Annotated in this window: 211 protein-coding genes and 10 tRNA genes (2 of these 221 only partly in view); 110 read left to right on the top strand and 111 right to left on the bottom strand. The window is 70.2% G+C overall.

Going from position 1 to position 218,913, the window contains the following annotated elements:
* Positions 1-700, bottom strand: the 5' portion of a protein-coding gene (locus tag ACO2TI_RS14355; protein WP_423285258.1) for a 3-oxoacid CoA-transferase subunit A. Its footprint begins 2 nt before the window's first position; the window shows 700 of its 702 coding nt (coding positions 1-700); the start codon lies at positions 698-700; the stop codon is cut by the window's left edge — 1 of its three bases falls inside, at position 1.
* Between the two features lie 98 nt (positions 701-798).
* Here ACO2TI_RS14355 and ACO2TI_RS14350 point away from each other — a divergent pair, with 98 nt between their 5' ends.
* Positions 799-1,650 carry an IclR family transcriptional regulator gene (locus ACO2TI_RS14350; protein ID WP_423285256.1) on the top strand — a complete coding sequence of 284 codons (852 nt, stop codon included), beginning with the start codon at positions 799-801 and terminating at the stop codon, positions 1,648-1,650.
* A 132-nt stretch (positions 1,651-1,782) separates the two neighbouring features.
* Here ACO2TI_RS14350 and ACO2TI_RS14345 read toward each other — a convergent pair whose 3' ends face one another.
* Genes ACO2TI_RS14345 through pcaH form a run of 5 tightly spaced genes read right to left on the bottom strand, consistent with a single transcriptional unit; the run spans position 1,783 to position 6,050 of the window.
* Positions 1,783-2,316, bottom strand: a complete 534-nt coding sequence (locus ACO2TI_RS14345) for a DUF456 domain-containing protein (RefSeq protein ID WP_423285254.1) — start codon at positions 2,314-2,316, stop codon at positions 1,783-1,785.
* Positions 2,317-2,338: 22 nt separating this feature from the next.
* A complete protein-coding gene (locus ACO2TI_RS14340; RefSeq protein ID WP_423285252.1) occupies positions 2,339-3,604 on the bottom strand; it encodes an alpha/beta fold hydrolase in 1,266 nt (421 codons plus the stop codon).
* A complete protein-coding gene (gene pcaB / locus ACO2TI_RS14335; protein WP_423285250.1) occupies positions 3,601-4,833 on the bottom strand; it encodes a 3-carboxy-cis,cis-muconate cycloisomerase in 1,233 nt (410 codons plus the stop codon). Before pcaB ends, ACO2TI_RS14340 begins: the two co-directional genes overlap by 4 nt.
* A 7-nt stretch (positions 4,834-4,840) precedes the next feature.
* Complete coding sequence (locus ACO2TI_RS14330; protein WP_423285248.1) at positions 4,841-5,341, bottom strand: protocatechuate 3,4-dioxygenase; 501 nt, start codon at positions 5,339-5,341, stop codon at positions 4,841-4,843.
* Between the two features lie 13 nt (positions 5,342-5,354).
* Complete coding sequence (pcaH, locus tag ACO2TI_RS14325) at positions 5,355-6,050, bottom strand: protocatechuate 3,4-dioxygenase subunit beta (RefSeq protein WP_423285246.1); 696 nt, start codon at positions 6,048-6,050, stop codon at positions 5,355-5,357.
* A gap of 209 nt (positions 6,051-6,259) precedes the next feature.
* Here pcaH and ACO2TI_RS14320 point away from each other — a divergent pair, with 209 nt between their 5' ends.
* Both ACO2TI_RS14320 and pobA read left to right on the top strand, forming a co-directional pair.
* The gene (locus tag ACO2TI_RS14320) at positions 6,260-7,081 is read left to right on the top strand and encodes an IclR family transcriptional regulator domain-containing protein (protein ID WP_423285419.1); all 822 of its coding nucleotides are present in this window, start codon (positions 6,260-6,262) and stop codon (positions 7,079-7,081) included.
* Between the two features lie 17 nt (positions 7,082-7,098).
* On the top strand, positions 7,099-8,298 hold the full coding sequence (pobA, locus tag ACO2TI_RS14315; RefSeq protein ID WP_423285244.1) for a 4-hydroxybenzoate 3-monooxygenase: 1,200 nt from the start codon (positions 7,099-7,101) through the stop codon (positions 8,296-8,298).
* A gap of 66 nt (positions 8,299-8,364) precedes the next feature.
* On the opposite strand, the gene ACO2TI_RS14310 is transcribed toward pobA, so the two are convergent.
* The 8 genes from ACO2TI_RS14310 to ACO2TI_RS14275 form a co-directional block, all read right to left on the bottom strand.
* Positions 8,365-8,856, bottom strand: coding sequence for a MarR family winged helix-turn-helix transcriptional regulator (locus ACO2TI_RS14310; RefSeq protein ID WP_423285242.1), 492 nt, complete (start codon positions 8,854-8,856; stop codon positions 8,365-8,367).
* Positions 8,856-9,593 carry an ABC transporter ATP-binding protein gene (locus ACO2TI_RS14305; RefSeq protein WP_423285240.1) on the bottom strand — a complete coding sequence of 246 codons (738 nt, stop codon included), beginning with the start codon at positions 9,591-9,593 and terminating at the stop codon, positions 8,856-8,858. Before ACO2TI_RS14305 ends, ACO2TI_RS14310 begins: the two co-directional genes overlap by 1 nt.
* Positions 9,594-9,679: 86 nt before the next feature.
* The gene (locus tag ACO2TI_RS14300) at positions 9,680-11,515 is read right to left on the bottom strand and encodes an ABC transporter permease subunit (RefSeq protein ID WP_423285238.1); all 1,836 of its coding nucleotides are present in this window, start codon (positions 11,513-11,515) and stop codon (positions 9,680-9,682) included.
* Positions 11,516-11,632: 117 nt separating this feature from the next.
* Positions 11,633-12,670, bottom strand: coding sequence for a branched-chain amino acid ABC transporter permease (locus tag ACO2TI_RS14295; protein WP_423285236.1), 1,038 nt, complete (start codon positions 12,668-12,670; stop codon positions 11,633-11,635).
* Between the two features lie 192 nt (positions 12,671-12,862).
* Complete coding sequence (locus ACO2TI_RS14290; protein ID WP_423285234.1) at positions 12,863-13,993, bottom strand: ABC transporter substrate-binding protein; 1,131 nt, start codon at positions 13,991-13,993, stop codon at positions 12,863-12,865.
* Between the two features lie 37 nt (positions 13,994-14,030).
* Positions 14,031-14,795, bottom strand: a complete 765-nt coding sequence (locus tag ACO2TI_RS14285; RefSeq protein WP_423285232.1) for an SDR family NAD(P)-dependent oxidoreductase — start codon at positions 14,793-14,795, stop codon at positions 14,031-14,033.
* 10 nt (positions 14,796-14,805) lie between these two features.
* Positions 14,806-16,656 (bottom strand): feruloyl-CoA synthase, encoded by a 1,851-nt coding sequence (locus ACO2TI_RS14280; protein WP_423285230.1) that lies wholly within the window; start codon positions 16,654-16,656, stop codon positions 14,806-14,808.
* Positions 16,653-17,450, bottom strand: coding sequence for a crotonase/enoyl-CoA hydratase family protein (locus ACO2TI_RS14275; protein ID WP_423285228.1), 798 nt, complete (start codon positions 17,448-17,450; stop codon positions 16,653-16,655). Before ACO2TI_RS14275 ends, ACO2TI_RS14280 begins: the two co-directional genes overlap by 4 nt.
* A 306-nt stretch (positions 17,451-17,756) precedes the next feature.
* On the opposite strand from ACO2TI_RS14275, the gene ACO2TI_RS14270 reads away from it, so the two are divergent.
* Both ACO2TI_RS14270 and ACO2TI_RS14265 read left to right on the top strand, forming a co-directional pair.
* Positions 17,757-19,460, top strand: a complete 1,704-nt coding sequence (locus ACO2TI_RS14270) for a tannase/feruloyl esterase family alpha/beta hydrolase (RefSeq protein ID WP_423285226.1) — start codon at positions 17,757-17,759, stop codon at positions 19,458-19,460.
* Positions 19,461-19,551: 91 nt separating this feature from the next.
* Entirely contained in the window at positions 19,552-20,418 is an 867-nt protein-coding gene (locus ACO2TI_RS14265) for an amidohydrolase family protein (RefSeq protein ID WP_423285224.1), read from the top strand.
* On the opposite strand, the gene ACO2TI_RS14260 is transcribed toward ACO2TI_RS14265, so the two are convergent.
* Positions 20,393-21,043 carry a DsbA family protein gene (locus ACO2TI_RS14260; RefSeq protein ID WP_423285222.1) on the bottom strand — a complete coding sequence of 217 codons (651 nt, stop codon included), beginning with the start codon at positions 21,041-21,043 and terminating at the stop codon, positions 20,393-20,395. The genes ACO2TI_RS14265 and ACO2TI_RS14260 overlap by 26 nt on opposite strands.
* A 25-nt stretch (positions 21,044-21,068) precedes the next feature.
* Positions 21,069-21,710 carry an NAD(P)-dependent oxidoreductase gene (locus ACO2TI_RS14255; RefSeq protein WP_423285220.1) on the bottom strand — a complete coding sequence of 214 codons (642 nt, stop codon included), beginning with the start codon at positions 21,708-21,710 and terminating at the stop codon, positions 21,069-21,071.
* A 101-nt stretch (positions 21,711-21,811) separates the two neighbouring features.
* Between ACO2TI_RS14255 and ACO2TI_RS14250 the strand changes: the two genes are divergently transcribed.
* Together ACO2TI_RS14250 and ACO2TI_RS14245 are read left to right on the top strand one after the other, a co-directional pair.
* The gene (locus ACO2TI_RS14250; protein ID WP_423285218.1) at positions 21,812-22,741 is read left to right on the top strand and encodes a LysR family transcriptional regulator; all 930 of its coding nucleotides are present in this window, start codon (positions 21,812-21,814) and stop codon (positions 22,739-22,741) included.
* 11 nt (positions 22,742-22,752) lie between these two features.
* The gene (locus tag ACO2TI_RS14245; RefSeq protein WP_423285216.1) at positions 22,753-23,718 is read left to right on the top strand and encodes a septal ring lytic transglycosylase RlpA family protein; all 966 of its coding nucleotides are present in this window, start codon (positions 22,753-22,755) and stop codon (positions 23,716-23,718) included.
* On the opposite strand, the gene ACO2TI_RS14240 is transcribed toward ACO2TI_RS14245, so the two are convergent.
* Both ACO2TI_RS14240 and ACO2TI_RS14235 read right to left on the bottom strand, forming a co-directional pair.
* Positions 23,715-24,479, bottom strand: coding sequence for an SDR family oxidoreductase (locus tag ACO2TI_RS14240; RefSeq protein ID WP_423285214.1), 765 nt, complete (start codon positions 24,477-24,479; stop codon positions 23,715-23,717). The two genes, ACO2TI_RS14245 and ACO2TI_RS14240, sit on opposite strands and share 4 nt — an antisense overlap.
* Complete coding sequence (locus ACO2TI_RS14235) at positions 24,479-26,002, bottom strand: CoA-acylating methylmalonate-semialdehyde dehydrogenase (protein ID WP_423285212.1); 1,524 nt, start codon at positions 26,000-26,002, stop codon at positions 24,479-24,481. Before ACO2TI_RS14235 ends, ACO2TI_RS14240 begins: the two co-directional genes overlap by 1 nt.
* Positions 26,003-26,128: 126 nt before the next feature.
* On the opposite strand from ACO2TI_RS14235, the gene ACO2TI_RS14230 reads away from it, so the two are divergent.
* A complete protein-coding gene (locus ACO2TI_RS14230) occupies positions 26,129-27,052 on the top strand; it encodes a LysR family transcriptional regulator (protein WP_423285210.1) in 924 nt (307 codons plus the stop codon).
* A gap of 245 nt (positions 27,053-27,297) precedes the next feature.
* Here ACO2TI_RS14230 and ACO2TI_RS14225 read toward each other — a convergent pair whose 3' ends face one another.
* Positions 27,298-28,620 carry a D-amino acid dehydrogenase gene (locus ACO2TI_RS14225; RefSeq protein ID WP_423285208.1) on the bottom strand — a complete coding sequence of 441 codons (1,323 nt, stop codon included), beginning with the start codon at positions 28,618-28,620 and terminating at the stop codon, positions 27,298-27,300.
* A gap of 17 nt (positions 28,621-28,637) precedes the next feature.
* Entirely contained in the window at positions 28,638-29,285 is a 648-nt protein-coding gene (locus tag ACO2TI_RS14220) for a LysE/ArgO family amino acid transporter (RefSeq protein WP_423285206.1), read from the bottom strand.
* A gap of 90 nt (positions 29,286-29,375) precedes the next feature.
* Here ACO2TI_RS14220 and ACO2TI_RS14215 point away from each other — a divergent pair, with 90 nt between their 5' ends.
* Positions 29,376-30,398, top strand: coding sequence for a LysR family transcriptional regulator ArgP (locus ACO2TI_RS14215; protein ID WP_423285204.1), 1,023 nt, complete (start codon positions 29,376-29,378; stop codon positions 30,396-30,398).
* On the opposite strand, the gene ACO2TI_RS14210 is transcribed toward ACO2TI_RS14215, so the two are convergent.
* Positions 30,332-30,586 (bottom strand): hypothetical protein, encoded by a 255-nt coding sequence (locus tag ACO2TI_RS14210; protein WP_423285202.1) that lies wholly within the window; start codon positions 30,584-30,586, stop codon positions 30,332-30,334. The two genes, ACO2TI_RS14215 and ACO2TI_RS14210, sit on opposite strands and share 67 nt — an antisense overlap.
* 170 nt (positions 30,587-30,756) lie before the next feature.
* Between ACO2TI_RS14210 and ACO2TI_RS14205 the strand changes: the two genes are divergently transcribed.
* The gene (locus ACO2TI_RS14205) at positions 30,757-30,966 is read left to right on the top strand and encodes a hypothetical protein (RefSeq protein ID WP_423285200.1); all 210 of its coding nucleotides are present in this window, start codon (positions 30,757-30,759) and stop codon (positions 30,964-30,966) included.
* 17 nt (positions 30,967-30,983) lie between these two features.
* Here the strand turns inward: ACO2TI_RS14205 and ACO2TI_RS14200 are convergent, their stop codons facing one another.
* The 3 genes from ACO2TI_RS14200 to ACO2TI_RS14190 form a co-directional block, all read right to left on the bottom strand.
* Entirely contained in the window at positions 30,984-31,409 is a 426-nt protein-coding gene (locus tag ACO2TI_RS14200) for a universal stress protein (protein ID WP_423285198.1), read from the bottom strand.
* Positions 31,410-31,477: 68 nt separating this feature from the next.
* Complete coding sequence (locus tag ACO2TI_RS14195) at positions 31,478-32,248, bottom strand: metallophosphoesterase (RefSeq protein WP_423285196.1); 771 nt, start codon at positions 32,246-32,248, stop codon at positions 31,478-31,480.
* Positions 32,249-32,258: 10 nt separating this feature from the next.
* The gene (locus tag ACO2TI_RS14190; RefSeq protein ID WP_423285194.1) at positions 32,259-33,023 is read right to left on the bottom strand and encodes a UPF0149 family protein; all 765 of its coding nucleotides are present in this window, start codon (positions 33,021-33,023) and stop codon (positions 32,259-32,261) included.
* A gap of 150 nt (positions 33,024-33,173) precedes the next feature.
* Between ACO2TI_RS14190 and ACO2TI_RS14185 the strand changes: the two genes are divergently transcribed.
* Complete coding sequence (locus ACO2TI_RS14185; RefSeq protein ID WP_423285192.1) at positions 33,174-33,431, top strand: hypothetical protein; 258 nt, start codon at positions 33,174-33,176, stop codon at positions 33,429-33,431.
* A 93-nt stretch (positions 33,432-33,524) separates the two neighbouring features.
* Here ACO2TI_RS14185 and ACO2TI_RS14180 read toward each other — a convergent pair whose 3' ends face one another.
* On the bottom strand, positions 33,525-35,390 hold the full coding sequence (locus tag ACO2TI_RS14180) for a phosphoenolpyruvate carboxykinase (GTP) (RefSeq protein ID WP_423285190.1): 1,866 nt from the start codon (positions 35,388-35,390) through the stop codon (positions 33,525-33,527).
* Positions 35,391-35,630: 240 nt separating this feature from the next.
* Here ACO2TI_RS14180 and ACO2TI_RS14175 point away from each other — a divergent pair, with 240 nt between their 5' ends.
* The 8 genes from ACO2TI_RS14175 to ACO2TI_RS14140 all read left to right on the top strand — a co-directional run bounded on the left by ACO2TI_RS14175 (position 35,631) and on the right by ACO2TI_RS14140 (position 43,699).
* Entirely contained in the window at positions 35,631-36,482 is an 852-nt protein-coding gene (locus ACO2TI_RS14175) for a substrate-binding domain-containing protein (RefSeq protein ID WP_423285188.1), read from the top strand.
* A 78-nt stretch (positions 36,483-36,560) separates the two neighbouring features.
* Entirely contained in the window at positions 36,561-37,328 is a 768-nt protein-coding gene (gene modA / locus ACO2TI_RS14170; protein WP_423285186.1) for a molybdate ABC transporter substrate-binding protein, read from the top strand.
* Positions 37,325-38,020 carry a molybdate ABC transporter permease subunit gene (modB, locus tag ACO2TI_RS14165; protein WP_423285184.1) on the top strand — a complete coding sequence of 232 codons (696 nt, stop codon included), beginning with the start codon at positions 37,325-37,327 and terminating at the stop codon, positions 38,018-38,020. Before modA ends, modB begins: the two co-directional genes overlap by 4 nt.
* Positions 38,017-39,138, top strand: coding sequence for a molybdenum ABC transporter ATP-binding protein (gene modC, locus ACO2TI_RS14160; protein ID WP_423285182.1), 1,122 nt, complete (start codon positions 38,017-38,019; stop codon positions 39,136-39,138). Before modB ends, modC begins: the two co-directional genes overlap by 4 nt.
* Positions 39,138-39,710 carry an MOSC domain-containing protein gene (locus tag ACO2TI_RS14155; protein ID WP_423285180.1) on the top strand — a complete coding sequence of 191 codons (573 nt, stop codon included), beginning with the start codon at positions 39,138-39,140 and terminating at the stop codon, positions 39,708-39,710. Before modC ends, ACO2TI_RS14155 begins: the two co-directional genes overlap by 1 nt.
* Before the next feature lie 27 nt (positions 39,711-39,737).
* Complete coding sequence (locus tag ACO2TI_RS14150; RefSeq protein WP_423285178.1) at positions 39,738-40,580, top strand: 23S rRNA (adenine(2030)-N(6))-methyltransferase RlmJ; 843 nt, start codon at positions 39,738-39,740, stop codon at positions 40,578-40,580.
* A complete protein-coding gene (locus ACO2TI_RS14145) occupies positions 40,577-41,746 on the top strand; it encodes a CaiB/BaiF CoA transferase family protein (protein WP_423285176.1) in 1,170 nt (389 codons plus the stop codon). The genes ACO2TI_RS14150 and ACO2TI_RS14145 overlap by 4 nt, the downstream gene beginning before the upstream one ends.
* Before the next feature lie 33 nt (positions 41,747-41,779).
* Positions 41,780-43,699 carry a PhoX family protein gene (locus tag ACO2TI_RS14140; RefSeq protein ID WP_423285174.1) on the top strand — a complete coding sequence of 640 codons (1,920 nt, stop codon included), beginning with the start codon at positions 41,780-41,782 and terminating at the stop codon, positions 43,697-43,699.
* Positions 43,700-43,705: 6 nt separating this feature from the next.
* Here the strand turns inward: ACO2TI_RS14140 and ACO2TI_RS14135 are convergent, their stop codons facing one another.
* Complete coding sequence (locus tag ACO2TI_RS14135; protein ID WP_423285172.1) at positions 43,706-44,449, bottom strand: XRE family transcriptional regulator; 744 nt, start codon at positions 44,447-44,449, stop codon at positions 43,706-43,708.
* Between the two features lie 154 nt (positions 44,450-44,603).
* Between ACO2TI_RS14135 and ACO2TI_RS14130 the strand changes: the two genes are divergently transcribed.
* A complete protein-coding gene (locus ACO2TI_RS14130; protein ID WP_423285170.1) occupies positions 44,604-45,872 on the top strand; it encodes an amidohydrolase family protein in 1,269 nt (422 codons plus the stop codon).
* Entirely contained in the window at positions 45,869-47,806 is a 1,938-nt protein-coding gene (locus ACO2TI_RS14125; protein ID WP_423285168.1) for an MFS transporter, read from the top strand. Before ACO2TI_RS14130 ends, ACO2TI_RS14125 begins: the two co-directional genes overlap by 4 nt.
* 44 nt (positions 47,807-47,850) lie before the next feature.
* On the opposite strand, the gene tgt is transcribed toward ACO2TI_RS14125, so the two are convergent.
* Positions 47,851-48,978: a tRNA guanosine(34) transglycosylase Tgt gene (gene tgt / locus ACO2TI_RS14120; RefSeq protein WP_423285166.1), complete on the bottom strand. Its 1,128-nt coding sequence runs from the start codon at positions 48,976-48,978 to the stop codon at positions 47,851-47,853.
* Positions 48,979-49,088: 110 nt separating this feature from the next.
* Between tgt and ACO2TI_RS14115 the strand changes: the two genes are divergently transcribed.
* From ACO2TI_RS14115 to ACO2TI_RS14105, 3 genes are all read left to right on the top strand, one after another.
* Positions 49,089-49,793, top strand: a complete 705-nt coding sequence (locus ACO2TI_RS14115; protein ID WP_423285164.1) for an energy transducer TonB — start codon at positions 49,089-49,091, stop codon at positions 49,791-49,793.
* Positions 49,794-49,932: 139 nt separating this feature from the next.
* Positions 49,933-52,218 carry a TonB-dependent receptor gene (locus ACO2TI_RS14110; protein WP_423285162.1) on the top strand — a complete coding sequence of 762 codons (2,286 nt, stop codon included), beginning with the start codon at positions 49,933-49,935 and terminating at the stop codon, positions 52,216-52,218.
* 19 nt (positions 52,219-52,237) lie between these two features.
* Positions 52,238-52,930 (top strand): Fe2+-dependent dioxygenase, encoded by a 693-nt coding sequence (locus ACO2TI_RS14105; protein WP_423285160.1) that lies wholly within the window; start codon positions 52,238-52,240, stop codon positions 52,928-52,930.
* 12 nt (positions 52,931-52,942) lie between these two features.
* Here ACO2TI_RS14105 and ACO2TI_RS14100 read toward each other — a convergent pair whose 3' ends face one another.
* Both ACO2TI_RS14100 and queA read right to left on the bottom strand, forming a co-directional pair.
* A complete protein-coding gene (locus ACO2TI_RS14100) occupies positions 52,943-53,338 on the bottom strand; it encodes a c-type cytochrome (protein ID WP_423285158.1) in 396 nt (131 codons plus the stop codon).
* A 179-nt stretch (positions 53,339-53,517) separates the two neighbouring features.
* Entirely contained in the window at positions 53,518-54,591 is a 1,074-nt protein-coding gene (queA, locus tag ACO2TI_RS14095) for a tRNA preQ1(34) S-adenosylmethionine ribosyltransferase-isomerase QueA (protein ID WP_423285157.1), read from the bottom strand.
* Between the two features lie 75 nt (positions 54,592-54,666).
* Here queA and recG point away from each other — a divergent pair, with 75 nt between their 5' ends.
* The 6 genes from recG (at position 54,667) to ubiA (ending at position 62,862) form a co-directional block, all read left to right on the top strand.
* Entirely contained in the window at positions 54,667-56,745 is a 2,079-nt protein-coding gene (recG, locus tag ACO2TI_RS14090) for an ATP-dependent DNA helicase RecG (protein ID WP_423285155.1), read from the top strand.
* Entirely contained in the window at positions 56,742-57,875 is a 1,134-nt protein-coding gene (locus tag ACO2TI_RS14085; RefSeq protein WP_423285153.1) for a CaiB/BaiF CoA transferase family protein, read from the top strand. Before recG ends, ACO2TI_RS14085 begins: the two co-directional genes overlap by 4 nt.
* Before the next feature lie 89 nt (positions 57,876-57,964).
* On the top strand, positions 57,965-58,888 hold the full coding sequence (locus tag ACO2TI_RS14080) for a LysR substrate-binding domain-containing protein (RefSeq protein ID WP_423285151.1): 924 nt from the start codon (positions 57,965-57,967) through the stop codon (positions 58,886-58,888).
* A gap of 185 nt (positions 58,889-59,073) precedes the next feature.
* Positions 59,074-61,233 (top strand): catalase/peroxidase HPI, encoded by a 2,160-nt coding sequence (gene katG, locus ACO2TI_RS14075; protein WP_423285149.1) that lies wholly within the window; start codon positions 59,074-59,076, stop codon positions 61,231-61,233.
* 186 nt (positions 61,234-61,419) lie between these two features.
* Entirely contained in the window at positions 61,420-61,917 is a 498-nt protein-coding gene (locus ACO2TI_RS14070) for a Dps family protein (RefSeq protein ID WP_423285147.1), read from the top strand.
* A 57-nt stretch (positions 61,918-61,974) separates the two neighbouring features.
* Complete coding sequence (gene ubiA / locus ACO2TI_RS14065; RefSeq protein WP_423285145.1) at positions 61,975-62,862, top strand: 4-hydroxybenzoate octaprenyltransferase; 888 nt, start codon at positions 61,975-61,977, stop codon at positions 62,860-62,862.
* 106 nt (positions 62,863-62,968) lie between these two features.
* Here the strand turns inward: ubiA and ACO2TI_RS14060 are convergent, their stop codons facing one another.
* The 3 genes from ACO2TI_RS14060 to putA all read right to left on the bottom strand — a co-directional run bounded on the left by ACO2TI_RS14060 (position 62,969) and on the right by putA (position 68,333).
* A complete protein-coding gene (locus tag ACO2TI_RS14060) occupies positions 62,969-64,270 on the bottom strand; it encodes a Glu/Leu/Phe/Val family dehydrogenase (protein ID WP_423285143.1) in 1,302 nt (433 codons plus the stop codon).
* A 193-nt stretch (positions 64,271-64,463) separates the two neighbouring features.
* On the bottom strand, positions 64,464-65,294 hold the full coding sequence (proC, locus tag ACO2TI_RS14055) for a pyrroline-5-carboxylate reductase (protein WP_423285141.1): 831 nt from the start codon (positions 65,292-65,294) through the stop codon (positions 64,464-64,466).
* 27 nt (positions 65,295-65,321) lie between these two features.
* A complete protein-coding gene (gene putA / locus ACO2TI_RS14050) occupies positions 65,322-68,333 on the bottom strand; it encodes a bifunctional proline dehydrogenase/L-glutamate gamma-semialdehyde dehydrogenase PutA (protein WP_423285417.1) in 3,012 nt (1,003 codons plus the stop codon).
* A 76-nt stretch (positions 68,334-68,409) separates the two neighbouring features.
* On the opposite strand from putA, the gene ACO2TI_RS14045 reads away from it, so the two are divergent.
* From ACO2TI_RS14045 to ACO2TI_RS14020, 6 genes are all read left to right on the top strand, one after another.
* Positions 68,410-68,913, top strand: a complete 504-nt coding sequence (locus ACO2TI_RS14045; RefSeq protein WP_423285140.1) for an Lrp/AsnC ligand binding domain-containing protein — start codon at positions 68,410-68,412, stop codon at positions 68,911-68,913.
* Between the two features lie 203 nt (positions 68,914-69,116).
* On the top strand, positions 69,117-69,887 hold the full coding sequence (locus tag ACO2TI_RS14040; RefSeq protein WP_423285138.1) for an ABC transporter ATP-binding protein: 771 nt from the start codon (positions 69,117-69,119) through the stop codon (positions 69,885-69,887).
* 8 nt (positions 69,888-69,895) lie between these two features.
* Positions 69,896-70,612, top strand: a complete 717-nt coding sequence (locus ACO2TI_RS14035; protein WP_423285136.1) for an ABC transporter ATP-binding protein — start codon at positions 69,896-69,898, stop codon at positions 70,610-70,612.
* Between the two features lie 43 nt (positions 70,613-70,655).
* Positions 70,656-71,867, top strand: coding sequence for an ABC transporter substrate-binding protein (locus ACO2TI_RS14030; protein ID WP_423285134.1), 1,212 nt, complete (start codon positions 70,656-70,658; stop codon positions 71,865-71,867).
* Between the two features lie 32 nt (positions 71,868-71,899).
* Positions 71,900-72,787, top strand: coding sequence for a branched-chain amino acid ABC transporter permease (locus ACO2TI_RS14025; protein WP_423285132.1), 888 nt, complete (start codon positions 71,900-71,902; stop codon positions 72,785-72,787).
* Positions 72,788-72,875: 88 nt separating this feature from the next.
* Positions 72,876-73,829, top strand: a complete 954-nt coding sequence (locus tag ACO2TI_RS14020; protein ID WP_423285415.1) for a branched-chain amino acid ABC transporter permease — start codon at positions 72,876-72,878, stop codon at positions 73,827-73,829.
* Here the strand turns inward: ACO2TI_RS14020 and ACO2TI_RS14015 are convergent.
* Complete coding sequence (locus ACO2TI_RS14015) at positions 73,807-74,508, bottom strand: YggS family pyridoxal phosphate-dependent enzyme (RefSeq protein ID WP_423285131.1); 702 nt, start codon at positions 74,506-74,508, stop codon at positions 73,807-73,809. The two genes, ACO2TI_RS14020 and ACO2TI_RS14015, sit on opposite strands and share 23 nt — an antisense overlap.
* 54 nt (positions 74,509-74,562) lie before the next feature.
* On the opposite strand from ACO2TI_RS14015, the gene ACO2TI_RS14010 reads away from it, so the two are divergent.
* The 4 genes from ACO2TI_RS14010 to ACO2TI_RS13995 all read left to right on the top strand — a co-directional run bounded on the left by ACO2TI_RS14010 (position 74,563) and on the right by ACO2TI_RS13995 (position 78,521).
* Positions 74,563-75,606, top strand: coding sequence for a type IV pilus twitching motility protein PilT (locus tag ACO2TI_RS14010; protein ID WP_423285130.1), 1,044 nt, complete (start codon positions 74,563-74,565; stop codon positions 75,604-75,606).
* A 37-nt stretch (positions 75,607-75,643) separates the two neighbouring features.
* Positions 75,644-76,312, top strand: a complete 669-nt coding sequence (locus ACO2TI_RS14005) for a cyclic nucleotide-binding domain-containing protein (protein WP_423285128.1) — start codon at positions 75,644-75,646, stop codon at positions 76,310-76,312.
* 82 nt (positions 76,313-76,394) lie between these two features.
* Entirely contained in the window at positions 76,395-77,531 is a 1,137-nt protein-coding gene (locus tag ACO2TI_RS14000) for a PilT/PilU family type 4a pilus ATPase (protein ID WP_423285126.1), read from the top strand.
* 84 nt (positions 77,532-77,615) lie between these two features.
* Entirely contained in the window at positions 77,616-78,521 is a 906-nt protein-coding gene (locus ACO2TI_RS13995) for an NAD(P)-dependent oxidoreductase (protein WP_423285125.1), read from the top strand.
* 107 nt (positions 78,522-78,628) lie between these two features.
* On the opposite strand, the gene ACO2TI_RS13990 is transcribed toward ACO2TI_RS13995, so the two are convergent.
* From ACO2TI_RS13990 to ACO2TI_RS13980, 3 genes are all read right to left on the bottom strand, one after another.
* Positions 78,629-79,291, bottom strand: a complete 663-nt coding sequence (locus ACO2TI_RS13990) for a BON domain-containing protein (RefSeq protein WP_423285123.1) — start codon at positions 79,289-79,291, stop codon at positions 78,629-78,631.
* Positions 79,292-79,299: 8 nt separating this feature from the next.
* Positions 79,300-79,896, bottom strand: coding sequence for an SIS domain-containing protein (locus tag ACO2TI_RS13985; protein WP_423285122.1), 597 nt, complete (start codon positions 79,894-79,896; stop codon positions 79,300-79,302).
* Between the two features lie 80 nt (positions 79,897-79,976).
* Positions 79,977-80,366 (bottom strand): YraN family protein, encoded by a 390-nt coding sequence (locus ACO2TI_RS13980; protein WP_423285120.1) that lies wholly within the window; start codon positions 80,364-80,366, stop codon positions 79,977-79,979.
* Between ACO2TI_RS13980 and rsmI the strand changes: the two genes are divergently transcribed.
* From rsmI to ACO2TI_RS13955, 5 genes are all read left to right on the top strand, one after another.
* The gene (gene rsmI / locus ACO2TI_RS13975) at positions 80,359-81,285 is read left to right on the top strand and encodes a 16S rRNA (cytidine(1402)-2'-O)-methyltransferase (RefSeq protein ID WP_423285118.1); all 927 of its coding nucleotides are present in this window, start codon (positions 80,359-80,361) and stop codon (positions 81,283-81,285) included. The two genes, ACO2TI_RS13980 and rsmI, sit on opposite strands and share 8 nt — an antisense overlap.
* 93 nt (positions 81,286-81,378) lie before the next feature.
* On the top strand, positions 81,379-82,842 hold the full coding sequence (gene tldD, locus ACO2TI_RS13970; RefSeq protein ID WP_423285116.1) for a metalloprotease TldD: 1,464 nt from the start codon (positions 81,379-81,381) through the stop codon (positions 82,840-82,842).
* Positions 82,842-83,273 (top strand): GNAT family N-acetyltransferase, encoded by a 432-nt coding sequence (locus ACO2TI_RS13965; protein ID WP_423285114.1) that lies wholly within the window; start codon positions 82,842-82,844, stop codon positions 83,271-83,273. Before tldD ends, ACO2TI_RS13965 begins: the two co-directional genes overlap by 1 nt.
* Positions 83,274-83,495: 222 nt before the next feature.
* Positions 83,496-84,614, top strand: a complete 1,119-nt coding sequence (locus ACO2TI_RS13960; RefSeq protein ID WP_423285112.1) for a 3-deoxy-7-phosphoheptulonate synthase — start codon at positions 83,496-83,498, stop codon at positions 84,612-84,614.
* Positions 84,615-84,649: 35 nt separating this feature from the next.
* Positions 84,650-84,961, top strand: coding sequence for a hypothetical protein (locus ACO2TI_RS13955; RefSeq protein WP_423285110.1), 312 nt, complete (start codon positions 84,650-84,652; stop codon positions 84,959-84,961).
* Here ACO2TI_RS13955 and ACO2TI_RS13950 read toward each other — a convergent pair.
* The gene (locus ACO2TI_RS13950) at positions 84,955-85,548 is read right to left on the bottom strand and encodes a cob(I)yrinic acid a,c-diamide adenosyltransferase (RefSeq protein ID WP_423285108.1); all 594 of its coding nucleotides are present in this window, start codon (positions 85,546-85,548) and stop codon (positions 84,955-84,957) included. The two genes, ACO2TI_RS13955 and ACO2TI_RS13950, sit on opposite strands and share 7 nt — an antisense overlap.
* A gap of 94 nt (positions 85,549-85,642) precedes the next feature.
* Here ACO2TI_RS13950 and ACO2TI_RS13945 point away from each other — a divergent pair, with 94 nt between their 5' ends.
* A complete protein-coding gene (locus tag ACO2TI_RS13945; protein WP_423285106.1) occupies positions 85,643-87,058 on the top strand; it encodes an FAD-binding oxidoreductase in 1,416 nt (471 codons plus the stop codon).
* Positions 87,059-87,089: 31 nt separating this feature from the next.
* Here ACO2TI_RS13945 and ACO2TI_RS13940 read toward each other — a convergent pair whose 3' ends face one another.
* Genes ACO2TI_RS13940 through ACO2TI_RS13930 form a run of 3 tightly spaced genes read right to left on the bottom strand, consistent with a single transcriptional unit; the run spans position 87,090 to position 91,985 of the window.
* The gene (locus tag ACO2TI_RS13940) at positions 87,090-88,703 is read right to left on the bottom strand and encodes a SpoVR family protein (protein ID WP_423285104.1); all 1,614 of its coding nucleotides are present in this window, start codon (positions 88,701-88,703) and stop codon (positions 87,090-87,092) included.
* A 32-nt stretch (positions 88,704-88,735) separates the two neighbouring features.
* A complete protein-coding gene (locus tag ACO2TI_RS13935; protein ID WP_423285102.1) occupies positions 88,736-90,040 on the bottom strand; it encodes a YeaH/YhbH family protein in 1,305 nt (434 codons plus the stop codon).
* Between the two features lie 22 nt (positions 90,041-90,062).
* A complete protein-coding gene (locus ACO2TI_RS13930; protein ID WP_423285100.1) occupies positions 90,063-91,985 on the bottom strand; it encodes a PrkA family serine protein kinase in 1,923 nt (640 codons plus the stop codon).
* 529 nt (positions 91,986-92,514) lie between these two features.
* Between ACO2TI_RS13930 and ACO2TI_RS13925 the strand changes: the two genes are divergently transcribed.
* From ACO2TI_RS13925 to ACO2TI_RS13915, 3 genes are all read left to right on the top strand, one after another.
* The gene (locus ACO2TI_RS13925; RefSeq protein ID WP_423285098.1) at positions 92,515-93,684 is read left to right on the top strand and encodes an ABC transporter substrate-binding protein; all 1,170 of its coding nucleotides are present in this window, start codon (positions 92,515-92,517) and stop codon (positions 93,682-93,684) included.
* Between the two features lie 37 nt (positions 93,685-93,721).
* Entirely contained in the window at positions 93,722-93,901 is a 180-nt protein-coding gene (locus ACO2TI_RS13920) for a hypothetical protein (RefSeq protein WP_423285096.1), read from the top strand.
* Positions 93,902-93,974: 73 nt separating this feature from the next.
* Positions 93,975-95,111, top strand: coding sequence for an HD-GYP domain-containing protein (locus ACO2TI_RS13915; RefSeq protein ID WP_423285094.1), 1,137 nt, complete (start codon positions 93,975-93,977; stop codon positions 95,109-95,111).
* A 20-nt stretch (positions 95,112-95,131) separates the two neighbouring features.
* Here ACO2TI_RS13915 and ACO2TI_RS13910 read toward each other — a convergent pair whose 3' ends face one another.
* The 8 genes from ACO2TI_RS13910 to mnmG all read right to left on the bottom strand — a co-directional run bounded on the left by ACO2TI_RS13910 (position 95,132) and on the right by mnmG (position 102,240).
* Positions 95,132-96,046 (bottom strand): ParB/RepB/Spo0J family partition protein, encoded by a 915-nt coding sequence (locus ACO2TI_RS13910; protein WP_423285092.1) that lies wholly within the window; start codon positions 96,044-96,046, stop codon positions 95,132-95,134.
* Complete coding sequence (locus ACO2TI_RS13905; RefSeq protein WP_423285091.1) at positions 96,006-96,692, bottom strand: hypothetical protein; 687 nt, start codon at positions 96,690-96,692, stop codon at positions 96,006-96,008. Before ACO2TI_RS13905 ends, ACO2TI_RS13910 begins: the two co-directional genes overlap by 41 nt.
* Positions 96,692-97,237: an RBBP9/YdeN family alpha/beta hydrolase gene (locus ACO2TI_RS13900; RefSeq protein ID WP_423285090.1), complete on the bottom strand. Its 546-nt coding sequence runs from the start codon at positions 97,235-97,237 to the stop codon at positions 96,692-96,694. The genes ACO2TI_RS13905 and ACO2TI_RS13900 overlap by 1 nt, the downstream gene beginning before the upstream one ends.
* Positions 97,234-98,046 (bottom strand): GNAT family N-acetyltransferase, encoded by an 813-nt coding sequence (locus ACO2TI_RS13895; protein ID WP_423285088.1) that lies wholly within the window; start codon positions 98,044-98,046, stop codon positions 97,234-97,236. Before ACO2TI_RS13895 ends, ACO2TI_RS13900 begins: the two co-directional genes overlap by 4 nt.
* Positions 98,047-98,051: 5 nt before the next feature.
* Positions 98,052-98,825: a ParA family protein gene (locus ACO2TI_RS13890; RefSeq protein WP_423285086.1), complete on the bottom strand. Its 774-nt coding sequence runs from the start codon at positions 98,823-98,825 to the stop codon at positions 98,052-98,054.
* 160 nt (positions 98,826-98,985) lie between these two features.
* Positions 98,986-99,597 carry a LysE family translocator gene (locus ACO2TI_RS13885; RefSeq protein ID WP_423285413.1) on the bottom strand — a complete coding sequence of 204 codons (612 nt, stop codon included), beginning with the start codon at positions 99,595-99,597 and terminating at the stop codon, positions 98,986-98,988.
* 22 nt (positions 99,598-99,619) lie between these two features.
* Positions 99,620-100,267, bottom strand: coding sequence for a 16S rRNA (guanine(527)-N(7))-methyltransferase RsmG (rsmG, locus tag ACO2TI_RS13880; RefSeq protein WP_423285084.1), 648 nt, complete (start codon positions 100,265-100,267; stop codon positions 99,620-99,622).
* Positions 100,264-102,240, bottom strand: coding sequence for a tRNA uridine-5-carboxymethylaminomethyl(34) synthesis enzyme MnmG (mnmG, locus tag ACO2TI_RS13875; RefSeq protein ID WP_423285082.1), 1,977 nt, complete (start codon positions 102,238-102,240; stop codon positions 100,264-100,266). The genes rsmG and mnmG overlap by 4 nt, the downstream gene beginning before the upstream one ends.
* A gap of 133 nt (positions 102,241-102,373) precedes the next feature.
* Between mnmG and ACO2TI_RS13870 the strand changes: the two genes are divergently transcribed.
* The gene (locus tag ACO2TI_RS13870; protein ID WP_423285080.1) at positions 102,374-102,643 is read left to right on the top strand and encodes a YkgJ family cysteine cluster protein; all 270 of its coding nucleotides are present in this window, start codon (positions 102,374-102,376) and stop codon (positions 102,641-102,643) included.
* Positions 102,634-103,419, top strand: coding sequence for an SDR family oxidoreductase (locus ACO2TI_RS13865; RefSeq protein ID WP_423285412.1), 786 nt, complete (start codon positions 102,634-102,636; stop codon positions 103,417-103,419). The genes ACO2TI_RS13870 and ACO2TI_RS13865 overlap by 10 nt, the downstream gene beginning before the upstream one ends.
* Here ACO2TI_RS13865 and ACO2TI_RS13860 read toward each other — a convergent pair.
* The 5 genes from ACO2TI_RS13860 to ACO2TI_RS13840 form a co-directional block, all read right to left on the bottom strand.
* Positions 103,416-103,664: a DUF2061 domain-containing protein gene (locus ACO2TI_RS13860; protein ID WP_423285078.1), complete on the bottom strand. Its 249-nt coding sequence runs from the start codon at positions 103,662-103,664 to the stop codon at positions 103,416-103,418. The two genes, ACO2TI_RS13865 and ACO2TI_RS13860, sit on opposite strands and share 4 nt — an antisense overlap.
* 120 nt (positions 103,665-103,784) lie before the next feature.
* Positions 103,785-105,983 (bottom strand): peptidase domain-containing ABC transporter, encoded by a 2,199-nt coding sequence (locus tag ACO2TI_RS13855; protein ID WP_423285077.1) that lies wholly within the window; start codon positions 105,981-105,983, stop codon positions 103,785-103,787.
* 44 nt (positions 105,984-106,027) lie between these two features.
* Positions 106,028-107,209 (bottom strand): HlyD family secretion protein, encoded by a 1,182-nt coding sequence (locus ACO2TI_RS13850; RefSeq protein ID WP_423285076.1) that lies wholly within the window; start codon positions 107,207-107,209, stop codon positions 106,028-106,030.
* A 107-nt stretch (positions 107,210-107,316) separates the two neighbouring features.
* Entirely contained in the window at positions 107,317-107,484 is a 168-nt protein-coding gene (locus tag ACO2TI_RS13845) for a hypothetical protein (protein ID WP_423285074.1), read from the bottom strand.
* Between the two features lie 108 nt (positions 107,485-107,592).
* Positions 107,593-108,306 (bottom strand): helix-turn-helix transcriptional regulator, encoded by a 714-nt coding sequence (locus tag ACO2TI_RS13840; RefSeq protein WP_423285072.1) that lies wholly within the window; start codon positions 108,304-108,306, stop codon positions 107,593-107,595.
* A gap of 236 nt (positions 108,307-108,542) precedes the next feature.
* Here ACO2TI_RS13840 and ACO2TI_RS13835 point away from each other — a divergent pair, with 236 nt between their 5' ends.
* Positions 108,543-108,923: a hypothetical protein gene (locus tag ACO2TI_RS13835; protein ID WP_423285071.1), complete on the top strand. Its 381-nt coding sequence runs from the start codon at positions 108,543-108,545 to the stop codon at positions 108,921-108,923.
* Positions 108,924-108,939: 16 nt separating this feature from the next.
* Here the strand turns inward: ACO2TI_RS13835 and ACO2TI_RS13830 are convergent, their stop codons facing one another.
* The 5 genes from ACO2TI_RS13830 to ACO2TI_RS13810 all read right to left on the bottom strand — a co-directional run bounded on the left by ACO2TI_RS13830 (position 108,940) and on the right by ACO2TI_RS13810 (position 115,244).
* Entirely contained in the window at positions 108,940-110,118 is a 1,179-nt protein-coding gene (locus ACO2TI_RS13830; protein WP_423285069.1) for an ABC transporter permease, read from the bottom strand.
* Complete coding sequence (locus ACO2TI_RS13825; protein ID WP_423285067.1) at positions 110,115-110,897, bottom strand: ATP-binding cassette domain-containing protein; 783 nt, start codon at positions 110,895-110,897, stop codon at positions 110,115-110,117. The genes ACO2TI_RS13830 and ACO2TI_RS13825 overlap by 4 nt, the downstream gene beginning before the upstream one ends.
* Positions 110,894-112,381: an alpha/beta hydrolase gene (locus ACO2TI_RS13820; RefSeq protein WP_423285065.1), complete on the bottom strand. Its 1,488-nt coding sequence runs from the start codon at positions 112,379-112,381 to the stop codon at positions 110,894-110,896. The genes ACO2TI_RS13825 and ACO2TI_RS13820 overlap by 4 nt, the downstream gene beginning before the upstream one ends.
* A gap of 69 nt (positions 112,382-112,450) precedes the next feature.
* The gene (locus ACO2TI_RS13815; protein ID WP_423285064.1) at positions 112,451-113,212 is read right to left on the bottom strand and encodes a sulfite exporter TauE/SafE family protein; all 762 of its coding nucleotides are present in this window, start codon (positions 113,210-113,212) and stop codon (positions 112,451-112,453) included.
* Between the two features lie 355 nt (positions 113,213-113,567).
* Positions 113,568-115,244, bottom strand: a complete 1,677-nt coding sequence (locus ACO2TI_RS13810; protein WP_423285062.1) for a GMC family oxidoreductase — start codon at positions 115,242-115,244, stop codon at positions 113,568-113,570.
* Positions 115,245-115,303: 59 nt separating this feature from the next.
* Between ACO2TI_RS13810 and ACO2TI_RS13805 the strand changes: the two genes are divergently transcribed.
* Positions 115,304-116,017, top strand: coding sequence for a MarC family protein (locus ACO2TI_RS13805; protein WP_423285061.1), 714 nt, complete (start codon positions 115,304-115,306; stop codon positions 116,015-116,017).
* Here ACO2TI_RS13805 and ACO2TI_RS13800 read toward each other — a convergent pair.
* Entirely contained in the window at positions 116,009-116,779 is a 771-nt protein-coding gene (locus ACO2TI_RS13800; protein ID WP_423285059.1) for a helical backbone metal receptor, read from the bottom strand. The genes ACO2TI_RS13805 and ACO2TI_RS13800 overlap by 9 nt on opposite strands.
* A 238-nt stretch (positions 116,780-117,017) precedes the next feature.
* On the opposite strand from ACO2TI_RS13800, the gene ACO2TI_RS13795 reads away from it, so the two are divergent.
* Positions 117,018-117,518, top strand: a complete 501-nt coding sequence (locus tag ACO2TI_RS13795) for an RNA recognition motif domain-containing protein (protein ID WP_423285057.1) — start codon at positions 117,018-117,020, stop codon at positions 117,516-117,518.
* A gap of 102 nt (positions 117,519-117,620) precedes the next feature.
* Here ACO2TI_RS13795 and ACO2TI_RS13790 read toward each other — a convergent pair whose 3' ends face one another.
* From ACO2TI_RS13790 to ACO2TI_RS13775, 4 genes are read right to left on the bottom strand one after another with little or no spacing between them, the layout of a single operon-like run.
* Positions 117,621-118,412, bottom strand: a complete 792-nt coding sequence (locus tag ACO2TI_RS13790; protein WP_423285055.1) for an SDR family oxidoreductase — start codon at positions 118,410-118,412, stop codon at positions 117,621-117,623.
* The gene (gene lptC / locus ACO2TI_RS13785) at positions 118,412-119,182 is read right to left on the bottom strand and encodes an LPS export ABC transporter periplasmic protein LptC (protein ID WP_423285054.1); all 771 of its coding nucleotides are present in this window, start codon (positions 119,180-119,182) and stop codon (positions 118,412-118,414) included. Before lptC ends, ACO2TI_RS13790 begins: the two co-directional genes overlap by 1 nt.
* A complete protein-coding gene (locus ACO2TI_RS13780; RefSeq protein WP_423285052.1) occupies positions 119,179-119,778 on the bottom strand; it encodes a KdsC family phosphatase in 600 nt (199 codons plus the stop codon). The genes lptC and ACO2TI_RS13780 overlap by 4 nt, the downstream gene beginning before the upstream one ends.
* A gap of 28 nt (positions 119,779-119,806) precedes the next feature.
* Complete coding sequence (locus ACO2TI_RS13775; RefSeq protein WP_423285051.1) at positions 119,807-120,805, bottom strand: KpsF/GutQ family sugar-phosphate isomerase; 999 nt, start codon at positions 120,803-120,805, stop codon at positions 119,807-119,809.
* A gap of 56 nt (positions 120,806-120,861) precedes the next feature.
* Here ACO2TI_RS13775 and ACO2TI_RS13770 point away from each other — a divergent pair, with 56 nt between their 5' ends.
* From ACO2TI_RS13770 to ACO2TI_RS13760, 3 genes are read left to right on the top strand one after another with little or no spacing between them, the layout of a single operon-like run.
* Positions 120,862-122,853: a cation:proton antiporter gene (locus tag ACO2TI_RS13770; protein WP_423285049.1), complete on the top strand. Its 1,992-nt coding sequence runs from the start codon at positions 120,862-120,864 to the stop codon at positions 122,851-122,853.
* An 11-nt stretch (positions 122,854-122,864) separates the two neighbouring features.
* A complete protein-coding gene (locus ACO2TI_RS13765; RefSeq protein ID WP_423285048.1) occupies positions 122,865-123,458 on the top strand; it encodes a histidine phosphatase family protein in 594 nt (197 codons plus the stop codon).
* Positions 123,459-123,512: 54 nt separating this feature from the next.
* On the top strand, positions 123,513-124,052 hold the full coding sequence (locus ACO2TI_RS13760) for an adenine phosphoribosyltransferase (protein WP_423285046.1): 540 nt from the start codon (positions 123,513-123,515) through the stop codon (positions 124,050-124,052).
* A gap of 52 nt (positions 124,053-124,104) precedes the next feature.
* Here the strand turns inward: ACO2TI_RS13760 and ACO2TI_RS13755 are convergent, their stop codons facing one another.
* The 6 genes from ACO2TI_RS13755 to rpmH form a co-directional block, all read right to left on the bottom strand.
* Entirely contained in the window at positions 124,105-124,572 is a 468-nt protein-coding gene (locus tag ACO2TI_RS13755; protein WP_423285045.1) for a cyclic nucleotide-binding domain-containing protein, read from the bottom strand.
* Positions 124,573-124,720: 148 nt separating this feature from the next.
* Positions 124,721-126,130 carry a tRNA uridine-5-carboxymethylaminomethyl(34) synthesis GTPase MnmE gene (gene mnmE / locus ACO2TI_RS13750; protein WP_423285043.1) on the bottom strand — a complete coding sequence of 470 codons (1,410 nt, stop codon included), beginning with the start codon at positions 126,128-126,130 and terminating at the stop codon, positions 124,721-124,723.
* Positions 126,131-126,209: 79 nt separating this feature from the next.
* Positions 126,210-127,874: a membrane protein insertase YidC gene (gene yidC, locus ACO2TI_RS13745; RefSeq protein ID WP_423285041.1), complete on the bottom strand. Its 1,665-nt coding sequence runs from the start codon at positions 127,872-127,874 to the stop codon at positions 126,210-126,212.
* Positions 127,871-128,140: a membrane protein insertion efficiency factor YidD gene (gene yidD / locus ACO2TI_RS13740; protein WP_423285410.1), complete on the bottom strand. Its 270-nt coding sequence runs from the start codon at positions 128,138-128,140 to the stop codon at positions 127,871-127,873. Before yidD ends, yidC begins: the two co-directional genes overlap by 4 nt.
* 32 nt (positions 128,141-128,172) lie before the next feature.
* Positions 128,173-128,571 (bottom strand): ribonuclease P protein component, encoded by a 399-nt coding sequence (locus tag ACO2TI_RS13735; protein WP_423285039.1) that lies wholly within the window; start codon positions 128,569-128,571, stop codon positions 128,173-128,175.
* 74 nt (positions 128,572-128,645) lie between these two features.
* Positions 128,646-128,780 (bottom strand): 50S ribosomal protein L34, encoded by a 135-nt coding sequence (gene rpmH / locus ACO2TI_RS13730; protein ID WP_423285037.1) that lies wholly within the window; start codon positions 128,778-128,780, stop codon positions 128,646-128,648.
* Positions 128,781-129,050: 270 nt separating this feature from the next.
* Between rpmH and dnaA the strand changes: the two genes are divergently transcribed.
* The 7 genes from dnaA (at position 129,051) to ACO2TI_RS13695 (ending at position 138,442) form a co-directional block, all read left to right on the top strand.
* Positions 129,051-130,448: a chromosomal replication initiator protein DnaA gene (gene dnaA, locus ACO2TI_RS13725; protein WP_423285036.1), complete on the top strand. Its 1,398-nt coding sequence runs from the start codon at positions 129,051-129,053 to the stop codon at positions 130,446-130,448.
* A 244-nt stretch (positions 130,449-130,692) separates the two neighbouring features.
* Positions 130,693-131,799: a DNA polymerase III subunit beta gene (gene dnaN, locus ACO2TI_RS13720; RefSeq protein ID WP_423285034.1), complete on the top strand. Its 1,107-nt coding sequence runs from the start codon at positions 130,693-130,695 to the stop codon at positions 131,797-131,799.
* A gap of 117 nt (positions 131,800-131,916) precedes the next feature.
* Positions 131,917-134,415: a DNA topoisomerase (ATP-hydrolyzing) subunit B gene (gene gyrB / locus ACO2TI_RS13715; RefSeq protein WP_423285032.1), complete on the top strand. Its 2,499-nt coding sequence runs from the start codon at positions 131,917-131,919 to the stop codon at positions 134,413-134,415.
* 99 nt (positions 134,416-134,514) lie between these two features.
* Entirely contained in the window at positions 134,515-135,078 is a 564-nt protein-coding gene (locus ACO2TI_RS13710; RefSeq protein WP_423285031.1) for a hypothetical protein, read from the top strand.
* Between the two features lie 94 nt (positions 135,079-135,172).
* Complete coding sequence (locus ACO2TI_RS13705) at positions 135,173-136,888, top strand: HAD hydrolase family protein (RefSeq protein WP_423285029.1); 1,716 nt, start codon at positions 135,173-135,175, stop codon at positions 136,886-136,888.
* Between the two features lie 159 nt (positions 136,889-137,047).
* Positions 137,048-137,953 (top strand): LysR family transcriptional regulator, encoded by a 906-nt coding sequence (locus ACO2TI_RS13700; protein WP_423285028.1) that lies wholly within the window; start codon positions 137,048-137,050, stop codon positions 137,951-137,953.
* An 81-nt stretch (positions 137,954-138,034) separates the two neighbouring features.
* Positions 138,035-138,442 (top strand): RidA family protein, encoded by a 408-nt coding sequence (locus ACO2TI_RS13695; protein WP_423285026.1) that lies wholly within the window; start codon positions 138,035-138,037, stop codon positions 138,440-138,442.
* 23 nt (positions 138,443-138,465) lie between these two features.
* On the opposite strand, the gene ACO2TI_RS13690 is transcribed toward ACO2TI_RS13695, so the two are convergent.
* Positions 138,466-139,263: an MBL fold metallo-hydrolase gene (locus tag ACO2TI_RS13690; RefSeq protein ID WP_423285024.1), complete on the bottom strand. Its 798-nt coding sequence runs from the start codon at positions 139,261-139,263 to the stop codon at positions 138,466-138,468.
* A gap of 165 nt (positions 139,264-139,428) precedes the next feature.
* Between ACO2TI_RS13690 and ubiM the strand changes: the two genes are divergently transcribed.
* From ubiM to ACO2TI_RS13655, 7 genes are all read left to right on the top strand, one after another.
* Positions 139,429-140,688: a 5-demethoxyubiquinol-8 5-hydroxylase UbiM gene (ubiM, locus tag ACO2TI_RS13685; RefSeq protein ID WP_423285023.1), complete on the top strand. Its 1,260-nt coding sequence runs from the start codon at positions 139,429-139,431 to the stop codon at positions 140,686-140,688.
* Positions 140,685-141,179 (top strand): hemerythrin domain-containing protein, encoded by a 495-nt coding sequence (locus tag ACO2TI_RS13680; protein WP_423285022.1) that lies wholly within the window; start codon positions 140,685-140,687, stop codon positions 141,177-141,179. Before ubiM ends, ACO2TI_RS13680 begins: the two co-directional genes overlap by 4 nt.
* A gap of 93 nt (positions 141,180-141,272) precedes the next feature.
* Complete coding sequence (locus ACO2TI_RS13675; protein WP_423285021.1) at positions 141,273-141,497, top strand: hypothetical protein; 225 nt, start codon at positions 141,273-141,275, stop codon at positions 141,495-141,497.
* Positions 141,494-141,772, top strand: coding sequence for a hypothetical protein (locus tag ACO2TI_RS13670; RefSeq protein ID WP_423285020.1), 279 nt, complete (start codon positions 141,494-141,496; stop codon positions 141,770-141,772). Before ACO2TI_RS13675 ends, ACO2TI_RS13670 begins: the two co-directional genes overlap by 4 nt.
* A 137-nt stretch (positions 141,773-141,909) precedes the next feature.
* Positions 141,910-142,902, top strand: a complete 993-nt coding sequence (locus ACO2TI_RS13665; protein WP_423285019.1) for a substrate-binding domain-containing protein — start codon at positions 141,910-141,912, stop codon at positions 142,900-142,902.
* Positions 142,903-142,950: 48 nt separating this feature from the next.
* Positions 142,951-146,028 carry a response regulator gene (locus ACO2TI_RS13660; protein ID WP_423285018.1) on the top strand — a complete coding sequence of 1,026 codons (3,078 nt, stop codon included), beginning with the start codon at positions 142,951-142,953 and terminating at the stop codon, positions 146,026-146,028.
* Between the two features lie 59 nt (positions 146,029-146,087).
* Complete coding sequence (locus ACO2TI_RS13655) at positions 146,088-146,729, top strand: LysE family translocator (protein ID WP_423285017.1); 642 nt, start codon at positions 146,088-146,090, stop codon at positions 146,727-146,729.
* Here ACO2TI_RS13655 and ACO2TI_RS13650 read toward each other — a convergent pair.
* A complete protein-coding gene (locus ACO2TI_RS13650; protein ID WP_423285015.1) occupies positions 146,680-148,008 on the bottom strand; it encodes an MFS transporter in 1,329 nt (442 codons plus the stop codon). The two genes, ACO2TI_RS13655 and ACO2TI_RS13650, sit on opposite strands and share 50 nt — an antisense overlap.
* An 8-nt stretch (positions 148,009-148,016) precedes the next feature.
* Positions 148,017-148,763 carry an NUDIX hydrolase gene (locus tag ACO2TI_RS13645; protein ID WP_423285014.1) on the bottom strand — a complete coding sequence of 249 codons (747 nt, stop codon included), beginning with the start codon at positions 148,761-148,763 and terminating at the stop codon, positions 148,017-148,019.
* Between the two features lie 129 nt (positions 148,764-148,892).
* Between ACO2TI_RS13645 and ACO2TI_RS13640 the strand changes: the two genes are divergently transcribed.
* Positions 148,893-149,933 carry an SPFH domain-containing protein gene (locus ACO2TI_RS13640; protein ID WP_423285012.1) on the top strand — a complete coding sequence of 347 codons (1,041 nt, stop codon included), beginning with the start codon at positions 148,893-148,895 and terminating at the stop codon, positions 149,931-149,933.
* Between the two features lie 16 nt (positions 149,934-149,949).
* On the top strand, positions 149,950-150,882 hold the full coding sequence (locus ACO2TI_RS13635) for a sugar kinase (protein WP_423285011.1): 933 nt from the start codon (positions 149,950-149,952) through the stop codon (positions 150,880-150,882).
* A 9-nt stretch (positions 150,883-150,891) separates the two neighbouring features.
* Here ACO2TI_RS13635 and ACO2TI_RS13630 read toward each other — a convergent pair whose 3' ends face one another.
* Both ACO2TI_RS13630 and ACO2TI_RS13625 read right to left on the bottom strand, forming a co-directional pair.
* The gene (locus tag ACO2TI_RS13630; protein WP_423285010.1) at positions 150,892-151,755 is read right to left on the bottom strand and encodes a GNAT family N-acetyltransferase; all 864 of its coding nucleotides are present in this window, start codon (positions 151,753-151,755) and stop codon (positions 150,892-150,894) included.
* A gap of 48 nt (positions 151,756-151,803) precedes the next feature.
* Positions 151,804-152,187, bottom strand: coding sequence for a hypothetical protein (locus ACO2TI_RS13625; RefSeq protein WP_423285008.1), 384 nt, complete (start codon positions 152,185-152,187; stop codon positions 151,804-151,806).
* Positions 152,188-152,686: 499 nt separating this feature from the next.
* Here ACO2TI_RS13625 and ACO2TI_RS13620 point away from each other — a divergent pair.
* From ACO2TI_RS13620 to ACO2TI_RS13555, 14 genes are all read left to right on the top strand, one after another.
* Positions 152,687-152,759, top strand: a tRNA-Gly gene (locus ACO2TI_RS13620).
* A gap of 166 nt (positions 152,760-152,925) precedes the next feature.
* A tRNA-Glu gene (locus ACO2TI_RS13615) sits at positions 152,926-153,001 on the top strand.
* A gap of 108 nt (positions 153,002-153,109) precedes the next feature.
* A tRNA-Ala gene (locus tag ACO2TI_RS13610) sits at positions 153,110-153,184 on the top strand.
* A 10-nt stretch (positions 153,185-153,194) separates the two neighbouring features.
* Positions 153,195-153,270, top strand: a tRNA-Asp gene (locus ACO2TI_RS13605).
* A 10-nt stretch (positions 153,271-153,280) separates the two neighbouring features.
* Positions 153,281-153,359, top strand: a tRNA-Arg gene (locus ACO2TI_RS13600).
* 7 nt (positions 153,360-153,366) lie between these two features.
* Positions 153,367-153,442: transfer RNA gene (locus ACO2TI_RS13595), tRNA-Pro, on the top strand.
* Between the two features lie 14 nt (positions 153,443-153,456).
* Positions 153,457-153,532: transfer RNA gene (locus ACO2TI_RS13590), tRNA-His, on the top strand.
* A 14-nt stretch (positions 153,533-153,546) separates the two neighbouring features.
* A tRNA-Leu gene (locus ACO2TI_RS13585) sits at positions 153,547-153,631 on the top strand.
* A gap of 16 nt (positions 153,632-153,647) precedes the next feature.
* Positions 153,648-153,723, top strand: a tRNA-Gln gene (locus ACO2TI_RS13580).
* Positions 153,724-153,768: 45 nt separating this feature from the next.
* On the top strand, positions 153,769-154,344 hold the full coding sequence (locus ACO2TI_RS13575; protein ID WP_423285004.1) for an HNH endonuclease: 576 nt from the start codon (positions 153,769-153,771) through the stop codon (positions 154,342-154,344).
* A 207-nt stretch (positions 154,345-154,551) separates the two neighbouring features.
* Positions 154,552-154,623, top strand: a tRNA-Glu gene (locus ACO2TI_RS13570).
* Between the two features lie 254 nt (positions 154,624-154,877).
* Entirely contained in the window at positions 154,878-156,014 is a 1,137-nt protein-coding gene (locus tag ACO2TI_RS13565; protein WP_423285002.1) for a slipin family protein, read from the top strand.
* A gap of 59 nt (positions 156,015-156,073) precedes the next feature.
* A complete protein-coding gene (locus ACO2TI_RS13560) occupies positions 156,074-156,814 on the top strand; it encodes a hypothetical protein (protein ID WP_423285000.1) in 741 nt (246 codons plus the stop codon).
* An 18-nt stretch (positions 156,815-156,832) separates the two neighbouring features.
* Entirely contained in the window at positions 156,833-158,050 is a 1,218-nt protein-coding gene (locus tag ACO2TI_RS13555) for an RtcB family protein (RefSeq protein WP_423284999.1), read from the top strand.
* On the opposite strand, the gene ACO2TI_RS13550 is transcribed toward ACO2TI_RS13555, so the two are convergent.
* The 8 genes from ACO2TI_RS13550 to bla all read right to left on the bottom strand — a co-directional run bounded on the left by ACO2TI_RS13550 (position 158,022) and on the right by bla (position 165,556).
* Positions 158,022-159,392: an SDR family oxidoreductase gene (locus tag ACO2TI_RS13550; RefSeq protein WP_423284997.1), complete on the bottom strand. Its 1,371-nt coding sequence runs from the start codon at positions 159,390-159,392 to the stop codon at positions 158,022-158,024. The two genes, ACO2TI_RS13555 and ACO2TI_RS13550, sit on opposite strands and share 29 nt — an antisense overlap.
* Positions 159,389-159,880 carry a thiol-disulfide oxidoreductase DCC family protein gene (locus tag ACO2TI_RS13545; RefSeq protein ID WP_423284996.1) on the bottom strand — a complete coding sequence of 164 codons (492 nt, stop codon included), beginning with the start codon at positions 159,878-159,880 and terminating at the stop codon, positions 159,389-159,391. The genes ACO2TI_RS13550 and ACO2TI_RS13545 overlap by 4 nt, the downstream gene beginning before the upstream one ends.
* A gap of 62 nt (positions 159,881-159,942) precedes the next feature.
* Positions 159,943-160,521, bottom strand: coding sequence for a GbsR/MarR family transcriptional regulator (locus tag ACO2TI_RS13540; protein ID WP_423284994.1), 579 nt, complete (start codon positions 160,519-160,521; stop codon positions 159,943-159,945).
* Between the two features lie 67 nt (positions 160,522-160,588).
* Positions 160,589-162,043, bottom strand: a complete 1,455-nt coding sequence (gene creD / locus ACO2TI_RS13535; protein WP_423284993.1) for a cell envelope integrity protein CreD — start codon at positions 162,041-162,043, stop codon at positions 160,589-160,591.
* A 99-nt stretch (positions 162,044-162,142) separates the two neighbouring features.
* Positions 162,143-163,579: a two-component system sensor histidine kinase CreC gene (gene creC, locus ACO2TI_RS13530; RefSeq protein ID WP_423284991.1), complete on the bottom strand. Its 1,437-nt coding sequence runs from the start codon at positions 163,577-163,579 to the stop codon at positions 162,143-162,145.
* Between the two features lie 10 nt (positions 163,580-163,589).
* A complete protein-coding gene (creB, locus tag ACO2TI_RS13525; protein WP_423284990.1) occupies positions 163,590-164,297 on the bottom strand; it encodes a two-component system response regulator CreB in 708 nt (235 codons plus the stop codon).
* The gene (locus ACO2TI_RS13520) at positions 164,294-164,593 is read right to left on the bottom strand and encodes a hypothetical protein (RefSeq protein ID WP_423284989.1); all 300 of its coding nucleotides are present in this window, start codon (positions 164,591-164,593) and stop codon (positions 164,294-164,296) included. Before ACO2TI_RS13520 ends, creB begins: the two co-directional genes overlap by 4 nt.
* Positions 164,594-164,686: 93 nt before the next feature.
* Positions 164,687-165,556 (bottom strand): class A beta-lactamase, encoded by an 870-nt coding sequence (gene bla / locus ACO2TI_RS13515; protein ID WP_423284988.1) that lies wholly within the window; start codon positions 165,554-165,556, stop codon positions 164,687-164,689.
* Between the two features lie 130 nt (positions 165,557-165,686).
* On the opposite strand from bla, the gene ACO2TI_RS13510 reads away from it, so the two are divergent.
* Positions 165,687-166,550 (top strand): LysR family transcriptional regulator, encoded by an 864-nt coding sequence (locus ACO2TI_RS13510; protein WP_423284987.1) that lies wholly within the window; start codon positions 165,687-165,689, stop codon positions 166,548-166,550.
* On the opposite strand, the gene ACO2TI_RS13505 is transcribed toward ACO2TI_RS13510, so the two are convergent.
* The 4 genes from ACO2TI_RS13505 to ACO2TI_RS13490 form a co-directional block, all read right to left on the bottom strand.
* Positions 166,551-167,363, bottom strand: a complete 813-nt coding sequence (locus tag ACO2TI_RS13505; protein ID WP_423284985.1) for a GSU2403 family nucleotidyltransferase fold protein — start codon at positions 167,361-167,363, stop codon at positions 166,551-166,553.
* Between the two features lie 182 nt (positions 167,364-167,545).
* Positions 167,546-168,853, bottom strand: a complete 1,308-nt coding sequence (locus ACO2TI_RS13500; RefSeq protein ID WP_423284983.1) for an MFS transporter — start codon at positions 168,851-168,853, stop codon at positions 167,546-167,548.
* Between the two features lie 49 nt (positions 168,854-168,902).
* Entirely contained in the window at positions 168,903-169,682 is a 780-nt protein-coding gene (locus ACO2TI_RS13495; protein ID WP_423284982.1) for a slipin family protein, read from the bottom strand.
* Positions 169,679-171,070 (bottom strand): NfeD family protein, encoded by a 1,392-nt coding sequence (locus ACO2TI_RS13490; protein ID WP_423284980.1) that lies wholly within the window; start codon positions 171,068-171,070, stop codon positions 169,679-169,681. Before ACO2TI_RS13490 ends, ACO2TI_RS13495 begins: the two co-directional genes overlap by 4 nt.
* A gap of 228 nt (positions 171,071-171,298) precedes the next feature.
* Between ACO2TI_RS13490 and ACO2TI_RS13485 the strand changes: the two genes are divergently transcribed.
* A complete protein-coding gene (locus ACO2TI_RS13485) occupies positions 171,299-172,948 on the top strand; it encodes an FAD-dependent oxidoreductase (RefSeq protein WP_423285408.1) in 1,650 nt (549 codons plus the stop codon).
* Between the two features lie 58 nt (positions 172,949-173,006).
* On the opposite strand, the gene ACO2TI_RS13480 is transcribed toward ACO2TI_RS13485, so the two are convergent.
* Both ACO2TI_RS13480 and ACO2TI_RS13475 read right to left on the bottom strand, forming a co-directional pair.
* Positions 173,007-173,441, bottom strand: coding sequence for a DUF2846 domain-containing protein (locus ACO2TI_RS13480; protein WP_423284979.1), 435 nt, complete (start codon positions 173,439-173,441; stop codon positions 173,007-173,009).
* 150 nt (positions 173,442-173,591) lie between these two features.
* On the bottom strand, positions 173,592-174,629 hold the full coding sequence (locus tag ACO2TI_RS13475; protein ID WP_423284978.1) for an RNA methyltransferase: 1,038 nt from the start codon (positions 174,627-174,629) through the stop codon (positions 173,592-173,594).
* Between the two features lie 177 nt (positions 174,630-174,806).
* Here ACO2TI_RS13475 and ACO2TI_RS13470 point away from each other — a divergent pair, with 177 nt between their 5' ends.
* The 4 genes from ACO2TI_RS13470 to ACO2TI_RS13455 all read left to right on the top strand — a co-directional run bounded on the left by ACO2TI_RS13470 (position 174,807) and on the right by ACO2TI_RS13455 (position 180,840).
* A complete protein-coding gene (locus tag ACO2TI_RS13470) occupies positions 174,807-175,736 on the top strand; it encodes an ABC transporter ATP-binding protein (protein ID WP_423284977.1) in 930 nt (309 codons plus the stop codon).
* A 19-nt stretch (positions 175,737-175,755) separates the two neighbouring features.
* Complete coding sequence (locus tag ACO2TI_RS13465) at positions 175,756-179,349, top strand: ABC transporter permease/M1 family aminopeptidase (RefSeq protein ID WP_423284975.1); 3,594 nt, start codon at positions 175,756-175,758, stop codon at positions 179,347-179,349.
* A 96-nt stretch (positions 179,350-179,445) separates the two neighbouring features.
* Positions 179,446-180,027, top strand: coding sequence for a TetR/AcrR family transcriptional regulator (locus tag ACO2TI_RS13460; RefSeq protein WP_423284973.1), 582 nt, complete (start codon positions 179,446-179,448; stop codon positions 180,025-180,027).
* A 114-nt stretch (positions 180,028-180,141) separates the two neighbouring features.
* Positions 180,142-180,840, top strand: a complete 699-nt coding sequence (locus tag ACO2TI_RS13455; protein WP_423284972.1) for an SDR family oxidoreductase — start codon at positions 180,142-180,144, stop codon at positions 180,838-180,840.
* Positions 180,841-180,968: 128 nt separating this feature from the next.
* Here the strand turns inward: ACO2TI_RS13455 and ACO2TI_RS13450 are convergent, their stop codons facing one another.
* From ACO2TI_RS13450 to ACO2TI_RS13435, 4 genes are all read right to left on the bottom strand, one after another.
* Positions 180,969-182,504: a class I adenylate-forming enzyme family protein gene (locus ACO2TI_RS13450; protein ID WP_423284971.1), complete on the bottom strand. Its 1,536-nt coding sequence runs from the start codon at positions 182,502-182,504 to the stop codon at positions 180,969-180,971.
* A gap of 252 nt (positions 182,505-182,756) precedes the next feature.
* On the bottom strand, positions 182,757-182,987 hold the full coding sequence (locus ACO2TI_RS13445) for a hypothetical protein (RefSeq protein ID WP_423284970.1): 231 nt from the start codon (positions 182,985-182,987) through the stop codon (positions 182,757-182,759).
* 161 nt (positions 182,988-183,148) lie between these two features.
* The gene (locus ACO2TI_RS13440) at positions 183,149-183,400 is read right to left on the bottom strand and encodes a hypothetical protein (protein WP_423284968.1); all 252 of its coding nucleotides are present in this window, start codon (positions 183,398-183,400) and stop codon (positions 183,149-183,151) included.
* A gap of 138 nt (positions 183,401-183,538) precedes the next feature.
* Positions 183,539-184,138, bottom strand: coding sequence for a hypothetical protein (locus ACO2TI_RS13435; RefSeq protein WP_423284967.1), 600 nt, complete (start codon positions 184,136-184,138; stop codon positions 183,539-183,541).
* Positions 184,139-184,242: 104 nt separating this feature from the next.
* Here ACO2TI_RS13435 and ACO2TI_RS13430 point away from each other — a divergent pair, with 104 nt between their 5' ends.
* From ACO2TI_RS13430 to ACO2TI_RS13420, 3 genes are all read left to right on the top strand, one after another.
* Entirely contained in the window at positions 184,243-184,830 is a 588-nt protein-coding gene (locus ACO2TI_RS13430; RefSeq protein ID WP_423284966.1) for an NnrU family protein, read from the top strand.
* Complete coding sequence (locus ACO2TI_RS13425; protein WP_423284965.1) at positions 184,827-185,471, top strand: DNA-3-methyladenine glycosylase I; 645 nt, start codon at positions 184,827-184,829, stop codon at positions 185,469-185,471. Before ACO2TI_RS13430 ends, ACO2TI_RS13425 begins: the two co-directional genes overlap by 4 nt.
* Positions 185,472-185,581: 110 nt before the next feature.
* Positions 185,582-185,767, top strand: a complete 186-nt coding sequence (locus tag ACO2TI_RS13420; RefSeq protein ID WP_423284964.1) for a hypothetical protein — start codon at positions 185,582-185,584, stop codon at positions 185,765-185,767.
* Between the two features lie 15 nt (positions 185,768-185,782).
* On the opposite strand, the gene gstA is transcribed toward ACO2TI_RS13420, so the two are convergent.
* Both gstA and ACO2TI_RS13410 read right to left on the bottom strand, forming a co-directional pair.
* Positions 185,783-186,394, bottom strand: a complete 612-nt coding sequence (gene gstA / locus ACO2TI_RS13415; protein ID WP_423284963.1) for a glutathione transferase GstA — start codon at positions 186,392-186,394, stop codon at positions 185,783-185,785.
* A gap of 85 nt (positions 186,395-186,479) precedes the next feature.
* Entirely contained in the window at positions 186,480-186,719 is a 240-nt protein-coding gene (locus ACO2TI_RS13410) for a hypothetical protein (protein WP_423284961.1), read from the bottom strand.
* 105 nt (positions 186,720-186,824) lie between these two features.
* Between ACO2TI_RS13410 and ACO2TI_RS13405 the strand changes: the two genes are divergently transcribed.
* On the top strand, positions 186,825-188,345 hold the full coding sequence (locus ACO2TI_RS13405) for an MFS transporter (protein WP_423284960.1): 1,521 nt from the start codon (positions 186,825-186,827) through the stop codon (positions 188,343-188,345).
* Positions 188,346-188,357: 12 nt separating this feature from the next.
* The gene (locus ACO2TI_RS13400; RefSeq protein WP_423284959.1) at positions 188,358-189,299 is read left to right on the top strand and encodes a M48 family metallopeptidase; all 942 of its coding nucleotides are present in this window, start codon (positions 188,358-188,360) and stop codon (positions 189,297-189,299) included.
* A gap of 137 nt (positions 189,300-189,436) precedes the next feature.
* Here the strand turns inward: ACO2TI_RS13400 and ACO2TI_RS13395 are convergent, their stop codons facing one another.
* Positions 189,437-190,102 carry an MBL fold metallo-hydrolase gene (locus tag ACO2TI_RS13395; RefSeq protein ID WP_423285407.1) on the bottom strand — a complete coding sequence of 222 codons (666 nt, stop codon included), beginning with the start codon at positions 190,100-190,102 and terminating at the stop codon, positions 189,437-189,439.
* A 218-nt stretch (positions 190,103-190,320) separates the two neighbouring features.
* Between ACO2TI_RS13395 and ACO2TI_RS13390 the strand changes: the two genes are divergently transcribed.
* A complete protein-coding gene (locus ACO2TI_RS13390) occupies positions 190,321-190,884 on the top strand; it encodes a porin family protein (RefSeq protein WP_423284957.1) in 564 nt (187 codons plus the stop codon).
* A gap of 227 nt (positions 190,885-191,111) precedes the next feature.
* The gene (locus tag ACO2TI_RS13385; RefSeq protein WP_423284955.1) at positions 191,112-191,453 is read left to right on the top strand and encodes a DUF6176 family protein; all 342 of its coding nucleotides are present in this window, start codon (positions 191,112-191,114) and stop codon (positions 191,451-191,453) included.
* A gap of 108 nt (positions 191,454-191,561) precedes the next feature.
* On the opposite strand, the gene ACO2TI_RS13380 is transcribed toward ACO2TI_RS13385, so the two are convergent.
* The 4 genes from ACO2TI_RS13380 to ACO2TI_RS13365 form a co-directional block, all read right to left on the bottom strand.
* A complete protein-coding gene (locus tag ACO2TI_RS13380) occupies positions 191,562-192,056 on the bottom strand; it encodes a hypothetical protein (RefSeq protein ID WP_423284953.1) in 495 nt (164 codons plus the stop codon).
* A 201-nt stretch (positions 192,057-192,257) separates the two neighbouring features.
* A complete protein-coding gene (locus ACO2TI_RS13375) occupies positions 192,258-192,488 on the bottom strand; it encodes a hypothetical protein (RefSeq protein WP_423284951.1) in 231 nt (76 codons plus the stop codon).
* A 700-nt stretch (positions 192,489-193,188) separates the two neighbouring features.
* Positions 193,189-193,635 carry a hypothetical protein gene (locus tag ACO2TI_RS13370; RefSeq protein ID WP_423284950.1) on the bottom strand — a complete coding sequence of 149 codons (447 nt, stop codon included), beginning with the start codon at positions 193,633-193,635 and terminating at the stop codon, positions 193,189-193,191.
* Positions 193,636-193,718: 83 nt separating this feature from the next.
* The gene (locus ACO2TI_RS13365) at positions 193,719-194,579 is read right to left on the bottom strand and encodes a restriction endonuclease (RefSeq protein WP_423284949.1); all 861 of its coding nucleotides are present in this window, start codon (positions 194,577-194,579) and stop codon (positions 193,719-193,721) included.
* Between the two features lie 224 nt (positions 194,580-194,803).
* On the opposite strand from ACO2TI_RS13365, the gene ACO2TI_RS13360 reads away from it, so the two are divergent.
* Positions 194,804-195,364: a GNAT family N-acetyltransferase gene (locus ACO2TI_RS13360; protein ID WP_423284948.1), complete on the top strand. Its 561-nt coding sequence runs from the start codon at positions 194,804-194,806 to the stop codon at positions 195,362-195,364.
* 33 nt (positions 195,365-195,397) lie between these two features.
* Here ACO2TI_RS13360 and ACO2TI_RS13355 read toward each other — a convergent pair whose 3' ends face one another.
* Complete coding sequence (locus tag ACO2TI_RS13355) at positions 195,398-195,751, bottom strand: H-NS family nucleoid-associated regulatory protein (RefSeq protein ID WP_423284947.1); 354 nt, start codon at positions 195,749-195,751, stop codon at positions 195,398-195,400.
* A gap of 303 nt (positions 195,752-196,054) precedes the next feature.
* Here ACO2TI_RS13355 and ACO2TI_RS13350 point away from each other — a divergent pair, with 303 nt between their 5' ends.
* The gene (locus tag ACO2TI_RS13350; protein ID WP_423284945.1) at positions 196,055-197,743 is read left to right on the top strand and encodes a hypothetical protein; all 1,689 of its coding nucleotides are present in this window, start codon (positions 196,055-196,057) and stop codon (positions 197,741-197,743) included.
* A gap of 11 nt (positions 197,744-197,754) precedes the next feature.
* On the opposite strand, the gene ACO2TI_RS13345 is transcribed toward ACO2TI_RS13350, so the two are convergent.
* The 5 genes from ACO2TI_RS13345 to ACO2TI_RS13325 all read right to left on the bottom strand — a co-directional run bounded on the left by ACO2TI_RS13345 (position 197,755) and on the right by ACO2TI_RS13325 (position 203,632).
* Entirely contained in the window at positions 197,755-199,920 is a 2,166-nt protein-coding gene (locus ACO2TI_RS13345) for a putative bifunctional diguanylate cyclase/phosphodiesterase (protein ID WP_423284944.1), read from the bottom strand.
* A 30-nt stretch (positions 199,921-199,950) separates the two neighbouring features.
* Complete coding sequence (locus tag ACO2TI_RS13340) at positions 199,951-200,340, bottom strand: response regulator (protein ID WP_423284943.1); 390 nt, start codon at positions 200,338-200,340, stop codon at positions 199,951-199,953.
* Between the two features lie 2 nt (positions 200,341-200,342).
* Positions 200,343-201,959, bottom strand: a complete 1,617-nt coding sequence (locus tag ACO2TI_RS13335) for a sensor histidine kinase (protein WP_423284941.1) — start codon at positions 201,957-201,959, stop codon at positions 200,343-200,345.
* Positions 201,960-202,142: 183 nt separating this feature from the next.
* The gene (locus ACO2TI_RS13330; RefSeq protein WP_423284939.1) at positions 202,143-202,808 is read right to left on the bottom strand and encodes an alpha/beta hydrolase; all 666 of its coding nucleotides are present in this window, start codon (positions 202,806-202,808) and stop codon (positions 202,143-202,145) included.
* 17 nt (positions 202,809-202,825) lie between these two features.
* The gene (locus ACO2TI_RS13325; RefSeq protein ID WP_423284938.1) at positions 202,826-203,632 is read right to left on the bottom strand and encodes an exodeoxyribonuclease III; all 807 of its coding nucleotides are present in this window, start codon (positions 203,630-203,632) and stop codon (positions 202,826-202,828) included.
* Between the two features lie 27 nt (positions 203,633-203,659).
* Here ACO2TI_RS13325 and pyrE point away from each other — a divergent pair, with 27 nt between their 5' ends.
* Positions 203,660-204,361 carry an orotate phosphoribosyltransferase gene (pyrE, locus tag ACO2TI_RS13320; RefSeq protein ID WP_423284937.1) on the top strand — a complete coding sequence of 234 codons (702 nt, stop codon included), beginning with the start codon at positions 203,660-203,662 and terminating at the stop codon, positions 204,359-204,361.
* A 33-nt stretch (positions 204,362-204,394) separates the two neighbouring features.
* A complete protein-coding gene (locus ACO2TI_RS13315) occupies positions 204,395-205,141 on the top strand; it encodes a hypothetical protein (RefSeq protein WP_423284936.1) in 747 nt (248 codons plus the stop codon).
* A gap of 103 nt (positions 205,142-205,244) precedes the next feature.
* Here ACO2TI_RS13315 and gatB read toward each other — a convergent pair whose 3' ends face one another.
* Genes gatB through gatC form a run of 3 tightly spaced genes read right to left on the bottom strand, consistent with a single transcriptional unit; the run spans position 205,245 to position 208,547 of the window.
* Positions 205,245-206,699: an Asp-tRNA(Asn)/Glu-tRNA(Gln) amidotransferase subunit GatB gene (gene gatB / locus ACO2TI_RS13310; protein WP_423284934.1), complete on the bottom strand. Its 1,455-nt coding sequence runs from the start codon at positions 206,697-206,699 to the stop codon at positions 205,245-205,247.
* Positions 206,699-208,237 (bottom strand): Asp-tRNA(Asn)/Glu-tRNA(Gln) amidotransferase subunit GatA, encoded by a 1,539-nt coding sequence (gatA, locus tag ACO2TI_RS13305; RefSeq protein ID WP_423284933.1) that lies wholly within the window; start codon positions 208,235-208,237, stop codon positions 206,699-206,701. Before gatA ends, gatB begins: the two co-directional genes overlap by 1 nt.
* Positions 208,238-208,247: 10 nt before the next feature.
* Positions 208,248-208,547, bottom strand: a complete 300-nt coding sequence (gene gatC, locus ACO2TI_RS13300; RefSeq protein WP_423284931.1) for an Asp-tRNA(Asn)/Glu-tRNA(Gln) amidotransferase subunit GatC — start codon at positions 208,545-208,547, stop codon at positions 208,248-208,250.
* A 300-nt stretch (positions 208,548-208,847) separates the two neighbouring features.
* Between gatC and ACO2TI_RS13295 the strand changes: the two genes are divergently transcribed.
* From ACO2TI_RS13295 to rodA, 5 genes are all read left to right on the top strand, one after another.
* Positions 208,848-209,891, top strand: a complete 1,044-nt coding sequence (locus ACO2TI_RS13295; protein ID WP_423284929.1) for a rod shape-determining protein — start codon at positions 208,848-208,850, stop codon at positions 209,889-209,891.
* Between the two features lie 91 nt (positions 209,892-209,982).
* Positions 209,983-210,951 carry a rod shape-determining protein MreC gene (mreC, locus tag ACO2TI_RS13290; RefSeq protein ID WP_423284927.1) on the top strand — a complete coding sequence of 323 codons (969 nt, stop codon included), beginning with the start codon at positions 209,983-209,985 and terminating at the stop codon, positions 210,949-210,951.
* A complete protein-coding gene (gene mreD / locus ACO2TI_RS13285; protein ID WP_423284925.1) occupies positions 210,948-211,469 on the top strand; it encodes a rod shape-determining protein MreD in 522 nt (173 codons plus the stop codon). Before mreC ends, mreD begins: the two co-directional genes overlap by 4 nt.
* A gap of 80 nt (positions 211,470-211,549) precedes the next feature.
* Complete coding sequence (gene mrdA / locus ACO2TI_RS13280) at positions 211,550-213,565, top strand: penicillin-binding protein 2 (RefSeq protein WP_423284923.1); 2,016 nt, start codon at positions 211,550-211,552, stop codon at positions 213,563-213,565.
* The gene (gene rodA / locus ACO2TI_RS13275; RefSeq protein WP_423284921.1) at positions 213,562-214,734 is read left to right on the top strand and encodes a rod shape-determining protein RodA; all 1,173 of its coding nucleotides are present in this window, start codon (positions 213,562-213,564) and stop codon (positions 214,732-214,734) included. Before mrdA ends, rodA begins: the two co-directional genes overlap by 4 nt.
* Before the next feature lie 51 nt (positions 214,735-214,785).
* Here rodA and ACO2TI_RS13270 read toward each other — a convergent pair whose 3' ends face one another.
* From ACO2TI_RS13270 to ACO2TI_RS13260, 3 genes are all read right to left on the bottom strand, one after another.
* The gene (locus tag ACO2TI_RS13270) at positions 214,786-215,901 is read right to left on the bottom strand and encodes a patatin-like phospholipase family protein (RefSeq protein ID WP_423284919.1); all 1,116 of its coding nucleotides are present in this window, start codon (positions 215,899-215,901) and stop codon (positions 214,786-214,788) included.
* Positions 215,902-215,967: 66 nt separating this feature from the next.
* Positions 215,968-217,521 (bottom strand): sensor histidine kinase, encoded by a 1,554-nt coding sequence (locus tag ACO2TI_RS13265; RefSeq protein WP_423284917.1) that lies wholly within the window; start codon positions 217,519-217,521, stop codon positions 215,968-215,970.
* 41 nt (positions 217,522-217,562) lie between these two features.
* Positions 217,563-218,234, bottom strand: coding sequence for a response regulator (locus ACO2TI_RS13260; RefSeq protein ID WP_423284915.1), 672 nt, complete (start codon positions 218,232-218,234; stop codon positions 217,563-217,565).
* A gap of 150 nt (positions 218,235-218,384) precedes the next feature.
* On the opposite strand from ACO2TI_RS13260, the gene recA reads away from it, so the two are divergent.
* Positions 218,385-218,913, top strand: partial view of a recombinase RecA gene (recA, locus tag ACO2TI_RS13255; protein WP_423284913.1) — the start only. The gene runs 560 nt beyond the window's last position; 529 of the gene's 1,089 nt are visible here — the first part of the coding sequence; its start codon is at positions 218,385-218,387; its stop codon lies off the right edge, out of view.

Raw genomic sequence — 218,913 nt, 5'->3', positions numbered from 1 at the left:
ACGCCGCCTGCTTGAAACCGGCACCGACCGTCGCGGTGCGTTCGATCTTCACGATGCGCTGGACGTAGATGCCGGGCGTCACCACCGTCTCCGGGTCGATCTCGCCCGGCGCCGCCACCTCGTGCACCGTCGCGACGGTCAGCTTGGCCGCCGTGGCCATGATCGGCCCGAAGTTGCGGGCGGTCTTGCGGTAGACGAGGTTGCCGAAGCGGTCGCCGCGCTCGGCCTTGATCAGCGCGACGTCGGCGTGGATCGGGTACTCGAGCACGTAGTGGCGCCCGCCGATCTCGCGCGTTTCCTTGCCCTTCGCGAGCTCGGTGCCGTAGCCGGTGGGCGTGAAGAAGGCGCCGATGCCGGCGCCGGCGGCGCGGATGCGCTCGGCCAGGTTGCCCTGCGGCACCAGCTCGAGCTCGAGCTTGCCTTCGCGGTACAGCCGGTCGAAGTGATGCGAGTCGGCCTGGCGCGGAAAGCTGCAGATGATTTTGCGCACCCGCCCGGCGGCCAGCAGCGCGGCCAGGCCGGTGTCGCCGTTGCCGGCGTTGTTGTTGACGATCACCAGGTCCTTCGCGCCCTGCGCGATCAGGCCGTCGATCAGTTCGTTGGGCTGGCCGGCGGTGCCAAAGCCGCCGATCATCACCGTGGCGCCGTCGCGCACATCGGCCAGCGCCTCGGCGACGCTGGAGCGGAATTTGTCGATCATGGTGGAAAGGAGTTCGAGGCGCGCCGGCCCGTAACGGGCAAGCAACCTCGGGTATCTGCTCACTTGAACTGTTCACTAATCGAACGTACATTCGAATCGTGAACAAGCCCAGCTTAGGCAGCACGCCTGACCCTGTCAACCCGAGTGCTTCGGCCGAGCCTGCCGGCCCGCCGGCGCCGGGCGACAGCTACGTGCAGTCGTTCGCCCGCGGCCTCGCGGTGCTGCGCAGCTTCGGCGCGCGCTCGCCGGCGCAGACGCTCTCCGAAGCGGCCGACCGCGCCGGCCTCACGCGCGCCGGCGCGCGGCGCATCCTGCTGACGCTGCAGCACCTCGGCTACGTCGAGAGCGAAGGCCGGCTGTTCCGCCTGACGCCCAAGGTGCTGGAGCTGGGCTTCGCCTACCTCTCGTCGCAGCCGGTGTGGCAGCTCGCGCAGCCGGTGATGGAGGGGCTCACGCAGGAGCTCAAGGAGTCGTGCTCGGCCGCCGTGCTCGACGGCGACGACATCGTCTACGTGCTGCGCGTGCCGGCGCACCAGATCATGTCGATCAACCTCGGCGTCGGCAGCCGGCTGCCGGCCCACTGCACCTCGATGGGCCGCGTGCTGCTGGCCGACCAGATCGACCGCATCGGCGAGCCGGCGCTGCGCCAGCGCCTGGCCCGCATGCCGCTCGATCGCCGCACCAGCGCGACGATCACCGACGCCGACGCGCTGTACGCACAGCTGCAGCAGGTGCGCGCGCAGGGCTACGCGCTGGTGGCGGGCGAGCTGGAGGAAGGCCTGATCTCGATCGCGGTGCCGATCGTCAACCGCGTCGGCCGCACGGTCGCCGCGGTCAACATCAGCGGCCAGCTGCACCGCACGCCGCCGGCGCAGATGGTCGAGCGCTTCCTGCCGCCGCTGCAGGCGGCGGCGGCAAAGATCAACGCGCTGGTGCGGGCGCATACATAGGGCCCCCACGCTCGCTGTCGCTCGCTGCCCCCCGAGGGGGCCCTTGCTGCGGACCGGCGGAGCCGGATCCGCGCAAGACCTGGGGAACCCTGGCGGGCGTTGGCGGTTTGCGTTGGCGGTTTGCGTTTGCGCTTAGATCAGCCAGGCGAGCACGAACGCGCCGACCATCGCGAACACGAGCGCGAGCTTGACCGCGGTGCCGATCAGCAGGCCGATCCAGGTGCCCAAGCCGACCTTCAGCGCCTGGTTCGCGCCGCCCGCCGCGCTGCGCTCGCGCTGCGCCCACAGCTCGCCGAGCACCGCGCCGACGAAGGGCAGGAACAAGAGCCCGATGAAGCCGGCAAAGATGCCCAGCACGGTGCCCAGCGCCGCGCCGACCAGCGCCCAGCGGCTCGCGCCGACCGTCTTGGCGCCGAGCAGCGCGGCCACGTAGTCGGTCAGCCAGGCCAGCACCGCGAGCGCGGCGATCACCGCCAGCGCGATCGGCGTCACGCGCACGAAGCCGTCGATCCATGCTGCGAGCGCCAGGCCGGCCAGCACCAGCGCCGCGCCGGGCAGCACGGGCATCACGGTGCCGACGATGCCGACGGCGACCAGCCCGCTCGCGAGCAGCCACCACACGGCGAGCGGCACCTGTGGCATCAACGCGGACAAGGCTTCGGGCATCACGCGGGCATCGGGTTCGGCGTCACAACGTGTCGATGAAGCGCTGCACCACCTGCGCGAAGGCGCGCGGCTCCTCGAACACCGACAGGTGCGAGGCGCCCGGCAGCACCACCAGCTCCGCGCCCGGAATGGCCTGGACCATCGTCTCGCTCATTGCGACCGGCGTGCCGGGATCGATCTCGCCGGCGATCACCAGCGTGGGCACCGCGATTCGCGGCAGGCGGTCGGTGGTCGCGAGGTTCATCACCGCGTGGCAGGCGCCGAGGTAGCCGCGCGGATCGGTCGAGACGACGCGGCGGCGCCAGCGTGCGACCGTCGCCGGGTTCGCGGCGCGGAAGGTCTCGCCGAACCAGCGCTGCATCGCGCCGTCGGCAATCGCGTCGAGCCCCTGTTGCTCGATCGTCTCGATGCGCTGCTGCCACATCGCGCGGGCCGGCTCGTCGTAGCCGGAGGTCGAGTTGGCGATCACCAGCGCCTTGACCAGCTCGGGCCGCGCAAGCGCCAGCTCCTGGCCGACCATGCCGCCCATCGACAGGCCGATCCACACCACCGGGTAGCCGCCGGCGGCCGCCTCGATCACGCGCGCGGCGTCCTCGGCCAGGCCGGCCATCGTGTACGGGCCGCCCGGCGCGTCGGACTGGCCGTGGCCGCGGTGGTCGAAGCAGATCACGCGGTGCTCGGCCGCCAGCGTGTTGGCCAGCGTGTCCCACATCGACACGTCGCAGCCGAGCGCGTGGCTGAGCACGACGGTCTGTCGCGGGGTGTCGCGATCGCGCGGCTCGCGCACCGTGTAGTGGATCGCAGGCTCCCCCGCACCCGCCGCCGTGCGCGCGCTGCGCCCGACGCCCGGGTGGTAGGCCTCGGTGGCCGGCGACGGCGGCAGCTCGTGGCCGAGCTCGCGCAGGATCTTGCTGGTCAGCGAGACCGCGGTGTTGGCGGCCGGCACGCCGGCGTAGATCGCGATCTGGATCAGCACTTCCTTGACCTCGGCCGGCGTCAGCCGGGTGGCCGGATCGCCGCCCGAGAGCGCCGCCTTGCAATGCAGCTCGAACTCCTCCCAGCGCGCCAGCGACGCGGTGATGGCCAGCACGATCACGCGCCGCGTCTTCGCGTCGAGCCCGGGGCGGCCCCAGACCTCGTGCCACGCGTAGCGGGTGATGAAGTTCTGGAACTCGGCGTTGAAGGCGTGCGCGTTGGCGACCGACTTGTCGACCCAGGCGTCGCCAAGGATCGCGCGGCGGTTGCGCATGCCGCGCTCGAGGTCGTGGTCGTAGGGGTCGTAGCTCATGATGTCGATTCTGCGTCGGGCTCGGGCCAGCACACAGGGGGCAAGGCGAGGGCCCGCAAGGAGGCCAGGCGAGCGCGCGCCTGCGCCGCCGCCTGGCGCGCGGCCTGCGCCACCGCGTCGGCGTCGGCATAGACCGGCCCTTCGAGCACGCCGATGTTGCGGCGCATGCGCGCGGCATCGACCTGCAGGCCCTGCATCGCCTCGGCCATCGCGCTGGCGGCGCCGTGCGTGCTGATCCACAGGCCGGGCCATTCGGCCAGCTCGGCCTGCCAGTTGCCCAGGCCGCGCTCATGCTGCTGCGCCATCGCGGCCAGCAGCGCGGCGGCGCGCTGCGGCGTGCGCTGCGCGGCCGCGAGCGCGGCCATCGCGGCGACCGGATTGCGCTTGTGCGGCATCGCGGTCGAGCCGCCGCGCCCGGCGGCCGTGGGCTCGGCCAGCTCGGCGATCTCGCCTTGCGACATCAGCGCGAGGTCGGTGGCGAGCTTGCCGAGGCTGCCGGTCAGCACCGCGGCTTCGAGCCCGAGGCGCACCCACTCGTCGCGCTGCGTGTGCCATGGCGCATCGGGCGCGGCGAGCCCGAGCTCGGCAGCCATGCGCTGCGCGACCTGCGGCGCGCGCTCGCCGATCACCGACAGCGTGCCGACCGCGCCGCCGAGCTGCAGCGCGAGCGAGCGCGCGCCCTGCTCGCGCAGCCGCGCGCGCGAGCGCAGCAGCGGCGCGAGCCAGTTCGCGCACTTGAGGCCGAAGCTCGTGACCTGCGCCGGCTGCATCAGCGTGCGCGCGAGCACCGGCGTGTCGGCATGGGCCTCGGCGAGCGTGAACAGCGCGTCGCACACGCGGCCCAGCGTGCGGTCGACAAGCGCGAGCGCATCGCGCGTGACCAGGGCCATGCCGGTGTCGATCGCGTCCTGGCTGGTGCTGCCGAAGTGCACCCAGCGCGCCGCCTCGGGATCGACCAGGCCCACGGTGCGCCGCAGCTCGTCGACCAGCGGGATCGCCAGGCTGCCGGCGCGCCCGCTGGCCGCGGCGATCGCTTCGAGGTCAAAGAGCTCGGCGCGGCACATGCTCGCGATCGAGCTCGCCGCGGCGGCAGGGATCAGGCCCTCGGCCGCTTCGGCGCGCGCCAGCGCGGCCTCGAAGCGGAACAGGCCCTGCATCACCGCGGCGTCGGAGAAGACCGCGCCGATCTCGGGCGTGGCGAGAAAGCGGTCGAAGACGGGCAGGCTCATCAGGGCGTCATGCGAAGTCGAAGAACACGGTCTCGCCGCTCGCATCGGCCGCGCCTTGCAGCCGGATGTCCCAGCGGTAGCGGCCGTCGCCCTGCTTCTTCGCGATCAGGGTCGCGCGACGCTCGGCGGGCACTTGCGCGAGCAGAGCACTGTCGGCGAGCGCGGCATCGTCTTCCAGGAACACGGCGCTGAATTGGTGAAGCAGCAGCCCGCGCGCAAACACCGCGACCCAGGCGGCCGGCTGGCCGGGCACCGGCGGCGGCAGCGCGAGGCGGAAGCCGCCGTCCTCTGCGCTGGGCACGCGGCGAAAGCCGGGGATCGCGCCGCCGGCCTCGTCAGGCGTCCAGGCCTCGACCCAGCCGTCGTTGATCGGTGCGCCGCTGCCGTCGAGCAATCGGCCTTCGATCACAAGGGCGGCATTCGCAGGGGCTTTGGTGGCCTCGACGCCCCAGGCCCAGGCCTCGTGCGGGAACGGGCCGATGGTCTGCGAAGTCGTGATGTTGCTCATCTCGCCTGCTCCTTCAGATGCCGAACGGCGTCGCGTCGCGGCCGCGCAGCACGATGTCGAACACATAGCCCAGCATCTGGTCGCTCACCGTCTCGTCGAGGCTGAACCGGGAGATCAGGCGCTGGCGCGCGGCCGCGTCAGGCACGCCCTGGAAGATGGGGTCGTAGTCGAACAGCGGATCGCCCGGGAAATACATCTGCGTGACCAGGCGCTGCGCATAGACATTGCCGAACAGCGAGAAGTGGATGTGCGCCGGCCGCCAGGCCTTGGGGTGGTTGCCCCAGGGATACGGGCCCGGCTTGATGGTCACGAAGCGGTAGCGGCCGTCGTCGTCGGTGAACAGCTTGCCCAGGCCGAAGAAGTTCGGGTCCAGCGGCGCGGCGTGCTGGTCCTTCTTGTGCCAGTAGCGCCCGGCCGCGTTGCACTGCCAGACCTCGACCAGCGAGTTGCGCACCGGGCGGCCGTCCTCGTCGGTCACGCGGCCGGTGACGACGATCTTCTCGCCCAGCGGCTCGCCCTGGCCGTGCTTCGTGAGATCGGCGTCGTTGGGCTTGAGCAGCGAGCGCTCGAAGGCGATGCCGCGCTCGACCGGCGCGCCGGCGCTTTCGAGCCGGATCGGCGCCTGCGAGGGCCCGCGCGTGCGCGTCGAGACATAGGGCGGATGGATCAGCGACGGGTGGACCCCCGGCGCGACGGGCGGAAAACGCATGCGGCACTCCTCGGCGAGGCGTCGGTTCGCACAGCGACCGATCGAATCGGTTTGTGCGATTAACGCGCATTGGTTTGCTAATCGAACTTGCAGCCCGAAAGCTACGCGATATGCTGCTTCAAAACAAGGCAGCGGGATCTCCACGCGATCGCCCAGCGCCCAATTTGTGCGAATAGCAGATCAAAGCCAAACAGGAGACATTGGTGACGATGCCCGCTGCCGCGACGTCCGACGTCGCTTCCGCCGCCAATGAGCCGCACGCCGGCGTCGACGACGGCCCGCACAAGCGCGACCTGATTGCCGGGCTGGAGAAGGGGCTCGCGGTGATCGAGGCCTTTGACCAGGAACGCCCGCGCCTGTCGATCACCGAGGTGGCCGAGCGCACCGGCCTGACGCGCGCGGCCGCGCGCCGCTACCTGATCACGCTGCAGCACCTGGGCTACGTGCAGCAGGACCGCAAGCTGTTCGGCCTGAGCCCCAAGGTGCTGCGACTCGGCCAGAGCTACATGCACTCGGCGCGCTTGCCGCGCGTGATCCAGCCGCAGCTGCAAAAGCTCGCCTACGCGATGCAGGAAGCCAGCTCGGCCGGCGTGCTCGACGGCAACGACGTGATCGCGGTGGCCGCCGCGAGTGCCGGGCGCGTGGTCTCGGCGACGCTGCAGCCCGGCACGCGCGTGCCGGCCTACTGCACCAGCAACGGCCGCGTGCTGGTCGCCGCCTTGCCCAACGACGCGCTCGACGCCTGGCTCGAGCGCCAGTCGCTCGACGCGCTGACGCCGCACACGATCACCCACCCCGAGCGCTTGCGCCTGGAACTGCTGCGCGCCCGCGCGCAGGGCTATGCCGCAGTCGACCAGGAACTCGAGCTGGGCCTGCGCACGATCGCCGTGCCGCTGCGCAATTTCCGCGGCGACGTGGTCGCGGCGATGAACGTCAGCGTCCACGCCGCGCGCATGCGCATGGACCAGCTGGTCGAGCAGTGCCTGCCGGCCCTCTTGCATGCGCAGGAGCAGCTGCGCACCTTGCTTTGAGAAGAACGAAAGAAGCCATGACGAGCCCGATCCCCACCCGCACCCAGGTCGCCATCGTCGGCGCCGGCCCCTCCGGCCTGCTGCTCGGCCAGCTGCTGCACAAGGCCGGCATCGACGCCGTGATCCTGGAGCGCCAGAGCGGCGAGTACGTGCTCGGACGCATCCGCGCCGGCATCATCGAGCAGACCACCGCCGAGCTGCTCGACGAAGCCGGCGTCGGCGCGCGCATGCACCGCGAAGGCCTGCCGCACGACGGCTTCGATCTCGCCTCCGACGGCGGGCGCCTGCGCATCGACCTCGCGCGGCTCACCGGCGGCAAGCGCGTGATGGTCTACGGCCAGACCGAGATCACGCACGACCTGATGGACGCGCGCGCTGCCGCCGGCCTCCCCACGGTCTACGAGGCGCGCGACGTCACGCCGCTCGATTACGACGGCGAACATCCGCGCGTGCGCTACACGACGCAAGACGGCCTCGTGCACGAACTGCAGTGCGACGTGATCGCCGGCTGCGACGGCTTCCACGGCGCCTGCCGCGCCAGCCTCGCGCCCGAGCGCATCACGACCTACGAGAAGGTCTACCCGTTCGGCTGGCTCGGCCTGCTGGCCGACGTGCCGCCGGTCGCGCACGAGCTCATCTACGCCAACCACGAGCGCGGATTCGCGCTGGCCAGCATGCGCTCGATGACGCGCAGCCGCTACTACGTGCAGGTGAGCGCCGACGAGCGCGTCGAGGACTGGTCCGACCAGCGCTTCTGGGACGAACTCGCGCAGCGCCTCGGGCCCGAGACGGCGGCGCACCTCGTGACCGGCCCCTCGATCGAGAAGAGCATCGTGCCGCTGCGCAGCTTCGTGGCCGAGCCGATGCGCTTCGGCCGCATGTTCCTGGCCGGCGACGCCGCGCACATCGTGCCGCCGACCGGCGCCAAGGGGCTGAACCTCGCGGCCAGCGACGTGGGCTACCTGGCGCGCGCGCTGGTCGAGTTCTTCAAGGAGCGCAGCACGCTCGGCATCGACCACTACTCGCAGCGCTGCCTGCGCCGCATCTGGAAGGCCGAGCGCTTCTCGTGGTGGTTCACCTCGCTGATGCACCGCTTCCCCGAGACCGGCGCGTTCGGGCGGCGCATGCAGCAAGCCGAGCTGGACTACCTGACGCACTCGGTCGCGGCGCAGACGGCGCTGGCCGAGAACTACGTCGGACTGCCGTTCGAGGACTGAGCGGCGTCGCGTGCGGGCACAGGCCAAGTGCGCGAATGCCGCGCTCGCCCGCTCAGCGCGGCCCGTTCAGCCGCGCCGGTGCTTCGCGACCTTCTGCAGCAGCTCGCTGAGCATGGCCTTCTCGGCATCGCTCAGGAAGCGCGACCACTCGCGCTCCATCAGGTGCGAGGCCTCGAGTGCGCGGCGCGTCGTGTCCTCGCCCGCCGGCGTCAGGCGCACGTGCTGCACGCGGCGGTCGAGCTCGCTGCGTTCGCGCGCGAGCAGGCCGCGCTCGACGAGCTTGTCGAGCAGCAAGGTGAGGTTGGGCGCCGACAGGCTCAGCGCCTGGCCGAGCTGCTTTTGCGTCACGTCGCGGTTGTGGCGCACCAGCGCGAGCAGCGAGAACTCGACCGGCCGCAGCTTCAGCGGCTCGCCGATGAACTTGAAGAACAGCTTCTTGCTCGGGATATCGGCCAGCGAGATCTGGTAGCCGAGCACGTGCTTGAGCGCGGCCTGGTCGAGCGGGTGGTGCGACGGTGCCGCGCCCGGCTCGGCCGAGGGTTTCGAGCTGCGCGCCATCAGTGCGTCTTGCCGGCCGCGCCGAGGTAGGTCTCGACCACGCGCGCGTCGCCGGCGAGGTCGGCCGCATCGCCTTGCAGCGCGATCTCGCCGGTCTCGAGCACGTAGCCGTAGTCGGCCACCTCGAGCGCGGCGCGCGCGTTCTGCTCGACCAGCAGGATGGTCACGCCGGTCTCGCGCAGCTGCTCGATGATGCGAAAGATCTCCTTCACGATCAGCGGTGCGAGGCCGAGGCTGGGCTCGTCGAGCATCAGGAGGCGTGGCTGGCCCATCAGCGCGCGACCGATCGCGAGCATCTGCCGTTCGCCGCCGGACAGCGTGCCGGCGAGCTGCACGCGGCGCTCCTTCAGGCGCGGGAACAGGGCATAGACGTGGTCGAGCTGATCGCGCCAGCGCGCGTTGCGCCGCTTCATCTGGCGATAGGCGCCCAGCACGAGGTTGTCTTCCACCGGCATCGAGCTGAAGAGCTCGCGCTTCTCGGGCACCAGGGCGATGCCGCGCATCACGCGCTCCTCGAGCGTGAGCGTGGAGACGTCCTCGCCCTCGTAGCGCAGCGTGCCGCGCGCGCCGGGCAGCACGCCCATCAGCGCGTTGAGCATGGTCGACTTGCCGGCGCCATTGGGGCCGATCACGGTGACCACGCTGCCCTTGCCGGCGCGCAGGTTCAGGCCCGACAGCACCTCGGCCTTGCCGTAGCCGGCGTGCAGGTCGCTCACTTCGAGCAGCAGTTCATTCATGTGAGACGGCCTCCCGCAGGGCCGCCCCAAGGGTGGCCAGCCCCCTCGGGGGGCAGAGAACGGAGTGAGCGTGGGGGTTCATGTTCTTAGTGTTCGGTGCCGAGATAGGCCGCGCGCACCGCCGGGCTGGCCTGCACCTCGGCCGGCGTGCCCTCGATCAGCTTGGTGCCGAACTCCATCACGACGATGCGGTCGGTCAGGCCCATCACGAAGTCCATGTCGTGCTCGACCAGCAGGATGCTCATGCCCTCGCCCTTGAGCTGGCGCAGCACCGCGGCGAGCGCCTGCTTCTCCTTCAGGCGCAGGCCGGCGGCCGGTTCGTCCAGCAGCAGCAGCGAGGGATCGGTGGCCAGCGCGCGCGCGATCTCGACCAGGCGCTGCGGGCCCAGCGCGAGGTTGCCGGCCTGCTCGTGCATGCGATCGGCCAGGCCGATGCGCTCGAGCTGGCGCTCGGCCTCGCGAAACAGCTGGCGCTCTTCGGCGCGGTTGGCGCGCAGCATCGCCGCGACGCTGCCCTTGCTCGAGCGCAGGTAGCCGCCCAGCGCAACGTTCTCCAGCACCGTCATCTCGGGGATCAGCTTGACGTGCTGGAAGGTGCGCGACATGCCACGGCGCGCGATCTCGCGCGAGGGCAGGCCGTCGACGCGCTGGCCGCGGAACGTGACCTGGCCGCCGCTCAAGGCCAGCACGCCGGAGACGAGGTTGAAGGTGGTCGACTTGCCGGCGCCGTTGGGGCCGATCAGGCCGATGATCTCGCCGGCGCGGATCGAAAAGCTCACGTCGTTGACCGCGACCAGGCCGCCGAACTGCTTGCGCACCGCGCGGGCTTCGAGCAGGAACTCGCCCGGGGCCGGCTTGTCGCGTTCGGCCAGCGGCGCGGCGTCGGCCCAGTCGCGCGGGCGCGCGGGCGCCGGGATCAGCTTCGCGAAGGCGTTGCGGATGTGCGGCCACACGCCGTCGGCGGCGTACTTCAGCACCAGCACCAGCACGACGCCGAAGACAATGATCTCGTAGTTGCCGCTGGTGCCGATCAGCTTGGGCAGCCAGACCTGGAGCTGGTCTTCCACCAGCTTGACCAGGGCCGCGCCGGTGAACGCACCCCACACCTGCCCGACGCCGCCGACCACGGCCATGAACAGGTACTCGATGCCCATCTTGATGCCGAACGGGCTCGGGTTCACCGTGCGCTGGAAGTGCGCGAACAGCCAGCCCGACACCGCGGCGTAGATGGCCGCGATCACGAACACGATGACCTTGTAGCGGAAGGTCGAGACGCCCATCGCCTCGGCCATCGTCACGCCGCCCTTGAGCGCACGGATCGCGCGGCCGGGCCGCGAGTCGAGCAGGTTGATCAGCGCCCAGGCGCCGGCCAAGGCCAGCGCCCAGATCAGGTAGTAGAGGCTGCGGCCCTGGTTGAGGTCGATGCCGAAGAAGTGCAGTGCCGGCACGCCGAGCAGGCCGTCGTACTTGCCCAGGCCTTCGGCGTTGGCCATCGTGTAGTTCAGCGACAGGCACCAGGCGATCGTGGCCAGCGGCAGGTAGTGGCCCGACATGCGCAGCGTCAACCAGCCGAGGATCAGCGCCACGATGACCGTGAGCGCGAGACCGATCCACAGGTTGAGCCACGGCGACCAGCCGAGCTGGGTGCTCAAGTAGGCACTGGTGTAGGCGCCCACGCCGACGAACGCGGCCTGGCCGAACGAGGTGAGCCCGGCCACGCCGGTCAGCAGCACCAGGCCCAGCACGACCAGCGAATACAGGCCGATGTAGTTGAGCTGGGTGATCCAGAACTCGGGCACCGGCAGCAGCGGCAATGCGGCGAGCACGACGACGATCGCGGCAATCGCAACGCGTGCGCGCTGGCTGGAGGCGGCCGTCGGCGTGGAAGGAGAAGAAGCAACAGCAGCAGCTACGGTTTTCATTTCAGTGGCTCCGCTGCACAAGTCGGTGCAGCCAAGCGGACGCCGCGGATCCGGCTTCGCCGGTCCGCTGGCGTCGCCCCCTTGAGGGGGAGGCGCCGAAGGCGCTTCGGGGGTGGTTCATTCCTCGTCGGAGTGCGGGTCGCGCAGCGAGCGCCACAGCAGCACCGGCAGGATCGAGGTGAAGACGATCACTTCCTTGTAGGCACTGGCCCAGAACGAGCCGAAGGATTCCAGCAGGCCGACGCCGACCGCGCCCACCGCCGCCAGCGGATAGCTCGCCAGGCCCGCGAACACCGCGGCGACGAAGCCCTTGAGGCCGATCAGGAAGCCCGAGTCGTAGAACACCGTGGTCGTGGGGCCGATCAGAAGGCCCGACAGCGCGCCGATGAAGGCCGCCATCGTGAAGCTCAGGCTGCCCGCGGTCTCGCTCGAAATGCCCATCAGCCGCGCGCCGAGCCGGTTGACCGCGGTCGCGCGCAGTGCCTTGCCGTACAGCGAGCGCTCGAAGAACAGGAACAGCGAGACGATCAGCGCGATCGAGGCCGCGAAGATGATCAGCGTCTGGCCGCTGAAGCCCAGCGGGCCGAGGTTGAAGCGTTCTTCCCAGAAGCTCGGGTTGCGAAAACCCTCGGCGCCGAACACCACGAGGCCGATGCCGGTGAGCGCGAAGTGCACGCCGACCGAGACGATCAGCAGCACCAGCACGCTGGCGCCGGCCAGCGAGCGGTAGGCCAGCCGGTAGATCAGGCCGCCCATCGGCGTGACCAGCGCCAGCGTGAGCAGTGCCTGCACCAGCAGGCCGGGCTGGCGCGGCGCGAGCCAGATCGAAAGCCCCGATGCCACGACCGGCAGCGCCAGCGTGCGCACGAGCGTGCGTGCGAGCTGCGCCGGCGTGCGCCGCGCGCGCAGGCCCTCGACGAGATCGAGCAGCGCCGCGAGCGCGGCCATCAGCAGCAGGAACCACACCGTGCCCGGCACCTTGCCGAGCTGGAACATGCCCACCGTGAGCGCCGCGAACGCGACGAACTCGCCTTGCGGGATGAAGATCACGCGCGTGACCGCGAACACGAGCACGGTGGCCAGCGCGAGCAGCGCATAGATCGCGCCGTTGGTCAGGCCGTCCAGCGTGAGGATGCTGGCGATCGAGAAATCCATGGTTCGAATCGGAAGCGAAACGCGCCCGCAGATCGGGCGCGCGGATCATGCCGCAGTGCAGCGTTGCGGAACACGCGGACTACCCGCAGCCGGGCGGTCGACGAATGTGCGCGACTCAGTCGCCGCCCGGCCGCCCCAAGGCGACTGGGCCCCCTCGGGGGGCAGCGAACGCAGTGAGCGTGGGGGCCCTGCTCATTCGACTTTCCAGTCGCCGTTGACGACCTTCATCACCACCGCGCTGTCGCTCGTGAAGCCCCAGTGGTCCTGCGGGGTGTAGTCGAGCACGCCTTGCGAGACGGCGAACTTGTTGCCGGCCTCGATCGCGTCCTTCAGCGCGGCGCGAAAGGCCGGCGTGCCGGGCTTGCCCTTCTTCATCGCCACCGGCACCGCCTGCTCGAGCACGAGCAGCGCGTCGTAGGTGTGCGCGGCGAACTGGTTGCGCGAACCGGGGCCGAAGAGCTTTTCGTAGGCGGCGACGTACTTCAGCGCGTGCGGCTTGGACGGGTGCGCATCGGGCAGCTGCTCGGCCACCACCGCCGGGCCGGAGACCACGTAGGCGCCCTCGACCGCCTTGCCGCCCACGCGCATCAGGTCGCGCGAGGCGGCCGCGTGGGTCTGGTAGATCTTGCCCTTGTAGCCGCGCTCGACGATCGCCACGTGCGGCATCGCCGCGCCCGAGCCGGAGGCGACGACCAGCATCGCGTCGGGGTTCGCCGCCGTGAGCTTGAGCGCCTGCGCGGTCACGCTGGTGTCAGTACGCTGGAAGCGCTCGGTCGCCACGAGCTTGATGCCGGCGGCCTCGGCCTTGGCGCTGAACTCCTTGAGCCAGGTCTCGCCGTAGGCGTCGGTGTAGCCGAGGAAGCCGGCCGTCTTCACGCCCTGCTTCTTCATGTGGTCGACCATCGCCTGCGCCATCACCGCGCTGCCGTGGGCCATGCGAAAGCTCCACGCGTCCTTGCCGGGGCCGAGCGGGATCGGGCTCATCGCGATCTGCGGCGTCTGCGACTCGGCCGCGACCTCGGCCATCGCGACCGCCACCGGCGTCGCGGCCGAGCCGATGATCAGATCGACCTTGTCATCGGAGACGAAGCGGCGCGCATTCTTGACGCCGCTGGTCGGGTCGGTCGCGTCGTCGAGCACGATCAGGTTGAGCTTCTCGCCGGCGATCTTGTCTGGCCACAGTTTGAAGCCGTTGTTGACCGGGATGCCCAGGCCCGAGGCCGGGCCGGTGAGCGGCAGCGTCACGCCGATCGTGATGTCGGCCAGCGCGGCCTGCGAGCACAGCGCCGCGAGCGCCGCGGCCACGAGGGTCTTCTTCAGCATGCTTGTCTCCTGGTCGTTGTCGTCGGGCAAAAAGCGTCTAGCGGGGCGGCAGCCGCAGCGCGCCGTCGAGGCGGATCACCTCGCCGTTCAGCGACGGGTTGGCGACGATGTGCGCGGCGAGCTGCGCGAACTCCTCGGGCTTGCCGAGGCGCTTGGGGAACGGAATGCTCGCGGCCAGCGAGTCCTGCACCTCTTGCGGCAGCGCGTACAGCAGCGGCGTGAGGAACAGGCCCGGCGCGATCGTGCACACGCGCACGCCGTGCTGCGCGAGGTCGCGCGCCAGCGGCAGCGTCAGCGAGACCAGGCCGCCCTTGCTGGCCGCGTAGGCCTCTTGCCCGACCTGGCCGTCGTAAGCCGCCACCGAGGCGGTGTTGACGATCACGCCGCGCTCGCCGTCGTCGAGCGCTTCGAGCCTGGCCATGCGCGCGGCCGCGAGGCGGATCACGTTGAAGGTGCCGGTGAGGTTGACGTCGATCACGCGCCGGAAATCGGCCAGCGGCATCGGCTCGCCGTCGCGCCCGATCACGCGCTTGGCGCCGCCGATGCCGGCGACGTTCATCAGCACGCGCGCCGCGCCGTGCGCGGCGGCGGCCGCATCGAGCGCGGCGATGACGCTGTCGCTGTCGGTGATGTCGCAGGCCACGCCAAGGCCGCCGATCTCGGCGGCGACCGCCTGGGCCGCCTCGGCATTGATGTCGAGCACCGCGACCCGGGCGCCCAGCGCCGCGAGCTGGCGCGCGGTCTGCGCGCCGAGTCCGGAGCCGCCGCCGGTGACGAGGGCGGCTTGTCCCTTCAGTTGCATGCGAGTCCTTTCAGTCGCCGCGGCGCGGCAGGATCACGTCGTCGCCGCCGGCGTACAGCGCCTCGACGCGCGCGGCCCGGTGCGACAGCACGGCGCGCTGGTTGATCGAACCCTTGTCGGTGATCTCGCCGCGGTCGATCGACGGCGGCTCGGCCAGCAGCGTCAGCCGCGCCGGGCGGTTGGCGCTGCCGGTGCCGCTGTCCCACAGCCGATCGGCGAGCGACTGGAAGAACTCGCGCACCACGGCATGGCGCAGCACGTCGTCGGCGCTGGCCGTCGCCGGCAGCGCGGCGAGACGGCGGCATTCGTCCAGGCGCGGGAAGATCATCAGGCCGAGTTCGTTGCGGTCGATGCCGGCGACCACCGCGTCCTGCACGCAGGGCGCGCCTTCGAGGATCACCTTCGCGCGCAGCGGCCCGACGCTGACGAAGGTGCCGGTCGCGAGCTTGAAGTCCTCGGCGATGCGACCGTCGAACAGCAGGCCGCGCTGCGGATCGGCTTCGTCGACCCACTTCACCGCGTCGCCGGTGCGGTAGAAGCCTTCGTCGTCGAAGGCCTCGGCGCTGAGGTCGGGCTGGCGCCAGTAGCCGGGCATCACGTTGGGGCCGCGAAAGCGGATCTCGGTCTTGCCGTCGACCGGTACGAGCTTGACCTCGACGCCCGGGCACGGCAGGCCGATGTGGCCCGAGCGCACCGCGCCCGGCTTGAGCGCGAAGGTGCACGAGGGCGCGGTCTCGGTCATGCCCAGGCCCGACCACATCGGGATGCGCTCGCCGACGGTGGCCTCGGCGAGCTGGTCGAGCCGGTCCCACACCGCCTGTGACAGGCCGGCGCCGGAGAACATGAAGGCCTTGACGCGCGAGAACAGCTGGCGGCGAAGCCCTTCGTCGCGCTCCATCGCCGCGACGATCTCCTCGAAGCCCTTGGGCACGTTGAAGTAGATCGTCGGCGCGATCTCGCGCAGGTTGCGCAGCGTCTCGGCGATGCCGGCGGGCGTGGGCTTGCCCTCGTCGATGTAGAGCGTGCCGCCGTTGTAGAGCGCGATGCCGACGTTGTGGTTGCCGCCGAAGGTGTGATTCCACGGCAGCCAGTCGACCAGCACCGGCGGCTCCTCGGCCAGGAAGGCGAAGGCCTGGCGAATCATCTGCAGGTTGCAGCACATCATCGCGTGCGTGTTCACCACGCCCTTCGGGTGCTTGGTCGAGCCCGAGGTGAACAGGAACTTGACGATGGTGTCGGGGCCGGTCGCGGCATGCGCGGCGTCGACCTCCGCGCCCGGCTCGGTGTCGAGCAGCTGCGCGAAGCGCGTGCTCGCGCGGCCGTCGAGCTGGCCTTCGCCGAGCACGACCTCGACGTCGTCGGCCACGCAGGCGGCGATCGCCTTGGCATAGGCCGGGCCCGACGCGAACACGAGGCCGGGTGTGGTCGTCGCGAGGATGTGGCGCAGCTTGCCGAAGTCCTGCGAGACCACCGAGTAGGCGGTGGAGATCGGCGTGTAGGGCACGCCGACCCACATCGCGCCGAGTGCAAGCGTGAGGTGGTCGAGGCTGTTCTCGGACAGGATCGCGATCGGCCGCTCGCGCGAGAGGCCGCGCGCCGCGAGCGCCTGGCCGACGCGGCGCGCGCGATCGAGCATCTGCGCATAGCTGATGGTGCGCCAGTCGCCGCCGTGGTGGCGCTGCGCGATGAAGACGCGATCGGGCGCGGCCTGCGCCCAGTGCTCGAGCCGGTCGGTCAGTCGCGCGGGATGCGCCTGCAGCGCTTCCTTGGAACGCAGGACGACACTGCCGTCGGCACGGCGTTCGACGCTGGCCTCGAGGCAGCCGCCGATCGCGACGTCGCGGTACTTCGCCGTGCTCACGACTTGCTCACCTTGGCCGCGCGCTTTTCCAGGAAGGCGCGCACGCGCTCCTTGGCGGCATCGTCGCCCTGCGCGATCGACGACATCAGTGATTCGAGGAACAGGCCGTCATCGCGCGAGAGATCGGCGATGCGCGGCAGCGCCTGGATCACCGAGAAGTTCGACAGCGGCGCGTTGCTCGCGACCTTGTGCGCCAGCTCGAAAGCCTTGGCGAGGCCCTCGCCTTCGCCGACCAGGTAGTTCGACAGGCCGACCGCCTGCCCCTCCTCGGCATTCAACACGCGGCCGGTGAGCATCATGTCGGTCATGCGCGCGACGCCGATCAGGCGCGGCACGCGCACCGAGCCGCCGCCGCCGACGAAGATGCCGCGCTGGCCCTCGGGCAATGCGTAGAACGCGCTCGGCTCGGCGACGCGCAGGTGCGCGCTGGTCGCGAGCTCGAGACCGCCGCCGACCACCGCGCCGTGCAGCACCGCGATCACCGGCACGCGGCAGAACTGCAGCGCGTCGAACGCGGCATGCCACATGCGCGAATGCACGATGCCCTCGGCGACGTTGCGCTCGGCGACTTCGGACAGGTCGAGCCCGGCGCAGAAGTGCTCGCCCTCGCCGCTGATCACCGCGGCGCGCGCCTCGCCCGGCAGGTTGAGGATCGCCGTGTGAATCTCGGTGATCAGCTGGTCGTTGATCGCGTTGCGCTTGGTCGGGCGCGACAGGCGCAGGTGAGCGACCGGGCCGTCGACGCTCACGCGCAGCAGCTCGAGCTGGGACAACAGGGGACTGACGGCGGACATAGGCTTTCTCGATTCGGGCATTGCGGTTGCACCGCAGCAAAATACTTCTACATACTAATTATCTTGGCGCCGCGCGCCTCCGGGACTAACCCTAGGGCAGAGGCTTTGCCGGCTGCCCGCTCCTCTAAGCAAACCTGCGCCGTGCGCCAATCGCACAGACCGCCACGGCCTCGGGTTAGTCCGTGAGTGAGTCGACAATTTACTTAATTAAAGTAATTAAACGGCGTCCCCCCGTCCGAAGACCAAGGACGCCGCGCGGCGGCGCAGGCCCGGCCGCCGCAACGGCATTCCCGGAGGAGACATCCGATGAAGCGAACGTCCCTGGGCGCGCTCGCCATGGCAGTGGCCGCGCTGAGCCTGCAAGGCTGCGGCGGCGATGACGACGACGAAGAGCGCCTGCCGCAACTGAGCGCCGCGACGGGCGCCAGCCTGTCTGGCACCTGCGCCTCGCTGGCGAGCCGGCTCGCCACGCTGGCCGACACCACGATCACCGCAACCAGCGAGGTCGCCGCCGGCACGCTCAGCGTGGCCGGCACGCCGGTCGCCGCGCACTGCCTCGTGACCGGCCGCATGTTCGAGCGCACGAGCAGCGTCGACGGGCAGTCGTACGCGATCGGCTTCGAGATGCGCCTGCCGCTGGCCTGGAACGGCCGCTTCTTCTACCAGGCCAACGGCGGCATCGACGGCAATGTCGTCACGGCCACCGGCGGCGGCGGCGGCGGCCCGCTCACGAATGCGCTGCAGCAAGGCTTCGCGGTGATCAGCTCCGACGCCGGCCACAGCGGCGCGATGGGCCCGGCCTTCGGCATCGACCCGCAGGCGCGGCTCGACTACGGCTACCAGGCGGTCGGCAAGCTCACGCCGATGGCCAAGAGCGTGATCCAGACCGCCTACGGCAAGGGCCCGGACCGCTCCTACATCGGCGGCTGCTCGAACGGCGGGCGCCACACGATGGTCGCGATGGCGCGCTACGCGGACCAGTACGACGGCTTCCTCGCCGGCGCGCCCGGCTTCAACCTGCCCAAAGCGGCGATCGCCAACATCTTCGGTGCACAGCGCTACGCCAGCGTGGCCACCGACCCGGCCGACCTGTCGACGGCCTTCACCGCCACCGAGCGCACGACGGTGGCCAACGCGGTGCTCGCCAAGTGCGACGCGCTCGACGGCACGACCGACGGCCTCGTGCAGGACGTCGAGGCCTGCCGCACCGCGTTCAGCCTCGCCGCCGACGTGCCGACCTGCACCGGCGCGCGCGACGGCAGCTGCCTGAGCGCCGAGCAAAAGACCGCGATCGCACCGATCTTCAGCGGCGCGACCACCAGCACCGGCACCTCGTTCTACGCCAGCTTCCCGTATGACGCCGGCATCGCGAGCAACGGCATCCCGTTCTGGGAGTTCCTCGCGCCGCTGCTGCTCGACTCGGGCGGCGTCGGCATCATCTGGAAGGTGCCGCCCGAGCCCGTGGCGAGCTTCAACGGCCCGGACTTCGCGCTCGGCCTCGACATCGACCAGGCGCTCGCCGGCGTGAACGCGACCGACGCGACCTACACCGAGTCGGCGATGAGCTTCATGACGCCGCCCAACCCGACCGATCTCTCCGCGCTGAAGCGCCGCGGCGCCAAGGTCATGGTCTACCACGGCGTCAGCGACCCGATCTTCTCGGTCGACGACACCAAGGCCTGGTACGACGGACTGCGCAGCGCCAATGGCGGCGACGCCGGCAACTTTGCGCGCTTCTACCGCGTGCCCGGCATGGCGCACTGTTCCGGCGGCCCGGCCACCGACCAGTTCGACATGCTCACGCCGCTGGTGGCCTGGGTCGAGCAAGGCCAGGTGCCGCAGGGCGTGACCGCCAGCGCGCGCGGCGCCGGCAACGCCGGCGGCGTGAACGCCGAGGTGCCGTCCGCCTGGGCCGCCGACCGCACGCGGCCGCTGTGCCCCTACCCGCAGGTCGCGCGCTACAAAGGCAGCGGCAGCATCGAGCTGGCGGAGAACTTCGGCTGCCAGTGACAGGCGCGTATCGTTGAACTGAACCGAACCGAGTTGAGCCCAGGCCCCGCGGCGATCGCGGGGCCGATTTCGTCAGAGCTGGAGTCCCTTCGTGAACATCGCCGATCTCGTCGCCATCGACATCCACACCCACGCCGAAGTCTCGTGCTGGAACCCATTCGACTCCTACGGCGAGGAGTACGACCGCGCGGCCGACAAGTACTTCCGTTCGAGTCGCCGCCCGACGATCGCCGAGAGCGTGGCCTACTACCGCGAACGCAAGATCGGCCTGGTGATGTTCATGGTCGACGCCGAGGCCCAGCTCGGCCGCCGCCGCGTGCCCAACGAGGAGATCGCCGAGGCCGCCAAGGCCAACGCGGACATCATGATCGCCTTCGCGTCGATCGATCCGCACAAGGGCAAGATGGGCGCGCGCGAGGCGCGAAAGCTGGTCGAGGAATACGGCGTCAAGGGCTTCAAGTTCCACCCGACCGTGCAGGGCTTCCACCCGAACGACCGCATGGCCTGGCCGATCTACGAGGTGGTGGCCGAGTACAAGCTGCCGGCGATCTTCCACAGCGGGCACTCGGGCATCGGCTCGGGCATGCGCTGCGGCGGCGGCCTGCGGCTCGAGTACAGCAACCCGATGCACCTGGACGACGTGGCGATCGCATTCCCCGACATGCAGATCGTGATCGCGCACCCGAGCTGGCCGTGGCAGGACGAGGCGCTGTCGGTCGCGATGCACAAGCCCAACGTCTGGATCGACCTCTCGGGCTGGAGCCCGAAGTACTTTCCGGCCCAGCTGGTGCAGTACGCCAACACGCTGCTCAAGGACCGCGTGCTGTTCGGCAGCGACTACCCGCTGATCACGCCCGACCGCTGGATGAAGGACTTCCTCGAGGCGGGTTTCCGCCCCGAGGTGCACCAGGCGATCCTGAAGGACAACGCGATCAGGCTGCTCGGACTGTCTGCCTGAGCGCCGCGGCGAGCGAGCCGTCGAACAAGGTGCTGTTCGAGACCGGCTCGCCCTCGCGGATCGCGCGCTCGACGAGCGCGGCTTCGTCGTCCTCGTGGCCGGCCAGCGCGATCAGCGCCGGCACGCCGCCGAAGCCGAACTCCTGCATCAGCCGCTGGCCGCGCTCGACGCGCGCCTGCGTGCGCTGGGCCAGCGCCGGGTCGTCGAACGCCGCGCCGGCGACCTCGGCCAGCACGGCCGGGTCGGCGATGTCGCGGCCTTCGACCCAGCGCGCACGCTGCACCGCGGCCAGCGCGGCGCGCTCGCGCGCGGGCGCCTGCGTCGCCACCGCGGTCAGCGCCACGGTCGCCGGACCCGAGTCGAACGGCATCGTCGGATCGCGCAGCACCTGTTCGCGATAGGCCTCGGTGAACGGCTGGCCGCTCAGCTGCGCGATGCGCTGGTCGGCCTGCCAGATGTGCGCCTCCATCGCCGGGTCGAGCCGGCGGCCCGGATGACCGGCGAACAGGCCGGTCGGGATGGGCCGCACGGTCCAGCCGTCGAGCGCGAACTCGGCGACCGCGCGGCTGGCGCCGTAGCACCAGCCGCACAGCGGGTCGTAGAGGTAGATGAGCGTGTTCGTCACGGGCATGGGGCGCGTTGAAGAGACTTCAGTATCCGACGGTGAAGCGCTGGCGCACGTGGCGCGGCTTCTCGATCTCGTCGAGGATGGCGACCGCGAGGTCGGCGACCGAGATGTCCGAGGGCTGGCCGTCGCGCATCACCGGCGTGTCGGTGCCCAGGCGGTAGCTGCCGCGGCGCTCGCCGGGCGCCATGTGCACGGCCGGCGACACGAAGCTCCAGTCGAGCGTGGTCTCCTTGCGGATCGCGGTCAGCGCATCGCGCGCGGCCAGCGCGCCTTGCTTCCACGGCGCCGGAAACTCGGGCGTGTCGACGATCTGCACGCCCGGCGCGGCGTACAGGCTGCCCGCGCCGCCGACCAACAGCAGCCGCTTCACGCCGGACTGCTTCACGCCATCGACGATGGCCTGCGAGCCCTTCATGAACAGCGCGTAGATCTCCGGCTCCTGCCAGCCCGGGTTGTAGGCGCTGATCACCGCGTCGTGGCCGGCGACGGCACGCGCGACCTGGCCGGCGTCGAGCACATCGGCCGGCACGACCTGGAGCTTGGGCTGCGCGGCGAGCTTGGACGGCGTGCGCGCGAGCGCGGTCACGTCATGGCCGCGGGCCAGGGCTTCGGTCAGGACGGCGCTGCCGACGAAACCGGTGGCGCCGATGAGAGCGATCTTCATGCGGGAATTCCTTGGGTCATTGCGATGCAGCAATGATCGGCGCTACACAAATCACCGACTAGACGGGCAAAATCGCCTTGTCTCGTTAGCTGAGCTTCACAATGGACCAATACCGCGCGATGGCGCTGTTCGCCGAAGTCGTCGGTCAAGGCTCGATGACGGCGGCAGCGCGCGCGCTGCGCATGACGCCCTCCGCGGTGAGCCAGCAGCTGCGCCAGCTCGAGCAGTCGCTGGGCGTCACGCTGCTGCACCGCACGACGCGCAAGCTCACGCTGACCGAAGCCGGCGCGCGTTTCCATGAGGGCTGCGCGGCGATGGTGGCCGCCGCGCAGAGCGCCGAGCAGGCGCTGGCGCGGCTGCGCGACGCGCCCGAAGGCGAACTGCGGCTGGCCGCGCCGGTAGGCATGGGCCCGCGCATCGCGCCGGCGCTGGCGCCGTTGCTGGTCGCGCACCCGGCCTTGACGCTGCGCCTGTTCATCGACGACACGCCGATCGACCTGGTCGAGCAGCGCATCGACCTGGCGCTGCGCGTCGGCAGCTTCGCGGACTCGAGCCACGTCGCGCGGCGCATCGGCTCGCTGCCGCGCGTGGTGGTGGCCTCGCCGGCCTACCTGGCACGGCGCGGCTGGCCGGCGCATCCGCAGGAGCTGGGGCAGCACGACTGGCTGGTGATGCAGCCGCGCAGCGCCGGGCCGGTGATGATCGAGCTGCATCCCGAGGCCGGCGGCGAGGCAGCGCAGGCCTTGCGCGTCGAGGGCCGCGCGGTCAGCAGCAACCAGCTGTCGCTGCAGTACCTGTGCGAAGCCGGGCTCGGCCTGGCCGTGATGGTGGTGCCCGACATCCGCGACGCCTTGCGCGAAGGCCGGCTCGTGCGCGTGCTGCCCGGCTGGCGGCTGGAGGACTTTCCGATCTACGCGGTGACGCCGCGGCGCGACGAACAGCCGGCCAAGGTGCGCTACGCGCTCGACGCGCTGCACGCCGCGCTCGGCGGCGCGACATCCGCACACATGGCCGGCGCCGTCCTCGGGTAAGGTCGCGGCCCATGCGTTCGACCGCTTCCCTGCTCGTGGCCGCGCTGGTGTTGACGTTGCTCGCCGGCTGCGGCTCGGCACCCAAGTCCCCGTCGGGCCGCGACGGCGTCGTTGCCGCCGACGTGCCGAGCGATATCGCGGCCACGCCCGACGCGACGCCGCGCGTCGAGCCCATCAAGCCCGGCGGCGCCAACAAGCCCTACGAGGTGCTGGGCAAGAGCTACACGCCCGAGACGCGCGACCTCGCGATCCGCGAGAAGGGCCTCGCGTCCTGGTACGGCAAGAAGTTCCACGGCCGTCGCACCGCCAGCGGCGAGCTCTACAACATGTATGCGATGACGGCCGCGCACCCGACGATGCCGCTGCCCAGCTATGCGCGCGTGCGCAACCCGAAGAACGGGCGCGAGATCATCGTGCGCATCAACGACCGCGGGCCGTTCCACGCCGGGCGCATCATCGATCTGAGCTACACGGCGGCGGTGAAGCTGGGCGTTCAGAACGGCGTCGCGCCGGTCGAGGTCGAGCGGCTGACGAATGAGGCGATCCGCACCGGCGCATGGAAGCGCGACGACGACACCGCCATCGCGGCGGCCGAGCCGGCGCCCGCTGCCGCGCCGGCCGTCGAACCCGTCGCTGCGGTGTCCGACCCGCCGGTCGATGCACCCGTGCTGCCGCCCAAGGGCGCCACCGTGGCCGACGCCGGCGCGGCACGCACGCCGGCGCGCGCCCACACCGAGGCCGCGCGCGGCTTCTGGGTCCAGCTCGGCGCCTTCCGCGAGCGCGGCGGTGCGGAGACTTTTCAGCAGCGCGTCGCCGACGAACTCGACTGGCTCGCGCCGCTGATGACGGTGTTCGGCGAGTCGCAGGTGTTCCGCCTGCAGGCCGGGCCCTATGCCTCGCGCGACGAGGCGCAAGCCGCGGCGCAGCGTGTGCGCGACGCGCTGCAGCTGGTGCCGATGGTGGTGGAGCGCCGTTAGCGCCCGCCGGTGACGTCGAGCGTCGCGCCCGTCACGTAGCTGGCTTCGTCCGACAGCAGCCAGACGATCGCGGCCGCGACTTCGTCCGCTCGGCCCGCGCGCTGCATCGGCAGCGTCGGTGCGGCCTGCGCCGCGCGGTCCGGCTGGCCGCCCGCGGCATGGATCTCGGTGTCGATGATGCCGGGGCACACTGTGTTCACGCGCAGGCCTTCGGCAGCCGTTTCCTTGGCGAGCCCGATCGTCAGCGTCTCGATCGCGGCCTTGCTGGCCGCGTAGTCGACGTACTGCCCGGGCGCGCCGATGCGCGCGGCCGCCGACGACAGATTGACGATCACGCCGCCCGCGCCGCCGTGGCGCGTGCTCATGCGCCGCACCGCCTCGCGCGCGCAGGCGAAAGCGGAGAACACGTTGACCTCGAACATGCGGCGCACCCGCGCGATCGAGAACTCGTCGACGCGTTGGGCGCGATCGACGATGCCGGCGTTGTTGACCAGGCCGCGCAGCCGGTGCGCGCCGAAGTGCGCATCGACGGCGGCGAACAGCGCGACGACCTGTGCGTCGTCGGCCACGTCGGCCTGGAAGGCGCGCACCTCGCCGCCGCTTTCCGCGATCTCGCGCACCAGCGATTCGGCCGCGGTCGCGTCGCGCGCGTAGTTGATCGCGACCGTCCAGCCGCGCTGCGCGGCCAGGCGCGCCGTGGCGGCGCCGATGCCGCGGCTTGCGCCCGTGACCAGCAGGACGGGACGTGCGGCCGCCGTCATCACTTCGACGTCGGCATCGCGAACTCGGCGCCCTTGGGCGTGCTCTCGGGCCAGCGCTGCATGATCGACTTCTGCTTCGTGTAGAAGCGCACGCCCTCTTCGCCATAGGCGTGCATGTCGCCGAACAGGCTCTTCTTCCAGCCGCCGAAGCCGTGCCAGGCCATCGGCACCGGGATCGGCACGTTGATGCCGACCATGCCGACCTGGATGCGGCGCGCGAACTCGCGCGCCACGTGGCCGTCGCGCGTGAAGCAGGCGACGCCGTTGCCGAACTCGTGCGCATTGACGAGCTCGACCGCGCTCGCGAAGTCGGGCGCGCGCACGCACGACAGCACCGGGCCGAAGATCTCTTCCTTGTAGATCGTCATCTCGGGCGTCACGTGATCGAACAGCGTGCCGCCGGTGAAGAAGCCGTTCTCGTGGCCTGGCACCTTGTGGCCGCGGCCGTCGACGACGAGCTTGGCACCCTCTTCGACGCCCTTGGCGATGTAGCCCTCGATGCGCTCGAGCGCCTGCTTCGTGACGATCGGGCCCATCTCGGCGTCGAGCTCGACGCCGTTCTTGATCTTGAGCGTCTTCGCGCGCTCGGCCAGCCTCGGCATGATCTTGTCGGCCACATCGCCGACCAGCACCGCGACCGAGATCGCCATGCAGCGCTCGCCGGCCGAGCCGTAAGCCGCGCCGATCAGCGCGTCGACGGCCTGGTCGAGGTCGGCGTCGGGCATCACGACCATGTGGTTCTTCGCGCCGCCGAGCGCCTGCACGCGCTTGCCGTGGCGCGCGCCGGTCTCGTAGATGTACTGCGCGATCGGCGTCGAGCCGACGAAGCTCACCGCCTTGACGTCGGGATGCTCGAGCAGCGTGTCGACCGCGAGCTTGTCGCCCTGCACGACGTTGAACACGCCGTCGGGCAGGCCGGCCTGCTTGAGCAGGTCGGCGATGAAGAGGCTGGGCGAGGGATCGCGCTCGCTGGGCTTGAGGATGAAGGTGTTGCCGCAGGCGAGTGCCACCGGGAACATCCACATCGGGACCATGCACGGGAAGTTGAACGGCGTGATGCCGGCCACCACGCCCAGCGGCTGGCGCAGGACCCAGTTGTCGATGCCGGTCGAGACCTGGTCGGTGAAGTCGGTCTTCAGAAGCTGCGGCGCGCCGCACGCGAACTCGACGATCTCGATGCCGCGCGTGACCTCGCCTTGCGCGTCGGTGAAGACCTTGCCGTGCTCGGCCGTGATCATCGCGGCCAGCGTGTCGCGCTGCTCGTTGAGCAGCTGCAGGAACTTGTTGAGCACGCGCGCGCGGCGCAGCGGCGGCAGCTCGGCCCAGGCGGGGAAAGCGGCCTTCGCGGCGGCGACGGCGGCCTTCACCTCGTCGGCCGAGCCGAGCGCGACCTGGCGCGCGACCTCGCCGGTGGCCGGGTTGTAGACCGGCTGCGAGCGCCCGCTGGTCGAGGGCACGACGCGTCCGCCGATGTAGTGCGAAACGGTGGTGGCGAGCAGTGCGGTGAGGTCGGGGGCGCCCATGCGTGTCTCCGGTGCGAGGCTGTCGATCCGGACAGCTTAGGCATCGCGGGCAGCGCTGACCAGCGCTCGGCGGCGATTACATTGTTCACTTCACTGAACAATCTCGCGTTCCCGCGCTGCACAACGATGGACGCACTTCGCACCGACGCCCTGTGGAGCCACGTGCATGCCCTGGGCATGCTGGCCACGCAGGGCAGCTACACCGCCGCCGCACGGCGGCTGGGCATCTCCAAGGCGGCGATGAGCCAGCGCATTGCCGAGCTCGAGCGCGCCGCCGGCGTGCCGCTGGTGCGGCGCACGACGCGCAGCCTGCGCCTGACCGAAGCCGGCCAGCAGCTCGTCGACGCGACCGCGGAGGCCTTCGGCCAGATCGAGCGCAGCTTCGCCGGCGTGCGCGACCTGGCCGGGGCGCCGCGCGGCCTGCTGCGGCTCACGGCACCGGTCGCGCTCGGGCGCCAGCAGATCGTTGCGCACCTGGCGAGCTTTCTGCGCGCGCAGCCGGAGGTGCGTATCGAGCTGGATCTGAGCGACCGCCTGGTCTCGCTGGCGCAGGAAGGCGTGGACCTCGCCATCCGCCACACCGCGAATCCGCCCGACACGCATGTGGCCTGGGCGCTGTGCGAGACGCGCAGCGTCGTCGTCGCCAGCCGCGCCTACCTGCGCAGGCACGGCACGCCGCAGCATCCGGGCGAACTCGCCGGGCACGCCTGCCTGCATTACCCGCGCCCCGGCGAGACACCGGTGTGGACCTTCGAGCGCGGCCGCGAGCGCGTCGCGGTGCCGCTGCGCGGGCCCTTCGCCGCCAACAACAGCGAGGTGCTGCGCGAGGCGGTGCAAGAAGGCCTGGGCCTCGCGCTCTTGCCGGACTTCAGCGCGCAGGACGCATTGCGCGCCGGCAAGCTCATTGCCGTGCTGCCCGAATGGGAAGCGAGCGGCGGCTTCGCCTCGCACATCTACGCGCTGCGACCCTACAGCCCGGTTGTGCCGCGCGCCGTGCAGGCGTTGGTGACGCATCTGCGCGAGGCGCTGAAGCCGGGCTTTGCGGCCTGAGCGGCGAGTGCCGCCAGGCGCGCGGGCAAAAAAAAACGCCCACCCCGGTCGGGGTGGGCGGTCAAGTCCTTACGAAAAGGACGTCGTTGGGATCGGAGGGCGTTGCGCCGGTTGGAATGCTGGTGTGGCGAAGCCCGGTACTGCTTGCGTGCCGCAGCGGCGTGGCGCGGCGGCGTGCGTGGCAGCCAGTCTAGGCGTGCGGCGACGCGCACCCCTATCCCTCGGACGAGGGAACTGCGCGGAACTCAGGCCGGCGTCGCGGAACGCCGTGCCGCCGGCGCCGCGATCGCGGCCGGCGATTCGCCATAGAAGCCGAAGTCGAGCGCCGGGCGCTTGCCGCTCATCAGCTCGGCCAGCGCGCGGCCCGAGCCGGCGCCATGCGTCCAGCCCAGCGTGCCGTGGCCGGCATTGACCCACAGATTGCCGATGCGACTCCTGCCGATGTAGGGAATGTTGGTCGGCGTGCTGGGCCGCAGGCCGGTCCAGAAGTTCGTCTCGGTGGTGTCGGCGACACCGGGGAACAGCTCCTCGTAGCGCTGCACCAGCGCTTGGCAGCGCACGCGGGCGGTCGGCGTGTCCAGTCGCGTGTCGTAGCCGGCCAGCTCGGCGGTGCCGGCGATGCGGATGTGGTCGCCCAGCCGCGAGATGGCGATCTTGCGCGAGTCGTCGAGCAGGCTCACGACGCTGGCGCGCTCGGGCTGCTTCAGGCGCAGCGTCGCCGAGTAGCCCTTGGCCGGGTAGATGTTGAGGCTGACGCCGTAGGGCCGCAGCAGCGGCGCGGTGTACGAGCCGAGCGCGGCGACCACCGCGTCGCCGCGCAGCACGCGGCGCTCGCCGGTCACGGCGTCTTGCACATGCACCGCCTCGACGCGGCCGCCGGCGACATCGAGCCCGGCGATGTCGCGGTTGTAGAGAAACTGCGCACCGCGTTGCGCGCACCGACGGGCGAGCTCCTGCGTGAAGACGCGCGCGTCGCCGGACTCGTCGCTCGCCGTGTAGGTGCCGCCGGCGATGCGTGTGCCGTAGGCGGCCAGCGACGGCTCGACCTTCAGCACCTCTTCGCGCGAGAGCACGCGGCGGTCGACACCGTGGCGGCGCATGATCTCGGCGCCCGCCGCGCCGGCCTCGAAGTCGGCCTCGCTGGAGAAGAAATGCAAGATGCCGCGCTCGAGACGCTCGTACTCGATGCCGGTGGCCGCGACGATGGCCTTCAGCGACTCGTGGCTGTAGCGGCCCAGGCGCACCAGCTGTTCGACGTTGCGCTCGAAGGCCGCATTGGTGCACTGCGTCAGGAACGACAGGCCCCAGCGCCACTGGTGCACGTCCAGCTTGGGACGGAACAGCAGCGGCGAGTCGTCGCGCAGCAGCCACTTGGCGACCTTGAACGGCGCGCCGGCATTGGCCCAGGGTTCGCAGAAGCTCACCGAGATCTGCGCGCCGTTGGCGAAGCTGGTCTCCAGCGCCGCATCCGGCTGGCGGTCGACGACGACCACCTCGTGGCCTTCTTCCAGCAGATGCCAGGCGGTGCTCACGCCGATGATCCCGGCGCCGAGGACGATGACTTTCATGGGACGCTCCTTGCCGTTCAGCCCGCCTGCAGCGGATGCATCAAGAGTTGCAGCGCGATCCACGCCATCACCAGCGCGATGGTCGCGTCGAGCGCGCGCCAGACCGCCGGCTTGCGCAGCGCCGGTGCCGCCGCGGCGGCGCCATAGCCGAGCACGGTGAACCAGATCGCCGAGGCCAGCCCGGCGCCGGCCGCGAAGGCGATGCGGGCGTCGCCCGGCTGCTGCGCACCGACGCTGCCCAGCAGCACGACGGTGTCCAGATAGACGTGCGGATTCAGATAGGTCAGTGCAAGCGCAGTGCCCAGCGTCGCGCGCAAATCCGGTGCACCGCCGGCGGCTTGCAGGCTCGCATTGCCGCCGATCCAGGCACGGCGCGCTGCGCGCGCACCGTAGGCGAGCAGGAAGCCGGCGCCGCCGAAGCGAAACAGCTCGAGCAGCAGCGGGCTCGCGGTGATCACCGCACCCAGGCCGAACACGCCCAGCGCGATCAGCAGCCAATCGGAGCCGATGCAAAGCGCCACCACCGGCCCGACATGAAGCCGCGCCAGCCCTTGGCGCAGCACCAGCGCGTTCTGCGCGCCGATCGCGGCGATCAGGCCGCCGCCCATCAACGCGCCTTGCACGAAGGCGGCGGGCACGGCGGGATCGGTCAGCGCGGCGGACATGGGCAGGATTGTGGGCAGCGCCTTGCCTCGAATGAAGCCCGATTCAACTTGTTCGGGATACATTAGCAGCGCTGATCTGAAAGGCGCGCCATGAAGGAGCTCGACCCTGCCGCCCTCGATTGCCTCGCGGCATTGGCCGATGGGGGCAGCTTCGAGCGCGCGGCGCAGCGACTGGCGATCACGCAGTCGGCGGTGTCGCAGCGCCTGCGCGGCCTGGAATCGCAGGTCGGCCAGCTGCTGGTGGTGCGCGCGCGGCCGCTGCGCCTGACCGAGCCGGGCAAGGTGCTGCTGCGCTTCGCGCGTCAGCTGCAGGCGATGCGCGCGGATGTCGCGCGCGAGCTGGGCGAGAGCCTGCGCGCGCAGACGCGGCTGCCGATCGCCGTCAATGCCGACAGCCTCGCGACCTGGGTGCTGCCTGCGCTCGACGCGCTGGTCCAGGACGGCGTCTCGCTCGAGCTCATCGTCGACGACCAGGATTTCACGCACGAATGGCTGCGCCAGGGGCAGGTGTTGGGCTGCGTGTCGACGGTACCGCGCGCGCTGCGCGGCTGCCGCATCACGCCGCTGGGCGTGATGCGCTACGTCGCCGTGGCCAGCCCCGCCTTCGTCGCGCGCGAGATGGGGGGCGACGCGGAGGGCGGCCTGCACCGCGGCAACTTCTCGCAGCTGCCGTTCCTGGTCTTCAACCGCAAGGACGACACGCAGACGCAGTGGGTCGCCAAGGCCTTCGGCGTGCGCTCGCCGCGGCTGGTCGAGCGCTTCGTGCCCTCATCCGAGGCGTATGCGCGCGCCGCGATGATGGGCTGGGGCATCGGCGTGCTGCCCGAGCTGCAGGTGCGCGATGCGATCGAGCGCGGCGAGCTGATCGTGCTTCACCCCGAGGTCGCGGTCGAGGTCGCGCTGCATTGGCACCAGTGGAAGCTCGGTGACGAGCTGTCAGGAAGCGCGCCGCGCGGCGCACGCCTGGACGAAGTGGGTGACGCCCTGGTGCGCGGCGCCCATGCCGCGCTGGGTTCGCAGGCCGCGCCGGGACGGCGCGCACGCACTCAGGAGCCGGCGGGTCGGGTCGTGCGGCGCTCGCCGCGGCCCGCCGTAGCACGGCCGTCACGCTGATCGGGCCCCGGCCGGCGCAGGGCGGCGCCGCCGATCGACGGCGCCTGCGCCGGAACGCGCAGCATCGCCGGTGCGCCCTCGCGGCCGCTGAACAGGCCGTCGTCGCCGGCGGACGCGAGCCATAGCGCGCTGGCGACGGCGGCACCGATCGTGCCCCAGGTGAGGGTCTGCAACGAGAGCTGGGTCATCTTGGAGATTCCGCGCGCCGGCGAGAACGCCGTGGACGAGAACCAAGGCTAGGAGCCGATCGGGCACCCTGCCATCCCTAGCGCAATGAAAGTGGATCGACGCCAACTGGGGCCGCGTCGCCCCGCTGTTCGAGCGATCCTGCATCGCTCGCCATGCCGACACTGCCGACATGGACACCTCGCCACCCCCGAATGCACGACCGATGCGATCGAGGCCTTTGCCCGCCGCGACGACGGGCTGGTGGGCGCGATGGCGACAAGTCCTGCCGACGACGACGGCTCCCGCGGCGGGCGACGATGCCGCCGATCACGGCACCGCCTTCGGGCTGGACATGAGCTTCTCGCAGCGTCGCGATCCGGACGTCCCGCCCGAACGCTGAGTCCGCGCGCCTTCGCTTCAGCGCACCAGCAGCACGGGCACGGAACAGTCGGCCAGCACGCGCGTCGTCACCGAGCCCATCACCAGCTTGCCGATGGCCGAGTGGCCGTGCGAGCCCATGATGATGAGATCGAAGTCGCCGGCCGAAGCCGTGTGGGCGATCACCTCGGCCGCGTGACCGACCTTGGAGACGAAGGTGGCCTCGCGGCCTTGCTGGGCAAAGAAGCTGCGCACCGGCTTGAAGACCTTCTCGCCTTCTTCTTCGTAATAGCCCTTGAGGGTCTCGCGGTCGATCACGGCCGCCGCGCGCGCCGGCACGGCCGGCACCACCGTCAACACGGTGAACTCATGGGCACCGCTGCCCAGCCACTCGTCGTGCGCGGCGATGTAGGCCAGCATGCGCTTCGTGTAGTCGCTGCCGTCGGCGGCAATGAGGATCTTCATGGCACGTCTCCCGCGGGTGGCTTGTCGCGCCAGTGTTGCACGAGAGTGCGCGCCGCGGTTGCGGCTCGTCAAACCTCGAAGCAGCGCAGGGGCATGAAACCCTCGGCTTCGCCCTTGCGCGCATGGCCGCGCGCATTGCTGATCACGCGGGTCTGGCCCCGCTCGTGCGTCACGACGTAGTCGTGCCGGCAATGCAGATGGCCATGTACCCAAACCTCAGCGGCGGGCAGCAGGTCGTCGTCCGCGTTGCAGAAGCTCGCGGTGCCGGGCTGCGCGCCATAGCGGGGGTCGGCGCTGCGCAGGCTCGGCGCGAAGTGCGTGATGACCAACGTCGCGTCCCAGTCGCCGCGCGGCCGTGACAACTCGCCGGCCAGCCACGCGCGACAGGCGAGCGCCTCCTCGCGGACTGCGGCGGCGTCGAGCGGCGCACCGTTTCGCGTGGCGCGCATCACATCGACGTAGTAGCGGGCCGCGCGCATCGCGCGCTCGCGCTGCGCCTCGCCGAAGAGATCGAAGTCCGACCAGCGCGTGGTTCCCAGAATGCGAATGCGCCGGCCATCGGCACCGGTCAGCACCATGTCTTCACGCTCAAGCAGCGTGATGCCCGCTCGCTCGCAGAGGGCGCGCAGTGCCGGCCAGGCCTCGTTCCATTCGCGGCGGTCGAACTCGTGGTTGCCGGCCACCAGCACGACCGGCACCGGCCAGTCGGCGAAGCGCTCGAATGCGCACCAGCTCGTGTCGATGTCACCGGCCAGCACGAGGAGCTCGGCACCGGGCGCCGGTGCCGGCTCGAACGCCTCGGTCTCGAGATGCAGATCCGACAGCAGCTGCAGCCTCATGCGGCCGCGCTCAGCGCCCGTGGCACTGCTTGAACTTCTTGCCGCTGCCGCAGGGGCAAGGATCGTTGCGTCCGACCTTGGGCTCGGCGCGGCGCACGGTCTCCACGCGCAGCATGTCGGCGCGGGCGATGTCGGCCAGCTCGATCACGTTGCCGACCAGATCCTCGATCGCCGCGTCCAGGTTCTTGAGCGGATGCTCCTGCTGCAGCGCCTTGGTCTCGGCCTGCTCGTCCTCGTCCTGTTCGGGAAGATGGCGGCGCACGCAGGCCAGCAGGTCGGGCACGTCTTCGTGGCGAAGCGACTCGAGGCCCTGGAAATGGTTCAAGGCATGCTCGAAACCGATCACCCACGGCGCCAGCGCCGGCGCGATCGCTGCCTCGCCGCCCAGCGGCTGGCCGGCGTCGTCCTGCGGTTCCATGATCAACGGGTCGAACCAGCCCTCCTCGCGCATCTGGCGTTCCAGCGTCGCGTGGTGGCGCTTGAGCAGGGCGACCAGGCGCTCGTGCTTGGCGGCATGCCAGCCGGGGGCATCCGGCTCAAGCGGCACGGCGGCCGTCTCGCCGCCTTCGGGATCACCGAAGTTCCAGTCCAGCACCGGCGGCAGCCACGCTTCGATCGGCACGGCCGCGGGTTGGGCCAGGACACCGGCGAGATAGCCGTCGAGCATGACGACATCGAGCGCCTCCCGGGGTTTGGGAATGGCGGCCAGCAGGTCGTCGAGTTCGCCGATCTCGGCATCGGTCAGCGGCAAGGGGGCGGAGGAGGTACGGCTCATTCTTGAATTGTCCCCCGCGGCGCGAAAGCGAATGTCATCGGCCTCACGAAGCGGCAATGTCCGTGAACAATTAAGGGTTAACCCGGATCGTCGGTGACCCAAGTCCTAGGGTTTACCCTAGAATCACGGCATCAACACAAGGAGTCATCCATGAGCACTCTGTCGATCCGCGTCCCCCGCAACGCGGCGCCGCGCGGCGCCGACCCGCTCGCGGGCTTGTTTGTGGCCGCTTACACCTGGGCGAGCAACCGTCTGGTCGAGTACAAGGCGCATCGCGCCGAACGCACCGCCCAGCGCACCGCCTTCGCGCTGCGCCGCGCCGCCGAGGAACTGCAATGGTCGCAGCCCGGCTTCGCGTCGGACCTGCGTGCGGTGGCCGAGCGCTACGAGAACAGCCTGGACCGCTGACCAGCCGCGAGCTGTCGCCCGGCATGCCGGGCGACGTGAAAACGGCCGCCAGGGCAGATGCCCAGGCGGCCGTTGTTCTTTGGGACGCCGCGATCAGGCCGCGAGGCGCTGCTCGAGCTTCGCCTTGGTCGTCGTGAGTTCGGCCGGCAGGTGGTAGGCCAGCTGGCCGAAAAGCTCCTCGTGCAGCTTGAGTTCCTGCTGCCAGGCCGCCTTGTCGACGCCGATCACGCTGGCGAACTGCTCCTTGCCGAAGTCCAGGCCGGTCCAGGCCAGGTCTTCGTAGCGCGGGCTGATGCCGAACACGTTCTCTTCGCCGCCCGCCTGGCCCTCGACGCGCTCGAGCATCCACTTCAGCACGCGCATGTTGTCGCCGTAGCCGGGCCAGACGAACTTGCCATCGGCACCCTTGCGGAACCAGTTGACGCAGTAGATCTTGGGCAGCTTGGCGCCGGATGCCGCGAGCTTCTCGCCCAGCGCCAGCCAGTGGGCGAAGTAGTCGCTCATGTTGTAGCCCATGAACGGCAGCATCGCGAAGGGATCGCGCCGCACCACGCCTTGGGCCCCCGCGGCGGCGGCGGTGGTTTCGGAGCCCATCGTCGCGGCCATGTAGACGCCTTCGACCCAGTCGCGCGCCTCGGTGACCAGCGGCACGGTGGTCGAACGGCGCCCGCCGAAGATGAAGGCGTCGATCGGCACGCCGGCCGGGTTGTCCCAATTCTCGTCGAGCACCGGGTTGTTGGTCGCGGCCACCGTGAAGCGCGCGTTGGGATGCGCGGCCTTGGCGCCGGTTTCCTTGGCCAGCGCGGGCGTCCAGTCCTTGCCCTGCCAGTCGACCAGGTGCGCGGGCGGCGTCTCTGTCATGCCTTCCCACCAGACGTCACCGTCGTCGGTCAGCGCGACGTTCGTGAAGATCACGTCGCGCTTGAGCGAGGCCATGCAGTTGGCGTTGGTCTTGTCGTTGGTGCCCGGCGCGACGCCGAAGTAGCCGGCCTCGGGGTTGATCGCATACAGGCGGCCATCGGCGCCCGGCTTGATCCATGCGATGTCGTCGCCGATGGTCGTGACCTCCCAGCCGTCGAAGCCGGCCGGCGGGATCAGCATCGAGAAATTGGTCTTGCCGCAGGCGCTCGGGAACGCGGCCGCGACATGGTGCTTCTTGCCGTCGGGGCCCTTCACGCCCAGCAGCAGCATGTGCTCGGCGAGCCAGCCCTGGTCGCGGCCCATGGTCGAGGCGATGCGCAGCGCGAAGCACTTCTTGCCGAGCAGCGCGTTGCCGCCATAGCCCGAGCCATAGCTCCAGATCTCGCGCGTCTCGGGATAGTGGACGATGTACTTGGTGGCGTTGCAGGGCCAGGAGACATCTTTCTCGCCGGCGCCCAGCGGCTTGCCGACCGTGTGCATGCACGGCACAAAATCGCCGTCCGTGCCGAGCACGTCGATGACGGCCTGGCCCATGCGCGTCATCAGGCGCATGTTGACCGCGACGTAGGCGCTGTCGGAAAGCTCGACGCCGATGTGCGCGATCGGCGAGCCCAGCGGGCCCATCGAGAACGGCACGACGTACATCGTGCGGCCGCGCATGCAGCCCTTGAAGAGCGCGTTCTCGCCGGTCTGCAGCAAGGCGCGCATCTCGGCGGGGGCCGTCCAGTTGTTGGTCGGACCCGCGTCTTCCTTCTTCTCGGAACAGATGAAGGTGCGGTCCTCGACGCGCGCGACGTCGCTCGGATCGCTCCAGGCAAGGTAGCTGTTCGGGCGCTTGGCTTCGTTGAGCTTGCGGAAGGTGCCGGCCGCAACGAGCTGGGCGCACAAGCGGTCGTACTCCGCCTCGCTGCCATCGCACCAGTGGATGCGATCAGGCTCGGCCAGCGCCGCCATTTCGGCGACCCAGGCAATCAGGCGGGCGTTCTTCACATAGGCCGGTGCGTCGAGACGCAGACCTTCCATCACGGGGCGGTTCATCGGAAAGCTCCAAAGTTGGCGGAATCTCGCCGACGCCGCACGCGACGCCAGCGGCATTACGCCCGTCGCGCAGCCCTGAGAAACCAGTTTAAAAGTGTGACCCTGGCGTGACGACCGATGGTTATGCACTTTATGCATCGCACAATGCGCGAGGCAGTGAATGCGTGCGATCGGCGCACGCACCGGCCCCCGATGCCGGGGGCGAAGGCAAGCGGTAGACCCGCTCGCTAACATCGCCGCATGGTCTACCGCTCCCGTCGTCGCTGGTTGCAGGTCGCAGCCGCTTTCGCCGCCGCGCCGGCGAGCCCCTCCTGGTTGTCGGCGCAGCCGGCTCGGCCCGACAGCCGCATCGTCGTGGGCTGCGACGCCAACCTGGAGGCTTCGGGGCTGATCGCGTCGATTTCCCAGGTGATGGCGCGCGACACGGGCATCGTCGCCGCATGGCAGGCCGGACCGAGCGGCGCGCTGCTGCCGACGCTCGAGCGCGGCGAACTCCACGCCGCACTGACGGCCGCGCCCGACACCGAGGCGCTGCTCGAGCGTCAGGGCCTGGTCCACGATCGCCGCATCGTCGCCGTGACCGACCACGTGCTGGTCGGCCCGCCGCCGCGCAAGGCGACGAAGAAGCAGCCGGCCCGCGGCGATCCGGCCGGCGTTGCCGGCGGGCGCGACATCGCGACCGCGCTGGCGCGCATCGCCGAGGCCGGCGGTCGCCAGCAGGCGCTGTATTTCGCCCATGCCGACGCCGGCGCGAGCCGCGCGATCGAACAAGCGGCCTGGACGGCGTCCGGGCCGCAAGCCGTCGGCGAATGGCTTCGCACGGCGGCCGGCGGGCCGCTGTCGGCGTTGCGCGAGGCCAGCGCGGCCAAGGCCTACGCGCTCGTCGAGCGCGGCGTCTGGCTGGCGCATGGCAGCGGCACCGGGCTGGCCGTGCTGGTCGAAGGCGACGCGCGACTGGTCACGACCTATCGCGTGATGCGCGCCTTCCGTGCCGCCCATCCCGCCGGCAAGCTGTTCGTCAACTGGCTGAGCGGTTCGGCCGGCCAGCACGCGGTGGCGGGCTTCGGCCGCGGCTACCGCGGAGCGGCCTGATAGCGGCAGTCTCGTGACTATCGACATGCACCGACGGCGCACGCTGGCGTGCCGGCCTTGCCCTCGAAAGGAAGCGTGATGCCCCGTCTGCGCCGACACGTCGTCCTGTTGATCCTGAGCCTGGCACTGACCGGCGCCGCGCGTGCGCAGGACGTGGTGGTCTTCGCGGCCGCCAGCCTCGGCGACGTGCTGCAGGCCATCGCGCGCGAGGGCGGCTTCAACAACCTGCGCTTCTCCTTTGCCGCCAGCTCGACGCTCGCGCGCCAGATCGAGCAAGGTGCGCCAGCGCAGATCTTCATCAGCGCCGACGAGGCCTGGATGGACGCCGTCGAGCGCCGCGGCGCCGTGCTGCCCGGATCGCGCGTGGACCTGGCCACCAACCGGCTCGCGATCGTGCGCGCGGGCGCGCAGGAGCCCGCCGTGCCGCCCGAGACGGTCGACGCGGCGCGCGCGCTGCTGCTGCCGGTGCTGGCGATGCCCGATGCGCGCATCGCCACCGGCGACCCGGCCCACGTGCCCGCGGGCAAGTACGCCCAGGCCGCGCTGACCTCGCTCGGCCTGTGGGACGCCGCCGCGCCGCGACTCGCGCGCGCCGACAACGTGCGCTCGGCGCTCGCGCTGGTCGAGCGCGGCGAGGCGCCGCTGGGCATCGTCTACCGCACCGATGCACTGGCCTCGACGAAGGTGCAGGTCGCGGCCCTGCTCCCGGCCGCCAGCCATGCGCCGATCCGCTACCCGATGGCCTTGCTCAAGGGGGCCGGCGACGGCGCGCGGCGCTTCCATCGCCACCTGCAGACGCCCGCGGCGCAGGCGCTGCTGCGCGCCGCCGGCTTCGGGGCGCCATGACGGAGGTCGAGCGCGAGGCCTTGTGGCTCAGCCTGCGCGTCGCGGCCAGCGCGACGCTGTTGACGCTGCCGGTCGCGCTGGCATTGGCCTTGGCGCTCGCGCGCGGCCGCTGGCGCGGCAAGTCGCTGCTCGAAGCGCTGGTCAACCTGCCGCTGGTGCTGCCGCCGGTGGTGATCGGCTACGCGCTGTTGATCTCGTTCGGCCGCCAGGGTCCGCTCGGGCGCTGGCTGCACGAGGTGTTCGGCCTCACCTTCGTGTTCACCTTCCGCGGCGCCGTGCTCGCGGCCGCGGTGATGGCGCTGCCGCTGATGGTGCGGGCGATCCGCCAGGCCGTGGAGGCGGTCGACCGCGGCCTCGAGGACGCCGCGCGCACGCTCGGCGCAAGCCGGCTCGACGCCTTTGCCAGCGTGACCTTGCCGCTGACCGCTCCGGGGCTGCTGTCAGGCGCGGTGCTCGGCTTCGCGGCATCGCTGGGCGAGTTCGGCGCGACGATCACCTTCGTGTCCAACGTGCCGGGGCAGACGCAGACCTTGCCGCTGGCGATCTACAGCGCGCTGCAAAGCGCCGACGGCGATGCCGCCGCCGCGCGCCTGGTGCTGATCTCGGCCGTGCTCGCGTTCGCCGCGCTGGCGCTCGCGCAGTGGAGCCATCGCCGGCTGCGTCGCTGGATGGGCCAGGACGGCCACGCATGACGCTCGCGATCGACGTCACCGTGCAGCGTGGCGCGACCAGCGTCAGCGCGCGCGTCGACGTGCCCGCGCGCGGCGTCACCGCGCTGGTAGGCCGCAGCGGCGCCGGCAAGTCGAGCGTGCTGCTGGCCGCCTGCGGCCTGTTGCGGCCCAGCCGCGGCACGGTCACGCTCGACGGCACGCCGCTGTTCGACGCGCAGCGCGGCATCGACCAGCCGCCGCATGCGCGGCGCCTGGGCGTCGTGTTCCAGGACGGTCGCCTGTTCCCGCAGTGCTCGGTGCGCGCCAACCTGCTCTATGGCGAACGACGCGCGCCGGCGGGCGCCACCGGACCGCAGCTCGACGAGGTGGTCGAGCTGCTTGGCATCGCGGCGCTGCTCGATCGCCGGCCGCACCAGCTCTCCGGCGGCGAGCGCCAGCGCGTCGCGATCGGCCGCGCGCTGCTCGCGAGGCCGCGCGCGCTGCTGATGGACGAGCCGCTCGCCTCGCTCGACGCGCCGCGCCGCCACGAGCTGCTCGGTTATCTGGCCGCGCTGCCCTCGCGCCTGAACCTGCCCATCCTGTACGTCACGCACCAGATGGACGAGGTGATGCGCCTGGCCGACCGCCTGGTGCTGATGGCCGATGGCGCGGTCGCCGCCGCCGGGCCCGCGCTCGAGTTGATGAGCGATCTGACCCTGGGCCCGCTGGTCGGCCGCTTCGAGGCCGGCAGCGTGCTCGCCGGCACCGTGGTCGAGCAGCTCGCGGCGTGGCAGCTCAGTGCCGTCGAGGTCGCCGGCCAGCGCATCACCGTGCCGGCGTTGGCGGCACCGGTGGGCGCGACGGTGCGGCTGCGCGTGCGCGCGCGCGACGTCGCACTGCAACGCGAGGTGCTGGCCACGAGCGCGAGCAACCAGCTTCAAGGTCGCGTGCTGCGCGTGCTGCCGCGCGAGGCGCCTTACGCGGCGGTCGAGCTGGCGCTCTCGAACAGCGACCGGGCCGGCGCGCGGCTGTGGGCCCTGGTGACGCAGCGTTCGGTCGACACCTTGCAGATCCGGCCCGGCGATGCCATGGTGGCCAGCTTCAAGGCCGTGGCCGTCGAAGGACGCGCAGCGGCCGTGCACGACGAGGAGAAGGCCTGATGCGCGTACTGAGTGTCAACGTCGGCCGCGCGCGAACGCTGCTTGCCGGCGGGCGCCCGGTACAAAGCGCCATCGGCAAGCGCAGCGTCGAAGGCGACGTCGAGGTCAGGCCGCTGGGCCTGGTCGGCGACGAGCAGGCCGACCCGAGCGTGCACGGCGGCCTCGACAAGGCGGTCTACGCCTATCCCATGGAGCACTACGCGTTCTGGCAGACGGTGCGCGCTCAGGCGAAGCAGCAGCCGTGGAACGAGGCGCTGCCCCACGGCTTCATGGGCGAGAACCTCACGCTCGAAGGCCTGCTCGAGCCGCAGGTCTTCATCGGCGACGTGCTGCGCTTCGCGCACTGCGAACTCGCGGTGTCGGCGCCGCGCCAGCCGTGCTTCAAGTTCAACGCGGTGATGGGTTTCTCGCAGGCCGCCAAGCTGATGCTGCAGTCGGGCTTCTGCGGCTTCTATCTGGCGGTGCGCCAGCCGGGCCGCATCGCGGCGGGTGAGCCGTTCGAATGGATTCCAGGCCCGCGCGAAGTGAGCGTGAGCGAGATCTTCCGGTCGGTGATGGCGAAACACCGCTAGTTGCCGCGCTGCGTCGACAATCGCGCCATGCTCGCCTACCGACATGCCTTCCACGCGGGCAACCACGCCGACGTCCTCAAGCACGTGGTGCTGACCCAGGTGCTCGCGCACATGGGCCACAAGGACAAGCCCTACCGATTGATCGACACCCACGCCGGCGCCGGCGGCTATTCGCTCGGCAGCGCCGAGGCCAAGAAGAAGGGCGAGTTCGAGCAGGGCATCGCGCGCATCTGGACGCGCAAGGACGCGCCCGCCGCCGTGGCCGACTACCTGGCCTGCGTGCGCGCCTTCAATCCCGGCGGCGGTCTCGGCCGCTACCCCGGCTCGCCGGAGTTCGCGCGCCAGTTGCTGCGCCCGAGCGACGAACTGCGCCTGTTCGAGCTGCACCCGACCGACGTGCGCATCCTCGCGCAGCATCACGGCACGCGCCCGCACACCGAGGTGATCCACGGCGACGGCTTCGCCGGCCTGAAGAGCATGCTGCCGCCGCCATCGCGCCGCGGCGTCGTGCTGATGGACCCTTCCTATGAGCTCAAGAGCGACTACGCCAAGGTCGTCGGCGCGGTGCGCGAGGCGCTGCAACGCTTCGCCGAAGCGGTGATCGTGATCTGGTATCCGCAGGTCAATCGCCTCGAGTCGGCCGAGCTGCCGCGCCGGCTCAAGGCGATCGCGCCCAAGGGCTGGCTGCATGCGCGCCTCACGGTGCAGGCGCCCGACGCGCAGGGCTTCGGCCTGGCCGGCAGCGGCATGTTCGTGATCAATCCGCCGTGGACGCTGCATGCGTCCCTGAAGGACGCGCTGCCGTGGCTGCGTGATGCGCTGGCGCAGGTGGACAACGCATCGCACGTGCTCGAACAGAAGGCGGTATGAGCCAGGCGCCGCTCGAAGGCATCAAGGTCGTCGAGCTCGGCCAGCTCATTGCCGGGCCTTTTGCCGGCAAGACGCTGGGCGACTTCGGCGCCGAGGTGATCAAGGTCGAGCCGCCGGGCGGCGATCCGCTGCGGCAATGGCGAATGCTGCACGACGGCACCAGCGTGTGGTGGCAGGTGCAGTCGCGCAACAAGGCGAGCGTCGTGCTGGACCTGCGCACGCCCGAAGGCCGCGCCGATGCGCGCGCGCTGATCGACGAAGCCGACGTGCTGATCGAGAACTTCAAGCCCGGCACGATGGAAGCCTGGGGCCTGGGCTACGACGATCTCGCGAAGACCAACCCCGGCCTGGTGATGCTGCGCGTCAGCGGCTACGGCCAGGACGGTCCCTATCGTGACCGCCCCGGCTTCGCGGTCGTCGCCGAGGCGATGGGCGGCCTGCGCCACCTCAGCGGCGAGCCAGGACGCGTGCCGGTGCGCTGCGGCGTCAGCCTGGGCGACACGCTGGCGGCGCTGCACGGCGTGATCGGCGTGCTGCTGGCGCTGCAGGCGCGCGGCAGGAGCGTCGGCCCCGATGCACCGAAGGGCCGCGGCCAGGTGGTCGACGTCGCGCTCTACGAAGCCGTCTTCAACTGCATGGAAAGCCTGCTGCCCGAGTACAGCGCGTTCGGCGCGGTGCGCCAGCCGGCCGGCTCGGCGCTGCCGGGCATCGCGCCGAGCAACGCCTACCGCTGCGCCGACGGCATGGTCGTGATCGGCGGCAACGGCGACTCGATCTACCAGCGCCTGATGCGCGCGATCGGGCGCGAGGACCTCGCCGTCGATCCGGCGCTGGCAAGCAATGCCGGGCGCGTGGCGCGCGTCGACGAGATCGACGCGGCGATCACGCGCTGGACCGTCGAGCGGCCGGTGACCGAGGTCGTGAACGCGCTCTCGGCCGCGCAGGTGCCGGTGGGCCGCATCTACACCGCCCGTGACATCGCCGAGGACCCGCACTTCCGCGCGCGGCAGATGATCCAGCGCGTCGTCACCGCCGACGGCCTCGCGCTCGACGTGCCCGGCATCGTGCCCAAGCTCAGCGCCACGCCGGGTGCGATCCGCACGCTGGCGCCGCGCCTGGGCGAGCGCGAGCCGCCGGCCGTCATGCCGCCGTCACACGAATCCTGATCATGGGCAGGTTCTTCTAACGCGAGACGATCGATGGCCAAGGACTTCAGCACGATGGAAGACAGCAACCGCTCGGCCAATCCGAGCGTGCACGAGCTGTCGGACCCGGCACGCCGCGTGATCCTGCGCGGCGCGCTCGGCGCTGGCGCGATCGGCCTGATCGCGCCGCTCGCCGCGGGCTGCGCATCGGGCGGCAGCCCGGCATCCGGCCTCGGCCGCTCGATCGGCTTTGCCAGCGTGCCGATGCCCGCCACCGCGAGCGACACGCTGAGCGTGCCGCCGGGCTACACCGCGCGCGCGCTCTACCGCTGGGGCGACGCGGTCGGCGTGGCCGGCGCGATGCCCGAGTTCAAGCCCGATGCGTCGAACAGCGCCGCCGACCAGGCCGTGCAGGCCGGCATGCACCACGACGGCATGCACTTCTTTCCCATGCAGCCCGGCGACTCGCGTCGCGGCCTGCTGGTGATGAATCACGAGTACACCGACGATGGCCTGCTGCATGCCGACGGCATGGCGAACTGGAGTGCCGAGAAGGTCGCCAAGTCGATGGCGGCCCACGGCGTCTCGGTGGTCGAAATCGAGCGCGCATCGGGCGGCTGGCAGCTCGTGCGGCCGTCGCGCTACGCGCGTCGCATCACCGCGTCGACGCCGATGACCATCGCCGGCCCCGCCGCCGGCCACCCGATGCTGCGCACCGCGGCCGACCCCGGCGGCACGCGCGCGCTGGGCACCTTCAACAACTGCTCGCACGGCGTCACGCCCTGGGGCACCTACCTCGCCTGCGAGGAGAACTTCGCCTACTACTTCGAAGGCCCCGAACAGCCCGACGCGCACCAGCGTCGCTGGGGCCTCAAGAAGGGCAGCGGCTTCTACCGCTGGCACGAGCACGAGCAGCGCTTCGACGCGCGCGTCGAGCCCAATGAGTTCAACCGCTTCGGCTGGGTCGTCGAGATCGATCCCTTCGATCCCACCAGCACGCCGGTCAAGCGCACCGCGCTCGGCCGCGCCGCGCACGAGGGCGCGGCCTGCTCGCAGACCCGCGACGGCCGCGTCGTGGTCTACATGGGCGAGGACGCGCGCTTCGAGTACGTCTACAAGTTCGTTTCGCGCGATGCCGTCAAGCCCGGCGGCGCGGCCGCCAACCGCGAACTGCTCGACCACGGCACGCTCTACGTCGCGAAGTTCGAGGCCGACGGCAGCGGCCGCTGGCTGCCGCTGGTGCATGGCGAGGGCCCGCTGACCGCGGCCAACGGCTTCGCGTCGCAAGGCGAGGTGCTGGTCAAGAGTCGACAGGCCAGCGACCTGCTGGGTGCGACCAAGATGGACCGCCCCGAGTGGACCGCCGTCGACCCGATCAGCCGCGAGGTCTACGTCACGCTGACCAACAACAGCGCGCGCGGCGCCGCCGGCCAGCCCGGCGTCGATGCCGCCAACCCGCGTGCCAGCAATACGATGGGCCAGATCCTGCGCTGGCGCGAGGACGGCGACCTCGACGCGACGCGCTTCGCATGGACCCACTTCGTGCTCGCCGGCGATGCGGCCAACGAGCGCGCCGAGGCCCGCGGCAACGTCAAGGGCGACACGTTCGGCAGCCCCGACGGTATCTGGGTCGACCCGCGCGGCGTGCTGTGGATCCAGACCGACGTGTCCACGTCGACGCTCGGCAAGGGCGACTACGCGCGCCTGCCCAACAACCAGATGCTGGCTTGCGACCCGACGCAAGGCGTCGTGCGCCGCTTCCTGGTCGGCCCGGCCGGCTGCGAGGTCACCGGCGTGATCACGACGCCCGACCTGCGCACGATGTTCGTCAACATCCAGCATCCGGGCGAAAGCCCGAGTGAGCGCAGCGACCCGGCGCAGCCCGCGCGCTACTCGCGCTGGCCCGACGGCGGCCGCCCGCGCTCGGCAACGGTGGTGATCACGAAGGACGACGGCGGCGTGATCGGGACCTGATCCGCGTCAGGGCACGGGTGCTCGCTGCAGGTCGCGAAACGCCGCGAACAACCATGAGCGCATGCCGATCACCAGCGTGAACGGCCGCTTGAGCTCGGCCGGCAGCTTCTGGTCGGCCAGGTGCTGCTGCGCGAAGTCCTGCGCCAGCCGGGTGAGCCGCTCGTTGAACAGCGCCGCGTGCGCTCGCCCGACCTGGCCATGCACCAGCAGCAGCAGGTCGCCCTCGCCGTCGAAGCCGCCATTGAAATAGTCGGGCACGACCTGCTCGCGGAAGTAGCGCATCACCGGGCCGTCGGGCCGCCAGCGAAAGGTCTTGGCCACTTTGATGCGATAGCGGTTGAGCGGGCGCAGCTCGATCACGCCGAGCCGGTCGAGGCGGGCCATCAGGCGCACGCCCTCGGCCTCGGTGATGCGATAGGTCGCCAGGATCTGCTCGAAGGTCCACTGGCTCAGGCAGCTGATCGCGAACAGCAGCAGCTTGCGGTCGGCCACCATCGCGCGCTCCTGCTCGAGCGTGAGTTCGGATCGCTGCGGCTGCGCGTCGGCGATGCGGCGCGCCAGTTCGGCGAAGTCCATCTTCAGCACGCCCAGCACCTGGTCGATGCGCGACAGCGGCATGTCGCCCTTGGCAAACATGCGCTTCACGCTCGATTCGGCCAGGCCCAGCTTCGGCGCCAGCGCGGCGTAGGTGATGCGCGCCGACTTGAGCTCGGCTTTCAACGCATCGACGAGATCGGCGGTGGTGCTCATGCCGCCATGCTAGGCCATCAAGTACCGAATATTGGTACCAGACAGCCCGAGAGACGCCTCCTCGTACAGCGACGTTGAACCGAAGGCGATGCGCATCGACCATGCGCGCCGTGTTCGACAGCCCAAGGGGCATGCGATGGAATCGAAGGGTTCAATGCGTCGGGCTCCGGGGCTTACTCGCCGGCACCTGCTGTGTTGCGGCGCGGCGCTGGCCGGCGGCCTGTTCACCGGCCTGGCGGCGCAAGAGACCGAGGCGCCAGCGCTCGGCAGTGCGGCACGCGCGTTGGTGCACGAGGCGCTGCACGGCCTCGACGCCACGCAGCTGTGGGACGCACACGCCCACTTGCTGGGCACCGGCGATTCCGGCTCGGGGTGCCGGGTCCATCCCGCGATGCAGCAGTGGTGGCATCCGCTCGAATGGACGCGCCGGCGCGCCATCCTCGCCGCGTCGGGCGTGGCGCCCGAGGCGGCGTCGGTCGACCGCGCCTTTGTCGAGCGTTTGAACACGCTGGCTGCCGACTTTCCGGTCGGCGCGCGCTGGCTGCTGTTCGCGTTCGAACGCGCGCACGACGACGCCGGGCGGCCACGCGACGCCTGGTCCACCTTCCACGTGCCCAATGTCTACGCCGCCGCGGTGGCGCGCTCGGCACCGCAGCGCTTCGGCTGGGTCGCCTCGGTGCACCCCTACCGCGACGACGCGCTCGAAGCACTGAACGCGGCGCTGGCCGACGGCGCGATGGCGGTGAAGTGGCTGCCCAGCGCCATGAACATCAACCCGCTCGACGCGCGTTGCCGCCCCTACTACGCACGGCTTGCGCGCACCGGCGTGCCGCTGGTCGTGCATTGCGGCGAGGAGAAGGCCGTGCCGGGCGCGCATCGCGAGGCCTTCGGCAATCCGCTGCTGATGCGCGCGCCGCTCGAAGCCGGCGTGCGCGTGGTCGTCGCGCATGCGGCCTCGCTCGGCGAAGCGCTCGACACCGACCGCCGATCGGCGCCGGCCGTGCCCGCGTTCTCGCTGTTCGCGCGGCTGATGGACGAGCCGGCCTGGCGCGACCGCCTGCTGGCCGACGTGTCCGCCGTGCTGCAGGTCAACCGCAGCGCCGCGGTCGCGCGCACGCTGCTGCGGCGCGACGATTGGCACGCGCGGCTGCTGCATGGCTCAGACCATCCACTGCCCGGCGTGACGGCGCTCGTCTCGCCGCTGCAGCTCGCGGCGCGCGGGCTGATCGACGCGGCCGACATCGCACCGCTGCGCGAGATCCGCGCACGCAATCCGCTGCTCTTCGACCTGGTGCTCAAGCGCCGCGTGCGCGACGGCGCGGCAGGATTCGCGCCGGCCGTGTTCGCCACGTCACGCCACTTCGACAGCGCCTCGTCTACAGTCGCCGACGGTTCGGCCCCCTGGAGGAGATCCATCGCATGAGTGCCATTCAGAAGCACGACCGCCTCGGCGATCGCGCGCCGCACGACGCGCACCCGAACCAGTTCGCGCTGCTGCGCGAACGCCGCTTCGCGCCCTTCTTCTGGACCCAGTTCCTCGGCGCCGGCAACGACAACCTGTTCAAGTTCGCGTTCACGGTGCTGGTGACCTACCAGCTCGACGTGAGCTGGCTGCCGCCCGCGCTGGCGGGCCTCGCGATCGGCGCGCTGTTCATCCTGCCGTTCCTGCTGTTCTCGGCCACCTCCGGCCAGCTGGCCGACAAGTTCGACAAGACGCGCGTGATCCAGCTCGTGAAGTCGCTGGAGATCGCGATCATGCTCGTCGCCGGCGCGGGCTTCTGGTTCGCCCACGTGCCGCTGCTGCTGGCGTGCGTGTTCCTGATGGGCCTGCACTCCACGCTGTTCGGCCCGGTCAAGTTCGCCTACATGCCGCAGCACCTGAGCGAACGCGAGCTGACCGGCGGCAACGGCATGGTCGAGATGGGCACCTTCGTCGCGATCCTGCTCGGCCAGGTGGCCGGCGGGCTGCTGATCGCCGTGCCCGGGGTGGGGCCGCACTACGTGGCCTTCGCGTGCCTGGCGCTCGCGGTGCTCGGGCGCGCGAGCGCTCAGTTCGTGCCGCCGTCGCCATCGACCGACCCGGGCCTGCGCATCAACTGGAACCCCGTCTCGGAGACGTGGCGCAACCTGAGGCTGGCGCACGGCCAGTTGGCCGTGTTCCGCTCGCTGCTGGGCATCTCGTGGATGTGGTTCTTCGGCGCGGTATTCCTGTCGATGTTCCCCGCCTTCGCGAAGGACGTGCTGGGCGGCAACGAGCAGGTCGCGTCGCTGCTGCTCGTCGTGTTCTCGGTTGGCATCGGCACCGGCTCGCTGCTGTGCGAGACGCTCAGCCGGCGCCACGTCGAGATCGGCCTCGTGCCGTTCGGCGCGATCGGCATGAGCGTGTTCGCCATCGACCTCTACCTCGCGACGCGCGGCCTCACGCCGGCCGCCGGCGTCGGCGCGGCGGCGTTCGTGCAGTCGGCGGCGCACTGGCGCGTGATGGCGGATCTCGGGCTGCTGGCGTTGTTCGCCGGGCTGTACAGCGTGCCGATGTACGCGCTGATCCAGCTGCGCGCGCAGCCGACGCATCGCGCGCGCATCATCGCGGCCAACAACATCCTCAACGCGCTGTTCATGATCGCCAGCGCCGTGATGGCCGGCGCGCTGCTGAAGGCCGGCTTCACGATTCCGCAGATCTTCCTCGTCACCGGCGTGCTCAACGCGCTGGTCGCGGCCTACATCTTCCTGCTGGTGCCAGAGTACCTGCTGCGCTTCCTGGCGCTGATCGTCTCGCGCCTGATGTACCGCTTTCGCGTGGCCGGCGACGAGCACATCCCGACCGAAGGCCCCGCGCTGCTGGTGTGCAACCACGTGAGCTTCGTCGATCCGATCCTGCTTATGGCGGCCAGCCCGCGGCCGATCCGCTTCGTCATGGACCACCGCATCTTCGCGACGCCGGTGCTGGGCTGGATCTTCCGGCTCGCGAAGGCGATTCCGATCGCGCCGCAGAGCGAAGACGCCCAGACCTACGAGCGCGCGTTCGCCGAGGCGCGCCGCGCGCTCGACGAGGGCGAGCTGCTGCTCGTCTTTCCCGAAGGCGCGATCACGCGCGACGGCGCGCTGCAGCCCTTCAAGGGCGGCGTGATGAAGATCCTCGAGACGCACCCGGTGCCGGTCGTGCCGCTGGCGCTGACCAACCTGTGGGGCTCGTTCTTCTCGCGCGCGGGCGGTGCGGCGATGACGCAGCCGTTTCGCCGCGGCTTGTGGTCGCGCGTGGGGCTGCGCGCCGAGCCGGCGCTGGCGCCCCAGCAGGTGACGCCGCAGGCGCTGCAGGCGCGCGTGCAGTCGGTGATCGACGCCGGCGTGCCGGGCTGAGGTTCCGGGCTGAAGTTCCGGGCTGAACGCCGAAACGCCGGCGCTCAGACGCCGCGCGCGCGGTCCGCGGCGAACTGGCGGCGATAGGCCTCGAAGCGGCCTTCGTCGAGTGCCTGGCGCACCTCGCGCATCAGGTTCAGGTAGTAGTGCAGGTTGTGGATGCTGGTGAGCATCGGCCCCAGCATTTCGCCGCAGCGGTCGAGGTGGTGCAGGTAGGCGCGGCTGAAGTTCGCACACGTGTAGCAAGCACAACTCTCGTCGAGCGGCCGCTCGTCGGTCTTGTGGCGCGCGTTGCGGATCTTCAGGTCGCCGAAGCGCGTGAACAGGTGGCCGTTGCGGGCATTGCGCGTGGGCATCACGCAGTCGAACAAGTCAACGCCCTGCGCCACGCCTTCGACCAGGTCTTCCGGCGTGCCCACGCCCATCAGGTAGCGCGGCTTGTGCGAAGGCAGCCGGTGAGGCGTGTGCGCCATGATGCGCAGCATCTCCTCCTTGGGCTCGCCGACGCTCACTCCGCCGATCGCGTAGCCGGGCAGGTCCATCGCCACCAGCGCGTCGAGCGAGGCCTCGCGCAGGTGCTCGAACATGCCGCCTTGCACGATGCCGAACAGCGCGTTGGGGTTTTGCAGCCGCTCGAATTCCGCGCGGCAGCGCTGCGCCCAGCGCAGGCTGAGCTCCATCGACGCGCGCGCTTCCTTCTCGGTCGTGACATGGCCCTTGGTCTCGTAGGGCGTGCATTCGTCGAACTGCATGACGATGTCGGAGTTCAACACCGTCTGGATCTGCATCGAGATCTCGGGCGTGAGGAAGAGCTTGTCGCCGTTGACCGGTGACGCGAACTTCACGCCCTCCTCGCTGATCTTGCGCATCTCGCCCAGGCTCCAGACCTGAAAGCCGCCGCTGTCGGTGAGGATGGGCCGGCTCCAGCCCTCGAAGCGATGCAGGCCGCCGAACTGGCGCATCACGTCCAGGCCCGGGCGCATCCACAGGTGGAAGGTGTTGCCGAGGATGATCTGCGCGCCCATCTCGTCGAGCGAGCGCGGCATCACGCCCTTGACCGTGCCGTAGGTGCCCACCGGCATGAAGATCGGCGTCTCGACGACGCCGTGGTTGAGCGCGAGGCGGCCGCGCCGGGCCAGGCCTTCGGTCTTGAGCAGTTCGAATCGGAGCATGGCGCGATTGTCGCCAGCCCGGCACACGTGGCTTTGCATGTCTTTGCGCCTGCGAATCATTCTCACTTAGAATCGCGGCCCGCATGCCGACGGACCGGCAGGCAGATTCGATGAGCCGCCCCGCCTTCGCCCCCCTCGACCCGCACCCGGCCGCGCTGGCGCTGCCGCGCCAACGCCACCCGGCGCTGATGCTCGCCATCGTCGCCGGGCACGCGGCGCTCGTGGCCGCGCTGGTCCTGGCGGTGAACCGCATCCCGGCGGTCGCGGCACCGGTCAAGACCTTCGTCGCGCTGCTGCCGGCGCCCGAGCTGCCGCGTCCGCCCGATCCGCCCCAGCAGCCGCCCCAGCCGCGCAAGACCGTGCGTGCGGTCGCAGCGCCGACGCCGCCGCAGGCCCAGGTGCCGCCGCCCGAAGTCACCATCGCCGAGGCGCCGCCGCCGCCGATCGCCGTCGAGGTCGCGCCGCCCGCGCCAGCCCCGGCGCCGCCGCCCGCTCCACCCGCCGAGCCCGCGCCGGCCGCGCCGCGTGTGCTGCCGGTCACGGCGGTTCGCTACCTGGTGCCGCCGGCGCCGACCTACCCGCTGCTGTCCAAGCGGATGAACGAGGTCGGCACGGTCGTCGTGAAGATCCTGGTCGACGAGAAGGGCCGCCCGCGCGACGCGCTGGTGGCCGAGAGCTCCGGCTTCGCCCGCCTCGACGAGGCGGCGCGCCTGGCCGCGCTGGCTGCGCGCTTCGTGCCTTACGTCGAGCAAGGCGTGGCCCATGCCGTGTGGGTGCTCGCGCCGATCCAGTTCAGCCTCGGGCGCAGCTCGTGACGCGCGCCCGATCGTCCATTCCCGCGCCCAGCGCGTCCCCGCCAGCCCGCTTCAAGGCCGCCGCGCGCGGCCTTCGTCTTGCGCCAGCCACGGACCGGCCCGGCTTCCATCCGAGACCTTTCCTGGAGAGCAAGACGACATGACGAAGAAGAAGCAATCCCGTCGATCCGAGGCGCGCCGCGCCTTGCTGCCCCTGGGCGCGCTGGCCGCCGGCTTCGGACTCGCGCACGCCGCGTGGGCCCAGCAGACCGCCACGCCGCCGGCCACGGCCGCGAGCGATCCCGCGCCGGTGATGCCGCAAGTCGTCGTCAAGGGCGAGGCCGAGCCGCAGGGCAAGGAGGCCTACCAGGCGACGACCACGCGCATCGGCCGCGGCAAGCAGGAACTGCGCGACGTGCCGCAGTCGCTGACGGTCATCAACGAGAAGCTGATGGACGACACCAATGCCGACACGCTGCGCGGCGCGCTGCACCGCGCAGTGGGCATCAGCTTCGAAGCCGGCGAAGGCGGCGGCATCGGTGACCTGATCCGCCTGCGCGGCTTCTCCGCGCGCGGCGACATCTACCAGGACGGCATCCGCGACATCGCGCAGTACAACCGCGACACCTTCAACCAGGACCGCGTCGAGATCCTGCGCGGCGCGGCCTCGATGCTGTTCGGCCGCGGCTCGACCGGCGGCGTGATCAACCAGGTCAGCAAGCAGCCGTTCCTGATGTCGCAAAGCGAGGTGGCCTTCACCGCGGGCACCGACGACTACTACCGCCTGACCGGCGACTTCAACATCAAGACCGGCGACGACGCGGCGCTGCGCATCAACGCGATGCGCACCGACGCGCACAGTTTCCGCAACGGCCCCGAGACGCACCGCACCGGCATCGCGCCGACCTTCCGCTGGGGCATCGGTACCAGCGACGAGTTCTCGGTGGGCCTCTATCACCTCGAGTACGACGACGTGCCCGACTACGGCTTCGGCTGGGTCAACGGCCGGCCGGTCGAGCGGGCCCGCGAGCACTGGTACGGCTTCGAGTCCGACTACCAGAAGGACCAGGCGACCTACGGCACCTTCTCGTGGCTGCACCGCTTCGAAGGCGGCACCGAGTGGCGCACCATCGTGCGCGACGGCCACTACAAGCGCGACCTGTGGGCCACCACGGCACGCGCGGCGGTCGCTGCCGGCGCCTCGCTCGACGACGCCACGCCGGTCAACTTCGGCAACCAGACGCGCGCCGCGAAGGACCATCACCAGTTCGTGCAGAGCGACGTGAACGGCCGCGCGAACTGGTTCGGGCTGGCGCACCAGTTCACCGTGGGCGCCGACTTCTCGAACGAGGACACCACCACCTACAGCTACAGCGGCACGCCGGCCAAGCCCGCCTCGACCTTCGGCCGGCCCGGCCCGTTCGTGCGGGTCGACGACACGCGCACCAAGGCCCCCAGCGTCGACTTCACCTCGCGCAACGTCGGCGTCTATGCGCAAGACACGCTGCAGGTCGCGCCGGCCTGGAAGATCGTCGCCGGCGTGCGCTACGACGCCAGCAAGGGCGAGTACACGAACCTCGACAGCGCGTTCCCGATCTCGTGGGACCGCACCGACGAGCTGCTCAGCGGACGCCTGGGCGTGCTGTGGCAGCCGAGCGCGAGCTCCTCCTACTACGCGTCGTGGGGCACCTCGTACAACACGACCGGCGACCTCTACCAGTTCGGCGTCTCCACCAATCCGCCCGCCGACTGGGCCGCGGCGAACTGCGGCGGCACGGTCGACCAGGCCTGCCGCGTCGCCTACGGCAACTACAGCGCCCAGCTGAGCGCCAACACGCCGCCCGAGAAGAGCCGCAACTTCGAGATCGGCGCCAAGTGGGACGCGCTCGACGGCGCGCTGTCGCTGCGCACCGCGATCTTCCGCACCGAGAAGACCAACGAGCGCAACACCGACGTCGACACCGCCAACCAGTCCTACCTGCTCAACGGCAAGCGCCACACCGACGGCATCGAGATCGAAGGCGCCGGCCGCGTGACGCCGGACCTCGAGGTCTTCGGCGGCTTCGCCTACATGCGCGGACGCATCGACGCCGCCGCGCCCTCGGTGGCCGGCACCGCGAACGACACCACGGGCCTCGAACCCGGCCTGACGCCGCGGCGCACCGGCAACCTCTGGGTCGCGTACCGCATCGCGCCGCAATGGCGCCTGGGCATCGGCGCCGACGGCATGAGCTCGCGCAAGCCGGCGCAGGCCGAGACCTCGCCGAACACCGCGCCCGGCTACGTCAAGTTCGACGGCATGGTCGAGTACGTGCACGAGCGCTATGCGCTGCGCCTGAACCTGTTCAACCTGTTCGACAAGAACTACGCCGACGGCATCTATCGCGGCCACACGGTGCCGGGCCTGGCGCGCGCGGCGCAGTTGACCGCGACCGCGACGTTCTGACCCGCCGACGGGGCCGATCATGCTGCTGCACGTTCCGAACATCCTGACCGGCCACGCGCTCCACAAAGCGCAGGCGTTGCTCTCGCAAGCGCCGTGGAGCGACGGCCGGGTGACCGCCGGCAGCCAGTCGACCCAGGTCAAGAACAACCAGCAGCTGGCCGAGGACCATCCGCTCACCGCGCAGCTGCAGGAGATCGTGATGGAGGCGCTGGCCGGCAGCGCGCTGTTCTTCGCGGCCGCCCTGCCGAAGAAGATCTTCCCGCCGCTGTTCAACCGCTACGCCGGCGCGGCCAATGCGTTCGGCAACCACATCGACAACGCGGTGCGCACGATCAAGCACGGGCCGCATCGCGGCACGCACGTGCGCACCGACGTCTCCTGCACGCTGTTCCTCGCCGAGCCCTCGAGCTACGACGGCGGCGAGCTGGTCGTCGAGGACACCTTCGGTTCGCAGCGCATCAAGCTCGCGGCTGGGGACCTGGTGCTCTATCCCGGCACCAGCGTGCACCGCGTCGAGCCGGTGACGCGCGGCGCGCGGCTGGCGAGCTTCTTCTGGATCGAGAGCATGGTGCGCAGCGACGAGCAGCGCCGCCTGCTCTACGAGATGGACATGAACCTCGTCGCGCTGCGCGAGCAGCTTGGCGACACGCCGGAACTGGTTGCGCTGACCGGCACTTATCACAACCTGCTGCGCCAGTGGGCCGACGCCTGAGGCGCGTCAAGGTCAGCGACCGCGCTCGAGCCCGACGATCCAGTGCACGAGCCGCCGCGCGTCCGCCTCGCTGATCGCCACGCGGTTGGGCGGCATCGCGAGCCCGCTGGCCTGCCCCTTCCAGTGGCTGTCGTAGGGGTTGGATCCGCTCATCACGGTCGCCGTCAGCCGCGCCTCGGCCTCGGGCTGGCCGCGGTACTTGGCCGACACGTCGCGCCATGCCGGGCCCACCGGCGGCAGGCCGTCGGGGCCCTTGGCGCCGCGCTCGACATGGTGGCAGCTCATGCAGCCGCTGCTGCTGGCCAGCTTGAGCATTGCGGCATCCTCGCTGGCGGCCAGTGCCGAGGCCAGTGGCAGTGCGGCGCCGGCAGCCAGCAGGATTCGGCGCAGATGAAGGCGATGGGTCATGTGAAGCTCCTGACGTGGTGAAGATGTCGATCGTCAGGGTCACGATATGAAGGCGCCGCCATGTGCCGTTGACGCCGGTCAAGCACCGGCTGATGAGTCACAGGCTGGCACAGCGAAGGACTGCGCCGCCATGTTGTCTTCGCAACGTTTGCTCCAGGCTGGCGCAGCTGGGCGCGACGTCAGCGCGGTGCGCGCTCGAGCAGCATCGCGTCGCCGTAGCTGAAGAAGCGGTAGCGCTCGCGCACCGCATGCGCGTACAGCGCGCGGATGCGCTCGTAGCCCGCGAAGGCGCTGACCAGCATCATCAGCGTGCTCTTCGGCAGGTGGAAGTTGGTCACCAGTCGGTCGACGACGCGGAACTCGAAGCCGGGCGTGATGAAGATGTCGGTCTCGCGCGCGCCGGCAGCGAGCGCGCCGCCGCGTGCCGCCGATTCGAGCGCGCGCAGCGTCGTCGTGCCGACCGCGACGATGCGCCCGCCCGCGGCGCGGGTACGCGCGATCGCCTCCACGGTGGCCGCCGGCACGTCGAAACACTCGCTGTGCATGCGGTGCTCGGCGAGCCGCTCGACGCGCACCGGCTGGAAGGTGCCCGCGCCGACGTGCAGCGTCACCTCGGCGCGCGCGATGCCGCGTGCGGCAAGCGCTGCGAGCAGCGCCTCGTCGAAATGCAGCGCCGCGGTCGGCGCGGCGACCGCGCCCGGCTTGGCGGCGAACACGGTCTGGTAGCGCCTCGCGTCGTCGGCTTCGTCGGCGTGGGTGATGTATGGCGGCAGCGGCACATGGCCGCAGCGTTCGAGCAGCGCGAAGGGATCGGACGGAAAGCGCAGGTGGAACAGCGCGTCGTCCGGGCCGCAGCGGCCCAGCACCTCGGCATCGAAGGCGTGGGCTTCGTCGTCGCCGAAACGCACCAGCGCGCCGGGCTTCGGCGACTTGCTCGCGCGCAGGTGGGCCCAGACCTCGTGCGTGCCGGCAAGCACGCGCTCGATCAGCGCCTCGACCGCGCCGCCCGAGGCCTTGCGGCCATACAGCCGCGCCTTGATCACCTTGGTGTCGTTGAACACCAGCAGGTCGCCGGGCCCGAGCAGCGCGGGCAGCTCGCGGAAGACACGGTCGACCGGTTCGGGCCCGCGGCCGTCGAGCAGGCGCGAGGCGCTGCGTTCGGGCGCGGGATGCTGGGCAATCAGTTCGGGCGGCAGCGCGAAGTCGAAGTCGGCCGTCGTCCAGTCTCGGGAAACGGTGGGAAGCGATGTCATGACACGCAGGCTTGACCGGCCTGGAGGGTGAATGAGGCATGCGGGCGCGGCCGAGGCCGCAGGCAGAATTGTTCCATGCCGCCCGACGCCAGCGCCGAGCCGACCCTCAAGCCCAAAGCCGCCGCGCCCGCGAAGTCGGCGCCGCAGCGCGCGATGGAAAAGCTCGGCCTCGTGCGCGACATCGACCTCGCGCTGCACTTGCCGCTGCGCTACGAAGACGAGACGCGCGTGACGCCGATCGCGCAGGCACGCCCGGGCGAGAGCGTGCAGGTCGAGGGCACGGTGCGCGACAGCCGCGTCGAGTTCCGACCGCGTCGCCAGCTCGTCGTGCGCATCGAAGACGATGCCGGCGACGAACTGGTGCTGCGCTTCCTGCACTTCTATCCCTCGCACCAGAAGACGCTCGCGATCGGCGCGCGCGTGCGCGTGCGCGGCGAGCCGCGCGGCGGGTTCTTCGGGCTGGAGATGGTGCACCCCAGCTTCAAGGCCGTGCACGAGGACACGCCGCTGGCCGCGACGCTGACGCCGGTCTATCCGGCCAGCGCGCAGCTGCCGCAGGCCTATCTGCGCAAGGCGATCGAGGGCGCCTTCTCGCGCGCGCCGCTGGCCGAGCTGCTGCCGCCGGGCACCGTGCCGGCGGGCCTGCCGTCGCTGAAGGAGGCGCTGTCGGTGCTGCACCACCCGCCGCCTGCCGCGAGCCTCGCAGCGCTGGAGGACCACAGCCATCCGGCCTGGCAGCGGCTCAAGTTCGAGGAGCTGCTCGCGCAGCAGCTGTCGCAGCAGCAAGCGCAGTTCGAGCGCGCCAAGCTGCGCGCGCCGGCGCTGCGCGCGGCGACCGGCGGCCTGCACGAGAAGCTGCTCGCGGCCTTGCCGTTCACGCTGACCGGCGCGCAGCACCGCGTCGCCGAGGAGATCGCGCGCGATCTCGCCAGGCCCGCGCCGATGCACCGCCTGCTGCAAGGCGACGTCGGCTCGGGCAAGACCGTGGTCGCCGCGCTCGCGGCCGCGGTCGCGATCGACGCCGGCTGGCAGTGCGCGCTGATGGCGCCGACCGAGATCCTGGCCGAGCAGCACTTCCGCAAGCTGGTCGGCTGGCTCGAGCCGCTGGGCATCGGCGTCGCGTGGCTCACCGGCAGCGTCAAGGGCAAGGCGCGCGCGAAGATGCTCGAGCGCGTGGCCTCGGGCGAGGCTGGCCTCGTGGTGGGCACGCATGCGGTGATCGAGGACACCGTGCAGTTTCGCCAGCTGGGGCTCGCGATCGTCGACGAGCAGCACCGCTTCGGCGTGCAGCAGCGCCTGGAGCTGCGCCGCAAGCTCGGGCGCGCCGGGCTCGAGCCGCACCTCTTGATGATGAGCGCGACGCCGATCCCGCGTACGCTGGCGATGACCTACTTCGCCGATCTCGAGGTCAGCACGATCGACGAGCTGCCGCCCGGGCGCACGCCGGTGGTCACCAAGCTGTTCGCCGACCACCGCCGCGACGAGGTGATCGCGCGCATCCGCGACGAGGTCGCGCGCGGCCGCCAGGTCTACTGGGTCTGCCCGCTGATCGAGGAGAGCGAATCGCTCGATTTGCGCAACGCCACCGAGACGCACCAGCAGCTGTGTGCGGCGCTGCCCGACCAGATGGTGGGCCTGTTGCACGGGCGCATGCCGGCGGCCGAGAAGGCCGCGGCGATGAGCCTGTTCGCGGGCGGCCAGATGAGCGTGCTGGTCGCCACCACGGTGATCGAGGTCGGCGTCGACGTGCCGAACGCGAGCCTGATGGTGATCGAGCATGCCGAGCGCTTCGGCCTCTCGCAGCTGCACCAGCTGCGCGGGCGCGTCGGCCGCGGCGCCGCGGCGAGCGTGTGCGTGCTGCTCTACACCGCGCCGCTGTCGCCCACCGGCAAGGACCGCCTGCGCGCGATGGCCGAGACCACCGACGGCTTCGAGATCGCGCGCCGCGACCTGGAGATTCGCGGTCCGGGCGAGTTCATGGGCGCGCGGCAGTCGGGCTCGGCGCTGCTGCGCTTCGCCGATCTGGCCGAGGACAACGCGCTGCTGATGCAGGCGAGGCGCGTCGCGCCCGCGCTGCTCGCGCAGCATCCGGCCGCGGCGCGCGCGCACATCGAGCGCTGGCTGGGCGGCAAGCAGGAGTACCTGAAGGCATGACGACCTCCCCTTGGACCGATGCGTGGGAGCGCGCACGACCGATCGCGACCGACTGGTCGTCGCCGCCGCCGCAGGCGCCGCTGGCCAGCCTGCGGATCCTCGACCTCTCGCGCCTGCTGCCGGGCCCGATGGCCTGCCGCTACCTCGCCGATCTTGGCGCGCAGGTGCTGAAGATCGAGCCGCCCATGGCCGGCGGTACGCCGGGCGACGACGCAGCCGGCATGGGCCCGCGCCACGGCGAGACCTCGGCCTTCTATCAGGTGGTCAACGCCGGCAAGCGCCGCCTCGCGCTGGATCTCAAGCGCGAGTCCGACCTCGCCTCGCTGCGCGCGCTGGTGGCCGAGGCGCATGCGGTCGTCGAAGGCTTTCGCCCCGGCGTGATGGAGCGGCTCGGCCTCGGCTACGCGGCGCTCGCGGCGATCAATCCGCGCATCGTGCTCGCCAGCATCAGCGGCTACGGCCAGGACGGGCCGCTGCGCCTGGCGGCCGGCCACGACATCAACTACCTCTCGCTCGCCGGCGTGATCGACCAGACCCGCGCGGCCGACGGCACGCCCGCGATCTGCCACCTGCAGATCGCCGACCTGCTCGGCGGCGCGCAGAGCGCGGCCATCGGCACGCTCGCCGGCATCGTCGGCGGCCTCACGCGCGGGCGCGGCGGCTGGGTCGACGTCTCGATGACCGACGCGGTGCGCCAGCACCTGGTGTTCGCCGGCATCGACGCGCTGCTCGCCGATCCGGCGCCGGCGCCCGGTGCCTCGCTGCTCGACGGCGGCGTTGCCTGCTACCAGCTCTACCGCTGCGCCGACGGCGCCTGGCTCGCGGTCGGTGCGCTCGAGCTGAAGTTCTGGCAGGCGCTGTGCGACGCGCTCGGGCAAGCCGCCTGGCGATCGCGCCACTGGAGCCTGGGCGAGGCCCCCGGCAGCGCCGCGGCGCGCCAGCTGATCGGCGAGGTCGCGGCCCACTTCGCGGCCGCGCCGCGCGACGCCTGGCTGGCCCGACTGGCCGCGGCCGACTGCTGCGTCACGCCCGTGCTCGACGCGGCCACCGCCCTGTTCGGTGCGGGCGGCGCGGATGCGGGCGAAGGCCTGCGCCGGCTCGCCGGCCCGGCCCTGCGCTGGCGCAGCTGAAGGCTCAGGCGCACAATCGCCCTCTCACCATCCATCGTCTCAGGCAATCGAGTCGCCGTCTGGGGCGGGTGGCCCGCCGATCAGCAGCCATGACCCTGACCGAACTGCGCTACATCGTCGCCGTGGCCCGCGAGAAGCACTTCGGCCGCGCGGCCGAGGCCTGCTTCGTCTCGCAGCCCACGCTCAGCGTCGCGGTGAAGAAGCTCGAGGAAGAGCTGGACGTCAAGATCTTCGAGCGCGGCAGCAACGAGGTCTCGGTGACGCCGCTGGGCGAGGACATCGTGCGCCAGGCGCAGTCGGTGATCGAGCAGGCCTCGGCGATCAAGGAGATCGCCAAGCGCGGCAAGGACCCGCTGGCCGGCGCACTGCGCCTGGGCATCATCTACACGATCGGGCCCTATCTGCTGCCCGACCTGGTGAAGCACGCGATCGAGCTGTTCCCGCAGATGCCGCTGATGCTGCAGGAGAACTTCACCGTCAAGCTGCTCGAGATGCTGCGCACGGGCGAGCTCGACGCGGCCATCATGGCCGAGCCTTTCCCCGACACCGGGCTGGCAATCGCGCCGCTGTACGACGAGCCCTTCGTCGTCGCGGTGCCGGCCTCGCACCCGCTGGCCAAGCGCGAGAGCATCTCGTCGACCGAGCTGAAGCAGGAGACCATGCTGCTGCTGGGCACCGGTCATTGCTTTCGCGACCACGTGCTCGAGGTCTGCCCCGAGTTCGCGCGCTTCTCGAGCGATGCCGAGGGCATCCGCAAGAGCTTCGAGGGTTCGTCGCTGGAAACCATCAAGCACATGGTGGCTTCGGGGATGGGCGTCACCGTGGTGCCGCAGCTGTCGGTGCCCAAGGAGCCGCAGCCGCACCTGCGCTACATCCCCTTCACCGACCCGGCGCCGACGCGCCGCGTGGTGCTGGCATGGCGGCGCACCTTCACGCGCTACGAGGCGATCGCGGCGCTGCGCAACGCGGTCTACGCCTGCGAGCTGCCCGGCGTGGCGCGGCTGACGGCCTGAGCCTTTCGGACAAGGCGCCGTCCCTCCTTCGGCCTGTTGCAGGCGCCCCCCATCGGCGTTTGAATCGACGACGCGCCGGCCGGTGCTATCGACAGCCTAGGAATAGGCAATTTGCTATCGGCTTGCGGCACTTCTAAGCTGTCGGCTATCAACCCATGTCATCCCTTGCAAAAGAGGAGCCGCCGATGTCCCAGCCCGCTGCATCCGCCGAAGCCAAGTGCCCGTTCCACCACGCCGCCGCGAGCGGTACGGCCAACAAGGACTGGTGGCCCAACCAGCTGCGGCTGGACCTGCTGAGCCAGCATTCGAGCAAGTCCAACCCGCTCGGTGAACAGTTCGACTACGCCGAGGCCTTCAAGAAGCTCGACTACTACGCGCTGAAGAAGGACCTGCTCGCGCTGATGACCGACTCGCAGGACTGGTGGCCAGCCGACTTCGGGCACTACGGTCCGCAGTTCGTGCGCATGGCCTGGCACGCCGCCGGCACCTATCGCACCGCCGACGGACGCGGCGGCGGCGGCCGCGGCCAGCAGCGCTTCGCGCCGCTCAACAGCTGGCCGGACAACGTCAACATCGACAAGTCGCGCCGCCTGCTGTGGCCGATCAAGCAGAAGTACGGGCAGGCGATCTCCTGGGCCGACCTGCTGATCCTGGCCGGCAACGTCGCGCTGGAGTCGATGGGCTTTCGCACCTTCGGCTTCGGCGGCGGCCGCGAGGACGTCTGGGAACCCGACGCCGACGTCAACTGGGGCAGCGAGATCAGCTGGCTGGCCGATGACCAGCGCTTCAGCGGCGAGCGCGACCTGAACCAGCCGCTGGGCGCCACCCACATGGGCCTGATCTACGTGAACCCGGAGGGCCCGAACGCCAGCGGCGACCCGGTGGCCGCGGCCAAGGACATCCGCATCACCTTCGGGCGCATGGCGATGGACGACGAGGAGACCGTGGCGCTGATCGCCGGCGGCCACACCTTCGGCAAGGCGCACGGCGCCGCGGCCGAGTCGTTCAAGGGCCCGGAGCCCGAGGGCGCGCCGCTCGAGGCGCAAGGCCTCGGATGGATGAGCAGCTACGGCAAAGGCAACGCCGGCGACACCATCTCCAGTGGCCTGGAAGTCACCTGGACGACCACGCCGGCGCGCTGGAGCAACGACTTCTTCGAGCACCTGTTCAAGTACGAATGGGAGCTGACCACCTCGCCGGCCGGCGCGAAGCAGTGGGTCGCCAAGGACGCGCCGGAGATCATTCCCGACGCGCACGACCCGAGCCGCAAGCATCGCCCGACGATGCTCACCACTGACCTCACGCTGCGGCTCGATCCGGGCTTCGAGAAGATCTCGCGCAAGTTCCGCGACAACCCGCAGGCCTTTGCCGATGCCTTCGCGCGCGCCTGGTACAAGCTCACGCATCGCGACATGGGTCCGCGCGCGCGCTACCTCGGCCCCGAAGTGCCGAAGGAAGAGCTGATCTGGCAAGACCCACTGCCCGCGGCCACGCACCAGCCCACTGCCGCCGACATCGCCGATGCAAAGGCCCGGATCGCGGCCAGCGGCCTGAGCGTCGCGCAGCTCGTGTCGACGGCCTGGGCCTCGGCCTCGACCTTCCGCGGCGGCGACAAGCGCGGCGGCGCCAACGGCGCGCGCATCCGCCTCGAGCCGCAGAAGCACTGGGAGGCCAACACGCCGGGCGAGCTGGCCAAGGTGCTGGCGGTGCTCGAAGACGTCCAGAAGGCCTCGGGCAAGCTCTCGCTGGCCGACCTGATCGTGCTGGGTGGCGGCGTGGGCATCGAGCAGGCGGCCAAGGCGGCCGGCGTCGACGTCGAGGTGCCGTTCGCGCCGGGCCGCGTCGATGCGACGCAGGCGCAGACCGACATCGAGTCCTTCACCGTGCTGGAGATGGTGGCCGACGGCTTTCGCAACTACTACAAGGGCCCGGACGGCGAGCCGATCGAGCACCTGCTGGTCGACAAGGCCCAGCTGCTGACGCTCACCGCGCCCGAGATGACGGTGCTGGTCGGCGGCCTGCGCGTGCTGGGCGCCAACAGCGGCGGCAGCACGCATGGCGTGCTCACGCAGCGGCCCGGCGTGCTCTCGAACGACTTCTTCGTCAACCTGCTCGACATGGCCACCGAGTGGAAGCCGGTGGGCGGCCTCTACGAAGGCCGCGACCGCAAGACCGGCGAGGCGCGCTGGACCGCGACGCGCGTCGACCTCGTGTTCGGCTCGAACTCGGTGCTGCGCGCGCTGGCCGAGGTGTACGCGAGCGCGGATGCGAAGCAGAAGTTCGTGCGCGACTTCGTCGCGGCCTGGGTCAAGGTGATGAACCTCGACCGCTTCGACCTCGCCTGAACGACAGGAGCACGGCCATGAGACGAACCGTGGGACTGGCGATCTTCGCGATGGGCGCGCTCGTCGGGCTGGCCCAGCTGGCCGATCTGGCGCACCTGGCGGCGGCGGCCTGACGAACGAGGACGCGGCGGTGCTCGGCTAGCATCGCCGCGTTCATCGTGATCACCCTCACAGGAGATGTCCGCCATGGCCAAGAACAAGTCCGCCGGCATGCCGATCAGCATCGGCATCGGCGAGAAGGACCGCACCGCGATCGCCAAGGGCCTCAACGCCCTGCTCGCCGACACCTACACGCTGTACCTGACGACGCACAACTTCCACTGGAACGTCACCGGGCCGATGTTCAACTCGCTGCACGCGATGTTCATGGCCCAGTACACCGAGCTGTGGAACGCCGTCGACCCGATCGCCGAGCGCATCCGTGCCTTGGGTTTTCCGGCCGCGGGCAGCTACGGCCAGTTCGGTCGCCTGAGCTCGCTGAAGGACGCGCCGGCCGAGCCGCCGAAGGCGATGGACATGGTGCGCATCCTCGTCGAGGGTCATGAAGGCGTGGCGCGCACCGCGCGCGCGGTGTTTCTGCTCGCAGACAAGGCCGACGACCAGCCGACGGCGGATCTCCTGACGCAGCGCCTGGACATCCACGAGAAGAGCGCGTGGATGCTGCGTTCGCTGCTGGAAGAGTGATCTGCGCTCCAGCTCTCTCCCGCAAGCGGGAGGGAGAGCACTCGGGATAATCCCCGCGTGACTGCCGCCTCCGCCCCCTCGCCCTCGCCGCGTTCGCGGCTCTCGCTCTACCTCGATCTCATCCGCTGGAACCGCCCGGCCGGCTGGCTGCTGCTGCTGTGGCCGACGCTGGCTGCGCTGTGGATCGCCGCCGGCGGCTTTCCGGGCTGGCACCTGATCGCCGTGTTCACGCTCGGCACGGTGCTGATGCGCAGCGCCGGCTGCTGCGTCAACGACGTCGCCGACCGCGAGTTCGACCGCCACGTCAAGCGCACCGCGCAGCGGCCCGTCACCAGCGGCGCGCTGCCGGTCAAGGAAGCGCTGGCGCTGGGCGCGGTGCTGGCGCTGGCGGCCTTCGGCCTCGTGCTGACGACCAACGCGATCACGATCGCGCTGTCGTTCCCGGCACTGGCGATCGCGATCGTCTACCCGTATGCGAAGCGCTTCGTCTCGATGCCACAGGCGGTGCTGGGCGTCGCGTTCAGCTTCGGCATCCCGATGGCCTTTGCCGCGGTGAGCGGCACGGTGCCGGCGCTTGCCTGGGCGCTGCTGGTCGGCAACCTGTTCTGGGTGCTGGCCTACGACACCGAGTACGCGATGGTCGACCGCGACGACGACCTGAAGATCGGCATCCAGACGTCGGCCATCACGCTCGGCCGTTTCGACGTGATCGGCGTGATGGCCTTCTACTGGGTCTATCTCGTCAGCTGGATGGCGCTGGGCCTCTCACGCGGCCTGGGCCCCGTGTTCCTGCTGGGCATCGCCAGCGCCGCGGCGCAGGCGGCCTGGCATTGGACGCTGATCCGCGAGCGCAGCCGCGAAGGCTGCTTCAAGGCCTTCCGGCTGAACCACTGGGTCGGCTTCGCGGTGTTCGCGGGCGTCGTGGTCGACCTGTGGCTGAAGTAGTCGGGGCCCCCAGAGCCAGCGCACACGAGGCCGCGCCGGGCCGCTCCCCAGCGGCCGGGGCCCCCTCGGGGGCAGCGAACGCAGTGAGCGTGGGGGCTCCGTGTCCTCAGGGGTACAGGCCGCGTTCTTCGCGCGCGATCAGGATGCGCTCGCACGCGACCGCGAAGGTCGCCGTGCGCAGCGTGATCTTGTGGCGATCGGCGGTGTCCCAGATCTTCTTCAGTGCGTCGACCATGATCTTGTCGAGCCGCACGTTGATCTCGTCTTCGGTCCAGAAGAACGACGAGAAGTCCTGCACCCACTCGAAATAGCTGACCGTCACGCCGCCTGCATTGCAGATCACGTCGGGCACGACGAGCACGCCGCGGCCGGCAAGGATGTCGTCGGCCTCGGGCACCGTCGGGCCGTTGGCGCCTTCGAGCACCAGCTTGGCCTTGATGCGGTTGGCGCGCGCGGCGCTGATCTGGCCCTCGAGCGCGGCCGGGATCAGGATGTCGCAGTCGACGTCCCAGAACGATTCGTTGTCGATTGCATCGCCGCCGGGGAAGCCGCCGACGCCGCCATTGGCCTTGACGTAGGGCACCAGCTCGGCGAGGTCGAAGCCGTTCTTGTTGACGATGGTGCCGGTGTGGTCCTGCGCCGCGACGATCTTGGAGCCGGCCTGCGCGAACAGCTCGGCCGCCGAGCCGCCGACGTTGCCGAAGCCCTGCACCGCGACGCGCGCGCCGTCGAGCTTCAGGCCCAGGCGCCGCGCGGCCTCGCGGCCGGTGACGAACACGCCGCGGCCGGTGGCCTTGACGCGACCCAGCGAGCCGCCGAGGTGGATTGGCTTGCCGGTGACGACGCCGGTCGCCGTGGCGCCGGTGTTCATCGAGTAGGTGTCCATCATCCAGGCCATGATCTGGCCGTTGGTGTTGACGTCCGGCGCCGGGATGTCGCGCTGCGGCCCGATGATGATGCCGATCTCGCTGGTGTAGCGGCGCGTGAGCTTCTCGAGCTCCTTGAGCGAGAGCTGCTTCGGATCGACGCGGATGCCGCCCTTGGCGCCGCCGTACGGCAGGTTCACCGCGGCGCACTTGACCGTCATCCACGCCGACAGCGCCATCACTTCTTCGAGCGTGACGTCGGGGTGGTAGCGCACGCCGCCCTTGCCCGGGCCGCGCGAGAGGTTGTGCTGGACGCGAAAGCCCTCGAAGTGCTGCACGCTGCCGTCGTCCATCTCGATCGGCACGTCGACGATCAGCGCGCGCTTGGGGCGCTTGAGCGTCTCGGTCCATTTGGCCAGCGGGCCCAGGTAGGGAACGACGCGATCGACCTGCGAGAGATAGGTGCCCCAGGGGCTGGTCGGCGACGGCGAGACGTAGGACAGCGAGCTTTGCGCGCCGTTGTGCGGATGGGCAGCGGTCATGCTTGGATTTCCTGGTGAGATCGGCCCTCGTGGGGCCGGGGCCTGCGACCGGCGGGTTCGCGCGTCGCGAGGGGGCCGGTCACGGGTGCGCGCACTGTAGAGGCGCGCACCGTCGTCGTCGATGCGACTTGTGCATGGGGCGTTGCAGCGTCTTCATCCAAGGCTCCGTGCTTTCCCTGGACCGCAAGCCTGCTCAGCCGAAAGTGGCCCCGAGTTCGGCGGCGCGCCGCTGCGCGGCCCGGATCGCGCGCACGATGGCCTCGCGCACGCCGGCCTCGCGCATCGACTCGAGCGCGGCGAACGTGGTGCCGCCCTTGGACGTGACGCGCTCGCGCAGCACCGCCGGCGGCTCGCTCGACTGCTGCGCCAGCGCGGTCGCGCCGGCAAAGGTCTGCATCGCCAGCGCGCGGCCCTGCGCTTCGCTCAGGCCCATCTCGCGCGCGGCTTCGGTCATCGCCTCGATGAAATAGAACACGTAGGCCGGGCCCGAGCCCGACAGCGCGGTCACCGCGTCGAGATCGTCCTCGCGCTCGACCCACAGCGTCTGCCCGGTCGGTGCGAGCAGGCGCTCCACGTCGCCGCGCTCTGCGGCCGTGACGGCCGGGCGCGCATACAGCCCGGCGATGCCCTGGCCGATCAGCGCCGGCGTGTTGGGCATCGAGCGCACCACGCGCTCGGTGCGCATCGCGCGCGCGATCGCGTCGCTGCGGATGCCGGCCATCACACTCAGGTGCAGCGCGTTCGAAGCATGCGCCGCGCAGGCCGCAGCGGCTTCGCCAAAGCTTTGCGGCTTGACGGCCCACACCAGCATTGCCGCGCCGGCGAGCGAGTCGTCCGGCGCCGGCTTCGCATCGACGCCGAACTGCTCCGCGAGCCGCGCGCGCTGCTCGTCCCAGGGTTCGACGACACGGATCGATGCCGCCGGATGGCCGCTCTTGCGCAGGCCGCCGATCAGCGCGCCGGCCATGTTGCCGCCGCCGATGAAGGCGATGACGGGAGGAGTCTTCGGGTCTGCGGCACTCATGCGCGGCAGTCTAGGCCAGCCGCGCCTTCAGTGCGCCATCCCTGCCAGCAACTCGGCGTTGCCTCCCGCAGCCGCGGTGTTCACCGTCACGGTCTGCTCGCCGCAGAAACGGTAGAGATAAAGCGGACCGCCCGCCTTCGGGCCGGTGCCCGACAGGCCCTCGCCGCCGAAGGGCTGCACGCCGACCACCGCGCCGATCATGTTGCGGTTGACGTAGACGTTGCCGATGCGCGCCAGCGAGGCGACGCGCTGCGCGCGCGTGTCGATTCGCGTCTGCACGCCCAGCGTGAGGCCATAGCCCAGCGCATTGATCTGCCCGACCAGCGACTCGACATCCGGCGCCGCGGTGCCGGGGCCCCAGCGCACGACGTGCAGCACCGGGCCGAACACCTCTTCCTTCAGTTCGGCCACGCTGCCGAGCTCGTAGATCGACGGCGCGATGAAGTGGCCCGCGGCCGGCGCGTCGCCGCGCGCGATGCGCTTGGCTTCGCGCTCGAGCCGCACGACGTGGCGCGAAAGGTTGGCGTGCGCCTCGGCATCGATCACCGGGCCGACATCGGTGGCCAGCTTCGACGGATCGCCGATCGCGAGCTCCTCGATCGCGCCGGCCAGCATCTTCAGGAGGCCGTCGGCGATGCCTTCGTGCACGCACAGCAGGCGCAGCGCCGAGCAGCGCTGGCCGGCCGAGCGGAACGCGCTTTGCACCACCGCGTCAGCCACCTGCTCGGGCAGCGCCGAGCTGTCGACGATCATCGCGTTGAGGCCACCGGTCTCGGCGATCAGCGGCACGATCGCGCCGTCCTTGGCCGCCAGCGTGCGCTGGATCAGCTTGGCGACCGCGGTCGAGCCGGTGAAGCACACGCCCGCGGTGAGCGGATGCCCGACCAGCGCGGCGCCGATCGTCTCGCCGGGTCCGTGCAGCAGCACCAGCGCGTCGCGCGGCAGGCCCGCCGCATGCAGCAGCTCGACGAAGCGCTGCGCCACCGCCGGCGTCTGCTCGGCCGGCTTGGCCGCGACGGTGTTGCCGGTCACGAGCGCGGCGACCACCTGGCCGGCAAAGATCGCCAGCGGGAAGTTCCACGGGCTGATGCAGACGAAGGCGCCGCGGCCATGCAGGTGCAGCGTGTTGCGCTCGCCCGTGGGGCCAGGCAGCGCGCGCGGCTGCAGGTTGGCCTGAGCCTCGTGGGCGTAGTAGCGGCAGAAGTCGACCGCCTCGCGCACCTCGGCGACCGCATCGCCCCAGGTCTTGTGGGCTTCCTTGACCAGCAGCGCGCAAAACGCCGGCAGCTCGGCCTCGAGCGCATCGGCGGCGCGCTGCAGCACCGCGGCGCGCTCGGCCACCGGCCTCGCGTTCCAGGCCGGCCAGGCGGCGTCGAGCCGCTGCATCGCCGCCTGGGCCTCGGCCGTCGTCGCCTGCGGCACGGCCGGCACGGCTTCGAGGCGCGCATGGGCCGCGAGCAGCGGCTCGCGCTCGGCGATCACCGCGAGATCGACGCCGCGCGAGTTGCGACGGCCGGCGCCGTAGAGCTCGGGCGGCAGCGGCTGGCCGCTCGCCGGGGCAGGCTCCAGCGGCGACGCGAGCAGCGTGTCGGGATCGACGCTCGGGTCGGCCAGCTGGTGCACGAACGAGGAGTTCGCGCCGTTCTCGAGCAGGCGGCGCACCAGATAGGCCAGCAGGTCGCGATGCTCGCCGACCGGCGCGTAGACGCGCAGCGGCAGGCCGGCGCGGGCCAGCACCTCGCGGTAGACCCCCTCGCCCATGCCGTGCAGACGCTGCATCTCGCACTTGGCGCCACGCGCGGTCGCCATCTGCGCGATCGCCGCGATCGTGCCGGCGTTGTGCGTCGCGAACTGCGGATAGATCACGTCGGCGTGGTCGATCAGCGCCTTGGCGCAGGCCAGGTAGGCGAGGTCGGTGTGGTGCTTGTGCGTCCACACCGGGTAGTGCGGCAGCCCGAGCTCCTGTGCGCGCTTGATCTCGGCATCCCAGTAGGCGCCCTTGACCAGGCGCACCATGAAGCGCAGGCCGTGCGACTTGGCAATGCGCGCGACCTCGTGCACCACCGCCAGCGAACGCGTCTGGTAGGCCTGCACCGCGAGGCCGAAGCCGCGCCACTGCGGATGGACCCGCGCGACGTGCGCGGCCAGCGCGTCCAGTACGTCGAGCGAGAGTTCGAGGCGCTCGCTTTCCTCGGCGTCGATCGTGAGGTTGATGTCGGCCTTCGCGGCGGCGTCGACCAGCGGGATCACGCGCGGCACCAGCTCGTTCATCACGCGCGCGTGCTGCGCGTCTTCGTAGCGCGCGAACAGCGCCGAGAGCTTGATCGAGATGCCGTCGGTGTCCTCGGGGCCGGCGCCGGCAGTGCGCGGCTGGTCGGCCAGCTGGCGGATCGCGTCGGCATAGGCGGCCAGGTAGCGCCGCGCGTCGGCGTCGGTGCGCGCGCCCTCGCCGAGCATGTCGTAGCTGAAGCGCAGCGTCGGCTGCGACTTGCGCTGCGCGGCGGCTTCCTTCATTGCGGCCTGCAGCGTCTCGCCGAGCACGAACTGGCGGCCCAGCAGCTGGATCGCGCGCACGGTGGCCGCCACGACGGTCTGCGCGCCGAGGCGCTGCATCAGGCCGGGCTCGTTCCCGGCTTCAGGCAGGAACTTCTTCGACAGCGCGATCGCGCTGGCCGACAGGCTGGCCACCAGCTTGTGCGGACCTTCGCCGCCGCCGGCGAATTCGGCGCGGCCGAGCTGGTCGGCCGTGAGCGCGACCGCGGTCTGCGTGTCGGGCACGCGCAGCAGCGCCTCGGCCAGGCGCATCAGCGCAAGCCCTTCGGCGCTGGAGATCGGGAACTCGCGCAGCAGCGACTCCATCGCCCAGAACGGCGCCGGCTGCGAACGCACCGCCTCGACCCAGGGACGCGCACGCTCCTGCACGCCGCGCCAGTCGAAGCCGGCGCCGAGATGGTCGCGCGCGGCGGCCAGCGCTTCGAGCTCGGGGCGCAGCGGCGACGGCAGACGGGCGCTGTCGGGACCTTGGGACGGGGTCGGCATCGGGTTCATGGGGAACTCGCGGATCTGTGAATTGCGTTAGCGTATCGGCAGTTCATCCGAACTTTTCACCAACAAGATGTCAGTCAGCCGCACAAAATCCAGCACCGAGACCGAGCTCGAGGGCCTGGACCGCACCGACCTGCGCATCCTGCGCGCGCTGCAGCGCGACGGCCGCATGACCAATCTGCAGCTCGCGCAGGAGGTGCACCTGTCGCCCACGGCGGCGCTCGAGCGCGTCAAGCGCCTGACACGCGACGGCGTCATCCTCGGCTACGAAGCGCGCCTGAACCCCGAGCGGCTCGGCGCCGGACTGCTGGTCTTCGTGCAGGTGCTGCTCGACCGCACCACGCCCGACGTCTTCGACAACTTCCGCGCCGCGGTGCAGGCTCGCCCCGAGATCCTCGAATGCCACCTCGTGGCCGGCGGCTTCGACTACCTGATCAAGATCCGCGTCGCCGACATGAACGACTACCGGCAGCTGATCGGCAGCACGCTGTGGACGCTGCCGGGCGTGCGCGAGACGCATACCTATGCGGTGATGGAAGAGATTAAGCACACCACGCACCTGCCCATCCCATAGCCAACCCATCGCAAACACGCGCGCGCCACGAATGGGTTCCGAGAGCTTGCGCGGATCCGGCTTTGCCGGTCCGCAGCAAGGGCCCCTCGGGGGCAGCGAGCGCAAGCGAGCGTGGGGCTAAGTAGCTTCACCTAGGGTGATCCCTGCCTACTGCGGTGCAGCACCGCTGCTTACATTGCTCGTCTTCTTCAGAAGCAATGGGCATGGCCGACGTCATTCTTGAAACGCGCGATCTCACGAAGGAGTTCAAGGGCTTCACGGCCGTGGACCGCGTGAACCTGTCGGTGCAGCGTGGTCACATCCACGCGCTGATCGGCCCCAACGGCGCCGGCAAGACCACCTGCTTCAACCTGCTGACCAAGTTCCTCGCGCCGACGCGCGGGCAGATCCTCTTCAACGGGCACGACATCACCGGCGAGAAGCCGGCGCAGATCGCGCGGCGCGGCGTGATCCGCTCGTTCCAGATCTCGGCGGTGTTCCCGCACCTCACGGTGCTGGAGAACGTGCGCATCGGGCTGCAGCGCTTCACCGGCACCTCGTTCCACTTCTGGAAGGGGCTGACCGCCTTGCAGCAGCTCGATGCCAAGGTGCTCGCCCTGCTGGAGCTGGTCGACCTGCGCGAGATGGCTGCCGTGAAGGCCGCCGACCTGCCCTACGGCCGCAAGCGCGCGCTCGAGATCGCCACGACGATGGCGATGGAGCCCGAGCTGATGCTGCTCGACGAGCCCACGCAGGGCATGGGCCACGAAGACGTGGACCGCGTCACCAAGCTGATCAAGCGCGTGGCCGAGGGCCGCACCGTGCTGATGGTCGAGCACAACATGAAGGTCGTCTCGACGATCGCCGACCGCATCACCGTGCTGGCGCGCGGCGCGGTGCTGGCCGAGGGCGACTACACGACCGTGAGCAAGCACCCCGCGGTGCTCGAGGCCTACATGGGCAGCGAGGCCGCCGAGCTGCAAGGCGCGCACTGAAGAAGAACATGAGCGACGTCCCCGCCCTCGAGATCCGCGACCTGCAGGCCTGGTACGGCGAGAGCCACATCCTGCACGGCATCAACCTCACCGTGCCGCGCGGCTCGGTGGTCACACTGCTGGGCCGCAACGGCGCCGGGCGCACGACGACGCTGCGCGCCATCATGGGCCTGACCGGCGCGCGCAAGGGCTCGATCAAGGTGCACGGCACCGAGGCCATCGATCTCGCCACGCATCGCATCGCCCACCTCGGCATCGGCTACTGCCCCGAGGAGCGCGGCATCTTCGCGTCGCTGTCGACCGAGGAGAACCTGCGCCTGCCACCGCCGCTGAAGGCTCAGCGCGGCAAGGCGATGAGCGAGAGCGAGATCTACGCGATGTTCCCCAACCTGGCCGAGCGCCGCTCGAGCCAGGGCACGCGGCTGTCGGGCGGCGAGCAGCAGATGCTGGCGGTGGCGCGCATCCTGCGCACCGGCGCCGACATCCTGCTGCTCGACGAGATCTCCGAAGGCCTCGCGCCGGTGATCGTGCAGGCGCTCGCGCGCATGATCACCGCGCTCAAGGCGCAGGGCTTCACCATCGTGATGGTCGAGCAGAACTTCCGCTTCGCGGCGCCGCTGGCCGATCACTTCTACGTGATCGAGCACGGCCATGTCGTCGAGTCCTTCCCCGCATCGCAGCTCGCCGCCAAACAGGCCGTGCTGGACGAACTGCTCAGCGTCTGAACTGAGCCATCAACGAGGCTAGAAGCCCCTCCAGGAGACCCTCATGCCCCATGCTCTGAAGCGCATCGCCTTCGCCGCCGCCGCCGTGTGCGGCTTCGCCGGCGCTGCCCACGCCCAGATCTCCGGTGACGTCGTGAAGATCGGCATGATCACCGACATGTCGGGCCTGTACGCCGACATCGACGGCGCCGGCGGTGCCGAGGCCATCAAGATGGCGATCGCCGATGCCAAGGGCATGGCGGCCGGCAAGAAGATCGAGTTCATCACCGCCGACCACCAGAACAAGGCCGACGTGGCCGCCAGCAAGGCGCGCGAGTGGTTCGACACGCAGGGCGTCGACGTACTGATCGGCGGCACCAACTCGGGCGCCAACCTCGCGATGGCCAAGATCGCGGCCGAGAAGAAGAAGCCCTTCATCTCGGTCGGCGCCGCCAGCGCGCGCCTGACCAACGAGGACTGCACGCCCTACACGATCCACTACGCCTACGACACCGTCGCGCTGGCCAACGGCACCGGCAATGCGGTCGTGAAGTCGGGCGGCAAGACCTGGTACTTCCTGACCGCCGACTACGCCTTCGGCGCCTCGCTGCAGAACGACACCTCCGAGGTCGTCAAGAAGGCCGGCGGCACGATCGTCGGTTCGGTCAAGCACCCGCTGTCGGCCAGCGACTTCAGCTCCTTCTTGCTGCAGGCGCAGTCGAGCAAGGCGCAGATCCTCGGCCTCGCGAACGCGGGCGGCGACACGATCAACTCGATCAAGGCCGCCAACGAGTTCGGCATCACCAAGTCGATGAAGCTGGCCGGCCTGCTGATGTTCATCAACGACGTGCACTCGCTGGGCCTGAAGGCCACCGAAGGCATGTACCTGACCGACGGCTGGTACTGGAACCAGAGCCCCGAGTCGCGCGCCTGGAGCCGCCGCTTCTTCGAGAAGATGAAGCGCATGCCCTCGATGCTGCAGGCCGCCGACTACTCCTCCGTCGCGCACTACCTCAAGGCGGTCGAGGCCGCCAAGACCGACGACGCCGACAAGGTCGTCGCGCAGATGAAGGCCACGCCGGTCAACGACTTCTTCGCCAAGGGCGGCAAGATCGGCCCGGACGGTCGCCATCGCTACGACATGTACCTGATGCAGGTGAAGTCGCAGAAGGAATCGACCGAGCCCTGGGACTACTACAAGATCGTCCAGAAAATTCCGGCCGACGAGGCCTACACGAAGCTGGCCGACAGCAAGTGCCCGCTGGTCAAAAAGTGATCTGATCCGCGACTGAAAAGAGCAACAAGAGCATGACCGAGATCTTCGGAATCCCGCTGCCCGCGCTGCTGGGCCAGCTGCTGCTGGGCCTGGTGAACGGTTCGTTCTACGCGATGCTGTCGCTGGGGCTGGCCGTGATCTTCGGCATGCTCAACATCATCAACTTCGCCCATGGCGCCCTCTACATGATGGGCGCCTTCCTGGCCTGGATGGGCCTGGAGTACATGGGCCTCAATTACTGGACGATGCTCGTGCTGGCGCCGCTGGTCGTGGGCGTGGTGGGCATCGTCATCGAGCGGCTGCTGCTGCAGTGGCTCTACAAGCTCGACCACTTGTACGGCCTCTTGCTGACCTTCGGCATCACGCTGGTCACCGAGGGCATCTTCCGCTCGTTCTACGGCGTCTCGGGCCAGCCCTACCCGGTGCCCGACGCGCTGCAAGGCGCCACCAACCTCGGCTTCATGATCCTGCCGAACTACCGCGGCTGGGTCGTCGTCGCCTCGGTGGTCGTGTGCCTGGCGGTGTGGGCGCTGATCGAGAAGACCTCGCTGGGCGCAACGCTGCGCGCCGGCACCGAGAACCCGCGCCTGGTGCAGGCCTTCGGCATCAACGTGCCGCGCATGATCACGCTGACCTACGCTGGCGGCGTGGCGCTCGCCGCGTTTGCCGGCGTGCTGGCGGCGCCGGTGCTGCAGGTCTCGCCGCTGATGGGCAGCAACCTGATCATCGTGGTGTTCGCGGTGGTGGTGATCGGCGGCATGGGCTCGATCCTGGGCTCGATCCTCACCGGCCTGGGGCTCGGCGTGATCGAGGGCCTGACCAAGGTGTTCTACCCCGAAGCGTCGAGCACGGTCGTGTTCGTCGTGATGGCGATCGTGCTGCTGGTGCGTCCGGCCGGCCTGTTCGGCAAAGAGAAGTGATCCGATGAGCAGCGCCACCTCCTCCACTCCCGTTGCCGCCGCCGCGGCGCCTGCCGCCAAGCGTTCGCCGCTGCTCGGCTACGCGGCGATGTTCGCGGCCATTGCCGTGCTGCCGCTGCTGGGCGCGTATCCGATCTTCGTGATGAAGGTGCTGTGCTACGCGCTCTTCGCGTGCGCCTTCAACCTGCTGATCGGCTTCACCGGCCTGCTGTCGTTCGGCCATGCGGCCTTTCTCGGCACCGCGGCCTACGCGGCCGGTCATGCGCTCAAGGTCTGGAGCCTGCCCGCGCCGCTGGGCCTGGCCTTCGGAGCCGGCATGGCGGCGCTGGCCGGCCTGGTGATCGGCTGGCTGGCGATCCGCCGCAGCGGCATCTACTTCTCGATGATCACGCTGGCGCTGGCGCAGATGCTCTTCTTCTTCTTCCTGCAGGCGAGCTTCACCGGCGGTGAGGACGGACTGCAGTCGGTGCCGCGCGGCAGCTTCCTCGGGTTGGACCTGCAAAGCGACCTGACGCTGTACTACGTGGTGCTGGGCATCTTCATCGCCGCGTTCTGGCTGATCTACCGCACGGTGCACTCGCCGTTCGGCCAAGTGCTGACCTCGATCCGCGAGAACGAGGCGCGCGCGATCTCGCTGGGCTACGACGTCGAGCGCTTCAAGCTCGTGGCCTTCGTGCTGTCGGCCATGCTGGCCGGCCTGGCCGGCGCGACCAAGACGCTGGTGCTGGGCTTCGCGACGCTGACCGACGCGGTGTGGACGACCTCCGGCGCCGTGATCCTGATGACCCTGGTCGGCGGCATGGGCACGATGGTCGGCCCGATCGTCGGCGCGCTGATCATCATCGCGCTCGAGAACAAGATCGGCGACGTGGGAACCGCACTGGCCAGTCTGACCGGCATCGGCTGGTTCAACGGCCTGGGCGAGTCGGTGACCATCGTCACCGGCCTGATCTTCATCGTCTGCGTGCTGGCGTTCCGCCGCGGCGTGGTCGGCGAGCTGATTGCGCTGATCGAGCGGCTCAAATCGAAGCGCGCGGCCTGAGGCCGAAGATCGCGGTGCCCACGCGCACCATCGTCGAGCCCTCCATCACCGCGGCCTCCAGGTCGGCGCTCATGCCGGCCGACAGCGTGTCCAGCGCCAGCCCCTCGGCGCGCAGCGCGTCGTAGAGCGCGCGCAGCGCGCGGTGCGCAGCGCGTTGCGCATCGAGCTCGCCCTCGGGTTCGGGAATCGCCATCAGGCCGCGCAAGCGCAGTCGCGGCAGCGCGGCCACCGCATGCGCCAGCGCGGACGCTTCGGCCGGCGCAACGCCGCTCTTGCTGGCCTCGCCGCTGATGTTGACCTGCAGGCACACGTTCAGCGGCGGCAGGTGGGCAGGACGCTGGGCCGACAGCCGCTCGGCGATCTTGAGCCGGTCAACCGACTGCACCCAGTCGAAGGCCTCGGCCACCACGCGCGTCTTGTTGCTCTGCAGCGGCCCGATCAGGTGCCATTCGAGCTCGCCGCGGCGGTCGGCCAGCGCGGCAATCTTGTCCAGGCCCTCCTGGACATAGTTCTCGCCGAAGGCGCGTTGCCCCGCGGCCAATGCGGCGCGCACCGCTTCACGGTTGAAGGTTTTGCTGACCGCCAGCAACGTGACCTCGGTCACGGGCCGTTGCGCGAGTGCACAGGCCCGCTCGATGCGATGGTGGACTTGTTGTAAGTTGTCTGAGATCGTCGTCATAATTCTTTGAATCTTCGATGTTTTTAGCCGTGCCGCCGGTGCGGCAGGGCGCACATGGACATCACCCAACTGCTGGCCTTCTCGGTCAAGAACAAGGCATCCGACCTGCACTTGTCCGCTGGCCTGCCGCCGATGATCCGCGTGCATGGCGACGTGCGCCGCATCAACGTGGACCCGCTCGAGCACAAGAACGTGCACGACATGGTCTACGACATCATGAACGACGCGCAGCGCAAGGCCTACGAGGAGACGCTCGAATGCGACTTCTCGTTCGAGATCCAGGGCTTGGCGCGCTTTCGCGTCAACGCGTTCAACCAGAACCGCGGCGCAGGCGCGGTGTTCCGCACGATTCCGAGCAAGATCCTCACGCTCGAGCAGCTCAACGCGCCCAAGGTGTTCGCCGAGCTGTCGCTCAAGCCGCGCGGCCTGGTGCTGGTGACCGGCCCCACGGGCTCGGGCAAGTCGACCACGCTCGCCGGCATGGTCAACCACCTCAACGAGAACGAGTACGGCCACATCCTCACCGTCGAGGACCCGATCGAGTTCGTGCACGAGTCGAAGCGCTGCCTGATCAACCAGCGCGAGGTCGGCCCGCACACGCTGAGCTTCTCGAACGCGCTGCGCTCGGCGCTGCGCGAGGATCCCGACGCCATCCTGGTGGGCGAAATGCGCGACCTGGAGACCATCCGCCTCGCGCTGACCGCGGCCGAGACCGGCCACCTGGTGTTCGGCACGCTGCACACCTCGAGCGCCGCCAAGACCATCGACCGCGTGGTCGACGTGTTCCCGGCAGCCGAGAAGGAGATGGTGCGCGCGATGCTTTCCGAGTCGCTGGTCGCGGTGATCTCGCAGACGCTGTGCAAGCTCAAGGACGGCACCGGGCGCGTCGCGGCGCACGAGATCATGCTGGGCACCCCGGCGATCCGCAACCTGATCCGCGAGAACAAGGTCGCGCAGATGTACTCGTCGATCCAGACCGGCAACTCGGTGGGCATGCAGACGCTCGACCAATGCCTGGCCGACCTCGTGCGGCGCAACGTGATCACGCCCGCCGAGGCGCGCGGCAAGGCCAAGTCGCCGGAGAACTTCCCCGGCTGAGCGGCCACACCGCCGCCGAGCCGCGCCAGACCACGCCGTGAAGAGCCTCCTCAAGCGACTGACCGGCACCGGCGCGGCGCGCCAGCAGCCGACAGCCGCGGTGCCGAATGCCGCGGACGGCGACGACGAGGACTCCGGCTTCTTCTCGACCATGTTTCTCGAGCGCGGCGATGACGCGCCGCAGCTCGTCGCCTGGCGCACGCGCGCCCGCGCCATCGGCGTACAACCCTTCGACAGCCGCCAGGGCAGCCAGATGCTGGCGCGGCTGTGGGCTGCCGACCGCCACGTGGTCGCGCTCGACACCGCCGAACTCGACCGCATGGCCGAGCAGTTCGACTTCGTCACCGTGCCCGAGGGCCAGGAGGTCATCGGGCAGGACGAGCAGGGCGACTACCTCGTCATCGTGCTCGACGGCACGCTGGCGGTCGACCGCCTGCAGCCCTGGGGCGGTCGCGCGCGCCTGGCGGAGGCGCGTGCCGGTGACATGCTGGGCGAGATGTCGCTGCTGGACGCAGGCGCCCGCTTCTCGGCCTGCACGACGCTCACGCCCAGCGTGATCGCCGTGCTCGATGCCGAGCGGCTCGACCGGCTCGTCGCCAGCGAGCCGCGCCTCGCGCTGGCCCTGGTGGCCACGCTGGCGCGGCGGCTGTCGCTGCGGCTGCGCCAGGTTTCGTCCCGCCTGTCGGCCCTGTTGTCGGGCGGCTGAAGCGGGCATCATCGGCATATCGAACGGCGAACGGGCACGGCCTTTGAATCCGGAAGTCCCCCGGGGGAGAGAGAGCAGCACCATGGAACGCGACCAGGCCTCGAAATTCATCAACGATCTGCTGCGCCTGCTCGTCACGCGCGGCGGCTCCGATCTCTTTCTCACCGCCGACTTTCCGCCGGCCGTGAAGGTCGACGGGCGCATCACCAAGGTCTCGCCGCAGCCGCTGACCGGCCAGCACACGATCGCGCTGGCGCGCTCGATCATGAACGACAAGCAGGCGGCCGAGTTCGAGCGCACCAAGGAGTGCAACTTCGCGATCGCGCCCAGCGGCATCGGGCGCTTTCGCGTCAACGCCTTCATGCAGCAGGGCAACGTGGGCCTGGTGCTGCGCACGATCCCGGCGCTGATCCCCACCGTCGACAGCCTGGGCCTGCCCAACGTGCTGAAGGAACTGGCGCTGACCAAGCGCGGGCTGGTGATCTTCGTGGGCGCCACCGGCTCGGGCAAGAGCACCTCGTTGGCGGCGATGGTGGATCACCGCAACGAGAACACCTACGGCCACATCATCACGGTCGAGGATCCGGTGGAGTTCGTGCATCCGCACAAGAACTGCATCGTCACCCAGCGCGAGGTCGGCATCGACACCGACGACTGGGGCATCGCGCTGAAGAACACGCTGCGCCAGGCGCCCGACGTGATCCTGATGGGCGAGATCCGCGATCGCGAGACCATGGAGCACGCGGTCGCGTTCGCCGAGACCGGCCACCTGTGCATGGCCACGCTGCACGCCAACAGCGCGAACCAGGCGCTCGACCGCATCATCAACTTCTTCCCCGAGGAGCGGCGCGCGCAGCTGCTGATGGACTTGTCGCTGAACCTCAAGGCGCTGGTGTCGCAGCGCCTGCTGCCGCGCCAGGAGGGCAAGGGCCGCATCGCCGCGGTGGAGATCATGATCAATTCGCCGCTGATCTCGGACCTGATCTTCAAGGGCGAGGTGGGCGAGATCAAGGAGATCATGAAGCGCTCGCGCGAGCTCGGCATGCAGACCTTCGACCAGGCGCTGTTCGACCTCTACGAGGGCCAGATGGTCACTTACGAAGACGCGCTGCGCAACGCCGACTCGGTCAACGACCTGCGGCTGCAGATCAAGCTCAACAGCAATCGCGCCCGCAATGCCGATCTCTCGGCCGGGACCGAGCACCTGACGATCGTCTGAGCCCTTTGCCTTTGCGCGATGATGCGGCCCGCCCAGTGCGGGCCGCCTGCATTTCGGCCCGCGCCTCATCCTCAAGGAGTCCCGATGACCACGCCCGCAGCCGCCAAGACCTACGCATCCGCCGCTTCGAAGCGCGTCGCCTTTCTCGGCCTCGGCGTGATGGGCCATCCGATGGCCGGCCATCTGACGCGCGCCGGACATCAGGTCACGGTCTACAACCGCACCGCGGCCAAGGCGGCGCAATGGGCGCAGATGTACGGCGGCAAGACCGCCGCCACGCCGCGCGAGGCGGCGGCCGGTGCCGAGATCGTGTTCGCCTGCGTCGGCAACGACGACGACCTGCGCGCCGTGACGCTGGGCGAAGACGGCGCCTTCCACGGCATGGCGGCGGGCAGCGTGTTCGTCGACCACACGACCGCCTCCGCCGACATCGCGCGCGAGCTCGACGCCGCGGCGAAGGCCAAGAGCCTCGCCTTCATCGACGCGCCGGTCTCGGGCGGCAACCTCGGCGCCATCAACGGCGCGCTGACGGTCATGTGCGGCGGAGATGCGGCCGCGTTCGAGCGCATCCAGCCTATCGCGATGTGCTTTGCGAAGGCCGTGACGCTGCTCGGGCCCGCGGGCTCGGGCCAGCTCGCCAAGATGGTCAACCAGATCTGCATCGCCGGGCTGGTGCAGGGGCTGTCGGAGGCGATCGCCTTCGGACAGAAGGCGGGCCTGGACATGAAGGCCGTGCTCGGCGTGATCGGCAAGGGCGCGGCGCAGAGCTGGCAGATGGACAACCGCGGCCCGACGATGGTCGACGACAAATTCGATTTCGGCTTCGCGGTCGACTGGATGCGCAAGGACCTCGGCCTGTGCCTCGACGAGGCCAAGCGCAACGGCGCACGCCTGCCGGTGACCGCGCTGGTGGACCAGTTCTACGCCGACGTGCAGGCCCAGGGCGGCGGTCGCTTCGACACCTCGAGCCTGATCAAACGACTGAAGTAGCCCGCTGCCACCCAAGCACCCAACCGAGAGCTTGCGCGGATCCGGCTCCGCCGGTCCGCCGCAAGAGCCCCCTCGGGGGGCAGCGAGCGCCAGCGAGCGTGGGGGCTCTACTTCGGGCCGCTGGCCGCCGGCGGCGGCGCGGTGATCACGCGCACCTGCGCGAGTTCGTCCTCGCTGATGATCTCGAACAGCGTCACGACCTTCTGCACGCCGCTGACGTTGCGCGCCAGGTTGGCGCCGCGCGTGGCCTCGCGCTCGGTGACACGACCCATCAGGTAGACCACGCCGCGCTCGGTGACGACCTTGTAGGCATTGGCGAACAGGTCGCGCGAGTCGACGTAGGTCGCCTTCAGCTTGCTGGTGATCAGCGCGTCGTTCGAGCGCGTGCCCAGCGACGAGTTGGGCATCACCGCCAACTCGTTGACCACGTTCCTGACGTTCTCGATGCGCGCCACGGCCTGCTCGACCGCGCTCTTGTCGGCCTCGCTCGGCACCTCGCCGGACAACAGCACCTGGCGGTTGAAGCTGGTCACGTTGATGTGGCCGCGATCGCCGATCGCCTCCGAGATGCGCCGGCCGGCCTTGAGCTCGATGCTTTGGTCGTCGACCTGGGCGCCCGAGGTACGGCGGTCGCTGGCCATCATCGCGCCGCCGACGGCCGCACCGCCGATCAGCACCGGCGCGCAGGCGCCCAGCAGCGTGGCGGCCAGCGCCGCGGCAAGCGCCGTGCGGGCGAGTGAGGAACGGAAGGCGGGGCGGAGTGTGTTCATGCGCAGGTTCATGCGGTTTCCTGGTCACCCAGCAGCTGCGCGTCGACCGCGTCGCACAGGCAGTGAAGCACCAGCAGGTGGACTTCGTGGACGCGCGCCGCACGCTCATGCGGCACGCACAGATGGACATCGGTCTCGATCAGCCGCGCCGCCAACGCGCCGCCGGCGCGGCCCGTCATCGCGATCACGGTCATGTCCTTGTCGTGCGCGGCATCGACCGCCGCCAGCACGTTGGCGGCCTCGCCGCTGACCGACATCGCGATCAGCACGTCGCCCGGATTACCGAGCGCCTGGACCTGCTTGGCGTAGACCTGCTCGAAGCCTTGATGGTTGCCGATCGCCGACATCACGACGGCATCGGGCACCAGGGCCAGCGCCGCCAGGCCGGGCCGATCGCGCTCGAAGCGGCCGACGAAGGCCGACGCGAAACGCTGTGCGATGGCCGCCGATGCGCCATTGCCGCACAGGAGCACCTTGCCGCCGGCCGTGATGCAGCCGAGCACCGCTTGTGCCGCATCGGCGATCGGCCGGGCCAGCACTTCGGCCGCCTGGTATTTCAGGTCGGCACTGTCGAAGAACTGTTGCTGAATACGCTGTTCGAGCATGGCGAAATCATATGACACGGTCTTCTATGGACCGGTTCCTCGGCACGCAAGCAATTGTTTGCCGACGTCGACCCATCGATTCAACCGTCGGCATCGAACGCAGCGCGCAGCCATTCGATGCGTTCGCCATCGATGGCGACCACGTCGAAGCGGCACGGCGGCGGCGCACCGAGGTGCGCCAGGTAGTGCCGAGCCGCGAACACGATGCGCGCGCGCTTGACCGCCGTGACGCTGGCCGCCGCGCCACCGTGGCGCGACGAGCCGCGGGCGCGCACCTCGACGAACACGAGCGTGCCGTCGCGCTCGCGCAGGATCAGATCGACTTCGCCCGCCGCAGCCCCCGGGCCGCGCGCGACTCGATAATTCCGCTCCACCAGCCGCAGCCCGGCGGCCTGAAGATGGGCCAGGGCTTGTGCCTCGCCCGCGTCTCCCAGCGCCTTCGTCGCCGACTTCGCCGATCTCGTGAACATCGACCATGCCTCCGCGCTGCAGCGCCTCGCCGAGCAGATCGCCGGCGCGCAGCAGTATCCCAAAGGCACGCTGTACGTCGTCGCCACGCCGATCGGCAACCTGGCGGACCTGACGCTGCGCGCGGTGCATGCGCTCGGGCTGGTCGATGCGGTCGCCTGCGAGGACACCCGCGTGACGGGGCAGCTGCTGCGCCAGCTCGGTCTTTCCAAGCCCTTGATCGCGCTGCACGAGCACAACGAGAGCGAGGCGGCCGCCGCGGTCGTGGCGAGGCTGCAAGCCGGCGAGCGCATCGCCTACGCCAGTGATGCCGGCACGCCGGCGATCAGCGATCCCGGCGCGCGCCTGGTCGGTGCGGTACGCCAAGCGGGCCTGCGCGTGCTGCCGCTGCCGGGTGCGAGCAGCGTCGTCACCGCGCTCAGCGCGGCCGGCGATGTGCATGGCGCAGGCTTTCGCTTCATGGGCTTCGCCGGCAGCAAGCCGGCGGAGCGCGACGCGACGCTGGCGCGCGTCGCGGCCGACGACGGCAGCGTCGTGCTGTTCGAGGCGCCGCACCGCATCGAGGCGCTGGCCGCCGCCCTGGGTGCAGCGCTCGGCGTGCGGCCGGTGACGGTCTGCCGGGAGCTGACCAAGCAGTTCGAGGAGATCGCCACGCTGCCCGCCGAGGGCCTGAGCGCATGGCTGGCCGCCGATGCGCAGCGCCGCCGCGGCGAGTTCGTGCTGGTCGTGCATGCCCGTGCGCCTGCGCCCGCCAACGCCGCCGAGGCCCTGCCCGAGGCCGCCGAGCGGCTGCTGCGCGTGCTGCTCGCGGAACTGCCGCTCAAGCAGGCCGTCTCACTGGCTGCCGAGGCGAGCGGCGCGCCGCGCAATGCGCTGTACGCTCGCGCCCTGGCGCTGCGCGACGATGCACCAGGCGCGTGACTTCCATATCGCGGGCATCGACAAGCTTGACCCCCGGCCGCGTGGCCGCTACCTAGAATCGAAGCGGCCCCGTTGCCGCACGATTGGACCGCCATGATCTCGCGCGAACCCACCCTCGAACGCCTCGCCACCGCCAAGAGCCTGCTGCTCGACCCGTTCGGGCTCGATGAAGCCAAGCTCGCGCAGGCGCTGCGCGTGATCGGCGAACACCGCATCGACGACGCCGACCTTTACTTCCAGTACACGCGAAGCGAGGGCTGGAGCCTGGAGGAAGGCATCGTCAAGAGCGGCAGCTTCGGCATCGACCAGGGCGTGGGCGTGCGCGCGGTGGCCGGCGAGAAGACCGCCTTCGCCTACAGCGACGACATCTCCGAAGCCGCGCTGCTCGACGCCGCGCGCACCGTGCGGACGATCGCCGCGGCCGGCCAGAGCCGGCGCGTCAAGGTGGGCGGCGCGCCCACCGTGGCCGCCAGCCGCGTGCTCTATGCGCCGATGGACCCGATCGCGACGCTCGACTCGACCCAGAAGATCGCGCTGCTCGAGAAGGTCGAGAAGATGGCGCGCGCCAAGGATCCGCGCGTGGTGCAGGTGATGGCGGGCCTGGCCGGGGAGTACGACGTCGTGCTGATCGCCCGCGCCGACGGCACGATCGCCGCCGACGTGCGCCCGCTGGTGCGCCTGTCGCTGACGGTGATCGCCGAGCAGAACGGTCGCCGCGAGATGGGCACCGGCGGCGGCGGCGGGCGTTTCGGGCTGGGCTTCTTCCATGACGGCGTGATCGCGCAGTACGTCGATCAGGCGGTCGACGCGGCGCTGATCAACCTCGAGTCGCGGCCCGCGCCGGCCGGCGAGATGTCGGTCGTGCTCGGCCCGGGCTGGCCCGGCGTGCTGCTGCACGAAGCCATTGGCCACGGCCTCGAAGGCGACTTCAACCGCAAGGGCTCTAGCGCGTTCTCGGGCCGCATCGGCCAGCGCGTGGCCGCCAAGGGCGTGACCGTGCTCGACGACGGCACCCTGCCCGACCGCCGCGGCAGCCTCAACATCGACGACGAGGGCCACGCGAGCCAGCGCAACGTGCTGATCGAGGACGGCATCCTGAAGGGCTACATCCAGGATTCACTGAACGCGCGCCTGATGAAGGTCGCGCCCACCGGCAACGGCCGCCGCGAGAGCTACGCCCACCTGCCGATGCCGCGCATGACCAACACCTACATGCTGGCCGGCGAGCGCAGCAAGGACGAGATCGTCGCGTCGATCCAGCGCGGCTTGTACGCCACCAACTTCGGCGGCGGCCAGGTCGACATCACCAGCGGCAAGTTCGTGTTCTCGGCCAGCGAGGCGTTCTGGGTCGAAAACGGCAAGGTCCAGTACCCGGTCAAGGGTGCGACCATCATCGGCAACGGCCCCGACGCGCTGACGCGCGTGACGATGATCGGCAACGACCTCGAGCTCGACACGGGCGTGGGCACCTGCGGCAAGGAGGGCCAGAGCGTGCCGGTCGGCGTCGGTCAGCCGACGCTGCGCATCGACGGGCTCACGGTCGGCGGCACCGCCTGATGCGCGACCCCGGCTGGCGCATCGATACCTCCGCCGGCGAGACCGATGCGGCCTGGGTCGATGACCAGCTGCACCGCTTCAACCTCGCGTCCGCACCGCTCGACCAAGTGCGGCCGCTGCGCGTCATGGCCAGCGCTGCAGGTGGCAAGCGTCTGGGCGGCGCGGTCGGCCGTAGCTGGGGCGAATGCTGCGAGCTGCAGCAGATCGCGGTCGACGAGAGCGAGCGCCGGCGCGGCATCGGTCGCGCGGTGATGGCGGCCTTCGAGGCCGAGGCCCGCTTGCGCGGTTGCCGGTTGATCTACCTCGACACCTTCAGCTTCCAGGCCGCACCGTTCTACGAGCGGCTCGGCTATCTCCGCGTGCATTCGATCGAAGGCTTCGCGCCCGGCGTCGTCAAGCACACCTACGAAAAGCGCCTCGACGAGGCTTGACGCACCGCACAAGCCACGTGCTACATTCCGGGCCATGCGTTTCGTTGCCTACTTTTTTGGCTACTTTTGGTTCTCGCACCGCCCCGGCGGAGGAGAGGCCAGCGTGCAAGCCAAGTAAGCAGCAGCGCAGACCGAATCCCCAAACCGCCGGGCCCAAAGCCCGGCGGTTTTTTTTCGCCCGGGCCCAAGCAGCCGGCAAGCTCCACCAGAAAGACCGCCGCCATGAACGCCACCCACGTCACCGCGCCCGAAGGCTGGACGCCGCCCGTCGACAAGACCAGCCAGACCGACGACGAACGCATCGTCGATGTGGTGCCGCTGCCGCCGCCCGAGCACCTGATCCGCTTCTTCCCGATCCGTGGCACGCCGGTCGAGGAGCTGGTCGTGCAGACCCGCCGACGCATCAAGGACATCATCCACGGCCGCGATGATCGCTTGCTGGTGGTCATCGGGCCGTGCTCGATCCACGATCCCGTCGCCGCTATGGAGTACGCGCGCCGGCTGCGCGCCGAGCGCGACCGCCATGCCGACACGCTCGAGATCGTGATGCGCGTGTACTTCGAGAAGCCGCGCACGACGGTGGGCTGGAAGGGCCTGATCAACGACCCCTACCTCGACGAGAGCTTTCGCATCGACGAGGGCCTGCGCATCGCGCGGCAGCTGCTCACCGAGATCGGCCGCCTGGGCCTGCCGGCCGGCAGCGAGTTCCTCGACGTGATCTCGCCGCAGTACATCGGCGACCTGATCAGCTGGGGCGCGATCGGCGCGCGCACCACGGAGAGCCAGGTCCACCGCGAGCTGGCCTCGGGCCTGTCGGCGCCGATCGGCTTCAAGAACGGCACCGACGGCAACATCAAGATCGCGACCGATGCGATCCAGTCGGCGAGCCAGCCGCACCACTTCCTGTCGGTGCACAAGAACGGCCAGGTCGCGATCGTCGAGACCAACGGCAACCAGGACTGCCACGTGATCCTGCGCGGCGGCAAGACGCCCAACTACGACGCGCAAAGCGTCGACACCGCCTGCCGCGAACTCGCTGCCGCCAAGCTGCCGCCGACGCTGATGGTCGACTGCTCGCACGCCAACAGCAGCAAGCAGCACCTCAAGCAGATCGAGGTGGCGCAGGACATCGCGCGCCAGATCGCCGGCGGCAGCCGCCAGATCTTCGGCGTCATGGTCGAGAGCCACCTGCACGAAGGCAACCAGAAGTTCACCGCCGGCCGCGACGACCCGGGGCAGCTGCGGTACGGCTGCAGCATCACCGACGCGTGCCTGGGCTGGGAGCACTCGCTGGACGTGCTCGGCGTTCTCTCGGATGCCGTGCGTGCACGCCGGGGCTAGCATCGGCCGGTCGCCATCGAGCCGGAGGTTTCGTCATGCGCAGCGAGGTCGTCGTCCGTTTCGGTCCCGAGCAGGAGATCGCGCTGCCCCTGGACGGCAGTGAGCCGATGTCGTCCGACGCGGCGCGCCGCTGGCTCGACGAGCAGTTCGTCCAGCACGAGTGCACGCCGCTCAAGCCCACCGGCAAGGTGCTGATCGCCGACAAGCTGCTGGCGATTCCGGTCGCCGTCGGCTCGCTGCAGTTCGAGGACGCGACCTGGGCGCGCGACTACGCGCGCGCGGCCAGCGCCGCGTTGGGCAAGCCGCGCGTGCGCATCGACGTGGAGGCGCTCAGCGTCTCCTATTGATCGGCCTGACCGGCCTGGCCGCGCAGCTTCGGGCTCTTCCAGTAGACGTCGTCGCCGCCCAGGCCGTCGAGATTGGCGCGGTTGAGCACGCGCGCGAGCACGAACAGCAGGTCCGACAGCCGGTTCAGGTACTGCCGCGGTGCCGCGCGCACCGCGCCCGGCTCGGTGTGGTCGAGCGCCACCACGGCCCGCTCGGCGCGCCGCGCGATCGTGCGGCCCACGTGGGCGATCGCCGCGCTGCGCGTGCCGGCCGGCAGGATGAACTCCTGCAGCCGCGGCAGCGTCGCGTTGTGTTCGGCCAGCGCCGCATCGAGCGCGGCAACCGCATCGTCGGCCAGCAGCGTGTAGCCGGGGATCGACAGCTCGCCGCCGAGGTTGAACAGCTCGTGCTGGATGTCGACCAGCAGCCGGCGCACGCCGTCGGGCAGCGGCTCGGCCAGCAGCAGGCCGATCATCGAGTTGAGCTCGTCGACGTCGCCCATGGCCTGGATGCGCAGGTGATCCTTGGGTACGCGCGTGCCGTCGCCGAGGCCGGTCGTGCCGTCGTCGCCGGTGCGGGTGGAAATCTGGGTGAGTCGGTGGCCCATGGTGGTCTGCCATCTCCGCGTTGCCAGCGTGCATTGTGAGGCGCCGCGTCGGCGCCGATTCCTACAATGACCCCAACGACGCGAGGAGACCGCGATGAACGCTCCGCACGAGCTGATGCCGACCTTGAAGCCACGACCGCTGCCGGCCGCGATGATCGAGGCGCTGCGTGCGCGCTTCGGCGAGCGCTGCTCCACCGCGCAGGCGGTGCGCGAGCAGCACGGCCGCGACGAGTCGCCGTTCGACGTGCCGCCGCCCGAGGTCGTGGTCTGGTGCGAGAGCACGGAGGACGTGGCCGCGACAGTCACGCTGGCGAACGAGCACGAAGTGCCGGTCATTCCCTTTGGCGCCGGCTCCTCGCTCGAAGGTCACCTGCTGGCCGTGCAAGGCGGCGTGTCGATCGACCTCTCGCGCATGAATCGCATCCTGCGCATCAACGCCGAGGACCTCACCGTCACCGTGCAGGCCGGCGTGACGCGCATGCAGCTCAACCGCGAGATCAAGGACACCGGCCTGTTCTTCCCGATCGATCCCGGCGCCGACGCGACGATCGGCGGCATGAGCGCGACGCGCGCCAGCGGCACGAACGCGGTCCGCTACGGCACGATGCGCGAGAACGTGCTGGGCCTGACCGTGGTCACCGCGTCCGGCGAAGTGATCCACACGGGCACGCGCGCGCGCAAGTCGAGCGCGGGCTACGACCTCACGCGCCTGTTCGTCGGCAGCGAGGGCACGTTGGGCGTGATGACCGAGATCACGCTGCGCCTGTATCCGCTGCCGGAGGCAGTGTCGGCGGCGATCTGCTCGTTCCCGAGCATCGACGCCGCGGTGCGCACGACGATCGAGATCATCCAGCTCGGCGTGCCGATCGCGCGCTGCGAGCTGCTCGACGCCAACGCGATCCGGGCCGTCAATGCGCACGACAAGCTCGGCCTGCGCGAGGCACCGATGCTGCTGATGGAGTTCCACGGCAGCGAAGCGAGCGTGCGCGAGCAGGCCGAGACGGTGCAAGACCTCGCGCGCGAGCACGGCGGGGCCGACTTCCAATGGGCCACGACGCCCGAGGAGCGCACGCGCCTGTGGACCGCGCGCCACCACGCCTACCTCTCGGGATTGCAGATGCGACCCGGCTGCCGCGCGGTGACCACCGACACCTGCGTGCCGATCTCGCGCCTGGCCGATTGCATCGACGAGACGGTCGCCGAAGTCGATGCCAGCGGCCTGCCGTATTTCATCGTCGGCCACGTTGGCGACGGCAATTTCCACGTCGCCTACCTGATCGACCCGGCCGAGCCCGCCGAGCGTGCGACGGCCGAGCGCCTGAGCGAACAGCTGGTGGCGCGCGCGCTTCGCATGGAAGGCACCTGCACCGGCGAGCACGGCATCGGCCTGCACAAGATGGGCTTCCTGCTCGACGAGACCGGTGCCGGCGCGGTCGAGATGATGCGCTCGGTCAAGCGCGCGCTCGACCCGAAGAACGTGATGAACCCAGGGAAGATCTTCGAGCTTTGAGCGCAAGCCGGCGCGGCGCCGGCTTGCGTGGTCAGTGCTTAGGCCCCGGCACGGTCCAGCGCTTGGTGACCTCGCCGCGGCCGTCGATGCTCTCCAGATGGGCGTCAAAGCCCCACAGCCGCGCGACGTGCTTGAGCACCTCGGCCGTCGAATCACCCAGCGGGCGGTCGTTGTGCTGCAGGTGGCGCAGCGTCAGCGAGCGGTCGCCGCGCAGGTTGACGTTCCACACCTGGATGTTGGGCTCGCGCGTGCCCAGGTCGTATTGGTGCGACAGCGCCTCGCGCAGGCGACGGTAGCCGGACTCGTCGTGGATCGCGCTGACCTCGAGCTCGCTTTCGTGCTCGTCGTCCTTGATCGCAAACAGCCGGAACTCGCGCATCAGCCGCGGACTCAGGTACTGGCCGACGAAGCTCTCGTCCTTGAAGTTGCGCATCGCGTGGTCGAGCGTCTCGAGCCAGTCGCGCCCGGCGATCTCCGGGAACCAGTGGCGGTCCTCGTCGGTCGGCTGCTCGCAGATGCGCTTGATGTCCGTGTACATCGCGAATCCCAGCGCATAGGGATTGATGCCGCTGTACGCCGGGTGGCCCACCGGCGGCTGGTAGATCACGTTGGTGTGCGACTTCAGCCACTCGACCATCATGCCGTCGGACAGCAGGCCGTCGTCGTAGAGCGTGTTGAGCAGCTTGTGGTGCCAGAACGTGGCCCAGCCTTCGTTCATCACCTGGGTCTGGCGCTGCGGATAGAAGTACTGCGCCACCTTGCGCACGATGCGCACGATCTCGCGCTGCCAGGGCTCGAGCAGCGGCGCGTTCTTCTCGATGAAGTACAGCAGGTTCTCCTGCGGCTCGCTCGGAAAGCGCGCCGTCGAGGCCTCCTGCGCCTTCTCGGCCTTGCGCGGCAGCGTGCGCCACAGGTCGTTGACCTGGCGCTGCGCGTAGGCCTCGCGCTCCTCTCGCAGCGCGCGCTCCTGCGCCAGGCTCAGCTTGCTGGGCCGGCGATAGCGGTCGACGCCGTGGTTCATCAGCGCGTGGCAGGAGTCGAGCAGGTCCTCGACGGTGTCGAGCCCGTGGCGCTCCTCGCACTCGGTGATGTAGTTCTTCGCGTAGACCAGGTAGTCGATGATCGACGACGCGTCGGTCCACATGCGGAACAGGTAGTTGCCCTTGAAGAAGCTGTTGTGGCCGTAGGCGGCATGAGCGATCACCAGCGCCTGCATCGCCATCGTGTTCTCCTCCATCAGGTAGGCGATGCAGGGGTTCGAGTTGATGACGATCTCGTAGGCCAGGCCCATGTGGCCGCGCTTGTAGCTCTTCTCGGTGGAGATGAACTCCTTGCCGAAGCTCCAGTGGCGGTAGTTCACCGGCATGCCCACCGAGGAGTAGGCATCCATCATCTGCTCGGCGGTGATGATCTCGAGCTGGTTCGGGTAGGTGTCCAGCCCGAAGCGCTTGGCGGTCGCGCGGATCGCTGCGTGGTACTCCTCGATCAGCTCGAAGCTCCAGTCGCTCGACGGCGTGAGCGGCTGGCTGGCGCGCGGCACCGGCTCGATCTCGCTGGCGCGGCGCACGCGTCCCGGCGCCCCGGCGTCGAGACCGTCGAACAGGTCGGGCGTCGGGTCGGCGGCGATCTCGTGCTTGCGGGCCATGTCTCGCCTCTCGGTTGGCGGCGTGCGGCGCCCTACTCGGCGGCCACGCCCTCTTTCTTGAAGAGATCCCGGAAGACCGGATAGATCTGCGAAGGCTCCAGCACCTTGCGCATCGCGAAGTGGGGAGTCGACTCGGCGATCTGCGCGTACTCCTCCCACAGGTTCTGCTCGGGCTCGGCCACCTGTACGTAAGCAAAGTAGCGCACCAGCGGCAGCAGCTGCTCGGACACCAGCTCGCGGCAGCGGCCGCTGTCGTGGTGCCAGTTGTCGCCGTCACTGGCCTGCGCGGCGTAGATGTTCCACTCGCTGCTCGGGTAGCGCGCGTCGATGATTTCCTTCATCAGCACCAGCGCGCTGGAAACCACGGTGCCGCCCGTCTCGGTGGCGTGGAAGAACTCGTGCTCGTCGACCTCTTGCGCCTGCGTGTGGTGACGGATGAAGACCAGGTCGATCTTGTCGTAGTGCCGGGTCAGGAACAGGTACAGCAGGATGTAGAAGCGCTTGGCGAGGTCCTTGCGCGCCTCGTCCATCGAGCCCGACACGTCCATCAGGCAGAACATCACCGCCTTGGTGGTCGGCACCGGCACCCGGATGCGGCTGCGGTAGCGCAGGTCGATCGGGTCGAGGTAGGGAATGCGGCGGATGCGGTCGCGCAGCACGACGATGCGCGCTTCGAGCTCCTTGATCTCCTTCTTGCGCATCTCGCGGCCGGCGTCGTTGTCGGCATGCGGGTGCGACAGCAGGTGCGCGAGCTGCGTCTCCAGGTGCCGCAGCTCGCGTCGCGCGTCGGCGCCGATCGCGATGCGCCGCCCGATCGCACCGCGCATCGAGCGCACCACGTGCAGGTTGTTGGGCGTGCCGTCGCTGGTGAAGCCGGCGCGCTGGCTCTTCCACTCGGGCACTTCCGCGAGCTGCGTCTTCACCATGTTGGGCAAGGCGAGGTCTTCGAAGAAGACCTCCATGAACTCTTCCTTGCTGAGGTGGAAGACGAAGTCGTCCTCGCCTTCGCCGGAGTCGCTGGCCTGCCCGCCACCGCGGCCTTGCCCGCCGCCGCCGTCGGGGCGCTGGATGCGGTCTCCCGCGACGTACTCGCGGTTGCCCGGATGCACCAGCTCGCGCGTGCCGCCCTGGCCGTGGTGGAACACGGGCTCGGAGACGTCGCGCTTGGGCAGCGTGATGTCCTCGCCGCGCTCGATGTCGCGGATGCCGCGGTCGCTGACCGCCTTGCGCACGGCTTCGCGGATCTGCCCCTTGTAGCGGCGCAGGAAGCGCTCGCGGTTGCCGACGGACTTGTTCTTGCCCTGCAACCGGCGATCGATGATCTGCTGCAGACCCATGGGGTGCCTTTTCAGTGAGCGCTCAGCTGCTCTTCCTCACGCGCAGATACCACTCGCACAGCAGCCGCACCTGCTTGGAGGTGTAGCCCTTGTCGACCATGCGCTGCACGAAGTTCTCGTGCTTCTTGGCCTCGTCGGCGCTGGCCTTGGCGTTGAAGCTGATCACCGGCAGCAGCTCCTCGGTGTTCGAGAACATCTTCTTCTCGATCACGGTGCGCAGCTTCTCGTAGCTCGTCCACAGCGGGTTCTTGCCGGCGTTGTTGGCGCGCGCGCGCAGCACGAAGTTGACGATCTCGTTGCGGAAGTCCTTCGGGTTCGCGATGCCGGCGGGCTTCTCGATCTTCTCGAGCTCGGCGTTGAGCGCCTGGCGGTCGAACACCTCGCCGGTGTCGGTGTCGCGGTACTCCTGGTCCTGGATCCAGTAGTCGGCGTAGGTGACGTAGCGGTCGAAGATGTTCTGGCCGTACTCGCTGTAGCTCTCGAGGTAGGCGGTCTGGATCTCCTTGCCGATGAACTCCGCATAGCGCGGCGCCAGCAGCTCCTTCACGTACCCGATGTACTTCTGCTCCTGCTCGGCCGGGAACTGCTCGCGCTCGATCTGCTGCTCGAGCACGTACATCAGGTGCACCGGGTTGGCGGCGACCTCGGAGGAGTCGAAGTTGAAGACCTTGGACAGGATCTTGAACGCGAAGCGCGTCGAGATGCCGCTCATGCCCTCGTCGACGCCGGCGTAGTCGCGGTACTCCTGGTAGCTCTTGGCGCGCGGGTCGGTGTCCTTGAGGTTCTCGCCGTCATAGACCAGCATCTTGGAGTACAGCGACGAGTTCTCTGGCTCCTTGAGCCGCGTGAGCACCGCGAACTGCGCCATCATCTTCAGCGTGCCGGGCGCGCAGGTGGCCTCGGCCAGCGACGAGCCGCGGATCAGCTTGTCGTAGATCTTGATCTCTTCGCTGACGCGCAGGCAGTACGGCACCTTGACGATGTAGATGCGGTCGAGGAAAGCCTCGTTGTTCTTGTTGTTGCGAAACGCCTTCCACTCGCTCTCGTTCGAGTGCGCCAGCACGACGCCGTCGAACGGGATCGCGCCGAAGCCCTCGGTGCCCTTGAAGTTGCCTTCCTGGGTGGCCGTGAGCAGCGGGTGCAGCACCTTGATCGGCGCCTTGAACATCTCGACGAACTCGAGCAGGCCCTGGTTGGCCAGGCACAGGCCGCCGGAGTAGCTGTAGGCGTCCGGGTCATCCTGCGCGTAGCTCTCGAGCTTGCGGATGTCGACCTTGCCGACCAGGGAGCTGATGTCCTGGTTGTTCTCGTCGCCCGGCTCGGTCTTGCTGACCGCGATCTGCTTGAGCACCGACGGGTGGCGCTTGACGACGCGGAACTTGCGGATGTCGCCGCCGTACTCCTCGAGCCGCTTCACCGCCCACGGCGACAGGATGCGCTGCAGGTAGCGGCGCGGAATGCCGTACTCCTTCTCGAGGATGGGGCCGTCCTCGTCGGCGTTGAACAGCCCCAGCGGCGACTCGTTCACCGGCGAGCCCTTGAGCGCGTAGAACGGCACGTGCTCCATCAGCTGCTTGAGCCGCTCGGCGATCGAGCTCTTGCCGCCGCCCACCGGACCCAGCAGGTAGAGGATCTGCTTCTTTTCCTCCAGGCCCTGCGCGGCGTGGCGGAAGTAGGAGACCACCTGCTCGATCGAGTCTTCCATGCCGTAGAACTCGGCGAAGGCGGGGTAGCGCTTGATGACCTTGTTCGCGAACAGCCGCGACAGGCGAGGATCGTTGCGCGTGTCCACCAGCTCGGGCTCGCCGATCGCCTGCAGCATGCGCTCGGCCGCGGTGGCGTAGGCCAGAGGGTCGCGCTTGCAGATGTCGAGGTACTCCTCGAGGCTGAGTTCCTCTTCACGGTTGCGCTCGTAGCGCGCGGTGAAGCTGCTGATCACATCCATGCCAGTCCTCCTAGACCGCTTGCGGAGGCGGCGTCGCCACGGGGCACCTGATGCCGGGTGCGGCGCTGCCTGTGGATCATCTTTACCCGAACTGATCGAAACAGGGGTTCCGAGTTCGTGTCACCTCTACCTTCGTCGATGCCGGGCGGCGCGTTGCCTTCATAACGCCGGTCGACACCGGGCAATTCCGTCGATACCTCGAATGGCGCGGTGCGTCATCCGCCGAACACCGTGCAAGAAGGATGCCCCCCTTCGCCGGCGACCGCCAGCGGGTTCGCATGCAACCGACATCCCCGAGATACGGCATCCCCACGCTTCCTGATGGTTCTGAGACCTTAACGCACGGTGGCGGCCGAGGTTCACGCGCCGGCACGGTGCGGCTTCAGGGTTGCCACCAATCTATCGCGTTATCGCGTTTCAGGCACGCCTGCAGCTTCAATATTTCACTTGGCCGCCATCAGGACACAGCTTAGTCTGCGCACGCCGCGGCACCCCGGCTCGCGGGTGTGTTCAAGACGGAGACCGGATCATGGCTTTCCCCCGCCTGATGCATGCGGCGCCGGCCCTGGTCGCCGGCGCCGCCTTCGCCGGCCAGGCGCTGGCAGCGGGGCCCCTGCAAAAGCTCGGCAAGCCCGAGGGCCGCGTCGACATCGTGGCCTGGCCCGGCTACATCGAGCGCGGGGAGACCGACAAGAGCTTCGACTGGGTCACCGCCTTCGAGCGTCAGACCGGCTGCCAGGTCAGCGTCAAGACCGCCGGCACGTCGGACGAGATGGTCGCGCTGATGAACGAGGGCGGCGTCGACCTCGTCACCGCCTCCGGCGATGCCTCGCTGCGCCTGATCGCCGGCAAGCGGGTGCAGCCGATCAACACCGCGCTGATTCCGAGCTTCAGGAACGTCGACACGCGGCTGCAGAAGGCGCCTTGGCACTACGTCGGCGGACAGCATTACGGCACGCCCTACCAATGGGGCTGGAACGTGCTGATGTACAACACCAAGGTCTTCAAGGACCAGCCGCCGTCCAGCTGGAAGGTGGTGTTCCTGGAGCAGACGCTGCCTGACGGCAGGAGCAACAAGGGCCGGGTCCAGGCCTTCGACGGGCCGATCTACATCGCCGACGCGGCGCTGTACCTGCGCAAGACCCGGCCCGAGCTGGGCATCGTCGACCCCTACGAGCTCAACGAGGCCCAGTACAAGGCCGCCTTGGAGCTGCTGCGCGGCCAGCGCAAGATCGTCGGGCGCTACTGGCACGACGCCTTCGTGCAGATCGACGACTTCACCAACGAGGGCGTGGTGGCCTCCAGCAGCTGGCAGTTCCAGGCCAACGTCCTGAAGAGCAAGAACCGCCCGATCGCCACCGTGCTGCCGGTCGAGGGCGCCACCGGCTGGGCCGACACCACGATGCTGCACAGCGAGGCCAGGCACCCGAACTGTGCCTACCTGTGGATGGAGCACTCGCTGAACCCCAAGCTGCAAGGCGACCTGGCGGCCTGGTTCGGCTCGGTGCCGGCGGTGCCGGCCGCCTGCAAGGGCAACAAGCTGCTCGGCGACGACGGCTGTTCGCGCCAGGGCTTCGACGCCTTCGAGAAGATCTCGTTCTGGAAGACGCCCACCAGCAAGTGCGCGTCGCAAAAGGACCGGTGCGTGCCCTACCACCGCTGGGTGACCGACTTCATCGCCGTGCTCGGCGGACGCTGACGACGGCGGCGGTCGCGCTCGAGGGCCTTGCCTGCGCATGATCGACGGCTGCACGCGACCCATGGCCGGGCGTGTGCTGATCGGCGCTCAGGATGTCACCCGTTGGGCACCCTTTGCGCGCCCGGTGAACACGGTGTTCCAGGATCGCGCGCTGTTCCCGCACAGGTCGGTGCGCGTCGCGAAGAAGCTGCGCGGCCACGTGATGCCGACAATCTGACGCTCCACGAATCGCCACCCGCGCCGAGCGCGTAACCTCGGCGGGCCCGTCCTGATGTCCGTGGGCCCACCCGATGTCCGAAGTACCCGACGAAATCCTTGCCGCGCTGCCCGACGCCGCGCGCCAGCGCCTGGCCGCCGCGCAGCCCGCGCCGCTCGGCGCGCGCGAGTTGCGTGCCGATGCGCTCTCCCAGATCGCCGGCACGCCCTTCTTCGCGCGCATGCTGGCCACGCGGTTCCAGCGCGAGACGGTGCTGGAAGCGTTCGCCGCGATGCCGTTGCCGGCGCCGGTGGCCGCGCAGGTGGCGGCGCAGCGTGCGCTTTATCCTGACGCCTACGAGCACGCTGTCCAAAGCGGCCTGGTGGCCGGCGCGCTGTGGCTGGCCGTCGAGCCGAGCGCTACGCGCTATGACGTCGGCATGCTGGTCGCCGCCGGCGTGCTGCACGACCTCGCCATGCTCGCCGCCGACCCCGCGCTGCACGACCCGGCGCAGCCGCCCCTGGGCGACGCGGCGCGAGCGCAGCTGCTCGCCCATCCGCAGGCCAGCGCGCGTCTGCTCGAGCCGCACCACGTCTATCCGCGCGAGCTGGTGCGCGCGATCACCGAGCACCACGAACGGCTCGACGGCAGCGGCTACCCGCGCGGCCTGGGCGGCGACGCGATCAGCGCCTGGGGCCGCGTGCTGTCGATCACCGAGGTCGTCAGCGCGATGTTCGGCGGCGGCCGCGAGCACCCCGAGCTGCGCTTGTCGACGCTGCTGCGCATGAACCCGGGCCGCTACGACCCGACCCTGGTCGAGACGGTCGGCCGCTGGCTCGCGCCAGCGCTCGATGCCGAGGCCAGCGCCTTCGCCGCCGCGAGCGACCCGTTCAAGCGCCTGCGCGCGCTGCACACGGCGCTCGACGATGCACCGCGGCCCGACGGCCTGGGGCCGCGCGGCGCGGCCATGTTCGACGACTTCCATGCCCGCCTGGGCGGCCTGCAGCGATCGCTGGCCGACGCCGGCGCCGACGCGGCGCAGCTCGGCTGGCTCGCCGCGGCAGCGCCCGACGCCCGGCTGCGCGCCGAGCTGGTGCTGATCGGGCGTGAAGCGAGCTGGCAGCTGCGCATGCTGGCCCAGCAGCTGCAGCGGCGCTTCGGTGCAGCGCCGCTGCCGCCGACGTTGCGCGGCTGGTTCGATCGCGTCGAGGCCCTGGTCGCCGACGCCTGATCGGCGCCGGCCCGGACCGCTCAGGCCGGTTCGGTTCCGCCGCGCAGCCGGTCGATCAGGCCGTTGAGCTCGTCGAACGAGCCGAAGGCGATCGCCAGCTCGCCCTGCTCGCCGTGGCGGCTTCGCTTCTTGATGCGGATCTCGACCGTGGCGGTCAGCAGGTCGGAGAGCTCCTCTTCCAGCCGCGTGAGGTCGCGCGGCTTGGCGGCCTTGCCCTTGAGCAGCTGGGTCTGGCGCCCGCCCGCGGTCAGGCGCGCGACCAGCTTCTCGGCGTCGCGCACGGTGAGCTTCTTGGCGGCGATCTCGTGGCCGGCGGTGATCTGCTGCGCGCGGTCGAGCGCCAGCAGCGCGCGCGCATGGCCCATGTCGAGGTCGCCGGCCAGCAGCATCTGCTGCACCGGATCGGCCAGGTTCAACAGCCGCAGCAGGTTGCTGGCCGCCGAGCGCGAGCGGCCCACGGCCTGCGCGGCCTGCTCGTGCGTGAGGCCGAACTCGTCGGTCAGGCGCTTGAGGCCGTGCGCTTCCTCGAGCGGGTTGAGGTCCTCGCGCTGGATGTTCTCGATCAGCGCCATCACCGCCGCGGCCTCGTCGGGCACGGCCTTGACGAGCACCGGCACCTCGTCGAGGCCGGCGAGCCGGGCCGCACGCGTGCGACGTTCGCCGGCGATGATCTCGTAGCGGCCGTCGGCGGGATCGCCGATCGGTCGCACCAGCACCGGCTGCATCACGCCTTGCGACTTGATGCTCTCGGCCAGCTCGTAGAGCGAGCCTTCGTCCATGCGCGTGCGCGGCTGGTACTTGCCGGGCGACAGCGCCGAGAGCTTCAGGGTCGCGGGTGCGCTGTCACGGGCGGCGGCGGCGGGGGCATCGCTCGCCTTGGGGCCGAGCAGCGCCTCAAGGCCGAGGCCCAGGCCCTTGGGTTTCTTGGTCACCATCGGTCGATTGTCCCCGATGCGCCTGCGGCGCCGGCGCGTCGCGCACGGTCGGCGGGGCCGGCGTGGCCGGGCGCGGCGGCGCGGTGTGCCGCGACAGCGGGCTGGCGCTGTCGCGGCCGGCGCGGCGCGCAGCCGGATGCACGATGTCGCGCTCGATGCGCTTGCGCAGCGCGCCCCAGCGAGGCTCCGTGCCGCGCGGGTGCGACGCCATCCACGCGAGCGCCGCATCGGCGCGCACGAACGGCTGGTGCTGCGGGCCCATCGCGCGCCAGCGGCCGCGAAACGCCGCGACCTGCGCGCCGAGTTCGGGCTCGCCGTCGGTATCGAGCTCGAGCGCGCGCCGCAGATCGCGCAGGTTCAACCAAGCATGGCCGCCCTCCTCGATCACGCGCACCGGATGGCCGGCGATGCTGTGGTGGTGGCCTTCGAGATCGCGCCAGGCGTGCGCGCGCAGGCGCTGCACTGCATCGGCCCCGGCCTCGGCGAGCGGACGCGCGAGCGCGAAGCCCCAGACCACCGCGGTGCTCAGCGACGGGATCAGGCCCAGCCATCGGTAGACCGCAGCGCTGAGCGCCGCGCAGGCCAGCGAGCGCAGCAGCAGCTGCAGCCATGGCGAGTCCGCGCGACTGCCCACGGCCTCGGGCATCAGCGCTCGTCGAGCAGCGCTTCGAGCAACGCGCGGCCCTCGGGCCAGTCGCCGAGTCCCGACTCGCCGTTGAGATGCCCGCGCGCGCCGGCAAGCACGAGGCTTGCGCCCCAGTCGCTCGCGAAGCCACCGGCGCGCTCGAGCGTGCAGTAGCTGTCGTCACTGCTGGCCACCAGCGTGGCGCGAAACGGCAGGCGCTGGCGCAGCGGCACTCGCCAGTTGTGCAGATCGAGCGGGAAATCGGCCTGCTCGGGATCGGGTGGCGCAACGAGCAACGCCGCCTGCACGCGCGCGACGAGCTGCGAATGCGCGGCCCACGCCGCCACCAGATGGCAGCCCAGGCTGTGCGCGACCAGCACGGCGGGACGCGCCTGCGCATCGTCGCGCAGCACCGCGTCGAGGCGCGCCATCCAGTCGCCGCGCAGCGGCCGCTGCCAGTCGGCCTGCTCGACGCGCTCGTCGCCGTGCAGCGCCTCCCAACGCGACTGCCAATGCGCCGGCCCGCTGTTCTGCCAACCGGGCAGGATCAGGATGCGAGGCTTCATTCGACGTTGGGGTCCGGCGATCGGTAGTGGTAGGCGTAGCCGTCGCGAAAGCCCATCGACGCGTAGACGTGGCGGGCCGCGGCGTTGTCGGCATCGACTTGCAGGTAGGCGGTCTGCGCACCGGCTGAGCGGGCCTGCGCCAGCAGCGTGGCGCACAGCCAGCGCGCGAGGCCGCGACCGCGCTGCGAGGGCGCGGTGAACACGTCGTAGAGACCAACGAGCTCATCCTCGATGGCCATCTGTGCGCAGGCGACGACGGTGCCCTCCTCGTCCTTGAGCAGCAGGCCGCGGTACGGCACCGGCGAGGCGGCCAGACGTTCCGCGTGCGCCTGACGCTGCGCCAGCGGCGAGCCGCGCAGGCGCCCGACGGCCTCGGCGTAGCCGCCGTTGCCGGGCGCCTCGGCGCGCAACCCGGCCGGCGCCGTCGGCGGCGCTACAAGGCTGTCGAGCCGCTCGAGCAGCATCACGCGCGTGTCGTCGAAGCGGTGCCAGCCGCGGGCATGCAGCTCGGCGTCGAGCGAGGGTGGCTGCGTGAACGGCGTGATGCGCACGATGCAAGGCAGCTGCGCCGCCGCATAGGCCGCTTGCACGCGCTCGATCTGTGCGTCGAGCGGCTGGGCCGACGCGGCGATCGCGTTGGCGCAGCGCGCGCGCTTGGCCTTGCCGGGCGACAGGCGCAGCAGCCAGCCGCCGACGAGGCGCTGCTGCGGCGGCGCCGAGGCATTGAGGCCGGCCTCCTCGGCACGCGCGAGCAAGGCACGATTGAAGTCCGATGCCGCACGGGCGGCGTCGCGGGCGTTCATGCGCATGGCAATCAGCGCATGGTGTCGATGCGCGCGACCATCTCGCGCGCGAAATCGACAAAGGCCTGCGCGCCCTTGGAGGCCGGATCGAACACCACGCCCGGCAGCCCGTAGCTGGGTGCCTCGGCCAGACGCACATTGCGCGGGATCACGGTGTCGAACACCTTGTCGGCGAAGTGCGCCTTGAGCTGTTCGCTCACCTGCTGCTGCAGTGTGATGCGCGGGTCGTACATCACACGCAGCAGGCCGATGATCTGCAGGTCCTTGTTCAGGTTGGCATGCACCTGCTTGATGGTGTTGACGAGGTCCGACAGGCCCTCGAGCGCGAAGTACTCGCACTGCATCGGCACGACAACGCCGTGCGCGCTGGTCAGGCCGTTGAGCGTGAGCATCGACAGCGACGGCGGGCAGTCGATCAGCACGAAGTCGTAGTCGGCGTCGACCGCGCCGAGCGCGGCCTTGAGGCGCTTGTCGCGCCGCTCGAGCTCGACCAACTCGACCTCGGCGCCCGCCAGTTCGCGGTTCGCGCCGAGCACGTCGTAGCCGGCCTTGTCGGCGCGCGCGCGCGCTTCCGCGATGCTCGCGCTTTCAAGCAGCACGTCGTAGACGCTCAGCGGCAGCGTGCGCTTGTCGACCCCCGAGCCCATCGTCGCGTTGCCCTGCGGATCGAGGTCAACCACCAGCACGCGCTGGCCGATCAACGCCAGCCCGGCGGCGAGATTGACGGTGGTGGTCGTCTTGCCGACGCCGCCTTTCTGGTTCGCGATGCAGAAGATCTTCGCCATCGGGCGTTGCTTTGTGGTGGTGGAGTGATGCCGAGTGGCAGGCGACACGCAAGTGAGTGATTGCTCTCGCTTTGCGCGCCATTTCATGCCCGGATGGCGGGCCCGGAAACCAGTGCCGGCGGATTCTTCCGTCGGCACCGGAGGTGGTCAAGGCAGGGCGTCACGAGGACGCGAGCCTGAAGCCAAAGCCGACCAGGAACACGCCCGCGAGCCGCTCTAGCCAGCGTGCGGCGCGCCGGTGAGCACGCACCTGGCGTGCCACCAGGTTCGCGCAGGCGCTCAGGCTCAGGCAGTAGATCAGGGTCATCAGCGCGATGGTCGCGGCCATCGCCGCGAAGGTCGGCAGGCCTTGGTGCTGCGCCGGGTCGATGAAGAGCGGAAAGAAGGCCATGTAGAACACGATGGCCTTCGGATTCAGCAGCGTGATCAGGAAGGCCTGGCGCGCGTAGCGGCCGGCGTCCATGCGCACGACCGGCGCGGCGCCCTCCTTCGCGAACAGCAGCCGAAGGCCGATCCAGGCCAGGTAGGCGGCGCCGGCCCACTGCACCGCGCGAAACACCGCCTGGTAGGCCGCGAGCAGCGCGGCGACGCCCGCCACCGCCAGCCACAGCAGGACCTGATCGCCGACCATCAGACCCAGCGTCGCGGCCGCACCCGCGCGCAGGCCGCCCTTGCCGGTGGCCGTCAGCAGCGCAAAGGTGCCCGGTCCGGGCAAGGCCAGGAAGACAAGCACGGCGGCGCAGAAGGCGCCGTAGTCGGAGATGCCGAGCAGCATGGCGGTCGGGGATCGTGGTTCAGGAAGTCGGGCGCGGGCGCATCCAGACGAGGCAGCGTTCGGCGTCGAGACCAGGCACCGTCAGCGGCTCGACGCGCAGCACCTCGACGTCGGTCGGCAGCGCGGCAATCTCGTCGTCGGGCCGGCGGCCCTTCATCGCCATCCAGACGCCGCCATCGGCCAGCAGCGGGCGCGTGAGCGCGACCAGGTCGGACAGCGACGCAAAGGCACGCGCGGTGATCACCGGCCAGGGCCTGGGCAGCAGCGACTCGACGCGGGCATGCAGGCCACGCAGGTTGGGCACCGGCAGCTCGGCCGCGACCTGGCGGATGAAGCTGGCCTTCTTGGCGACGGTATCGACGCAGCTCACCTCGATGGTCGGGCACGCAATCGCGATCGCGGCGCCCGGCAAGCCGGCGCCGCTGCCCACGTCGAGCAGCGCACTCGGCGCGGCCCCGGTGTGCGCCAACAGCGGCGGCACGGCGGCGAGGCTGTCGAGCAGGTGCTGCGTCAGCATCTGCGCCGGTTCGCGCACTGCCGTCAGGTTGTAGACGCGGTTCCAGCGCGAGATCAGTTCGAGATGGCGCAGCAGGCGCTGGCGCTGGTCGGCATCGAGGTCGAGCCCGAGCGCGGTGAGGCCGCGGTCGAGCGTGGCTGTGGCGGTCATGCGGCGGCGTCGCCGGCTGGCGCGTCGTTGGCTGCGTCGGCGGCAAAGCCCTTGAAGCGGCCCTTGCGCAAGTGCACCAGCAGCAGCGAGATCGCCGCCGGCGTGATGCCGGAGATGCGCGAGGCCTGACCCAGCGTCTCGGGCCGGTGGCGCATCAGCTTCTGGCGCACCTCGTGGCTGAGCGCGGTGACCTGGGCGTAGTCGAGTTCGGCAGGCAACCTGAGATGCTCGTAGGCCGCGGCGCGCTCGACCTCCTCGTTCTGCTTGTCGATGTAGCCGGCGTACTTGCTGCCGATCTCCACCTGCTCGATCACCGCGTCGGCCAGCGATTTGCCCCACTCGGCCCGCAGCGTTTCACGTGAAACAGCTTCGTCTGGCTTGGCCAGGGACACGATTTCCGCAACGGCATCCCACTGGACGCCCGGTCTGCGCAGCAACTCGACGAGCGAATACTCGTGCTCGAGCGCCTTGCCGACCAGACGCTCGGCGTCGGCCGCCGCGACGATGCCCGGATGTACCCAGGTCGACTTCAGTCGCTCGGTTTCACGTGAAACAGCGTCGCGCTTTCGGTTGAACGCGGCCCAGCGGGCGTCGTCGATCAGCCCCAGCGCCCGGCCCCGCTCGGTCAGGCGCAGGTCGGCGTTGTCCTCGCGCAGCTGCAGCCGGTACTCGGCCCGGCTGGTGAACATGCGGTAGGGCTCGGTGACACCCTTGCTGATCAGGTCGTCGACCAGCACGCCGAGATAGGCCTCGCCTCGCCCCAGCGCGAACGGCTCGCGGCCTTGCGCCTGCAGCGCCGCATTGACGCCGGCATACAGGCCTTGCGCCGCCGCCTCCTCGTAGCCGGTCGTGCCGTTGATCTGGCCGGCGAAGAACAGCCCGCCGATGGCGCGCGTTTCGAAGCTCGACCGCAGCTCGCGCGGATCGAAGTAGTCGTACTCGATCGCATAGCCCGGGCGCAGGATGTGGGCGTTTTCCAGGCCAGGCATCGAGCGCACCGCGGCGAGCTGGATGTCGAAGGGCAGCGAGGTGGAGATCCCGTTCGGATAGAACTCGTTGGTCGTCAGTCCTTCGGGCTCGAGAAAGATCTGATGGCTCGTCTTGTCGGCGAAGCGGTTGATCTTGTCCTCGATGCTCGGGCAGTAGCGCGGCCCGACACCTTCGATCACGCCGGTGAACATCGGGCTGCGGTCGAAGCCGGAGCGGATGATCTCGTGCGTGCGCTCGTTTGTGTGCGTGATCCAGCACGGCACCTGGCGCGGGTGCTGGGACGCGTCGCCGACGAAGCTGAACACCGGCACCGGATCGAGATCGCCGGGCTGCTCGGCGCAGCGGCTGAAGTCGATCGTGCGGCCGTCGAGCCGCGGCGGCGTGCCGGTCTTGAGCCGGCCTTGCGGCAGCTTCAACTCCTTGAGCCGCGCCGAGAGGCTGACCGCCGGCGGATCTCCCGCCCGACCGCCGCTGTGGTTCTGCAGTCCCACGTGGATCCGGCCGTCGAGAAAGGTGCCGGCCGTCAGCACCACCGTCTTCGCACGGAAGCGGATGCCGACCTGCGTGACGGCGCCGACCACCCGGTCGCCCTCCACCATCAGGTCGTCGACCGCCTGCTGGAACAGCGTGAGGTTCGGCTGGTTCTCGAGCCGGCGGCGGATCGCCGCCTTGTAGAGCACCCGGTCGGCCTGGGCGCGCGTCGCTCGCACGGCCGGCCCCTTGCTGGAATTGAGGATACGGAACTGGATACCGGCCTCGTCGGTCGCGGCGGCCATCGCGCCGCCGAGCGCGTCGACCTCCTTGACCAAGTGCCCCTTGCCGATCCCGCCGATCGACGGGTTGCAGCTCATCTGGCCCAGCGTCTCGATGTTGTGCGTCAGCAGCAGCGTCGCGCAGCCCATGCGGGCGGCTGCCAGCGCGGCCTCGGTGCCCGCATGGCCGCCGCCGACCACGATCACGTCAAACTCTTGAGGAAACAGCATCGAGCGCTCCGCACCGGACCAAAAAAGCGCAAAAAGCGCCGCGGCGAGACGCCGGGCGCTGGGTGCCGCAATTTTAGGCAATCAGCGCCCCGCCGTCACGCGCCGGGGCGCTCGCCTGCGACACTCGAGGGCCATGAACTGCCGCCCAGCCTGCGCCGCCTGCTGCATCGCGCCGTCGATCTCGACACCGCTGCCCGGCCATCCAAACGGCAAGCCGGCCGGCGTGCCGTGCGCGCAGCTCGACGACCAACTGCGCTGCCGCCTGTTCGGTAGGCCCGAACGGCCGGCCGTGTGTTCGTCGCTGCAACCGTCTGGCGAGATGTGCGGCGACAGCCGCGAGCAGGCCCTGCGCTGGTTGGGCCACCTCGAACGCAGCACCCAACCCGACATCACATCATTGTGAGCGCACGCTTTTCTCTCCAGGGCCAGATTGTCTTGATCACTGGCGCCGGCCGTGGACTCGGCCTGGCCTGCGCCGAAGCCGCCGCGGCCGCCGGCGCGCGGGTGCTGCTCAACGGACGCAGCGCTGCGACCCTCGAAGGCGCCGTCGCGCAGGCCCAGGCCGCGGCCGATGCGAGTCGCTCGGGCGGGCAAGCCGAGGCGCTCGCCTTCGACATCACCGATGCCGCCGCGCTCGACCGTGCGTTCGAGACCATCCGCAGCCGCCATGGGCGCCTCGACGGCCTGGTCAACAACGTCGGCCAGCGCGACCGCCGGCCGCTCGAGGCCTTCACGCTGCAGGAGGTGCGCGGGCTGATCGACGCCAACCTCGTCGCGCCGTTCGAACTCGCGCGTCGCGCCGCGGCGCTGATGCCGCCAGCGGGCGGGCGCATCGTCAACATCACCTCGATCGCCGGGCCGCTCGCGCGCAGCGGCGACGCGGTCTACACCGCCGCCAAGGGCGGGCTCGATGCGCTGACCAAGGCGCTGGCGGCCGAGCTCGGGCCGCGCGGCATCAATGTCAATGCGGTGGCGCCGGGCTACTTCGCGACCCCCGTCAACGCCGCGATGACGGCCGACGAAGGCATCGCCGCATGGCTGCGCCAGCGCACCTGCCTCGGCCGCTGGGGCCGCCCCGAGGAGCTGGGGGGTCCGGTCGTGTTCCTGCTGTCCGGGGCCGCATCATTCGTCACCGGCCACACGCTGGTGGTCGACGGCGGCCACGCGATGCACTTCTAGCCGGCGCGTCGGCGCCCCTCGTCCGCCCTCACCGGCACCAGCGCGGGCGCCGGACGCAGCCTGGCCAGCAAGTTCATCGCGCCCGGATGACCCCAGTACTTGTCGAAGAAGTAATGCAGCACCGTGTTGACGAGCGGCTCGACGAAGGTGATGGCACCGGCGATCGTCACGCTGCCGGTCAGCAGGTAGCCGACGGTGAACGAAGTCCCCAGGTGCAGGACGCCGAAGGTGGCAGTCTTGGTCATGGCAACACCTTTCAGATGAGAATGATTCCTGTTGCCAATACTAGGCGGCCAAGTCGATAGCCGCAATCAAAGCACTCCATCATCGCGATTGCGTTCATCCTGATCGGGCGCAGCGCCCGATCAGTGCAAGACGGGCGGCAAGGACGAGCGCTCGCTCGCAGGCTCGGCCGGCGCTGACGTCACGGCCGCCGGGGAACCGACGCGCAGCAGCTTCACGTCCTGGACAACGCGCCCCGCCTCCAGCGAGATGAGCCGGTCGGCGCTGGCGATCGTTTCCGGCCGGTGGGCCACGATCACCCGCGTGATCGACAAGGCGCGGATCGCGTCGTTGACCTCGCGCTCGCGCTCGACGTCGAGCGCGCTCGTGGCCTCGTCGAGGAACAGCAGCTGCGGACGCTTGTACAGGGCCCGCGCCAGCAAGATGCGCTGTCGCTGCCCGCCCGACAGGCTCGCGCCCAGATCGCCGACCAGCGTGTGATAGCCCATCGGCAAGGCGGCGATCTCCTCGTGCACCGCGGCGCGCTGCGCGCAGGTCTCGATCCAGGCCATGTCCGGCTGCGGGTCGAAGAAGCAGATGTTGTCGGCGATCGAACCGGCGAACAGCAGGTCGTCTTGCATCACCGTGCCGACACGCTCGCGAAAACCGCGCATGCCCACGGCGCGCAGGTCGCGGCCGTCGACGCGCACCTCGCCGGAACTCGGCGCATGCACGCCGAGGAGCAGCTTGACCAGCGTCGTCTTGCCGCCGCCCGACGGCCCGACGATCGCGACCGATTCGCCGGGCTCGATCGTGAAGCTGCAGTCCTTGAGCACCCACGGCTCGCCGTCGGCGTAGCGGAAGCTCACGCCCTCGACCTCGATGCGCAGCGGCGCCGCGGCATTCGAGGCGCCCGGGTGCGCGGGCAGCGCGGCGGGCTCGGGCGCGGTCAGCACGATGTCGGCCAGGCGCTCACCCTGCAGGCGCAGCATCTTCAGTTCGACGGCCTTGTCGATCAGCGCCGAGAAGCGCGTCGCGAACTGCTCCTTGTAGGCCAGGAACGCGAACAGCATCCCGACCGAGAAGCGCTGGTCCATCACCAGCAGGGCGCCGACCCACACCACGGCCACCCGCTCCAGGCCGAACAAGGCCTTGTGCAGCACGCCGAACGCCAGCTCGAGCTTCTTGGTCGCCAGCTCGGCGTTCATCGTGTCGACGACCAGGTTCATGAAGCGCGCCTGGCGGTCGGACTCGCGGTTGAACAACTTGATCGCCGTCACGCCTCGCAGCGACTCGAGGAAGTGCGAAGCCTTCTTCGCGTCGTGAACGATGTGCTCCTCGGTGGCGTGCTTGAGCGGCTGGAAGAAGGCCGCGCGCAGCAGCGCGTAGACCGCCACCGCCGCGACCGCGATCGCGGTCAGCTTGAGGCTGTAGAACGCCATCATCGCCAGCGTCACCACCACCAGCAGGCCATCGAGCACGGCCTCGATGAAGCTCGTGGTCAGGGTTTGCTGGATCTTCTGCACCGCGCCGAAGCGCGACATCACGTCGCCGGCATGGCGCTTCTCGAACCAGGCCACCGGCAGGCGCAGCAGGTGCGTGAACACGTTGCCCAGCCACTGCAGGTTCAGCGTCGCCGAGAGATACAGCACCGCCCACGAGCGCAGCGCGCCCGTTGCCACCTGCAGCACGACCAGCCCGCCGAAACCAAGCCCCAGCGTCAACAGCAGCTCGCGGTCGGCGCTGACCAGGGCGCCGTCGACGACCCACTGCAGCAGGAACGGACTGAGCAGCATGAAGGCCTCCAGCGCCAGCGCCAGCAGGAAGATCTGCGCCAGCGCGCGCTTGAGCCCGGTCACGCGGCCGAGCAGCTGCCCGACCGACACCGACTGCTTGTCCTCGCTGGCGCGGAACTCCGCCGCCGGGCTGAGCTCGAGCGCGATGCCGGTGAAATGCCGCGAGACCTCGTCCAACGGCAGGCGCCGCACGCCGCGCGCCGGATCGTGGATCACCGCGTGGCCGCGCCGTACCTCGCGCAGCACGACGAAGTGGTTCAGGTCCCAGTGCAGGATGCACGGCGCGCGCAACTGCTCAAGGTGCGTGAGCTCGGCACGCAGCGGCCGCGACTGCAGGTTCAATTCGCCCGCAATGCGCACCAGATCGGCCAGCGTCATGCCCTTGAGCGAGACCGAGAAACGCTGCCGCAGCGTTGGAAGGTCGATGCGGTGACCGTGCTGAGACGCGACCATGGCCAGGCAGGCGAGGCCGCACTCGGCGGCCTCGGTCTGCAAGATCATGGGCAAGCGCGCGAGGCCGAGGCCCCAGCGCAGTTCATCCAGCATCGTCTTCCTTTGACAACCTCACCCTGAGCAACTTTTCTGATTGGTCACACGCGGCCGGCCAGGCCGAGTACCGGCTCGAACAGCCATTCGATCAGGCGCCGGCGGTCGAGCAGCACATCGGCGTCGATCTGCATGCCCGGCGTCAGCGGCTGTGCGCGGCCGTAGGCCGTCACGCTTTGCCGATCCAGCGCGACCGTGATGCGGTACAGCGGCTCGCCGGCGACCGTGGCCGCACCCGTCACGACACCGGCCAGCGGCAGGCTGGACAGCTCGCTGGCCTGAAGCGGCGTGCGAGACACATCGAGCACGCGTCCGGCCTGCAGGCCAAACTTCTGGTACGGGTAGGCCTGGTAGCGCAGCTGCACCTGCTGCTGCGGATGCAGGAACCCGACCGCGCTCGACGGCGCATAGAGATGCGCCTGCAGCGTCGCGTTGCTCGGCAACAGCGTCGCCAGCGCGACGCCGGGCGTGACGTTCTGACCGGGCTCGACCGTCACGGCGCTCAGCACGCCGTCGGTCGGCGCGCGCACCACGATGCGCTGGCGCGCTGCGCTCTCGGCACCTTCTTGCACCAGCTCGGCCAGCTCGCGCTCGATTTCGCCTTGTTGCACTTGCAGCCGCAGCGGCAGCTCGCGGCGTTGCGCCTCGACGACGCCGATCTCGCGCTGCTGGGTGGCCTGCTGGCGCTCCAGCGCCTGGGTCTGCGCCTCGAGCCCGAGCACCTCTTCCTGCTTGCTCTGGACCTGCGCTTCGGAGATGAAGTTGCTCTTTTGCAGGTCCTGCAGGCGTCCCAACGACGCCCGAGCGAGTTCGAGCCGCTTGCGGTGCAGGCCGATCTCGCTGCCGATCTGCGACAGCTCGCGGCGCATGTCGGCCAGGCGCCGGTCGAGCGCGGCCTGCTGCTCGGTCACCAGCGCGGCCTGCTGGCGCGAAGATTCCTGCAGGCTGCGCTCGCGCGCGTCGAGCGCACGCTGCACGCCGGCCTGCGAGTCGCCGGCCAGGGTGGATCGGTCGACCGACAGCACGAACAGCGCCTCGCCGGCGCGCACCTGCTGGCCTTCGGCGGCATGACGCTCGATCAGCGTGCCCGCCTGCTGCGGCATGAGCCGGATCAGGCCCAGGTCGGGCGCCAAATAGCCCGACACCCGCGCCTTGCGCGTGTAGTCGCCGACAAACAGGAACGCGCCCACGGCCACCGCAGCGGTGACCGCAAACGCGGTCAGCACCGTCAGTGACAGCGGGCGAACGAGTTGTATCCGGCCAAGCCAGGCTTGGCGTTGTCCTTCGATCGCCTCTGGACGAAAGAGGCTAGGCATCGAGGATCAGCCAGGGCTTACCAGCCCTTGCCCGGGGTCTCGACGGAGCCGCCGCCGATCTGGCCGAGCACCGAGAGGTCGAGGACCTGCGGCTGCTCCAGCGGCGCCTCGACGCGCTCTTGGCTCGAAACTTGAGCACGCTGCTGCTCGACAACTTCCGTAAACTGCTTGGGCTGCTGGACCATCTCGACGCTCCTGAGGGGGTTGGGCAACGGTCATTGACCGATGCCTCATTCCATCAGTTGCGCCGAATTTCAGACACTGTCAGCTCTTACAGGTAGTGTTGGTCCGGATCATCTGATCAGCCCGAGCCGCAGGGCCTTGAGCACCGCCTGGTGCTTGCTGATGCAGCCGAGCTTCTTCATCGCGTTCTGGATGTGCAGCACCGCGGTGCGCTCGCTGATGCCCAGGATCGAGCCGACCTCCCAGGCCGTCTTGCCCTCCATCGTCCAGCGCAGCGAATCGAGTTCGCGAGGCGTCAGGCCGGGCCGGTCGGCTTCGATTACCTCGGGCGCCAGCAGCCGCAGCGCCGTATCTTGCGCATGGACCGCAAACAGCTGCAGGTCGGCCACGATCCGCGTGATCTCGCCGGAATCGGTCGGCAGCGCGAGGTCGCGGTCGACACCCAACACGAAGTGCCGGCCCTCCGGCAGATGCAGCGCCACGCAGACCCCCGTGTGATAGCCGAACTTGGCCTGGTGCTCCCAGCGTGCGCCGAGGCCCTTCTCGGTATAGGTGCGCTGGCTCCAGATGATGGGCACGCTGCTGTGCTTGACGTGCTGCATCACCGGGTCGATGCGGTAGCCATCCGCGTCCTCCCACGACTCCAGGAACTCCTGAGGCGTGTTGTCGACCGTGATGAACTCGCTTTCGCTGGCCGGGTGGTCGATGACCGCAATCGCGGCGACCGTCTCGAACCCCAGGTTCTGTCCAAAGCGCACCACTTCCGCGCGCAGTTCTTCACGAGAACTCGCGTTCAGTACGGACGTGTAGGTGGCCTGCAGCATCGTCGGATCGGTCAGCGGCGCTGCGCCTCAAGGTCGAGGCGGCCCGTGACGATAGCAAGTTCCGCGGACTCGCGTTCCGCGCCTACAGGGCTTTTCATGCGCCGGTATCCCCAAAAAGGGCCTGACAGGTTTGACAGATGGCAGGGCCCCGCGATGCCCGCACACTGCCGCCCACGCTGGCATCGCCGCCGCGATGCCCCTCCCTCAACTGCTAAGGTAGTTCTGCGATGTCACCCATGAAGACACCCGCGTGGACAGTTCACGCATGGCGTCCCCAATTGTGTCAGGCGATTCGCGCGCCTCGCCTGCAATTCCAGCACCTCGGCACGTCGGTGCTGCACCCAGGCGACAGCGACGGCCCCTGCAGCGGTCAAACCGTTTGGGGCCAGCGCTCGCCCGATGGTGAAGTCGGCGTGGCGTGGGACTGGATCGAGCTTACACATGGCGTCGTCGCCATGGCAGACCCGATGGCGATGATCACCAACCTGCGCTTGATCGGCAGCAAAGGTGAGGTCCTGACCGCGCCGGAAGCGGCACTTTTCCTCAACCAGCTCGTCCGCGAGCTGCCGTGGCAACAAGAGGTGCAGCGCGCGATCTGCGTCGAGACGACGCACTGAGCCCGGCCGGTGGGCCTCAACGCACTGCCGCGGCGCGCAGGCGGTGCGTCAGGTAGGCCAGGCTGGCCACCGCAATCAGCGCCGCCACGGCCAGCGGCAGCAGCACCTCCACGCTGCCCAGCGATTCCCCGCGCAGCACACGGTTCATCAGCGTGTGCTGCGCCAAGGCCGGCACCGCCAGGAACCAGCGCGGCTCGCCGCTCTGGTTGAACAGGGCCACCATCGGCAGCAAGGACACCGCGAGGATCACCACGGTGTTGTTGGCCTGGGCCTCCTTGAAGCTCTTGCAGCGGATCGCCACCGCCATCATCACTGCCGACAGCGAGGCCGCCAGCGGCACCAGCACCGCCAGGAACGACGCCGCCTCGCGCCAGCCGAACTGGAACAGCGCGCGCAGCGTCTCGCTGCGGATCAGCGCCTGGGCCGGAAAGAAGCTCAGCACCGACAGCAAGGCGATGCCCATCGCCAACGCCGCGACGGCACCCCACTTGCCGACCACCAGCGCCAGCGGCGAGGCCGGCGTGGCCAGCAGCGGCTCCAGTGAGCCGCGCTCGCGCTCGCCGGCGGTGGTGTCGAGCGCCGCGTTCAGCGCACCGTAGAGCACCGCCATGATCACGAAGAACGGCAAGATGCCGGTGAACTGCGCCGCCCGGCTTTGCGCGCTCGCCAGGTCGCGCTCCTGCGCCTCAACGGCCTGCAGCAACTGCGGGCTCACGCCGCGCAGCGCGAGCGACAACATGCCGCGCTCGCGGTTGAAGCCCTCGACCAGCCGCGCCAGGCGCCCGCTGCCGGCCTCGGCCTGGCGGTTGGCGCTGTCGCTGACGATGTCGACCACCGGCACGTCGCCGCGCGCGAGCCGCGACTCGAAATCCCCCGGCACCACCAGCACCGGCTCGCCCAGGCGGCGCTCGCGCAGCTGCTGCTCGTAGTCGGCCGGTGCGGCCTCGATCGCGAAGCCCTGGCGCTCGACGAAGTTGCGCAGCGTCGGCGCTGCTTCAAGGCCTGCCGCGACGACGACGCGCCGCTCGGCGCGCGACTCGAGCGAGGCCACCAGCCCCGACATCAGCACCAGCACGAACGGCCCCATCAGCACCGAGCTGAGCAGCACCGTGACGAGCGTGCGCCGGTCGCGCAGCGCGTCGATCAGCTCCTTTGCGAACACGGTCCAGGCGTGTTCGATCCACCGCGCCTTCATGCCGTCTCCCCGGCGAACGCCAGCTTCACGAACGCCTCCTCGAAATCGGCCTCGCCGGTGCGCTCGCACAGCGCGCGCACCGTGCCGTGCGCGACCGTGCGGCCGTGCGCGACGATCACGACCTCGTCGCACAGCCGCTCGACCTCTTGCATGATGTGGCTCGACAGCACGATGCACTTGCCGCCGCCGGCCGGACTGGCGAGGTGATGCAGCACCTCGCGCAGCGCGCGCGTCGACAGCACGTCCAGCCCGTTGGTCGGCTCGTCGAGGATGATGTTGGCCGGGTCGTGCACCAGCGCGCGCGCCAGTGCCGTCTTGACACGCTCACCCTGGCTGAAGCCCTCGCAGCGGCGCTCGAGCAAGGGCTTCATGTCGAGCGCCTCGCCGAGCACGTCGACGCGCGCCTGCGCCGCGTCGCGCGGCATGCCCTGCAGCATCGCGTGGTAGACCACGTTCTCGCGCGCCGTCAGGCGCGGATAGATGCCGCGCGCGTCGCTCAGCACGCCCATGCGCGCGAGCGCCGCCTGCGGGTCGCGCCCGACATCGACGCCGTCGACCTCGATGCGCCCGGCATCCGGGCGGATCAGCCCGGCGATCATGCGCAGCGTGGTCGTCTTGCCGGCGCCGTTGGGCCCCAGCAGGCCGGTGATCGCGCCGTCGGCGGCGGCAAACGACACACGGTCCACCGCGACCACCTCGCCGCGTTGGCGCTTCCACGGCAGCGCACCCTTTGGCGCCGGCGCGGCGAAGCGCTTGGCCAGCTCGTCGGCGCGGATCATGACCGGCCTCCCGGCGCGGTGGTCGGCGCGAGCGCAGGATCGGCCGGCCGGAACACCGGCGGGCGCGGAATCGCGGCCAGGCAGGTGGCGTCGACCGCCAGCGCCTGCGCCTCGTCGTCGCTGGCGATGAAGCGGTGGATCAGGTCGCGCGCGCAGCCCAGCGCCATCACGCCATGGCCAGCGTTGTCGACCACGACATGGCGCGCCTTCGCGCCCAGCGCCCGCGCCACGCGCTCGCCGTGGCGCGGTGGCGTCACCGGATCGAGGCCGCCGCTGAACAGCAGCACCGGTGCGGGGCTCGGCGCGATCGCATAGAACGCCGCAGGCACTTCGCTGCGCGGCCAGTCGGCGCACAGCGCGCGATAGGGCTGCGCCAGGCTCTCGCCGAGATCCGCGCCGGGCCGGTCCGCGCTCGCGGCCAGGCGCGGCATGTCCTCGGCGCACACCACCGCAAAGTGCTCGATCTCCGCCAACCGCAGGCGCCGGCCGCCCAGCCCGAGCGAGCCCAATCCCGCCAGCGGCGTGACGCGGCCCTCGATCGCCGCGCCCAGCGCCTCGGGCAGCGCCGCGGCCATCGCCGGCGCGTACAGCGGCCCGCGCAGCGCCGACAGCACCGCCTCGCGCGTGAGCCGCAGCCGCTGCGCATCGCCGGTCTGCGGATCGGTCACCTCGACCTCGCGCGGCAGCGATGCCAGCCAGGCGCGAAAGCGCTCGCGCAGGCGCGGATGGCGCGCGGCGCAGGCGGCGTCGCGCTCGCAGGCGTCGAACTGCGCATCGAGCACGCGCTGCGCATCGGCCGACATGCTGGCCGACAGCGCCATGTCGGGCGGCGCAACGCCGTCGAGCACCGCGCGCCGCACGCGCTGCGGGAACTGGCGCAGGTACTCCAGCGCCGCGCGCGTGCCGTAGCTGCCGCCGACCAGGTTGATGCGTTCGGCGCCCAGCGCCGCGCGCACCGCGTCGAGGTCGGCCATCGCGATCGTCGTCGTGTACTGGCGCAAGTCGCCGTGCGGCTGCGCGGCCAGGCGCGCGCGGCAGGCGCGCAACCGCTCGACCATGCGCTGCAGGTCGATGCGCTCGGCGAGCGGCCGGTGCTCGTCGTCCTCGTCGTCGCAGGCCAGCGCCGCCGAGCGGCCGGTGCCGCGCTGGTCGACGAACACCAGGTCGCGCTGGTTGCCCAGCCGCAACAGCAACGGCGTCACGCTGCCGGCCAGCGCGATCGCGCTCTGCCCCGGGCCGCCGGCCAGAAAGAACACCGGGTCCGAGGCCTTGCGTCGCGCCGTCGCCGGCACGACGAGGTAGTGCACGTCGATCGTGCGGCCGGCCGGCTGGGCAGGATCGAGGGCTCGCGTCACGTGGCCGCACAGCACTTCGTTCTTGAGCCCTTCGACACGGCACGGCGTGGGCCCCGCGTCGGCGCGTGCGGCGGGGATCGCCAGCGCGGCCAGGGCGGCCAGCGCGGCGAACAGCAGTCTGGGAAGCATGGCGCGCGATTCTGTCGGCGCGCGGCCGCGCGCGCCACCGAGCGCCGCGGCGCCGGCGCGACGCCGGCCTCAGCGCAGGAAGGCGTCCCAGCCGGTCTTCAGGATCAGCGCCCCGACGACAACGATGAACACGCCGCGCACGAAGCCGGCGCCGTGCTTCAGCGCGAGCCGCGTGCCGACCAGGCTGCCGGCGATGTTGGCCACCGCCATCACGGCCGCAATGTGCCACCAGACATGGCCGGTCAGCGCGAAGGCCGCCAGTGCCGACAGGTTGGTCGCGGTGTTCAGCAGCTTCGCGCTCGCAGAGGCGTGCAGGAAGTCGTAGCCCAGCACGCGCACGAACAGGAACACGAAGAAGCTGCCGGTGCCCGGCCCGAAGAAGCCGTCGTAGAAGCCGATCGCCAGCCCGATCGCGGCGGCCGCCAGCGCCTCGCTGCGGCCCGACCAGCGCGGCTCATGCGCGCGGCCCAGCTCCTTCTTCGCCAGCGTGTAGGCCAGCACCGCGGCCAGCACGAAAGGCAGCGCGCGGCGCAGGCCGCTGGCGTCGACCTGGGTCACGGCCCAGGCACCCAGCGCCGCGCCGGCCAGCGCCGCGGCGGCGGCCGGCAGCAGGGCCGGCCAATTCAGCGTCACGCGCCGCGCGAACTGCACCGTCGCGAGCCCGGTGCCCCAGACCGCCGCGCCCTTGTTGGTGCCAAACAGCGTCGCCGGCGCCGCCTGCGGGAAGGTGCCGAACAGCGCCGGCACCAGGATCAGGCCGCCGCCTCCGACGATCGCATCGACAAAGCCGGCCAGCAGCGAGGCGGCGGTGACGGTGAGCAGTTCCAGCATGCGGGCGCGGCAACGGGCTTGAAGAAAGCCGGCAAGTGTCGCCGCAAAAGAAAAGGCGCCGGGGTGCCGGCGCCTTCTCGTTTCCCGCGGCCTGCGCGGGGTTGCCCCGCGCGGCTGCTCTCTTCTGTGGGGAGGGCCTGTCGCCTGTGGCGCGGCCCTCGCAGTGCTTGTCTCCTCAGTCCCCCGCCAGAGCGGGCCACTGGGGTCCGCTGCGAGTGGGGGGACTCTATGTCGGTGCGCCGTGCCCCGCATCGGGGTTAACCTGCAACAGCTTGGTGCGCAGGCCGAACGGCGCGTGCGGCCCATTCAAGGCGCGCTACGGCTGCTCGCCCAGCGAATACCGCGAGCGCGCCCGTTAGGCCGCCGCGTCGGCGCGGATCCACTCCGCGGCCTTCTCCGCGATCATCAGCGTGGGGCTGTTGGTGTTGCCGCTGGTGATCGTCGGCATCACGCTCGCATCGACCACGCGCAGACCGCGGATCGCCCCGCCCGGCCCGCGCACGCGCAGGCGCGCGTCGACCACCGCGGCATCGTCGTCGGCGCGGCCCATGCGGCAGGTGCCGGCCGGGTGGAAGATCGTCGTCGCGATGTCGCCGGCCAGCCGCGCGAGGTCGTCGTCGCTCTCGTACTGCGTGCCGGGCTTGAACTCCACCGGCTGGTACTTCGCCAGCGCCGGCTGCGCGACGATGCGCCGCGTCACGCGCAGGCTGTCGGCGGCGACCTGGCGGTCCTCGGGCGTCGAGAGGTAGTTCGGCGCAATCGCCGGCGCGTCCTCGGCACGCGGCGAGCGGATCCGCACCGTGCCGCGCGAGGTCGGGTTGAGGTTGCACACGCTGGCGGTGAAGGCGTCGAAGCCGTGCAGCGGCTCGCCGAAGGCCTCGAGCGACAGCGGCTGCACGTGGTATTCGAGGTTGGGCCAGTCGTGCTCGGGCGAGCTGCGCGTGAACGCGCCCAGCTGCGACGGCGCCATGCTCATCGGGCCGCTGCGCTTGAGCGCGTATTCGAGGCCGATGCGCGCCTTGCCGACGAGCGAGTTGGCCAGCGTGTTGAGCGTCTTGACGCCCTGCACCTTGAACACCGCGCGGATCTGCAGATGGTCCTGCAGGTTCGCGCCGACACCGGCGAGCTCGTGGACGAGCTCGATGCCGTGGCCTCTGAGCAGCTCGGCCGGGCCCAGGCCCGACAGCTGCAGGATCTGCGGCGTGCCGACCGCGCCGGCCGAGAGCACGAGCTCGCGCGCCGCGCGCACCGTCTGCACGCCTTCGGGCGTGCGCACGCGCGCGCCAGCGCAGCGCAGCCGGCCGTCGCCGTCGCGCTCGAACAGCAGGCGCTCGACCTGCGCGCCGGTCCACAGCTCGAAGTTCGGCCGGCCGTAGCAGATCGGCCGCAAGAAGGCCTTGGCGGTGTTCCAGCGCCAGCCCTTGCGCTGGTTGACCTCGAAGTAGCCGACCCCTTCGTTGCTGCCGCGGTTGAAGTCCTCGGTGGCCGGCACGCCGGCCTGCTGCGCCGCCGCGGCAAAGGCATCGAGCACGTCCCAGCGCAGCCGCTGCTTCTCGACGCGCCATTCGCCGCCGTGGCCGTGAAACTGAGCGAAGCCGTCGTCGGCGCGCGCCGCGTCGCCGCGCCAGTGGTCCTCGTGGCGCTTGAAGTACGGCAGGCTCTGCTCCCAGCGCCAGGCGTCGTCGCCGGTGACCTCGGCCCAGTGGTCGTAGTCGCGCGACTGGCCGCGCATGTAGATCATGCCGTTGATGCTGGAGCAGCCGCCCAGCACTTTGCCGCGCGGATAGCGCAGCGAGCGGCCGTTGAGGCCGGCGTCGGGCTCGGTCTGGTAGAGCCAGTCAGTGCGCGGGTTGCCGATGCAGTAAAGATAGCCGACCGGGATGTGGATCCAGTGGTAGTCGTCCTTGCCGCCGGCTTCGAGCAGCAGCACGCGCTTGGTCGGGTCGGCGCTCAGCCGGTTGGCCATCAGGCAGCCGGCGGTGCCGGCGCCGACGATCACGTAGTCGAAGGTCGTTGCATCGGAGGAACTCATCCGGCGAGCCTACCAGCGGCGCCCTACCGCCTGCTTGCAAAGGCCCGTAGGATGCCGCGATGCCCGACTTCGCGACGCTGTCGAACAGCGAGATCCTGATCGCCTTCGCCAAAGGCCTGCTGCTCGCGCCGGCCGCTCTGCTGCCGATCATCAACCCGATCGGCGTCGCGCCGATGTACCTCACGCTGCGCGGCCCGGTCGATGAGCGCACCAACCGGCGCGTCGCCAAGCGCGTTGCGCTGCACGCCGGGCTGATGCTGCTGGCGGCGATGTTCATCGGCGCGCAGGTGCTGAGCTTCTTCGGCATCTCGCTGCCGATCGTGCGCGTGGGCGGCGGCTTGATCGTCGCCGCCGCCGCGTGGAAGCTGCTCTACGACCCGCACGCGGACAAGGTGACCGAGCCGGTCGGCCGCACCGCCCGCTCGCCAGCCGAGGTGCTGCAGCACAGCTTCTTTCCGCTGACCTTTCCGTTCACCGTCGGGCCGGGCAGCCTGTCGGCGGCGATCACGCTGGGCGCGACGATGAGCTTTCACCGCCCGGCGCAGGTCGCGATGGCCGTTGCGATGAGCGTCGGCGTCGGCCTCACGACGGTGGCCATCTACCTCGGCTACCGCTTCGCGCCGCAGCTGGTGCGGGGGCTGGGCAGCGTGGGTACTACCGTGCTGCTGCGCTTCTCGGCCTTCATCCTGCTGTGCGTGGGCGTGCAGATCGTCTGGGACGGCGCGGCGGAGCTGGTGCTCGAGCTCGCGCGCGAGCTGGCCCGCCTACGCTGAGGCGAGCTCGCGCAGGTAGGCCAGGCCGCGCCCCGCTCGCGGGCCGTACCAGCTCAGCAGCTCGCCGTCGACCAGGCGCACGCGCGCCTTGGGCGCCAGCGCCTGCGCCTCGGCGATGTGGCGCTCGCGAAAGCGATAGGGCTCGGAGCTGAGCAGCAGCTCGTCGACATCGCCCAGCCACGGCGCATCGGCCTCGACGACCGGATAGCGCGCGGCGCCGAGCGGCCCGCCGTGCTGGGCCGGCAGCGTCTGCCAGCCGACGCAGGCCAGCATGCGCGAGATGTAGGTGCCGCGCGCGACCGTCATCCACGGCCCCCGCCAGATCAGGTAGAGCGCCTGCCGCGTCGGCCAGGCGCGCCCGGTGGTGAGCGCAAGCTCGTGCTCGATGTCGTCGCGCAGCGCCCGCGCGCGCCCCGCGACGCCGGGGACGGCGCCGAACGCATCGACGAACTGGTCGAGCAGCGCGAGGTTGTCGGCCGGGGCGCAGGGATGGGTAATCACCAAGGTCGCACCCAGACGACGCAAAGCCTCGAAGGTCTCGAGCCGGTTCTCGTCCTGGTTCAGCAGCACGTGGGTCGGCGCAAGCGCCGCCAGCCGCTCGAGGTCGGGATCCTTGGTGCCACCGAGCTTCGGTATGTCTTGCACCTCCTCTCGCGGATGGATGCAAAAGCCCGTGCGGCCGACCAACCGGCCTCCCAGGCCGAGCGCGACCGCCAGCTCGGTCAGGCTGGGCACGAGGCTGACGATGCGCAGTTCGCTCATGGCGCAGCGAGGCTAGCGGGGCGCCCGCAGGCGCGAGGGAATGCCGATTGCCGCACAGGCGCCGATACAACACTTCGGCTTGACGACTTCACGGTTGTTTACCCAAAAACGGTCGTTCGCCCATAATGAAGCGGTCTGTATGCGGCGCCTTCTCGTGATTGGTCTCGATGGGTTGAAGCTCAACAGGCGGTAATAGGTGCTCCCTGGCACCTTGTTTTGATAGAGAAAGGCGCTCTTCATGGGCAACAAGCTGTATGTGGGCAATCTTGCCTACAGCGTGCGCGACGAGGAACTCAACGAGGCGTTCTCGCAGTTCGGCACGGTCACCTCGGCCAAGGTCATGATGGACCGCGAAACCGGCCGCTCGAAGGGCTTCGGCTTCGTCGAGATGGGTTCGGACGCCGAGGCGCAAGCCGCCATCAACGGCATGAACGGTCAGCCCCTTTCGGGCCGCTCGATCGTCGTCAACGAGGCCCGCCCCCGCGAAGAGCGTCCGGGTGGCTTCCGTGGTCCCTACGGCAACTTCAACCGCGGCCCGCGTGAAGGCGGCGGCGGCAGTGGCGGCGGCTACGGTGGTGGCGGCGGCGGCTACGGTGGCGGCGGTGGCGGCTACGGTGGTGGTGGCGGCGGCTATGGCGGCGGCGGTGGTGGTCGCGGCGGCTACGGTGGCGGCGGCGGTGGCCGTGGCGGCTACGGTGGCGGTGGCCGCAGCGGCGGCGGTGGTGGCGGCGGCTACTGAGCCTTCACCTCGCGAGCCTGCTCGCAATCAAACAAGGGCGGTGGCAACACCGCCCTTTTGCTTTCTGGGCCGCGCCGCCCGCGCGCTCGCGCGGGCGGCGGGTCACTCGCCCAGTCGCTTCTTGCGCCCGCGCCCGGCGAACAGGCGGTCGAACAGCGCATTCGGCAGCATGCGCATCAGCTTGGCGACGATGCCCATCTGCCACGGGAGGACGGTGTAGCTGCGGCCCGCGGCGATCGCGCGAAAGGCTCGCTCGGCAAAATCCTCCGGCGCGAGCATGAACGGCATGCCATAGGTATTGCCCGCCGTCAGCGGCGTCGCGACATAGCCCGGCACGATCGTCACGACCCGCACGCCGCAGGCGCGCAATTCGCCGCGCAGGCTCTCGCAATAGCTCACGACGCCGGCCTTGCTGGCGCAGTACGCGCCATGGCCCGGCAGGCCGCGGATGGCCGCCACGCTGGCGATCCCGACCAGCGTGCCGCGGCGCCGTTCGCGCAGCGGCTTCAGGAAGGGATGGAAGCTGGCCGCCATGCCGAGCAGGTTGGTGTCCATCACGGTGCGAAAGACCTCGAGATCCTCGCGCTCGGCGGTGTCGACGCCGATGCTGACGCCGGCATTGGCGATCACCGCATCCGGCAGGCCCTGACGCGCCAGGCAGGCATGGCCGGCGGCGACGGCCGCATCGGTGTCGCGCACGTCGGCGCCGTAGACGGCCCAGCTGTCCTCGGGCCAGCCCTGCTGCCGGCACCAGGCCTCGGTTTCGGCCACGCGCCGCGCCACCAAGGCGAGCCGCCAGCCGGCGGCGCGAAAGTGCGCGGCCAGCGCCTGGCCGATGCCGCTCGAAGCGCCGGTGATGTAGACCAGCGGTGCAGACGTTCCCGTGGCAACCATCAGGGCGCGCTGGCCGCCGGCTCGGCCGCCTCGGGCATGCGCGCGCCGGGCGGCAGCAGCACGCCGGTGACGCGCCCGCCGAGCTGGGCGATGCGCTCGACGTGGTTGTAGTCGAGCGTGCTTGCATGGACCTCACCGCGCCCGCTCAGCAAGGTGACTGGCCGGTGCGAGCGCACACGCTCGTTGCGCGCGTCGACCTCGATGAACTCGCCGCGGAACTCCAGGCGGTCGGTGGCCGGATGGCCGGGCGCCGGCTCGCGCACGACGCGCGCGTCGCCCATCAGCCGCACCTGGCTGCCGTCGGCGTTGGACAGCGCCTGGCGCGCGTGGCCGTGCATCACGACGCCCGATTCGTCGATGCTGCGCAGCCGCACGCCGTCGATCTCGACCGTGCCGTTGTCCGGATAGTGGCGCAACGTGTCGCCCTCGACGCGCGCCAGCATGTGGCCGGCCGGTGAATAGCGCTGCACCGAGAAGCCGCTCATCGTGTAGTCGGGCACATGGCGCGGCGGCGGCCGGTCGGCCGCGTCCTCGATCACCGGCGTGTTCTTGACCAGCCACCAGGTCAGCGCGGCCAAGAGGCCCATCAGCAGCACCGGCAGCGCGCTTTGCGCACGGTCCCACAGCCGCGCATGCCACGGCCCGGCAATGCGCGTGGCGCCGCGCACGTGGCGCGGCGCCAGGGGTGCCAGCGGCGTGAGCTCGCCGAACGGCGTGTCGGCCTGGTCGAGGCGACGCGAGGCGTCGTCGGGCGCGCGCGCGGGCGTCATTGCGCGCGGCCGTCGTCCAGCGTTTCGAGGTGGCCGGCGAGCAGCGCGCCGTAGCGACCGGCCGCCATCAGCAGCAGGTCGCAGAACTCGCGTGCGGCGCCGTGGCCGGCGGCGGCCTGCGTGACGTGGTGAGCGGCGGCGCGCGCCTCGGCATGCGCACCGGGCGGCGCGGACGCGAAGCCGGCGCGCAGCAGCAGCGGCAGGTCGGGCCAGTCGTCGCCGATCGCGGCGATCGCGTCCCACTCGAGGCCCATCGCGGCGCGCAGCGACTCGGCCGCGGCCAGCTTGTCGTGCACGCCGTACAGCGCCTGCTCGATGCCGAGGTCGGCGACGCGGCGGCGCACCGCCATCGAGTCGCGGCCGGTGATCACGATCGGGCGGATGCCGCCGCGCGCGAGCAGCTTGAGGCCGTGGCCGTCGAGCGTGTTGAAGGCCTTGAAGCCCTCGCCGTCGGCGCCGACGTAGATGCGCCCGTCGGTCAGCACGCCGTCGACATCGAAGATCGCCGCGCGGATGCGCCCGCTCGGGCCTTGAGCGGCCAGCAGCAGCTCGGGCGGAAAGCTCAGCGTGGGAGCCAGCGGGCGCGCTTCGGACATCTCGAGGGCCTCGGATCGGTGCGCGCGCTCAGATGACCTTGGCGCGCATCAGGTCGTTGCTGTTGATCGCGCCGATCAGCACGCCGGCGTCGTCGGTCACGAGCACGCTGGTGATGCGGTGCGCTTCCATCATGTCGGCCGCGTCGACCGCGAGCTTGTCGGCGCCGATCGTGCGCGGATGCGGGCGCATCACGTCGGCTGCGGTGAGCCGGCGCAGGTCGACGCCCTTCTCGATCTCGCGGCGCAGATCGCCGTCGGTGAACACGCCGATCGGGCGGCCGGCGTCGTCAACGATCGCCGTCGCGCCCAGGCCCTTGGCGCTCATCTCGCGCATCACCTCGGTGAACGGCGTCGACGGCGCCACGCGCGGCACGGCATCGCCTTGGCGCATCAGGTCGCGCACGTGCATCAGGAGCTTGCGGCCCAGCGCGCCGCCCGGGTGCGAGCGCGCGAAGTCGGCTTCCTTGAAGCCGCGCAGGTCGAGCAGCGCAACCGCGAGCGCATCGCCCAGCGCGAGCTGCGCGGTCGTGCTGGCGGTGGGTGCGAGGTTGAGCGGGCAGGCCTCCTGCGCGACGCCGGAATCCAGCGCCACGTCGGCATGGCGCGCGAGCGTGCTGCCGGGCCGGCCGGTGAACGCGATGATCGGTACCTGCAGGCGCTTGACCACCGGCAGGATCACGTTGAGCTCGTCGCTCTCGCCGCTGTTGGACAGCATCAGCACGACGTCGCTCGCGGTAACCATGCCGAGGTCGCCGTGGCTGGCTTCGCCGGGATGCACGAACATCGCCGGCGTGCCGGTCGAAGCGAGCGTCGCGGCGATCTTGCGGCCCACGTGACCGCTCTTGCCCATGCCCATCACGACCACGCGGCCGTGGCACGACAACACGATCTCGACAACGCGCGCGAAGGCCTCGGCCATCGGACCGCGCAGGCGGTCGCGCAGCGCGGCCAGCGCCTCGGTCTCGATCTCGAGCGCCTGCGCGCCCAGCTCGACGGCGCGCGGGCCGCGGGGGTCCTTGGTTAGCATCCAGCGATTCTAGGTGCCGCGTTCCGCGCGGGCACGACCCCTGCTCCAGCCGCCGGATGTCGCTCGATCTGACCTTGCTCTATCTCGTCGCCGCGGTGTTCGGCGTGGTGCTGTGTCGCTCGCTCGCGATGCCGCCGATGCTCGGCTACCTGGTCGTGGGCGTGGCGATCGGCCCCAACGCCTTGGCCCTGGTCGGCGACTCGTCAGGCGTGCGCTACCTCGCCGAGTTCGGCGTGGTGTTCCTGATGTTTGCGATCGGCCTCGAGTTCGACCGGCCCAAGCTGCGCGCGATGCGCACGCTGGTGTTCGGGCTGGGCTTCAGCCAGGTCGCGCTGACGATCGGCGCGGCGGTGGCCGGCAATGCCGTGCTGGCGTGGACGCTCGCGCTGGCCGGCCGCAGCTGGGGCCTGGGCTGGCAAAGCGCGGTCGCGCTCGGATCCGCGCTGGCGATGAGCTCGACGGCCATCGTCGCCAAGCTGCTGGCCGAGCGGCTCGAGCTCGAGAGCGAGCACGGCCGGCGCGTCGTCGGCGTGCTGCTGTTCCAGGATCTTGCGGTCGTGCCGCTCCTGGTGCTGCTGCCGGCGCTGGGCGATTCGGGCGAGCAGATGACGCGCACGCTCGCGCTGGCCGCGCTCAAGGCCTCGGCGCTGCTCGCGGTGCTGCTGGTCGGCGGGCCGCGCGTGATGCGCGGGTGGCTGCGCGTCGTCGCCAAGCGGCGCAGCGAGGAGCTGTTCGTGCTCAACCTGCTGCTGGTGACGCTGGGCCTGGCCTGGCTCACCGAGCACGCCGGCCTGTCGCTCGCGCTCGGGGCCTTCGTCGCCGGCATGTTGATCGCCGAGACCGAATACAAGCACCAGGTCGAGACCGACATCCGACCCTTCCACGACGTGCTGCTGGGCCTGTTCTTCATCACCATCGGCATGAAGCTCGACCTGCGTGGCCTCGGCTCGCAGTGGACGCTGGTGCTGCCCTTGGCGCTGCTGCCGGTGCTGTTCAAGTTCGGCCTCGTCACGGCGCTGGCGCGCGCCTTCGGCGCCGCGCCGGGCGTCGCGCTGCGCACCGGCATCTATCTCGCGCAGGCCGGCGAGTTCGGTTTCGTGCTGCTGTCGCTGGCCGGCGACGCGCACCTGCTGCCGGCCTCGCTGCACAGTGCCGTGCTGACGGCGATGGTGCTGTCGATGCTGGCCACGCCGCTGCTGATCCAGCACAGCAACCGCATCGTGATGAAGCTGTCGGCAACCGACTGGCTGATGCAGTCGGTGCAGCTGACCACCATCGCGAAGAAGTCGATCCGCACCGAAGCGCACGTGATCATCTGCGGCTACGGCCGCAGCGGCCAGAACCTCGCGCGCCTGCTCGAAACCGAGAACATCCCGTACATGGCGCTCGACCTCGATCCCGACCGTGTGCGCCAGGCTGCCGCGGCCGGCCAGAGCGTCGTGTTCGGCGACGCCGCGCGGCTGCAAAGCCTGATGGCCGCCGGCCTTGCGCGCGCGACCGCGGTCGTCGTCAGCTACCCGGACACGCCCTCGGCGCTCAAGATCCTGAGTCTGGTGCGCGAACACGCGCCGGCGGTGCCGGTGATCGTGCGCACGATCGACGACGCCGACCTCGAGCGCCTGCGCACCGCCGGCGCGACCGAGGTCGTGCCCGAGGCGATCGAGGGCTCGCTGATGATGGCCTCGCACGTGCTGGCGCTGGTGGGCGTGCCGGTGCGCCGCGTGATCCGCGTCGTGCAGGACCAGCGCGACGCGCGTTACGGCCTGCTGCGCGGCTACTTCCATGGCGCCGACGACGACACCGTCGAGGAGCTTGCGCAGGCGCGGCTGAAAGCGGTGACGCTCGGCGAGGACAGCGCCGCGATCGGCCGCGCGCTCGGCGAACTGGCGTTGTCCGCCATGGGCGTGAGCGTGGTGTCGATCCGCCGCGCCGCGGGGCCGGTGGTGCGCCCGGGCGACGAGCTCCAGCTTGGCGCCGGCGACACGCTGGTGCTGTCGGGGCTGGCCGAGCCGCTGGCGCAGGCCGAAGAGCGACTGCAGTCCGGCTGAAGGAGGTATCGATGGCGTCGACGACCGCTTGCTTCGATGCCGCGCGGCGTCGCGGACTGATCCTCGGCAGCCTGGCGCTCGCGGGCTTCGCCCACGGGCAGTCGGCCGATGCCGCCGCGCTGGCCGCGCTGCGCCGCGGCGGCTGCGTCGCCGCCTTTCGCCACGCCAATGCCCCGGGCACGTTCGATCCGCCGGGCTTCCGGCTTGATCGCTGCGAAACGCAGCGCAACCTCGACGACCGGGGCCGCGAGCAGTCGCGCCGATTGGGCGCATGGTTTCGCGCGCAGGGCCTGGCGCCGACAGCGGTGCGCTCGAGTCCGTGGTGCCGCTGCCTGGAGACCGCGCGCCTGGCCTTTGGCGACGACGCGGTGCACGCCTGGGACGCGCTCGGCTCGCCGCGCGCCGAAGGGCATGACGCGCAGCGCCAGCAGGCCGAGCTGCGCGCGGCGCTGGCGCGCGTGCCGGCGGGCCGCTTCGAGGTGTGGGTCAGCCATCAGTTCACGCTCAGCGCACTGGTCGGCGGCGGCACCGCTTCGGCCGAGGGTCTGCTGCTGCGCGCGAACGATGGCCGTGTCGAGCTTGTCGGGCGCATTGCGCCGGCCTGAGCGGCCCTCACTCCCGATAATGTCCGGCCCTGCGCCGATCTGCCCTTTGCCGCCATGTCCGACCTCGACCTGATCCGCCGCACCATTCGCACCGTGCCTGACTGGCCGGAGCGCGGCGTGCAGTTCCGCGACATCACGCCGCTGCTGCAGAACCCGCGCGTCTTCCGCGTGCTGATCGACCAGTTCGTGCACCGCTACTTCGACACCCGGCCGCAGGCGGTCGCAGGGCTCGACGCGCGCGGCTTCATCATCGGCTCGGTGCTCGCCTACGAGCTGGGCGTCGGCTTCGTGCCGATCCGCAAGAAGGGCAAGCTGCCCTACACCACCGTCGAAGAGACCTACGAACTCGAGTACGGCAGCGCCACCGTCGAGATGCACACCGACGCGGTGAAGGCGGGCGACCGCGTGGTGCTGATCGACGACCTGATCGCCACCGGCGGCACGATGATGGCCGGCAAGCGCCTGCTCGAGCGCCTGGGTGCGACGGTGATCGAAGGTGCGGCGATCGTCGAGCTGCCCGAGCTGGGCGGTGCGGCCAAGCTGCGCGAATCCGGGCTGCCGCTGTTCACGCTGGTGTCGTTCGGCGGACTCTGAGCCCAAAGGCAAAGGGCCCCGCGGGGCCCTTGCTTGCGGCGTCGAAGGCCGCTCAGGTCACCGGCATCTGCCGCGCCATGTTGGCGCGCAGGCGCGTCGCCATCACCGCGCCGGCCGCGCGCAGCGCTTCCAGCGCCACCGCCGGCACACGCTGGCCCAGCTCCTCGAAGCGCGGCAGGCGCAGCGCCCAGACGATGCACGGCGTCATCGCCTCGACGTTGGCGGTGCGCGGTCCGTCGGCAAACAGGCCCGGCTCGCCGCACATCGCGCCCGGGCGCAGGATCGCGATCTTGTTGGCGCCCGGCGCACCGCCGCTCACGTAGACCTGCAGCGTGCCCTGGCCGAGGAAATAGACCGTGCGGTCCGGCTCGCCCTGCTTGAGCAGCAGGTCGCCGGGGCGCACCTCGTGGCGCGTCAGGTATTGCAGGAAGACGCGCCATTGCGACGGGTCGAACCGCGGGCGGAACGCGTCCTCGGCGTTCAGCGACTGGATCGCCAGCAGCAGTTGGTCGTGCGTCATGGTGTTGTCGTCGTCTCGTGGGAAATGCGCTTCGAGAACGCTGTCGCGATTATCCGCCCGGCACGTTGACGCCCGGCCCGCGCGTGTCGGGGTGGGGCGACGGCTTGCGCGTGAAGTCTTGCACGTTCGGGTGCGCGCCGGTCAGCGCTCACTTGCCGATGCAAAACCGCCCGAAGATCTCGCCCAGCAGGTCGTCGGCGCTGAACTGGCCGGTGATCACGCCCAGCGCATCGTGCGCGAGGCGCAGCTCTTCGGCCAGCAGGTCGAGCGCGGCATCGGCTTGCGCGGCCAGCGCCTGCGCCTGCTCGAGGTGCACGCGCGCGCGGTCGAGCGCATGCAGGTGGCGCGCGCGTGCGATGAACACGCCCTCGCCGCCCGGCTGCCAGCCGGCGAGTTCGAGCAGGCGCCGTCGCAGCGCGTCGAGGCCGGCGCCGGTGCGCGCGGAGACCGCAATCGCCTCGGGCGCAAGCACGGCATCGGGCCGCAAGTCGGCCTTGGTGTGCACGTGCAGCACCTGCGCACCGCCGGCAGCGAGCAGGCGTTCGGCGATCGCCAGGTCGGCGCGCGCGTAATCCGCGTCGTGCTCGCGCGCGAGGTCGTGCAGGAACAGCACCGCGTCGGCGCCGGCGATCGCGTCCCAGCTGCGGGCAATGCCGATGCGCTCGACTTCGTCGTTCGCCGCCGCGTCGTCGCGCAAGCCGGCGGTGTCGACCACGTGCAGCGGAACGCCCTCGATCTGGATCGTCTCGCGCACCTTGTCGCGCGTGGTGCCGGGAATCGCGGTGACGATCGCGAGCTCGGCGCCGGCCAGCGCATTGAGCAGCGAGCTCTTGCCGGCATTGGGCTGGCCGGCCAGCACCACGGTCAGGCCCTCGCGCAGCAGCGCGCCCTGGCGCGCGCGGGCGCGCACCGCGTCGAGCGCGGCGATCACCCGGGTCAGCCGGCCGCGCGCGTCGGCCTTTTCGAGGAAGTCGATCTCCTCCTCGGGGAAGTCGAGCGTCGCCTCGACCAGCATGCGCAGCTCGATCAGCGCATCGCGCAGCGTCGCGATCTCGCGCGAGAACGCGCCGGCCAGCGCACGGCCGGCGGAGCGCGCAGCGGCCTCGGTGCTGGCGTCGATCAGGTCGGCCACGGCCTCGGCCTGCGCGAGATCGAGCTTGCCATTGAGGAAGGCGCGTTCGGTGAACTCGCCGGGTTCGGCCAGGCGCAGTCGCGACAGGCGCTCGCGCCCGTCGCTGCCGTCCTCGGCGGCGGCCTCGAGGCAGCGCGCGAGCAGCAGCTGCAAGACGATCGGCCCGCCGTGCGCCTGCAGCTCGAGCACGTCTTCGCCGGTGTAGCTGGCCGGCGCCGGAAAGTAGATTGCAAGGCCCTGGTCGAGCGCGGCGCCTTGCGCGTCGAGGAAGGGGCCGTAGCTCGCGTGGCGCGGCGCGAGCGTCTTGCCGGTCAGCGCCTGCGCCAACGCCGCGAGACCCTTGCCCGAGACGCGCACGATGCCGACGGCGCCGCGTCCGGGCGCGGTCGCGATCGCGACGATCGGGTCTTGATGGCGTGCCAGCATGGCTTGCGATTGTCCTAGGAAGCAAAACGCCCCGCGGGCGTGGGCCTCGCGGGGCGTCGGGAACTCGCGGCCGGGCGGCTCAGTTCACGCCCAGGCGCTTGTTGATCACCCATTGCTGCGCGATCGACAGCACGTTGTTCGTGATCCAGTACAGCACCAGGCCGGCCGGGAAGAAGAAGAACATCACGCTGAACACCAGCGGCATGATCCACATCATCTTGGCCTGCACCGGATCCGGCGGCGTCGGGTTGAGCCAGGTCTGCAGCATCGTCGTGGCGGTCATCACCAGCGGCAGGATGTAGTACGGATCCTTGGCCGACAGGTCGGTGATCCAGCCCAGCCACGGAGCGTTGCGCATCTCCACCGACGACAGCAGCACCCAGTACAGCGCGATGAACACGGGGATCTGGACCATGATCGGCAGGCAGCCGCCGAGAGGATTGACCTTCTCCTCGCGGTAGATGCGCATCATCTCCTGCTGCATCTGCTGCGGCTTGTCCTTGAGCCGCTCGCGTAGCTCCATGACCTTCGGGTTGATGGCCTTCATCTTGGCCATCGACGCATAGGCCTTGGCGTTGAGCCAGTAGAACGCGGCCTTGATCAGCACCACCAGCGCGACGATCGCCCAGCCCCAGTTGCCAACCAGCTTGTGCAGCTGGTCGAGCAGCCAGAACAGCGGCTTCGAGATGATCGTGAAGATGCCGTAGTCCTTGACCAGCTCGAGCCCCGGCGCCAGCGCCTCGAGGCGCTTTTCCTCCTGCGGGCCGACGTACAGCCGCGTGTCGAGCGTCGCGCTCTGGCCGGCGGCGATGGGCGCAAGCGGCAGCACCGCGGCCAGCGAGTACAGCGCGCCGTTCTTGCTGACGCGGAACTCGCGCGCCGCGCCCTCGGGCGGCAGCCAGGCCGACACGAAGTAGTGCTGCACCATCGCCGTCCAGCCCTCGGTCGCACCGGTGGGCAGCTCGACGCCGCCCTTGTCGATGTCCTTGAATTCGATCTTCTTGAACTTGGTCGCCGGCGTGTACAGCGCCGGGCCGGTGAAGGTCTGCGCGCCACCGAGGAAGCCGGCATGGCTTTCGGTGCTGCCGTCGCGCTCGAGCTGCAGGTACAGCTGCGGCTCCACCGCCTCGCCGCCGGCGTTGACGATCTCGTGCTTCACGCCGATCGCGTAGTCGCCGCGCTTGAAGACATAGCTCTTGCGGTAGGTCACGCCGTTGACGGCCGGCGACTCGAGCGTGAGCCGCAGTTCGTCCTGGCCGTCGGCGAGCGCGCGTGCGCCGGGCAGCACGGTCATCGTCGTCACGTGATTGGGCAGCGCCGCGCCGGTGGCGGTCTTGCTGATCAGGCCGGTCTGCGCCACGTAGGTGTGCGTGGCGGACTGGTCGAGCAGCACCATCGGCTTGCTCGCGTCGACCGCGTCGCGGTGCTTGAGCAGTTCGACGTGGGTCAGCGTGCCGCCTTGCGTGTCGATCTGCGCCTTGAAGACGTCGGTCGTGATCCAGAGCTTCTCGCTGGCGACCGGTGCCGTCGTCACGGGCGCCGCGGGAGCGGCCCCCGCGGTGGCCGGCGCCGGCAGCGCGGCCGAGGCCGGCACGCCAGCGGGTGCGCTGCCAGCCGTGGTCGCCGTCGGCGCGGGCATGCCGAACATCGTCGGGCGACCCTGGTGCTTGTTCCAGGCGTCCCACAGCAGGACGAGAGACATCAGGAACACCACCCACAAGATGGTGCGGCGCATATCGGTCATGGCGTGATCTTCTCGGCGGAAGGGTTCGAAGAGGAGGCGCGTGCGGGCCAGCGTTCGGGCACAGGATCGCAGCCGCCGGCACAACCCGGATGACAGCGCAGGATGCGGCGCGCGGCGAGGTAGCTGCCGGCGGCCGCGCCGTGGCGCTCGATGGCCTCGATCGCGTAGAGGGAGCAGGTCGGCTCGAAGCGGCAGGCGCCGCCGATCCACGGGCTCAGCAGCAGCCGGTAGCCGCGCACCAGGCCGATCAGCAGCCGGCGCGCCAGCGCGCCGATCGCATCGATGGCCGCGGCCGCGTTCATCGGCTGGCCTTGCGCATCAGGGCGTCGAGTTCGCTGCGCACCGCGAGGCGCAAGGCCTCGGACGCGGCGCTCGGAAAACGCGCGGCATCGAAGCCGGCGCGCAGGCGCAGCAGCCAGTCGCCGGCGGGCAGCGCGGCGGCATGGCGGTCGAACGCGCAGCGCATCTGGCGGCGCACGAGGTTGCGCGTGACCGCGCGGCGTGCTTGCCGCTTGGGGATGATCCAGCCGACCCGCAGGTCTTCCACAGCCGCGGCCGGCATCGGGTCAGGGCCTGTTGACAACTTGCTGCCGTGCAGCGTTGCGGGGGACACGGCCACGTGGTGCAGCACGAAGTGCTCGCTGCGCGCCAGCGGGCGAACCGCCAGGGCGCGTTGAAAGCATTCGGCGCTGGGCATCGGCTGCCAGCGCCTGTGCCGCCCGGGTGGCACGCCGGCCTTCGGTGCGGACGCGGCGCCGTCAGGCGCAGGGATCAGAGACCCAGGCGCTTGCGGCCCTTGGCGCGGCGCGCATTCAGGACCGCGCGGCCACCGCGCGTCTTCATGCGCACGAGAAAGCCATGGGTGCGGGCGCGGCGGATCTTCGAAGGCTGGTAGGTGCGTTTCATGGTGAACCTCTTGACTTGCAGGCGGGCGCGCGAAAGGTCTCGCCACCGACTTGATTTCCTGCAATGAAAGCGGGCAAGCCAAGCCGCCGCCTCCTGCGGAAAACCCGCGATTACACCAAAAAAGCCCTTTTCGGTCAAACACTTGCATGGCAAACCGGCGCCTGCGGCGGCCTCCGTCGGGCGGATGAAATCTGTGGATAACCCTCGCTTCGCGGACCTTCTCCTGCGTAGAATCCGGCCGCTCGATAGATCTTGTCCACAAAACAGAACATGAGCGCCGATCTCTGGCAGCGGGGCCGCGACCGCCTGGCTGCCGAGTTACCCGAACAGCAATTCAACACCTGGATCCGTCCGCTGCCCGCGGCCACACTGGCCGAGCGAGACGAGTCGACGGTGGTCACGCTGCGCGTGCCCAGCCGTTTCACGCTCGACTGGATCCGCTCGCAGTACGCCCCTCGCATCGAAGCCGTGCTGGCCGAACTGGCCGGCAAGCCGGTACGCCTCGAACTCGCCCTGGCCCCGCGCGACACCGGCGCGGCGGTGCGGGCGCTGCCGCCGCGCACGTCCGCGGTCGCCGTCAACGGCTCTGCCAGTTCGCCGAGCACCGCGGCGCAGGCAATCGTCGAGCTGCCACCGCCGGCCGCGGCCAAGCACCGGCTCGACCCCTCGCTGACCTTCGACACCCTGGTGCCCGGGCGTGCCAACCAGATGGCGCGCACCGCCGCGCTGCACGTCGCCGGCGCGCCGGGTGCGATGTACAACCCCCTGTTCATCTACGGCGGCGTCGGCCTCGGCAAGACCCATCTGATCCATGCCGTGGGCAACGCGCTGCTGCGCGACCGCCCCGACGCGCGCGTGCTCTACCTGCACGCCGAGCAGTTCATCACCGACGTGGTGAAGAACTACCAGCGCAAGACCTTCGACGAGCTCAAGGCCAAGTACCACTCGCTCGACCTGCTGCTGATCGACGATGTGCAGTTCTTCGCCGGCAAGGAGCGCACGCAGGAGGAGTTCTTCAACGCCTTCGAGGCGCTGCTGGCCAAGAAGGCGCACATCATCATGACCAGCGACACCTACCCCAAGGGTCTCGCTGACATCGACGAACGCCTGACCAGCCGCTTTGACGCCGGCCTCACGGTGGCGATCGAGCCGCCCGAGCTGGAGATGCGCGTCGCGATCCTGATCAAGAAGGCCGAGGCCGAGGGTGCGGTGATGCCCGAGGACGTGGCCTTCTTCGTCGCCAAGAACGTGCGCGCCAACGTGCGCGAACTCGCCGGCGCGCTGCGCAAGGTGCTGGCCTACGCGCGCTTCAGCCAGAAGGACATCAACATCGCGCTGGCGCGCGAGGCGCTCAAGGACCTGCTGTCGATCCAGAACCGCCAGATCTCGGTCGAGAACATCCAGAAGACCTGCGCCGACTTCTACAAGATCAAGGTCGCCGACATGTACTCCAAGAAGCGGCCCGCCTCGATCGCCCGCCCGCGCCAGATCGCGATGTACCTCGCCAAGGAGCTGACGCAAAAGAGCCTGCCCGAGATCGGCGAGCTGTTCGGCGGGCGCGACCACACCACCGTGCTGCACGCGGTTCGCAAGATCGGCGGCGAGCGCCAGAAGAACACCGAACTGAACCAGCAGCTGCACGTGCTCGAGCAAACGCTCAAGGGCTGATCGAAGCCGAGCACGCGCGCCCTTTTCCCGTCAAGTGACAAGTCTGTGAACAAAACAGGAACAAGGCTTGCGTTGTCCACAGCGATCGACGCCAACGCAAAGTTGCTCAGTTTCGCGAGCACTTGTCCCAGGCCTCGTTCCACAGGGCTGCCCCGACGCTAAGCCCTTGCCGAATCAGGTGAAAATGGCCTTGTCCACAAGACAGGCCGCCCTCCACTACAACGACCACCTTTAAGAGGCTGACATGATTGTGTTGAAAGGCACGCAGGAAAAACTGCTGAGCGCGCTGCAGGCGGTGGCCGGCATCGTCGAACGGCGGCACACCTTGCCGGTGCTGGCCAACGTGCTGCTGCGCAAGCTCGGCGATCAGGTCGAGTTCACGACCAGCGACCTCGAGATCCAGGTGCGCACGCGTGCCGAGTTCGACGGCGACACGGGCAACTTCAGCACCACGGTCGGCGCGCGCAAGCTGATCGACATCCTGCGCACCCTGCCGGCCGACCAGACCGTGAGCCTGAGCTCCAACCAGAGCAAGCTCACGCTCACCGGCGGCAAGAGCCGCTTCACGCTTCAAACGCTGCCGGCCGACGACTTTCCGCTGGTGCAGGAGGCCGCCGACTTCGGCCCCGCGTTCAGCGTGCCGCAGAAGACGCTCAAGAGCCTCATCAACCAGGTGCACTTCGCGATGGCGGTGCACGACATCCGCTACTACCTCAACGGCATCCTGTTCGTCGCCGAGGGCAAGACGCTCACGCTCGTGGCCACCGACGGCCACCGCCTCGCGCTCGCGCAGGCCACGCTCGACGTCGAGATGCCCAAGCAGGACGTGATCCTGCCGCGCAAGACCGTGCTCGAGCTGCAGCGCCTGCTCAAGGACGACGACTCGCCGATCGAGATGCGCTTCGCCGGCAACCAGGCCAAGTTCGCGTTCGCGGGGCTGGAGTTCGTCACCAAGCTGGTCGAGGGCAAGTTCCCCGACTACAACCGCGTGATCCCCAAGAACCACAAGAACCACCTGTCGGTGGGCCGCGTCGCCCTGCTGTCCAGCCTGCAGCGCGCGGCCATCCTGACGAGCGAGAAGTTCAAGGGCGTGCGGCTCAACTTCGAGCCCGGCGTGCTGCGCATCGCCTCCAGCAACGCCGAACAGGAAGAGGCCAAGGAAGAGCTCGAGATCGACTACAACGGCGACGCGATCGAGATCGGCTTCAACGTGACCTACCTGATGGACGCGCTGGCCAACATGGACCAGGAGATGGTGGGCCTGTCGCTGCAGGACGCCAACAGCTCGGCGCTGGTGACGGTGCCGGAACAAGGCGGGTTCAAGTACGTCGTGATGCCGATGCGCATCTGACGCGGATCAAGGCGGGCCGGGACGCTGCCCGCTTCCGATCGAACAGCGGGCGTCAGCGCCCGCTTTGACGTTTCTTAAGGGGCCGTGGCTAGCGCTTGGGCCCGGTGAGCAAGTGACATGAGCGACGACAACAAGCAACCGGCCGCCGACAACAGCGGCTACGGTGAAGGCAGCATCCAGATCCTCGAAGGCCTGGAAGCGGTGCGCAAGCGCCCCGGCATGTACATCGGCGACACCTCCGACGGCACCGGCTTGCACCACCTCGTGTTCGAGGTCGTCGACAACTCGATCGACGAGGCGCTCGCCGGCTATTGCGACGACATCGTCGTCACGATCCACACCGACAACTCGATCTCCGTCATCGACAACGGCCGCGGCATCCCCACCGGCGTCAAGATGGACGACAAGCACGAGCCCAAGCGCTCGGCCGCCGAGATCGCGCTGACCGAGCTGCACGCCGGCGGCAAGTTCAACCAGAACAGCTACAAGGTCTCGGGCGGCCTGCACGGCGTGGGCGTCTCGTGCGTCAACGCGCTTTCGAAGTGGCTGCGCCTGACGGTGCGCCGCGAAGGCAAGGTGCACCTGATCGAGTTCAAGAAGGGCGTGCCGCAGGACCGCGTGCTCGAGCAGCGCGACGGCTTCGAGATCAGCCCGATGAAGATCATCGGCGACACCGAGAAGCGCGGCACCGAGGTGCACTTCCTGCCCGACGACGAGATCTTCACGCAGAACTTCGACTTCCACTACGACGTGCTGGCCAAGCGCCTGCGCGAGCTCTCGTTCCTGAACAACGGCGTCAAGATCAAGCTGGTCGACGAACGCAACGCGAAGGAAGACAACTTCGCCTTCGCCGGCGGCGTGAAGGGCTTCGTCGACTTCATCAACCAGGGCAAGCGCGTGCTCAACCCCAACGTGTTCCACGCGGTGGGCGAGCGCATGAGCGAGCAGAACACCAACATCGGCGTCGAAGTCGCCATGCAGTGGAACGACGGCTTCGCCGAGAACGTGCTCTGCTTCACCAACAACATCCCGCAGCGCGACGGCGGCACCCACCTCACCGGCCTGCGCGCGGCGATGACGCGCGTGATCAACAAGTACATCGAGGACAACGAGCTCGCCAAGAAGGCCAAGGTCGAGATCAGCGGCGACGACATGCGCGAGGGCCTGGCCTGTGTGGTCAGCGTGAAGGTGCCCGAGCCCAAGTTCAGCTCGCAGACCAAGGACAAGCTGGTCTCGAGCGAAGTGCGCGGGCCGGTCGAAGAAGTGGTGAGCAAGACGCTGACCGATTTCCTGCTCGAGAACCCGAACGACGCCAAGATCATCTGCGGCAAGATCGTCGAGGCCGCGCGCGCCCGCGAGGCGGCGCGCAAGGCGCGCGAGATGACGCGCCGCAAGGGCGTGCTCGACGGCCTGGGCCTGCCCGGCAAGCTGGCCGACTGCCAGGAGAAGGATCCCGCGCTGTGCGAGATCTACATCGTCGAGGGCGACTCCGCCGGCGGCTCGGCCAAGCAAGGCCGCGACCGCAAGTTCCAGGCGATCCTGCCGCTGCGCGGCAAGATCCTGAACGTTGAGCGCGCGCGCTACGAGAAGCTCTTGTCGAGCAACGAGATCGTCACGCTGATCACCGCCCTGGGCACCGGCATCGGCAAGGGCACCGGCGGTGACGACTTCAACCCCGACAAGCTGCGCTACCACCGCATCATCATCATGACCGACGCGGACGTGGACGGCGCCCACATCCGCACGCTGCTGCTGACCTTCTTCTACCGCCAGATGCCCGAGCTGGTGGAGCGCGGCCACATCTACATCGCGCAGCCGCCGCTGTACAAGGTCAAGCAAGGCAAGAACGAGCAGTACCTGAAAGACGCGCACGAACTCGACGCCTACCTGCTCAAGGTGGCCCTGCAGGACGCGCAGCTCGACACGGGCCTGGGCGCCACGCTCGCCGGCGAGACGCTCGAGTCGCTGGCGCGCCAGTACGTGATGGCCGAGAACGTGATCGACCGCCTGGCCAACTGGATGGACGTGGAAGCCCTGCGCGCCATGGCCGCCGGCCTCGAACTCAAGCTCGACACGCTGGCCGAAGCCGAGACCAGCGCGCAAGCGCTCAAGTCCGCGCTGCACGACGCCGAGGTCTCGGCCGAACACGACGCGCGGCTGGACAAGCACATCCTGCGCATCAGCCGCAAGCACCACGGCAACGTGAAGAGCAGCGTGATCAGCGCCGACTTCGTGCACGGCGCCGACTACGAAACCCTGGCCACCGCCGGGCGCGCGTTCAAGGGCCTGGTGGGCGCCAGCGCCATCGTCAAGAAGGGCGAAGGCGAGAAGCAGAAGGAAGCGCAGGTCAGCGACTTCCGCGCCGCGATGGCCTGGCTGATGCAGCAGGCCGAGAACAGCGTCGGTCGCCAGCGCTACAAGGGCCTGGGCGAGATGAACCCCGAACAGCTGTGGGAGACGACGATGGACCCCAACGTGCGTCGCCTGCTGCGCGTGCAGATCGAAGACGCGATCGAGGCGGACCGGGTGTTCACGATGCTGATGGGCGACGAGGTCGAGCCTCGGCGCGATTTCATCGAGAGCAATGCGTTGAGGGCGGGGAATATCGACGTTTGACCGTCCCTGATCGACCACCCGGAAGTTGCGATCGTCGGCATCAACCGTATCGTCGGCCATCGGGGCGGCCATCGGATTCCCCTCCCGGAGAAGCGCGTGTTGAGTGAATCCAGCTTCGGCATCGCCGCGCCGTTTGCCGGCTGGCCCCGCCTGCTGCAGGCCTCGCTTTGCATAGGCCTGCTGATCGCCACGATTCTTCTGGCGCGCTACCTGTTGGAGATTGGCCGGCTCTCGGACGAGCGATTGCCTTTCGGCGTGATCTCGCTCGAAGCGCCGGGCACGTCGGCCCATGCACGGTGGATCGTCGAGCGACTCGGCGTCGACGGGGTGGCATCGGTGCGAAGGCAGACCTTGCTCGACTTCGCGTTTCTCACCGCCTGCGCGCTCACGCTGTCGCTGGCCTGCACGATGATCTCGGAAGCGACTTCAGGCCCGATGAAGGCCTACGGGATCATGATCGCGTGGGCCATTCTTCTGGCCGGTGCGCTGGATGCCGTGGAGAACGTCGCGATGCTGCGCATGCTGTCGGGATCGTTCGGCTCGCCGTGGCCGCAACTGGCCACGTTCTGCGCGACGCTGAAGTTCTCCATTGCGTTTGGCGCCTTCGCCTACATCGCGATGGGGCTCGCATCGCTGGGCTGGGGATGGCTGAGCCGGCGATGAGTCGGGGCCGCGTGGCGGCACGCAGCCTTCGACGGCACGTCGATTGCTGCGGCCGACAGCGCGGCGCCACGGCGTGCCGCATGCGGGCACCGCGATGCGCTACCTTGCCCTGTGTTGCGACTATGACGGCACGATCGCCCACCATGGCGTGGTCGACGAGGCGACGCTAGCTGCGCTCGAGCGCGTGCGCCAATCCGGACGCCGGCTCCTGCTGGTCACCGGGCGCGAGCTGCCCGACCTGAAGACCGCGCTGCCGCGGCTGGACCTGTTCGACAAAGTCGTGGCCGAAAACGGCGCCTTGCTCTACACCCCGGCCACGGACGAGGAGCGGCCCCTGGCCGACGAGCCGTCGCAGCCCTTGATAGAGCTGCTGCGCGAGCGCGGCGTGGCGCCGCTGTCGGTGGGGCGAAGCATCGTCGCGACGTGGCGGCCCCACGACGTCGCGGTGCTGCAGGCGATCCAGGAGCTCGGCCTCGAACTGCAGGTCATCTTCAACAAGGGCGCCGTGATGATCCTGCCAGCAGGCGTGAACAAAGCCAGCGGGCTGGTGGCGGCGCTCGATGAGATCGGGCTTTCGGCGCGCAATGCCGTAGGCATCGGCGATGCCGAGAACGACCACGCCTTCCTCGCACTGTGCGAGTGCTCTGTGGCCGTGGCCAACGCGCTGCCGTCGCTGAAGGAGAAGGCCGATCTCGTGACCACCGGCGATCACGGCGCGGGCGTCGCGGAGCTGATCGACGAGCTCGTCGGCGACGACCTCCGGCGCCGATCGGCCGGGCTGTCCCGGCGCCTCGTCCCCTTTGCCGACGCCGCCGACGGGCACGCGCTGGCCGTCGATCCGGGACGTTCCTGCGTGCTCATCGCCGGCACGTCCGGCAGCGGCAAGTCGACGGTGGCCAAGGGGCTGCTCGAGCGCATTGCCGCGCACGGCTACAGCTTTGCGGTCATCGATCCCGAGGGCGACTATGAAGGGCTCGAGGCGGCGGTGACGCTGGGCCATCCGCAACGCGCCGTCGGTGCCGACGAGGCGATGCAGCTGTTCAAGCGCGGCGAGAACGCCGTGTTGAACCTGTTGGGCATGCGCCTGCATGACCGGCCCGCATTCTTTCTGGAGCTGCTGCCGCGCCTCGCGGCACAGCGCGCGCAGACGGGCCATCCGCACTGGATCTTCATCGACGAAGTCCATCACCTGTTCCCGGCGGCGTCGCAGCAGTCGCTCGAGTCGGTGCTGCCGCAGCGGCTGCCTGCGGCCGTGCTGGTCACCGTCCACCCCGACCTGGTCGCCGAAGCGGCGCTGCGGTGGGTCGACACCGTGGTCGTCGTCGGCGAGCAGCCGGCCGAGAACCTGCGCCAGCTCGCCCGGGCCACCGGGCGGCCTCTGGCGCTCGACGACGAAGACGCGGCGATCGAGCGCGGCGAGATCCTCTTCTGGCGGCCTGACGACGGCGCGGGCCCGATGCGCGCAAGACCGCACCCGACGCGCACCGAGCATCGCCGGCACACGCGCAAATACGTCGAGGGCGAGCTGCCGCCGGACCGCTGCTTCTACTTCCGTGGACCCCAGGACAAGCTCAACCTGCGCGCGCAGAACCTGTTGATGTTCATGGAGATGGCCGACGGTGTGGGCGACGAAGTGTGGGAACACCACTTCCGGCGCGGCGACGTCTCGCGCTGGATCGCCACCGGCATCAAGGACGACACGCTGGCCGAGGAGGTGCGGCGCATCGAGGCGCTGGCGGACGTGAATCCGCAGCGCGCGCGCAGCCTGCTGCGCGCGGCGATCGAGCGGCGCTACACGCTGTCGGCGTAGGTGCCGGGCGCTTGCTCGACCGCAACGCGTCGATCTGCCGTCAGGGGCCAAGCCGCAACTGTGGCGCCCTGCGTTGTAGATTTCCGCGACTGGCCGGCCGGGGTAGCGCTGCGGCGGGATTCAACGCTCGTGTCTAGGGTGGGTGCAAATGGCTCAGAGATGATCGACAAGCTGGAACTCAACCATCTCCGGACGCTCAGCGCCCTGTATGAGCAAAGGACCGTGTCGGCGGCGGCCGAGGCGCTCGATGTCTCGCAGCAAGCCGTGAGCCTGCAGCTCAAGCGAATCAGAGCGATTCTTGGCGACCCGCTGTTCGTACGCACGGGTCGCGGCATGGTACCGACGGCTTATGGTCAGCTGATACAGCCCCATGTCCGCCAGTTACTGGCGCTGATCCACGCCATGCCGATGCCGACGTCGGCTCCGCTGGAGGACATCGAGCGCAGCTTGGCCATCTCGGCCACGGATCATGCGCAACGCATCATCGTCGGCGACCTGGTTCGCGAACTTCGCCGCGCGGCGCCGCGGGTCAAGGTGAAGATCTCCAACATCGAGAGCGCCGGCTTGGTCCGTCGGATGCAGGAGGGTGAAATCGACGTGGCCTTCACGTCGAACGGCTATGTGCCCGAAGGCCTGCTCTCGATCCCGCTCTTCACCGAGAGGTACGTGTGCGTCGCCGCCAGGCCGCTGAGCGAAGGGCGCGGCGAACTGTCCTTGGAATCGCTCGTGGCCCATGACTTCCTCGTCGTGTCCCCGGCCGTGCCCGGCTTTGACGGCTCGGCGGGAAGCTGGTTCGAGCAGCAGGGCCTGCGGCGCCGCGTGGTGGTGTCGGTGCCGTCGTTCTTCATGGCGCTCGAGTACCTGCGGCAGACCGACATGGTGGCCTTCATGCCGTCGCGGCTGCTGCCTTGCGACGGGCTGTTCGAGGTGCCACTCGAGAAGCATCCGCCCGGCTTCCAGGTGGTTGCGGCCTACCATCCGCTGGCGATGTCCGACCCGCTGCTGACCTGGGTGCTCGACCACGTACGCACAAGGTTCGGTGCAGCAAGCGAGCGGCGCTTGTGACCGCTACAAGCGTGCCGACATGGTGCGCGGCTCGGGCCGTTCCTAAGCTGTCGAGCATCGCAACTCAGCATGGGACTGTGCATGGGCACGAAGCTGGTCAATCCCCCCGGCCTTTATGACGGCGCACCCGTCGGCATGTCGCAAGCCAAGGTGGACCTGGCGTCGGGATTCGTCTTCGTATCGGGCCAGGTCGACTGGGACCGCGAGTCGCGTGTCCGACATGCCACGCTCGCCGGTCAGGCCGAAGGCGCGATCGAGCACCTGGCCACGGTGCTGAAAGAGGCCGACGCCTCGCTCGAAGACGTTTTGCAGCTGCGCGTGTATGTCCGCGGCGAACTGGCCGACGGCATGTCGCAGATCGTGCCGGTGCTCGCTCGCCACTTTGCTGCGGTCCGCCCTGCCTTGACGGGCATCGGCGTGGCCTCGCTGGCATCGCGCGACACGCTCATCGAGATCGAAGCGTTGGCCAAACTTCCTGAACACCCGTGACGGTTCTCGGGACGATCCCTTCCCTACCGCCGTGCCGGCGGGTGGATCGCCGCCTCCGGCAGCCGATACGCTCCCTGATCGAGCAGATCAACGCCACACTGCAACTGCTCGACCCAGTCGAAGAAGTCGGCAATCGCCGCCCTGCCCTCGATCGGCGCGCCGTGCTGCGGCACCAGCATCGCAATGTCCAGTCGCCGCGCCATGCGCGCCCACAGGCGCAGCACCTTGTTCGACACCATGTAGCGGCGGTGGAAGCCTTCCATCAGCGGAATGTGCGCAGCGAGGTCGCGAACCGCCGTCTTCGCCTTCGCGCCGCTGGTGAGCGAAACCCCAAGGTCGCCCGTGAACAGGATGCGGCTGACCGGATCGTAGAAGTGGAAGTTGCCTTCCGAGTGAAGGAAGTGCGCGGGCAGCAGCCACAGCTCGCTCTCGCCCAGCGGCAGTCGGCCGCCGGCGTCCGGCACGCCGATCACGCGCTCGAGCGTCTTGCCGCTCTTGGCGAAGTGCGGAACGAAGCGCTCCCACACGCGCGAGATCACCAGCTTCGCCGATGTTGACGTGAGCCAGCGATCGAGCGAGGCGATGATGTCCGGATCGGCGTGCGAGGCGAGCAGGTAGCTGAGCCTGTGCGGCGAGAAGTGCCGCGTCATGCCGACAAACAGTTCGTTGAAGGCGATGTTGCCGCCGGGGTCGATGATCGCGCCCGCGCCATGGTCGATGACGAGGAACTGGTTGGACTGCACGGCCTCGTGGCCTTCGTCCATCAGGTCGCAGAACATCAGGCAGGCATGGTCGCGATGGCGAAAGAGTTCAATGGGCACGGGTCGGGTCCACAGCCGGCAGGGGCGCGGATGCTAGGGCGCCGCGCACCGCGCGGACTTGAGCCAGCTCAGGGTTCGGCGTGATGGCAGTCGCCGGCCTCCGGAGTCGCCGATGCATGACCGGCGTCAAGGCGCGCGGGCGCGGCCTTCTGCAGGATGCGCACGATGCGAGCAACGCCATCGTCCCCTGCCCCCGCCGACGTGCTCGTCGTCGGCGCCGGCCCGGCGGCGCTGGCGCTCGCCTGTGCGTTGGCCGATGCGGGCCTGCAGGTCGACGTCTTCGAGCAGCAAGCGTTGGCCGCGCTGGAAGCGCCGGCCGATGACGGCCGCGAGATCGCACTGACCTATCGCTCGCGCCGGCTGATGACCGAGCTGGGACTGTGGTCGCGCCTGCCGGCACAGGCCATCGCGCCGCTGCACGAGGCGCGCGTGCTCGATGGCGATGGGCGCCAGCAGCCGCTGCGCTTCACGCCGCGGCCCGGCACGGACGGACCGCTGGGCTGGCTGGTGGCCAATCGTCACATCCGCGCCGCGGCGTTCGCTGCCGCGAGCTCGCGCGCGCAGGTGCGCGTGCACGGCGGCGCGCAGGTCGCCTCGCTGCACCTGGATGCGCAGCGTGCCGGGGTGCGCCTGGCCGATGGCCGACGCTTCGACGCCGCGCTCGTCGTGGCGGCCGACAGCCGCTTCTCGCCGACCCGCCGCCTGGCCGGCATCGGCGCGTCAATGCGCGACTTCGGCCGCAGCGTGATCCTGGCTTGCGTCGAGCACGAGCGGCCGCACGACGGCATCGCCTGGGAATGCTTTCGCTACGGCAACACCCTGGCGCTGTTGCCGATGAGCGGTCAGCGCAGCTCGGTGGTGCTCACCGTGGCCAGCGATGCGGCGCCCGAATGGCTGGACTTGCCCGACGCCGAGTTCGCGGCGCGTGTCGAAGCGCAGGCGGCGCATCGGCTGGGCCGGCTCGCGCTCGTCGGCGCGCGCCACCACTACCCGCTCGTGGGTGTGCATGCGCAGCGTTTCGTCGCGCGCCGCTTTGCGTTGATCGGCGATGCCGCGGTCGGCATGCACCCGGTCACCGCTCAGGGCTGGAACCTCGGCCTGCATGGCGTGGAGGCCCTGGCGCGCGAGCTTGCGGCGGCGCGCCGCGCAGGCCGCGACCTCGGCGACCCTGCGGCCCTGCAGGCCTTCGAGCGCGCGCATTGGCGCCGCACGTGGCCGCTGTATGCCGGCACCAACGCGGTCGTCTCGCTGTTCACCGATGACCGGCCGCTCGCTCGCATGGCGCGCCGGCTGGTGATGGATGCCAGCGAGCAGATGCCGCTGTTCAGCGGGCTCGTGAAGCGCTTCGTCGCGCGCCAGCTCACCGAAGGCGGCGCCACCCGCGTGCGCGAGCCGCGACCCACCCCGAGAGAACTGCTGCCATGACCGAACTGACCTGGACCGACGCGCTCGCCCTGCAACTGCCCGCCATGGACGACACGCACCGCGAGTTCGTTGACCTGCTTTCGATCGTCGCGCGCGCGGCCGACGACACCTTGATCGCCGCCTGGGCCGCGCTCATCGACCACACCGACCACCACTTCGGCCAGGAAGACCGGTGGATGCGCGAGACCGGCTTCAGCTCGGTCAACTGCCACACCACGCAGCACGGCGTGGTGCTGCGCGTGATGCGCGAGGGGCTGGAACTGGGCCGCGCGGGCCGGCTCGACGTGATCCGGCAGATGGCCGGTGAGCTGGCGCAGTGGTTCCCGCAGCATGCGCAGACCATGGACGCCGCGCTGGCGCTGCACCTGCGCAGCGTCGGCTTCGACGCCGCCTCGGGCGAGCTCGCTCGCCCCGAGCTGCTGCCCGAGGCGCCGATCAGCGGCTGCGGCTCGGGCAGCTGTTCTCCGGCGCCGGCGGGCCAGTCGGGCTGATGAGGTGTCTCGAGCGCCGATCGAATGTCCATCGCGTCGGCACAGGTATGCCCCGGCATGGGTGTATCGTGGTTCTCGCCACCGGAGCCCCACATGACAGCCGCTTTGCATCTCTCCCCCGCGTTGCGCCGCGAAACGCTGCGCGACGCTCTTCCCGGCACGGTTGATCTGCTGGCGCGACGTCGTGCCGGCGATATCGCCGAAGGCTACATCGAGGACTATGTGGCCCTGAACTGGCTGGAGTGGTGCGGCGGCTGGCTGCGTCTGACGACGACCGGCGACAACATCTGCAAGCAGCTGGTCGAGCGTCTCAAGTGACCCAGCCGGCCTGCGCGAAGCAAGCTCTGCAGGCGCAGCTGCTCGCCAGCCTGGTCGAACAGCGCCTGCGCGCGGTGCCGATGCTGCGCGACGCCATCGCGCAGGATCCTTCGTTCACGCTTCGCATCGCCGTGCCGAGGCTCCACGAGCGCGATGTCCGCGGACGCAACTGGGACATCGTCGCGTTCCAGACCGGCTTCATGCACTGGCCGCAGGGCCAGGCCGAGTTCCGCGCGATCGTCAACGACCTGCGCACGACGTACGACCTCGCCTGAGCCCGTCCCCCGCTGCCGCGTGTTGACAACCCGGCGCATCGGCGCATGATCGCCGGCGGGTTACCAAGCACCCTTCAGGGCGGGTTGATGTCGGCGCCGCGGGGCTCGCGCGGCCCGGCCCTTGCGTGGAGCGAAGCATGCACCGCTTGCGCAGAACGCTTGTCCAGGCCGCCGCGCTGCTGCCGGCGCTGGTCATCCTGCCCGCTGCGGCGCAGCAGCGCGCCTGGCGCATCGTCATCATTCCCAAGCTGGTCGGCATCGCCTACTACGACGCCGTCAAGCGCGGCATCGATGCCGCGGCGAAGGAGCTGCCGGACGTCGCGATCACCTGGGTCGGCCCGGCCCAGGACCAGGTCGAAAAGCAGATCGACCTGATCGAGCGCCTCATTCCCACCAAGCCGGACCTGATCGCGGTCGCGGCCAACGACCCGGTGAGCATCGCGCCGGTGCTCGCCAAGGCGCAGCGCGCCGGCATCCGGGTCATCAGCTGGGACGGCGACAGCCGGCAGCGCGAGTTCTTCGTCAACCTGGTCGATTTCCAGGACTTCGGCGATCAGCTCGTCGAGGTGCTCACGCAGGAGATCGGCGCCAAGGGCGATCTCGCCGTCGTGACCACCAGTTTCAGCGCGCCCAACCAGACCAGCTGGATCGACGCGATGAAGCGCACGATGTACGCTAAGTACCCCGGCCTGCGCATCGTCGACGTGCGCCCCGCCGGCGAGAGCACCGAAGGCGCCTACCGCATCGCGCAGGACTACCTGGCCTCGATTCCGGGGCTGAAGGCCATCGTCGCGCTGGGCGCGCCCAACCTGCCGGGCGTTGCGCGTGCCGTGCGCGAGGCGGGCCAGGCCGGCAAGGTGGCGGTGGTGGGCAACTCCACGCCCAACCAGATGCGCGAGTTCCTGAAGGACGGCACGGTCAAGACCGTGCTGCTGTGGAACGCGCCGGACCACGGCTACCTCACGGTCTACAGCGCGCGCGAGCTGCTGGCCGGCGGGCTCAAGGTCGGCCAGCCGTTCAAGGCCGGCAGCCTCGGCAGCTTCACGCCGCGCCAGGACGCGATCAGCATGCAAGTGGCGCTGCCGGTCCTTCGGTTCACGAAGGACAACGTGGACCAGTTCAGGTTCTGACGCGCGCGCACCGGCAGGTACGAACGGCCACGCACCAGGGAGACGGCGGTGAGGATCGCAACCCGGCTGAACCTGCTCTCGCTGGCGGTGATCCTGGTCATGACCCTCGCGGTGCTGGCCGCGGCGCTGTTCTTCATCGAGGCGGCCGAGCGCGAGTCGCACCAGCGCCTGATGCGCCTCGAGCTGCAGACGGCCACGCAAGCCATCCGCCAGCAGCTCGACCGCTCCGGCGTGGTCGCGGCCAGCAAGGAGGCCGCGGCGCAGCTGGAGCACCTGCGCGCGAAGCAAGGCTTCGCGTCGGCCAGCCTGTTCATCGTCGAGAAGAACGATCTGCGCGTCATCTACCACCCCGACCGCACGCTGGGCGAGCGCGCGCGCAACGAGTTCGTCGCCGAGATGGTGCGGCGCGAGACCGGCTCGCTGGAGTACGTCTACCAGGGCGACCGCCGCATGGCCGTTTTCCAGACGCTGCACCCGATCGACTGGCTGGTCGGCGTGGCCGTCTCGCGCAGGGAGCTCCACGCGGCGATGCTGCGCTTCATGCGCCCGATCGCCGGCATCACGCTGGCGGCGCTGTGCCTGAACGCGATCGCGGTCCACCTGTTCGGGCGCTGGCTGATGCGCCGCATCGACGCCACGCTGGGCTGTGTCAACCGCATCGAGCAAGGCGACTTCGGCGCGCGCATCGCCGACCTCGCCGCGGATGACGAGATCGGCGCGCTGCAGCGCGGCATCAACGCGATGGGCGAGCGCATCGAGCAGCGCACGCGCGAGCAGCACGAGACGCAGCAGGCGCTGCACGCCAGCCAGGCCGGCCTGCGCCGGCTGGTCGAGTCCAGCATCATCGGCGTCTTCTTCTGGGATCTCGCGGGCGCGATCCACGAGGCGAACGACGCCTTCCTGGCCCTCGTGGGCTACACGCGCGAGGACCTCGAGGCCGGCGTCGTCAACTGGGCGCGGCTCACGCCGCCGGAGTGCGCCGAGGCCGACCGCATCGCGGCCGAGGAGCTGCGCCGCACCGGCCGCTGCCAGACCTACGAGAAGCACTACATCCGCAAGGACGGCAGCCTGGTGCCGGTGCTCATCGGCGCGGCGTTCCTGGCCGATTCGCAGGACCGCGGCGTCGCCTTCGTGGTCGACCTCACCGAGCGCAAACAGGCCGAGGCCGACCGCCAGGCGCGGCTCGAGGCCGAGGTGTCCAACCGCGCGAAGAGCGAGTTCCTCGCCAATATGAGCCACGAGATCCGCACGCCGATGAACGCCATCCTCGGCATGTCCTACCTCGCGCTGCAAAGCGGCCTCAACGCGCAGCAGCTCAACTACGTGCAGAAGGTGCACCGCTCGGCCGAGTCGCTGCTGGGCATCATCAACGACATCCTCGACCTCTCCAAGATCGAGGCCGGCCACCTGGACATGGAGGACATCCCGTTCGACCTCGGCGACGTGCTCGACAACCTGGCCACGCAAGTCGGCATGAAGGCCGAGGACAAGGGGCTGGAGCTGGTGTTCGAGCTCGCGCCGGGGCTGCCGACCGCGCTCAGCGGCGACCCGATGCGCCTGGGCCAGGTGCTGATCAACCTGGGCAACAACGCGGTCAAGTTCACCGAGCGCGGCGAGATCGTCGTCAAGGTCGAGGAGATCGAGCGCGACGCCGCCAGCGTGGTGCTGCGCTTCGAGGTGCGCGACAGCGGCATCGGCATCTCGCGCGAGCAACAGCAGCGCCTGTTCCAGCCCTTCTCGCAGGCCGACGCGTCCACCAGCCGGCGCTACGGCGGCACCGGGCTGGGCCTGGTCATCTGCCGCCATCTGGTGCGCCTGATGGGCGGGCGCATCGAGCTCGACAGCGAGCCCGGGCGCGGCAGCCGCTTCAGCTTCACGGCCCGCCTCGGGCTGCGCGTGCAGGCGGCGTCGGGGTTCGACGCGCGCCGCAGCGACGGCCTGCGCGGGCGGCGCGTGCTGATCGCCGACGACAACGCGGTGGCGCGCGAGCTGCTGGCCAGGATGACGGCCAGCCTGGGGATGCTGCCGACCGCGGTCGACCACGGCGGCGCGGCGCTGCGCGCAATCGAGGCGGCCGACCGGCAGGGCCGGCCGTTCCAGCTGCTGCTGCTGGACTGGAGGATGCCCGTGCTCGACGGCATCGAATGCCTGGCGCAGCTGGCCCGCATGGACCTGCTCCACCCGCCGCCGCCGGTGCTGATGCTCACCGCGTTCAGCCGCGAGGACGTGGCGCAGCGCCTCGCCGCCGAGAGGCTCACCGCGGCCGCGACGCTGACCAAGCCGGTCACGCCTTCGACCCTGCTCGACAGCTGTCTGGCGGCGCTCAAGCTGCCGGGGCGCGTGCCGCTGCGCGCCGAGCGCCACGACGAGGCGCTGGGCCAGCACCGCGACAGCCTGGTCGGCGCGCGCATCCTGCTGGTCGAGGACAACGAGGTGAACCAGGAGCTCGCGCGCGACCTGCTCGGCGACACCGGCGTCGCGCTGCGCATCGCCAGCAACGGCCGCGAGGCGCTCGAATGCCTGGAGCGAGAACCCTTCGATCTGGTGCTGATGGACTGCCAGATGCCGGTGATGGACGGCTACGCGGCCACGCGCGCGCTGCGCCAGCACCCGCAATGGCGCGACCTGCCGGTGATCGCGATGACGGCCAACGCGATGGTGGGCGACCGCGAGAAGGTGCTCGAGGCCGGCATGAACGACCACATCGCCAAGCCGATCCGCGTCGAGGAGCTGTTCGCGACGCTGGCGCGCTGGATCCGCCGGCCCCAGGCGGCCGCGGCGTCCACGGACAGCCGCGCGGCGCTGGCCGGCATGCGCGGCAACGAGCAGCTCTATCGGCGCGTCGTCAGCATGTTCATCGAGCAGGAAGAGCGCTTCGGCGAACGCTTCGCCGAAGCACGCGCGGCGGGCGACGACGAGACGGCGCAGCGCCTCGCGCACGATCTGAAGTGCCTGGCCGCGACGCTCGGAGCGACGGATCTCTCCGCCGCGGCCGCCGCACTGGAACATGCCTGCTCGGAGCATGCCGCCGCGGGCGAGGTCGACACGCTCTTCAAGGCCGCCGAGGCCCACCTCGAGGCCGTGATCGCGGCGCTGCGGGCGATGCAGCAGGCGGCCCGGGCCTGAGGGAGCGAGCTCGCGTGGAGTAGGCTGCGCCGGCGCGCCCCGCAACCGCAGGAGTCCCGATGCTGCCCGACACGCCCTTGCTGCTTGCCTTCATCGGCGCGAGCCTGACGCTCGCGCTCACGCCCGGACCCGCGGTGGTCTACATCATCGCCCGCACGCTCGCGCAAGGCCGCGCCAGCGGCTTGGCGTCGGTGCTGGGCGTCGCGCTCGGCAACCTCGCCAATGCGGTGGGTGCGGCGATCGGCCTGGCGGCGCTGTTCGCCGTCTCGTCGACCGCCTTCACCGTCGTCAAATGGGCCGGCGCGGCCTACCTGGTCTACCTCGGCATCCGCCTGTGGCGCACGCCGGCCGCGGCGGTGGGCGACGCGGCGCCGCGCGTGCCCGCCCAGCCGGTGCACCGCGTGTTTCGCGACGGCTTCGTCGTCGCGCTGCTGAACCCCAAGACCACGCTGTTCTTCGCCGCCTTCCTGCCGCAGTTCATGGACGCGCACGCCAGCCCGCTGCTGCAAACCCTCGCGCTCGGCGGCGTGTTCGTTGCGATCGCCTGCTGCACCGACCTGATCTACGTGCTGACGGCCAGCCTGCTGGCGCCGCGCCTGGCTCGCGCGAGCCGGCACGCGGTGTGGGGCAACCGGCTGGCCGGCACGTCCTTCATTGGCCTGGGCGTGCTGACCGCGATGGGCACGCGCCCGACGCGCTGAGCGCTGCGTCGCCGGCGCGCCCGCCGAAGGCCTCGGGGTGCGCGCGGCCGTACCAGCCGTCGACCTCCTCGTGGCTCAGCGCCATGAAGGCGCGAAAGCCCGGTACCGCGGCCAGCGACAGCGCCGCCGCGGCGCCGAGCACGCCGAAGGCGAGATAGACCCACTTGACGGACCAGACGCTGAGGGCCAGGCCCGCCAGCGCGGGCCCGAGCGACGCGGCCACCTGCGTCGTGACGATCGATCCGGCCGACATGCGCGTGCGATAGGCCGCCGGCCGCGCCAGCGTTCGGTGCGTCAGCCCGACCAGCGTCATCGCCGAGCTGCCGATGCCGACGAGCGCGAACGAGGCCACCAGCACGATGGGGTGGTCGGTGACGCCGGCCAGCGCCAGCGCCAGGCCCTGCGCGGAGGCCGAGGCCACGCGCGTGTTGAAGCGGCCGAAGCGCGCGATCAGCCAGTTCGCGCCGCCCAAGGCGCCCAGCAGCACGCCGAGCGACAGCATCGCCTCGCACAGCCCGAGCCACCAGGCCGACAGCTGCAGCGACTGCACCTTCAGCGGCACCAGCATCGTCAGCGCCGGGAAGATGAAGATCCACGACACGAAGTTGGCGGCCATCCAGCCGCGCTCGAGCGGAATGCCCCAGTTGGCCTTCAGGCCGGCGCGCAGTTCGGACCACCAGCTCGAGCGGCGCGCCGCGTCGGCGCGCTCGATGCGCGGCAGTCGCATCGCCAGCCCCGTGGCCATGACGAGCAGCGCTGCATGCAGCCACAGCGCCGGCGCGGTGCCCGCCGCGGCCAGCACCGCGCCGCCCAGCGCGGGCCCGGCCAGCCGGCCGATCGACTGTGCGCCTTGCTGCCGGTTCAGCGCCTGCTGCAGGCTCGAGGCCGGCACCAGTTCCGCCGCCAGGCCGGTCGTGGCCGGCTGCACCACCGCCATCGCGATCATCGGCACCGCCTGAATCGCCAGCACGACATCGAGCCGGTAGCCGCGCGTGCCGACCCACCACGCCAGCAGCATCGCCGCAACCGCGAAGCAGCCGAGCGCCGCGGTGATCAGCGGACCCTTGGCAACGCGGTCGCCCAGCGGCGACAGCAGCGGCACGGCCACCAGCGACACCAGCGACATCACGACGCCGTAGCGCGCGAGATCGGCCGCGCCGCCTTGCTGCGCGATCCACCACGAGACGGCGACGTAGCCGACCATGTTGGCCAGCACGAGGAACAGGCTGCTGACGAGCAGCGGTGCGAACGGTGTCTTGAGAACTTCCTTGATGCTCATCTCGAGGCTCAGCGGCCGTCCTTGGCATAGAAGGTCCGCGGAAAGAACACCAGCTCGCCCGGCGCCTTCAGCCGGTACAGCTGGGCCGGGCGGAAGTTGCCGGTGCGCATCGCCGCGAGCGGCTCGAGCCAGTCGACCGACAGCATCCGCGTGCGGAATGCGCTCTTCTCGATCGCACGGCCCAGCACGACCTCGAAGCGGCGCTGCAGCTCGGTGAGCGTGAACTCGTCGGGCAGCAGATAGGCCGCGAGCGAGGTGTACTCGACCTTGGAACGCAGGCGCTCCACCGCCGCTTCGAGGATGCGCCGGTGGTCGAAGGCCAGCGCCGGCCAGCGCGACGGCGGATCGACCGGCAGCCACTTCGCCTCCCCCGCGTTGCCGCCGGCCGTCAGTACGACGTCGGTCGTCGGCATCAGCGTGAAGTAGACGTGCGTGGCCGACCAGCCGCGCGGATCGCGCCTGCCATCGCCCCAGCTGCCCAGCTGCTCCAGGTAGGGCGGCACGACGCCGGTCTTCTCGGCCAGCTTGCGCTGCGCGCAGGCCTCGAGCGATGCGTCGGCCTTGGGATCGACGAAGCCGCCGGGCAGCGCCCAGCGCCGCGGGAACGGCTCGTCCGGCGCGTCGGGCCGCTGCACGAGCAGCGCGCACAGCTGCTCGTCGCGCACGGTGAAGACGACGACGTCAACAGTGCACAAGGGCCGCTCGATGCGCGGTGCGCGCACGGCGCCGGCGGGTTCAGGAACGCGGCGTGGCATGGGTCACGTTCGGTCGGTTTCGGTGCGGTCCGCGCAACGCGGGCCTTGACGCCGCCGATCTTAGTTCTATTATCCAACTTACATAGTGGGCTGAAGCCACTATGTGGCACAAGTCCAAGGAGAAACGCCATGCTCGGCTTCCGATACATCAAGACGCCCCCGACCACCTACCTGATGCAGTTCCGCGGCGGAAAGCTGGTGCGTGAAGGCGCAGGCTTGTCGCTGTTCGTCTTCTCGCCTACCAGCACGCTGGTCGCGGTGCCGGTGGCCAGCCGCCGCGACGACTTCATCGAGCCCTACATGACGGCGGACTTCCAGGCGCTGACGGTGCAAGGCCAGCTCACCTGGCGCATCAGCGAGCCGCGCAAGACCGCGGCCATGCTCGACTTCTCGCTCGCCGCCGGCGGCAAGGGACACGTGTCCGAAGACCCCGAAAAACTCCCGCAACGCGTGCTGAGCCTGCTGCGCGTGCTGATCCAGCAGGGCATGAAGCGCCGCGCGCTGCGCCAGGCGCTGCAGGCGGGCGACGAGCTCGGTGCCGAGGCGCTGCGCGCGCTCGCCGTGCACCCCGAAATCGCCGCGCTGGGCCTGGAGGTGCTGGGCCTGGCGATCGAGGCGGTGCGCCCCACGCCGGAGACCGCGCGCGCGCTCGAAGCCGAGGCGCGCGAGGCCATCCTCAAGTCGGCCGACGAGGCGATCTTCCTGCGCCGCAACGCTGCGGTGGAGAACGAGCGCCAGATCCGCGAGAGCGAGCTGGAGACCGAGATCGCCGTCGAGCGCAAGAAGCGCACGATCCGCGAGACCGAGGTGGAAACCGAGGCCAGCATCCAGGACAAGAAGGCCCGGCTTGCGCAGGCCGACATGCGTTCGAGCATTGCGCTCGAGGACGAGCGCAAGCAGCTCGTCGCCAGCCAGGCCGAGAACACGCGCGCGCTGGCCGAGGCCGAGGCGCACCGCGTCGGCGCGCTGATGCAAGCGCTCGAGAAGGCCGACCCGAAGGTGATCCAGGCCTTCGCGTCGGTGGGCATGGAGCCCGGCCAGCTGATCGCGCAGGCCTTCGGCGGCCTGGCCGAGCGCGCCGACAAGATCGGCGAACTCAACATCTCGCCCGACCTGCTGCGCTCGCTGATGGGCACCGGCAGCGCGCGAGCCGCTGCCAGGGCGGCCTGAGGACGCGGAGGTTGCCATGGCCTCGCTCGAACGCAAGGTGGTGCTGGTGACGCGGCACACGCGACTGGAAGAGCTGCTGGTTCGCTTCGCCACGCTGGAGCAGGCGCGCTTCTACGTCGAACACCTCGGCGCCGATTTCGCCGACTACGAGCGCGAGCACCGCGGTTACCGCGCCGCACTCGCCGCGGTGCGTGAGCGGCTCGAGCTGCACGGGCGCTATCAGGTGGTCGATCGCGCGCTCTTGCCCAACTTCCTGTTCGGGCCCGACGACGTCGTGATGGCGCTGGGCCAGGACGGCCTGGTCGCCAACACGCTGAAGTACCTCGACGGCCAGCCGCTGATCGGCGTGAACCCGGACCCGGGCCGCTACGACGGCGTGCTGCTGCCGTTCGGCGTGGCCGACATCGTCAAGCTGCTGCCCGAGGCGTTGGCCGACAAGCGGCCCTGCAAGACGGTGACGATGGCGGTCGCGCGGCTGCAGGACGGGCAGCAGCTCCACGCCGTCAACGACCTCTTCATCGGCCCGCGCAGCCACACCTCGGCGCGCTACGAGCTGCAGCACGGTCCGCGGCATGCGGTGCAGTCGTCGAGCGGCATCATCGTCTCGACCGGCCTGGGCTCCACCGGCTGGATGCGCTCGGTGCTGGCTGGCGCTCAGGCGATCGCGCACGGGCTCGAAGGCGCCGAGCCGCACATCGAGGAACGGCCGATGCCCTGGGACACCGAGCGCCTGCTGTTCGCGGTGCGCGAGCCCTTCCCGAGCCGCACGACGCAGGTCCTTCCGGCCTGGGGCTACGTGACGCGCGACGCGCGGCTCGAGCTGACCTCGCTGATGGCCGAAGGCGGCGTGATCTTCAGCGACGGCATCGAGGCCGACTATCTCGCGTTCAACGCCGGCATGCGCGCGCACATCGGCGTGGCCGATCGACGCGGCCGGCTGGTGTCATAGCGGCCGGCGTCACCCCAGCTCGAAGCTGGTCACGCCGTACACCCGCCCCAGCTCGATCGGCGGCGGCGGCGCCGTATACATGCGCGCGGTCTCGAACACGCCGCGCAGTCCGCGCGATTCGGCCAGCGCCACGGCGTCGGCGTTGGGCAGCGGCACGTCGAGGAAGATCGCGTCGCCTTCGGGCACGCAGGCACACAGCGCCTCGAACAGGCGCTCGGCCACGGCCCGCCTGCCGGCCACCAGCGGGGCGATCTTGTGGCCATCGCGGCAACGGCGGATGACGCCCCAGCCCGCGAGGCCGCCATCGGCATCGATGCAGGCCAGGCCGGCGGCATCGGGCATGCCGATCCATGCGCGCAGGAAGTCCTCGCGCGGCGCGGGAAAGACGCGACGGTCGTCGGCGCAAAGCATCGCGAAGTCGATCGCGGCCAGCGGCACGAGCCTTTGCGATGGATCGCCGGCATCGCCCGACGCGGCCCGTGCCGTGCCAGCGAAGCGCATGTTCTGCCAGGCGAGCCGGAAGCCCGACTTGCGGTAGTTGTCCTGCTGCGCCGGCACGCCGTCGAGGCCGACCACGCGGCCCTCGAGCCGGCGCATGCCCTCGGTCCACAAGCGCCAGCCGATGCCCTGGCCGCGCCATTGGGGCAAGACGATGTACAGGCCGACGAAGCCGAAGCCGCCGGCGTACGACACCGCGCTCACGCAGCCTACGGGCCGGGCGTCGACCTCGGCGACCAAAAAGCCCTGCGGGTCGGCGGCGGCGAAGCAGGCGGCGTCATGAAGGCCCGGGTTCCAGCCCTCGCGCGCGGCCTGGTCTATGGCCCAGGCGATCTCGTCGCGGCGCATCGTTCGCACGTGCACGGGGTGGTTCATGGCGTTCAGTGTGCAGCGTTCAAGGCAAGGCGCGAGGCGCGGCCGTCCCTAGGTCGAATGCGGGTCCGTCTTGGCCACGCGGCCCGAGAGCCAAGCGCGCAGTTCGCGTCGACCGGCGCTGTTGGTCGCGCGCCAGGCATTCAACGCCAGCGCGAGGAACTGCTGCTCCGCCGCGGTGAGGCCGGCCGACTCGCGCTCCTCGTCGAGCCAGCCGACGGGCTTGGCGCAGTGCTGCTCGATCTGCCGCGCGAGCTTGTCGCCGATCGGCCGCGAGGACTTGATCTGGCTCCACATCGAGGGCGAGATCTCGAGCTCGCGGGCAAAGGCCTGCTCGAGTCCCTTGGGCGCGGCCCCGGCAGCGACCGCGGCCTCGGCCCAGGCCTGGAACAGCGCGAGCGCGTTCTGTCGGCGAATGACGGTGATGTTGCTCACTGGAGAGAAAGCGCGGATCCGTTGCAACGAAGCGAATGCGATTGTCGCCGCCGCTTGACGACGCAGTAAAGACTCTTTACAGTTCCGCCTGTCGCTCGAAAGAGCCTCGCTCGAATTCAACCGATTCCATTCACAGAGATCCATCGTGCTTTATCGACCCAATGCCCTTCACGCCGCAGCCGCCTTTGGTGGCCAGGCGTGCGCGCACCTCGCGCAGGCAATGGGCCGCAATGGCGGCAGCGAGGATCCCTTGTCTCCGGGAGAGGACGGCGCCTAGGCGCGCGCCCTCCACGCTCTGTACGCAGAGGCCCGGATTCCGAGAGGAACCGGGCCTCTTCGCTTTATGCCCTCGAAACGACCTACTTCACCCGATGCGCGGCCGGCGGCCGCGCACAGGCCTTCTCCCTGGGACGGCCCCACCGGCAACGGTGGCCCTGCTCTTTCACAACTTGCCGCAAGCAGCCGCCGGTACTGGCCGGCGCGCGAGCTTGCAAAAAATGCGGATGTAGCTCAGCTGGCAGAGCGCGACCACGCCATGGTCGAGGCCACGAGTTCGAACCTCGTCATCCGCTCACTTCGGGTGTGTCCTCGCACTCCGCAGCCGCGCGAACCTGGTGTGGGCGAGCGGGATGTGCGCGGCCCGGGCCCGGGCCACGTGCAGCGAGACACCTCATCCGACGGGATGCTCGCGCGGCGGGCACAGCCGAAGTGAGCCTCGAGCAATCAAGGCATGACCACGTCGCGTTCGTCTAGTGGCCGAGGACACCGGGCTTTCATTCCGGGAACGCGGGTTCGATTCCCGCACGCGATGCCAATCACTCAACAACCAGAAGCCCTCGTCGAGCTCGCGCTTCGAGGGTGGAAACCGGCCGCAACGATTGGGCGGCGCCGGAATCCGTCACCGGATGGCATTCATTTCCCTGGGGGTGTAGCTCAGCGGTAGAGCGGCTGCTTTGCAAGCAGCGGGTCGCAGGTTCGATGCCTGTCGCCTCCACCAGTTTCATCGTGCCTCGTTAACTCAGCGGCCAGAGTGCCGGCCTGTCTAGCCGGAAGCCGCGGGTTCGATTCCCGCACGAGGCGCCAGTCGTTCCCGACCTCGTTAGCTCAGCGGATTGAAGAGCGCCGGTCTACGAAGCCGGAGGTCGCACGTTCGAGTCGTGCACGGGGTACCACCCCCATCTCGGCGTAGCGCAGCTGGCAGCGCACGTGCTTCGGGAGCATGAGGTCGCAGGTTCGAGCCCTGCCGCCGAGACCACCCACGCGCTTGGGGGTGACCGTCGCTCAATGGCAGGGCTGCGGGCCGTGACCCCGCCGATGTCGGTTCGATTCCGGCCGGCCACCCCCAAGCGCGCATCACAACCCCTCGTGGCGAAACAGGAAGACGCACCGGTCTCAGAAGCCGGCGCCGCAAGGCATGTCCGTTCGACTCGGACCGAGGGGACCAATCCATCCACATTCGATGCGGCGTCGTCGAGGGGCCTCAGACAACCGGCTTTGACCCGGTGCACGCTGGTTCGAATCCAGCCGCCGCAGCCACGTTCATCAAACACGCACACAACGGCCCGTGAAAGGAGGCCACCGATGCACCAACGACACCACAGCCACGTGCTGCAACTCGACATCCAGGGCACGCCGCACGCGTGGATCTCGCTCGAGCAGGCGGCCGTTCACGTGGCCACGGGCGCGGTGGCGTGGGTCGACGGCGACGGTCCGCTGGCCACGCTGCGCGGCGGCTTCAATGTCGCGCGCGGCCGCCAGTCGCTGATCGACGTGCATCCGATCGTCGCGCTGCGTGGCGCGCCGCGCATCAACCTGTTCGATGCCGCGCCGGCGTTCGGTCGCGCCAAGCTGTTTCGCCGCGACCGCCACACCTGCGCGTACTGCGGCCAGCGCTTCGACGATCGCGCGCTGACCTGCGAGCACATCGTTCCGCAGTCGCGCGGCGGCGGCTGGGCCTGGATGAACCTCGTCACGGCCTGCCGCGCGTGCAACGGCCGCAAGGCCGACCGCACGCCGGAGGAAGCGGGCATGCCGCTGCTGTACCTGCCGTACGTGCCGAGCCGCTTCGAGGCCTTTCTGCTCGAAGGCCGGCACATCCGCGCCGACGTGCACGAGTGGCTGGCCGCGCGCCTGCCGAAAGGATCGCGCCTGGGGTGATCGAAGCCCGGCGCACAAGCGTTCGTCGTCGAAGGCAAAGGCTCACAGGCCCAGGGGTTCGTGAACCCCGCCGGTGGGCGGCGGCCGCGTCTCGTGAACAAGGCGCGTCGCCGCCGTCCATGCCGCCCTGCCGGAAGCGATGCACACCCGAGTGATGAAGAGGGATCCCGCAAGGGTCCGGGTTCGACTCCCGGCATCACTGCCAACGTTGGTTAGCTCAGCGGAAGAGCAACGAATCCTCAATTCGTCTGTCGCGGGTTCGAATCCCGCTCCAACCCAAGAACGGTCGCAAGACCACCCGCCGAACGTGGGCCGAAGGCCGCGCGCCGCCAGGCGCAACGCCCCGGCCCATCAGCGGCGGCCGCCCGTGCGCCGAGCACGCGGGGCTTCTCGTCCACGACCAGCCGAGGCGGCATCCGACGCGGACCCCGCCGAGGCGCAGCGTGGCTGCGGGGCCCAGGCACTCGTCGTCCGCGGCCGCGGCTGTAACGGCACCCATTCCAACCACACGCTTTCAAAGAAGGAGAACTCCCATGAAGCTCAAGCGTGTCACCGTCAAGAAGAACGAGCGCGGCCTGCTGCTGCGCAACGGCGATTTCGAACGCGTGCTGCAGCCCGGCACGCACTGGCTGTTCGACGGCTTCGACGCGCTGCGTGTCGAGACCTTTGCGCTCGAACAGCCGGCCTTCGCGCACGGCCTCGCCGATTACCTGCTGGCCAAGGAGCCCGAGGTGGTCGAGGCCGAGTTCGTGCGCGTCGAGCTCGGCGAGACCCAGGTTGGCCTGCGCAGCGAGAACGGCGTGCTGGTCGAGCTGCTGCCGCCGGGCGCGCGGCGCCTGTACTGGAAGGGCCTGGTCGACGTGGCCGTCGAGGTGATCGACATCGCCGAGACCGCCGAGGTGCCGGCGCCCGTGGTCGCGCGACTGATCCAGACCCAGCTGCGCCCGCGCGCGGTGACGGGCCTGGCCGGCGTGCTGCAGGTGCAGGTGCCGCAATCCGGCGCCGGCGTGCTGTCGGTCGACGGCAAGGCCGAGCGCGTGCTCGCGTCGGGCTCGTACGCGTTCTGGAAGTTCAACCGCAACGTGTCGGTCGAGCTGGTCGACCTGCGACTGCAGGCGGTGGAGGTGACGGGCCAGGAGATCCTGACCCGCGACAAGGTCGGGCTGCGCCTGAACCTGTCGGCCACTTTCCGCTACACCGACGTGCTCGCGGCCTTTACGGCGCTGAACAAGCCCGCCGAACACCTGTACCGCGAGCTGCAGTTCGCGCTGCGCGCCGCGGTGGGCACCCGCACGCTCGACGAGCTGCTGGAGAACAAGACGGTGATTGACGAGGTCGTGACCGCTCATGTGCGCGCCAAGCTCGAGGCCTACGGCCTCGCGCTCGACAGCGCCGGCCTGAAGGACATCGTGCTGCCGGGCGAGATGAAGACCATCCTCGCCCAGGTGGTCGAGGCCGGCAAGGCGGCCGAGGCCAACGTGATCCGTCGTCGCGAAGAAACCGCCGCGACGCGCTCGCTGCTCAACACGGCCAAGGTGATGGAAGACAACCCCACCGCCTTGCGTCTGAAGGAGCTGGAGACGCTGGAACGGGTGGCCGAACGCATCGACAAGATCTCGGTGTTCGGCGGCCTGGACCAGGTGCTCAACGGGCTCGTGAAGCTACGCTGACGCGTGGCCTGCCCCGCCGGCTTGCTACCGGCGGGGCCCTTCTCGGAAGGAAGAACATGATGAACAGCCGACAGACGCGCGCACAGCGCCGCCGCGTCGCACAAGCGCCGGACTGGAGCCCGCAAGGCGTGGGCCTCGCGCCGCAACGCTACGAAGCGGCGCTGCGCTATCTATTCGATCGACCGGTGCCACAAACCCATGATCAGGAGTGGTACTGGAACATCGACGAGCCCGACTTCGAAGCGACACCTTTGGAGTGGACGCGGATCCAGACCGTTCTCTTCGCCCGGGCCGGGATCGATCTCGCGCCCTTCGGCGACGAACAGGTCGGCATGGGGCTCAATTACGTGATGAGCAACGCCGTCAGCAACGTGCCGTTCGCGGCCATCGATGCAAGCGTTGCGCTTGACGAAGCCATGCGCATGATGCGGGCCATGCCGATGCTCTGGCGACAGTGCATCGGGCCGAGGCTGGCGTCGCTGCGGGTGCCGATCGGCACCACGACGGGCCGGCTGGCCTACGTCTGCTACATGTGGTTCGACGTGTGGCCCACGTTCTGGAACGTGCGGCACGAGCCCCGCTGGCGCGACGCCGTCTGGCAGGTGCTGCGCGAGATGCTGGACGTGCCCTGCCGCGAGGTCCAAGTGGCGGCGCTGCACGGCATCGGCCATTGCGGTCGCCATCTCGAGCGACAAGACATCATCGATCGCATCGTCGAGGCGTTCATCCGCTCGATCGACAAGGCCGATCAGGAACTCAAGGACTATGCGGACGCTGCGCGACGAGGATGCGTGCAGTGACGCCATGAAGGAACCGACATGGGAACCAACTACATCCACGAAGACGTCCCCGGCGGCGTGCCGCTGAAGATGTGGACGCAGGGCGTGCCGGTCGAAGACGCGGCCAAGCGCCAGTTGATCAACGCGGCGCGCCTGCCCATCGTCTTCAAGCACATCGCCGCGATGCCCGACGTCCACTTCGGCATCGGCGCGACCGTCGGCTCGGTGATTCCCACGCTCAAGGCCATCATCCCGGCGGCCGTGGGCGTGGACATCGGCTGCGGGATGATCGCCTGCAAGACCACGCTGACGGCCGAGGACCTGCCCGACAACCTCGGCCCGCTGCGCGCGGCGATCGAGCGCGCGGTGCCGCACGGGCGCTCACCGGGCCCGCGCGATCCGGGCGCGTGGCAGAAGCCGCCCGGCTCGGTGAACACGGCCTGGGCGCAGCTCGAGCCCGGGTTCACCGAGCTGTGCCGCGACTACCCCAAGCTGGCCAAGACCAACCACATCCAGCACCTCGGCACGCTGGGCACGGGCAATCACTTCATCGAGGTCTGCCTCGACGAAGCCGGCTTCGTCTGGTTCATGCTGCACTCGGGCTCGCGCGGCGTCGGCAACGCCATCGGCACGATGTTCATCGAGTTGGCCAAGCAGGACGCGATGCGCCATCAGGCCAACCTGCCCGACCGCGACCTCGCCTACTTCGAGGAAGGCAGCCGCTACTTCGGCGACTACGTGCGCGCGGTCGGCTGGGCCCAGCAGTTCGCGCGCATCAACCGCGAGGTGATGATGAAGCGCGTGATCGAGGCCGCCAAGACGGTGATCCACAAGAGCTTCCAGAGCCACGTCGAGGCGGTGAACTGCCACCACAACTACGTGCAGAAGGAACGCCACTTCGGCGAGGAGGTCTACGTGACCCGCAAGGGCGCGGTGAGCGCCAAGGCCGGCGAGCTGGGGATCATTCCCGGCAGCATGGGCGCGCGCAGCTACATCGTGCGCGGCAAGGGCAACGCGCAGTCGTTCGAGTCGTGCTCGCACGGCGCCGGCCGCACGATGAGCCGCGGCGAAGCCAAGCGTCGCTTCACGCTGGCCGACCACCGCGCCGCGACCGAAGGCGTCGAGTGCCGCAAGGACAAGGACGTCATCGACGAGACGCCCGCGGCCTACAAGGACATCGACGCCGTGATGGCCGCGCAGCGCGACCTGGTGGAAGTGGCGCACACGCTCAAGCAGGTGGTGTGCGTGAAGGGTTGAGCCTCACTGCGAGGCCTTTCATGATGGGGCGTTCATCGCGAAATGGACGCCCCTGTTCTTTTGGGGCGCGGTGTGCGAGCCACAGCGTCAGCACCGCCGCGAGCATCGGCAGGTTCTTCACCAGCGGACCGCAGTGGTCGATCGTCAGCTCGGGCATGCGCACGGCCGCCGTGACGGTGTAGCCGACGATGGCCGCGCTTTGCAGCGCATAGACCCGTGCCGAGGGCCGCATCAGCACCATCAGGCCCAGCGCCGTATTGAGCGTGCAGGAAAAGACCAGGGCCGCGATGCCGGCATCGCCTTCGAAGCCGCAGCGCGCCAGCAGCGCCATCACGCCCGAGGCGTCGCGCAGCAGCGCGCTGACGAGGGCGGTGTAGAGCCACATGAAGGCCAGCGAGGCGCGCATCAGCGCCGCCACGGGTGGGCTGAGCTCGACGCGCAGGTTGAGCATCGCCTCGGGCCGCGTGATCGCGAGGCCTTGCGCGAACGCGGTCGGCGCGCGGCCCAGCAAGGCCGCGGCCGCGTTGCGCGCCGGCACGCTGCCGCGCTCGAGCAGGCGCATCGTGTCGCGGCAGAACACCTTCTGCGGCAGCGCTTCGGCCAGCCAGCCGGCCAGCTTCATCAGCAGCATCGGCAGCGGCAACCACAGTGCCTCGCCGAGTCCGAGCGCGTCGCGATAGCGCGCGAGCATCTCGCGGTAGCTCAGCACGTCGGCGCCGCCGAGCTCCAGCACCTCGCGATGCGGCGTGTCGTCCTCGATACGGCGCGCGACGGCTTCGGCCAGCTCGAAGACGTGGATCGGCTGCAGCCGCTGCGTGCCGCCGCCGGGCAGGCTGATGACCGGCAGGCTCGCGAGCGTGGCGAACAGCGCCGCGCTTTGGCTTCGCGGACCGTAGACCAGCGCGGGTCGCAGCACGGTCCAGTCCAGCGGCAGCGCGGCGAGCGATTCGTCGGCCAGCAGCTTGCTGCGCAGGTAGGGCATCGCGAGGCTGTCGGCGTCGTCGCCGACGCCGAGCGCCGAGATCTGCACGACGCGGCGCACGCCGGCCCGGGCCGCGCCGCGAAACAGCTCGATCGGGCCGGCGGCGTGCACGCGTTCGAAGCTCTGCGTGCGCGAGGCCATCAGGATGCCGACGCAGTTGACGACCGCGTCGACGCCGCGCGCCGACAGCCGCGCCGCCCACGCCTCGGGCGTGCGCTCGCGCATGAAGTCGACCTGCATCGAGCGGTCGCCGTCACGCGCGCTGCGCGCACCCTCGACGACCTCGTGGCCGCGCGAGCGCAGCGCGCGCACGACGGCCTGGCCGACGCAGCCGGTGGAGCCGCAGACGAGGACTTTCACGATGTTTCTCCCTTCCCGTTGCAGCGTGCTGCGTCGCCGCCGAGGCCGCACGCACCGGCGCGGCAGCGCGACATGCGCTCGGCCACGCGGCGCGCCCGACGCGCACGCAACGCGTCGATCAGCGGCGCTGCGGTGCGCGAGATCGCGCGCCGATGCCGTGCGAAGGCGCGGTAGGCCAGGTCGGCCATCGGCCTCAGCGGGCCGAAGCCGGTGGGCCGCAGCACCCGGCCCAGGCCGACCGCGGCATAGGCCAGGCGCAGCGCCTCGAGGCCGCGCACGACGCTGCCGTCGGCGCGAAAGCCGTGGATCTCGGCGTCCAGCGCTTCGCGCGTCGTGCCCCAGGCCGCGGCGTCGAAGCCCGGCGCGGCGATGTCGACGAAGCGCAGCCGCCCGGCCGCGTCGCGCTCGCGCAGGTGGTCCATCTCGAGCGAACAGACCGGACAGGCCGCGTCGTAGAGCAGGGTCAGCGCGTCGTCGCGGGCGTCCATTTGGCTTCCTTTATTTCTGTCTAGAGAGAAACGGGTAGTCAAAAAAAGAGGCCGCTCGCGGATCAGGGCCCCAGCAGGTGGGCGGCGGTGACCGAGGCGCCGTCGCTGACAGTCGCCTCGCCGCGGCCGAGCAGCTTCTTGATCTTGGCGCCCAGACGGAGCACCTTGGTCAGGGTTTCCGTGTCGAGCTTGAGCATCTCGTCGCTCCAGGCCGTCAGCGTCTCGAGCAGCTCCAGCGTCTCTTGCATGCGCAGCTTGGCTTCGGCCGGATCGCGGCTGATCGCCGGGTCGGACAAGACCTCGCGCAGCACCTCGATCGTGGGCAGTATCTCCCGGCGTTGGCGCTCCCGAACGATAGTGCGCATTAACTCCCAGACCTGCTTCGAAGTCTCGAAGTGGTCGCGCCGGTCGCCCGGGATGTGCACCAGCCGCACCAGGCTCCAGCTCTGCAGCTCGCGAATGCTGTTGCTGACGTTGGAACGCGCGACGCCCAGCGTGTCGGCGATCTCCTCGGCGTGCATCGGACGGCCGCTGATGTAGAGCAGCGCATGGATCTGCGCCACGGTGCGATTGACGCCCCAGCGGGTGCCCATCTCGCCCCAGTGCAGGACGAAGCGGGAGAGGGTCGGTGAGAGGTCCATGAGTTCAGCATGATCTCGCCTCCAATTTCTGTCAAGACAGAAATCAACCGCCCCCCGCCCACCGGGCTCAGGCTTGTGGCGGCTGCGCCGCAGTGCGGGTCTTCGCCGCGCCGGCTGGGTCGGCGCGCCAACTGTCGACCAGCGCGTACCAGTCGATGCGCCGCGTCAGCACCATTACCGCCGCGAGCGCCGCGAACAGCATCACCGAGCCGATCACCAGTGCCGTCTGCTCCATGCGCAGCAGCACCCACAGGAGGCCGTACAGCGCGGCAGCGCCGAGGCCGAACGCTGCGCCGGCCGCACGCCGGCCGAGCATGTGAGAGGCATAGAAGCCCAGCAGCGCGACGCAGGCGCTGGCCGCCAGCGCATAGGCCGCGCCGAAGCCCATGTGCTCCGACAGGCTCAGCAGCAGCAGGTAAAACAGCGCCAGCGCCATGCCGACCAGCGCGTACTGCACCGGATGCACCCGCCGGCGCGCCAGCACCTCGACCAGCGCGACGCCGGCGAAGGTCAGCGCGATGAACAGCAGTGCGTACTTGGTCGCGCGGTCGGTCAGCACGTAGGGGTTGATCGGGTCGATGAAGTCGACGCTGAGCAGGTCGAGGCAAGGCTGGGCCGGCTGGGTCGAGGCCGTGGCCGCGCGTGCGACCGCGGCATAGCCCAACTCGTCGCTCGGGGGCGCGCTGCAGAACACGCCGCCGTGCTGGACGTCCTTCGCCGCCGAGCTGGCCAGCGAGCTGACCGACCACTGCGCCGCGAAGCCGCTTTCGCTCACCTCGCGCGTGGCCGGCAGGAAGCGGCCGCCGAACGAGGGGTGCGGCCAGTCCGAGCGCAGCGACCAGCGCGTCTCGCCCGCCGCCGGCACCAGCGACAGCCGCACCGTGCCGAGCAGGTCGATCGACAGCTTCACGGCCAGCGGCTCGTTCGCGCGCTCGAGGCGCGCCTCGGACAGCACGGCGTGCAGGCCGCGCGGATAGGCCGGGTGGCCGGTGCCGGGCTCCACCGGCGTCGTTTCGCCGTCGATGCGCACGCGCGCCGAGCGCAGGCCGCGCACGTCGCTGACCGACAGCATCACCACCGCCGGCTCGCACTGCAGCCGGCCGTTGGCGTGTTCGGCGCGCGGCTGCAGCTCGGACAGCGATGCCCAGCGCGCCTCCAGCTCGATCGGGCCGGCATAGCCGTTGACCTTGAAGAGCCCGCGATAGCGCGCATCGGCGCGTGCCTCGCCGTCGACCGCCAGCGTCTGCGGCGCGCTGGTCAGCGTGAAGCTGCGCTTGTCGGCCACGACCCGGCGGTCCCTGCCCTCGCCTTGCGTGAACTCCCACTCCTCGGTGCAGTGGCGCAGCAGCAGCGGCCCCATCAGCACCTGCGCGCCGGCCATCGACTGCTCGACGCTGCGTCGCGCTTCCTCCTGCCGCGCGCTGCGCTCGGCCACCAGCGAATCGATGCGCGCCAGCACGAGGCACAGCAGGAGCACGACGGCGCCGATCGCCAGGGTCTTGGACAACAAGGGAAACCGCATCGCACACCTCGCCTCGCGTTGTTTCGATGGCGTGCATGCTCGGCGCCGCATGTGCGGCGACGATGGGCTGTGTGAAGCCGGCGTGAAGCCGGCACGGGTTCACGCGGCGGGCAGCACGAAGCGCACGCGCAGGCCGGGCTGTTCGGGCTCGAACACGAGGCGCCCGCCGTGCAGCGCGGCGACCTGGGCCGCGATCGCCAGCCCCAGGCCGTTGCCCTTGCCGCCGTCGGACGGCCGCGGCAGCGAGAAGAAGCGCCGTCCGAGCTGCGGCAGCGCGTAGTCCGGCACGCCCGGACCGTGGTCGCGCAGCTCCAGATGCACGTCGTTCGCCTGCCGCCGCACCGCGACCTCCAGCGCCGAACCCTCCGGCGCGAAGGCCAGCGCATTGGCCAGCAGGTTCGAGATCGCCAGCGACAGCCGTTCGGCGTCGCCACGCACCGTGGCCGGTTCGTCGGCGAGCCAGCGCACGACGAGCCCGCGCTGCGCCAGCGACGCCGACTGCGCCTGCAGCTGCGCGCGCAGCAGTGCGGCCAGCGACAGCTCGACCGGATGCTCGGGCGCGCGCAGGCTCTCGAGCTTGGACAGCTCCAGCAGGCGCTCGACCATCGCGCGCAGGCGCTGCACCTGTTCGCCGATCTGGCCCGCGAAGCGCTCGCGGTCGGCGCGCGGCAGATCGTCGTGCAGCAGCTCGGCGGCGGCACCGATCGCCGTCAGCGGGCTCTTGAGCTCGTGCGTCAGCGCGCGCATCGTCTGCTCGACCTCGTGGCGGCCGTCGAGGCGATCGCGCATCTCGCCCATCGCCTGCGCCAGCTCGCCCAGCTCGCCGGGCAGCGCCGGCACCGGCAGGCGCTCGCCTTCGCTGGCCTGCTGCGCATAGCGGCGCAGGCGGCGCACCGAGTGCACGGTCCACAGCGTCACCGCGACGCCGACCGCCAGCGACAACACCAGCAGCCAGGCGCCGGCCGCCATGACCTTGCGCTCGGCGCGCTCGATGAAGCGGTGCACCGTGGACTGCGGCTTGGCGATCGTCAGCACGCCCAGCACGCGATCGCCGTCGGTGACCGGCGCGGCGACGTACATCACCGAGCTGCTGTCGTCGCTGGGCACCACGCGCGTCGCGCGCGCGCCGTACTCGCCACGCAGCGTGCGCGCGACGTCGCGCCAGCGCGAGTAGTCGGCGCCGAGCTCGGGGCGCGGGCCGGAGTCGAACACGACGCGGCCCGCCGCATCGGTCACGTAGACGCGAAAGTCCAGCGTCTGCTTGCGCAGCCCCCAGATCTGCGCATCGATCGGCCGCGCCGCGTAGGCGGCAACGCTTTGCGCGAAGCGCGTGCCTTCGAGCGTGCCGCCGGCGGGCATCGCGCGCAGGTCGGGCGCGGCCTGTTCGGCGAGCAGGTTGGCGCTGTCGATCAGCACGTCCTCGGTGACGTCGCGCGCGCTCGGCCGGATCTCGGCGACGAAGACGCGCAGCACGAACCAGGCCGCGATGCCGGTGACGACGAAGAAGCCGAACAGCAGCCGCAGGCCCAGGTGCATGGCCGTGATCTCAGCCGCGCGAATCGTCGGCGATGCCGTAGCCCTGGCCGCGGTAGGTGGCGATCGGGTCGCGGCCCGGCGTGACTTCGCGCAGCTTCGCGCGCAGCGTCTTCACGTGGGTGTCGACGGTGCGGTCGCTGGCGTCGCTGGCCTCGCCCCAGACGGCGCGCAGCAGCGACTCGCGGCTGTGGATGCGCGTCGGCGCCGCGAGCAGCGCACGCAGCAGGCCGTATTCGAGGCGCGTCAGCGCGAGCCAGCGGCCGGCGTAGCGGATGCGCATGCCGGCCTCGTCGAGCTCGAACGGCGAGGCCGGCGGCGGCGCGGCGGCCGGCGCGAGCGCCGCGCGGCGCAGCAGCGCGCGCACGCGCGCCACCAGCTCGCGCGGGCTGAAGGGCTTGGCCATGTAGTCGTCGGCGCCGAGCTCAAGGCCGAGCACGCGGTCGATCTCCTCGCTGCGCGCGCTGAGCATCAGGAGCGGCAGCGCGGCGAGGCGCGGATCGGCATCCTGGCGCAGCCTGCGGCACAGCTCGAGCCCGCTGCCGTCGGGCAGGCCGATGTCGAAGATGGCCACGGCCGGCGGCTCGGCGCGGATCAGCCGCTCGGCCTCGCGCACCAGCAGCACCTGGGTCACGGCCCAGCCTTCGCGGCGCAACGCAAAGGCCGCGGTCGCGGCGATCGCCGGGTCGTCCTCGAGCAGGAGGACCGCCGGCGCACTCACCCCAGCCGCGCTCCCAGCGCCCAGTTCATCACGATCGCGAGCATCCACAGCGTGGCGGTGTAGGTCGCCACGCCGAGCCAGAAGCCGAACGGGTCGTCGCGCCGGCCCGAGGTGCCGGTGGCGCTGACGATGCGCCCGCCGCTCAGCCAGTGCAGCGGAAACAGCAGCGCGGCGGCGTACCACGCCACGATCGCGGGCCGCAGCACCCACGGCAGCGTCGCCGCCTTGACGAAGGCATCCATCATCGGCAGTGCCAAGCCTGCCAGCACGCAATACCTGGCCAGTCGTCCGAACATCGTGACGGGCTCCTCCTGAACTGCTTGTCGTGGGCGCCGAACCGCACGGCGCCCGCGCAGTCTACTGGCCGCGGCAGCGGGTGCGCGGCGGCATCACGCCAGGCGCGCGACGACGCTTCGCGCCACCGCGGCGAGCGCCGCCTCGCGCCGCGCAAAGGGCGCCTCGCTGTCGGTCAGGTAGGCCGCCACGACGATCGGCGCGCGCCGCGGCGGCCACAGCACCGCCACGTCGTTGGTCGAGCCGCGCTCGCCGGTGCCGGTCTTGTGGCCGATGCGCCAGTCGTCGGGCAAGCCGGCACGCAGCCGTTCGGTGCCGGTCACCGTGGCCTGCAGCCAGCGCACGAGCTGGGCGCGGCTGGCGCCCGACAGCGCATCGCCCAGCGCGGCGGTGCGCAGCGAGTGGGCCATCGCGCGCGGCGTCGTGGTGTCGCGCTCGTCGCCGGGGCGCGACTCGTTGAGCGCGGGCTCGATGCGGTCGAGCCGCGTCTTGTCGTCGCCCAGCGTGCGTGCGAAGCGCGTCAGCGCGGCCGGGCCGCCGAAGCTCGCGAGCAGCAGGTTGGCCGCCGCGTTGTCGCTTGCCGCGACCGCGGCCTCGCACAGCTCGGCCACCGTCATGCCGGCCCCGCCGACGCGCTTTTCGGTCACCGGCGAGTAGCTCAGCAGGTCCGAACGCTGGACACGCACGCGGCGATCGAGCCGCTCCTGGCCCTGGTCGACGCGGCGCAGCACCAGCGCGGCCGCGAGCCACTTGAAGGTGCTGCACATCGCAAAGCGCTCGTCGAGCCGGTGGCCGTCGAGCGCACCGGTCGCGGTGTCGAGCACCGCCACGCCCAGGCGCGCCTCGGCGCGGCGCTCGATCGCGGCCCAGTCTTCGGCCGGGTTCGCCAAGGAATTCTGGGCCCAGGCCCAGGGCCAGGGTGCCGCGAGGGCGGCCAGCGTGCCGCCGAACTGGCGTCGGTTCATCGTCGGGATCTCCAGGTGTTTCGAGGTGGATTCAAGGTGAAGGCCGGTGCACCGTGGCGCGCACGATAGGGGCGGCGCAGCACTCGCACAAACGCTGATTTCGACGGTCTGGCCCAAGATAATCTGAGGGATGTCCTTGCCGCTGAATGCCCTGCGCGCCTTCGAGGCCGCCGCTCGCCACTTGAGCTTCGCGCGCGCCGCCAACGAACTCAGCGTGACGCCCAACGCCGTGAGCGCCCAGGTCAAGAACCTCGAGGAGCGCCTGGGCGCGCCGCTGTTTCGCCGCCTGCCGCGCGGCCTCGCGCTCACCGACGAAGGCACGGCGCTGCTGCCGGTGCTCAGCCACAGTTTCGAGCGCATCGGTGCGGCGCTCGAGCGCTTCCAGGGCGGCTTGCATCGCGAGGTGCTGACGATCGCGGCGGTCGGCACCTTCGCGGTCGGCTGGCTGCTGCCGCGGCTGGAGGCGTTTCGCCTCGAGCACCCCTTCGTCGACCTGCGCCTGCTGACCCACAACAACCGCGTCGACCTCGCGGCCGAAGGCCTGGACGGCGCGATCCGCTTCGGCGACGGGGCCTGGCACGGCACCGAGGCCGAACCGCTGTTCGAGGCCCAGCTGTCGCCGATGTGCGCGCCCGCGATCGCGCAGCGCCTGCGCGTGCCGGCCGACCTGGCGCGCGAGACGCTGCTGCGCTCCTACCGCGCCGACGAATGGCCGCGCTGGTTCGCCATCGCCGGCGTGCCCGCGCCGCTGCTGCGCGGCCCGGTGTTCGATGCGTCGATCGTGATGGCCGCGGCCGCCGAGCAAGGCGCCGGCGTCGCGCTGCTGCCCGCCGCGCTGTTCGGCGAGTCGCTGCGGCACGAGCGGCTGGTGCAGCCCTTCGCGCTCGGCGTCTCGCTCGGGCGCTACTGGCTCACGCGGCTGAAGTCGCGCGCGCCGAGTGCGGCGATGGGGGCGTTTCGGGCGTGGCTGCTGCGCGAGGCGACGCGACCGTAGTCACGCCAGCGCCTCGATGGCACGATGCACGTCGGCGTACGGTCCGCGCAGCCGCCTGAGGCCCTTGTCCAATCCGCTGCGCCAGGCCGGCCCGCGCTCGCGCGTGGCGTGCAGGACCTCGCGCAGTGCGTCGGGGTCGCGCTCGACGAAGCAGGCGAGCAGCGCGGCGGCCTGCGCGAGATCCTTGCGCGCCTTCGAGGCCTGGTCGTCGCTGCGTTCGGTCAGCACCAGCAGCTTGTGGACGGCATAGACCTCGGGACGCGGCAGGTTGACCACGACCGCGGCGCTGCTGCTCATCAGCGCGGCCGGCACTGGCGCCTCCAGCGAGAGCTCCATGAAGCGCAGCGGCTGGAGCCACACGTTCAGCGCCTCGCAGCGCACGGGCGCGTCGCCCTGGCGCGTGCGAACGGTCAGCCAGTCGAGATCGAAGTCGGGCTCGTCGGGCTTGACGTAGCGCGTGCCCTGTTTGACCGGCACGAAGCCCATGCGCAGCGAGTCGACCGCCGAGTGCGCATCGACCCGGGCGTCGGGCGCGAGCGCCAGCGAGACATTGCGTCCTGGATCGGCGAAGTCGAGGTCCACCGTGCTGCCGGCGTCGGCCCAGCGCACGCCGAGCAGGTTCTGGTAGCCCAGGAAGGCATGTGTGCCGACGACGATCGCGCCGGCGGCGAAGACGCCGTGGTCGGCCAGCCGTTGCAGCACGCGGAAGTGCTTCGGCACCACCGTGTAGCAGCCCAGCGCCTCGGCCGCGCCGACCAGGCCGCGCAGATGCTCGCGGGCCCGAGCCGCGGACTCGTCGTTCGCCGCCGCCATCAGCCGGCGCGTGACCTCGTCGTCGGGGCCGACGTACTGCTGGATCGGCCGCCCCGCCGGGTCCTTGCGCTGGTAGTAGACGTAGGCGCGCCCGTTCAGCTGCTTGCGCGTGAAGCCGCCGGGCAGGTCGGCCGGTACTACCTTTCAAACAGAGGAAGTACAAGAAGGCGAGTCGTGGTCCCTCACGCCGGTTCGGGCGCCTGTGCCCTCGCCGCCCCGCGGTCGGTGTCCACCTGCCGCAGCAGCACCCAACCACCGACGAAGAACACCGCCGTGCTGAGGATCGCGACGCGGTGGTTGCCGCCGGTCAGCCAGGTGATGAGGCCATAGGTCATCGGCCCGACGATCACCGAGGCGCGGGTCGCGAAGGTCCACAAGGCAAAGAACTCGGCGCGCCGCGTCACCGGTGCCAGCAGGCCGACCATCGCGCGGCCGGCCGACTGGCTCGAGCCCATGCACAGTCCGGCGATCACCGCGGCCACCCAGAACAGCGCCGGCCCGGTGGCCAGCGCGGCCAGCACGGTCATCAGCACCCAGCCGGCCAGCGTGAGCGCGAGCGCGCGGCGATGGCCCAGCCGGTCCTGCCCGTAGCCGAAGCCGAACGCGCCGAGTGCCGCCGCGATGTTGACCAGGAACACCAGCATCATGGTCTGCGCCTGCTTGAAGCCCATCGCCTGCTCGGCATACACCGCGGCCAGCGTGATCACGACCGAGATGCCCGCCTGGTAGCACGCGCCGCAGGCCAGGAGCCACGCGAAGTCGCGGTAGTGCTGCGCTTCGCGCCAGGTGTCGGCCAGGCGGCGCAGCGACGCGGCAATGCCGTGGCCGTGCCTGGCCTCGGGCTGCGGCTGCGCACGCTCGCGCAGCAGCGCAAAGGTGGCCTGCGCGGCCAGCGCGTAGATGCCGGCGGTGATCAGCATCGTGACCGGCACGAACTGCGCCGCGGTCTGGCCGCGCGCCTGCGCCGCCAGCACCCACGCGAGGCTCGCGCCTAGCGCCAGCATGCCGCCCAGGTAGCCGAAGCTCCAGCCCCAGCCGGAGACGCGGCCCAGCGCCTCGCGCCGCGCCAGTTCGGGCAGGAAGGCCGCGATCATCGATTCGCCGTACGAGAAAGCGATGTTCGACACCGCGACCGCCAGCACCGCGAGCCACAGGTCGCCGGGCCCCACCGCCGCCAGCGCCGCGGTGCCGAGCACGCAGGCGGCGGTGAACAGCGCCAGCAGCTTCTTCTTCGCGCCGCGCAGGTCGGCCCACGCGCCCAGCGCGGGCAGCGTGAGCATCACCACCGCGCTGGAGACCGCGATCGTCAGCGTCCAGGCCAGCGTGGCCCAGTCGGCGCCGCCGGCGACCACGCCGACGAAATAGGCGTTGAACACCGCGGTGAGCACCACCGTGGTGTAGCCCGAGTTCGCGAAGTCGTACATCGCCCAGCCGAACACCTCGCGCTTGCGCACGCCGGGCTCGAGGGCATCCTGGGGAAACAAGGCCATCGCAACGCTCGCTCGCGCGGCGAGATCGCGCGACGGCTCGCAGTGTGGCTCAGCCGGGTGACGGCTTGTCGTCGCCGGGCCTGTCCAGCAGCCGGCTCAAGAGGTCCAGCGGCAGCGGGAACACGATGGTCGAGGCGCGGTCGCCGGCGACCTGGGTCATGGTCTGCAGGTAGCGCAGCTGCATCGCCTCGGGCTGCTGGGCCAGGCGGCGCGCCGCCTCGAGCAGGGCCTCGGCGGCCTGCTTCTCGCCTTCGGCGTGGATCACCTTGGCGCGCCGCTCGCGCTCGGCCTCGGCCTGGCGCGCGATCGCGCGCACCATCGACTCGTTGAGGTCGATGTGCTTGATCTCGACATTGGTGACCTTGATGCCCCAGGCGTCGGTCTGCGCGTCGAGGATCTGCTGCACGTCCTGGTTGAGGCGCTCGCGCTCGGCGAGCATCTCGTCGAGCTCGTGCTTGCCGAGCACGACGCGCAGCGTGGTCTGCGCGAGCTGGCTGGTCGCCATCAGGAAGTTCTCGACCACGATGATCGCGCGCTGCGGGTCGACGACGCGAAAGAACACGACCGCGTTGACCTTGACCGAGACGTTGTCGCGCGAGATCACGTCCTGCGGCGGCACGTCCATCGTCACGACGCGCAGGTCCACGCGCACCAGCTGCTGGATGCCCGGGATCACCAGCACCAGGCCCGGCCCCTTGACGCGCCAGAAGCGCCCGAGCTGGAACACCACGCCGCGCTCGTACTCGCGCAGCACGCGCAAGGCGCTGAGCACCAGGAACACCAGCAGCACCAGCGCGCTGCCGAGGCCGATGTTGAGGTCCAGGATCATGGTCGGGCTCCTTGTTCGCGTTGTTCCGCTGGTTCGATCTGCACGTCGAGCGTGAGGCCGCGCACCGCGACCACGCGCACGCGCTGGCCCGGCGCCAGGGGGACGCCGCTGCTCACGCGCCAGCGCTCGCCATGCACCTGCGCCCAGGCCTGGCCGTCCTGCAAGGCCAGCACTTCGCCGACGCTGCCGAGCAGCGCCTCGCGTCCGCTCACCACCGGGCGCTTGCGCGCACGCAGCACCATGCCGCCGCCGAGCAGCACCAGCGCCGCCGACGTGACGGCCAGGCTGACGATCAGCGCCACCGGCGCGCCGAAACCCGGCACGTCGCTGTCGAACAGCAGCAGGCCGCCGGCGACGAAGGCCACGATGCCGCCGATGCCCAGCACGCCGAAGCTCGGCGCCATCAGCTCGCCGATCAGCAGCGCGATGCCCAGCACGATCAGGCCCAGTCCGGCGTAGTTGACCGGCAGCAGCTGCAGCGCGAACAGCGCCAGCAGCAGGCAGATCGCGCCCACCGTGCCCGGCAGCACCGTGCCGGGCGACGAGAACTCGAACAGCAGGCCGTAGATGCCCAGCATCATCAGGATCAGCGCGACGCTCGGGTGCGTGATCACCGCCAGCAGGCGCTGGCGCCAGTCGGGGCGCAGCAGCTCGATCGGCAGGCCCTTGAGCGCGAGCCGGGCCTCCTGGCCGTGCACGCGCACGCTGCGCCCGTCGAGCTTGGCCAGCAGATCGGGCAGGTCGGCCGCCACGACGTCGATCACGCGCTCGCGCAGCGCCTCGTTGGCGGTCAGGCTCACCGCTTCGCGCACCGCGCGCTCGGCCCATTCGGCATTGCGGCCGCGCTGCTGCGCGAGGCCGCGGATGAACGCGGCGGCGTCGTTCACCTGCTTGGCGGTCATCGCATCGGCCGGCGCCGACGCCGGCGCGGAGGCCGCCGGCGGCTTCTCGCCGCCGCCCGGCATGCCGATCGCCACCGGCGTTGCCGCGCCCAGCGTCGTGGACGGCGCCATTGCCGCCACATGCGCGGCATAGAGGATGTAGGTGCCGGCGCTCGCGGCGCGCGCGCCTTCCGGGCTCACGTAGACCGCCACCGGCACCGGCGAGGCGAGGATGGCCTGGATGATCTGGCGCATCGAGGTGTCGAGCCCGCCCGGCGTGTCGATCTCGATCACCACCAGCGGCGCGCCGGCCTTGGCGGCCTTGGCGAGCCCGCGCACCGTGTAGTCGGCGCTGGCCGGTCCGATCGCGTCGTGCAGCTCGAGCACGAACACCGGCGCCGCGGACGTCGCCGACGCGGCCAGCGCCAGCACGAGCGCGGCCACGAAGGCGACGGCCAGCGCGGGCAAGCGAACCGCGGCGCTGCGATGAGCCTGGGCGTGGGTCATGGACGGCGCATGGGAGGAGCCCCCTGGCGCCCATTGGACGCCCGAAGCAAGCCTGTCAGCGCGACAGGGTCACCCCCTGATCGCCTGGCCCTCGCCTGCCCCTTGCGGCCGGTGCGCAAGTGCGGCCGCGCGGCGCAGAATCCCTGCTCGCCTGCAACCCAGCCGGGAGAGCGCACCGTGTCGACCGCCGCAGCCGCTTCGCGCACCATCGATACCCGCCGCGAGCAGATGTTTCCCTCGCTCGACGAGGGCGACATCGCGCGCATCAGCCGCTTCGGCGACTGCCGCCACTTCGCCTCCGGCGAGGCGCTGTTCAAGGCCGGCGAGCCGGCGCCCGGCATGTTCGTCCTGCTCGACGGCGTGGTGTCCATCACCCAGCGCGACGGGCTCGGGCGCGTGGTGCCGATCGTGCGCCAGGGCGCAGGCGAGTTCCTCGCCGAGGTCGGCCAGCTGTCGGGGCGCCCGGCGCTGGTGGACATCCACGCCGAGGGCGAGGTCGAAGCCCTGCTGATCGAGCCGCCGCAGCTGCGCGCGCTGCTGATCGCCGAGGCCGAGCTCGGCGAGCGCATCACGCGCGCGCTGATCCTGCGCCGCGTGGCGCTGATCGAGGCCGGCGCCAGCGGCGTGGTGCTGATCGGCATCGCCAGCTCGCCGCACGCGGTGCGTCTGCAGAACTTCCTGCGCCGCAACGGCTACCCGCACCAGCTGCTGTGCGCGCAGGGCAACGACAACGCGCGCCTGATCGCCGAGCAGATGCGAAGCGGGCGCGACGACGTGATCGCGGTGTGCCCCGGCGGCGCGGTGCTGCTCAACCCCGACGATGAGCAGCTCGCCAAGTGCATCGGCATGGTCGACTCGGTCGAGCACGACGAACTGCACGACGTGGCCATCATCGGTGCCGGCCCCGCCGGCCTGGCGGCCGCGGTCTACGCCGCCTCCGAGGGCCTGCGCGTGATCGTGATGGACTGCCGCCACTTCGGCGGCCAGGCCGGCGCGAGTGCGCGCATCGAGAACTACCTCGGCTTTCCGACCGGCATCTCGGGCCAGGCGCTGGCCGGGCGCGCCTACGTGCAGGCGCAGAAGTTCGGCGCCGAGATGCTGATCCCGGCCGAGGTCTGCGCACTCGACTGCGCCGACAGCGCGCCCGACGTGCCCGAGGGCGAGTACGCGGTGCGCCTGCGCGACGGCCGGCGCATCCGCGCGCGCACGGTGGTCATCGCGACCGGCGCGCGCTACCGCCGCCTGGGGCTGGACAACGTCGCGCCCTACGAGGGCCGCGGCGTGTGGTTCTGGGCCTCGCCGATCGAGGCGCGCATCTGCGCCAACCAGGACGTGGCCCTGGTCGGCGGCGGCAACTCGGCCGGCCAGGCGGCGGTGTACCTGGCAAGCCACGCGCGCAAGGTCTCGATCCTGGTGCGCGGCGACGGGCTGGCCGCGACGATGTCGCGCTACCTGATCGACCGCATCGAGTCGACGCCCAACATCGAGCTGCTGCGCCACAAGGAGGTCTGCGCGCTCGAAGGCTCGACCGGCTCCGGCCTGGAGGCGGTGACCTGGCGCGATCGGCGCAGCGGCGAGACGGAGCGGCGCGCCTTGCGCAATCTCTTTCTCTTCATCGGCGCCGAGCCCGAGACGGAGTGCATCAAGAGCTGCGGCATCGAGCTCGACGCGGCGGGCTTCGTCGTCACCGGCCGCTCGTGCAGCAAGGCGAGCGACGGCAGCGGCTGGCGCGACCAGCTCGAGTCGAGCCTGCCCGGCGTGTTCGCGGTGGGCGACGTGCGCTCGGGCTCGGTCAAGCGCGTGGGCGGCGCGATCGGCGAAGGCGCCGCGGTGGTGGCGAGCATCCACGCGCACCTGGCGCGCGAGGCGCAGCGCTGAAGTTCTCCCTCTCCCGCACACGGGCGAGGGAGCTTGCCTGTCTCGCTGCGAGGGCCGGTCAGTTGCTGACCGCGAGCTTGGTTTCGGTGACGCCCTTCTTGCCGTCCGCCTCGCTGACGAGATGGAGCTTGGTGCGCGCATAGAGCACGCCCATCTTCACCTCCTGCCAGATGTAGGTGAGCGTTCCGGGCTTGGCGTCCACCTCGAGCTGGTCGGTGTTCTCGGCCTTGGAGGTGACGACGTGCTTGCCGGGTGCGACCTCCTTGTAGAGGAAGGTGTTGGCAGCCGTCTGGCCGATCGGGGCGCCGTCGATGGCGACGTCCATCTTCACCGCCGCGCCCATCGTCTCGTTGCGATAGATGTAGATGCCGGCCTTGTCGGCCGGCACGGAAAACGTCTTCAGCGCGGCGTCTTGCTTGGCGTCGCCCATGGGGACGGATGCGCATCCGGTGAGTGCCAAGGCGACCGCAGCGGCGGCGACGAAACGGATCATGGTGGGTTCCTCCTCGGGTTGTGATGGGCCGGTACGGCTCCACAGCGGCATGGCCGCGCCGCGACTGTAAGAGCCCCGCACGCCATCGAGGCGGCCATGTGGTGCTCGCGCCTCAGTACGGCGGTGGAGGCCGGCCCGCGAAGCCGCGACCTATGACGCCGCGCGGATCGCGATGCGCTTCTCGGCGAGCCTGGGTCCCAGCTCGCGCGCCCGCAGCTGCCCGCAGCCGCCGTCCACGTCCTGCCCCGCCGAGTGCCGCAGCTTGGTCAGCACGCCGCGTCGGTGCAGCGTGCGCGCGATCTCGGCCGCGCGCTCCCACGACGGCCGGCGGTACGGCAGATCGGGCACGCTGTTGTACGGGATCATGTTCATCACCGCGTACTTGCCGGCGAGCAGGCGTGCGATGCCCTCGATCTCTTCCGGCCCGTCGTTGACGCCTTCGAGCAGCGTCCACTGGAACTGGATCGGGTAGCCGGTGGCGCGCGCGTAGCGCTCGCCGAGCTCGACCAGCTCGGCCGGGTCGATGCGCGGCGCGCGCGGCAGCAGTTCGGCCCGGCGCTCGGGCAGCGTGGAATGCAGCGACAGCGCGAGCGCAGGCTTCACCTGCATCTGCGGCAGGCGCTCGAACACGCGCGCATCGCCGACCGTCGAGAACACCAGGCTCTTGTGGCCGATGCCGCCCTCGTGGCCGAGCAGCTCGATCGCCTCGGCGACGTTGTCGAGGTTGTGGGCCGGCTCGCCCATGCCCATGAACACGACCTTGGTGACCGCGCGGCGGCGCCGCGCCAGCGCGACCTGGGCCACGATCTCGGCGCTGCCGAGCTGGCGCAGCAGGCCTTCGCGGCCGGTCATGCAGAAGCGGCAGCCGACCGCGCAGCCGACCTGCGACGACACGCACAGGCCGCCGCGCGGCAGCAGGACCGACTCGACGGTGTCGCCGCCTTGCAGCGCGACCAGCAGCCGCTCGGAGCCGTCTTCGCCAGGGTGCGCCGAGCGCAGCGTTGCCAGCGCGGCCAGCTCGGCCTCGATCGCCGGCAGCGCCTCGGCGAGCGCTTGCGGACGGATGCCCTCGCGCGGGCTGCGCTCGGCGATCGGCAGCGCGTTGGCCCAGCGCCGGAGCACGCTTTGCTCGTGGCGGGGCTTGGCGCCGAGGGCGCGCAGGCGTTGGCGGAGATCGTCGATGCGCATGGAGGATCCGAAGTGTAGGCAGTGCAGCGCGTCGCGCGGGGCTCACGGTTCGCACCGCCCGCGCGTCGATTCATCACATCGGCCATGCGCAGGCGGCGGGTGCGGCCGTAGAGTGCGCGGCTTGTGCCCGGGCGCCACCGCGCCTTCCCAAGACCGTTCCCACCAGGAGCCGCTCCGATGCTCTCGATCTCCGGCCTTTCGCACACCTACCCCAACGGCACCCGCGCGCTCGACGACGTCACGCTCGAGATCCCGCGCGGCATGTTCGGCCTGCTCGGGCCCAACGGCGCCGGCAAGTCCTCGCTGATGCGCTGCCTGGCGACGCTGCAGGTGCCCAGCGCGGGCGCGATCCGCTTCGACGGCATCGACGTGCTCGCCGAGCCCGAGAAGCTGCGCGCGACGCTGGGCTACCTGCCGCAGGACTTCGGCGTCTATCCGCGCGTGTCGGCCTGGGACATGCTCGACCACCTGGCCGTGCTCAAGGGCGTGGCCGGGCGCGGCGAGCGGCGCGAAACGGTCGAGGCGCTGCTGCAGCAGGTCAACCTGTGGGAGGTGCGCAAGAAGGCGATCGCGGGCTTTTCCGGCGGCATGCGCCAGCGCTTCGGCATCGCGCAGGCGCTGATCGCCAACCCGAGGCTGATCATCGTTGACGAGCCCACCGCCGGGCTCGACCCGGAAGAGCGCAACCGCTTCAACAACCTGCTGGCCGAGATCGGCGAGAACGTCGTCGTGATCCTCTCGACGCACATCGTCGACGACGTGACCGACCTGTGCTCGCGCATGGCGATCCTGGTGGGCGGGCGCATCGTGCGCGCCGGCACGCCGCGCGCGCTGATCGACGAGCTGCGTGGGCGCGTGTGGAGCGCGAGCGTGCCCAAGGACGAGTTGCCCGCGCTGCGCGAGCGACTGCCGGTGATCGCCACGCGCCTGCGCGGCGGCCAGCCGATGGTCCACGTGCTGGCCGACGCGCGGCCGGACACCGGCTTCGAGCCGGTCGAGGCCGGGCTGGAGGATGTGTACTTCAGCACCTTGCACGCGCATCGCAGCGCCGGCACCCACGGCAACGGCCATGGCGCGGGCCAGCCCGCCGCCGCCCTCGCCGCTTGACCCCGTCGAAAGGACCGCCATGCTTGCTCATGTGGCCGCTTTCGAGTGGCGCTACCAGCTCAAGAGCCCGGTGTTCTGGGTCGGCTGCCTGATCTTCTTCCTGCTCGCCTTCGGCGCCGTCACGTCCGACAACATCCGCCTCGGCAGCGGCGGCAACGTGAACCTCAACTCGCCGTACTCGATCCTGCAGATCACCGGCATCCTGAGCCTGTTCGCGTTGTTCGTGATCGTCGCGATGGTCGCCAACGTCGTGATCCGCGATGACGAGACCGGCTTCGCGCCCATCCTGCGCAGCACCTCGATCGGCAAGGGCAGCTACCTGATCGGCCGCTTCGCCGGCGCTGTCGCGGCCGCGCTGCTGGTGATCGCGGCGGCGCCACTGGCGGTGGCGATCGGCGCCGCGATGCCCTGGCAGGATCCCGAGAAGATCGGCCCGTTCCGGCTCGGCGACTACGCCTATGCGCTGTTCGCGTTCGCGCTGCCGACGCTGCTCATCGTCTCGGCTGGCTTCTTCGCGCTGGCCACCGCGACGCGCTCGATGGTGTGGACCTACGTCGGCGCCGTTGCGACGCTGGCGCTGTTCGTCGTCAGCCGCGGCCTGCTGCGCGATCCGCAGTTCGACACCTTCTCGGCCTTGTCCGACCCGTTCGGTCTTTCTGCGCTCAACCAGGCCACCAAGTACTGGACCGCGGCCGAGCGCAACACGCAGCTGCCGCCGCTGTCGGGTCTGCTGCTGGCCAACCGGCTGCTGTGGACCGGCGTTGCGGTCGTGCTGTTCGCGCTGGCCTATCGGCTGTTTCGCTTCGAGTCGCGCGGCAGCGCCGGCGCAGGCCGCGCCGAGAAGGCCGACGAGGCCGACGCACCGCCCGCCCCGCGCCGCGGCGCGCTGCCCACCGCGCGCGCCGACCGCGCGACGCGCTGGTCGCAACTGTGGCGGCTCGCGCGCTTCGACATGGCCTTCGTGTTCCGCAGCCCCGCGTTCTTCGTGCTGCTGGGCATCGGCGTGCTCAATGCCTTCGGTGCGCTCTGGAACACCGGCGAGTGGTACGGCAGCGGCTCGTACCCGGTCACGCGGCTGATGGTGCAGGCGCTCAACGGCGCGTTCACGATCATGCCGATCGTCATCGCGATCTTCTACGCCGGCGAGCTGGTGTGGCGCGACCGCGATCGGCGCATGCACGAGATCGTTGACGCCACCGCGGCGCCCGACTGGGCGCACCTCGTGCCGAAGATCGTCGCGATCACGCTGGTGCTGGCGGCCTGCGCGGTTGTCGCGGTGCTCACCGGCGTGCTGGTGCAGGCGATCAAGGGCTGGTTCCGCTTCGAGCTCGGCAGCTACCTGCTGTGGTTCGCATTGCCGATGACGATCGCGGCGCTGCAGATCGCGGTGCTGTCGGTCATCGTGCAGGTGCTGGTGCCGCAGAAGTTCATCGGCTGGGGCGTGATGCTGCTGTACATCGTCGCCTCGGTCGCGCTGAGTTCGGCCGGCTACGAGCACCATCTCTACGACTACGCCGGCACGCCACCCGTGCCGCTGTCCGACATGAACGGCATGGGCCGCTTCTGGATCGGCCAGGCCTGGTTCCAGTTCTACTGGAGCGCCTTCGCGCTGGTGCTCGCGGTGCTGGCCTACGCGCTGTGGCGCCGCGGCGCGCTGGCCACGCTGCGCGCGCGCGCACCGCAGCTGCGCCGCCGCCTGCACGGCCCGGCGCTCGGCCTGCTGGGCCTGGGTGTCGTCGCGACGGTGGCCAGCGGCGCCTTCATCTTCTACAACACCAATGTCCTCAACCGCTACGAGACGCAGGACGAGCGCGACGCGCGCACCGCGCGCTTCGAGAAGCAGTACCTGCAGTACGAGACGCTCGCGCAGCCGCGCGTCACGGCGGTCACGCTCGACGTGCAGCTCTACCCGCGCGAAGCGCGCGCCGTCACGCGCGGGCGCTACCGGCTGGAGAACCGCAGCGGCGCGCCGATCGACACGCTGCACATCAACTACTCCGACCGCCTGCGCCTCGACGCGCTCGATTTCCCCGGCGCCACGCTCGAGCACGACGACACCGACCTGCACTACCGCATCTACAAGCTGCAGCCGGCCCTGCAGCCGGGCGAGGCGCGCGAGCTCGGCTTCGTCAGCACCCTCGAGGAGCGCGGCTTTGCCAACGGCGCGCCGCTCACCCGCATCGTCGCCAACGGCAGCTTCATCGACAACACCGAGATCACGCCTTTCATCGGCATGAGCCGCGAGGGCCTGTTGACCGACCGCGCCAAACGCCGCAAGCACGGCCTGCCGCCCGACCTGCGTCCGCCCAAGCTCGAAGACGAGCGCGGCCGTGCGCGCAACGGGCTGCGCGCCGACAGCGACTGGGTCGATGCCGAGATCACGGTGACCACCGATGCCGACCAGGTGCCCGTCGCGCCCGGCTACACGCAAAGCGACACCACCGCCAACGGCCGCCGCACCGTGCGCTTCAAGACCGACGCGCCGATCAATCACTTCTTCTCGGTGCAGTCGGCGCGCTACGAGATCAAGCGCGACGCGTGGAAGTCGCCCGCCGGCAAGGAGGTCGCGCTCGCGGTCTACCACCACCCCGGCCACGAGGCCAACGTGGATCGCATGCTCGCGGCGATGAAGGCCTCGCTGGCGCTGTTCGACGCGACGTTCTCGCCGTTCCAGTTCCGCCAGGCGCGCATCATCGAGTTCCCGGCCTACGCGAACTTTGCGCAGTCGTTCGCCAACACGATTCCCTACTCCGAGAACCTCGGCTTCATCTCGCACCTGACCGATCCGACCAAGATCGACTTGGTCACCTACGTCACCGCGCACGAGATCGCGCACCAGTGGTGGGGGCACCAGGTGGTCTCGGGCGACCAGCAGGGCGCGACGATGCTGATCGAGAGCTTTGCGCAGTATTCGGCGCTGCTGGTGATGGAGCGCATGTATGGGCGCGAGCAGATGCGCCGCTTCCTGAAGTACGAGCTCGACCGCTACCTGCGCTCGCGCGGCGCCGAGGTCGTCGAGGAGCTGCCGCTCGCGCGCGTGGAGAACCAGCAGTACATCCATTACCAGAAGGGGACGCTGGCGATGTACTGGCTCAAGGAGGTGGTCGGCGAAGAGGTCGTCAACCGCTCGCTCGCCAGGCTGCTGCAGCAGTACGCATTCAAGCCCGCGCCCTACCCCAACTCGCGCGACTTCCTGAACATCCTGCGCGCCGAGGCCGGGCCGCAGCACGATGCGCTGATCGACGACCTGTTCGAGAAGATCACGCTGCTCGACGTCAAGGTCACGAAGGCCCGTGCCGCCAAGCGGGCCGACGGCAAGTTCGATGTCGTGCTCGACGTGCAGGCGCGCAAGCTCTACGCCGACGGCCAGGGCAAGGAGACCGAGGCGCCGCTGGACGAGGCCTTCGACGTCGGCGCGTTCAGCCTCAAGCCGGGCGAGCGCGGCTTCGGCGCGGACGCGGTGCTGCTGTTCGAGCGCCAGCCGCTCAGGAGCGGCGCGCAGCAGATCCGCATCGTGACCGCGCAGGCGCCGGCCTGGGTCGGCGTCGATCCGTACAACAAGCGCATCAACCGCAACTCGGACGACAACCTGGTCAAGGTCGAGGTGGACTGAGCCTGGGCGCCCCTATCGCGGCGATGGATTTACCCGCGGGCCGCGGCGGTGCCGAGCGCGTATGATGACCGTCATACAAAGCCTGGAGCCGCCGCGATGGCCACCGACAGCCCGACCCGCAAGGAAGAGACGCACGATCGCATCGTGCGCACCGCGGCGCGCGCGATCCGCCAGCACGGCTACGACGGCCTCGGCGTCGCCAGCCTGATGAAGGAAGCCGGGCTCACGCACGGCGGCTTCTACGCCCATTTCGGTTCCAAGACCGACCTGCTGGCCGAGGCGGCCGACCGCGCCGGTGCCGAAGGCATCGAAGGCCTGGGCCGGCTGCTGGCGGCGGCCCAGCCCGCGGCCGCGCTCGACACGCTGATCGACGCCTACCTGTCCGATGCCCACCTGGCCGCGCCCGAGCAGGGCTGCGCGATCGCGGCCCTGGGCAGCGAGGTGCCGCGCCAGGCCGAGCCGGTGCGCCGCGCGGCGACGCAGCGCATGAAGGAGATGGCCGACCTGGTCGAGCGCCAGCTGCCGGGCTGGCGCCGTCCCGGCAACGACGAGCGGGCCCTGGCCATCCTCAGCTGCCTGGTCGGCGCGATGGTGATCGCCCGCGCGTCCGACGATCCGGCCTTCTCCACCGCGGTGCGCCAGGCCGCCGGCAAGCTGGCGCGCCAGGCCGCGCTCTAGACCCGTTCTTCCGACGTTGGACGCACCGTGCCGAACGGCTCGCCCAGAGATATGACGATCGTCATACAAGCGTCTCCCCTTCGGCACATCGTCCCCTCATCTCAGGAGCAAGCCATGAAGATCCAAGGTTCCATCGCCCTCGTCACCGGTGCCAACCGCGGCCTCGGCCTCGCCTTCGCGCAAGCGCTGCTCGCTCGCGGCGCGAATAAGGTCTACGCCGCCGCGCGCGACCCGAAGACGATCACGCTCGACGGCGTGGTTCCGCTCAAGCTCGACGTCACGAACGCCGACGACATCGCCGCCGCGGCGCGTGCGGCCGGCGACGTGAACCTCGTCATCAACAACGCCGGCATCGCGCTGGCGCCGGCGCTGCTCGACGCCGACGGCGAAGACGCGCTGCGCCGCCAGCTCGAGACCAACCTGTTCGGACCGCTGGCGATCTCGCGCGCGTTCGCGCCGGCGCTCGCGGCCAACGGCGGCGGCGCGCTGGTCAACATGCTGTCGGCGCTGAGCTGGCTGAGCCTGCCGACCACCGGGGCCTACAGCGTCTCGAAGTCGGCCGCCTGGGCGCTGACCAACGGCCTGCGCCATGAACTGCGCGCGCAGGGCACGCACGTGGTCGGCCTGCATGCGGCCTTCATCGACACCGAGATGGCCGCGCACGTCAGCGCGCCCAAGACCTCGGCGGCGGACGTGGCGCGCATCGCGCTCGACGGCGTGGAGGCCGGTCAGGAGGAGATCCTGATCGACGAGGTGACGCGCCAGGTCAAGGGCAGCCTGTCGACGGCGAAGCCGGCGTATCTGGGCGCTTGAGGGGCCGCCCCCTCACCCCGGCCCTCTCCCCCTGAAGGGGGCGAGGGAGTTCCTTCTCTCGTGCCAGGACCTTGCTCCCTCTCCCTCTCCCGCGCGCGGGTGAGGGTTGGGGCGAGGGTCTCGCCGGCTCAGGGCATGGGCCCGAAGCGCTCGCGCAGCTCGCGCTTGAGCACCTTGCCGATCGCGCTGCGCGGCAGCTCGTCGACGATGCGCAGCGCCGCGAGCCGCTGCGTCTTGCCGAGCTGCGCGTTGGCCCACTGAAGGATCGCATCGGCATCGGCCGCGGCGCCTTCGCGCAGCACGACGAAGCCCACCGGCGTCTCGCCCCATGCGGTGGATGGCACGCCGACCACCGCCGCGTCGGCCACCGCCTCGTGGCCGCGCAGCACGGCCTCGAGGTCGCTCGGGTAGATGTTGAAGCCGCCCGAGATGATCATGTCCTTCTTGCGGTCGAACAGCGTCAGGAAGCCGTCGGCGTCGAAGCGGCCGATGTCGCCGGTGCGGATGAAGCGCTTGCCTTGGGGATCGAACCACTCGGCCTCGCGCGTCTTCTCGGGCCGGCCGTGGTAGCCGGTCATCATGCCGGCCGAGTGGCCGACCACCTCGCCGGCCTCGCCCGGTGCCACCTCGCGGCCCGCGTCGTCGATCAGGCGGATGTCATGGCCCTCGGCCGGCCGGCCGACGGTGTGGAGCTTGTCGGGGTGCAGATGCGCCTCGAGGATGCAGGTGCCACCGCCTTCGGTCATGCCGTAGAACTCGACCAGGCCGCCGGGCCAGCGCGCCAGCACGTCGGCCTTCAGCGCGGCCGAGAACGGCGCGCTGGTGCAGAACTTCATCTTGAAGCTCGACAGGTCGTGCGCCGCGAAATCCGGTCGAGCCATCAGCCGCTGGTACTGCACCGGCACCAGCATCGTGTGCGTGGCGCGCAGGGCTTCGGCGAGCTTCAGGTAGGCCGCGGCGTCGAATTTCGGCATCAGCGCGACCGTGCCGCCGAAGGCCAGCGTCGGGAAGAACACCACCAGCGTGGTGTTCGAGTACAGCGGCGTCGACAACAGCGTCACCGTGTCCGCGCCGTAGCCGTATTTCGCGCTGCGCTGCACATGCGCCCAGCGCATGCCGTGCGGCTGCACGATGCCCTTGGGCTCGCCGGTCGTGCCGGACGAATAGATGATGTTGAACGGCAGTGCCGCGTCCACCGTCACCGGCGCCGCTCGCGCGCCCTCGGGCGCGAGCCAGTTGTCGAAGTCGGCGTTGTCGAGCCGCGTGCGCGGCACGCCGGGCACGCCGTCGCCGAAGCTCGCATCCGCTGCGGCATCGATGAACAGGCGGCGCGCGTTCGCATCGGTGGCCATCTGCGCAAGGCTTTGCGGCGTCGAGCCCGGCGCCAGCGGCGCGACCGCGACGCCGGCGCGCAGCGCGCCGAGGAACAGCGCCGCATAGTCGACCGACGCCGCAGCGCACACGGCGATCGCGTCGCCGGGGCGCAGGCCGTCGCGCTGTAGCGCCGCGGCCACGCGGTCCATGCGGGCGTCGAGTGCGGCGTAGTCGAGCGTGCGCTCGGCGTCGATCAGCGCGCGCCGCCGCGGCGCCTGCCGCGCATGCAAGGCGATGCAGTCGGCGATCAGGCCGAAGGCCTGCGTGCTGGGGTCGGCCATGGCCGTCATGGCGGGTCTCCTGATGATGGGCTCGGGATCGACGAGCTGCGCATCATCGCGCGCCGCTGCGCGCGAGCCTGCCACGCGCGCGACAGGCCTCCACAAGCCGGAGGAGGCGCGAAGGCACGCGCTCGCGTAGCCTCGCGCGGCTTTCAAGAAGACCGCTCAGGGAATAAAAGGAGAGCCCGGTCGCCGCAAGGCGCCCGGGCTTTTTCTTTGCTGGTGCGGCGTGGTGCGGCCGGCCGCCCTGCGGCGGCGGGCTCAGCTCGGGAAGAAGTGGCGGAACAGCCCGCTGTCGTCGAGCTCGCGGATCTCCAGGCCGTCGAGCGGCATGCTGGCGGTCGCGCCGTGGTCGATCAGGAGGGTGAAGTCGGCCGGCACCGTGTCGGCCCATTCGGTCGCGACCTCGTCGGTTGCAGCCGATGGGGCCGATGGCGCGGACGTCTCGGCGAGGAAGATGTGCGGTTCGAGGCGGAGGCGGTCCGGGTTCATGGCGGCGCGCGGCGGCGGGCTGGATCGACAGCCGCGGACCATAGCCGCGTCGACCGCACTGAAACGCGCGTGCACCGGGCACCCGCGCGCTCAGGAAAGCCGCAAGCCGGAGGCGGTCAAACCGCCCGCGCGAACGAGGGGTGGGGCGAGGCGCCGGGCGCTCAGCCGAAGAAGTGACGGAACACGTCGTGGTCGTGGACCTCGCGCGTGGCCACCCCGCCGTTCAGCGCCTCCTGGAACGGCTGCGACGGCACCAGCGGATCGAGGTCGGCCGGCATCGTGTTGATCCAGGCATGGCCTTGGCGGTGGTTCAGCGCGGCCTCGAACGACGGCAACTCTTCCCATTCGATCGTCTCGATGGGGCAGGCCGTGTAAGGCAGGCGCGACGAAAGGGGTGAGGAAGTCGGTTTCATGGCGGGTACTTCTTTCACGCCGCATCACGGACATCCGGCGTGATGGAACGATAGGCGCCCCGCAGCGGTGCCAAGAGCGTGAAAAGCGCCACGCCGCGCCGCCAGTTCGCCTGGCGGCGCGGCCAAGCCGGGAATTGCTCAGAAAAGCCCGGCCTTTTGCGCCGCACCGAGCGTCGCGCGGCTGAGCTCGCCGATCTGCGCGCCCAGGTCATCCTGCGCCGGCGTGCTGGCCTTGCCGGTCCACATCAGCTTGCCGGTGGCGACGTCGGTCAGCGAGGTGTTGGCGCCGTAGGCGGTCTGCACGCGCGCACCGCCGACCGGCATCGACACGCCAACGCCGCCGCCCACGCCGCTGCCGCCGCCCCAGTTGAAGCCGCCCAGGCCGAAGCTGATCGACGGTCCGCCGCTGACGACATTGGCAGCGGGCGCGACGCTGGCCACCAGCAGTGCCTTCGCGCCGGCCGTGCGGGCGGCGCCCAGATAGGCCTCGGTGCCGCCCTGCTCCGGCCCCGGCAGCGCGGTCGCGCCCAGCGCGACGACCTCGGCCGCCATGCGCTCCTGACACACGCGCTTGACGGCCGTGTCGGCGGCGTCGCAGACCACCAGCACCTTGCTGCCGGCCAGCGAGCGGCCGGCAAATTGCGGATCGAGCCACTGCGCGTCGAGCCGCGTCGACGCGCAACCGGCCAGTGCGAGGCCGGCGGCGGCGCAGGCGAGCAAGACGGAGGAACGAGTCATCGCGAGTCTCCTGACAAATCTCGCGCTCGAGAGCCATTGAGCGCGTCGATCCCAGCTTACTCCTGCGCTACCCTTTGCGCCCCGCGGCTCGCCCCCTGCCCGACATGGCCACGCTCATCCTCGGACTCGTGCTGTTTCTCGGCGCCCACTCGGTGCGCATCGTCGCCGACGACTTCCGCGCGCGCAGCGTCGCGCGCCTCGGCGAGAAGCCGTGGAAAGGCCTGTATGCGCTGGTCTCGGTGATCGGCTTCGTGCTGATCGTCTGGGGCTATGGCCTCGCGCGCCAGCAGCCGGTCGTGCTGTGGACGCCGCCGGTGGCCATGCGTCATGTCGCGGCGCTGCTGACGCTGATCGCCTTCGTGCTGGTCGCGGCCGGCAACGTGCCGCGCAACAGCATCCGCGCGAAGCTCGGCCATCCGATGCTGCTGGGTACCAAGGTCTGGGCCTTCGCCCACCTGTTGGCCAACGGCACGCTGGCCGACGTGCTGCTGTTCGGCGCCTTCCTGGTCTGGGCGGTGCTGTGCTTTCGCAGCGCGCGCCGGCGCGACCGAGCCGCCGGCACGGTCTATGCCGCTGGCACGGTGCGCAACACGGCGATCGCGGTGATCGCCGGCATCGTCGTGTGGGCGCTGTTCGCGTTCTGGCTGCACGCGGCGTGGATCGGCGTCGCGCCGTTCGGGGTGTCGGCATGACGGCGCGCCTGCCCGAAGGCCTGTTCGCCGCCGACGAAGACGGCGCCGCGCGCTGCGCCTGGTGCCAGGCCACGCCGGCCTACCGCGCCTACCACGACAGCGAATGGGGCTTCCCGGTCACCGACGACCGGCGCCTGTTCGAGAAGATCTGCCTCGAAGGCTTCCAGTCGGGCCTGAGCTGGCTGACCATCCTCAACAAGCGCGAGGCCTTTCGCCGCGCGTTTGCCGAGTTCGACGCCGAGCGCGTCGCGCGCTTCAAGGAGCGCGATGTCGAGCGCCTGCTCGCAGACGCCGGCATCGTGCGCCACCGCGGCAAGATCGAGTCGACCATCAACAATGCCAAGCGTGTGCTCGAGCTGCGCGACGAGTTCGGCTCGCTGGCCGCCTACGCCTGGCGCTTCGAGGCCGACGCGGCCTCGCGGCCCAAGCGCCTCACCTGGGCCGCGCTGCGCGCGATGAGCACCTCGCCCGAGTCGGTCGCGATGAGCAAGGACCTGAAGAAGCGCGGCTGGAGCTTCGTCGGCCCGACCACGGTCTATGCCTTCATGCAGGCGATGGGCCTGGTCAACGACCACGTCGAGGGCTGCCACGTGCGCGAGCGCGCCGTGCAGGCGCGCCAGGCGCTGAGCGTGCCGCGCTGAACGGCGCGCGGCGCTCATCCCCCATCGAGGGGCCCACCTCCGGGCGACGCGTCGCGTGACGCCGGCGCCGACAGTGAAGCATCGCTTCCACTGTCACGCCCGGAGACACCATGAGCCTCGTTCGCCGCCTCTTCGCCGCCGCCTTGCACCGTCGCGCCGCCGAGCGCTGGCGCGACACCGTCGTCGCGCTGCCGGCGCACGACGACGAGCGCCCCGCGGCGGCCGGCTGGCACGAGTCCAGCCACGAACTGCGCCGCGGGCTCGAGGTGATCGAGCTCGACTGCGCCGCGGCCTGAGCCCTTGCCGGGGCCTTACTTGCGCGCTTGCGCCTCGGTCGCCAGCGCCGCTTTCGCCGAGGGCCGCTCGGCCACGCGCAGAAGGAACGCGCTCAGGTTCGGCAGGCCCGCGGTATCGACGCCGACATGCTTGCCCCAGCCGGCCACGACGAAGAGATACGCGTCGGCCACCGTGAAGGTGTCGCCCATCAGGTAGTCGCGCCCGGCGAGCTGGCGGTCGACCCAGGCCAGCCGCTCGCCCAGCCTGGCGCGCGACATCGCCTTGTATTCCTCCGGCACCGTCGGCACGAACAGCGGCGAGAAGCTCTTGTGCAGCTCCGAGGTGATGAAGTTCAGCCACTCCTGCAGCCGGTAGCGCTCCATCGTGCCGTTGGGCGGCGCGAGCTTCTTCTCCGGCACGCGGTCGGCGAGGTACTGCACGATCGCCGGGCCCTCGGTCAGCCGCGTGCCGTCGTCGAGCTCGAGCACCGGCACCTGGCCCTTCGGGTTGATCGCGTAGAAGTCGCTGCCGTCGGCGAGCTTCTTGGTCTTGGTGCTGGCGAACACGGGCGTGAACGGCAGGCCGGTCTCGTGCAGCACGATGTGGGGCGAGAGCGAACAGGCACCGGGGCTGAAATAGAGCTTCATCGGTCAGGGCTTTCGGGGGTCGGGAACGAACGGGGCCGGTTGGTGACCGGCCCCGGGATCAACGGGCGTGCAAGTATAGAAAATCTCAAATACCGAGAATCTTCTTCGCCTCGCCGAGCGACTTCATCGATTCGTCGTGCTTGCCGGCCTTGTGCGCGGCCTCGCCGTCGCTGCGCAGCTGCTTGACCTTGGCCATCTCGGCGTCGCTGAGCTTGGGGTTCGTGGCGAGCTTGGCGTCGATCGCCTTCATCTCGTTGGGGCAGTTGTGGGCCAACGCCATGCCGGTGCCCATTGCGAGGGCCAGCATCACCAGGGTCTTGCGCATCGCTTGTCTCCTTGGGTGGTTGCACGAAGCGGCCCACTGTAGGCAGCCCGCGATCTCCCCTGCAACGCATCGGGCATCATCGCGCCCGGCCCCTCGCCCCGCCTCATGTCGACCACTGCCCCCACCGCCAGCGACGCACCCGTCGTCACGCCCGCCTACCGCCGCAAGCTGTTCTGGGTGGCATTGCTGTACTTCTCCGAGGGCCTGCCGCTGGGGGTGTTCTACGACCTGTTCCCGGTCTACTTCCGCCAGCAGGGCGTGAACCTGGCCGACATCGGCCTGCTCTCGCTGCTGGGCATCGCCTGGACCGTGAAGTTCCTGTGGGCGCCGGCCGTCGACTGGGCACGCCGCCACCGCTGGTGGATCGCCGCGGCCAACCTCGGCATGGCCGGCGTGATGCTCGCGTTCGCCGCGCACGGCGAGGGCTTCGGGCCCTGGGTGTGGATCGCGATCGGCCTGTTCACGGTGTTCTCCGCCACCAACGACATCGCGACCGACGGCTACACGATCGAGCTGCTCGACCGCCGCGAATACGGCCTGGCCAACGGCTTTCGCATCGGCTTCTACCGCGCCGGCATGCTGACGGCCGGCGTGCTGCTGATCGCCACCGGCTGGTTCGGCTGGTCGTGGGCCTGGGTGCTGGGCGCGGGCGTGTTCGGCTGCAACGCGCTGGCCGCGCTGTCGGCGCCGAAGGAGAAGCCGCGCAGCGGCGAGGCGCCCGGCAGCCTGCGCACCGAGCTTGCGCTGCTGCGCGGCCAGCCGCAGTTCATGCTGGCGCTCGGCCTCGTGCTGCTGGGCCTGATGTGGCCCGCGCTCGGCCCGCTGGCCAAGGCGCTGGGCTTCGACGGCCTGAACGCGGTCTCGGCCACCTGGTGGTTCCGCGGCGCGCTGCCGGTGGGCCTGATGTTCGCCGGCGCCGCGCTGCTGGTGCATGCCGCGCGCGGCGGCAATGCCCATGCAATGCGCGAGGGCCCGGTGTTCGGCGCCTGGGTCGAGCTGCTCGCGCGGCCCGGCATGGTGGCGGTGCTGCTGTTCATCCTGAGCTTCAAGCTCGGCGACGCGGCGATGGGCTTCATGGTCAAGCCGTTCTGGGTCGACGCCGGCTTCACGGCGCAGCAGATCGGCCTGGTCAGCGTGAACTTCGGGCTCGCGCTGTCGATTGCCGGCGGCCTGGTCGGCGGCTGGTATGTGGACCGCGCCGGCATCTTCAAGGGCCTGTGGGTGCTGGGCCTGTGGCAGGCGCTGTCCAACCTCGGCTATGCCTGCGCGGCCTGGGCCGTGCCGCTGCTCACGCCCGGCGCGGCGGCCACCATCGGCGTGGAGCCGGCGCACCAGGCCGCAGTCTATGCCGCGAGCGCGCTGGAGAGCTTCACCGGCGGGCTGGGCACCGGCGCGTTCCTGGCCTTTCTGATGGGCATCACCAGCCGCGCGCGCGCGACCACCGAGTACGCCATTCTTTCCAGCATCTTTGCGTTCAGCCGCGCGGTGGCCGGCTGGGCCGGCGGCATCGGCGCGCAGGAGCTGGGCTATGCGACCTACTTCTTCATCACGTTCTGGCTCTCGTTCCCGGCCTACCTGCTGCTGCCGCAGGTACGCCGTATGCTGGAACGATCGAACGACGCCTGAGTCTCTCGACCCATGAACACCCCGCGCTACCACTGCTCGCTGTGCGCCGCGCTCGCCAGCCTGTCATCCGGCTCCGCCGATGCGCCCGCCTCCATCGGGCGCCGCCGCTTCCACCGCGCCGTGCTGGCCGGCGCCGCCGCCACCGCCTTGCCCGCTGCCTTTGCGCAGCAAGACGGCCTGCGCGAAGGCCTGGGCAAGAACTCCTCGTTCACCAAGCTCGTTCCGGCCGACGAGCTCGAAGCCGCCGCGGCCAAGCAGTACGCGCAGCTCATTGCGCAGGCCAAGCAGAAGAACGCGCTCGCGCCCGACTCGCATCCGCAGGTGCAGCGCCTGCGCGCCATTGCCCAGCGCATGATTCCCTACGCGCAGCCGTGGAACGGGCGCGCCAAGAACTGGCGCTGGGAGGTCAACCTGCTCGGCTCCAGCGAGCTCAACGCCTTTTGCATGCCGGGCGGCAAGATCGCGTTCTACAGCGGCATCCTCTCCAAGCTGCAGCTCGACGACGACGAGGTCGCCACCATCATGGGCCACGAGGTCGCGCACGCGCTGCGCGAGCATGCGCGCGAACGCATCGGCAAGAGCTCGGCCACCAGCATGGGCCTCTCGCTCGGCGCGCAGCTGCTGGGCCTGGGCTCGCTGGGCGACGTGGCGGCCAACCTCGGCACCCAGCTGCTGACGATGAAGTTCAGCCGCGACGACGAATCCGAGGCGGATCTCGTCGGCATGGAGCTCGCCGCACGCTCCGGCTACGACCCCGAGGCCGGCGTGCGCCTGTGGCAGAAGATGGGCGAGGCCAGCAAGGGCGCGCCGCCGCAATGGCTCTCGACCCACCCCTCGGGCGGCTCGCGCATCGCCGACATCCGCGCCAACCTGCCCAAGGTGCAGCCGATCTACGCGCGCGCCGAGAAGCCGCCCAAGCGCTACGAGCCGATGGCGCAGGCGGCGGGCAAGTAAAGAAACTCCCTCCCACTCCCTCTCCCTCGGGGAGAGGGCCGGGGTGAGGGGCTCGTGCAAGCCGAGGGCCTCGACCCTCACCCCCCGCCCTCTCCCGCAAGCGGGAGAGGGAGCCGCCGCCCCGCGCTACCTGGGCGTCACGTTCCCTTGACGTAAGGATTCCCCCGCCGCTGCGCCCCGAACGTGCTCTCCGGCCCATGGCCGGGAATGAACACCACGTCATCGCCAAAAGGCCACAGCTGCTGCGTGATCGAGGCGATCAAGGTCTCGAAATGCCCGCCCGGAAAGTCGGTTCGCCCGATGCTGCCGTCGAACAGCACGTCGCCCACGAACGCGCGCTTCGCCTCGCGCGAGACGAACACCACGTGACCCGGCGTGTGGCCCGGGCAGTGGCGCACCTCGAGCTCGCATTCGCCGAGCGTGACGCGATCGGGCTTGCCATCGGCGCACAGCCAGCGCGTCGGCTCGAAACGCTCCGACGCTGGAAAGCCGAACATCGCGCCTTGCTGCGGCAGCGCGTCGATCCAGAAACGGTCGCCCTCGTGCGGGCCGATGATCGGCAGCGGGCCGCTGGCGTCCACACCCTCGCGCGCGAGCTGCGCGGTTGCGCCCGCGTGGTCGATGTGCGCATGCGTGAGCCAGATCGCCTCCAGCGTCACGCCCAGCGAGCGCACGGCATCGCGCAGCCGCGGCAGCTCGCCGCCCGGATCGACGATCGTCGCGCGGCGCGTGGCCTCGCACCAGAGGATGGAGCAGTTCTGCTGGAACGCGGTGACGGGAACGGTGAGGTAGCGAAGCGGCATGGTGGGCGCGATTGTCGCGGCGCGGCGCGAACGCGACGGCGGCGCGACAGAAGTGCAACCGCCGTGTGAGATGGTCAGTGCAAGCGCATCGATTCGCACGCCGTGCGCCGCACTGGAACATGGTGCCCCATGCCCTGCGGTCACAATCCACGCGCCGCCCATGGGCGGATCAGCTCGAATCGATCCATAACCGAATAGAGAGAGATAGGACCCTCATGATGACGATGAAGAAGACGGCTCTCGCGCTCGCCTTTGCCGGCGCCTCGCTCGCCTCGACCGGCGCAATGGCCCAGGTGTACGTGCTCGGCGGCGTGGGCTCCGGCAACATCGACGTCGACTGCGCGGGCGCCGCGCAGTGCGACAAGAGCGACACCGCCTACAAGTTCGTCGGCGGCTACAGCTTCGGCAACGGCTTCTCCGCCGAGCTGGGCTACACCAACTACGGCAAGGCCAAGGCCAGCGACTCCGGCATCCGCGCCGAGCTCGAAGCCAACGCCCTGCAGATCGGCGCCGCCTACCAGGCCCCGCTGGCCACCGACTGGGGCCTGAACCTGCGCCTTGGCCTCGCCCGCATGAAGACCGAGATCTCCGGCAGCATCGCCGGCGTGGGCAGCGGCTCCGACTCCGACACCACCACCCAGCCCTATTTCGGCATTGGCGTGAACTACGCGTTCAGCAAGCAGGTGAAAGTGGAACTCGGCGCCGATTTCAGCAAGGCCGAGTTCGACGGCGACAAGGGCAACGTGCGCGCCGTGACGGTGGGCCTGCGCTACGACTTCTGATCGATCGATCCGCGAATGAATTGATCGACGCGCCGTAGCGCGAGTCACACTCGGGGCGCCGATCGGGCAACCGGTCGGCGCCCCGTTTGCATGGCCCTGACGGATCGGGGCTCCCTCTCCCGCCTGCGGGAGAGGGCCGGGGTGAGGGCAAAGCCCGGCACATCTTCAAGCCCCACCTTCTCGCCCCATCGGAAGCAAAAGCACTCGCCCCCAAACGCCCAGCCACCATGCCCCCCAAAACCGAACTCGTCACCTTTGCCATCAAGCCCGGCAAGGAAGCCCGCGCCGAGGAATGGATGCGCATGCTCGTGGAGCGGCGCGACGAATGCATCGCAACGCTGGCGCGCGAGCAGATGCACTACGAGAGCATCTTTCGTCTGTGGCGCGACGGGCGGCTGTACCTCACGTGGTTCTCGGTGCAGGGCGAGGCGGGAGAGCGGGTCGAGGGTTCACCGTTCGAGGTGGACCGGCTGCACATGGCGTTCTGGCGGGAGTGCATCGACGACGAGGTGCCGCCGACGGCGCATGAGCATGTGGTGCGTTTTGTGCCCGGTCCGATGGGCAGTTGAGCGAACGGCGGCCGGCCCGCGTGGCCGCGGGCCGCATTGAACGTCCTGCGCTCGCCTTGGCGGTTATCGCGTTCGTTCGTGCCTTCTCACGCGACGTCAACTCGTCGGTCAAAGAAGCCGCGCATCCTTGATGGCGATCTCGCACTTTGCATAGTCGGCGGGCTCCCAGGCCGCGTTGTCGAAGACGCGTACCCTTGCTTCGCCATTGGCATTCAGCACGACGTCCCGTGCGCGCGAACTTGCCGTGTCGATGGCCCTTCCATCGCTGGCAATGAAAGTCGCCTCAAGCATCAGGTCACCCCAGGAGTGATGCCCACCGTTCTTCAGCAGTGCGGTGCAAGCCATCTCGGTGCGCCCGTTCTGCTTGGCGACACGCAATCCAAGCTCCTGGACAGATACCTCGGCCGCATGGTCCTTCCATCTTGGAGGCTCGCGTAGCGCGAAGAAGACGCCGAAGCAAGTGACCACGACGAGCAGGAGTACACCAGCCCAGCCCGTGTTGAAGAACTTCACCAGGCGGCTTTGCACCTGTTGGCAGTGCGGGCAGCGCGTGGCTGCAACCTGAATCGGCTCGGCGCACACCAGGCATGGCTTGGTCGGCATGGTTCCCATCCATTCCTGCAGCTAGTAACACAGTGTCGCCGGCCGCGACAGAGGCGGTCGTCTCCCGGAGAGTGGATAGACTGCCTGGGCGGCCCGCTGTGCAGTGGCGATCAGGCGGTCCCGAAAGCGTGATCTCGACCCAAACCCGGTCATGCCCTGAAAGGGTTAGTTTCTATCGCCTCGATGTCCGAGTAATGGTGCTTACTCTTCAAGTGGCGATGTCCCCAGGTACTTGATATACGGTGGTGCATCGACCCCCTTGGGTGGTTCCGAGCGCGGCAGCGCCTCAAGCGAGGTGACGTGCTGGCGCACTGCGCCGAGATCGGCTTGCTCCCGGCTCAGCCAATAGTAGAAACCGCCCGCACCGGCCTGAAAGCCCAACGGGTTGCGGCGATGGAATGCTTGAGCAACGAAGCGGCCGACATAGGTCACCTTGCCTCCCTCTACCGTGAAGCGGAGTGAGAACGGGACTCTGGCGCGGAACGTCTCAGTAAAGCCTGCGCGGGAAGTCTGCAACGCAAAGTTGTAGATCTCGTATTCGCCCGGTGGCAGCGAAAGTACATGAACTGTCCCGGTTCCGTCGCGGTCCGATAACAGATATGTACTGTCCGGTAAGAATAGGGATCTGGGGGCATAGCCGACCTCGCCGCCGATCCTTGTTGTGACTGAACGCCAGGACAGACTGTATCCTGAGTAGTCGAACCTCCGCATCTCCTCCGCTGGAACACCAATGCTTATAACGGCCTTACCGTCACCCGGAGACGGTGTTCTCCCAATCATCGCTGGTGTAGTTACGCATGCGGAAACCAGCAAAGCTGAGCAGAGCGTGAACAATCGAAGCATCAATGTATGCATACCGATCTGAGTTGAAGAAGCCCAACATTCAATATATGCGGCATACCCCGGCAAGCCGGCATACGTAACGAGGATTGTGTTCGATTAGTGACTCGAGAACTTCGGGAACCGTAGTGCGAATGAATTCAGCCACTGCGTTGGCAGCGAAGTCCTGCTCCTTCGCCTTCGGGTACTCATCAAGGAATAGATCCAGTGCAGCGTGGAGACTCATGACACCCAACGTTCAACCTGAGCGACAGTTCCCGGTTTGCCGGAAACTGTCCGCTCGATGGAGGCGTTATGCCACATTGTTGAGCTTGCGGACTTCTTCAATGCGTGGCTCAGAAAGCCACAGTGCATCGACCAGTGCAAAGATATCGGCGGCGAGCGGTGTGCCGACTACCTCTTCACGCCGCAAGGCGCGACCGCAAACGCTTCGATCGTCCGCTGGGCGGCCGTGGCCACTAGTGACCATGAAAGAACCACCCTCCCTACCCGGCTGAAAGAGCAACGAGACAAGAACACGATCGGAAGGTTCTGCGCCTTCACCCCAACGACCTAGAACAAGATCGATGTTTGGTGGATGCTCTGGCGCACCGACTGTCCACTGTACAAAGTAGACCGCATGAGTTCCGTTGGAGTCGGAGAGGTCACCCCATATCGTTCTTGATGTGCGGCCACAGCACTCGCAGTGACCAGCGGATTCATTCCAGAACGTTGCGGTGAGGCTGTGCAGTTCGCTCATAGGGCAAAACGCTCGACGGTGGCGTCTGCCACATTGATGGTCAATCAATTGTCGTTTCGGACTCCCGTGGCCGGGCCGCCGTGTCAGATGGGGCGAGTGCCCGTGCATGCGGGGTAGCCCGTACACCCCCAGAACTCCGACCCCGCCTTCGGCCCCCTTCTCGCCACCCGCTTCACCATCGCCTTCGCGCACAAGGGGCACAACACCGTCGCACTCATTGCCGCCACCGCTGGCGCCGTCGATTGACCGCCGAGATCCGAGTCCGCCTGCCGCGCGTCCTGTGCCTGCCGAATCAGACCGTGCAGTTTCGGCCCGTCGATCAGCCGCACGTTGCGACCGCTCGCAAACGCCACCGCCTCGTCGGTGAAGCGGCCCGAGGTGACGACAAAGCCGCCCGCCGCGCCGCCGGCGGCCATCACGCCGTAGAGCTCGCGCACCACCTCCACGCCCACCTTGAACGCGCGCCATTGCTTGCATTGCACGAGGTAGGTCTCGCCGTTCTTGGCGATCACGAGGTCCACGCCGCCGTCGGGTCCGCTGCCGCCGCTTTGCATGACGCGGTAGCCCTGCAGGCGAAAGGCTTCGCCGACAAGCTGTTCAAACTGCTGCCAGCTCATGTGGTCCAGCACGCCGGCGGCCTGGCTTTGCGTCACGTTCTGAACGAGCCGCCGGCGCTCCTTGCCGCGCAGCGCCGAGACGGCGGCGCCCATCAGGCATATCAGCGGCACGACGTATTGCCCCGCCAGGGCCAGCGCCCGCCACATCGACTGCGAGACGAGCGCGCCGACCTGCGCGGCATTCGTCGCCGTCGGCAAAGGCTGCGCCGCCAGCTTGTGCAGCAGCAGATAGGAAACCACCGCCAACGACACACCGGCCCACCACGGCAACCGTGCGATGAGGTCCATCAGTTCGTCGGCGGCGCGGGGTTTTCGGCGGCGTGGCATCGACTTCACTCCTTGGTGCATCACGCAGGCGGCGCCAGAGTCTCGCCGTGCGTGCGCACCGCTCCTCTCCTCAAAAAGCAGGAGGCTTCACACCGAATGGCGGGCGGCCGTGATCCGCGGCACCATCGCGTCACGCCATTGGCGCTTCATTCGTCCGCGAGAAGGGCATTTCCCATGCGCGTTTCGAAATCAGGCTATTGCGCCGGCCCGCCATGGAGGCGGTCGTGAACGGGCCCGAGTTCCGGGTCGAGCGCGCCGCCGCGCACGACGCGCGCGCCATCGCCGAGATCCATGTCGAGTCCTGGCGCGCGGCCTATCGCGGCCTCGTCCCGCAGGGCTATCTGGATGCGCTGTCGGTGCAGGAGAAGACCGAGTTCTGGTCTGCCGTCATTGCGCAGGGCGAGGTGTCGCTGCTCGTTGCGCGCACGCCGCTGGGCGGCATTGCCGGCTGGCTGTGCGCGGGGCCCTCGCGCGATGCCGATGCGCCGCCGGGCACGGCCGAGGTGCAGGCCTTGTACGTGCGGCCTTCGCATTGGTCGCTCGGCGCGGGCCAGGTGCTGTGGCATGCCTGCCTGGCGCAACTGGTGGTGCAAGGCGCGTGGCAGCGCGTGACGCTGTGGGTGCTGGCGGGCAATGAGCGCGGGCTGGCGTTCTACCGGCGCGTGGGATTCGTGGCCGATGAAGCGGCCGGCTCGCCTTCGTTCGAACTCGGCGGCGCCACGCTGCACGAGCAGCGGCTGGTCTTCACGTTGCCGCTGGCCGCCCAAAGCACAACGGGCGCCTGAGGCGCCCGTCGTTCAACCGGCTCGGCCGGCCCTTCAGGCCGCGAGCTGTTCCGGCGTCTTGCCGCCGGCCACCGCGTCGATGAACCACTGCGGGCGGCGGCCGTGGCCCGTCCAGGTGTTGCCGTTCTCGTCGCGGTACTTGATCTTGCCGGCGGCGGCCTTCTTCTTGCCGGCGCCGCGGCCCTTGCGGCCGGCCTTCTTGGCCGCGCCGGGCTTGGGCCCGCGCTTGGCGCCGCCGAGGCCCAGGTCGGAGGCGGTCAGCCCGTAGAAGGCGATCGCCTCTTTCACACGGGCGATCACGTCTTTGACTTCCTTTTCCTTGATCGCGTCGGCCTGGCGCTGGAGCGCGGCGATTTCCTTCTGAAGCTGGGCCAAAGACTTTGCCATCTGGGATTCCTTTTGGTTTCGGGGCGAAGGGTATGCCAAGCATAAACCGATTGGTCCGCGCCTCCTTTCAAAAGGGGAGGAACAGTGGATGTTTGGCGACGAATGGGCCAGGCCACCCCTCGTTGGTGTGTGGCTCTCCGGATGGCTCCATGGAGCGATGTGGCCCGCGGATGCCATTTCTACAGTGCGCCGGCTCGACGAACTTTCGCATTCGCGTCGAGTTTCAGGTCGCGCACGGTCCTCGATGAGAGCGGACTTTCCCTGCCTTGCCGACCGCTTTCATTCATGACGACGAGGTATTCCATGTCACGCGATCCCAAACTCCAGAAGCTTTCTCGCCTGGCGGTTCTTTTCTCGATGGCGGCACTCGCTGCCTGCGGTGGTTCCGACAACGACACGGCCGAGCCCGGCAATGCGCCGCCGCCGGCCGAAGAAACGCCGACGCCGCCGCCGGCCGCCGAGTTCACGCTCGAGCTGTCGAGCGACAAGGCGCTGGTGATCCAGGGCCACAGCGTCACGCTGACCGCCACGCTCACGCGCAAGAACGGCTTTGCCGGCGCGGTGCTGGTGGAGCTGCAGGGCCTGCCGGCCGGCGTGGCCGCGCAGCCGGTGTCGATTGCCGAAGGCGCCACCACCGCGGAAATCACGCTGAGCGCGCCGCTCACCGCGGCGCATTCGCTGCCCACGGCGGCCACCGCGCGCGGCAGCTCGGGCAACCTGGTCGCCACGCGCGGCCTCACGGTCACGGTCGGCGGCGAGCCGGGCGTGCTGGACACGAGCTTCGGCACCGGCAAGGTCTTCACCTCGGTGGCCGAGGGCGAGGATTTCGCCTACGGCATGGCGGTGCAGCCCGACGGCAAGGTGATCTCGGTGGGCAGCACCAGCACCACCGCCGGCGGCGCCGACTTCGCCATCGCGCGCCATGAGCGCGACGGCACGCTGGACGCCAGCTTCGGCAGCGGCGGCAAGCTGGCCACGGCCATCGCCGCCGGCGGCGGCAGCGACGAGGCCCAGGCCGTCGCGCTGCAGGCCGACGGCAAGATCGTCGTCGCCGGCTACGCCACGGGCGCGACCACCGACCTCGACTTCGCGCTCGTTCGCTACAACGCCGATGGCACGCTCGACGCCGGCTTCGGCACCGGCGGCAAGGTCACCACCGACATCGGCGGCTCGACCGACCGCATCGGGGCCATCGCGATCCAGGCCGACGGCAAGATCGTCGTCGCCGGCTCGAGCTACAGCGGCCCCGTCACCGGTGTCGACTTCGCCCTGGCCCGCTACAACGCCGACGGCACGCTCGACGCCACGTTCGGCAACGGCGGCAAGGTCGTCACGCCGATGAAGAACTTCACCGGCACCGACGTCGTCTATTCGCTGCTGCTGCAGATGGTGGACGGCGAGCAGCGCATCGTCGCGGCCGGCGGCGACGGCGACTTCCTGATCGCGCGCTACACGGCCGCGGGCGCGCTCGATGCCAGCTTTGCCAACGGCGGCAAGATCGTCGGCCTGTTCGGCAGCGTCGGCGGCGGGGCTTACGCGATGGCGCGCGGCGGCGCCAACACCATCGTCGTGGCCGGTCATGCTGAAAGCGACGTCGCGCTGGTGCGCCTGGACGAGAACGGCGCGCTCGAACCGAGCTTCGGCAACGGTGGCAAGGTCGTCACGCCGCTGAGCGCGAGCAACTGGGACGCGGCCACCGCGATCGTGCGCCAGGCCGACGGCAAGTTCGTCGTCGGCGGCTGGGTCTACGAGGGCGGCAGCTCGAGTGCCAACTTCGCGGCGGTGCGCTACACCGCCACGGGCGTGCTCGACACCACGTTCGGCAGCGGCGGCATCGTCGTCACGCCGATGGCCGGCGCCTCGCGCAGCGACTCGGGCCGCGCCCTCGTGCTGCAAGCCGACGAGCGCGTGCCGACGGTGCGTGCGCTGCAGGCCGGCGAGGCCAACGAGGGCGGCGGGTTCCAGTTCGCGTTGATGCGTTACTGGCTCTGACGAGCCGTGCGCTACTGACCCTGGGCCAGCGTCAGCGATGCCACGGTATCGATGAACGCTGGCGGCGCGGGCCGCAGCAGCGACGAGAGATCCTCGGCGCTCATAGGGCGGCCGAGCAGGTAGCCCTGCATCGTCCAGCACCCCAGGCGATGCAGGGCCTGCGCCGTTTTGCGCGTCTCGACGCCTTCGGCGACGACGTGCAGGCCCAGGCCCTCGGCGAGCGCGAGCAGCGCGCGCACGATGGCGGTGTCCTTGCCGTTCTCGTGCACGCCTGCGATGAAGCTGCGGTCGATCTTCAGCGTGTCGCAGGGCAGCTGCTTCAGGTAGGCCAGCGACGCATGGCCGGTACCGAAGTCGTCGAGCGCGATGCGCACGCCAAGACGCTGCAGCGCCGCGAGCTTGGTCGCGGTGTGGCCCATCTGCCGCAGCGCGGCGGACTCCGTGATTTCGAGCTCCAGCGCCTCGGGCGCGAGCCCGCTGGCATGCAGGGCGCGCTTGACGATGGCCTCGAGGTCGGTGCGGTCGAACTGCGCCGCCGCGAGGTTGACGGCCATGCGAAACGACGCATGGCCTTGCGCGCGCCAGCGCGCCGCCTGGCGGCAGGCGCTTTGCAGCACCCATTCGCCGAGCGCGAGGATGCTGCCGCTGTACTCGGCGATCGGAATGAACACGCTCGGGCTGATCCAGCCGCGCGCCGGGTGGTGCCAGCGCGCCAGCGCCTCGACGCCGGTGATCAGGCCGCTGCGCGAGTCGAACTGCGGCTGGTAGTGCAGCGTGAGCTCGTTGTTGGCGATCGCGTGGCGCAGCTCGGCCTCGAGCGAGAGGCCGCCGGAGCCGTCGATGTCGGAGAAGGCGCTGGGGCGAAACAGCTCGAAGCCGTTGCGCCCGTCGTCCTTGACGCGGTAGAGCGCCATGTCGGCGCGACGCAATAGATCGGCGCCGTTGCGGCCGTCGTCGGGAAAGCGCGCGACACCGACGCTGGCGCTCATGCGCACCGTCATCTCGCCGAACTCGAACGGGTCTTCGAGCGCATGCAGCAGACGCTGGGCCAGGCGCTCGGCCTCGCCGACGCTGCGCACGCGCGGCGCCAGCACGGTGAACTCGTCGCCGCCCCAGCGCGCGATCAGGTCGCCGTCGCGCAGGCAGCCGACCAGGCGCTCGGCCACGCACTTGAGCAGCTGGTCGCCGATGTCGTGGCCCAGCGTGTCGTTGACGCGCTTGAAGTGGTCGAGGTCGACGAACAGCACCGCGACGCCGCCGCCGGTGGCGCCGGCCTGCACGATCGCCAGTTCGAGCGCCTCGCTGAACTGCAGGCGGTTGGGCAGGCCCGAGAGGCTGTCGTGGCGCGCCTGGTGGCGGATGATGCGCGCGCTGCGCTCGTGCTCGGTGATGTCGCGAAAGCTCAGCACGATGCCGGCGCGCTCGCCGGCCAGTCGGAACGGCCGGCGCGCGACCTCGATGATGCGGCCGTCGTCGAGCTCGACGGTGCCGGCGCCGGCCGCCTCGTCGGCCGGCGCGAGTCCGAGCGCGGCCGGATCGCGCAGGCGCGAGCGCAGGTGCGCGAGCAGCGTCTCGCCGGCGCGCGGATGCGCCAGCGCCGGCGGCACCGCCCACAGCTCGACGAAGGGGCGGTTGATGTGCATCGGCGTGCCGTCGATCGCCAGCACCAGCAGGCCGTCGGGCGTGGCGTCCATCGTCGCCTGCAGCAGCTGCAGCGACTGGCGCAGCTGGTGGTGCGAGATCGCCAGCTCGCGGCTGTGCTGGCGCAGCTGGCGCTCGTGTTCGATGCGCAGCAGCGCCTCGCGCACGGTGCGCAGCAGGTCGTCTTCCTGCCAGGGCTTGGGCAGCAGGCGGTAGAGGTTGGCGTCGTTGACCGCGCGGCCCACGGTGTCGAGATCCGCGCCGCCGGTCAGCAAGATGGTGAGCACGGAGCGGTCGCGCTGGTGCACGCGCGCCAGCAGGTCGGCGCCGCTCATGCCGGGCATGTGGTGGTCGGAGATGACCAGGGGCACCTGGGTGCCGGCGGCGGCCAGCTCGTCGATCAGCTGCAGGGCCTCGGCGCCGCTGCAGGCGAGCTCGACCTGGCAGGCCGCGCCGAGGCCGCGCTGCAGTTGTTCGCGCAGCGCGTGCAGCAGCTCGAGGTCGTCGTCGATGCAGACGATGGTCGGAGTGGGCATGAGGGGCTCGGGCGGTGGCAGGACGTGGGCTCAGCCCAGCGCGGACTCGATCACCTGCGCGAGCTCGCGCTCGCTCCAGGGCTTGTGCAGGCAGGCGTGCAGGTTGGCCTCGCGGCGGGCGCGCTCGATCGCCTCGGCGTCGGCCTGGCCGGTCAGCATCACCTTGACGATGCTCGGGTAGCGGCGATGCACCTGGGCGAGGAACTCGTCGCCGCGCACGCCGGGCATCAGCCAGTCGGAGACGATGACCAGCAGGTCGATGCCCTCGCGCGAGAGCTCGTCGATGACCTCCCAGGCTTCGGCCGCGTCGGTGGCGGTCTCGTAGAGGTAGCGGTTGCCGAACAGGCGCAGCAGCTGCTCCTTGAGGCTGTCGAGGATCAGGGTTTCGTCGTCGACGCAGAGGATGGCGCTACGGGACATGGTCAGGACTCCAATGGCAGGGCGACGGCGGCGGCCGCCGGGCGGCGCAGCGGCAGGCGAACGCGAAAGACCGTGCGCCCGGGCCGGCTTTCGAGGTCGATCGCGCCGCCGTGGCGGGCAACGATCTGCTGGCAGATGTGCAGGCCCAGGCCGGTGCCCTCGCCGCGCGCCTTGGTGGTGAAGAAGGGCTCGAAGATGCGCTGGCGCAGCTCGGCCGGGATGCCGGGCCCGGAGTCGGCGATGCTGACCACCGCGTGGCCCGGGTCGCGGCCGATGCCCAGCTGCAGGCGCCCGCGCCCGCCCATCGCGTGCACGGCGTTGTGGATCAGGTTGGTCCAGACCTGCACCAGCTCGTCGGCGTGGCCGTGGACCGGCGGCACCTCCTCGAAGGCGCGCTGCACGGTGATGCCGCGCCCGATCTGGTCGCCGTACAGGCCCAGCACCGTCTCGACGCCCGCGCGCAGGTCGACCGGCTGCGGCTCCTGGCCCTGCTCGACGCGCGCATAGCTGCGCAGCGCGAACACCAGCTTGGAGGCGCGCTCGACCGCCGCGAGGATGGTGCGGCTGCTGCCGGCCAGGCGCGCGAGGTCGTAGGCCAGCGTCAGCAGCGCGTCGCGCTCGGGGTGCTGCAGCAAGGGCGCGGCGAGCTCGAAGTCGTCGCGCAGGCCGATGTCGATCAGGCGGTCGGCAATGGCGCGCGCGTCGTCAGTGCCGCGCTGCTCGAGCGCCTCGGTCAGGCGGCGACGCAGCGCGCGGTGCTGTGCGGTCGACAGCGTCGGTGCCTCGGCCTGCCCGCCCTGGCCGAGGCTCACCAGCGCGAAGAACTGCCGGCGCTGCTCCGCGTCGAGCTGGCGGTCGAGCGAGGGCAGCGCGGCCAGCGCCGAGCGCATCGCCGTGGCGGCATTGCCGGCGGCCGCGCGGATCGCGCCGAGCGGCGTGTTGACCTCGTGCGCGATGCCGGCGACGAGCTGCCCCAGCGCGGCGAGCTTGCCGGCCTGCACGAGCTGGTCCTGCGCGCGCTGCAGGTCTTCGATCGCGCGGCGCAGCTCGTTGGCGTGGCGCGTGCGCGCCTGCACGTCGCGCGCGAAGGTGCCGCCGGCGAGCAAGGCGGCGGCGAGCAGCGCGCACAGCATGCCGGCGTCGGCGTAGCCGCGCACGCGCTCGGCGTGGTGGGTGTGCTGCCGCACCGCGGCGGCGGCGGCATCGGCGACCTCTTCGTAGGACGGGTCGACCTCGGCGTCGTCGAGCGCGATCGCCGCGTCGATGTCGCCGCGGCGCACCAGCGCGAACTCGGCGTGGATCGCGTCGATGAAGCGGCGGTAGCGTGCGGCCAGGTCGGTGGCGTCGTTGCCGGGCGGCAGCGTCGCGAGCCGCTCGCGGATCGCGGCGTCGGCGCGGGCGAGGGCCTGCTCCACTTCCGCATCGACCTTGCGCAGGCTGATCGCCTGCCACTCGAGCGTCTCGATCTCGTACAGGGCCGTGCGCAGCTCGGCCATGCGCATTGCCTGGTGCGTGCTCTGGGCGGACCAGCGGTTCAGCCCGAAGATGCAGGCCGCGGCCGCCAGCGCGATCAGCAGCGCGAACAGCATCACGAGGCCCACGTTGTGGCGACCGCTCATCGAAACACTCCCGGCGATGCGGGTCGTGTCCGGTGGTCACGCTCCGCAGGTTGGCGCGCCGCGAACACGCCCAGGGCGGGCGGCGCGGCACGATGGCCGGTTTTTCGGTCGAGCGGACACCGCGAAGGATTCGCTGTCCGGCATCAAACTTGACTGGGATCGCGCGGCACGCGATCCGTGGCATCAATCCACGGTCAGCACCCGCACCAGGAAGGCGTTCAGGTCGGCAATCTCTTCCATGCTGACCGAGTGCTCCATCGGGTACTGGTGCCACTCGACCTCGTGGCCGAGCGCCAGCAGCGCCTCGCGCGAGGCGAGCGCGCGGTCGATCGCGACCACCGGGTCCTGCTCGCCGTGGGCGAGGAAGATCGGCGTCGCGCGGTTGGCCTCGTGGGCCTCGGCCACGGTGCTCGCGGCCAGCGGCAGGTAGCCCGACAGACCGGCGATGCCGGCCAGCCGCTGCGCGAAGCGCAAGCCGGTGAGCAGCGCCATCGCGCAGCCCTGCGAGAAGCCCATCAGCACGATGCGCTCGGGCGCGATGCCGCGCGCGATCTCCTGCTCGACCAGCGCCGCCACTTCGGCCTGCGATTCGCGCAGCCCGGCCTCGTCTTCACGGCGCTGCAGGTCGGCGCCGAGGATGTCGTACCAGGCGCGCATGCGATAGCCGCCGTTGATCGTGACCGGGCGCACCGGCGCGTGCGGCAGGATCACGCGCACGGCGCCGATCTCAGACAGGTCGAGCGCCTGCACCACCGGCACGAAGTCATTGCCGTCGGCGCCCAGGCCGTGCAGCACGATCAGCGCGCTCTGCGGATTTGCGCCGGAGGCGAGTTCGATGGCGTCGAGCATGTCGGGCGGCTTTCTGTTCAGAGGCCAAGGTCGTAGTCGACGATCAAAGGCGCGTGATCGGAGAAGCGCTGCGTCTTGTAGACGCTCACGTCGCGCGCCAGCGCCGCGACGCCGGGCGTCGCGATCTGGTAGTCCAGCCGCCACCCGACGTTGTTCGCGTAGGCGTTGCCGCGGTTGCTCCACCAGGTGTAGGCCTCGCCGGTGTCGTCGGGCCGCAGCGTGCGGTGCACGTCGACCAGGCCCAGCTCACCCTTGCCGTGGCCCAGCACCTTGGACATCCAGGCGCGCTCCTCGGGCAGGAAGCCGGAGTTCTTCTGGTTGCTCTTCCAGTTCTTGAGGTCGATCTCACGGTGCGCGATGTTGACGTCGCCGACCAGGATGAACTCGCGCTGGCCCTTGAGCTCCTTGAGGTGCGGATAGATCAGGTCGAGGAAGCGGTATTTCGCGGCCTGGCGGTCCTCGCCCGAGGAGCCGCTGGGGAAGTAGCAGCTGATGATCGACAGCTTGCGCGCGGGCGAGTCGTAGCGCGCCTCGATGTAGCGGCCCTCGCCGTCGAACTCGCCGCCGTCGAAGCCCACGATCACGTCGCTCGGCTCGCGCCGCACGTACAGGCCGACGCCCGAGTAGCCCTTCTTCTCGGCGTGGTGGAAGTGGCCGGCGCAGGCCTCGTCGAGCTTGTCGAAGCGCCCGGCCACGTCCGCGGCATGGGCCTTGAGCTCCTGCACGCCCATACAATCGATTCGGGCCTGCGCGGCCCAATCCACGAAGCCCTTGCTCGCCGCCGAGCGGATGCCGTTGAGGTTGAGCGAGACGAGACGAAACACGGGTTCTCCAACGAGTTCGAGCCGACGATGACCGCCGCCGCCACAGCCCCCGCCAGCGATGACCTCGCGCTCGATTTCGTCGCTTTCGCGGTCGAGTCGGGCGTGCTGCGCTTCGGGGAGTTCAAGACCAAGGCCGGGCGCGCGAGTCCGTACTTCTTCAACGCCGGCCTGTTCGACGACGGCGCGAAGCTCGGCCGTCTCGCGGAATTCTATGCACGCCGCCTGATCGCCTCGGGCCTCGAGTTCGATCTCCTCTTCGGGCCGGCATACAAGGGCATCACGCTGGCCGCCGCGGTCTCGATCGAGCTCGCGCGCCTGGGCCGCAACGTGCCCTACGCCTACAACCGCAAGGAGGCGAAAGACCACGGCGAAGGCGGCACCCTGGTCGGCGCGCCGGTCAAGGGCCGCGTGCTGATCATCGACGACGTGATCTCGGCCGGCACCTCGGTGCGCGAGTCGATTGCGATGATCACCGCCGCGGGCGCGACGCCGGTGGGCGTGACGATCGCGCTCGACCGCCAGGAAAAGGCCACCGAGGTGCGCGCCGACGGCAGCGTGGGCGACGCAACCCATTCGGCCGTGCAGTATGTGCAACAGCAGCTGGGTCTGAAGGTGGTCTCGATTGCCACGCTGGCGGACCTGCTGCAGTATCTCGGCGGCCGTGCCGATGCCGCGTTGGCCGAGCACCGGCCGCGCGTCGCGGCCTATCGCGAGCGCTACGGGGTCTAGCTGCTGGGCCCGGAACAAAACGGAGTCGTCGGGATGAATCGGGTCTGTCGCCACCCTGGGGTTCGCCACCTGCTGGCCGCTGCGGCGCTGTGCGCCGCGGGCGCCGCCGTGGGGCAGCAGAAGGCCGGCGATGCCGGCGCGATCTTCACCTGCACCAATGCCAAGGGTCAGCGCCTGACCTCCGACCGCCCGATCGCCGATTGCATGGACCGCGAGCAGCGCGTGCTCAACACCGACGGCTCTCTGCGCCGCGTGATGCCGCCCAGCTACACCGCCGAGGAGCGCGCGGCGATCGAAGAGGCCGAGAAGAAGAAGGCCGCCGAGGCCGCCGCGAAGAAGGACGCGATTCGCCGCGATCGCAACCTGCTCGCGCGCTATCCGAACCAGGCCGCGCACCAGAAGGCGCGCGAGGCCGCGCTCGACGACACGCAAGGCGCGATCGAGGCCTCGAGCAAGCGGCTCGAGGAACTCGAGGCCGAGCGCAAGCCGCTGCTCGACGAGGCCGAGTTCTACAAGGGCAAGACCCCGCCGCTCAAGCTCAAGCGCCAGCTCGACGCCAACGACGTCGCGGTCGCGGCGCAGAAGGAGGCGGTGGCCAACCAGAAGGCCGAACTCACGCGCATCAACGCGCTGTTCGACGCCGAGCTGATTCACATGAAGAAGCTCTGGGCCGGCGCCGAGCCGGGCTCGATCGGCGCGCCGCCGAGCGATCCGCGCGCCTCGGCGCCGGGGGCGTCGGCGCCCAAGCAGGCGAGCACGCCGCCGGCACCCAAGCGCTGAGCTGGCGCCCCCACGCTCACTTCGTTCGCTGCCCCCCGAGGGGGCCCTTGCTGCGGACCGGCAAAGCCGGATCCGCGCAAGTCCTCGGTTGTTGGGCGGGCTCTCAGCCCGCGCCGAGCTTCTTTCTCAACAGCTCGTTCACCAGCCCCGGGTTCGCCTTGCCCTTGGTCGCCTTCATCGCCTGGCCGACCAGCGCGTTGAAGGCCTTCTCCTTGCCGGCACGGAATTCCTCGACCGACTTGGCGTTGGCCGCGATCACCTCGTCGAGCAGGCGCTCGAGTTCGCCGGTGTCGCTCATCTGCTTGAGGCCCTTGGATTCGATCACCGCGTCGACGTCGTTCGCGCCCTCGCTCCACAGCGCCTCGAACACCTGCTTGGCGCCGGCGTTGGAGATCGTGCCGTCGGCGATGCGCGCGATCAGCGCGGCCAGCGTCTTGGCCGGCACCGGCGCGGCATCGATCTCGCGCTCCTCGGCATTGAGCCGGCGCGAGACCTCGCCCATCAGCCAGTTGGCCACCAGCTTGGGCTGGCCGCAGGCGTCGCGCGCGGCCTCGTAGTAGCGCGCGAACGCGAGGCTCTGGGTCATCATCGCCGCGTCGTAGGCGGGCAGCGCGTCCTGGCGCTCGAAGCGCTGCGCCATCACGCGCGGCAGCTCCGGCATCTGCGCCTTCACGCGCTCGACCCACGCCGGCGCAACCGCCAGCGGCGGCAGGTCGGGGTCGGGGAAGTAGCGGTAGTCGTGCGCGTCTTCCTTGCTGCGCATCGCGCGCGTCTCGCCGGTGTCGGGGTCGAACAGCACGGTGGCCTGCTCGATCGCCAGGCCGTCTTCGACGCGGTCGATCTGCCACTGCACCTCGGCGTCGATCGCCTGCTGCAGGAAGCGAAAGCTGTTCAGGTTCTTGATCTCGCGGCGCGTGCCGAACGGCGCGCCGGGCTTGCGCACCGAGACGTTGGCGTCGCAGCGGAAGCTGCCCTCTTGCATGTTGCCGTCGCAGATGCCCAGCCAGACCACCAGCGCATGCAGCGCCTTCGCGTACTCGACGGCCTCCTTGCTCGAGCGCATGTCGGGCTCGGAGACGATCTCCAGCAGGGGCGTGCCGGCGCGGTTGAGGTCGATGCCGCTTTGGCCGTGGAAATCCTCGTGCAGCGACTTGCCGGCGTCTTCCTCGAGGTGCGCGCGCGTCAGGCGCACGCTGCGCAGCTCGCCGTCGAGCAGGAACTCGACCGCGCCGCCTTGCACGATCGGCAGCTCGTACTGGCTGATCTGGTAGCCCTTGGGCAGGTCCGGGTAGAAGTAGTTCTTGCGCGCAAAGATCGAGTGCTCGGCGATCCTGGCGCCGACCGCCAGGCCCAGGCGGATCGCGCGTTCGACGGCGCCGCGGTTCATCACTGGCAGCGTGCCGGGCAGCGCGAGGTCGACCGCGCTGGCCTGCGTGTTCGGCGCGGCGCCGAAGGCGGTGGACGAGCCCGAGAAGATCTTCGAGGCGGTGGACAGTTGCGCGTGCGTCTCGAGGCCGATCACGACCTCGTAGCCGCGGATGAGCTGGGGTGCGGTCATCAGAAGCCCTCCGGTGCGCGGAGGTGGAAATCGGTCGCGGCCTGGAAGGCCTGCGCGGTGTGCAGCAGCCGGCCTTCCTGCCAGTAGTTGCCGATCAGCTGCAGGCCCACGGGCAGGCCCGCTTCGCCGAAGCCCGCCGGCACGCTCATGCCGGGCAGGCCGGCAAGGCTTGCGGGCAGCGTGAAGATGTCGGCGAGGTACTCGGCCACCGGGTCGGTCTGCGAGCCGATCGGGCGCGCGACGGTCGGCGACACGGGGCCCGCGATCACGTCGCACTGCGCGAAGCACTGCTGGAAGTCGTCGGCGATCATGCGGCGCAGCTTCTGCGCCTGCAGGTAGTAGGCGTCGTAGTAGCCGTGGCTCAGCACGTAGGTGCCGATCATGATGCGGCGCTTGACCTCGGGCCCGAAGCCCTCGCTGCGGCTCTTGCGGTACATGTCGAGCAAGTCGGTGTACTGCGCCGCGCGGTGGCCGTAGCGCACGCCGTCGAAGCGGCTCAGGTTCGAGCTCGCCTCGGCCGGCGCGATGATGTAGTAGACCGGGATCGAGAGTTCCGTGCGCGGCAGCGAGACGTCGACCAGCGTGGCGCCCAGGCGCTCGAGTTCGACCAGCGCCGAACGCACCGTGGCGGCCACGTCGGGCGCGACGCCTTCGCCGAAGAACTCCTTGGGCAGGCCTACGCGCAGGCCGGCGAGCGGCCTGGCGGCATCGGCGGCGCGCGCCGCGTGCGCGGCGACATCGCGGCCGATCTGCCCGGCCTGGTTGGCGACCGCCGCGCCGCCGGCGTCGCGCACCTGCTCGGCGCTGGTGGCGTCGCGCGTGTCGAAGCCGGCCATCGCGTCGATCAGCGTCAGCGCGTCGCTCGCGCTGTGCGCGAACACGCCGGCCTGGTCGAGGCTGGAGGCGAAGGCGATCATCCCGTAGCGTGAGCAGCGGCCATAGGTCGGCTTGATGCCGGTCACGCCGGTCAGCGCGGCGGGCTGGCGCACCGAGCCGCCGGTGTCGGTGCCGGTGGTCACCGGCAGCAGGCGCGCGGCCACGGCCACCGCCGAGCCGCCCGACGAACCGCCGGGAATGCGCGTCGCGTCCCAGGGGTTGCGCGCGGGGCCGAAGGCCGAGTTCTCGTTCGAGCCGCCCATCGCGAACTCGTCGCAGTTGGTCTTGCCGACGGCGACCGTGCCGGCGGCCTCGAGCTGCGCGACCACGGTGGCGTCGAAGGGCGAGCGGTAGCCGCCTTGTTCGCCGACCAGCATCTTCGAGGCCGCGGTGCTGGGAAACGCGGTGGTGACGAAGATGTCCTTGTGCGCGAGCGGCACGCCGTCGAGCGCGCCGCGGGCGGCGCCTTGCGCACGGCGCGCGTCGCTGGCCCGCGCCTGCGCGAGCGCGTGCTCGGGGTCGACGTGCAAGAAGGCGCCCAGCTCGCGGTGCGCGTCGATGCGCGCGAGCAGGTGACGGGTGAGTTCCTCGCTCGAGAAGCGCTTGGCTTCCAGACCCTGGGCAATTTCGGCGAGGCCGAGCTGGTGCAACTGCTTGTTCATCGCCCGGTCCTCACTCGATCACCCGCGGCACGAGGAACAGCCCTTCCTCGACGGCCGGCGCGCTCGCCTGGTTGGCCTCGCGGCGGTCGCCTTCGGTGACGGCGTCGTCGCGCAGACGCAGGCTCACGTCCTGCACCGCCGACAGCGGCGTGTACAGCGGCGCGATGCCGGTCGTGTCGACCGCGCGCATGCGCTCGACGATGTCGAAGAAGCCGTTGAGCTGGGCCAGCATCTGGGCCTGCTCGGCGTCGCTCAGCTCGAGCCGCGCCAGCAGCGCGATGCGGCTCACGTCTTGGGGGGTCAGGGCCATGTTGGGCGGGTCGGAACGCGTTGGGTTCGCTGGGGTGGCCGGCGAGGCTGGCGGGGCGTTGTCGACAGGTGTGTCCAAACGCTTGAAAACAGCGGCCGCGCGGGGGGTATCGGGTATTATCCCCGGCCATCCAAAGGGCCGGCCCGCCCATGTTTTTTTGCGCATGTGCCGGCCCGATGTGAACCCCGTCACAGCCCAGACACCCCGGCGCCGCCCACGCCTGCCGTCGCAGCCTGCCCAGCCGCTTTTCACCAGCACCTGGACCTCCGGCCCACCGCGCGCGCCCACCGCCTACCCGTCATGTTCGGATCCCTGCGCCGCTACTTCTCCACCGACCTCGCCATCGACCTTGGCACCGCGAACACGCTGATCTACGTGCGCGGCAAGGGCATCGTGCTCGATGAGCCCTCGGTCGTCGCGATCCGCCACGAAGGCGGCCCCAACGGCAAGAAGACCATCCAGGCGGTCGGCCACGAAGCCAAGGCGATGCTGGGCAAGGTGCCCGGCAACATCGAGGCGATCCGCCCGATGAAGGACGGCGTGATCGCCGACTTCACGGTGACCGAGCAGATGCTCAAGCAGTTCATCAAGATGGTCCATCCGCGCTCGGTGCTCAAGCCCAGCCCGCGGATCATCATCTGCGTGCCCTGCGGCTCCACCCAGGTCGAGCGCCGCGCGATCCGCGAGTCGGCGCTGGGCGCCGGCGCGAGCGAGGTCTACCTGATCGAGGAACCGATGGCCGCGGCCATCGGCGCCGGCCTGCCGGTCAGCGAGGCCTCGGGCTCGATGGTGGTGGACATCGGCGGCGGCACCACCGAGGTCGGCGTGATCTCGCTGGGCGGCATGGTCTACAAGGGCTCGATCCGCGTCGGCGGCGACAAGTTCGACGAATCGATCATCAACTACATCCGCCGCAACTACGGCATGCTGATCGGCGAGCCCACCGCCGAGGCCATCAAGAAGGGCATCGGCAGCGCCTTCCCGGGCTCCGAGGTGCGCGAGATGGAGGTCAAGGGCCGCAACCTCAGCGAGGGCGTGCCGCGCAGCTTCACGATCAGCAGCAACGAGATCCTCGAAGCCCTGACCGATCCGCTGAACCAGATGGTCTCGGCCGTGAAGAACGCCCTCGAGCAGACGCCGCCCGAACTCGGCGCCGACATCGCCGAGCGCGGCATGATGCTCACCGGCGGCGGCGCGCTGCTGCGCGACCTGGACCGCCTGCTCGCCGAGGAAACCGGCCTGCCGGTGCTGGTGGCCGAGGATCCGCTGACCTGCGTGGTGCGCGGCTGCGGCATGGCGCTCGAGCGCATGGAGCGCCTGGGCGCGATCTTCACGTCGGAGTAAGCTCGGCCCACCCGCGAAGCCGGCCGTGTGCATTCACGTGGCCGGCTTCTTCGCATTCACAGCGCCCTCTTCCCACACTGCGTAGCCGTCCATGCCGCTGGGCACGCTCGATCGAACCCCGCCGCCGTTCTTCAAGCAGGGCCCGTCGGCGCTGACCAAGCTGATCTTCTTTTCGGCGCTGGCGCTGTTCCTGATGGTCGCCGACACGCGCTTCAAGGTGACGACGCCGCTGCGCTCGCTGGTCGCGACCGTGCTCAACCCCGTCGAGCGCGTGCTGCTGGCGCCGATCCGCGCTGCCGGCGCCGCCGGCGAGTACTTCTCGGGCATCACGAACGCCCGCTCGCGCGAGGCGCAGGCGCTCGAGCAGGCTGCGCGGCTGTCGGAGCGCGCGCTGCGCGCCGACCAGATCGCGGCCGAGAACGCGCAGTTGCGCCAGATGCTCGACCTGCGCGCCGCGCTGACCGTGCGCAGCATCCCGGCCGAGCTGCTCTACGAGGCGGCCGACCCGTTCTCGCGCAAGGTCGTGATCGACCGCGGCGCGACGCACGGCGTGGTCGCGGCCTCGCCGGTGATCGACGCCAACGGCGTGCTGGGCCAGGTCACGCGCGTCTTCCCGCTGGTTTCCGAGGTGACCCTGCTGACCGACAAGGACGCCGCGATCCCGGTGCTCAACACGCGCACCCAGGCGCGCGCGGCCGCCTACGGCGACCCGGGCACCGCGGCCGCGGGCGGTGGCATGGAGTTGCGCTTCCTTGCCAACAACGCCGATGTGCAGCCGGGCGATCCGCTTGCCACGTCGGGCATCGATGGCGTCTACCCGCCGGGGCTGCCGGTGGCGCGCATCGTGTCGGTGGACCGCAAGGCCGGCTCGGCCTTCGCCAAGGTCACGGTCGCGCCGCTGGCGCGGCCCGACAGCGTGCGCCATGTGCTGGTGCTCGAGCCGCTGGCGCGCCAGCTGCCGGCGCGCCCTGCCGAGCTGGCGGCCACCGCCGCGCCCGAGCGACCGGCGCGCGGCGCGAGCCGCCCGGGCCGGGCCGACATCGTGGGAGGCCGCCGATGATCATGCCGCGCGGGGCCGACCAGCTCCTGCTGCCGGTCAACCCGATGTTCATGTGGGGCTCGCTGCTGGCGGCCTTCGCGCTGAACCTGGTGCCGCTGGGCCGGGTGGCGGGCTTTCCCGACTTTCTCGCGCTGGCGCTGGTGTTCTGGAACGTGCACCAGCCGCGCCGCGTGGGCATCGGGGCGGCCTTCGTGTTCGGCCTGTTCATGGACGTGCACGAGGGTGCGCTGCTCGGCCAGCACGGCCTGTCGTACACGCTGCTGAGCTTCTTCGCGATCATGATCCACCGCCGCCTGCTGTGGTTCAGCGTGCCGGCGCAGGCGGTGCAGATCCTGCCGTTGTTCTTCGCGGCGCACGCGGTGGCGCTGGTCGTTCGCCTGGCCGCGGGCGGCATGTTCCCGGGCTGGAACCTGCTGTGGGCGCCGCTCGTCGAAGCCTTGCTGTGGCCGATCGCCTCGTTGCTCTTGCTGGCGCCGCAGCGCCGTGCGCCCGACCGGGACGAGAATCGTCCCCTGTGAAATGAGTGCGCCCACGCTGGCGGTTGCGCCGCTGCGCTGCCCTGCGAGTGGACGGGCCGGGTGCCGTTGAAGGTGATGCGGTGACTGAGTTAAAGGACCTCGAGCGCGAGCTCGGCAACTTCCGCTTCCGGCTGTTCGCGGCCGCGGCGGTGGTGCTGTTCGGCTTTGGCCTGCTGGTCGCGCGCCTGGTCTGGCTGCAGGTCGTGCGCCACGACGAGCTCTCCACCCAGGCCGAGAACAACCGCATCGCGGTCGTGCCGATCCCGCCCAACCGCGGCCTCATCCTCGACCGCAACGGCGTCGTGCTGGCCAACAACTACTCGGCCTACACGCTCGAGATCACGCCGAGCAAGGTCGGCAACCTGGCCGAGACGATCGACCAGCTCGCCGAACTGGTGGAGATCACGTCGCGCGACCGCAAGCGCTTCCAGCGCCTGATGGAAGACGGCAAGAGCTTCGAGTCGCTGCCGATCCGCACCAAGCTGACCGACGAGGAGGTGGCGCGCTTCACCGCGCAGCGCTTCCGCTTTCCCGGCGTGGACATCAAGGCGCGGCTGTTCCGCCACTACCCCTACGGCGAGCTCGCCAGCCACGTGCTGGGCTACATCGGGCGTATCAACCAGGTCGAGAAGGAAGCGATCGACGAGACCGAGGACGCGGCCAACTACAAGGGCACCGAGTACATCGGCAAGCTCGGCATCGAACAGAAGTACGAGTCGCAGCTGCACGGCGTGACCGGCTTCGAGGAGGTGGAGACCAGCGCCGGCGGGCGCCCGGTGCGCCGCCTGCGCGCGCAGCCGCCGACGCCGGGCAACACGATCAAGCTCTCGATCGACATCAAGCTGCAGGCGCTGGTCGAGGAGCTGTACGGCGACCGGCGCGGTGCGCTGGTGGCGATCGACCCGCGCAACGGCGAGGTGCTGGCCTTCGTCAGCAAGCCGACCTTCGATCCCAACCTGTTCGTCGACGGCATCGACAGCGAGAGCTGGAAAGAGCTCAACGAGAACATCGACAAGCCGCTGCTCAACCGCGCGCTGCGCGGCACCTACCCTCCGGGGTCGACCTTCAAGCCCTTCATGTCGATCGCGGCGCTGAACTCGGGCAAGCGCGCGGCCAGCACGGTCGTGATGGACAACCTGACCTACAGCTTCGGCGGCCGCGTCTTCGGCAGCCCCGAGACCGACCGGCCCGGCCCCAAGGACATGCGCGCGGCCATCGTCAGCTCGAGCAACGTCTATTTCTACAGCCTCGCCAACGAGATGGGCGTGGACCTGATCCACGACCAGCTCATGCCCTTCGGCTTCGGCCGCAAGACCGGCATCGACATCGACGGCGAGGTCACCGGCGACCTGCCGTCGACCGAGTGGAAGCGCAAGAAGTTCAAGCGGCCCGAGCAGCAGAAGTGGTATGCCGGCGAGACGATCTCGCTGGGCATCGGCCAGGGCTACAACAACTTCACGATGCTGCAGATGGCCACCGCGATGGCGACGCTGGCCTCGGGCGGGCAGCGCTTCCAGCCGCGCCTGGCGCACACGCTGCGCGACGTCGTCAGCGGGGAGGAAAAGACCTTGTCGTCGCAGCCGCTGGAGCCGATCCCGCTGCGGCCGGCGGACGTCGAGGTGATCCGCCAGGCGATGAACGGCGTCACGACCTCCGGCACCTCGCGCGCCGCGTTCATGGGCGCGGCCTATGCCAGCGGCGGCAAGACCGGCACCGCGCAGGCGGTGGGCCTGGTGAAGAACCGCAAGTACGACCACGCGCGCGTCGAGGAGCACCTGCGCGATCACTCGCTGTACGTGGCGTTCGGGCCGGTCGAGGAGCCGCGCGTCGCGCTGGCGGTCATCGTCGAGAACGCGAGCTGGGGCTCGGTCGCGGCGGCGCCGATCGCGCGCCGCGTGCTCGACTACCTGCTGGCCGGCCAGTACCCGAGCCGCGAAGATATCGCGCTGGTGCGCGAGGGCAAGGCCACGGCGCCGGTGGGCGTGTCGCGCCAGGTCGCCGACGTGTCGCTGCCGGTGCCGGGCGGCGCGGGCCTGGGCGCGACGGCCGTCGCGGTCGAAGCGGGCGCCGCCGCGGCGCAGGGAGCGCTGCAATGAGCCTTGCGCGCAGCCGCATCGCGACGTTCGAACGGCCGTCGCTGCTTCAGCGCATCGCGCCGATGCTGGACTTCGACGGCCCGCTGCTGGTGGCGGTCCTGCTGCTGGCCGGCGCCGGCCTGGTGACGATGTACTCCGCCGGCTACGACCACGGCACGCGCTTCGTCGACCACGCGCGCAACATGCTGCTGGCCGGCGGTGTGATGTTCGTCGTCGCGCAGCTGCCGCCGCAGCAGCTGCAGCGCCTGGCGGTGCCGCTGTACGTGCTGGGCGTCTCGCTGCTGGTCGCGGTGGCGGTGTTCGGCGTCACCAAGAAGGGCGCGACGCGCTGGCTGCACGTCGGCGTGGTCGACATCCAGCCCAGCGAGATGCTGAAGATCGCGACGCCGCTGATGCTGGCCTGGTGGTTCCAGCGCCGCGAAGGCCAGCTGCGCGCGCCGGATTTCGCGGTCGCCTTCGTGCTGCTGGCGCTGCCGGTGGGCCTGGTGGTCAAGCAGCCCGACCTCGGCACGGCGATCCTCGTGCTGTCCGCCGGCCTGTACGTGATGTTCTTCGCCGGGCTGTCGTGGCGCCTGATCGTGCCGGTGGTGGCGGTCGGTGCGGCGGGCATCGTCGCGCTCGTGATCTACGGCGGCGACGCCTGCCAGCCCGGCGTCAAGTGGCCCGGCCTGCATGATTACCAGAAGCACCGCGTCTGCACCCTGCTCGACCCGACCACCGACCCGCTCGGCAAGGGCTTCCACATCATCCAGGGCATGATCGCGATCGGCTCCGGCGGCACGACCGGCAAGGGCTTCATGAATGGCACCCAGACGCACCTGGAGTTCATCCCCGAGCGCACCACCGACTTCATCTTCGCGGCCTTCAGCGAGGAGTTCGGCCTGATCGGCTGCATCGGCCTGCTGCTGGGCTTCACCTTCCTGATCTTTCGCGGCCTGATGATCTCGGCCGAGGCGCCGACCCTGTTCTCGCGCCTGCTCGGCGGCGCGATCACGCTGGGCTTCTTCACCTACGCGATGGTCAACATGGGCATGGTCAGCGGCATCTTGCCGGTGGTGGGCGTACCGCTGCCCTTCATCAGCTACGGCGGCACCGCGATGGTGACGCTGGGACTGGGGCTGGGGATCCTGATGTCGATCTCGCGCAGCCGTCGACTGATGCAGAGCTAGGCTCCCACGCTTGCCGCCGCGTGGCTGCGCTGCCGCCGGCCAGGGCCGGCTTCACGCGCCGCGCCGCTGTCGCTCCATCCTCGAGAGGAAGGTCTTCTCGACGTCCAGCGTCGAGCGCACGCCGATGTCGTCGCGGTGCTTCTTCAGCCAGCGCTCGGCGGCCTTGCGGCCGAGGTTGAACAGCTCCTCGAGGAAGCTCGCGTCGGTGTTGAACTTGCTGCTGGCGTTGTAGGGCGCGAGGCCGTCATCGTCGGCGATCATGTGCAGGCGCAGGTCCTTGTAGCGGCCCGGATCGAGCCGGCCTTCGCGCACGAGGCGCGAGACGAAGGCGATCGCGCGCATCTCGGCCACCAGGCTGGCGTTGAAGGTGATCTCACTGAGACGGTCGATGATCTCGACGCTGCGCGTGGGCTTGCCCTCGCGCTGCAGCGGGTTGATCTTCACCAGCAGGATGTCGAGCGCGTCGCTGCGGTAGATCAGCGGGTAGATCGCCGGGTTGCCGGTGTAGCCGCCGTCCCAGTAGGGCTCGCCGTCGATCTCCACGGCCTGGAAGATGAACGGCAGGCAGGCCGAGGCCAGCAGCGCGTCGATGCTCAGTTCCTTGCCGGTGAACACCCGCGCCTGGCCGCTGTGCACGCTGGTCGCGGTGACGAAGATCGGCACCGAGCAGTCGCGCAGTGCCTCCTCCTTGACGTGGCGGCGCGCCACTTCGCGCAGCGGGTTCAGGTTCAGCGGGTTGAACTCGTAGGGACTGAAGGCGCGCAGAAAGCTGTTGAGCCACTGGTAGCTCGGCAGCCGGTCGAAATTGAAGTTGTCCGTGATCGCGTGCGCCTGCGTCAGGCTGAAGGGCGAGAAGATCTGGCCGCCGACGCTCACGTCGCGCCAGAAGTCCGCCAGCGCCTGGCGCGCGCCCTCGCGTCCGCCGGCGTGCCAGCCGGTCGCGAACACCGCGGCATTGAGCGCGCCGGCGCTGGTGCCCGAGATGCCGCTGTAGTCGAGCGTCTCGTCTTCCAGCAGGCGGTCGAGCACGCCCCAGGTGAACGCGCCGTGCGAGCCGCCGCCTTGCAGCGCCAGGTCGATCGCGCGCGGGACCTCAGCCTGCGCGCTCGGGCGCGGCTTGGCTTCGGTCTGCACCGGCGGTTCCTTGTCGTCCTCGGGCTGCAGCATCGGGGTCTCCTTTCGGCGGAATGCCTGCGGGTTTCCCCCAGTCTAAGCCCCGGGCTGCGACGGGACTCAGGGATGGACTTCGTTGGGGTCTTCGCCGTCAGGTTGGGCGGGCGCCGCCGGCGGCTGCGAGGCCGGCGCCGGTGCGGCCGCGAAGCGCAGCGTGAACTTGGCGCCCGGCCGCGCGCTGCCGGGGTGGGCTTCCTCGAGCGTCAACTCGACGCCGTGCTGGCGCGCGATCTCGGCCACGATGGCCAGGCCGAGGCCGGAGCCGTCGACATCGGTGCCGAGCGCGCGGTAGAACGGCTGGAACACCAGCTCGCGCTCGCCCGCCGGGATGCCGGGGCCGTCGTCCTCGACCTGCAGCACGACGACCTGGCCGAACGGATCGTCGATCACGCGCACCGTGACCGTGCCCCCGGCGCGCGTGTACTTCAACGCGTTGTCGACCAGGTTGCGGATGAGCTCGCGCAGCAGCAGCGGCTGGCCCAGCACGCGCGCGCCCGCCTGGCGCGCCTGCGGGCCCGGGCCTTCGTAGCCGAGGTCGATCTGCCGCTCGAGCGCGCGCGGCACGAAGTCGCGCACCACGTCGGTGGCGAGCTGCGCGAGGTTGACCTCGTGGCGCTGCGTCACCAGCTCGCGGTCCTCGGCGCGCGCCATCGCGAGCAGCTGGTTGACCATGTGCGCCGCGCGCTGGCTCGCCAGCGCGATCTGCTGCAGCGAGCGCTTGACGGCCTCGGGGTCGCGCTCGCCGGCATCGATTTCGCGCTGCGCCAGCTCGGCCTGCATGCGCAGCCCGGCCAGCGGCGTCTTCATCTGATGCGCGGCGTCGGCGAGGAAGCGCTTTTGCGTGACGATCGAACGATCGAGCCGGCCGAGCAGGTCGTTGATCGCGCGCACCAGCGGCGAGACCTCCTCCGGGGCCTCGCGCTCGTCGATCGGGCTGAGGTCGTCGGCGCGGCGGCGTCGGATGCGCTGCTGCAGTTCGCCCAGCGGCGCGATGCCGCGCGCCAAGGCCAGCCACACCAGCAGCACCGCGATCGGCAGAATCACGAACTGCGGCAGGATCACGCCCTTGATGATCTCGGTGGCCAGGCGCGAGCGCTTGCCCAGCGTCTCGGCCATCTGCACCAGCACCGGCTTGCCGCCGGGTGGCAGGCCGGGCAGGTCGACCCACAGGTAGGCCACGCGCACCGGCTCGCCGTGCATCTCGTCGTCGCGAAAGCGCAGCTCGCCCGGCGGCACGCGTTCGTCGTCGGGCGGCACCGGCAGCGAGCGGTCGCCGCTGACGAACTCGCCGCGCAGGCCCAGCACCTGGTAATAAATGTCGTCGGCCTCGTCGGCGCGCAGCAGGTTGGCCGCGGTGGCCGGCAGCACGAAGATCAGCTTCGGCTGCGCCGCCTCGCCCTTGCTGCCGACCTCGGTCGGCGCGAGCACGATCTGCTGCGCCAGCGTGCGCGTGCGCTCGCCGAGCGCGCGGTCATAGGGGTGGTTGGCGATGCCCTGCGCGACCAGCCAGGTCAGCGCGATGCTCATCGGCCACAGCAGCAGCAGCGGCGCGAGCATCCAGTCGAGGATCTCGCCGAACAGCGAACGCTGTTCCGGGGGGCGCTTGATCAGCATCGCGGCGCGAGCTTATCCGCGCCGCCGTCGCGCGAGCAGGCTCAAGAGGGGATTTTCTCGAGGCAGTAGCCCAGCCCTCGCACCGTGGCGATGCGCACCGGCCCCTGCTCGATCTTCTTGCGCAGCCGGTGGATGTAGACCTCGATCGCGTTGTTGCTGACCTCGTCGCCCCACTCGCACAGGCGTTCCACGAGCTGGTCCTTGCTGACCAGGCGTCCGGCGCGCTGCAGCAGCACCTCCAGCAGGGACAGCTCGCGCGCCGACAGCTCGACCATCTGGTCGTTGAGGTAGGCCACGCGGCCGGTGGCGTCGAAGCTCAGCGGGCCGTGCTTGATGATCGTCGAGGCCGTGCCCAGGCCGCGGCGCGTGAGCGCGCGTACGCGCGCCTCGAGTTCGGCCAGCGCGAAGGGCTTGGCCATGTAGTCGTCGGCTCCGAGGTCCAGGCCCTTGACGCGCTGCTCGACACTGTCGGCGGCGGTGAGGATCAGCACCGGCACGCTGGCGCCGCGGCCGCGCAGCTTGCGCAGCACCTCCAGGCCATTCATCTTGGGCAGGCCCAGGTCGAGGATCACGAGGTCGAACTCGTGCGACGAAAGCGCGGCGTCGGCTTCGCTGCCCGAGCCGACCTGGTCGACCGCGTAGCCGCCCTTGCGCAACGTGCGCAGCAGGCCGTCGGCCAGGACCTGGTCGTCTTCGGCAATCAGGATTCGCATGCTTGTCTCCTCGCAGCGCCGGCTCTCGGGGGCCGGCGGCGGTATGTCTTCATTGTAGGGAGAGGGTCTGCGTTGGCGAGAAAACCACTGGACAAACATCCAGCCTGAGCAATAATCCAGTCCCAGCCGATCGAACCGGAGACCCGCTGCATGGACGCCCCCGTCAAAGCCCTGAACACCGAAAAAGCCAAGGCCCTGCAGGCCGCCCTCGCCCAGATCGAGAAGCAGTTCGGCAAGGGCTCGATCATGCGGCTCGGCGAAGGCGAGGTCATTGAGGAAGTTCAAGTCGTCTCGACCGGCTCGCTGGGTCTGGACATCGCGCTGGGCGTCGGTGGCCTGCCGCGCGGCCGCGTCGTCGAGATCTACGGCCCGGAGTCCTCGGGCAAGACGACGCTGACGCTGCAGGTCATCGCCGAGATGCAAAAGCTCGGCGGCACCTGCGCCTTCATCGACGCCGAGCACGCGCTCGACGTGCAATACGCGCAAAAGCTCGGCGTGACGCTGTCGGACCTGCTGATCAGCCAGCCCGACACCGGCGAGCAGGCGCTCGAGATCGTCGACGCCCTGGTGCGCTCGGGCTCGGTTGACCTCATCGTCGTCGACTCGGTCGCCGCGCTCACGCCCAAGGCCGAACTCGAAGGCGAAATGGGCGACTCCCTGCCCGGCCTGCAGGCCCGGC

It is taken from the genome of Caldimonas sp. KR1-144, assembly GCF_049446155.1.
Classification (GTDB): domain Bacteria; phylum Pseudomonadota; class Gammaproteobacteria; order Burkholderiales; family Burkholderiaceae_C; genus Rivibacter.
The sequence above is the reverse complement of the archived record's forward strand: the minus strand, read 5'-3'. Positions and strand labels throughout refer to the sequence as shown.

Bases quoted from the DNA above. Each gene is read 5' to 3' on its own strand.
- ACO2TI_RS14345 (WP_423285254.1), bottom strand. From the start codon at position 2,316: ATGCCCGAAGCCTTGTCCGCGTTGATGCCACAGGTGCCGCTCGCCGTG.
- ACO2TI_RS14340 (WP_423285252.1), bottom strand. From the start codon at position 3,604: ATGAGCTACGACCCCTACGACCACGACCTCGAGCGCGGCATGCGCAAC.
- pcaB (WP_423285250.1), bottom strand. From the start codon at position 4,833: ATGAGCCTGCCCGTCTTCGACCGCTTTCTCGCCACGCCCGAGATCGGC.
- ACO2TI_RS14330 (WP_423285248.1), bottom strand. From the start codon at position 5,341: ATGAGCAACATCACGACTTCGCAGACCATCGGCCCGTTCCCGCACGAG.
- pcaH (WP_423285246.1), bottom strand. From the start codon at position 6,050: ATGCGTTTTCCGCCCGTCGCGCCGGGGGTCCACCCGTCGCTGATCCAT.
- ACO2TI_RS14320 (WP_423285419.1), top strand. From the start codon at position 6,260: ATGCCCGCTGCCGCGACGTCCGACGTCGCTTCCGCCGCCAATGAGCCG.
- pobA (WP_423285244.1), top strand. From the start codon at position 7,099: ATGACGAGCCCGATCCCCACCCGCACCCAGGTCGCCATCGTCGGCGCC.
- ACO2TI_RS14310 (WP_423285242.1), bottom strand. From the start codon at position 8,856: ATGGCGCGCAGCTCGAAACCCTCGGCCGAGCCGGGCGCGGCACCGTCG.
- ACO2TI_RS14305 (WP_423285240.1), bottom strand. From the start codon at position 9,593: ATGAATGAACTGCTGCTCGAAGTGAGCGACCTGCACGCCGGCTACGGC.
- ACO2TI_RS14300 (WP_423285238.1), bottom strand. From the start codon at position 11,515: ATGAAAACCGTAGCTGCTGCTGTTGCTTCTTCTCCTTCCACGCCGACG.
- ACO2TI_RS14295 (WP_423285236.1), bottom strand. From the start codon at position 12,670: ATGGATTTCTCGATCGCCAGCATCCTCACGCTGGACGGCCTGACCAAC.
- ACO2TI_RS14290 (WP_423285234.1), bottom strand. From the start codon at position 13,993: ATGCTGAAGAAGACCCTCGTGGCCGCGGCGCTCGCGGCGCTGTGCTCG.
- ACO2TI_RS14285 (WP_423285232.1), bottom strand. From the start codon at position 14,795: ATGCAACTGAAGGGACAAGCCGCCCTCGTCACCGGCGGCGGCTCCGGA.
- ACO2TI_RS14275 (WP_423285228.1), bottom strand. From the start codon at position 17,450: ATGTCCGCCGTCAGTCCCCTGTTGTCCCAGCTCGAGCTGCTGCGCGTG.
- ACO2TI_RS14270 (WP_423285226.1), top strand. From the start codon at position 17,757: ATGAAGCGAACGTCCCTGGGCGCGCTCGCCATGGCAGTGGCCGCGCTG.
- ACO2TI_RS14255 (WP_423285220.1), bottom strand. From the start codon at position 21,710: ATGAAGATCGCTCTCATCGGCGCCACCGGTTTCGTCGGCAGCGCCGTC.
- ACO2TI_RS14250 (WP_423285218.1), top strand. From the start codon at position 21,812: ATGGACCAATACCGCGCGATGGCGCTGTTCGCCGAAGTCGTCGGTCAA.
- ACO2TI_RS14245 (WP_423285216.1), top strand. From the start codon at position 22,753: ATGCGTTCGACCGCTTCCCTGCTCGTGGCCGCGCTGGTGTTGACGTTG.
- ACO2TI_RS14240 (WP_423285214.1), bottom strand. From the start codon at position 24,479: ATGACGGCGGCCGCACGTCCCGTCCTGCTGGTCACGGGCGCAAGCCGC.
- ACO2TI_RS14235 (WP_423285212.1), bottom strand. From the start codon at position 26,002: ATGGGCGCCCCCGACCTCACCGCACTGCTCGCCACCACCGTTTCGCAC.
- ACO2TI_RS14230 (WP_423285210.1), top strand. From the start codon at position 26,129: ATGGACGCACTTCGCACCGACGCCCTGTGGAGCCACGTGCATGCCCTG.
- ACO2TI_RS14225 (WP_423285208.1), bottom strand. From the start codon at position 28,620: ATGAAAGTCATCGTCCTCGGCGCCGGGATCATCGGCGTGAGCACCGCC.
- ACO2TI_RS14220 (WP_423285206.1), bottom strand. From the start codon at position 29,285: ATGTCCGCCGCGCTGACCGATCCCGCCGTGCCCGCCGCCTTCGTGCAA.
- ACO2TI_RS14215 (WP_423285204.1), top strand. From the start codon at position 29,376: ATGAAGGAGCTCGACCCTGCCGCCCTCGATTGCCTCGCGGCATTGGCC.
- ACO2TI_RS14210 (WP_423285202.1), bottom strand. From the start codon at position 30,586: ATGACCCAGCTCTCGTTGCAGACCCTCACCTGGGGCACGATCGGTGCC.
- ACO2TI_RS14205 (WP_423285200.1), top strand. From the start codon at position 30,757: ATGGACACCTCGCCACCCCCGAATGCACGACCGATGCGATCGAGGCCT.
- ACO2TI_RS14200 (WP_423285198.1), bottom strand. From the start codon at position 31,409: ATGAAGATCCTCATTGCCGCCGACGGCAGCGACTACACGAAGCGCATG.
- ACO2TI_RS14195 (WP_423285196.1), bottom strand. From the start codon at position 32,248: ATGAGGCTGCAGCTGCTGTCGGATCTGCATCTCGAGACCGAGGCGTTC.
- ACO2TI_RS14190 (WP_423285194.1), bottom strand. From the start codon at position 33,023: ATGAGCCGTACCTCCTCCGCCCCCTTGCCGCTGACCGATGCCGAGATC.
- ACO2TI_RS14185 (WP_423285192.1), top strand. From the start codon at position 33,174: ATGAGCACTCTGTCGATCCGCGTCCCCCGCAACGCGGCGCCGCGCGGC.
- ACO2TI_RS14180 (WP_423285190.1), bottom strand. From the start codon at position 35,390: ATGAACCGCCCCGTGATGGAAGGTCTGCGTCTCGACGCACCGGCCTAT.
- ACO2TI_RS14175 (WP_423285188.1), top strand. From the start codon at position 35,631: ATGGTCTACCGCTCCCGTCGTCGCTGGTTGCAGGTCGCAGCCGCTTTC.
- modA (WP_423285186.1), top strand. From the start codon at position 36,561: ATGCCCCGTCTGCGCCGACACGTCGTCCTGTTGATCCTGAGCCTGGCA.
- modB (WP_423285184.1), top strand. From the start codon at position 37,325: ATGACGGAGGTCGAGCGCGAGGCCTTGTGGCTCAGCCTGCGCGTCGCG.
- modC (WP_423285182.1), top strand. From the start codon at position 38,017: ATGACGCTCGCGATCGACGTCACCGTGCAGCGTGGCGCGACCAGCGTC.
- ACO2TI_RS14155 (WP_423285180.1), top strand. From the start codon at position 39,138: ATGCGCGTACTGAGTGTCAACGTCGGCCGCGCGCGAACGCTGCTTGCC.
- ACO2TI_RS14150 (WP_423285178.1), top strand. From the start codon at position 39,738: ATGCTCGCCTACCGACATGCCTTCCACGCGGGCAACCACGCCGACGTC.
- ACO2TI_RS14145 (WP_423285176.1), top strand. From the start codon at position 40,577: ATGAGCCAGGCGCCGCTCGAAGGCATCAAGGTCGTCGAGCTCGGCCAG.
- ACO2TI_RS14140 (WP_423285174.1), top strand. From the start codon at position 41,780: ATGGCCAAGGACTTCAGCACGATGGAAGACAGCAACCGCTCGGCCAAT.
- ACO2TI_RS14135 (WP_423285172.1), bottom strand. From the start codon at position 44,449: ATGAGCACCACCGCCGATCTCGTCGATGCGTTGAAAGCCGAGCTCAAG.
- ACO2TI_RS14130 (WP_423285170.1), top strand. From the start codon at position 44,604: ATGCGTCGGGCTCCGGGGCTTACTCGCCGGCACCTGCTGTGTTGCGGC.
- ACO2TI_RS14125 (WP_423285168.1), top strand. From the start codon at position 45,869: ATGAGTGCCATTCAGAAGCACGACCGCCTCGGCGATCGCGCGCCGCAC.
- tgt (WP_423285166.1), bottom strand. From the start codon at position 48,978: ATGCTCCGATTCGAACTGCTCAAGACCGAAGGCCTGGCCCGGCGCGGC.
- ACO2TI_RS14115 (WP_423285164.1), top strand. From the start codon at position 49,089: ATGAGCCGCCCCGCCTTCGCCCCCCTCGACCCGCACCCGGCCGCGCTG.
- ACO2TI_RS14110 (WP_423285162.1), top strand. From the start codon at position 49,933: ATGACGAAGAAGAAGCAATCCCGTCGATCCGAGGCGCGCCGCGCCTTG.
- ACO2TI_RS14105 (WP_423285160.1), top strand. From the start codon at position 52,238: ATGCTGCTGCACGTTCCGAACATCCTGACCGGCCACGCGCTCCACAAA.
- ACO2TI_RS14100 (WP_423285158.1), bottom strand. From the start codon at position 53,338: ATGACCCATCGCCTTCATCTGCGCCGAATCCTGCTGGCTGCCGGCGCC.
- queA (WP_423285157.1), bottom strand. From the start codon at position 54,591: ATGACATCGCTTCCCACCGTTTCCCGAGACTGGACGACGGCCGACTTC.
- recG (WP_423285155.1), top strand. From the start codon at position 54,667: ATGCCGCCCGACGCCAGCGCCGAGCCGACCCTCAAGCCCAAAGCCGCC.
- ACO2TI_RS14085 (WP_423285153.1), top strand. From the start codon at position 56,742: ATGACGACCTCCCCTTGGACCGATGCGTGGGAGCGCGCACGACCGATC.
- ACO2TI_RS14080 (WP_423285151.1), top strand. From the start codon at position 57,965: ATGACCCTGACCGAACTGCGCTACATCGTCGCCGTGGCCCGCGAGAAG.
- katG (WP_423285149.1), top strand. From the start codon at position 59,074: ATGTCCCAGCCCGCTGCATCCGCCGAAGCCAAGTGCCCGTTCCACCAC.
- ACO2TI_RS14070 (WP_423285147.1), top strand. From the start codon at position 61,420: ATGGCCAAGAACAAGTCCGCCGGCATGCCGATCAGCATCGGCATCGGC.
- ACO2TI_RS14060 (WP_423285143.1), bottom strand. From the start codon at position 64,270: ATGACCGCTGCCCATCCGCACAACGGCGCGCAAAGCTCGCTGTCCTAC.
- proC (WP_423285141.1), bottom strand. From the start codon at position 65,294: ATGAGTGCCGCAGACCCGAAGACTCCTCCCGTCATCGCCTTCATCGGC.
- putA (WP_423285417.1), bottom strand. From the start codon at position 68,333: ATGCCGACCCCGTCCCAAGGTCCCGACAGCGCCCGTCTGCCGTCGCCG.
- ACO2TI_RS14045 (WP_423285140.1), top strand. From the start codon at position 68,410: ATGTCAGTCAGCCGCACAAAATCCAGCACCGAGACCGAGCTCGAGGGC.
- ACO2TI_RS14040 (WP_423285138.1), top strand. From the start codon at position 69,117: ATGGCCGACGTCATTCTTGAAACGCGCGATCTCACGAAGGAGTTCAAG.
- ACO2TI_RS14035 (WP_423285136.1), top strand. From the start codon at position 69,896: ATGAGCGACGTCCCCGCCCTCGAGATCCGCGACCTGCAGGCCTGGTAC.
- ACO2TI_RS14030 (WP_423285134.1), top strand. From the start codon at position 70,656: ATGCCCCATGCTCTGAAGCGCATCGCCTTCGCCGCCGCCGCCGTGTGC.
- ACO2TI_RS14025 (WP_423285132.1), top strand. From the start codon at position 71,900: ATGACCGAGATCTTCGGAATCCCGCTGCCCGCGCTGCTGGGCCAGCTG.
- ACO2TI_RS14020 (WP_423285415.1), top strand. From the start codon at position 72,876: ATGTTCGCGGCCATTGCCGTGCTGCCGCTGCTGGGCGCGTATCCGATC.
- ACO2TI_RS14015 (WP_423285131.1), bottom strand. From the start codon at position 74,508: ATGACGACGATCTCAGACAACTTACAACAAGTCCACCATCGCATCGAG.
- ACO2TI_RS14010 (WP_423285130.1), top strand. From the start codon at position 74,563: ATGGACATCACCCAACTGCTGGCCTTCTCGGTCAAGAACAAGGCATCC.
- ACO2TI_RS14000 (WP_423285126.1), top strand. From the start codon at position 76,395: ATGGAACGCGACCAGGCCTCGAAATTCATCAACGATCTGCTGCGCCTG.
- ACO2TI_RS13995 (WP_423285125.1), top strand. From the start codon at position 77,616: ATGACCACGCCCGCAGCCGCCAAGACCTACGCATCCGCCGCTTCGAAG.
- ACO2TI_RS13990 (WP_423285123.1), bottom strand. From the start codon at position 79,291: ATGAACACACTCCGCCCCGCCTTCCGTTCCTCACTCGCCCGCACGGCG.
- ACO2TI_RS13985 (WP_423285122.1), bottom strand. From the start codon at position 79,896: ATGCTCGAACAGCGTATTCAGCAACAGTTCTTCGACAGTGCCGACCTG.
- ACO2TI_RS13980 (WP_423285120.1), bottom strand. From the start codon at position 80,366: ATGTTCACGAGATCGGCGAAGTCGGCGACGAAGGCGCTGGGAGACGCG.
- tldD (WP_423285116.1), top strand. From the start codon at position 81,379: ATGATCTCGCGCGAACCCACCCTCGAACGCCTCGCCACCGCCAAGAGC.
- ACO2TI_RS13965 (WP_423285114.1), top strand. From the start codon at position 82,842: ATGCGCGACCCCGGCTGGCGCATCGATACCTCCGCCGGCGAGACCGAT.
- ACO2TI_RS13960 (WP_423285112.1), top strand. From the start codon at position 83,496: ATGAACGCCACCCACGTCACCGCGCCCGAAGGCTGGACGCCGCCCGTC.
- ACO2TI_RS13955 (WP_423285110.1), top strand. From the start codon at position 84,650: ATGCGCAGCGAGGTCGTCGTCCGTTTCGGTCCCGAGCAGGAGATCGCG.
- ACO2TI_RS13950 (WP_423285108.1), bottom strand. From the start codon at position 85,548: ATGGGCCACCGACTCACCCAGATTTCCACCCGCACCGGCGACGACGGC.
- ACO2TI_RS13945 (WP_423285106.1), top strand. From the start codon at position 85,643: ATGAACGCTCCGCACGAGCTGATGCCGACCTTGAAGCCACGACCGCTG.
- ACO2TI_RS13940 (WP_423285104.1), bottom strand. From the start codon at position 88,703: ATGGCCCGCAAGCACGAGATCGCCGCCGACCCGACGCCCGACCTGTTC.
- ACO2TI_RS13935 (WP_423285102.1), bottom strand. From the start codon at position 90,040: ATGGGTCTGCAGCAGATCATCGATCGCCGGTTGCAGGGCAAGAACAAG.
- ACO2TI_RS13930 (WP_423285100.1), bottom strand. From the start codon at position 91,985: ATGGATGTGATCAGCAGCTTCACCGCGCGCTACGAGCGCAACCGTGAA.
- ACO2TI_RS13925 (WP_423285098.1), top strand. From the start codon at position 92,515: ATGGCTTTCCCCCGCCTGATGCATGCGGCGCCGGCCCTGGTCGCCGGC.
- ACO2TI_RS13920 (WP_423285096.1), top strand. From the start codon at position 93,722: ATGATCGACGGCTGCACGCGACCCATGGCCGGGCGTGTGCTGATCGGC.
- ACO2TI_RS13915 (WP_423285094.1), top strand. From the start codon at position 93,975: ATGTCCGAAGTACCCGACGAAATCCTTGCCGCGCTGCCCGACGCCGCG.
- ACO2TI_RS13910 (WP_423285092.1), bottom strand. From the start codon at position 96,046: ATGGTGACCAAGAAACCCAAGGGCCTGGGCCTCGGCCTTGAGGCGCTG.
- ACO2TI_RS13905 (WP_423285091.1), bottom strand. From the start codon at position 96,692: ATGCCCGAGGCCGTGGGCAGTCGCGCGGACTCGCCATGGCTGCAGCTG.
- ACO2TI_RS13900 (WP_423285090.1), bottom strand. From the start codon at position 97,237: ATGAAGCCTCGCATCCTGATCCTGCCCGGTTGGCAGAACAGCGGGCCG.
- ACO2TI_RS13895 (WP_423285088.1), bottom strand. From the start codon at position 98,046: ATGCGCATGAACGCCCGCGACGCCGCCCGTGCGGCATCGGACTTCAAT.
- ACO2TI_RS13890 (WP_423285086.1), bottom strand. From the start codon at position 98,825: ATGGCGAAGATCTTCTGCATCGCGAACCAGAAAGGCGGCGTCGGCAAG.
- rsmG (WP_423285084.1), bottom strand. From the start codon at position 100,267: ATGACCGCCACAGCCACGCTCGACCGCGGCCTCACCGCGCTCGGGCTC.
- mnmG (WP_423285082.1), bottom strand. From the start codon at position 102,240: ATGCTGTTTCCTCAAGAGTTTGACGTGATCGTGGTCGGCGGCGGCCAT.
- ACO2TI_RS13870 (WP_423285080.1), top strand. From the start codon at position 102,374: ATGAACTGCCGCCCAGCCTGCGCCGCCTGCTGCATCGCGCCGTCGATC.
- ACO2TI_RS13860 (WP_423285078.1), bottom strand. From the start codon at position 103,664: ATGACCAAGACTGCCACCTTCGGCGTCCTGCACCTGGGGACTTCGTTC.
- ACO2TI_RS13855 (WP_423285077.1), bottom strand. From the start codon at position 105,983: ATGCTGGATGAACTGCGCTGGGGCCTCGGCCTCGCGCGCTTGCCCATG.
- ACO2TI_RS13845 (WP_423285074.1), bottom strand. From the start codon at position 107,484: ATGGTCCAGCAGCCCAAGCAGTTTACGGAAGTTGTCGAGCAGCAGCGT.
- ACO2TI_RS13840 (WP_423285072.1), bottom strand. From the start codon at position 108,306: ATGCTGCAGGCCACCTACACGTCCGTACTGAACGCGAGTTCTCGTGAA.
- ACO2TI_RS13835 (WP_423285071.1), top strand. From the start codon at position 108,543: ATGAAGACACCCGCGTGGACAGTTCACGCATGGCGTCCCCAATTGTGT.
- ACO2TI_RS13830 (WP_423285069.1), bottom strand. From the start codon at position 110,118: ATGAAGGCGCGGTGGATCGAACACGCCTGGACCGTGTTCGCAAAGGAG.
- ACO2TI_RS13825 (WP_423285067.1), bottom strand. From the start codon at position 110,897: ATGATCCGCGCCGACGAGCTGGCCAAGCGCTTCGCCGCGCCGGCGCCA.
- ACO2TI_RS13820 (WP_423285065.1), bottom strand. From the start codon at position 112,381: ATGCTTCCCAGACTGCTGTTCGCCGCGCTGGCCGCCCTGGCCGCGCTG.
- ACO2TI_RS13815 (WP_423285064.1), bottom strand. From the start codon at position 113,212: ATGCTGGAACTGCTCACCGTCACCGCCGCCTCGCTGCTGGCCGGCTTT.
- ACO2TI_RS13810 (WP_423285062.1), bottom strand. From the start codon at position 115,244: ATGAGTTCCTCCGATGCAACGACCTTCGACTACGTGATCGTCGGCGCC.
- ACO2TI_RS13805 (WP_423285061.1), top strand. From the start codon at position 115,304: ATGCCCGACTTCGCGACGCTGTCGAACAGCGAGATCCTGATCGCCTTC.
- ACO2TI_RS13800 (WP_423285059.1), bottom strand. From the start codon at position 116,779: ATGAGCGAACTGCGCATCGTCAGCCTCGTGCCCAGCCTGACCGAGCTG.
- ACO2TI_RS13795 (WP_423285057.1), top strand. From the start codon at position 117,018: ATGGGCAACAAGCTGTATGTGGGCAATCTTGCCTACAGCGTGCGCGAC.
- ACO2TI_RS13790 (WP_423285055.1), bottom strand. From the start codon at position 118,412: ATGGTTGCCACGGGAACGTCTGCACCGCTGGTCTACATCACCGGCGCT.
- lptC (WP_423285054.1), bottom strand. From the start codon at position 119,182: ATGACGCCCGCGCGCGCGCCCGACGACGCCTCGCGTCGCCTCGACCAG.
- ACO2TI_RS13780 (WP_423285052.1), bottom strand. From the start codon at position 119,778: ATGTCCGAAGCGCGCCCGCTGGCTCCCACGCTGAGCTTTCCGCCCGAG.
- ACO2TI_RS13775 (WP_423285051.1), bottom strand. From the start codon at position 120,805: ATGCTAACCAAGGACCCCCGCGGCCCGCGCGCCGTCGAGCTGGGCGCG.
- ACO2TI_RS13770 (WP_423285049.1), top strand. From the start codon at position 120,862: ATGTCGCTCGATCTGACCTTGCTCTATCTCGTCGCCGCGGTGTTCGGC.
- ACO2TI_RS13765 (WP_423285048.1), top strand. From the start codon at position 122,865: ATGGCGTCGACGACCGCTTGCTTCGATGCCGCGCGGCGTCGCGGACTG.
- ACO2TI_RS13760 (WP_423285046.1), top strand. From the start codon at position 123,513: ATGTCCGACCTCGACCTGATCCGCCGCACCATTCGCACCGTGCCTGAC.
- ACO2TI_RS13755 (WP_423285045.1), bottom strand. From the start codon at position 124,572: ATGACGCACGACCAACTGCTGCTGGCGATCCAGTCGCTGAACGCCGAG.
- mnmE (WP_423285043.1), bottom strand. From the start codon at position 126,130: ATGCTGGCACGCCATCAAGACCCGATCGTCGCGATCGCGACCGCGCCC.
- yidC (WP_423285041.1), bottom strand. From the start codon at position 127,874: ATGACCGATATGCGCCGCACCATCTTGTGGGTGGTGTTCCTGATGTCT.
- ACO2TI_RS13735 (WP_423285039.1), bottom strand. From the start codon at position 128,571: ATGCCCAGCGCCGAATGCTTTCAACGCGCCCTGGCGGTTCGCCCGCTG.
- rpmH (WP_423285037.1), bottom strand. From the start codon at position 128,780: ATGAAACGCACCTACCAGCCTTCGAAGATCCGCCGCGCCCGCACCCAT.
- dnaA (WP_423285036.1), top strand. From the start codon at position 129,051: ATGAGCGCCGATCTCTGGCAGCGGGGCCGCGACCGCCTGGCTGCCGAG.
- dnaN (WP_423285034.1), top strand. From the start codon at position 130,693: ATGATTGTGTTGAAAGGCACGCAGGAAAAACTGCTGAGCGCGCTGCAG.
- gyrB (WP_423285032.1), top strand. From the start codon at position 131,917: ATGAGCGACGACAACAAGCAACCGGCCGCCGACAACAGCGGCTACGGT.
- ACO2TI_RS13705 (WP_423285029.1), top strand. From the start codon at position 135,173: ATGCGCTACCTTGCCCTGTGTTGCGACTATGACGGCACGATCGCCCAC.
- ACO2TI_RS13700 (WP_423285028.1), top strand. From the start codon at position 137,048: ATGATCGACAAGCTGGAACTCAACCATCTCCGGACGCTCAGCGCCCTG.
- ACO2TI_RS13695 (WP_423285026.1), top strand. From the start codon at position 138,035: ATGGGCACGAAGCTGGTCAATCCCCCCGGCCTTTATGACGGCGCACCC.
- ubiM (WP_423285023.1), top strand. From the start codon at position 139,429: ATGCGAGCAACGCCATCGTCCCCTGCCCCCGCCGACGTGCTCGTCGTC.
- ACO2TI_RS13680 (WP_423285022.1), top strand. From the start codon at position 140,685: ATGACCGAACTGACCTGGACCGACGCGCTCGCCCTGCAACTGCCCGCC.
- ACO2TI_RS13675 (WP_423285021.1), top strand. From the start codon at position 141,273: ATGACAGCCGCTTTGCATCTCTCCCCCGCGTTGCGCCGCGAAACGCTG.
- ACO2TI_RS13665 (WP_423285019.1), top strand. From the start codon at position 141,910: ATGCACCGCTTGCGCAGAACGCTTGTCCAGGCCGCCGCGCTGCTGCCG.
- ACO2TI_RS13655 (WP_423285017.1), top strand. From the start codon at position 146,088: ATGCTGCCCGACACGCCCTTGCTGCTTGCCTTCATCGGCGCGAGCCTG.
- ACO2TI_RS13650 (WP_423285015.1), bottom strand. From the start codon at position 148,008: ATGAGCATCAAGGAAGTTCTCAAGACACCGTTCGCACCGCTGCTCGTC.
- ACO2TI_RS13645 (WP_423285014.1), bottom strand. From the start codon at position 148,763: ATGCCACGCCGCGTTCCTGAACCCGCCGGCGCCGTGCGCGCACCGCGC.
- ACO2TI_RS13640 (WP_423285012.1), top strand. From the start codon at position 148,893: ATGCTCGGCTTCCGATACATCAAGACGCCCCCGACCACCTACCTGATG.
- ACO2TI_RS13635 (WP_423285011.1), top strand. From the start codon at position 149,950: ATGGCCTCGCTCGAACGCAAGGTGGTGCTGGTGACGCGGCACACGCGA.
- ACO2TI_RS13630 (WP_423285010.1), bottom strand. From the start codon at position 151,755: ATGAACCACCCCGTGCACGTGCGAACGATGCGCCGCGACGAGATCGCC.
- ACO2TI_RS13575 (WP_423285004.1), top strand. From the start codon at position 153,769: ATGCACCAACGACACCACAGCCACGTGCTGCAACTCGACATCCAGGGC.
- ACO2TI_RS13565 (WP_423285002.1), top strand. From the start codon at position 154,878: ATGAAGCTCAAGCGTGTCACCGTCAAGAAGAACGAGCGCGGCCTGCTG.
- ACO2TI_RS13560 (WP_423285000.1), top strand. From the start codon at position 156,074: ATGAACAGCCGACAGACGCGCGCACAGCGCCGCCGCGTCGCACAAGCG.
- ACO2TI_RS13555 (WP_423284999.1), top strand. From the start codon at position 156,833: ATGGGAACCAACTACATCCACGAAGACGTCCCCGGCGGCGTGCCGCTG.
- ACO2TI_RS13545 (WP_423284996.1), bottom strand. From the start codon at position 159,880: ATGGACGCCCGCGACGACGCGCTGACCCTGCTCTACGACGCGGCCTGT.
- ACO2TI_RS13540 (WP_423284994.1), bottom strand. From the start codon at position 160,521: ATGGACCTCTCACCGACCCTCTCCCGCTTCGTCCTGCACTGGGGCGAG.
- creD (WP_423284993.1), bottom strand. From the start codon at position 162,043: ATGCGGTTTCCCTTGTTGTCCAAGACCCTGGCGATCGGCGCCGTCGTG.
- creC (WP_423284991.1), bottom strand. From the start codon at position 163,579: ATGCACCTGGGCCTGCGGCTGCTGTTCGGCTTCTTCGTCGTCACCGGC.
- ACO2TI_RS13520 (WP_423284989.1), bottom strand. From the start codon at position 164,593: ATGTTCGGACGACTGGCCAGGTATTGCGTGCTGGCAGGCTTGGCACTG.
- bla (WP_423284988.1), bottom strand. From the start codon at position 165,556: ATGAACCGACGCCAGTTCGGCGGCACGCTGGCCGCCCTCGCGGCACCC.
- ACO2TI_RS13510 (WP_423284987.1), top strand. From the start codon at position 165,687: ATGTCCTTGCCGCTGAATGCCCTGCGCGCCTTCGAGGCCGCCGCTCGC.
- ACO2TI_RS13505 (WP_423284985.1), bottom strand. From the start codon at position 167,363: ATGGCGGCGGCGAACGACGAGTCCGCGGCTCGGGCCCGCGAGCATCTG.
- ACO2TI_RS13500 (WP_423284983.1), bottom strand. From the start codon at position 168,853: ATGGCCTTGTTTCCCCAGGATGCCCTCGAGCCCGGCGTGCGCAAGCGC.
- ACO2TI_RS13495 (WP_423284982.1), bottom strand. From the start codon at position 169,682: ATGATCCTGGACCTCAACATCGGCCTCGGCAGCGCGCTGGTGCTGCTG.
- ACO2TI_RS13490 (WP_423284980.1), bottom strand. From the start codon at position 171,070: ATGACCCACGCCCAGGCTCATCGCAGCGCCGCGGTTCGCTTGCCCGCG.
- ACO2TI_RS13485 (WP_423285408.1), top strand. From the start codon at position 171,299: ATGTTTCCCTCGCTCGACGAGGGCGACATCGCGCGCATCAGCCGCTTC.
- ACO2TI_RS13480 (WP_423284979.1), bottom strand. From the start codon at position 173,441: ATGATCCGTTTCGTCGCCGCCGCTGCGGTCGCCTTGGCACTCACCGGA.
- ACO2TI_RS13475 (WP_423284978.1), bottom strand. From the start codon at position 174,629: ATGCGCATCGACGATCTCCGCCAACGCCTGCGCGCCCTCGGCGCCAAG.
- ACO2TI_RS13470 (WP_423284977.1), top strand. From the start codon at position 174,807: ATGCTCTCGATCTCCGGCCTTTCGCACACCTACCCCAACGGCACCCGC.
- ACO2TI_RS13465 (WP_423284975.1), top strand. From the start codon at position 175,756: ATGCTTGCTCATGTGGCCGCTTTCGAGTGGCGCTACCAGCTCAAGAGC.
- ACO2TI_RS13460 (WP_423284973.1), top strand. From the start codon at position 179,446: ATGGCCACCGACAGCCCGACCCGCAAGGAAGAGACGCACGATCGCATC.
- ACO2TI_RS13455 (WP_423284972.1), top strand. From the start codon at position 180,142: ATGAAGATCCAAGGTTCCATCGCCCTCGTCACCGGTGCCAACCGCGGC.
- ACO2TI_RS13450 (WP_423284971.1), bottom strand. From the start codon at position 182,504: ATGACGGCCATGGCCGACCCCAGCACGCAGGCCTTCGGCCTGATCGCC.
- ACO2TI_RS13445 (WP_423284970.1), bottom strand. From the start codon at position 182,987: ATGAACCCGGACCGCCTCCGCCTCGAACCGCACATCTTCCTCGCCGAG.
- ACO2TI_RS13440 (WP_423284968.1), bottom strand. From the start codon at position 183,400: ATGAAACCGACTTCCTCACCCCTTTCGTCGCGCCTGCCTTACACGGCC.
- ACO2TI_RS13435 (WP_423284967.1), bottom strand. From the start codon at position 184,138: ATGACTCGTTCCTCCGTCTTGCTCGCCTGCGCCGCCGCCGGCCTCGCA.
- ACO2TI_RS13430 (WP_423284966.1), top strand. From the start codon at position 184,243: ATGGCCACGCTCATCCTCGGACTCGTGCTGTTTCTCGGCGCCCACTCG.
- ACO2TI_RS13425 (WP_423284965.1), top strand. From the start codon at position 184,827: ATGACGGCGCGCCTGCCCGAAGGCCTGTTCGCCGCCGACGAAGACGGC.
- ACO2TI_RS13420 (WP_423284964.1), top strand. From the start codon at position 185,582: ATGAGCCTCGTTCGCCGCCTCTTCGCCGCCGCCTTGCACCGTCGCGCC.
- gstA (WP_423284963.1), bottom strand. From the start codon at position 186,394: ATGAAGCTCTATTTCAGCCCCGGTGCCTGTTCGCTCTCGCCCCACATC.
- ACO2TI_RS13410 (WP_423284961.1), bottom strand. From the start codon at position 186,719: ATGCGCAAGACCCTGGTGATGCTGGCCCTCGCAATGGGCACCGGCATG.
- ACO2TI_RS13405 (WP_423284960.1), top strand. From the start codon at position 186,825: ATGTCGACCACTGCCCCCACCGCCAGCGACGCACCCGTCGTCACGCCC.
- ACO2TI_RS13400 (WP_423284959.1), top strand. From the start codon at position 188,358: ATGAACACCCCGCGCTACCACTGCTCGCTGTGCGCCGCGCTCGCCAGC.
- ACO2TI_RS13395 (WP_423285407.1), bottom strand. From the start codon at position 190,102: ATGCCGCTTCGCTACCTCACCGTTCCCGTCACCGCGTTCCAGCAGAAC.
- ACO2TI_RS13390 (WP_423284957.1), top strand. From the start codon at position 190,321: ATGACGATGAAGAAGACGGCTCTCGCGCTCGCCTTTGCCGGCGCCTCG.
- ACO2TI_RS13385 (WP_423284955.1), top strand. From the start codon at position 191,112: ATGCCCCCCAAAACCGAACTCGTCACCTTTGCCATCAAGCCCGGCAAG.
- ACO2TI_RS13380 (WP_423284953.1), bottom strand. From the start codon at position 192,056: ATGCCGACCAAGCCATGCCTGGTGTGCGCCGAGCCGATTCAGGTTGCA.
- ACO2TI_RS13370 (WP_423284950.1), bottom strand. From the start codon at position 193,635: ATGAGCGAACTGCACAGCCTCACCGCAACGTTCTGGAATGAATCCGCT.
- ACO2TI_RS13365 (WP_423284949.1), bottom strand. From the start codon at position 194,579: ATGCCACGCCGCCGAAAACCCCGCGCCGCCGACGAACTGATGGACCTC.
- ACO2TI_RS13355 (WP_423284947.1), bottom strand. From the start codon at position 195,751: ATGGCAAAGTCTTTGGCCCAGCTTCAGAAGGAAATCGCCGCGCTCCAG.
- ACO2TI_RS13350 (WP_423284945.1), top strand. From the start codon at position 196,055: ATGTCACGCGATCCCAAACTCCAGAAGCTTTCTCGCCTGGCGGTTCTT.
- ACO2TI_RS13345 (WP_423284944.1), bottom strand. From the start codon at position 199,920: ATGCCCACTCCGACCATCGTCTGCATCGACGACGACCTCGAGCTGCTG.
- ACO2TI_RS13340 (WP_423284943.1), bottom strand. From the start codon at position 200,340: ATGTCCCGTAGCGCCATCCTCTGCGTCGACGACGAAACCCTGATCCTC.
- ACO2TI_RS13335 (WP_423284941.1), bottom strand. From the start codon at position 201,959: ATGAGCGGTCGCCACAACGTGGGCCTCGTGATGCTGTTCGCGCTGCTG.
- ACO2TI_RS13330 (WP_423284939.1), bottom strand. From the start codon at position 202,808: ATGCTCGACGCCATCGAACTCGCCTCCGGCGCAAATCCGCAGAGCGCG.
- pyrE (WP_423284937.1), top strand. From the start codon at position 203,660: ATGACCGCCGCCGCCACAGCCCCCGCCAGCGATGACCTCGCGCTCGAT.
- ACO2TI_RS13315 (WP_423284936.1), top strand. From the start codon at position 204,395: ATGAATCGGGTCTGTCGCCACCCTGGGGTTCGCCACCTGCTGGCCGCT.
- gatB (WP_423284934.1), bottom strand. From the start codon at position 206,699: ATGACCGCACCCCAGCTCATCCGCGGCTACGAGGTCGTGATCGGCCTC.
- gatA (WP_423284933.1), bottom strand. From the start codon at position 208,237: ATGAACAAGCAGTTGCACCAGCTCGGCCTCGCCGAAATTGCCCAGGGT.
- gatC (WP_423284931.1), bottom strand. From the start codon at position 208,547: ATGGCCCTGACCCCCCAAGACGTGAGCCGCATCGCGCTGCTGGCGCGG.
- ACO2TI_RS13295 (WP_423284929.1), top strand. From the start codon at position 208,848: ATGTTCGGATCCCTGCGCCGCTACTTCTCCACCGACCTCGCCATCGAC.
- mreC (WP_423284927.1), top strand. From the start codon at position 209,983: ATGCCGCTGGGCACGCTCGATCGAACCCCGCCGCCGTTCTTCAAGCAG.
- mreD (WP_423284925.1), top strand. From the start codon at position 210,948: ATGATCATGCCGCGCGGGGCCGACCAGCTCCTGCTGCCGGTCAACCCG.
- rodA (WP_423284921.1), top strand. From the start codon at position 213,562: ATGAGCCTTGCGCGCAGCCGCATCGCGACGTTCGAACGGCCGTCGCTG.
- ACO2TI_RS13270 (WP_423284919.1), bottom strand. From the start codon at position 215,901: ATGCTGCAGCCCGAGGACGACAAGGAACCGCCGGTGCAGACCGAAGCC.
- ACO2TI_RS13265 (WP_423284917.1), bottom strand. From the start codon at position 217,521: ATGCTGATCAAGCGCCCCCCGGAACAGCGTTCGCTGTTCGGCGAGATC.
- ACO2TI_RS13260 (WP_423284915.1), bottom strand. From the start codon at position 218,234: ATGCGAATCCTGATTGCCGAAGACGACCAGGTCCTGGCCGACGGCCTG.